Source organism: Flavitalea antarctica (genome assembly GCF_054461535.1).
The window spans coordinates 1-202,735 of record NZ_JBTLQG010000008.1 but is presented as its reverse complement, the minus strand read 5'-3'; the positions used below and the strand labels follow the sequence as shown (position 1 = coordinate 202,735).

The following is a 202,735-nucleotide window of genomic DNA, read 5'->3' as shown; positions in this document are numbered from 1 at the left end:
AATCAAGTCCGCACTGAATCATAAAATCATTGGTAAATACTTTCCGGGAGGGCTCGTCGAGTAGCTCATGCCTGGCTTTTATCCATTTTTTCACTTTCTCATCTCCATACATATTTTTTACCCGTTTGCTGTCGAGTATGAAATTCATCTTTCCCCAATGTAATGTGTAGGGAATGTTTTTTTCCTCCAGCGTGAGCCAGACCTTTTCAAAAAAAGCCCTGGTTATCTTTGCATCAAGACCATCCATTTCTATCACACATGTCTTTTCAAATTTTGTAAAACCAAGCGTTGCCTTTGTTCCTTTTACAAAACGAAAGGCGAGACCGCCAGCCAGCGGTGTCTTTGCGTTAAGGGCACAAATGATATCAACTACCGTAAACACATTTGCACAATCAACCGCAAAAGCCGCACTGGCGATCTGCCCGCGAAATCGTGTGTGCCTGAACGTTTCACCCATGGTTTTAGGTGCGGGCTGTGCCGCACGCAAAGCAGATTTGAAAAGCGCATTTACAAGTGGTTTGATCACCAGCGCACTCACATTTGATCCAACTTTATCCAGTATCTGCGAAACAATTCCCATGGTATCGTCGGCATAGGTCAAACCACCAGTTACCGGGTCATGTACCGGCTTATAAGTATCGGGACATGGGATCTTATAAAAAGTACGGATATATATTCCTTTAGCTGCGTTGTTCCGCTCGAACTCGTGCGGGTTTATGGCCAGTTCCAGGTGATATAACTTACGTTGTGGGGTTTCCTCCGGCCACTTTGGTATGAGTGCTTTCAGCGAAGCGATATTTTGTGTTTGTATCGCGGTGATCAGTTCTTCATTCACCACAACATTGTCAAACCTGTGTTCCTCCAATAAAAACAGCGGCGCGGTTTCAAGTAGTATGCCGTGTATCACCCCAAAACTTCCAAAGCTCACTACTGCCGCGTTGAAAAGTTCATCATCCGTTTTTCTGACAGCGCCGAGCCTATTGATAAACTCATCTGACACTACAGGGTTTGACGATCGCTCCAGCCAGTAATGTGTGCCGGGACCGGTTACAATGTGAAGGCCAAGGATGGCATCATGTACAGCCCCGGTGTGCAGGGCCCCACCATGGGTGCCTGTTGAGGTAGCACCCGCAACTGATTGTCCATTGCTTCCGCCACAAGCCACCAGGCAACGGCGGGGTGTTGACATCGTTTCGAGATGTTCTGCGAGTTCAAGTATGGTCATGCCACACTGAACAAAAATTACATCTTGTTTTGTTTTGCCCGAAGCAAAAAACTGAGGTACAAAAGAACTGTTGGCTAGTCGGAACTTCAGGTTAAGCGCCTTTGTACTTATTAATCCGCCGTTACACATTGCCACTGTGGAAAACGACCAGTTATTACCCATTGCACGCAGCGTTGTGCCTTTCGCGATAGCCTGCTTAATGAGGAAACCAATGTTTGCTGTGGTTGCATTATAATCAGCCAAGGTCGATTGGGAGGAAAACACACGAAGCGCATAGGAAGCGCCTTTCTTAAACTTATGGGTAAAATTCTGGTGTGCGTTGCTCCAGGGCTCTTCGGGATGAAACTGTTCAACCCCGGTTGGTAATGTCGGCATGATGATGAGGATTTGGTATGAGGAAGAGGTCCGTTACGCACATGAGTTACATGCGCGGTTGATCCGTATTATTTCTGACGGGCAGGGATGGAGTCAGTTCCAATCTCGCCCTCATCTCTTGCAGGGGGGCTGCAATCCCATTCAAGCTTTTGCGGTACTGCTATTCCAAGAGAAAGAAAAGATACAATGATAAAGCCGGGATTGGTTTTCACTCTCACCCTGCTCATGTGGCTTCCGGACTGGCATTCGGCGCGCCATTCGTCCTGTTTCAATAATCCCCAGAAATATGACCAATGTGTTTTGCCAACATGGGATAGCTGTTTAGCTTTTGCCGGCTGATCGGAAAAATGCCGGGATACCACCGTGTCGCTGACTGCGCATGATGATAACATAACGGCCAACAACAATGGAAGGACCACTTTGGATCGGACGATCAATGGGAAGGGAAGGATCATTTGAAATCGAACGATCGTTTTGAACAGAGGGATCAATTGAGATCGAACGATGTTTTGGGCTGGATGATTACGGTTCTGGGACATATAAATGGCTTTATATTTTCAGTATCAAATATTGGAAAGAGGGGATCGTTTTCTGCAGGGTCTGATTGTGAGGGGTAGGGATGCGGAGGTGATTCAAATGTAACGCAATAAAATTGTTTCATCGATACCTGAAAGTGGTATAGACATACTGTCAACTGACTAGTTGCATAACCTCATCTTTCCATAAACTCAGCTTTGAAATATTTGGGGCTAAATCTTGAGGCTACCTGGCCTGAGTATTCTTCAATGTTCCTTTTCCTGCAATGAGTAAACGATCCGCTCTTCAATGTTCCTTTTTCTGCAATGAATAAACGATCCGAAGATCAATGAAGTCTGCAACATGTTTATGCGCCTGCAGATGGAAGCCGGCCCCCCAATTTTTATTAAAACGATATTGAATACCCCAGCGATGATAAATGGTAGTGAAGTAATCGGTCGGATTAAATATATAAACCCCGAGTCGCTGACTAAAAATAAATTTACCTAACAGAAATTCATGACCAATCAATATCCCCGATCGCACAGCACTTTCATTGGTTGGTATAGAATCGTTTTCAATTTTCATCTTCAAAGCATCATCATAAAAAACTTCAAGCCCTGCTGTCAATGCATGAATGCCGCCTATTTGCTTTGAACCCTGTGCAGATATCCCAATCAATGGAAGTCGCTTGCTGTTGCCAGACTGATCCCTGATCCTTTTGGCAATGCCAAACACGCCAAGATCCCATCGGGGTCCATCATTTTTCCAGTATTTTTCCCTTTGTTTTTTGCCAGAATAAAAGCTCCGTTCTTCTTTTTGATAACTGATGGCAAGTCCGACGGTGGGCCAGTTGATGCCTTTATTCGGTTGCCGGAATCCGCCGTTTGAAATATGTTGATAGTTGACAGAACCATTCAGCCAGAAATGATCAGCCATCTTATACCACACCCCTCCGCCAACCAATAGATACCCGCTCAGCTTCGTGCTGTAAGATTGGTTACCGGGATTGTGTACAGAGTCAAAAGGATTTGTGAGATAAGATAAACCGGCCGACGCCTCAAATGACAACTGGAACTTTTTGCTGATCCTGAAGGATGGCTCGAGAAAAAACGCGGATGACAGTGCTGAGCCAAGAATCTCCGTGTCATAATTGTAATAGTTGATCACAAACCCCTGCCGCGGATAGCAATTGCAAAGGTTCCAGATCGCGGGATCATTTCTTTGCCATGAAAAAATCAACTCGGCGCCTGTTGGCCTGGCCCCTTTTGTATTCTGAACGCCGGGCGAGTGCGCGAAAATAAATCCATGTTGTAATCCGGCACCGATACTGAACATCGGTTTTAGTTTTGATATCGAATCCGGCTGACAATATGCGTTCCTGATATTGAGTATGAAAAGGAGAGCCAGGAATAAAGCATGTAGTGTTCGACAGCACATAGCTGGTAAGTTCAGTTGTCCACAGAAATTATCACTGATTAAAGTTCAGCATTTTAGTTTATCAAGGAAGCTAAAATCATTGTTAGACAGCCTCGCAAGAGTCGGAGTCTTCAATGCCTGGAAATCAAAGATTTATAATTTTCCCTCTTTCGATAATCAATTTCCCGACAGCTAGACCGCAGAGCATTGTCTGATAATACTTTCGCGATTCAGAAATCACAAAGAACAATGATGAAAACAACTGATATGAAACAGATTTTAACCCCGTTATTTTGGCTGGTTGCTATTACGGCTACGGCCCAGACCGGCTCGATCAGGGGAACCGTGAAAACACAGGACGGACTTCCTGGTGAAGCCGTGAATATTACAATTAAAGATCTGCGTAAGGGCACCGTCGTAGATAAAAAAGGGAATTACCTCATTAAAAATATCCAGCCCGGCACTTATACTTTGCTGGCTTCGTTCACAGGGTTGAGAACGCAGGAACAACCGGTTACAGTAACAGCAGACCAGGTTCAAACCATTGATTTTGTGCTTACCGAAAGCGGAAAAGAATTGGAACAAGTCGTGGTTACATCGTATTCGGGACGCTATAGTGAAAAGGCGCCTTCAAGCAGTCTCCGGCTCCAGACACCCTTACTGGAGGTGCCGCAGAATATCCAGGTTGTCACAAAAGATGTATTAAAGGACCAGCAGGTGATCAGTATGAGTGATGGTCTTATCCGCAACGTGAGCGGCCTTACAAGGCTGGAGCACTGGGGCGATATGTATACGAATATCACTGCCCGTGGTTCGCAGATCCAGGCTTTTCGTAACGGATTTAATGTAGTCAGTTCTTATTGGGGGCCGTTGACAGAAGACATGAGTTTTGTGGACAGGATAGAATTTGTAAAAGGCCCCGCCGGGTTTATGTTATCAAACGGAGATCCAAGCGGACTTTATAATGTGGTAACAAAAAAGCCGACGGGCCAGGCAAAGGGTGAAGTGTCGTTCACTGCCGGTAGTTATGGGTTATACAGAACAACGCTTGACCTTGATGGCAAACTCAGTAAAGACGGTCGTTTGTTGTATCGCCTGAACCTGGCGGCGCAGAATAAAAAGTCACATCGTATAAATGAATACAATGATCGCTATGTAATTGCGCCGGTAGTTTCATACCAACTTGATCCGAAAACCAAACTGACTTTTGAATATAATTATCAGCGCGCAAATATGAGCGACGTGGGTTCGTTTTATGTGTTCTCCCCTGATGGATTCAAATCACTTCCGGTTGATTTCACCAATCTGCCTGGTGGGCTACCGGGAACAAAGATCAACGACCACAGTTTTTATGCAAGTATCCAGCATGACATCGCCCCGGGCTGGAAGATCACCGGGCAGGGTTCCCATTTTATCTCCGACCAGGTTGGATCTTCATCATGGCCCTCAACAGTGAACCCAGATGGGACCATCATACGCAATGTGGGTATCTGGGACGCAAAAAGCAAGATGACGATGGCACAGGCTTTTGTAAATGGAGACATCACTACGGGGCCCGTACGTCACCGCATACTTGCCGGTGTTGATATGGCCAACAAAGAATACATGGCCGACTGGGGCCAGTCGCACGATCTCGATACTGTCGGCGCCGAATTCGATACAAAGAATCCCTATTATGGTGTTCCCGTTAACGGATATCCCGTGTTCGACCGTACAACATCACTGGAAGAACGGGCCCAGAAAGCAGGCGGACTGCAGGACCAATCATATACAAGTGTTTATGTACAGGATGAACTGGGTTTCTTAAACAATATGATAAGACTCACACTGGCCGGCCGATATACTGATCTGAAACAATCAGCCTGGGGTGGATCACCGGATAAAGCAAAACGTATCACACCAAGGGTTGGCCTGAGTGTTTCGGTTAATAAATCGACTTCATTATATGCGCTGTACGACCAGGCTTTTGTTCCGCAAAGCGGTATACTTGCCGGTGGCGGTAAAGTTCAACCTATTACCGGCAACAACATGGAGGTGGGTGTTAAGAAAGAATGGTTTGATGGCAGATGGTTCACCAGCGTAGCTGCCTATCGCATTCTTAAAAATAATGAGCTCACTCCTGATCCGAATAGTCCTCCAAATGCTAATCTTAGTATCGAGCTCGGACAAAAAAGAGCACAGGGAATTGAATTTGATCTTCGTGGAACTATTGTCAGAGGACTCAATTTAACTGCAAACTACGCCTATACGGAAGCAAAGGTGATCGAAGTGGCAGAGGGTGTTACGGCAGTGAAGGAAGGGGACATCGTTCCGGGCTATGCGAAACATACTGCAAATGCATGGCTCAGTTACAAGATCCAGGAAGGTGCGTTGAAAGGACTTGGTTTTTCTGCGGGTGGAACATACCTGGGTGATCGTGCGACATACTGGGAAAAGGCTCCTGATCCGAACAAAGAATTGGGAGATTATTTCAAGCTTGATGCAGGATTGTTCTGGGAGAGTGAAAAGATCCGTGTGAACGCAAACGTCTTCAATGTACTGGATGAATTTCTTTATAGCGGTTCATGGTATCCATACCTTAATGCATACAATTACCAGACAGAATCTCCAAGATCAATGCGTTTATCAATTGCTTATAAGTTTTAACACGTGGCACTATTTTTATCAGTATTCGGTATTGATCAACAAATAGAAACATGGCAAAAGATAATAAATTAGGAATAGCGATGGTTGGGCTGGGTGAATACGCAACCACACAGCTAATGCCCGCGTTAAAAGAAACAAATGATTGTTACCTGGCTGCACTTGTGAGCGGTAGTCCGGACAAACTCGGGCAATATAAAACGGAGTACGAAATTCCTGATGAGAATCTTTACAACTATGAAAACTTCGATAGTATCGCTGACAATACTGATATAGATATTGTATATATAGTGCTTCCAAACTCGATGCACGCTGAATTCACTATACGCGCCGCCAGGGCCGGCAAACACGTGATCTGTGAGAAACCAATGGCCATGAACCCGGCCGAGTGCCGGGAGATGATGGATGTGATCAATGAAACCGGCATCAGGTTTTCGATGGGCTACCGCCTGCACTTTGACCTGTTCAACAAGGAGATGATGCGACTGGGTCAGGAGAAGGTTTTTGGTAAGGTTCAGCGGATGACTCTCCTTGATAGTAAGGACCTGGGTGACAAGAAAACCTGGCGTGTGGATAAGGAACTCGCCGGTGGTGGTCCATTGATGAATTATGGGGTGTATTGTATACAGGCGGCTTTGTATCTGACCGGAAAATTGCCGGTTGCAGTAAATGCTACCTTTTCGCCTAAGACTAACAAGGAGCGTTTCAATGAAGTAGAAGAGGGAATAAAATTTACGCTGCATTTTGATGATAATGTTACTGCAGATTGCGAGTGCAGTTATACCAAAGAGCAGAACCTGATGAATGTCCGGGCCGAAACTGGCTGGTTTCAACTTGAACCTGCCTATGAGTATGAAGGCATAGCAGGAAAAACTTCAGATGGGAATATGGATTTTATATCGGTGAATCAGCAGGCATTGCAGATGGATGATTTTGCACGTTGCATTAAAGAAGATAAGTCAACACGTGTACCCGCTGAAATGGGATTAAGGGATATGGAAATCATCGCGGCCGTATATGAATCCGCAAAGACAAATAAGAAAACTGAGATCAGGTTCGAAGGATATAAGTCTGCCGTCAGGCTTTGAGGCGCCGTCGGTCTGAGCACATTACAACATAAAAAAAGTGGCAGAATTAACTGCCACTTTTTTTGATTGGGTAATTTGATTGCCCGCTTACTAATCAGTATTCATTTTGCATCAAGCCAGGTCAAACCTGTCAAGGTTCATCACCTTGGTCCATGCTGCAACAAAATCCTTTACAAATTTTTCCTGTGCATCTGCACTGCCATACACTTCCGCAACAGCCCGCAGTTCGGCATTTGAACCGATCACCAGATCAGCACGGGTGGCTGTCCAGGTAGGACGCTCAGTAGCGCGGTCATAACCCTGGTAAAGCTCTTTATCTGCAGAAGCCTGTTTCCATGCAGTACGCATATCCAGCAGGTTCACAAAAAAGTCGTTGGTCAGTTTGCCCGGGGTTTCGGTAAACACACCATGCGAAGAGCCATCGAAGTTTGTATTCAACACACGCATACCACCGATCAATACGGTTAACTCGGGAGCTGTAAGGGTCAACAGCTGCGATTTATCAATCAACAGTGCTTCTGTTGATGCCCTTGCATTTGGTTTGCGATAATTACGGAATCCGTCTGCTCTTGGTTCAAGGAAAGCGATTGATTCTACTTCTGTTTGCTCCTGCGAAGCATCCATGCGACCGGCTTTGAATGGGACAGTGATGTCATGGCCGGCATCTTTAGCCGCTTTTTCGATCGCCGCATTACCAGCAAGCACGATCAGGTCGGCCAGTGAAATTTTCTTGTCACCCCCTGAAGCATTAAATTCTTTCTGAATGGCTTCAAGTCCGTTCAATACTTTCCAAAGCTGCGCAGGATTGTTTACGAGCCAGTCTTTCTGCGGAGCCAGGCGGATACGTGCACCATTTGCACCACCACGTTTATCCGAACCGCGGAAAGTTGAGGCCGAAGCCCATGCGGTTGATACCAGTTCTGATACGGTTAAACCAGAAGCAAGCACCTTTGATTTCAATGAAGCAATATCATTATCATCAACCAGGGCATGATTAACAGCGGGGATCGGATCCTGCCAGATCAGTTCTTCTGCAGGAACATCAGGGCCAAGGTAACGGGCACGCGGTCCCATATCGCGGTGAGTAAGTTTGAACCACGCCCTTGCGAAAGCATCAGCAAACTCATCAGGGTTTTCAAGAAACCTCCTTGAGATCTTTTCATATTCAGGATCAAGTCTCAATGCAATATCGGTAGTGAGCATGCGTGGCGCATGGCGTTTGCCCGGATCAAATGCATCAGGAATAATATTGTCTGCATTTTTCGCGACCCATTGTTGAGCGCCGCCGGGACTTTTGGTAAGTTCCCACTCAAAAGCAAAAAGATTTTCAAAGAAGTTGTTGCTCCATTGAGTCGGCGTTTTGGTCCAGATCACCTCGAGGCCGCTGGTAATGGTATCGGGTCCTTTACCTGAACCAAAGCTATTGCTCCAGCCAAAGCCCTGCGCTTCGATACCCGCTGCTTCCGGTTCGTCTGCCACATGGGTAGACGGCGCGGCGCCATGTGTTTTACCAAAGCTATGTCCGCCGGCGATCAATGCGACCGTTTCTTCGTCATTCATTGCCATGCGACCGAATGTGTCACGAATGTCTTTTGCAGCAAGAACCGGATCGGGGTTGCCGTCCGGTCCTTCCGGGTTAACATATATAAGACCCATTTGCACGGCTGCAAGTGGTTTTTCAAGATTTCGCGTATGTATATCACCGTCAGCATCGTCATCCGACACAAGCACTCCACCGCCACTCGCTACACCCTCTGATCCGTGTGCATAACGAATGTCGCCACCAAGCCATTTGTCTTCCGAACCCCAGTATACATCTTCCTGGGGCTCCCAGGTATCTTCACGACCGCCGGCAAAGCCGAAAGTTTTAAAGCCCATTGATTCCAGCGCGATGTTCCCGGCAAGGATCATAAGATCGGCCCAGGAAAGCTTGCGTCCATATTTTTGTTTGATCGGCCAAAGGAGGCGTCTTGCCTTATCCAGGCTCACATTATCTGGCCAGCTGTTGAGTGGTGCAAATCTTTGCTGACCAGCTCCTCCGCCACCGCGCCCATCCGTAACGCGATAAGTACCGGCACTGTGCCAGGCCATCCTGATGAAGAGTGGACCGTAGTGGCCGAAATCTGCGGGCCACCAGTCTTGTGAGTCAGTCATCAAGACATGGAGATCTTTTTTTACTGCGTCGAGGTCAAGGGTTTTGAATTCTTCTGCGTAATTAAAATTTTCTCCCATCGGGTTTGAGAGAGAAGAATGCTGTCGCAGTATATTTATTTTTAACTGGTCGGGCCACCAGTCACGGTTCCTGGTGCCGCCGCCGCCGACATTTTCTTTTAGTTTTCCGTTGTGAAACGGGCATTTGCTGATGTCGTTGTCTTCCATTGTAGATAATTTTTTGTTATACTGAATTGAATGTGTTGCTAAGTGTTCCCAATAATGAAGCCGGATTTGAGGATTCGGATCTGGAATACGAGATACAATAAACCCCGTCGAAACGGCCGGTATCGGGCGACAATATTATGACTTTTGGAATATAACTACAATCAATTAAATTTATACTTCAATAGTTTAAACCTATCATGACTTTAGTCCAGTTAGAGTATGTTGTTGCTTTAGATACATTAAAGCATTTCGCAAGGGCAGCAGAGGAGTGCCATATCACCCAGCCCTCTCTTAGTATGCAGGTTCAGAAGCTGGAAGAAGAGCTCGGCGTCCAGATCTTTATCCGTAGCACACCGGTAGCTACCACGGAAATGGGCCAGATTGTGATTGAACAGGCAAAAAAGATCCTCGCTGAAGCCGGGATGATGCAACAGCTCATCGAACAGGAAAAAAGTGTTGTTTCCGGCAGCCTCAAATTCGGGGTAATCCCAACACTCGCACCTTATTTGTTACCTGAATTCATTGAAGCCTTTACCAAGATCTACCCTAATGTGCGGCTCAGCATCCATGAAATGACAACAGAGAATATTGTCAGGCAACTGAGAAATGGTGCGCTCGAAGCCGGAATCATGGCGACCCCTCTTAATCATGCTGATCTGAAAGAAGAATTCCTTTTCAATGAAGAGTTTGTGGCTTATGTATCCCGCGAAGAAAAAATTTTTAACAAAAGATACCTGTTGCCCGCTGATATAGATGTGCACTCGATGTGGTTGCTGGAAGAAGGACATTGTCTGCGCAGCCAGGTAATGAATCTTTGTGCTTTGCAGAAAGATTCATCAAGAGAAAAACATTTTGATTATGCTGCAGGTAGTATTGAGACACTAAAGCGGTTCGTTGAAAAAAACGGCGGGATTACGCTGCTTCCGGAGTTGGCCACCTATGGCATGAGCAGCGCAAGAAAAAATATGTTACGGTACTTCAAGAGCCCTGCGCCGGTTCGTGAGATCAGTCTTGTTACTTTAAAGGCATTTACAAAAACAAGATTGATCAGCTTGCTTGGTCAGACGATCATTGACAATCTTCCCCCACAAATGGTAAAAAAGAAAAATGTAGAAATAATACCGGTTTGATCGCATGAAATTTTCACCGGGCAGGACCTCGTCGAAATCGCCTTGCTGGTATCAACAGAACATTATTACAACCTTATGAATCTTGCATTTGATATTCATTCCGATAATCTTTGCGACATCGGCAGGAAGCCTGCTGATGAAAGTAAACCCAGGGCAGCGTTAAAACACGTAGGTTGATTTTGAACAATCATAACAGTTTTGAATTTGGCATTCAGATGATTGCGTCTCATTCCAATTATTTGGTTATTTTTCGGGTGGAAGAAGCCTGGCAGCGAGCTACGAGCTGGGAATACATTTGAGTTAATGTGAAAGTCAAACCTGCTATTATGAAATTAAGTGTTGTACTTGTTGTTTTATTGACATTGTGTTCAGTTTCGGTAACCAGTCAGCAAACGTATACAAATCCTATTTTGGCCGGATTTTATCCGGACCCCAGCATTTGTCGCGCAGGGGATGACTATTATATCGTAAACTCCTCATTCGCCTATTTTCCCGGGCTTCCCATATTTCACAGTAAAGATCTTGTAAGCTGGAAGCTGATCGGTCACGCGATGGACAGGCCCTCCCAACTTGAACTGAAGGGCGCCGGAGTTTCAAGAGGATTGTTTGCACCGGCTATCAGTTTTTATAAAGGCAAGTTTTACATAGTGTGTACCCTTATCGACCGTGGAGGTAATTTTATTATTACTGCAGATAATCCTGCCGGCCCGTGGAGCGAGCCTACCTATATTAAAGAAGCCAATGGCATTGACCCTTCAATCTATTTCGATGAAGAGACTGATCGGGCCTGGCTTGTTTACAACAGCGTTCCGCCGGATAATAAATCTTTATGGAACGGTCACCGGACGATAAGAATGTACGAACTGGATTATAAAAATCTGAAGCTTACCGGCGAAGAAAAATTACTGGTCAACGGCGGGGTGGATGTTTCTAAAAAACCTGTATGGATTGAAGCGCCGCATATTTATAAGATCAACGGATGGTATTACCTGATGTGTGCGGAAGGTGGCACCGAATACAATCACTCCGAGGTAATCTTCAGAAGCAAGTCAATTGAAGGTCCTTACCTGCCCTGGGAAAAGAACCCGATACTCACTCAGCGACATTTAAGCAGGTCAAGACCTAACCCGGTTACGACTGCGGGCCATGCGGATCTTGTTCAAACACAAAACGGCAGCTGGTACGCGGTGTTCCTGGCCTGCAGACCCTACCAGGATGATATGTATAATATAGGCCGCGAAACCTTTTTGTCGCCGGTAACCTGGACTGAAGATGGCTGGCCGGTAATCACAAAGGGAGACGAAACCGTAAAATATAAATATCCACTGCCTTTGCCGGGTGTCAATCCAAAACCGGTAAATCATTTCACTGGCAATTTTACCTATCATGATGATTTTGACAAACCGGTGTTGGACAATCGATATATCTTTCTCCGCACCGTGACGAGTTCATGGTTTAATACCACTGAAAAAAAGGGAATACTTACGGTACAATTGCGGCCCGAGTCGGTCAGCGGTGATGCTAATCCATCTTTCGTTGGGTTTCGCCAGCAGCATCACCGTGCAACAATAACTACCAAACTTGCTTTTTCTGCAGCTGGAGAAAATGAGAAAGCAGGCGTGGTGATTTTTCAAAATGAAACAACTTATTATTATTTGTGCAAGTCTATTGCTGACGGTAAGCCGGCTATACAATTGTATCAGTCTTCAGGCGATTCAATGAAACTGTTAACAAGCCTGCCACTCGGTTCGGCAAACAGTGATTGCTATTTAAGGATCGAGCCAAAGGATAATATCTACACAATGTCTTATTCAATCAATGACAGCAAGTGGACAAAGATCCGCGACGTAGATGGCACGATACTAAGCACGGCAAAAGCTGGTGGTTTCGTGGGCTGCGTGATTGGAATGTACGCAACATCGCTCGGTAAACCTTCCTCGAGCAAAGCGTCGTTTGATTGGTTTGAATATAAGGGGAAGGACGCGGTGTTTGAATAAGGCGATCGCTAAGCTGTGCATAACCCGAAGTGGACACCCGCTACATTCATTTCGTTGAAATGGGCTCCTTTAAGCGCGACTGTGACAATTGCTTAGTTCACGCGCGATCACGAACATAGACTTGATCATTAACATAACCTGAGCGGTAAGTTGACGTGATCAGTCATTGCAGGTTGTTATCGCCAAATTGTTGGACGACCGTTCCCTTATTCGCTGACTTATGCATGCCGATATAATGCGCTTCATGGTTCGGGAAGACTTCTTAAGTTAAGGGATAGATTCATTCACAACGCCTTCGCTTAAACTACCGCCGCCGCTTTCTCGCTCAATGGAATTGTTCATTGTATAAATTGTTCTCTGCAACTTCCTGCTCCGCACCAGGTATTCTTATCCACCGAAAATATTTAATCTTCAAAAAATTTGGGTGAATCAAATATTTCCTCATCTTTGTTATATGTAGGACATAACTACAATAGTTATTTACTGCTTTATCTAACGATTTAAACCCCTGCTGCATATGAAAAGGCTTTTTTCGTGTTTACGACTGCGGATCATTCTCCTGTTCGCAGTTTTATTTTTCCTTCACTCCGGCGCCGCAGCCCAGTCTGTAACCGTTACCGGCACAGTAACCGATAGCCTTGGTGCGCCGATACAAAATGTAAGTGTCAAAGTAAAGGGAGCAAAGGGAGGTACCTCGACGAATGCAGAAGGTACGTTCAGCCTCTCCGTGCCTTCTGCCGGTTCAACCATTGTATTCAGTAGCGTTGGATATGGTGTGCAGGAAAAATTGGCCAGCGAAGGGCCGTTTAATATTGTGCTCAGTACAGTAAATGAAATATTGACTGATGTTGTAATTGTCGGGTATACCCAGCAAAGTCAAACCAAAACCACGGCAGCTATATCAAAACTGAATATTACCGAATTACAGAACCGGCCAAGTCCAAACCCGGTCCAGGCCCTGCAGGGTAAGATAGCAGGTGTAGCGGTGCCGGTCAATTCAGGCCAGCCGGGCGCAGGTGCCACGAATATCATCATCCGCGGTGGAACGAAGCTTAATGTGTACGGCAGCGGACTCGGTAATGCTAACGGTAATCCCATCGGCTCAGCTGACAACACAGGGCCGTTGGTGGTCATTGATGGTGTATTCAGATCCATGGATGACATCAACCCGGATAATATAGAAACCTTCCAGGTAATGAAAGATGCCGCTTCAACAGCTATATACGGCGCAAGGGGCGCAAATGGCGTTATCGTGATCAGGACAAAAGGGGGAAAGTTTAACTCCAAAATGAACCTGACCTTCAATCACCGCTCGACCTGGGAAACACAGTCAAGAGATTATAATTATCTCAGTGCAACAGACTATCTGCGGCTGGCACGCACCACGGTGAAAAACACCTACGATCTTTTAGATAAAAACAACCTGTTATATAATGGTGGTTTTTCAGCCGGCACGAGACCATTCACGGCTAAAGGACAATTCGGTCGTTACGTGTATACGACGGCGTTATACGATAACCTGGTTGCCATCGAAGGCCAGGCCTATGTTGATAACCTGCTGTCCAGAGGTTACCAAACCATGGACGATCCGATCAACCCGGGAACAAAACTTATTTATGCAGACAATGGCTACCAGGATAAACTCTGGCAGACTGGTTTATCGCAGAACAACAGTATTGCCATCAACGGCGGCGGTGAAAATGCAAACTATAACCTATCAACCGCCTATACCGATCAAAAAGGTGTGTTCGCCGGAACCCGCTACAAAAGGCTTGACGTGCTGGGAAATTTTGGATTCAAGCTCACAAAAAATGCAAGGATAGATGCGATGATCAATTACCAGGATGTACGTCCTAATTATGTTGAAGCTTTTCAGAATGATCTTACCCGTGCCACCAGGGTTACACCCCTGATCAGGATCTATAAAGATGATGGGAATGCCGCTATAGGCGAAAATTACACTACCCGGAACAGGTTCCATGTACTGCAATACGATGACCAGGAGATTGCCACTGAAAGACTTGTAGCACGTGTCGGAGGTGATATCACGCCGATTAAAAATCTTCACTTCAAGCCATCGGTCTCCTATATCCTGCAGGACTATACCTATATGTTCAGGCGTAAGGGAACACCGGCAGACGAAATACAACCTGCTACTATCAGGCAGAAGATCGAACGCACAACTGCTTCAAGACAGCTTATGACGGACCAGGTGTTGCAATATGATTTTCATATTGGCACTGAACACAATTTCATGGTGCTCGGTGGCTTTAACTATACCGTGAACAATGCGAGTGAAATTGTTCTTGGATCACAACGCGCTTCAAACGACTATATATTTACCATTAACGAACCAGCAACAACAGTGATCAACGGCGTCACTGTTTCAAATGTTACTGACTTCGGTACAAGGTTAGCCGAAACAAAATCTGCCTCGGTTTTTGGACAGGTAAATTATGACTATGCCGGCAAATACCTTCTCAGTGCTTCATTGCGGAATGATGGCTTTTCGAACTTTGCACCTGAAAACAAATACGCTCTGTTCCCTTCAGCTTCAGTTGGATGGAACATGCATATGGAAAAGTGGTTCACTATAAAGCCCGTAAGCATGCTGAAGTTAAGGGCAAGTTGGGGTGAGGCAGGTTTAAGTGATCTTTCACTTACCGATACTTACGGAGGATATTCAGCGACCAGTTATGCTTTAGGTTCAGGTATACTTCGTTCAAATCTTTCCAATCCGAACCTTGTCTGGGAATCAACTGCAACAACAGATCTTGCGTTCGATGCCGGCTTCCTTAATAACAGGATAGTATTAACCGTAGACGTTTACGATAAACTTACTAAAAACCGACTTGCTTCCAAGCCACTTCCATCCGAGGCCCCATTTCCGAGCATCGTCTATAACAATGGCCAGTTGCAAAACCGCGGTATTGAGATTGATCTGAGTGGAACAGTGATCAAAGGCAAGGACTTCTCGTGGCGCACTGCTTTTACCTTTGCCAAAAACAATCAGAAAGTAATTCAGCTGCCTGATAATGGACGGGCCAACAATCGCCAGGGTGGTGACATCATCTATGATAAGGGAACAAAAACCAATATTGAAGTGGGTGGGATAGCTGAAGGTGAACGCCCGTTTGCCATGTATGCTTATAATGTGCTGGGAGTGTTTGCCACCGAAGCCGACGCAGCGGCCTGGAACGCAAAAGTAAAAGATAACCTCGCTTCGCCACAGGGTATCATCGCTAAAAAACATGCGGGAGACTTCATCTTTGAAGATGTAAACGGAGATGGGATCATCGATACAAAGGACCAGGTGTTTATGGGTTACAGATCCCCCGATATCACCGGAGGATGGCAAAATACCTTCTCTTACAAAGACCTCTCTCTCAGGGTAGGATTTGATTATGCAGCGGGTCATGTTATAAGTAACGGTGCGCTTGCGCGTTCACTTGGCCAGGGTCGCGCTTTCAATGAGGGAGCCCCTGAACAAGCACTGGGACCGGATATCTGGCAGAAAGAAGGCGATGTTGGTAAAAAATATGCAAGATTTTCATTTGCCGATTTCGACTTTGGACAGCGAAACTATCTCCGCTCAAGCACGCTTGGTAATAATAATTCCTACGGTTCTGATGTTTCAGCGCTTATTGAGAAAGGTGATTTCATTGCCCTTCGTGAGATCACACTTACATATGAGTTGCCAAAGTCAATCATGAAAAAGATCAGGTCCACCGGCTTAACCGTATTTGCATCTGTTTTTAATGTGGCTTATATCACTAACTATTCGGGCATCAATCCCGAGACCTATTCCGGCTTTGATGCAGTCGGATATCCGCGTCCAAGACAGTTTACATTGGGTGGAACATTAAGATTCTGATAAACCTAACTCTTTATCATACCGGACTATACCCTGCTCACAATCCGGGAACCGGCGAAACACAACAGATATGAAAAAAATAATTCAACAATTGCTCACCTTGACTGCTATCGTTCTGATAGCTTCATCCTGCGAGAAGATCCTCGAGGTTAAGCCACAGTCAAGCATAACCGAAGAAGTCTATTTCAAGAACGAAGGTGACTTCGAGCCATATGTTACGGGGATATATACCCAGCTCCGGAACTTATATAACAATGTGACTTATGGAACTGAACGCAGTGAAGAATTGATCTCCGCTCAGAACTCAAGGTTCACAGTGGCCTGGACCCATACCTTATCGCCAACTTCCGGTGCAGTGAACTACGACGTATATTATCGTGCAATCGGGCATTGTAACCTCTTGCTTGAACGTATCAGGGACTTTGAATTTACGGTAAACCCCGCAAGTAAGAATCGAATTATCGCTGAGACCTACGCATTACGTGCCTTCTTTTATTTCCAGCTGACCAGGATCTTAAAAGATGTACCGCTGATGTTGAAAGCAGTGGTCGATGAGAATGTCGAACTCTTGCCACGTTCACCCTCTGTGCAGGTAGTCGCACAGATTGTTAGCGACCTGGATTCAGCCACCTTGCTGTTTAAAACAAATCCCTCTTTCAGCCCGGCTTTGTATCCCTCAAAATATCGTTTTGCTTACGGATCCGTAATGGCCATGAAGGCTGATGTAAAAATGTGGAGCGGCAAAGTGCTGGGGGGAGGTGCTGCTGATTTTAATGCCGCTATTACGGCAATCAATGAAGTAGAGTCGAGCGGCGTTTCTTTAAATACAGACTTCAAAAACGTGGTGGGATTAAGAGCGGCTTCAAATCCCGAGATCATATTGTCTGTTTATTATAACCGTGATGAAACCGGTAATAACTATGTCATCAACGCTTTGCCCTTCCTGGCTGGAATAACAGGAGCGCTCAACCTCGACAGCATTCCATGGGCCGCAACTGCATCAAACGGACAGGGGGCTTTCCAGATCAGCACAAAGTCGAGAGCACTTTTCAATGCTTACCCGGCCGACAAGAGGATCCCATATACGTGGATTACAGAAAGGCAGTCGACCGGGCCAAAGATTGCGTGGATCACCAAATATCCCGGTACAAAATATCCGGAGGATCGTGTTCCTGATAATGACCTGATCATTTATCGCCTGGCAGATATTTTCCTCCTGAAAGCTGAAGCTTATGCGGCTTTAAACAATACGGTTGATGCGAAAAGATATATAGACAGGGTTCGTGTGCGCACTGGTAATGGACCTTATACAGGCGCAACCGATAAGGTAAGTTTAGAGAAAGAGATCCTGGATGAACGTGGGCGTGAACTGTTTTTTGAAAACAAAAGATGGTATGATCTCGTGCGTTTTCATTACGGTGGAACCATCAATGTGTACACCTACGTACCAAACCTGGTGGGTAAAACGACGCCTTTGTTCTGGCCGGTTAATACCACAGTGTTGGCGAATAACAAGCTGATCGTTCAGACAGAAGGATATTAATAAGGGATTATGAAAAACAAAAACGTCCATAATATATTATTCATAATTCTGCTCTTTATTGGCATTTTACCAGCCGATAAACTGGCCGCGCAGCAGGCCCCATTCACGGACACTACCTTGTTATTTACACCTTCGGCAGGAGGGTACACTATGTTCCATGTACCGGCATTGGTCATTACTGCCAAAGGAACCGTGCTTGCCTTTACTGAAGGGAGATATGGAAAAGGAAAGGACTGGGATGATATGGACCTTTTGTTGAGAAGAAGTGTCGATGGCGGCAATACCTGGGAGGCTTCCAAAGTGGTGATTCCATATACAAAAGGAAAACCAACCAGTAATATTACACCGATCGCTGATAAGGACGGAACTGTTCACCTTCTTTTCCAGGTAAACTATGCGAACGCGTACTACATAAAATCGGTTGATGAAGGGAAGACCTGGTCGGATCCCGTCGACATCACGTATGTTTTTAATCTCTTCAAAAAAGAATATGATTGGAAAGTGCTGGCGCCCGGTCCCGGCCATGCCATCCAGATGACGGGTGGTCGGTTGCTTGTTCCGGTCTGGCTTTGTATACCCGACAGAAGTAAGCCAGGCGGAGATCACCGCCCAAGTTGTGTAGCTACGATTTACAGTGATGACCAGGGAAAAAGCTGGAAACGCGGCGAGATCATTTCCAATAACCTGGATATGCCGGCAAATTCAACCGATACCATCATCAATCCAAATGAGTCGGTGGTTGTGCAGCTCACAGATGGACGCATCATGATCAATATGCGTAATGAATCGGATTCAAACCGCAGGCTCATCTCTTATAGTAAGGATGGCATATCGGGTTGGACCAAGCCTGCATTTGATAATGATCTTTTCGAGCCGGTATGTATGGCCAGCCTGATCAGGGTTACCGGTAATGGCGATGACCGCAGCCGGCTGATCTTTGTTAATCCAGACAGCCGGAACAACCCCATCCAGGTAAGAAAGAATTCCAAAGTTAACAAGCCAAGAGAAAACGTTACTGCCAGGCTTAGTTATGATGAAGGCAAAACGTGGCCGGTTCACAGGGTACTGCATGCACGTGGTTCCGGGTATTCAGATCTCGCCGTCGATAAAAACGGAATGATCCTTTGTTTGTATGAAATAAGAGACGGTGATGATAGCGATTGGATCTATCGGATGGTTATCCGCCGCTTTAATATAGAATGGCTTACAGAGGGCAGGGATTTTATTGCGAAAAAGAAATGATGCATAGCCCGGCACTGGAATTCAAAAAAGACAATACTTAACTATGAAGAAAATGGATGGTTTGATTGCAGCTAGTTTTACCCCTTTTAATGAAGATGGATCGATCAACTTTAAAATGATTCCGGAGGTTGTTGATAAACTTATTGCTGATGGTTTGAAAGGGATTTTTGTTTGTGGGAGTAATGGGGAGGGGCCGAATATGACCACGAGGGAAAGAATGCAGGTTGCTGAAGCATTCATAAAAGCTGCTGATAAAAAAATATTGATCGTGGTTCATGTAGGTCACAGCTGTATTGCAGATGCAAAAAAGCTTGCAGCAAATGCGGCTGAAAACGGGGCTGATGCCGTCTCTGCAGTTGCGGCTTTTTATTTCAAACCCGTGTCAGTAAAAAACCTGGCCGATTGTATGGCAGATATTGCAGGTGCAGCACCTGAAATACCCTTCTATTATTATCATATCCCGCACCTTACCGGTGTTGGTATGGATATGATCGAATTTCTAAAGATTGCTGAACCACTAATTCCCAATCTTGCGGGCATAAAATACACTGCAACAACACTGCAGGAATACCAGGCATGCCTCGGCTATGAAAACGGAAAGTTCGATATCCTGTTTGGTTTAGATGAAATGTTATTGCCTGCATTGGCAGTAGGTGCAAAGGCAGCGATTGGCAGCACCTATACTTTTGCCGCACCTCTTTATATCAAGACAATCGAGTTGTTTAACAGCGGTGATCTCGAAGCCGCGCGTAAAAATCATAGTTTCCTTGTTGATGTAGTGCGTGTGTTGGTGAAATATCCGCCAATACCGGGACAGAAGGCGATCATGAAAATGTTGGGCTGGGATTTCGGACCGTCAAGGCTTCCATTGACTACATTGGATGATAAGTCTTACGAGCAGTTTTACCGCGAACTGGATGCGATTGGCTTTTTTGATAAGGTGCCTGTCAGGAAGAAGCAGGTGATTTGATAACGTGGCTGCAAGGAACAAGCAGTCATTTGATGAGATGCCTGCAACGACTACTCAGTAGATTCGAGGAGATCGCTGCAACGAAAACGCAGGTGGATTTGTTGATATCCCTTCAACGAAAAACCGTCCATATTTCAGATGAGTATTTCTTGAAAAACATAGAAATTAATATGTCGAAACAAACACAATACTTCAATTATAATTTATTATCGGCGGAAGAGCTTGAAACTTTCAGGGAACAGGGCTTCCTGGTGATCAGGAATATTCTGACCAGGGAAGGACTGTCACAAATGAGGGAAGAGTGCATGACAGCATGGAATGAGGAGAAGGTTGCTTTTGATCCGAACAAGTCATGGTTGCAGAACTCATTGCTTGTAAACATTCATCACAAATCAAAAACAGTTAAGGAGTATTATTTTGATGGGCCTTTGGTGGATATTGCCACTCAGCTTATCGGGCAAAATATAAAAGGCGCCACTTCGCAGCTAACCTTCAAAATGGCTGGAAATACAAAGCCTTTTGGCTGGCACCAGGACAATGGGTATGGCGAGCTGGAACCTTATACCGCTTTAACCACATTGACGGCTCTTGATGATACGGATCGTGGTAATGGTTGTCTTTGGTTGATACCGGGTAGTCACAAGGGTGGACAAATAAAAGTCAACCAGACAGAAGAACAAAAAAAGACTAAATCAGAAATTATAGTTGAGGCGGATGATAGTCTCGCTGTTCCAATGGAAATGAGCGCGGGCGATGCCTTGATATTTAGTTGCTGGATGCTGCATAAGTCGGACGGAAATTATAGCAGCGAACGTGACCGCAGGATATTATTTCTTCGTTATGCTGATGCTGATGCGGTGGAAGTGTACAATGAGCGACGCCCCAGGTTAGGTAGATTGGTCCGCGGCACCAGTCGTTTTGAAGAGGTAAAGGCGTTTGAAAAAAATTTATAGAGAGCTTGGTCAATCCATTGCCAATACGAGCTCTCAACATAAGAGAACGAAATCAAGATTCAATTATGGTAAAAGGTGATACAATCCAGGTACTCTGCCCGATGCAGTCAATTCAGATACTGCGTCCATTTCAGTCAGCCTTGGTATTGCGTTCAAGTCAATTAATTCTGGCCGTTCATGCATACCAGTCTATGGCGAAACTGCGTTCAATAAAGTCAATCCCGGCTATGCATCTAGTCTCATCAATACATGTATTACGTTCAATTCAAGCAGTCCCATCCATCCACATATTGCGTTCAATACGATCGCGAACCAATTTCATTCAATCACTTGCAATACTCCCTTCAATCCAAAAATTCCGCTCAATGTTGTTAAATAAGCTAGGACTTATCATGGCTGTTATCTTGCTGTCAGGATCTTTGACTCAAAGTTATAGCCAGGAACTAAATCATCTTTATAAAGCCGGTGAAGAGGGTTACACCTGTTTCAGGATCCCGGCGATTATAACAAGTTCGAAAGGCTCCTTGCTTGCGTTTGCTGAAGCAAGAAGAAACAATTGTGGCGATGCCGGTGATATTGATATTGTTGTGAAACGTTCTGCTGATAATGGTAAAACCTGGTCCAGGTTGTCTGTTGTCTGGAGCGACAGTACCAATACCTGTGGGAATCCCGCGCCGGTGGTTGATCAGAAAACCGGTAAGATAATCCTGCTTTCCACATGGAACCTTGGCACTGATCATGAAAAAGATATCATTGCCAAAACATCAAAGGATACAAGGCGTGTATTTGTCCTTAACTCCACTGACGATGGTCAGCATTGGTCAGCGCCAAAGGAAATAACATCAGCTGTTAAGAAAGATACCTGGACCTGGTATGCTACGGGTCCTGTGAATGGAATTCAGATTCAGAAGGGGAAACATAAAGGAAGGCTGGTAATTGCCTGTGATCATATCGAGGCTGAGACAAAGAAATATTTTTCCCATGCGATTTATTCCGATGATGGTGGTGACAACTGGAAACTGGGTGGAATAACCCCGGCTGATGGTGTTAACGAATCTACCATTGCAGAACTCCCAAAGGGTGTATTGATGTTGAACATGCGAAATTATGGTCAAACGCGGCACAGGCAGGTGTCACTAAGTAAAGATGGGGGCGAGTCATGGTCCGAACTAAGAAGCGATACCACCTTGATCGAGCCCGTTTGCCAGGGTAGCCTGCTCTCCTATAACTATAAGCGCAAAAAGCCGTTTCTTGCATTTTCAAATCCTGCAAACCAAAAGGCAAGGACCAATATGACGGTAAGGCTTAGTTATGATAATGGTAACACCTGGAAATCGAAAAATGTGTTGCATGGAGGTCCGGCTGCGTATTCAAACCTGGTGGTGTTGCCGAATGGTAACCTGGCTTGTCTGTATGAAGCTGGAAATGCAAAACCATATGAAGGGATTGTGTTTGAAGAACTTTCATTTCAAGATTTTAAATGACGCGTGCTTGCGACCGGGGGAATCCAAACTAAAATTGATTATGAAACTCATTGTATATTCAAACACCAGCTATTGTTAACGCGTGCAAACCTTAGAGGCAACTGGGGTACTGTGTTATTACCCATCAACGTCGATGATACCATTGACTATTCAAGATTGTCAGATGAATTAGATTATCTCATTGCAGCGGGTCTGGATGGGATTTATTCTAATGGTACAGCAGGCGAGTTCCATAATCAAACGGAACAGGACTTTGATGCTGTACAGCAATTGATGTCTGAAAAATGTCGGGCTGCCGGGATGCCATTTCAAATTGGTGCGTCTCATTCCTCGCCGGTCATTTCATTGGAGAGATTAAAGCGGTCCGTCTCTTTGAAGCCGGATGCATTCCAGGTCATCCTGCCCGATTGGGTTAAAGCAGGCGAAAAAGAACAGGTCGGTTTCCTGGAAAGGGTGGCCGTTGAAGCATCAGGTATTCCGCTGGTGTTATACAATCCTCCCCATGCCAAAAAAGTATTAACACCAGCAGAAATTCACAACTTAAGTAACCGTATACCTCAACTGATCGGCGTGAAAGTAGCCGGCGGTGATAAGGAATGGTATAATGCCATGCACTGGAGTATCGATTCATTTTCAGTTTTTATTCCCGGGCATTTTCTTGCTTCAGGGTTTCAATCAGGCGTTGCTGACGGTGCCTATTCAAATGTTGCCTGTTTAAGTCCAAAGGGATCACAGGCGTGGTGGAAACTTATGCAAACTGATGTGCCGGCTGCACTGGAAATACAGCAGCGGATCTTATCGTTTTTTAAAGAATGTATTATGCCTTATAACGATGCAGGATATAGCAACCCGGCGTTAGACAAATTGCTGGCTGCAGCCGGTGGATGGGCAGCAGTTGGCACCAGGCTGCGTTGGCCATATCAATGGATCCCGGAATCTGAAGTAAGAAATATAGCATTGAAGGCAAGATCATGGCTGCCCGAATTTTTTTAATACTTAAAATGAAAAAGCTTTTCATAATAATCCTTAGCCTTATGAGTGTAGTTGAAAACTTTTCGTGTGCGGTACCAACTGATAACGTGTTAGCATGGGATCAGTTGCCGCCGATCCCCGATTCCACTGGTTTTGCAGGCTCGTTTGCCGGCGTTAGCAATGGTAGCCTGCTCGTGGCCGGCGGAGCAAATTTTCCTGCCAACACCCGTCCATGGTCCGGTGGAACAAAAACCTGGTATGATAACATTTTTGTTTTAGAAAACCCGGCAGGAAAATGGAAACTGGTTGGCAAACTGCCGAGACCCATGGGATATGGCGTATCACTCACCTGGAAAGATGGGGTGATCATTCTTGGCGGTGCAGATAAAGACAACCACTATGCCGATTGTTATTTTATCAGGTATGTGAACGACAGCATTGTTACCGAACAACTTCCTGACCTGCCTGATCCAAACGCCAACGCAAGTGGTGTGATCATCAATGATGTGGTATATGTTGCCGGCGGACTGGCTTCGCCTCCTGCAAAAGAAACACTGAATGTTTTCTGGTCGCTCGACCTTTCGAAACCAGCCGTTCATCGTTCATGGAACACACTTATCACCTGGCCGGGTAAGACGCGTATGCTTTCAGTTGCCGGGGCAATAAATGATGAATTTTATTTGATGAGTGGTGTTCATCTTGCTGTGCCGGGTGACGACACTGCAGCACATCGTGAATATCTGAAAGACGCCTATGCTTATACGCCCGGCAAAGGATGGCGAAAGATTGCTGATCTGCCATATTCAACAGCCGCAGCTCCGGGTCCTGCTGTTGCGGGTAATGAATTTGGTTTGTTGGTTATCGGCGGAGATGATGGAAGCCGCGCTGACAGCAATAGTATTTTGAAAGATAAACACCCGGGATTCAGAACAGGCGTATTAGGATATAGCAATAATGCCTGGTCTTTAGTTGGTGATGTGCTAACGAAAAAAATGCCTGATCCTGAAAACAATCCCAATGGCAGCACCTGGGCGCCGGTTACTACGCCGCTTGTCACCTGGGATGGCAATATCATTATTCCCGGCGGAGAGGTAAGGCCGGGTGTAAGAACAAATCGGGTCCTAAGGGCAACGCTAAAATAATTAAATGAAGAATGTAAACACAAGGGCGTCCTGGTATCCCTGGGGAGTGGTAGGCGTTTTATGGGTGGTGGCTTTTTTGAATTACCTGGATCGTATCCTGATCACTTCCATGCGTGATCCCATCGTCAAAGAGTTTGCACTTGATGATGCGCAGTTTGGTTTGCTCACCTCGGTTTTTCTTTGGTCATATGGATTTTTAAGTCCTTTTGGCGGGTATCTCGCAGACAAGTATAGCCGAAAAACAGTGATCGTATTTAGCGTGGCTGTCTGGTCGGCGGTTACTGTATGGACGGGTTTTGTTTCCTCTTTCCAGGAGATGATCGTTGCCCGCATATTCATGGGTATCAGCGAAGCATTTTATATCCCCGCTGCATTGGCGATGATATCGGACTATCATAAGGGGAAAACCCGATCCCTCGCCACAGGCATACATTTCAGCGGGTTGTACACCGGTCTCGCATTAGGTGGTGTCGGTGGATTTATTGCTGAATGGTGGGGCTGGCGTTATGGGTTCCAGGTCTTCGGTATCTTCGGTTGTTTGTATGCCGTGTTTATTTTTTTCTACCTGAAGGATAAAAGCAAAGATTTATCAGGAGACTTAAAAAATGGTGATCAGGGGGGAACCACCGTTAAGTTAGAACCGGTTGTTGTTCCTGAAACCGTTGATCAGGCGGCATCGGCGAAAAAGCCAAACCCATTATCCGAAATCCCGAATACCGTGCTCACTCCCGAACCAATGACCTTTCTGTCTTCAATAAAACTCATTCTCAATAACCGTTCCTTTCTTGTACTGTTATTTTATTTTGTAATGCTTGGTGTAGCAAACTGGTTGATCTATGGATGGCTCCCGACTTTTCTGAAAGATCAGTTCAATCTCAGTCTTGGTGAAGCGGGACTTTCCGCAACAGGTTATGTGCAGATAGGTTCTTTTATTGGAGTGATAGCGGGTGGCATACTGGCTGACCGCTGGTATCGCACTAACCAGCGCAGCCGGTTATACATGATTATTATCGGTTTTAGTGTGGGCGCGCCGGTGTTGTTCCTGATGTCATCTACCTATGTTTTTGGTATTGCTATCATTGCCATGATAGCATTCGGCCTGGCCCGCGGTTTCAATGATGCTAACCTTATGCCCATCGTTCACCAGGTCATAGATAACCGGTATGTAGCGACAGGCTATGGTTTGCTCAATTTTCTTAGTACGATCGTTGGTGGCCTGATGGTTTATGTTGGCGGGGCATTGAAAGATGCTCAGATCGACCTGTCAGTCATTTATAAAGGCGCTGCAGTGCTCTTGCTTATAGCAACCTGGTCTTTATTTGCCGTGAAAATAAAAAAAGACAATATTTAATGTAGACACGAATCATGGGGGATTATTTGCGCATTGCTGTTGGATGTGTACAGGATGCCGGCTACAATATTCATGAAAATACGGGCATCGCTAACTGAATATAACATTAATATAACCGACATCACTGTCCGTATATAGCATCAGGATAGAGGCTATCAACAATTGAATATGACATGAAGTCAACCGACATCACTGTCCGGATATAACATCAGGATAGCGGAGATCAATAACTGAATATGCCATCAAGTTAACCGACATCACTAGAGGAATATCGCATGAAGATAACGGACATCACTACCCGCATTATTCAACTGCCGGCGGAGGCATGGTTCGCGCCGGAACCTGTACCTGCGGGGCATGTACCTTTTTGGGAGATGGCTTTAACCACTTTACACACCGATGAGGGAATCGAAGGTTACACCATGGGATACGGTCCGCTCGGCCAGGGCCGTGGTTCTGCTTATCATATCCACGATGTATATTATCATGATCTCGTCGGCAAAGATCCGCTGAATCATGAGGCCATCTGGCAGGAGATGCGGAAAAAGGGGAGGCATCTGTATAACATGACGGACACGGTGCAGGGCGACCTTGACGTAGCGCTTTGGGATATCAAGGGAAAGGTTGCGAAGTTGCCAATTGCTGTATTATTGGGTAAGGTTCGCGACAGGGTAAGGTTATACCGAACGCATCCGCCACATACAGTGAGGACTGTCGACCAGGTTGGGGCAGCTATCGATCTTACAAAAAGGGAGGGGTACAACGCATTAAAACTTCAGCTACTGGGCGATGTAAAAACAAATATCGAAAGATTGACCTATGCACGCGAAAAAGCCGGCCCTGATTTTACGCTGATGCTTGATGCGTCAGCGCAACTATCTTTTGTGGATGCCATTGAAATAGGAAGGCTGTTAGATGAATTGCATTTTGAATGGTTTGAGGAACCGATTCCTGACAGGCATATCCAACAATTAAAAAAGATTTGTGAAAGAGTACAGACGCCTGTGCTTGCCGGTGAAACCATCAGCTTATTCGAAATGCCACAATACCTGGTTGATGGAGCAGTCGATGTTATGCGTGCCGATACTCATATCAAACGCGGTATCACAGGACTGATGAAAGCGCTGGCCCTATGTGAGCTAATGGGTTATGAACTGGAGATCCACACGGCTTCATCCCCGTTGCTGGATATAGCTAATCTCCATGTCGCCTGCGCTACACATCTGTCAAATTTTGTAGAGAATCATCATCCTATGTTTCGATTCGGCCTGAAAGGAAATCCTTTGGATGTAAGAGAAGATGGTTGTCAACATCTCCCGGGTGGGCCAGGACTGGGAGTAGAAATCGATTGGGACTGGATGGAGAATAATACGAGTGAATTAATAAAGGGATGCAGGTATTAAATTCCTACTCATTAAATAATGATCTGAAGTTTTAACGCCAGGCATATAGTAAGTTTCATTATCCAGAGATCTAAATATTTAACACGGCTTAATAAAGTGGGCCGCATTAAACACACTGATGCCAGATTTATTATTAAGTAATAATGTCGGTCTCATTAAGCAGACTGATCTAAACATCCAGCACTTGTCTTCGGTCAGAAAGTACATCCCCGCTGGACGTAAATATGTTGCACATAATGATTTAATGATAATATATTTGTTTAAAAAGGAATTATGAGTGGATTGCCCGGAACTTTAAAACGTATCAGCAAAGCGACTATGACCGACCTGGTTGAGCAGTCATTGCAGACATATTTTAAAGAGCGTGCGTTGAAGCCAGGCGATCCCTTGCCAAAGGAAATAGAATTGGTGGAAGCCATGGGTGTCAGCCGCAACATCATCCGTGAAGCCCTGAGCAGGTTGAAAATGCTGGGCATGATTGAAACCCGCAAAAAACGGGGGATGGTGATGGCCAGGCCCGATGTTTTGGGCTCACTCGAAAAGGTGATGAACCCATTGCTGATCGATGATCACATACTGAAAGATATTTTTGAGCTAAGATTGGTGATCGAGATAGGCCTGGGCGATATCCTCTTCGCCCGGAAGACAGAAAAGGACCTTAAAGAACTCGAAGCCATCGCAAAAAAACAGATTAAGGATAAGCCCCATACTTTCCGGATAAAAAACGAGATTGAGTTTCATGGAAAGTTATACGAGATGACAGGCAACGACACCCTGAAACGTTTTCAGAATATGCTGTTACCAATATTCGGCTATGTAATGCTCTCTGAAAAAAAAGAACACCGATCAGGTAAAGTTACTCATATAGACCTGGTAAACATCCTGAAAAACGGCACCCGCGAAGAATTCCGCAAAGGCATGTACGAACACCTCAAGCCGCATTTTGATAAGCTTAATGAAAAACAGGATTAAGATCCACCTGGTCATTACTCGTTATATTTCTTTAGTTAGGGAGGCTGATAGTTCTCCTCATTTAGATAATATAAAGCAGGACAGTTAGATAATTTGACTCAGTGAATCCCGGCAATTCCATGATAATATTAATCAATAGAGATTTACGCATTTGTAAACCTGGCCATAAGGATCTTATCCTTTCAAAGAAAAGCTAACCTAACTGCGACCTGAATTCCTGTTAAGGCTGTTTCAAAAATGGTAGTACTGAGTATTTGCCGTCGGCAAAAACGGAAATAAAATAGTGGCCTGTTTGCAGTTTACGGATATCGATGTTTAGCATCGTATTTGCGGACCGCAACTGTTGTACTAATAATTTTCTTCCCGTGACATCCGAGATAATCATTTGTTCAATAAATGTTTTACCTGGATTATTGATGCTTACAATATTTTTTGCGGGATTCCCGGCAACTGAGATAGCATGTTATTTCGGCTCTTCCCTGACCAAAATGATCGCGGAGTAAGAAAATTTACCATCATTGTCAACTTGCCGGATCCTGAAATACTTGTTTCCCGTGGAAGTCGTTCCTGGTACCTGGTAGGTGTAATCTGAAATGCCCGCGTTTGCACGGACAGATCCGGCATGATGAAAATGCTGACCGTCTTTTGAACTTTCTACTTCAAAACTTTGGGTATTTGTCATGTTGGCTACTGTCCACTTAAGCGTTACCATTTTGTTTTGCTCAAGCCCTTTAAATTCCAACCATTTTAGTGGCAATGTAAATAGCAGGGATGAATTATAAAGATCCTGCACCTCTGTGCCAGACAATGTCCGGTCGTAAACAATGATATCATCCATCAGACCGGTATATAACGGTGCCGGGTTACATGGGTTCCTGCCAATACCAATAAAAGGCGCAGCTACCAGGTCATTTGGTATACCTACGTTGCTGGCTACTTCGATCCCATCAACAAATAATTTAAAAGTACCTACCGATTGGTTACGTGTTACCGTTACAAAATGCCAGGCGCCGTTATTGTAATCGAGTGGCGACTTAATGGTGATATCACCGCCTATGCCGAAGGCAACCTTTCCTCCATCAATCAATGCAGTGCCCCAATCCGTGGTGCCGCCGCAAACCTCAGCGTCAACCATTGCATTCCCGCCATACCATTGCGAAGATGAACTTGCTGTCATCGAAGTATTGAACCAGTAACCAAGACTGAAGTTGCCACGTATTGCGGTTTGTAACGTGCCAGGTAATTGACCCGATGATGACCCTGCGGTAAATGAAGTTGCTCTGCCAGCTACGCCGAAACGATTTGGCGCGGCAGATGTTGAGGCAAGGGATCCGTCATACGCGTTTCCACTTATATCAGCAAGTGTATTATCAAATGGGTACTGTGCAATAGCACCGGACGGAAGCTGCGCTGCCACTACAACAGGGAAAGTAAAAAGACTGATAAGTAAATATTTCTTCACACAAGTGGTTTTTAGGATGATGGAGTAATTGATGAGTAAGGTTTCTAGAACGCAATAAGCGCGACATTATTCTCTGCCACATCAGTGGATAATTATGATCAGGATTTTTCTGAGCTGATACCAGTATGTAGATGAGAGCGCCATATGAACCACTTCTGTTGTCTGTTCCTGTTTAACAAAAAGGTACTCTTAAAGTAGCGGCTTACCGATAGCCAGATTCGGTACCCCGACGCTTTGGATGTTTTAGGATTTTTTTATTTCCGCTATTTTTTTTTCGTTTTCAATTCTTTCAGGTATTTATACGTAAGAAACTGTGTACGTTTTTATTTTAAATTTACATCAGTAAGTTGAACGCCTGAAACGATTGCTCCTACTGTCCTCCGATCTTTTGAAAGAGTAAGTTAGCGTTGCTCCCGTTTCCTGGTTTATTCCCCGGTCCCTATAATATTCAGCTCCGATTCTATTCTGCTACTGATTCTATTCTGCTACTGATTCTATTCTGCTACTGGTTCTACATTGCCAATTCTAAACTGCTCCGATTCTAAACTGCTCCGATTCTAAACTGCTCCCAAATCTGATCTGCTCCCAAATCTGATCTGCTCCCAAATCTGATCTGCTCCCGATTCTGATCAACTACCGATTCTCTACTGCTACGGTTTTATACTGATACCAATTCCAGACTGCTACCGAATAGATTTTATTAAGTTGTAAATGTGGCATATGAAAATGCACGGCACCCTCATGCGTGGTTTGAGCGCGTTATATCAATACCCATTAAGAGATAAACATATAATTTTTGGTATTCGTGGTTGTTTGCCTAAAGCGGCTCTTGCCGGGGACTTTAGTGCAATAGGAAAATATGATCTGTCTCACGAGTTAGAGATGGTAACCACAAATTTTAAAACACCGCGATGTACGATAGGGTTTTGGAATACGACTACTGATAAACTCTCGATTTTTCCCGGCAGTACACTGCCTTCAAAACCCTGTCTGTTTTCCAATATTTCCAGCCTCGATACGTTCAACATATTATGCCCGGGCAATTATGTTCTGACACGTGGTATTCATCCAAGATCGGCAGGGTTTCAGAATCATGATGCATTCTTAATGGATGGTTTTGGGATCGTTAAGATACCATCTGTAATAAAGCGAAGAACTACGTTAAGTTTTGATTTGTCCAAAAGCAGGTATTGTGTGTTGCAGCCCGGCGACAACCTGCACGCAGGTAGAACAGAGCCTGCCAACAGCAATGATCGTTTTGCGGAACTGATGCGTCTGAATTATAGCAGTTCTGGTTGTATTACAATAGCCGGACAGCCTGCAGCATTTGTTAAGGGCGACAGACCTGATGCAAGATGGAATTGTTGGGAAAATTTTATGAGACTGCTTAACGGCCAAGCCGGTAATAGTATCCACTTCAATTTCTTTCTTTTTAATTTCTCAGATCTGCAAAAAATTGCGTCGGCTACTAATCATCTCCGTTTTGGCTCGGAAGGTGAAGATGTGGCCCGGGTCCAAAAGACCTTGTCTGTTATAAAAGATTCCAGGACAGGTAACAGCTATTACAACAATACCATTTCGTCTGTTTTTGACAGGGATACTGCAGTGGCGGTACTCAGATTTAAAGAAGATTTTACTGCGAAGAAGCCGGGATATGAACTAAGGCTCCGAACGTTCTACCGCTATGCGAAACATTTTATTACTCATTAAACAAGTCTTATGCTAGCAATCGACCAGCAGCAGGTTATCAATGGCATTACTGTGTACCGTGATAATTTAAATCCTGCGCAATATTATTACTTACCATCAGAAAAAGTGAAAGTAGCTAACAATGGGAAAGGCATACAATACGTAGCCTATATTGATGGAGAAGTGGTGGAGGGAACTGATCCACAGTTCACAGATGATATGAAAAGAAATGGGGGATTCCTAACGCTTGAAGTTGAGTTAGGCCCCGATCAAAGCGAAGTAGACAGGCTTCGCGAGGCGTTGAACGGGCAGGCCGGACGTGATGTGACCCTGGCACAGGTTCCATTCAAAGACGGTGCTGTAAAGCTGGTAATGTTTGGTAGCGCAGGAAACGAAGCAAATGGTGCCGTAGATTTTTCAGTGGCCGGTTCAACCAAGCCTGCTCTGCTCGGAAAGCAAACAGCAGTTTTTTCGATGAGGCTGGGAGGAATGGAAGCCCAGGTGATGTGGAACCTGTTAATGAAAGGTTCACAAACACAGATAGGTATAGTGTATGATCTTGATTACCTCGGTTTGATGCCGGCTTATCATCTTGAAATCACTGTCGATTTTAAAGCTACAGAGGAATTTTGGCAACATCATATAGATGCGGATTTTGGGCTTGAATCCGGTTCATTGAAGATCATGTCTAATAACGATATAGACCTGATCATGCGTGACCTGGTCAATAAGGGGGCGATTACAGTGAAAGCAATAGACTATAGTGGCGATGGTTCCGGGGTGAGTCCATTGGGGGCTGATGATCCTAACGCTATGAAGCTCGTGCGTGAACTTATGTCGCCTACCTTATTTGAAACAACAGCCATTCCAAGAGAAGACTATAATGTGTTGGGGAGCACACTTCCAGGCGGAGGTAATAATGGCAACACACAAAATCCGACACCGACACCAAACCCTAATCCAAACCCCAACACGAACCCGACTCCAACTCCCAACCCGAATCCTAATCCAAACCCCAACCCCAACCCGAATCCGAACCCCAACCCGAATCCGAACCCGAATCCCAACCCGAATCCGAACCCAAATCCAAATCCAAACCCAAATCCAAACCCCAATCCGAACCCAACAAATCCGACAGGTCCAGCACCTGTGCTGCCACCTGGCCCGGGACCATTACCAGAACCCCCACCCGCCTCCCGGGGAGGAACAATACCTCCAAGTAACGATGGAGGAAATAGACCTATTCCACCACCATCGCCCGAACCAGATCCAAGGGTGCCTCCCAATCCAAATCCGAACCCAAATCCAAACCCAAACCCAAACCCAAACCCGAATCCAAACCCTAATCCGAATCCGAATCCGAACCCTAATCCGAACCCTAATCCGAACCCAAACCCCAATCCAAACCCCAATCCAAACCCCAATCCAAACCCCAACCCAAATCCAAACCCCAACCCAAATCCGAACCCAAACCCAAATCCCAATCCTAATCCCAATCCAAACCCGACACCAACTCCGGAAAGACCTGAAAAGGTGTCTACGAAGATTACGATCAATGCAGGCTATACGCTTAAGCACAGATCCATCTCGCAACAAATAAAGCGCACTTATATTTTTGATAAGCAGGAAGCTAAAGTGCACGCTTATCATCCTGCGGGTGCCTTAACCCTTGATGGAACAGCATTTGACGCCGACAAACAAGTTATGCTTGTTCGCCTGGGTGAAGGTCCGTTCAAAGAAATAAATATAGAGGTCAGATCCGCACTTGACTTTGCAGAGTTTCAGATACAGGAGGCCATTGTACATATCTCGTACGGCTTTAGAGATAAGCAAGGAGATAAAACGAAAAGGTTACACCAGGTAAGTATCGCAGTGAATGCAACCGAACAAAGAAAGTTCATTTCATTTTTTGTTGACAAATATGGTACGTTGACATACGATTATTATGTCGAGTTTATTCATAAGGCAGGATCGATTATTGGCACACATGAAACCAAGATCAAATCGCGCAATTTCACTGATGTAACGGAGAGAGATATAGCTGTAAATATTTCCGATCATTCGCCACTAATACCTGTTGAAGTACAGCCTGGAAATATCCAGTTTTCTGCTGATGCCATCAATTCTGTACAGGTTTTTGTTGCACCTGCAGTGGGTGCTAATGGTAAAACGATCATCTTCAGGGAAGGAAGTACCGATCTTAAAAAGTTCCTGATCTTTCCTGCCGTTCCAAATAAATATGTCTATTATAAAAGAGAAAGATTCTTCTTCAGGGAAGATGAAATAGAACAGGAGTCCGATAAGCAGGTAGATACGCAGGTAGTAGTAAATCGTCCGGAAACCCGTGTCCTCACGATCTCACCCATTCTTGTAAACCCGGGATCACTGGTATCGAAGGCCATAGTTAAAGTTACTTACCGTAATGTTGATGGCGAACAACTAAGCAAGGCACTCGTGCTGAATGCAGACAATGCCGAAGCTACCCAACAATCTTTTTCTGTAATAGTTGAAGAAGAGGATCCCAGAATATGGACCGCGACCACACAGTTCCTGTTACGTAGTGGCGACATTATAGATGGACTCCCAAGAGAATACCATATTGAACAACCTGCCATCAGCCTTGAAACCTGCGGTTTGAAAGTCCTTAAAGTAACAACACTCCTTGAAGCGGAAACTTTTAGCAACAACATTGCCGCTATCCAGGTCCAGGTGTTCGAAAATAACGGTGCCAACAAGCCACTGGAAACCATCATGCTTAAAAAGAGTAAACCAGAGGATACAATAGTACTGAAAGGAGTTGACGTAGGCGATCCGCTAAGTGCAGTAGCAAGCATATTTAAAAAAGATGGAACGGACGAAGTATTAAACTTTGTTGTGCCCGCAGGCTTAGATGAACTCATACTAAGGATCACGAATACATAAACTACAAATACCTAAACCACAAATACTCATACCTTTTAAAATTATCAACCATGTTAATGTTATTTCCAACCGTAAAGGTTCCGGGGTTAGACGATATTGAAATATTCAGGGATCACGAAAAGAGTGATACCTTCTACGTCCTCCGGGGCAGGCCGCGTATCGCAACAGACGACCAGGGCAACCCACAAATGAGCTTTAACTTCTTTTCGCGTAATGCTGACATTGCTTATGCCAGCAGTACCAACAAAGAATTGGTCGAAACACAATTGGGACAGCTTTTGCTGACCACTGATCTTTCCATATCGGAAGCGGAACATAAAACTATCACGGACTACCTGGGCTCCCTTGCTACGAATCAAAATCACCCTTTCATGCGACTCTATGCAAGACTGGGTGGTGGAAGAAAAACATTACCCGCCAGGAGCAACAAACCGCTCATAAAACTTGGCACTCCCAATACCTGGAAAGATGGAACCGCCAAACTTGAAGTGCTGGAAGGGCTGGGAGATACGTTTAAGAAACAATCGAGTGCAGAAGTAAAGCCATCCCTGATTGGTTCAAACTCTGCTGCGTTTTATGCAACATTCGGGATAGAAGGTGCACAGATCTTTTATGATGCCCTTACCAAAGGCTACCAGGGTGAAGGGAAAGACAAGGCCTCGCTGACCCCGTTACAGGCGATAGTACGTTACGAAATTAAGGGGTTTGCCTTTGTGCCAAATCTCGAAGTAAGAGTTACCGCGAACTCTTCCCAGATGTTTACCGAAATGCAATCTTTTCAACAGGAATATAGTAAGAAGCGGAGAGGAGGTATTAAAACCGAGATAGGATTTTTCACCTACAAAAGAACAGACTCCAGGAGCGTATCCGCCAGTAAAACGGAAATTGGTAAAATGGTTCAGCGACTGATAGATCAAAAAGTGATCAAGATCGAGATCACCGACTTTGGCGATGTGTCTGCAAACAGCGAAGAGATCAAAGAGATTGAAACAAATCTTCGCACAACGCTGATGGACACTATCATGAATACGATCATTCCAAACTTTTTTCAAACGGCCTTTGTTGGTGAAGAAAAGGACGAAGAACCGCAGGAAGGAGAAGAGGGAAAACCCGCAACAGGACCAGGACAGCCAAAGCCAAATCCCGACATGGGTGTAAGTGCCGCTGAAAGAGACCGGCCCAATGTGGAAACACATTACTACTTCAGGAACGATATAGACAAATCAAAGGTCACCTCTCTTGATTTCCATTTTAAGAAAAACGGAACAGTTGAATTCAGAAGGTATCCCAATGGCACCTTGACTGCCCAGCTCACTGAAACGCAACGTAAACAACTCGTAAGGCATATCGATGTAAGCAGTCCGGAAATACAGATACTTGAAGTGCAGGTAGGAGTAAATGCAGACTTTGCTGTAGATAATATTCATAGCATTATAGTAAACATCTCCTACAGCCAGCAGGATGCTACCACGAAGGTTGTGCGTCAGAATTCAAAATCATACCTGTATAAGAAAGGAGATGAAACAAATACCTTCCGGGTAACCATGGCCCGCAACGAAAAGGGACAATTACTCGATTTCTACAATGTCGAAGCAAAGATCTCCTATGTAGGTACAGCCGAAGCTCCGCCGCCCATAAAGCTAAATAATATCAGCGACCGGCAACTGGTGATATCATACGATAAACTTGGCTTTATTACAGTTAATTGTATTGCAGGTGATATGGACTGGTCATTGATTAAAGAAGCGATCGTAATGTTAGAATACACCGCTGAGCCTAATCACCCCGACACAAAAAAGGAAATCAGGATTACAAAGGATTCTCCTACGGGTAACTGGCGTTGTTATGCTTATGGCAATAAAAGTAAAAGTTATAGCTACAAGGTCAGATACATCTTTAACGACGGACAGGAAGCTGTAAGTGATGTAAAAACAGATACACGCGGCACATTAATGATTGATGACCTTTTGACCAGCCGTGCTAAAGCATCTTTCGATGTCATCATAGATGCAAACACTGTCAAGGCCGCCAAGGTGGAGATTTTGTATGAAGACAGCTCGAAAAATGTTAAAGAAGAATATTTTCACTGGTTTACCGGAACAGAAACCTGGGACTGGACCATGCGGCTCAGGGAAGGAGCAAAAGACAATTTCAAGTACAGGTACTTTGTTCAGTATAAGGATGATCTTGTTTATACATCACCATGGCAGGAAGCTAGAAGCGACGAAGATATTCCACCAATCTCATTGGGAAGGAAGGTGAAGACTTTAACCATTGATGGTGGTTTGCTTGACTGGAGTAACTGGTCGGTAGTATATGTTTCAGCAGAATACAGTGAGCCTGAAAATAACTATGTGATCAAAAAGAATATCAGGCTCGATAGGGATAATATATTCCAAACATTCGAAGTAATGGCATTTTCTGCTGAAGGAAAACCTTTCAAATATGCATTGCAGTTTGCAAAGGCGGGAAGCGCCCCCGTGAAAGTTGCATTGCAGGAAAATGCAACGGGCCTGTTGTTGCTTGAAGAACCTACACTTACCGTTTAATGTTTAAAAAAGCAAGCCGATATGTCACAAAAATCAACCCCAACAATAAAAGCCACCCGCTTCAGCCTGGTTAATATCCAGCCTATTCTTAGTAGCCTGATGATATCAAGCGATTCAAACAAAGTGGGTGAACAGCCTATTGACCCGGATAAGGTATATATCTACGAAGGCAAAAAATACGGTCAACCTAAATTCAGAATTAAGACCCTGCCGGCAACTGAGCTGAGGCCACAATCCCGGGCTTTTGCTTTTGATAAAGATGAAGCTACCGGTAAAATTACCCTTCGTTGTACCATTGAAGCCTACCGGGAAGAAGCGGATGTTTACCCGCTTACGATAAAAAAACCGCAGATCAGTTTATCATTTGAGGCGGGTGGAAAAAAAGTAGAGAAACAACTTTCGATCACTGGTTCTCCAATAATGGATGCTGTCAACATTTTACAGGACCTCCACGCTCAGACAGAGATACAATGGGATGAGATCAAAGATCTTATTGTAGCGCTGAAAGACGCGAACAAAATGGCAACGTTCACATTAACGGTAACAGCGGAACTATGGTGGCAGAAGCCGGTCGCAAAACCCGAATTTATCAATACAGGGATCGTTCCGCCCCACATAATCTTTGATGCTTCACTGGTACAGAAGGTAGCAACACCCGTTGTTGCACAGGACAGATCTGCAAGCCTGAAAGCGGGAGCCGTTCCTGTATTCCGGAAAACAGTCATTCACCCAGGTGTAGTTACAGTTGTCAAACCAAAGCCCGCTCCGGTCCAACCGGCCCCACAAACGCCGCCGGCTAAACCGGAACCTCCACAGTTTACTGATCCGCAAAAGATTGATCTTCGAAAAATAATTACAAACAGTTATACAAAAGACGACACGGATGTGTTTGGTCCTTTGTCTGATGAATTTGAGGTTAAAGGTCTTAACTGGCAGATCGTAAATATTCTTAAAGCAGGCAAAGATTATACAATCGCTTACCGACCCACTGTGCAAACAGATGTATTTTATTTTTTGCCGCAAGTGTTCCGCATTAAGGCAAAAGAACAAAACGGTGAGCCGAAGATGTCGATCAACATGTTGCCAGGCCCGGATGGGAAGCCTGAATCTTATCGCATCAACATTGCCATCACACTAATCCCACAGTATAATCCCAAAGCAAAAAAAGATCTTTATATCGAACTCAACCGGATTACAAAAGGGGTAACAAAATTTTGCGAGTTGCGCCTGGGTGGTTTCAAGTCGGTAAAGTTTGTGTTAAACCCCGCATATGCGGGTGAGAACGCGGTACTCAGGGGAAAAATACCAGACTCTATTGAATCAATTGACCCCGTTAACGGCTTCACACTCACAGTTGATTGTTCGCTGGAATCGTTTGATTATTTCAAACGTGAAGTCAGCGAAGGGATGATTATAGGTGATATTTTTTTCGACCTGATCTCAGGGAGCGAGGGAGCCGAAGTGGTTAGCCAGCAACGCATCCCGGTTGAGCTGAACATTCGCGAACTGGCGGGTATACCCGTTGAAATAAAACCTGATTTTGAGAGAACAGCGGATGTTACCAGGATCAAAGGATTTACGTTTAATAACATTAATGAGTTTCCAATCACCATTAAAGGTGCCGATCTCACTTTATTATCGACCATAGAAGATACCGTGTATGAAGCGGATTACCAGATCGGCGTCCAGGAAAACACCTGGCCCACAAACCTTGAAAGCAAAGCCTCAAAAACGGTGATGCTTAACGATCAGGAGGTAGATGCCATTGAAGACAGGTTTTGGACCGAGTTGATTTGTGAACCTGAAAAGATCAGCATTAACAGCAACGCCAACGAAGTATTAAACAAGGTGATTGACTATGCTACCGGTGATCCCCAGATCTGGCATCTCGAGGTTAGTTGCCCCTTATTTGAAAGATGGAATGACCTGGATGAGGCCACCCTGGCGCCTTATAAGCAGATCAGCCATATTACCGTTGAAATCAAAAATGAAGAAGGAAATACTTTTTCGGTAAAATTAGATAAGACAAAACCAGTAGCAACACTTGATATGGCACGCAGCATTCGCCAGATTTTACAATCGCAGCAGTTGACTGGTCGGAAATATAAATACCGTGTAGGAACAGTGTATATAATCAATCCAACGCACTTTACTGATTGGCTGGATCCGGAATCCACTGCTTCTGATTTCTTAAGTGTCATCCCACAGAAACTTGCCCTTTAACCTCAAAAACATTTACCATGATAACTATTCCCAGTGTTTTAAATCATAAAAACGTGGTTGTTTATCCCGACGACGATGACTGCAATCTATTTTATGCTATTAAGACAAGTCCCGAAATAAGAGTACAAAACGGGCAACCAATTTTTAGCGGACTGTTCTGGACAGACCGGGCAGACGGCTCCACCACCAGCGTTGCTGGTCTTGCAGGCGGATGGATCAACTTTGATGCGCACCTTGGTATAAGCGAAGAGGTGTTGAACGAAATTTCCGGCAAGCTTAAAAGTTCGGGTATACAGGAAAGCCGCAGACGGGTGATAGTAAAACAGGAAAAAGAACGCCTTGGCCTGATTGCGAAAGCACGGGGAGAGACCCGTATACCTGAGCCTGATGTTGAAAGGGTGAAAGAGATCCGGTTTGGGGCTGTAACCTTTACCGAAGGTACCGTTACCCTGCTTGAAGAAAAAGACGGGGACCTGGTTCCCTGGTCATCAGCTGGTGGCCCCGCCAGCCTTATAGGCGATAACAATGCCGCCTTTGCACTTCGCTTAAGCCCTACCGGTGCCGCCATCTGGTATAAAGCACTTAAGGATGGTATAAAATCGATAAGTGTCCGGTACAGCCTGAAGTTTCAGTTAAGGTTACCCAGCCTTGAGATAAGAGCCTGGGCCGGCTCAACGCAAACCAGTGAAATAAACAGGAAGGTTGAGCGGGTGTGGCGTAACACCGACCAGGGTTGCTCAGATGCCGATGTTGAACGCATAGATGTGAAGGAGGTAACGGAAAAATTGATGGAGGAAGGCCTCATGAACATCGAGATCAAAAAAGGATCAACCGAAATTTCTGACGAACATGTAAGTCAACTCAGGAATATGGCCATGAAGCTGATCGAAGACAAAGTGCAGGAAATTATCAAGAGTCGCATTCATGGAATGACTACCGAAGAAAGAAAAAATTCGATGATCGAGTTGATGACAGAAGAGGTCCGTTCATTTGTTGAACTGCGTTTTACTCAGGAAGACGTTGTGGAGTGGGAGATAAACCCCCAGGGAACCATTATGAATTTTCTCGAAGGTATTCCCGACAGCAAGAAAAAGCACATTACCAAGCTGGTTGATCTGAGCGAACACGAAGTAGAAACTATTACCATCAACACCAGTGTTGATGCCCCCTGGGAAGAGGCGCCATTTGTTAACGCTGTCAAGGTAAACGTCAGTTATCCCGCCGCGAACCAAACACATTCCGCGCTATTTAAAAAGGACTCCCCAAAAGATATCTGGCGCTTCCGGCGTCCAAAAAAAGACGACGGACTGGCCAAATACACAACGGAGGTTTATTTTAAGGGAATCTCAGCACCAGTTGTACTGCCTAACGAATCTTCCAATTCCGATATCAACGTAAACATCGGTAAGGTAGGTTTGATAGATGTGACCTTTGTGCCACATCCCATCCTAAGTTCTTTATCCGGCGACAACGAGATCAAGGCGATCCAGGTTGATTTAAGCTATAAGAAAGAAGGTGATAAAGATCATTTTACTGATACCGTTATCCTCAGAACAGATAAGCCGGAAGGTGAAAAATTCACCCGCATCATTGGAAAAGTAATTGATGCACCACTCGTATACAAAACGAAATATTTTACAAAAGGGGGCAATTCCCCTGAAGTGCCGGAAAAGAAATATTATCTCACTGAAAACAACAATGTAAAAATACTCGTGCCAAGTCCTTATGAAGACACACTTGATCTTAGCGTGGAGCTGGCGCAGGTTCCCGACGAAACAGTCAAAAAGATCATTGTTGAATTCAAATATGAAGACAAAGCAAAAAATTTTTCAAGCACAGACAAGATTGAAATTTCGGCCGAAGATCAATGGGATCCAGCTGTCGCTAAACTTGTGTTGGTTGATAAAACTAAAGCGAAGTTCCTTTATCGATACACCATTATCACTGCCGATTCAATTTCAAAGTCTGCCTGGATTACCGGCGAAGGAGAGGAGCCGATCATCATACCATTGCTCAGAGTGTTGATCAATCCGGCACAGCTAAGGCTGGGGACAGTTTATTCCAATGCTTTGTTAAGTATGCAATACAATGAGGGTGACGCTGCAGGAAGTCGCGAAATTTTCCTAGATCCTGAAAATACTGCCAAACCGATCAGCTGGTATATACCACGGAGTAATACAATGGAAGCTAAGTATAACTATAAGCTCACCCTTATCAAAGACGATGGATCGCAACTGGAAACATCCGGCACCAATAAAGGGACCATCCTGATGCTGAAAGCGCCATCAAAGCCTTAAACATTGCAATCGTTAAATCATTTAGCATGCTGAGTTATAAACCACCCTTCCTGGAAGTGGGTAATCTCACTATTTTCAGTGATGACACAAACCCCGATGTCTATTATTATGTATGCTTAAGGCCGGCTATTATGACGGATGCTGCCGGTTTGCCCCGGATGGAGGCCTACGCGATCTTACCCGAGTCGGGCGTAGGCATCGAAACTGAAAGTATACTGGAGGCCAGCCTGATGCTGGATGTAAATCTTGCGCCAACTGAAACGCAGCTGCGCATTGCTGAAAAGGAGATAAAAGAAAAGTTCGGTAAAAAGCCTCGTCTGCTGGTGCCTGCGCCAATTCATAACGGAAAAGTTTATCTCATTATGGCCGCAGCAGGCAACGAACCCGATCCTAAAAAGTGGTTCGTCACTTCTGAGGTCAAACCTTCCATCTTTGGCGAGAATATCGCATCACTGGTGGTCAGGGCTCAGGGACAAGATGCGAAGTTACTCATTGCTGCACTTGACTCCAACGTAGTGGCCGCGAGTGTACACTACGAACTGGAAATGCTTGGTATAGCACCTGTATTTAAAGCTCAGATGCGTGTGAACTGGAGTAAGGTTTATCATCATTTTGAAGAGTTTGAAAAAACGAACTTTATATTTTATACAGATGAGATCTCTACCGCGATCGACAAATTAAAAGAAACGAGCGCGATAAGCATCACTATAGAAGAGCTTGACCCTGTTATCAAAAGTGAGGCGATGAAAAGCCTGGTAAATGAGCTGAAGAGCGAAGTGATGAAGAAGTTATTTCATCCTGCCTCATCACCACTTAGTGCTTCGGAAAAGGTTGAGGATCGCATAGCCAATGGTATTAGCAGGGTATTGTCGTCGATTGCGCCGGGCGTTCACCATATCCGCCGAAATATAGAGGAGACGCAGCTCAGCGAAACAACGGTAAATCTTGCGCAGCGGAATGTGAAGACCTATCCATTTTTTCCACAATCGCTGCTTTCATCACTGATACGGGATGCCGGGGGTATTAAAGAGAAAATCAAATGGATTCGTTTAGACGAAATTCCATTCATTGACCAGAGAGTTGAAGTTAGACTGGCCGCCGATACTTTTAAAAACTCGAATATAAAATCTGTGGTGATCCAATGCCGTGTGATTGATGCTGATGCAGATGATATCATTGTTCAACGCAACATAGTATTTGATTCTGACGACAATTTGCAGAATCACTTCAACTTTACCCGGCAGAAAGATACTAATTACAACTACGACTACAAGGCTACAATGTTCATGACGACAGAGTCAAATAAAATTCCTGGAAAATGCGAGCTGGAATGGACAACGGAAAAAGGTCCTTACATCTATTTCAATGCTTCAGAATATGTCGAAACCCGTGAGATCAGTATTAATCTTGATGACACAACCATATTCGATCAGACGCATCTGATCGAGGCAACGGTAAAAGTTTTAGATCAAGCCGATAAGGGCCTGGTACTGCAAAGAACTTATTTGTTCAATAGAGCCGATAATCAGAAAAAGGTATTGTCGATCGTTGCAAACAAAACGATCAGTGTACAATTCGATGTTGAGCTTACTTATTTTATCGCCGCGTCAAAAGAACACAAGGTTGCATTCAATAACGTTCAAAGCAACTTTTTCTTTGTCCCCAATCCGTTTGAAAACAAGTGGTCGGTTGATATTTTATGTCATGCCGACTGGGCCAAAACGCAAAAGGTCATTCTTGAAACCAGGGTCAGAGATGCTGAGCGTGCAGATCCGCTGGTGAATAAATTTGACTTTAAGAGAGACCTTACCGAAACGAAACTTGGAGTATCAGTTAGCTTAAACACTCCCCGCGAGGTCTTCGAATACCGGGTTACCTGCCTGACTGTAAATGCGGATGTGATTCAGGGTCCGTGGCGACAGCATGGCGGGCCTATGCTGGTGATCAATGACAGGATTCAATCGGAGCGGATCATCCGGGCTACATTAACAAAGTCGCCCGACTTTCGCGCAAAAGAGATTAAACAGGTTACGATTGAATTCATTTACCAGGACAAGGAAAACAATATTGCGATTGAGACTGACCGGCTCGCATTTAAGAATATTGGTGACACCGTTTCTTTTAAGCATCCGATGCCCAACTTCAACCACAAAGAATTCAACTACCGGGTACGTGCTCGAAGCCGGAGCGGGGATGCGTATAAAACGGATTTGCTCACGGCTGATAGAGAGACGATCAGCATTGAACTTCCGAATAACATCTGGTAAAGGGCAAACACCTGGTAAACAAATTAATCACGTCATAGCAGAAATGTCTTGTCAAGAACATATCTGGCTAAACAGGAACATCTGGCTAAACAAGAACATCTGGTTGAACAGGAACATCTGGCTAAACAAGAACGTCTGGTTGAACAGGAACATCTGGCTAACCGGCAATATCTGAAAAACAAGCAATATCTGGCAAACACTAACCTCTGGTAAACAACTAACCCGTGAAGATGAATTAACACCTGGTAAATAACAACGCTATGGTAGATTTAGCAAAACCACTCGGTATACATGAAGGATTGATCTTTTACGGCGATCATGAGCTCAACGATCTCGTGTACTATTTTCCTGATGAAGTAAGCCTTGCACAACAATCAGGCGCATCAACAGGCAACGGTAATAAAAACTTCTATGAACTTTTCTTCCAGATCTTCAATGAAGGTGATGTGATGGACGGCGGACTGGATGAATTGCGAAAAACCGCCGGCTCCATTTTATCGATAGGCGTTCAATGTTCCGTTTCGCCATCAAGGCTTGAGAAGGCACTTCAAAAAATAAAGGCAACCCGGCGATTCCCGGAAAATTTACGGGCTTCGGCACCGCTTTGGCGGGATGGTACTGTGAACCTCATGGTACTGGACGCAATAAACAACCAGGCTAACACACTGGGCAATGATGCTTTTGTAAAAAGCATTGTCGGGGCTAATAAGCCTTCACTGATGTCTTCGGATTTAAAAAGTGTTTTTAATGTAAGGTTCGATAGGAAAGGCACCGCGCTCATTCAATCGGCCCTTGACGGCGATACCGGTAATGTTGCAGGAGTATTGTACGACCTTAAATTCAATGCAATCCGGCCGGCGCTCAATCTCCGGATCTGGGCCAACCTCGGCCGTTGTTACGACAGCATAGCTCACCAGCTGAGTATCAAGGCAGAGGTTACTTATTACGTAAAGTTTTCACTTGGAGCAGAATTGAACTGGATCACCAGGAAGCTGGAAGAGGAAGGCCATATGAAGGTCGAAGTGCTTAGCCAGGCAGAAGACGCAGAGACAAAAAAGATGATGGATGAGATGATCAATGATTTTAAGGAGAGTATCCTTCGGGAAATGTTTCGTCCTTATGTAAACCCGGAAACGCCCGCTGTGCCCCTGGCGGCCGGTGCCGAGGCTGCTGCTGGAAGCGTGGTCCCTGTGGTTGGTGTTGCTTATAAGTTCACGCATGAGAAAATTTCACATGATAAAGTTATAGATGTTGACTATCGTGAGCGATCCACTGTCATTCGTACCCACAACCCACAATCGCATTTATGGGTAATGGGTAAGCAGATAGCAGCGAACAGGGATAAGTATATTCAAAGAGTAATTTTCAGCGAAGTATGGCGCGAGCAATCTTTGAGTATAAATATGGTATACGACTATGATCAGCCAAACGCGGACCTGTTAGGTGCGGAAGTGATCATCTGGCGAAGTAAACATGGAATAGCTTCAAATGTAAAAGAAGGCAGGTTCGCTATGCCGGCTGGTGTTGACCCCATTAAAAACATCACCTTTCACAAGCAGAACAAAGATAAAAAGGAGATTGCCTGGTTGTATGATAGAAATGAGCCGGTTGGTTATTATTACCAGATCAGGTTTACTTATAGTGGCAGTGTACCAAATGTTAGCAGTCCCGCGGAAATTATTACTCCGCCGATCTTCAGCACCAATGAAGACCTGGTTATTTTTCCGGATACTTATATTTTTTACAAACACATCGAGGTAAGACAAGGGAATATAGACTTTGCCATTTTTAAAAGTGTAGATGTAACCTTGAGGCTTAAAGAAGCGATTGGAGATAGGGCGGATGTTTCAGCAGGAGTTAAAGACGCCAGTGGCAATAGTGTGGATGTTAAGCCAAAGGTTAAAGATGCTTTCGGCAATAGTGTGAATGTTAAGCCAGGGGTTACAAATCCCAATGGCAATAGTGCTGATACCAGGCCGGGTGCTAAAGATGCCAGTGGCAATAGCGCTGATACCAGGCCAGGAGTTAAAGATGCCAGTAGCAATAGCGCTGATACCAGGCCAGGATTTAAAGATGCCAGTGGCAATAGCGTGAATATAACCGCAGGATCAACAAATGCGCCTGACGGTAGCATCAACGTTGCTCCGAAATTTCGGGATGAGTTTAGCAATGTGTTAGGCGTGGAGACGATTACTATTAACGCAACTAACAATCGCGAAACCTGGATCGTACGTGGAAAAGACAAAAGCCATTTATACATCGAAGCAACTAAGGAGTTTCATTATATTGATGGCCGGGCATCGCTAAAAACAGAACCACAATACCTGCAGGAAGATGAACTCATAATAAACAAACCTTTTCAGCGGGCACAGTTTAGCCTTATCCCTGTTATTGGCGGAAAGTCTGACAGCGTTTCTGAAATTCTGCTGGAAATAATCGTTACCTCGCCGGTGTTAGATGAACCCGTAACAACAATGCACCGTATAGCCGGTCCGGCCTTTACGATAGACGAGATCAAAATACCGCTTAATACTGATAAGGATAAAATCACCTACAGGGCAAGCGCCATCATGAAAGATGCCGCGATCAAAGAAATCAATAGCGGGGATATTACTTCAAATGCATTGCTGATCAATTTGAAGAGGCTTACCCAGAATGAAGTTGTATTTGTATGGCAGGGCCGAAGTCCTGAGGCTTTGGGATTGAAAAACCTGGTGGTGGAACTCCACAGAAAAGGTACGCCCGTAACTAATCTTGAGAATATTGAGTACAAGGGCGACAAATTGCCCGAGCCGATAATAAAAATCTTTGATGTCGATGTTCAGATAGAATGGCGTATCAATAAGCGCTTTCAGAATGGTAGCCGTGAAAGGACTGAGTTTAAAGCACTGGATGGGCAGAAGATTACGATAAGTGGCGAATGAGTCTTTTTGCTGCACTACGCCGGTATGTGTATACTATGTAATGCGTGTACTATGCGGAATATGTAACGGTCTTATGTCTGTGCTGGTTTTTTACCAGTGCTACTTTCTTTGATTTATATAGCAAGGTGTGGAGGCATCGATAACACCCAGTCTACGTTTAAAAACTTAAATGATTTTTCCCTTTTGTATTAACGCTTTAATCTGGTCTGATGAAACAATATTTTATTTCGGTTGCAGGATATGATTTCGCCAATGGGGGTGTAAATTTTCCCTTTATTGCTGATAAAAGAAGGCTGGACTTGTTGAGCAGGAATCCATCCTGGCAAAATGATGCTGATGTGATTTTTGTCCGGATGGATGTTAAAGCCGGGACTATTGAACGGAATATTTCAAATGGTAGCACCCGCAACTGGACCGTCGAATCTTCGGGATTCACACCCATAAGCAGGGGAAATCATTATAGCGGAAATCATTTCAAGTCCGCAGATACAAGCGTCATGTCGATTACTGACTGCTACAGGTATGTAAGTAATATAGGCGCTTCTGAACCGGGAACAGTAAAGGAATTCGGAATTTTGGGTCATGGTTGGTTTGGAGGGCCGGTATTGGTAAACTCGTTTCAGCGGTCGCAGTACGAGGCCAATGGGGCCGAAGCCTCTTTAAGGGATCCATGGGATAAAGATGGGCGGACCAAGGATTTTTTTACTCAAAACATGAATGATGCGGACTGGCAAAATTTCAGAAGAGCTTTTGCTTCCGATGGTTATTGCTGGGTGTGGGGCTGCCTGTTTTCCCGTGCATATTTTGACACGTTGTATAAGATCATGCAAACATCCGCCTTTCGCAACAAGCAAATGGGAAATCATGCCGACACGGATACATTTACAATAGCTGTCAATGCTACGTTTGTCTCCAACTACTACCACGTTGATCCCTTGTTTTTCCCTGCCAGCCGCAGCGAGCTTTCTTTTACCAGGTCGCTTGCCGACATAAAGAAGTTTTTAAAACGAGGTATCAGGCGATCTTATCCCGGCCGGTTTACAGCCGATACAGCAATCGAGTGCCGGGCCGCCTACCTGGGTACTTACTCGGATTATGAAAGAGTTCATGCAGGACATTCTGTTCGTCACACCGTAATGGTCATTCCTCGCCACATGGGTGCATATGGTTGTGATTTTACCCGCACAATAAATTTCTTCAAAACCTATCTTAACCAACAGGAGGACCCTGAAAGCCGGGGGTATGCGATTTATAATTCTGCACAGATTAACGCCTGGTGGGCTGATACGAGATAATATGATCAAAACAACGCCTAACTAATTACGATTTGATTGTTTTCAGTACACGATATTGACACCTTGAACCTATTCAACCTGGCGATCAAATCTCATCAAACAATCGCCACGTTTTGGGTCCGAGAATTCCGTCGGGCACTAATCCCTTTTGTCGTTGGAACGCGCGTAGGGCTGCTTCTGTTTTTGGCCCGAAGTTGCCGTCATCTGGCAAGCCAAGTTTTTGCTGGAGTTGTTTTACAAAAACGCCTTGTGAACCTCTGCGAAGGGTGGGACGCGGTATTTTGTCCGGATCGATTAGGGCTTCTTCAAAAGCAGGGATCAACCTGGCAGGAAGCGCGGCCCCATTAAGTATTGCTGCGACGGATTGCCGGAATTGATCCATGTCGAAGTTCGCGTCCGGCTTTCTTCCCCTTGGTAACGCATACTCACGATGAGCAACACAAAATTCTTCCGTCTGGTTGATATGTTTGAGAATTGCCGCGACTCCGCGCTGGTATGCATCCATTTGTACTGATGGCCAGGGTAAGTCGTTTGCGCCACCGGTGTTTTCTGCTTCTATCCCAATAAATTCTGAGTTGCCATTGACACGTCCCTTCCACATTCCTTTCCCGGCATGGTTACACCTGCCTGCAGCTATGATATAATAAGTTCCATCCCTTCCCAGGCCCAATTGTGACAATGGGCCCTGCAATCCGGGCCGTCCGTTTACCAGGATATTAAGCGAAGGCATATTGCCGTTTTTTGAGCCGGCAGTATGGTGACAGATAACGCCAAAGGTTCTTCCAACATCTCCAAGGCCACGGGTCTCCCAACCCGGAACCTCGGCAACTTTAAGCCCCGCATTCAGCAGAACTTCGGGTAGCCATATAAGTGAGTGTGCCATATATTGTATTATTATTCGGTTACGCCACCTCTTGCTTCGGGTAAATCTTCATCCGCCGTGGGCATATCTGATCCAACTGAGCAATTGTCGATGGCTGACTGCTTGTCCCTGATATTTGGATGACCAGCATCGGCTGTACTATCTGGCGGTAGTACCGGTGCAACAGGTCCCATTCCCCGATCCTCTATCCCTTCGTTCAAAGCAGGTTTTTTCATCTGCCTGTCTTCAGATGATTCTTCGGGACTTTTCTCATGTGGCTTTACGGTCGAACGGATGACCATTACCTTATTCAGCAGGTCGAACCAAAAGGGCGCGCCGACTGCTGCGGCAAGTGCAGTTATTATCCACCCGAGCGCAATTTTGAATACATCGTCCCACCAGTGAATTTTACCGTCTTCGCCTGGTGACGTGCCCACGTCAGATTGAGCATATCTTTTCCCTGCTGCAGCGCCATCGGACCATCCGATTGGCAGATGTAATTCGTTTAAAGCCTGCAGGGCCTCCTGGTAGCTCATATCATTATCTGGTGAATCTTTCGCCGCTGCTTCAGCACGGGCAACCAAGGCTTGTCGTGCTGCGTCATCCTGGAAAAGATAATCAGCAATGGTAAGTGTATTGATGTTGAGGGCAACTGCGAGGATCAACCCGATCCAGAATAAGATCCAGTAGGTAGCTCTTTTATACCAGCCTGACACCCGATCCATTGCGCTATCGAACCAATCCTGGATTGCTTGCTGGGCCTTGTTCAAATCACCCTGTGCAGTGTCAAGAGCAGTGAGCACTGCCCGCTGAACATAAGGATTGTCAAGGTTGGCGATATTGGTGCGGATGTTTTTCAGGGAGATTTGCGGTGACTGATAATCGCCACTTACCTCATCTGTTTCTGGTCCACGTGCCGCAATATCCATCAGGGTTAATGCGAAATTTTTTGCCGGAACATATGATGGGAGATCACGCCCCCGCTCGAATAATGACAAGTCATCAGATGTTTTACCAGGCTTGTATTCTTTATTAAACAGACTATAGATAAGCGGATGCGTATAGAACGATCTTACAATCCCGTCGCCGGTTTTGTCATTCAACAATTCTCTTATTCCGGCTTCAAGATAGGCAGCTCTTGTTTTTAATAAAGCTTCGACCCCTTCCCGAATGCATGAGCACATTATACTGAAGAGAATAAATATGAAGATGATGCCAAGTGCAACTTCGAGTACGACTGATCCAAACATATATAACGTTTAAGTGACTGAGCAATGATCAGGGATAGTGGACCGAGCAATGATACGGTTAGTGGATTCATCAACGGTTACGAAACAATTCAATAATGATTGTTATGAACTGACAATTCATACAAGAATTAACGCCAGTGATCTTGTCTTGCTACAAAGAGAGCCTATATGAAGAGTGGTGATAGGGAAGGGATTCAGCCTGTGTTTTATAAAGATAAAACAGTTTCAAATGTTATTTAAAGAATATTTTGAATAGGATTAATTGATGGGTTGTCTTAATAGTTACCCGAACTATATAGTAGACACGGCCGGAAACTATCTGGTCCTGCGTCTGATTTCTCCATACATTAAGCATTTTTGAAGGACGAGATATACGTTAGATATACCCGGGGTGAAAAGGTGTTTCCACCCTGGAGGATAGGGTGTTTTTCTTCTGGACATGTTAATTGCCGTGGGCTAAATTTGGAAAACTCGCGAGAGAGCAGACCGGGAGAAGATTCAATGACAGTGAGATCAGGAAGGGTTTTTATTATCTGAAACTCACACAACATTTATAAAACTACCTTATATTTGGGAACATCATCTCCTCGTTTTAGTAGCACCTCGCGAAATTGCCAATGGATTATTTTATCAAATCGCCGTTCCCATCAGAACAAATCTCATTTGAAAAATAGATACTGACTTCACGCCGAAGTTACTTGACCCGGCCTGCCCGATTACTGTTGGACTATCAGCCCGTGGCAGACTTAAATAAGGCACCGGTCCACACCCTCCTAACGAAGACAAATCATCCGCCTCCTCAATGAAGGTTCTTTATCTATTAGTTTTTGTTTTTGTCCCGATCACAAATTCATATACACCTAAAATTTGATACCATGAGTCAACAGGTTAGAACCATGCTGATCGATGATCATGTTGTGCCGGCGATGGCGATTCAATTGCATTGGATGAAAGGCTTCAACTTACCATCCGGGTAAAAACTCCCCGGCAAGGATACCCGAAATCAAACTGATTGTTAACCTAAACCCAGGCCATGAATATCGCCGACCAGTTTTATGACCCGCTCAAGTCGTTTAAAATTGTGCAAAGGGCAATTGCCATCATTTGTTTGCTCATTCCGTTCATCCTTTGGCTTGGAGACACGGATAAATTTTATCCTGCAGAAACAAATCCGGCACCAGTTAAATGCAAATGTGTGCCAGCGCCAGATCCGCCGCAGAAGGAAGTGATACAAAGAGATCGGCTGGGGTTTAGATTAAGTATCAGTGACTATGCATATGGACGTAAAAGTCATGTTTTTGCTTTATTGTATACGATCGCGGCAATGATGTATATATTCAACTGGGCCGTCTATTATAGAAGTGAAGGGAAACTCCCGGTGAATACCGCTGCAAAACACTTTAGCTTTCTTGCCGGGCTTAGCCTGATCGGGGTTGTCTGTGCTCCTGAACGAAATTATTGCTATTTGCATTACGGGTTTGCCATAGCCTTTTTCCTGTTTAACGGACTGAATATCGTCTATTCGAACAATACAAAACAAAAGGCATTACGGTGGTTCAGCGTTGTCGTCATGTTTTCGTTTTTTATCATCCCATCTATAAATTCAAATGTAACCTATCTGTGGGCCGAGTGGCTGGCCCTGTTGGTCATTGTATATTATTTGCTTCGGGATTCAAGTATCATGAAAAATAAATACCAGATGGAAGCTTAGCCCGGGCATCAATCAACCACCTAACCTTTCCAAGACTTCAACTATGAACAGAATCCACTCAGGTTTAACCATTGCAGCTGTAGTTAATACCGGCATGTTATCAGAATTAAAAAGCTATCTGGGAAACATGAACAGGGATCAAACAGATTTATGCCGGCAGTTAGATCAATGTACTTCCTTGCTTTTTGCGAGTATTTCACTGGTTCCGGAGCAACGATACGTTAACGAAACGCTTCCCGCTACATTAGTATTTGCCACTACATTTTGCGGCAAGCGTTCGGATCACTTAAAGGAGTTGGTTAGAATCTGGAGAATACATCTTATTGAATGTTTCCGGTGTTGCCAGGGATTCGAGGTTAATCATCTTGTGAAAGACGAAGATCTTATTGACCTGATGAACCGGCAAAGTCGTCCACACGCATTCAACTCCAGGTATAATTGTATCACCAAACTGGAGCTGCAGACTGATAACAGGCTTGTCGGGGAATTAGAGGATTATATTGACATCATGCAACAGCAGGAGGGATTCAGGAAGCTGAGTGCAAAAGAGATAAGAAAGCTAATTCAAAAACAAGCGCAAAACCTGTGGTTCAAATACACTGACTTACCGAAGAAATACTGCCTTAACATTTATGAATTTTGGATGGTCCACCGAACCGCAGCGCTTCAATGGTTGTTGTTTATCGCTTTTTATTGTTTCCTGCTTTTTTATAACGGTTGTGTCAGCTGCGTGCTTACTTTACTTCTTGCGGGCTTGGTGGCGATTGGGTTGATTTTGCTGGTAATGGCTAAAATCATCACGCGTGAAAGGGAGATCACCGCTACCAGGCCTGAAACTGCCCGCATCAGGGCGCTTGCACAAACACAGCTTTCACCGGTTATCAATGAGATGATCGCAGCCGGTCCACTAAGGCCCGGCTGGCTAAGAAAACATTTCTATTATTATTCATTAGCAATTGTTGGCTTCCTTCGTGAGCCCTTCCTTTCTGTGCCAACGGTGAGTTCGATCCGATGGGTTAGCATAAACGAAAGAAGACGGCTCTTATTTCTTTCCTCTTATCACAATACAACTGATTTCTATGTCAGGGAGTTTTTGACAGGCAGTACTCCGATGGGTGTAAATTTTATTTTTTCCAATGGCCAGGGGTTTCCTAATGCTCCATACCTGTACAGGCAAGGTATTCGGGCGGATCCGGAAGGGTATATGGATGTTATTCACACATATCAGCACATCACTGATTTTTGGTACGCTCACGACCCCGAATTGAGCGCGGATGTCATCAACAAAAACCGAAAGATCAGACTTGGTTTATTTGGGACAAAGAATGAAATAAAAAGTCAGCAATGGCTTGATCTTTTCTAATTCTAAAAACCTTTGAAATGGTTAGCTCAGCATCGACGAAATCGAAATTTGTCCAGGAGTTTAAAGACGTATCACGGAAAGGGGCCGATATGCAGGCTCTGATATCCAGGGGATATAAGGAATTGCCGGCCGCAAAATATTTATTGCTAAAAATCGGTGATTCGAAATCAGCAAGAAGGTTTTTGTCCGGGCTGATAGATCTGGTCACGTGCAAGGACAATTCCCCTGAAAGTGAAGCGGCAGGTACCGGCTGGAAATTTGGCAGGGCATTGAACATTGCGTTTACTGCTTCGGGTCTTGTAAAGCTTGAACTTCCACCATCGGTAATGGACACCTTCTCAAGAGAGTTCCAGGAAGGGATGACGTTCATGCATGATGGCAGCGAAGTCCAGCGTGAGCGATCGATCCTTTTAGGCGACCGCGGCCGCAATGATCCATCTAACTGGCGTTGGGGAAATAAGGATCATCCAGTCGATGTTATGCTGCTCTTATATGCGAAGGATAAAGTGACTCTTAAGTCATGGGAAGAGATCGTTTTAAAGCATTGCGATGGCGTAACGGATATAGGGTTAGAAGAAACATCACCTGCTCAACCCTTTGAGCATTTTGGATTCATGGATGGCATCTCCCAGCCGATCGTAAAGGGGTTTAGTAAATCAGATGATAACCGGCCACCGGCCGAGCTGGTAAATGCTGGTGAATTTATTCTCGGCTTCACGAATGAGTATGATAATTATTCACCTAGTCCTTACGTAATTGACGATCCTGACGCAAGGGATCTCAAATATCTGCATGGACATTCTGATAAAAAGAATTTAGGAAGAAATGGTACATACCTGGTGTTCCGGCAAATTGAACAACATGTAGATGAGTTTTGGAAATATATGGTCAATGAAACTAAGGAAGATGGAAGGACGGATAAGGAGAGGGCGGAAAAGCTCGCCGCGAAAATGGTGGGCCGATGGAGAGACGGTCGTCCTCTTACGATATGCCCAAATCATGATGACCATTTATCCCCCGAGGAGCTTAACAAATTCAAATACGAAGACGATGGTGCAGGTAAACATTGCCCTTTTGGGGCACACATCAGGCGGATGAATCCCAGGGATCAGACACATGCTGGCCGGGATGCATCTATGTCACTGGAGATTTCTAATAAACACAGGATGCTCAGGAGAGGAAGAAATTATGGAGAATTGAAGAACATCGATGAGTTGATAGAAAGGCTTATTGAAGCAAAAAACCTGGGTGAAAAAATGAAGGAGAATGGGGACGGTGGGCTTGCAAACGAATGTAAGGAGTCGCCACAGGTTTTAAAATCAGAAAGAGGATTGCATTTCATTTGTCTTGTTTCAGATATCAGCAGGCAGTTTGAATTTGTTCAAAACGTTTGGGGTAATACCCCCTGTTTTGCCGCCCTGACAAATGAAGTGGACCCGCTGATATCTCCCCGTAAGACAAGCAGGGATAAAGAATGTCACCAATTCACAGCTCCACAGGAAAAATTGAGAAACCGGTATAAGAATGTTCCGGAGTTTACGACCGTGATAGGGGGACAGTATTTTTTTATGCCAGGTAAAGACGCATTGAAATATATCCTGAGATGATTTATCAGATGAACTTAACACATCAACAATGAGTGCAAAGGATCCTGAGATGATTTATCAGACCAACTTAAAACATCAACAATGACTGCAAAGTGTCCAATTACAACTCAAGGGCAAACCTCGGCGATCATTAAATATTTGCGAAGTGTTATCTTCCGTAAATACAAATCCGGTCAGCAGCGAAGAATTTTTCATGCGAAAACAATCGGTGTGGTTAAAGGGACGCTTGTTGTTGAGGACTTGTCTTCATCTGAAAGACTAGCCGTGGGTTTGTTCAAGACCCCAGGAGTATTTGATGACGTGACGATCCGTTTCACCAAAGGCAATTCCAGCATAGGGCCGGATGGCAAAAAATCAGTTCATGGTATGGCTATAAAAATTACAATGCCAGTCGATGCAAAGGATAAGGAGAAAGGTTCTGTGGTCCAGGATATTATTTTGTCGACTACTCCTGTCTTTTATCCTTATCAACTCGAGGCTATATATCCTTCGATGAAAGGGTTACTCGCCCGGCGTGGGCTTATTCGCTTATATTATCTTGTAAAAGTCGGCGCTAAAGATGCTCTTGCTGCTATCGGATTTTTGAAGAAGAGAACGAATCCGGGTAATCTGTTAGAAGAAATTTATTATTCCGGAACTCCTTATAAATTCGGAAAGAACGACAAGATTAAATGGTCGGCCTGGCCTTCGAAAGTGGTTTGCCCGGATGACCGCGACAGCCGGACTGATGCGAATTTTCTTACCAAGAAAATGCAGGATGATTTAGAGAACAATATTCCTCCTGCGGGGGCACGCGATACTGTTGTAAAACAACCACCGGAACCTTCAGAGAAGGCCATTGACTACAGGGTCAAGTTTACGCTCTGTGTACAGTTCCAGGAGGATGAAAAGACTGAGCCAATAGAGAATTGTTCTGTTAACTGGAAAACAAAGTTTCACCCGGTAGGTGTAATTAAGATACCGGCACAACAGGTCGGGATAATCGAAAACATAGGCATAGCTCACGGATTATGGTTTTCGCCTGGTAATGCGCTGGCAGATCATGCTCCACTTGGTGAGGTGAATAAGGTTCGTGCGGAGGTTTATGCAACACTTGCTAACGAAAGACTGTCGGCTAAGCTCAACTCAATAGCAGACGATGATGGGGGACGCGAATCGAAGGATCCGAAAACGTCCACTCCCGAAATCAAGATCATAACCGGAAATAAGGCAAGGTCAGAGGTATGAAGGTTCCTTGTATGTTTCAGGGGAAGAACGCAGCAACATTCTGAGTCCGGCTCAGCAAGCCAGGGTATCAAATACAGGGTACGAATGTATCTGGACTGATTGATCTTGAGGAAGTGATGGTCTGGAAAAACGGGCAGTTCAATTTTGGTGGACCAATATCAAGGCAATCATGCTACAGATTGAGAAATATTATAACATAGAAGTGGAATATAAGTATGAAGTTCCTTACCAGTCTATTGCCAAAATTTCACAGCAAGTAAATGTTGCCGAGTCCCTGGAAAAACCCGAGTTAAAAAACTTAAATGGCTTCATGGCAGATCTTTTGTAAAAAAGAAGTTACCATCGGCCGAAGGAGAACATTATATTATCCTGCTGGGAGACAGATTGCCGTTTTTCAGCGTACTTTCTTCTTCGATGTTTACAATGGTAATCACGAGGCTATTTTCAAGATTCCGCCCTTCGTCTGTATCAAACAGACCGATATTCTCGATTACGACATTGGCGGGATCACCTTGTGCTACCATATAGGCAGACAACTCCTCCCACAATAATACCATTGCGTTTCCAATCACATGTAATGATTTAGGAGACAATAAAACTACCTACGCAACCGTTCGTCGTGTTTACCTAATCAGCGCATTATGTATCCAGATGTGAACGGTTTGGTGACAGAATTCACCAGCCAATATTAACAACAAAGTTGTGAGACAAAATTTTTAATAGTAATCAGGAGCAGAAAGAAGAGTTACTTGGTTTGGGATATGAATATAGGAGATTTTTGGAATTCTACCGAAAATGCTCTCCAAATTTAAATTGCGATTTTTTTTTGGCAGTTCTGAAACGAAGTTAATACCAGTTGCTCAAGAGCTGGTCAAGAAAGCCGCATGATCCAAATCAAATTTACATCTGAAAGGTAAATTTCGATATTGACATATTCTAAAATTACAGCTACTAATCTGCCTCCTTCATTTATTGTTTTTATCAGAAACGTGAAACTCTTCCTTCATCTCCATATGATGTAATTAAACTAAGGTGGCAGGGAGTCCTACCACCTTATCTGAACCTTTTAGTTAGAGGACGGGGTTAATCTCAAAAAGATTTTCTAATTGTGAAACGTGATTTGCTGTCCTCGCTTCGTAAATGATGTTACCGGTATATTTTTCTCACTCTCATATTTTAAACTGGCTTTATATGTTTTTTCTGACCCAAGCCCATTAATAACTCTAACAGTACAATCCGTGAGCGGGCCATCTTCAGGTCCATAATATACAAGGCTGATCTTATAAGTACCATCTGGGATATTTTCAGTCCAGTATACATTTTCAGGGCCGTATCCATCCACATCATCAAGGTCAAGATACCCACCAGATCGGGATCCTGGATGATCAAAAAATATTGTTTCTCCTGCTGGGTCAGTAACGTGAAGGTCGATGTCAACAGCCTGGTTCCAACTCAGCCCGATCTGAATAACACCTTTCGAGTCCGTCAGATCATTCAAATCGTTGTTTTCAGTTTTCAATAACTCTCTTAATTCGATGATCCATTCCTCAAATTTAATATTGGCATCAAATGCATTTTTGATATCATTTAAATGTCGTGATATATTATCGGTCAGATCAATGTTATCAAAAAAATCAAAATCAAAATTATATCTGGATCCTTGATGTTCCTGTGGTTCCTGTGTGTCGACCTGATCTGTAGCTTTCTTCACATCATCAAAGAATTCCTTGTCAGTGATCTGGTTCAACTTTTCCGCTAGTTTGCAAATAAATCCTTTGTCCGCTTTGTTCAGTGTTTCTGCCACGGTGCAAGGTGCTTGAATCAATTTATCTTTTGTTTCCTTAAGAAGATCCATAAGCTCAAAAACGCTTCTATTAAACGCCTCATCCATTGTCTCATCTGTTTGGCCATTGCTGCCTAAGATCGTGGTTTGTACATCTCTGGCAATGCCTTGGCCGAGCCGTTCAAAACGCCATACCGGAGCGCGAAAAGCACGGGATTGGTTTTTGTTTCTTTTTTGCCTGGCGCCGAGTAAATCGATTTCTGAGTCAGGTAAGCGAATTCCAAAAGTTAGTTTGGGAATCCCATCCAATATTTCCCCTTCGTATTTTAGTGTTCCCAGGCGATTCGACCAATCGTATTCATAGTACCTTATCATTGTTTTTGTGTTGCTTACGCGGTCAGCCCAATAAAGGTGTGGAAGTCGCTGACCGGTATAACTATCAATTCCATACATGAATTCTGGTTTTCCTTCATCATTCACAAGGACTATCCATTCGGTTGAAGTAGCGCTGTCGGAAAAATATAGCTTCCCAATTTTCTGAGGCACACTGTTTATAAAATTCCCCAGGCCGAGAACCTGGAAATTCGCATTTTTAATTGTTGTTATTGGACTTAGACTTTCCTGAGTAGTCCCAACGTTCTTATAAAAGTTAACCAGCCAGGTTTCGTGATCTGGTGGCTCAATCGTAAGTTCCAAATCGACTCTTTCTTTTCGGCAGGAGATCATGACAATGATTACGGAAAATATCGCAATTAATTTTTTCATGTTATCTGATTTAGCAATGTGTTGTTTTGTTGAACAGATGTAACGAGCCGTTGATCAATCGATGGGTTGGCAAAATTATCGCTATTATAAAATCCTTCCCAGGACGAGAAGGGGTTGAAAAATAGGGTACGGGGAATGTTATTGAAGTTTAAATTCTTTGTAGATATGCACGTTTCCATCATAAACAAGAAGTTGTTTGAAATCCTTTTCTTTTTGAACGTTAATAAAATAGCAATGGAGATCGCCCTCGTTAACTTCACTCACTACTTTTATCGCATAACCTTCGTAGTTTTCATTGATAAGTGTTTTGACTGACTCCTTAAGTTTAGACTCCTGGTAGGATTTAATAGTCCGGAACCAGGTGCCGGTATTTCTATATGTGATCCTGGTTGTGACTCCATCTTCTTTGAAAGTAGCGAGGATTAATTTGTCTTCACGGAACCAATTAACATCGGCATTAGTGTTGAAATTCTTTTTGAAAGACTTTTCGGCCCTGGCGCTTGCCATTTCCGTTTTCCTGGCAGCTTTTGCAGAACGTGAAGGATTGGTCGATGCTGGGGGATCACTGGTTACGCTTGAAACGGCGGCATACATGGATGCAAACTGACCATGAGTATTACCAGGCAGCATGGAACTTAACAAGATTGCAAATGTAATTGCAGAGATAATCTTTTTCATTTTCTTTGATTTAAGTGATTTTTTATTGTTGTATTACTTTGTAAAGGTGGCCTCCTGAGAGTGTGAATCCAATGATGGATATACTGCTTTTGCATCCGCTTTGTTTGCAATTCTAAGTAGTATGATTTCCCGTTTACTGACGGGTGAAAAGGCCCATATAGAAATGTTAAAGGCATTCGGTTTGAAGAGGCGGCAGGCCTAATAGATCAACAGGGCTGCTCTTTTTTCATGAAAGCAACAGCCAGAATTTATTGAATGTGTTAAGTGTCCATAAGCATTCGGGCTAGAAATAGTGCGGTCGAATTTATTTCTTGAGGTAAGATGTAGGTCGGCAGTACAATTAGCTGAGGTGTCTATTCCATGCTCGATCTTTGTAATCAAAATGCCGTTCCTTAAAAGTCAGAGATCTTCTTATGTGAGGTGCCATATACTTTCGTTCGAAGATTTCATTCAATGAAGTGGAAAAATTTGAACTTCCAGGTTCAGCAAGCCGGGATGATCGCTGCCCTTGGGGACAGGGCTACATCACCATGATTTTCATTGTAAAAATAATAATTAATATCGCGAAGGTCAGTGAAGTGTTGGGTAATTCTTTCCGGTTTATCTTCCTCATTCGTTTGTTGATTTCTTAGCACCAAGTTGGCGGCCTCTATGTAGTCCTCAGTAATTAGAAGATAGTCTGAGCCTACGAAACCATTCTTTAGTAACCGATGCGATTCGACCAGTGTTCTCCCATATAACTTTTCGAAGTTTCCGATCTGGTAAATGTCAATCTCGCCAAAATGAAGAATAAACTTTAGCGAAAGACTGGCATCAACTTTATACTTAAGCTTAAATGCGTGGTATTTTACTCTGAACGCATTAGCCATTTGTCTAAACGATGAGAGTATTTCATTCATAGGGAGCGGATCACCGAATTTGTAAAAGAGCAATGCGTCCCCCTCAACCTCGGCGAGTTTAAGGTCAGGCAGACTGTTGTCAATTATCTCTGTTAAAAGACCCTTGGTGATCCTCGCGCCTATAGTGGGGCGCACGTGGCAAACAAAGTTCGTGAAACCAGAAATGTCTGGAATGAAAATAAGTCCTTTCATAATGGTGCTTAAGTGGTGTTCGGGGGTATGGAACGCTTAACAATAATTGATCTCATCAATTACGACTATTCTATTCTTGATAACATAAAGCACGAGGCCAAGTCTTGTTTCAACCTGGAACTTTTCACATAGTTTTTCGCGATAACCATCGATAGTTCTTGGACTCAGATACATTTTGGCTGCTATCTCTTTGCATGTCATTTCAGTGCAGGCGTATCTAAGGAACTCAATCTCTTTGTCAGACAGGTCAAAGTTATTTGGTTTACCTTTCGAACCCCGCTGTATGGAATGAAGTAAGTTTCCAGTAAGCAGGTCGGAATAATAATATCCCTTTTCCATTATTGAATCCATTGCAGATTTTAGTTCAGAGCTTGAGGAACTTTTGGGCAAAAAGCCGCGTGCACCATTTTTCAACATCTTAACAACAGCTACTTCGTTGTCAAATATGCTTAATGCGCAAATCCGAATATCAGGACTATTGACTGTAAGCCATTCAGCAATATCGTGGCCACTCTTACCACGCATATGAACATCTAACAAAATAAGATCCGGCACAATGCCTTCTTGTACATAGGCAACTGTATCATCATATCCAGGTGCATTAAAAACTACCTGATAGCCATCGAATGAATTGACAAGTTGAACTAAACCACTCCGAACCAGGCCATGATCTTCAACTACTGCTACTTTAATTGGTGTCATAGTTTAAGGTTTAAGATTGTGTGAGATTTGTTAAAGAAATTTAAAATGAATGTCAAATCTTTGTGAAGATGTTTAGGATTTTTTTCTCACTTAAACTTTATCCTGCTAAATAACTAAGCTTAGCTTAAGTGTGACTCTCACTTCTTTTGGTGTAGCTAAGTTGCAAGATTTTTCCAATACTCCAGATGGGAATTGGCGAATTGTGGGGATGAGTTTCTAAACTGCGAAGCGAAGGTATAACGCTATAAATTTTATGCTCTGTTGTTCAGGAAGACTGCAATATCAGCACAAGTTACTTACCAAAAATTCTTTCAAGTAGTTCTTGTTTTGATTCCCGTGATACGACTATTTCGGTACCATCAGTCAATACCACTGATCCGCCTTCCCCTTTGTTATATTTGTTAACAAAATTTAAATTGATGATATGGGATCGGTGGACCTGAAAAAAATGGGAATCAAGAAAATCTTTATTGTAACCCAGATGTTTTGAACTGACAAATTTATGTTGGTTTACCAGATATATGGTAGTATAGGCTCCATCCGCCTCTAGACGAATGATTTCGGCTAATGGTAGCAGGTAAATTGCGTCCAGCGTAGTGATTGGAAGAACATTAAGCTTTTCGTGGCTGGGTTTTAACACCTGGAGCGATTCCCGCAAAGTGGGTAAAGCATCTTGTTTCTTTTTCTGGAGTAATTCCAATTCGAGTTTTTGTATTACTCTAAGGAGATCGGCCTTGTCAATTGGTTTAGTCAGGTAGTCAAAAGCACTGAAGCGGTAAGCCTCCGGACCATATTCTCTGTGAGCGGTAGTTAGAATTATCTTAGCAGTAATTTCAGGTAGTAGTTTCATTACTTCAAAACCATCCAAGCGGGGCATGCCGATATCCAGAAAGATGGCATCTGGTTTCAATAAGGGAATTTGTTTTACTGCTTCTTCAGGCTCGTCGAATTCACCTGATATAATAATTGACGGCATGAATATCTTCAAATTTTCACGAAGGATGAATAAAGCTGATTTCTCATCATCGACCAAAACTACTTTCATAACCTAGCGGTATTAAAAGTTAATTTTATGTGAAATATCAAGAATTTTTTCCCTCATGATGCATTATTAAAGGCAACGTTAGCTCGACTTTCGTTCCAGTTTCTTTGTCACTGTTTAAATCGAAAATTGCTACCTGGTAAAGTAAAGAAGAAACCTCGCTCAGCCCGGCCATGCGTTCACTCGTAAATTTCATTCCTAGCGATTCTCTTTTACCTGGTCGGTTACTTTGGAGCTCTGCCGCTTTCCGCCGGCCAACCCCGTTGTCTTCGACAAGACAAGTTAAATGCCCATTTTGTTTGTAAAGCTTTACCAGAAGAAGTCCCTTCCCTTCAGCCTTATGCCTTAAACCATGTAATATAGCATTTTCAACAAATGGTTGGATTAGCAGGGGGGGAATAGTGAAGTTGTCACTGTATAAAGCTTGGTCAACTTCCAGTTTGTAAGAAAATCGGAAGTTCGCCCGCACCTCTTCCAGCTGAATGTACAATTCGAGTGTTTGAATTTCTCTGGAGATAGGAATCGTGTCATGCTGGGAGTTTTCGAGGGTAATTCTGATAAGTTTAGAAAACTTTTGTAGAAATTCTATCGCCTCTTCAGCGCGGTTCTCCATGATATATGCCTCAATTGTATTCATGCAATTGAATAAGAAGTGAGGATTCATTTGGTCTCGCAGGGACTTAAGTTGGAGAGAAGCCAGTTGTCTATCGTACTCTGCCTTCAAAGTATTAATTTTTTCCGCCTCTATCTCTTTCTGATGTTGCTGTATTTGAATGTTTTTACTTTCCAGTTCTTTCACCAGAGAATTCAATTTAAGTTTTTCGATTTCAATTATTTTGCGGTTGAGAAAATTAACACGAGTATGAGCCTCCAAACTATAACAAGCAAAGAGTGAGAGAAGTGAACCCCCGATTAAGTTGAAGTTATGAATAATCATAATCTCCCGGGATAAGGGAGATCCGGCAGTCTGTGGGAAAAACATGAAAATATTAAAAGCTACCAATATGATAATGGTGGATGTGAGAGCATACCAAAACCTCAGGCCGATCCCCGAACAGGCAAATATTATCACAAGCATCAGGCCCGCTGGATAGTGAGTTTGACCAAGTTCACCTGGCTCAAGTAAGCCTATTAAAACTACCAACCCCAGCCCGCCGGCGATAGCTGCAAAAGAAAACAACAGTTGAAATCTTTTCAGCTGTATTTTCTTTATATACAGTATTGAAGAGAAAATGAAAAATGGCACTCCGACTAAGGCCCTTATTGTAAGAACCTCAATAATCGAAACAGGTGTTGCTATGAAATCTAATACGCCGAAAACAAGGTATATCGAAGAGGCAAGAATCAATTTAATGGGAACAAAGTTAGCCACCACAAAATAATTTTGCAGGTATTCCTGTTCAAGGAAATGTGAGAATCGAAGTTTCTTGGCAGAATTTGTAAACTCTGTATAGTCTACCATTTCAAGTTTTTCCATCGCGCTGGTTTGATTTATCGCCATATAAGGATTTATCTTAAAATAAAAACAAATACTGCTCCAGAGGGTTGGAATGTTTTCGCTAATTGAGTACGAAAACTTAGATTGCTAATATTAATCCAAATAATTGTCTTTTATATATTTTTCGTTTGCTGAACGTTATATCCTTTCTGCCTTGCAAAAATCTCAGCCGGTGGGGTTACAGTACAGCTGTAACTCATTTACATGGGTGTCGTAAAAATAATAGTTGATATTGCGAAGATTGCTGAAATGTTGTGTAATCCTTTGTGGTGTTACTGTTGCGCTGGTCAAGGAATGCCGTGCCGGTTGTTTTAAAGCTTGAATGTAGTCTTCAGTTATTAACAGATATTCTGAACCAACGAAGCCGTTCTTGAGCAGGCGATGAGATTCAACGAGACTTTTTCCGTATAGTTTTTTAAAACTTTTGACATGATAAATATCAATCTCGCCATAGTGAAGAATGAATTTAAGAGTCAGACCCGCATTTACCTCGTGCTGAATTTTTAACTGTTGGTATTTCATGTTAAATGCAGTTGCAATCTTCCTGAAAGAAGCTAATATCTGGTCAAGAGGTAAGGGTTCACCTAGCTTGTAAAATAACAGGGCATCTCCTTCAACTTCGGCGAGTTGGAGGTCGGCAAGACAGTTGTCTATAATCTCCGTTAGAAGATCCTTGGTTATTTTTGCTCCGACCTCAGGAGGTACCTGGCAAACGAAGTTTGTAAAACCCGTGATATCAGGGATGAAAATAAGTCCTGTCATGATTGTTGATTAAAGTGGGTTCGGGTAATAAACTGTTAGCAATAGTTGTATTCATCAAGTACGACAATCCTGTTTCTGATAGCATAAAGTATAAGGCCAAGTCTTGTTTCAACCTGGAACTTCTCACATAGTTTTTCACGGTAACCATCAATAGTCCTTGGGCTTAAAAACATTTTGGCTGCTATCTCCTTGCAGGTCATTTCTGTACAGGCATATTCCAGAAACTCAATTTCTTTCTCAGTCAGGTCGAAATTATTTGGTTTGCCTTTTGTTCCTTTCTGGATCGAGTGGAGCAGGTTTCCGGTTAGCAGCTCTGAATAATAATATCCTTTTTCCATGATTGAATCCATAGCACATTTAAGTTCTGAACTTGAACAACTTTTTAGTAAGAATCCCCTTGCCCCATTTTTAAGCATCTTTACAACTGACAGTTCATTGCCAAACATGCTTAATGCGCATATTCGAACATCGGGACTGTTCGCGGAAAGCCATTCGGCGACATCATGCCCACTTTTACCCCGCATATTAATATCGAGCAGAATGAGATCTGGTATAATCCCATCGTTGATGAATGCAAGGGTTTCGTGGTATCCAGGAGCATTAAACACTACCTGATACGCATCGAATGAATTGATCAGTTGGACTAAGCCGCTTCTGACAAGGCCATGATCGTCAACTACTGCTACTTGTATTGGTTTCATATTTATAAGGTTTATGATTGTGCTAGTGTTTCGTCCACCCAAGAATTTTTCCTCCGACTAATTGTGAATTGATATTATCCATTGGCGAAGATTTTCTTTAGCTATGTTCCCTGGACTTGTTAGTCTGATGATGCTAAGTTAGTAAGAGGCTGAACCGTTAAATAGGGGAGTATCCACATGATGGACCGGGAAATTTCCCGATTTAGGAAGCGTGAGTTGAGTTCGTTATTTTTTAACGCAGATGTTTGTAATGCAATAGCAAACAATACTTACGAAGCGATCAGGTTGGGGGAGCCCTGGTGTTGAGCGACGGGGATATGTTAAACTTGTGTTCTATTTTGAGTAGCTCGCAAGCTACAGCCGGTTGGCTTTCATCATAGGGTGACGAGGTTTCGCCTCAATGCTTCCAGCACCATACCAACCCGGCTTTGAACATTAAGTTTTTCAAAAAGCGTTTCACGATAACCGTCAATTGTGCGTTCAGATAGATGCATTTCGTTTGCAATTTGCTTATATGTGAGGTCGCTGCATGCAAGTTTTAAGAATGTGCGTTCTCTTTCGGAGAAAATTATCTTGTCTTCAGTTTTAAGTAACAGCCGACGGTAGTTAATATTCATTACGTCAGCATTATAATATCCTTTCTCATTGATTTCCAATAATGCTTTTTCAAGTTGATCTGGGTGGATATCTTTAAGCAAATACGAGCAGCATCCTGATTTAATCATACTTATTACGGAAGTATCATCTTCCTTCATAGACAGCGCAACAAGTTTGATCGTGGGATATTTGGTAGAAACCGCCTGCGCCGTAGCCGGGCCATCCATTATTGGCATGTTAACATCCAGCAATAAAATATCAGGTAAAACTGAGGCCTGTTGCAGTTTTTGAAGCAGGCTTTCGCCATTCGTCGCCTCTAAAAGCACATAAAAGCCTGGAAAATCCTTCAAGAGACTACTTAAAGATTTCAAAAATAATTGATGGTCGTCAACGACTCCTATATTTATCTTCATTTTTGGTGCTTTGGGGTGGGTATATGAATTTCTACATCGGTACCATTGTTTTGATTTGCACTCCATTTTATCGTTCCTCCGAGCACCTGCGTACGATGCTTCATATTTATCATACCAACTCCGCTTACAGAATCCTGGTTTGTATCGAATCCTTCCCCATCGTCGGAAACAATAATCTGTATTCCATCATTCAAATGAATCATGATTTGCACGAGTTTTGCATTGGAATGTTTAATGCTGTTGTGAATTGCTTCCTGGATTATGCGGAATAAAACAACCTGGTCTTCTGCACTCATTGGTAGCTGTCGGGCACTTGATACAAAATTGGCTTTAATTAAATTTGCCGAGTTAATCCTTTCAGTTTCAGTTGTAATATTTTCTATAAGATTAAATTGATGTAACCATTCTTTATTTAAGGATTTGGACAAAGCTCTAAGTTCCTGGATCGCTTTCGAAAGAGTCTCCTGTGCGGTATAGAAAGGGTCTGGAATTCCAGGCAAGGATCTTTCTGTTATACTGAGAAGAAGTTTTGTGCTGGTTAATAATTGTCCAATATTATCATGTATTTCCTCTCCAATCTGGTAAAAAGTTTCTTCTTGTGTCTCAAGCTGTATCTTGCGGATTTCTTGTTCAAACTTCAGCTCCAACTGATGTTTTTCACGTAAAAAACGATAGTACCTTCTTTGGTAGACCAGTATAAAAAGAATGATAAAAAACACGAGCACCGAGAATATCGCGGCACCGCCTATTACAAGTACATTGGGGTTAATAAAGCCTGCTAGCATTTCTTCTGTTTGAAGTCTTGAATAAATTTACACCGATACCAACCGTGTATAGTGCATACATGCATGCATTAAGAAAATGATGCAAGTCCCAAAGTTGCCTGATGTTTGGTTCTTTACTGCTTTTAATCAAATCATAGAAAACGAATAGAAAATAGGTGGTCGGTGCATAGAGCAGAATTCCCAGGCAAAACCAAAACATCGGATCTTTTTCAATATTTTCTATTTTTTCGCCAACATATCTTTCATAAAAGAAGGCCAGTACCCATATAACTTGTAACAAACTGTTCAAACAAACTAACTCATATATGAATCTTTGGCCAATCCCTATCGAAATGTAAGCCCATGCAACACCTGCTAATTGAATTGAAACCAGTATTCCAATGCAAGATTTGACGGCTGTTATTTCACTATTCCTATAAAATATAAATGCCAATATAATTGCATCACAGAGTATATATAAGTTATAAAATATTATCCTGGCAACGTCTTTTTCGTCAAACATAAGTGCTGACAGTTGTGGAACCGCTGCCATGGCTACCAGTGCTAAAATCCATTTTGAATTTGTGTCTATGCGGCTGAAAAGGAATATCCCTGCAATGAGTGGTAAAAGCACTGAAAAGATAGATAGATATTGCAAGCTGATAAATTTTCAATTTGTTCTATTATACCAGTAGGTATTATGTCCTGTATGTTTTGAAATAGTTAATCATTATTTCAGCCCATAAACATGATCTTATTCAAAGGGGGAAGATCGGGAGTTTAACATTTATTGGTAATGGGGAATTTCCCGTATTTAACAAATGATTAAATGTTTTATACTTTACATAAATAACTTCTTATTGAAGACGGGAAATTTCCCGTATTTAAAAAGGTGTAAATACTGAATTCTTAAGATCGATACTCAGGTAGATTTGAAATAGCAAGTTACAAAATGAATCCTCTACCCATATAAATCGTCTACCCATTGAAAACTTTGGCGGATATCAATGCCGGTTTTGGATCAAAGAGGCATCCATAGATACTACAGTTAGCAACCTCAAAAAGATGAATTGCAGTTTGTCTAAAGTAAATAGCCGAATTCAATGAGTAAATTTAAAATTTCATTTTGCACGGTTTGTATGAACAGGCTTGAACATCTTAGCCACACTTTGCCCATTAATCTTGTTGAAAATCCTGAGTCATATGTAGAATTTGTCCTTTTAGATTATTCGTCCTCAGATGGTGTTGGAAAGTATATCCATTCTAATTTCAAAAATGAACTTCATTCGGGAAGACTCGTCTATTACCGATATGATAAGGCAACGTCATTTTGTGGAAGTCACGCCAGGAATATGGCATTCAGACTCTCACAGGGCAAAATTATGGTAAACTTAGATGCCGATAATTTTGCTGGAAATAGTTTCGCAAATTATACTTTAAACCAATTTAAAGAAAATCCTGCTTTTTGCCTTACCGGACTTCGAAATCGTCACACTACAGACGCATATGGCAAAGTATGCCTTCATAAGACTCAGTTTTATCGAACTACAGGTTATGATGAGTCGTTTGATGGGTATGGATTTGAGGATTTTGATTTCGTAAATAGGTTGACTCTTGCTGGATGCCAAACATATACAATTACTAATCCGTCATACCTTAGGACCATAGGCCACGATATTTCTGCAAGGCTGAAAAATGATCAACTATTTCTAGGAATTCATCAGATTTATATAAAATATATTGATGAGAGCGCAACCCAATTGCTTTTTTTGTTGAAAAATAGAGGCTTTTATTTGGGCACGGTAGTTAACAACTTTACAGTGAATTCCTCTTTTCCTCAACCGGGTGCATCCCTAATGATTGTTCCTCATCATCAGTTCGATGTATCCGGCGGCTGGAAGCACGGTACTTGGGAATTATTTGATCAAATGCTGCATTTGCTTTATCCAGATTCAACCGTCCAAATCGAAAATATTAACGCCCCAGTCGCGTCAAGGAAGAAATGGGAGTTTTTCCGGAGGATCGACTCTGAGCAAATGAAATTAGATGCATTCTTCTTTTTCCGTCAGTCGCAAAATCGTGATAAAATGGACAGCAATTTGAAATATCGCAGGGTTGCTGTAAATGCTTCCTTCGGGAGAGGCGAAGTTTACAGAAATTTCTCGGGAAAAAAAATATCACTTTAAGTATTTTTATGCGTAAGCGCAATGCCATTTTCCTCTCAGTGTTTACTGATACATCGAACTGGAACAAGCTGGTGACATTGCTCTCAACAAAACTAAATGACTGTGGAGCCAAAGCTAATAGTGCATTGGTGTTCCTGAGTTTTGAACGCGGATGTTCGGTCCAAGTGGTACTCAATGCCAATAGAAATCAAAACATATATCATGATATCATCCGGATGGAAACACTAGAGTTTTTGGACCAATGCACTCCAATGGAAACCACAGATCCTATTTCCTCGTCCTCGTTTTTTCTGGATTTTCCTGGCAATCAAATACGATACAATTTATTTGATGAGCATTGGATAAAGGAAGGCAGACTCGCTGAAGTGCAACTTATTTTGTCAGCGATAATTGTTAAAAGATTTAGTGAGAGACCTTTTACTCAAACGTCGCTCCTGGCTCTTGTTGATAGGCTGGCACAGTCGATAAAAAAAGAATCTACACTCTTGGGCAACAAAACGCATGCCGCCAGTTATTCCCTACAATCTACCGAGTCACTCAAGTTATCTGGGTTCAGACATTTGCAGAAACATCAAGTTTCCAACATGTCTGACTTATACGAGGTTCCTTTTGCTAGCCTAGTAACAATGTTCGGTCGGGCTTGCCTACGTTATCTTTTAGAGTATGAAAACAAAGAATTAGCCTTAAGCCAAATATGGGATTTGGTACAACTTCACCTAGTTCAGCCTTCGCACACGAAATTTAATGAAGCTTATGAACGTGCAAATAAAGCATGGAGAATTACATTTAATACCTCTAAGATGAAAATTTGTTAACTACATATACAATCAAACTATGCCAAAGAAATTAGAGTTAAAATGGGTAGCTATGGGAAAAACCTATGCCCGTCGCAGCCAGTCAAAGCCGGAGCCAATTGATGTTTATGAAGAAGAAGGGGAGATGGACGTAGCAACAGGAGGTCAAAAATTTGGCGAGCCCGTGGATGCCCAACTCGCAATTTATTATATCAGGAAACTATGGACTGAGATTGATGAATCAAAAGTGATGGAGACCGCGAAGTCAGTAAAAATGGAAGGTGATGCGCTTATTGAGGAGTTTAGAAAGAAGAATTTCACAAAACAGGATTTGAAACTAGTTACTAAAACACTTGATAAGGTTGAAGAATTGTCACTGCTTTGTGAACGTTGGTTGGAAGAACTATTGAGTAATTCTTTTGCGATAACTATGGATAAAGGTGCTATCCTTAAAATATTAAGCCAGAACAAGTGTAAGGGAATACGTTTCTATTTATGTATGAAAGACCTCGATGATAGTCCTGCCATACAGGCGCGTTCAACAAATCCCAAAGCGGCGCGAATTCCCGGTAAACTAACATTGGTCTCTGTTGGGGTCGACAAGGACAATAATGATTTGAATTACACGTATGAGCCAGAACTGCACATCACTGGTGATAAAAAAGTCATTCCAAAAGTTAAGAATGTCTCTCTCGCGGAAGAATATCCTTTTACATCATCGCGACTACTCGAGAAGCCTGAGTCAAAGGAATTAGAAAAGTACGTTTTGTATAAATACTCAATGATTGAAAAGAAGGAGACGACAAGGAAAAGATAAATACTACAAGTAGATATTCAGTAATATAGCTAGCGTACAAGTTGATTGTCTTTCAAGCTAGTGAACCTTTGTAGCCGAACGTGTCCTGATTTGGCCACACTTAAGTATTCTCCCTTTGACCGTGGTTAATTTTGTGAATTATTTGGTTCCAAAAGCGAACCAGAACCTGTACTAACAAATTAGCCACCCACCCCTTGTTCTTTATTTAGCAACAATTACAATACATTAAACCTTTTAACTATGTCACACGGAAAGCCTATCAGCAAAGAAACTGCTGACAAAGAGATTAACAAGTTTAAGGATCTAACAGAACCGGTCAACCGAGTAATCGCGAAAATTCTTACGGTGTATAGCGCCGACCCAGACAGACTTACCTATTATTCGAGTGCCTCCAACGCATTTTTGTTCGATAGGAAAACAGTTCAAAGATTTTTCCATGACAAGCGTGACGGCGAGTCGGGGGATTGCGAATATTTGTTAGTCATTTTGGGTGCACATCATGTTGCAGAACATGGCGCACAAATCGGTGCACCTACTGTAATTTTGGCTGGGGTAAACCAGGATCCTCAGGACCCCTTGGGTCAAACTTATAAGACTTTGGAAATTGCGGCACCAGCAACTGAGTACCCGACTGGCAAGGCTATAGTAGAACTTCCTTTAGCTAATTCTTCTGGGTTCAAGGTCAAAATTCTTTAAAATCTGAATAGCTCAGATATTATGCTTTGAATTGTAAGTGGAGATGGCCCAATTAGTTCCTCATTGTTGAAGAGACGAAAAAGCGAGACGTTTAGGTACCTAGGTTAGCATTGTGCTGAGAATTTTGGTGTGTTGTAGAACAAATGTTTATATATGGTTCATAGTAGCCAACGATCAAACTCCCACTATGTAGTTCAAGGATATCCTTCGGGATGGAAACTTTCAAATTCTACTAAAGCAATAATACTATGAAACTTATCTTATCTATCGGTTTGCTTTGTACGTGGATCATCCCTACTATGAGTCAGACAGATAAAGTACCAATTGACTTGGCTGTATTTTATAATACAAGCCTTACTTCACCAATTCCTCGAAATCTCAATTCAATAAAGGCGATAGTTCTCTCAAATGCTTTTCCTAAGCGCGCGTATTTAATTAAGATTGATGCGATTGAGGTATTGCATCCTCCTCTAGATAAGAACGATTTCGCCATGATGTCAACTGACGGAACAAAATGTCCTGAGTTGGAAATGCTGATCAAGGAAACAAGTGATTGGATTAACAAGGTAACAGAATCAAACACGGAAATTGAACTGGGAAAGAAACTATCTGACCTGAAGGCTAAGGCAGCAGCAATTAACTGCACTAACCAGGCCATCTTGGATAACATTAAAAAATTGGAAGAGCAGTGCGAAAGAGAAATCCCCCTGCCGTTTGAATTGGAAATAATAGCTTCCAATAACTATATAATCACTGTTACATCCGGAACTAAAATATGGACGTATACGATGCAAGGGAAGAGTCATGGTCAGTGGGTAGTTAGCTATGGTTTTTTGTTCTCTTCCAGAGCTTTAGAGCCACAACAGTACTTTTTGAGACAATCTGCTGATACTTTTGTAATTACTAAAAGAGCCACACCAAATGTCCTGGATCTCCGATTTGCGCCAACAATTTTCTTTAACTATTTCTTAAACAACAGGCGCGATCATCCATGGAACGGGAGCTTCTCTGCAGGAATAGGGGTAAACTCAGCATCTCCGGTTGTTAGCCTGGGGTTTAACCTGATGTATAGACATAACGTTGGATTTTCTACGGGGGTGGTATTTTATGAGCAACAAAAGTTAGATGGAAGTTATCATGAAGGGCAAGGTTTAAAAGAAAACATTGAGGAATCGAAATTGTATGAAAAGGGATTTTTTAGGCCTAACCTTTTTTTGGCCATTAATCTTCGTCTGGGGCAAGATCCCTTCAAAAAGGCAAACTGAAGTGAATGACTGATGTTCTGTGATGTTGGTTTTGTTTGATCTTATTGCTCATTCTTCCCCTTATTCGAATCAATCTGAACAACTGACCTGAGCATGGTATTACGTCGAGACCATCTTTACTTAATTTTTATTAAATAGAAACCAAAAAAAACTTTTTTATGAATAAGCCTGTTGACTATTTGATTTGCTTTTTAGTGTCATAGGACTTTTGGTGTTTTTATATGGAGATGGGTCTGCTTACTCCATTTCCTGGAATTGCAACCTTGAAGAGTGTGAATTGCAACCGATTCCTTCAGGTCTTGTCTCAAGCGTTGCAGCAATATTGTCGGCAAATTTAGGAGCAGTTCTTGGTGTTACTAATTCGACCTCTAATTTCCGGCAAATAAAAACCTGGAATCCTTTGAACTATGTCTTCTCCCCAACACCTTCCATAATTCAAACTATGGCTTGTTATCTATATTTTTTTGCCCTGATTGGTTCAGCGATAGTATGGGCACATAGAGGATTCGTATCACATCCCGTCAAAGTTTTGCCTGAGATAAAAGAAATGACTCAGTCGCTTATCGGTGTTGTAATTGCAGTTTTGGCGGTAGTACTTAATGCCAGGACTAACTATAATAGGTCATCATTCTGACTTCTCATCTTTTGGTTAAAGTAGGACTAATAGTTTCACAACAAAAACTTTCATAATGAGTTTTGGAGCTTCTACATACCCGAATTTTATCGCCAGCAATGGTCCACTAAATGAACGATTGTTCTTGCAGTATATCGGACCCAGTAGCAATTTTGATATCATCATCATTGGATCAGGTATAGGTGGCGGCGTACTTGGTGATGACCTAGCCGACCGCATAGGGCGTCACAAAAGAATATTAATTCTTGAGGCTGGCTCTTTTCTTTACCCTACACATGTGTACAACATGTGTAGATTTCCAAATGCCTCCATCGCGAGGCATTTCGCGTGTGATACATTTGTTCAGCAGGGAACTGAGAACGATGAATTCTTTATAGGAGAGAAGCCTCAATTAAATATGGGCGGCCGCTCTATTTTTTGGTCAGGACTGATCCCAACACTTCAAAGTTGGGAGTTGGAGTTTTATCCTGAGGCGGTCCGAAATAGTTTGGAATCCGGATTGCTTGCAAAAGCTGGTGAAAAGATGAATGAATCAGTTTCAATGGGCAAAACTGCGGCCGATATCGTCTCAAAGCTCAGACAGACATCCCTTGCACAGGATTTCACCATCAGGGAAACGCCGCGCGCATTGCATCAACCTTATCTCTCACCAGACGGAATTCCCAAAAATCAATTTTTTACTGAGCCAACTGGTGTTTTTAATACAGCAGAACTTATCATAAATCAATTGGGCTTAACTCCTGGAACAAGTCATGGTGACGGCAATGGCCTGCAATTGAAGCTAAACCATTTTGTTGAGGATGTGCAGCGTGATTCTGATCATCGATTTTCGGTAGTGTGTACAAATACTTTAAACGGAGCGACAAAAGTTTTTCGTGCCAGTTCGGTTGTAATAGCTGGGGGATCTATCGAAAGTCCCAAGCTAATTCGACGATCCTCTAGCCTCTTTAACTCTCTACCACAAAATGTCCGTAACCTAATTGGGCGTGGTTTGACTGATCACCCCACAACCGCAGAAATTACGACATTCGTAACTAATATTGAAAACGTTACCATACCCAAGACGTCCCATGCAAAAATAATAATGTATTCCAAGGGTAGACGAGATGATCAGGATCAAATCCTTTACCCGTTCAATGTTGAAATGAATATTAACCATGAATACTGGCATCTCAGGGAAAACGACCCGAATATTGAAACCGAACCTTCCAATATACTCAATTCGGCCTCAAGAATTGATATTAAATTTAGTTTTGGTAATTGTTTAGATGAAAGCAATAAAATCGAAACACCGCCGCCTTTTGGATATTTGCCAGAGTTACGGTTTAAAAACCAGACAAAAATTGAGCATCTTGCTTTCTCCCGTTTTCCCGCGCTTGCTGGGTGGAATAAAACACCGGAAGAAATATTTGCTGTATTGAATCGTTTGACCCATGAAATTTTCTCAAAGTTTCAGAACAATGGACAAACCCCCAGGCCTGAAAACGAAAGTTGGTTTGGCAAAAACAACAAAGGCTTTGGGTACGGAACAGTGCATCATGCTATTGGTAGTTTGCGAATGCCGTATAGACCATCCTATAAAGGATCATTTATTTTTGATTCCGTTGTCGACGAGAATTTGCAAGTTCGAGGAACTGATAATTTATACGTTTGTGATATGTCTGTTTTGCCATTCAGCTCTGCAGCTAATCCAGTTCGAACGCTTGTTGCGTTAGCACTGAGACTGTCACAAAAACTTGCCTGAAGGTAAAGTTCATCTTGATCTGTTTTGTGAGAACCTGAGGTTATTTTCGGCTACAGCTTTCGGGACGTGGCCAATGAAGGAGAAGGGGCTTGTTGTGGCGTGTGACTTCCGATTTGGGACTGGGTTCGTCTGTTTCATTTCGCTGTATCACCATTGTATCTTTTCTAGAAAAAAATCAACTTTATAGTAATTGGGATTCATGTCAACCTACTTTTTTGCAATAAAACTGTATTTAGTCCTTCCTATCTGCACCAGGTATTATTCATCTATTCATTGCTTTCGCGATCGTTTCTAAATGCTCATTAAAGCTACTAAGCTGCATTAACATTTGTCCCCCTGAGTCATTCTGATCCAACCCACCAAATTTATTATTCTTACGAAATACCGTTTTGATTTGTTCCCAGCGTTCGAGCTCAGGCGGGGTGATATAAGTTGCAAGTTCTTTTAACTTAAGTAGATTTGCCTCTGCGTCGGAGGTTAATGTCTGTGATTCACTTTCATAGTGAGAGAGAATTAGTGTGCGAACCTCTTCGACATTCATCAAAGGCACAACTTTTCCAACCATTTTGTTCATGTTACGATAAGAGCCTTGCAGTTTGAAAGCAGGCTCGGTGCGGTAGGCATCTTTCATTGCGGCACTTGCGATGTACTGCTGGTTCACGCGAATCACAACGTCGCGAATCATTATGATTGAACGAAGAACGGCGAGTGCGTCGTCCACTTCCTGGCCCTGGTAGTTGCCCTCGAGGGCGGGGAGCATTTCCGAAGAGGTTTCGATGTAGTTGATGAGTTTATGAAGATCTTCGAAACTACGGTTTGAGATTATTTGCAGGTAACGGTTTTCCGCAACTGCGTTCTCTATTAAGCTCAGGTTAAAGAGATGATCTGAAGTGCCGATCACATCACCAAGATTATATACATCAGCACGGTTGGCAAGCATATCCGGGATCTTGAATTGCTCACCGCTTTCGGTGTAGGGGTTACCCGCCATCACCACGCAAAAACGTTTGCCACGCAGGTCATAAGTTTTGCTATCCCCTTCGAAAATTCCGTCCATCTTGCGCTGACCATCGGCAAGCGAGATAAATTTTTGCAGGAACTCGGGACTCAGATGCTGGATATCATCGAGGTACAGCATCACGTTATCTGCCATCTCGAAAGACAGGTTGATCTTTTTAAGTTCTTCACGGGCGCCGGAGGTGGTTGCTTCGACCGGATCTATAGATGTGATCCTATGTCCGATGCTCGGTCCATTGATCTTGACGAAATGCAGGCCCATCGTTTTAGCGAGGTACTCCATCAGCGTTGTTTTACCATAGCCGGGAGGAGAGATGAGAAGAAGCATACCCATGCGTGCCGTGCGTTTGTCATCACCGGCTGTACCGATCTGTTTGGCGAGATTCGAACCGATCAACGGGAAATAAACCTCATTGATCAGACGGTTTCGGACAAACGAGCTCAGAACGCGCGGCTCAAACTCGCCAATCTTCAAAGCATGTTTGTAGCTTTTTGTGAGGTCGCTCTTGACTTTATTAAAGGCTTCAAAAGCAGGTACGACTGTCCCGCTGTAATTCTCCATTTTTGAAAGGAAGGAATGGAAGTTCAGGTTGTATTGCTGTCCTGTAATAACGGCATGTGTGCCCTTCAAACCGTTGATCTGGCGGTTGTCTGAAGCGGCGCGCTCTTTATAAGCATGATTCCTGAACAGAAGCAGACAAGCTGCCTCGTCAATATAGCTTGCGTTAAATCCACCCTGATGCAGAAAGGCGTGCAACCAATTCTTAATTATCTCGAATCGGTCTTCAACACTAAATCCGGCATTTTCTGTATCCTTCGCAAACACATCAAAACGTTTCTGAGCATGCAGAAATTCATTAAAGGCTTTTTTGATGTGCAGAGCCTGTTCGCTGGCTGTGAAACTCAGATTTGAAGCAAACTCATCATATAGATATGCCGCAACATCAGCGGCGTCTGCAATAACTGCAGTACTGCCAGCATGGTTGAAACTCCGGTTGTCCGCTGCAACCGTCTGGACCTGCGCACTGTTACCGCTGACATGGTTCACCGCATAGAATCTGTATTTGTTTACAATCTCATTTATCACATAAGCCGAATGCCTGCTGCCTGGAAAAGTCTTTTCTATGGAATGCGCCGCACCGATTAACTGTGACAACTTATTTGTGCTTGCTTCATCCAATTGCAACCAGAACAGCTGGGCAGCTACCCGAACTGAAGGCGGATAGTTAAGTATCCCCAAACCTTCCCGCAGGGCACGTAGATGTTCAAATATTAAAATGGCATCGGAATTATGCACGCCTTTTAGGTATGCTGCTCTGTAATCACGCTCGACCTGGTCATTTATATAGCTGATGTGATCGAAATTATTCCGAAAACCACGGCCATCGGCACTTTTGCCATTTTGATCAGCGCTTAATCTATCCTGGCTATTACGTTTTTGGTAATCGCTTATTCCATCGGCACCTTGACCATGCTTGTCAACGCCTAACCCATCCTCGCCTTTACGGTTTGTATTATCGCTCAATTCATGGTCGCCTTTACGTGTTTGATCATCGCTTAATCTATTGCTGACAGACAAACCATAAGGAGCCGTCGAGCCTTGAATAGGTGTCAAACCGTGAATAGATGTCAATCCGTTTGTGGTTGTTGAACTATTTGTGGCTGTTGATCCAGAAAATGAATGCTCATAAGCCCGGTACGCCTGGTAAGCCAGATATTCACCACGATAAACTGAAGTGTTTTCGGAAATCAACTCCTGCTCCCAAATAAAACGATATTGATATAATGCCTCGGCGGTAACTTCCTTATAGAAGCTTGTCCCAATGAGATGGAAAAACAACTTCTCATCTTTTCGGACAATGCTTAGGTCCAGCACCTGCTTGTTTACGACGAACTTGTAATCACCGAGCGCTATTATGTTTTGGCCGTCAACAAATAAGTCGGTTTTGTCTTTGAGGTTACGTAACGCATCTTCCTGGGCAACCTTTAACAGATTCTCAAGGTTCTCAGCTTTTGCAACATCGCCGAGGGCTGCCAGGTCGGCAACAAGACCGCGTATCTTTCCAATCATCAGATCAGCGGAGAAAAACGCATAAATGCTTTCCTTGCTATCAAATGACCGCGCTTTGTTTTCGACGTTTTTTAGAACACGTAAGCCGATTTGTTCAAGCGAAGCAGAACGTTTGTTGATCTGGGTGATCAACATTTCTTTTTTGCCATTGAAGGCCTTGATCACCTCATCACGCTTATCTGCAATTTTTTCTACAAAGTCCGGGAAATCGGCAAACTTGCTTTCAAGTTCTTCTACCTGTACACTCACCTTAGTGAAATAGTCTTCGCATTTTTCCGGAGAGGTAGAGAGATCAAGAAAGGATACTATGCCTTGCTCAAGTAAAGTTAGTTGTGCGTAGAATTCGCCGGTTGCTTCCTTGCTTCGCAATGCATTTAGCGTACGGGCCAGGTCGGCCTTTACTTCATTCAGCGAAGCAAAGATCAATGAGATCTTTTCGATGATACGCGTGCTCTGCGTAGTGTCCTCGATCTTCAGGCTGTTCAGGATATCAATCAACATCTCGAGCTCGCCGGCAATACTCTTTACGGCAGCTTCGATGGCTAAGGCATCAATGGCTTTGGTGACACCGGCGACAGCTGCTTTCTGAGCTACTACCTTTTGTTCGTACGGTTCAAGGGCTTTATCCTTAAGCAAAAAGTTTATCGTGTCCTGCGAAAGAGTAGTGTTATAGCCATCCAACACCTTTTGCAGTTCATCCACTTTATCAAAAGCAACATACTTTACATTGCGCAGATCAATGACTGCTCCCTGCATATTGCGCGTGTTGGCGAGCATCTGCACAAGCTGATCAAGCGAGGTCACCACATTGTTCTTTATATCAATCACCAACTGATCAACACGTTTCTGCATCGCGGCCAATGCCTCGCGGGCATGCTGGCGCTGTGCCTGCACCTTTGCAAATTCATCAATCGCGGTATTGGCAATGTCTTTTATCGATGAGAGCGGCGAAGCTAAATCAAAAGTCGCCGGGTCACGGATCCAGAAATAGGAATCGATAACATCATTCGCCTTTTTCTGAATGTCTTCGTAGAGCCGCGAATAAGAATCCTCCTTGCTTAACAACTGGATAATCTCCTGGCTCTCGGACATCGCACTCACGATATCCTTGTTCCCGATCTTATACAGCACATTATCGTGCATGCCTTCGTTTTCTTTCAACACTGCCGTGTAGGGCGTTTGCCAGATCTGCACCTGGTGATGACGCACCGCTTCAGCTTCGGTCCGGAAATAAATCAGCTTACCATCATTAAAAACAGTAAACCCATTACAAATGATCGGCGTTTCCACCTGTTGCACTATGATGTTGTATGACATCAGCACATAGGTATTGCTTCGAACCTGGTAAAAGATGTATAGGATGTCCTCGCCATTCGGGGAAGCCACACTGCGAATAAATTCAAGACCTGTGAGATCGGATTCGAATAATTTGAAATCGCCATTCTGCAGGTAATATCCATTTGGAAAGATAACGCCCTGGTTGTCCGGTAACAAAATGCCTGCATCAAGCAACATTTTGATCGGCCTCACCTCTCGGGTTCGTGCGTTAAATATATAGGAGCGTGCTTCTTCCTGGTATGGCTTGATCTTCAGAGCCACCAGGTTGCCAAGATCAGCATAATAATATTCGGCATCATCGAGCTGCTGATCTTTGTTCAGCACCGGCTCATGATAGATACCACGACCTGAAGCTGTATTGTTTTCAACCTTGAAAGTGATATCACCTCCAATGGCTTCAATAAATACTTTATCAAGTATGGAGATATGCGGGAATGCACCAAGGCGACGATCTTCCAGGTTGGTTTTTATCCAACGGAAATCATGCTGCGGTGCGCGTTGCACTTCATGGATGGACCGGTCATCTATATAGGTAAGCTGATTGTTTTTGTTCAGCCATTTAAATGCCTTCCGATCATCAACCGTTTTGCCGGTCTGAAAAATCATGTACAGGTAGTTCCCACTCTGGAAAAACCTGGCAAACAATGAATCGCGGTAATATTTATAGAGATTGGTAAAATCAGTAACAAAAGCTGCGTCATCAATCAGCGTTAATGGCTGTGGTTCAAAATGATCATTGGCAAATTTATAGACGCTGAATACATCGCTTAGTTTGATGTCTTCCTTCAACCCAAACTGCACGTTGTATCCGAATATACATAGATCACCCAGCGCAATAATACCTCTCGATTCGCCATGATTTTCGGTAGTGATTCTCTGATTTGAGATCAAGGCAAATCCATCCGAGCTGAACACCTCGTGCCTCGCCGCATTCAGCTTCGCCAGTCGCGCAGCAAGTTCGATGCGTTGCTCGTTCAGCCTGTTCCGGATAATCTCGTATGTTCCCGAATCTAATGCAGGTCCTGTCTTTTGCTCTGTTACTGCCATATTAAGCCGAAATAAGGAAGTTTGTTATTAATCGATGAAGCTAACGCAGGTCACTGTTGAAGCGAATCCTATTCCACACAATTCCATGTTACTGATACCCTTCAACGCAATTCGATTTGACTGATCATCTTCTATTCAATCGATGTTATTGATACCGCTCAATGCTATGCGCCATGACGGGATCCTGGTTCAAAATCGCTGTTACAGAATACTGCGTAGCGTATTAAGTGTTGAATAGACTTTGTTCTTATGAACCCAATTCTAAAAGTAACTGAATAACCTGTCAAATGAAAAACCTGTCAGAATAAGATATTGATTCATACAAATTCACTGTGCGTCGGATCCTGAACGAGTTAAACGATAGTCGCAATTCTTAATTGCAGCTACCGTAACTCATTTTGAAACTAGACAGCTCCCAGCTTTTTATTGCCCAATCCCAGGCTGTTCGCCAGCTTGCCCAGGTCCATGATTGCAGGCAGGTCGCTATCAGAACTATTCGCCTGCATCTTCATCAACACTGCTGAGATCGTCAGGTTCTTCAGATCATTTGTTGACACATTATACTTGGTTGCAAAGGCCTTGATACGCTCCAGCAAATGCCCATCACCGTTACCATTACCATCACCGATCAATGCGTTTTTAATATCAGTCGCGTGTTCGCTTTCATTGATGAGTCGATCGAAGCCTCGTGCATTTGATATCTGATTAACGATGTTCTGGAAGAACATAGTTTCACCACCAACGATGTCAATACGGGCAGACTTCAGTGCCTCGCCCAACACACCCGCCTGGGCCATAGCAATATCCTTATGAATATTGATACCAGCCAGCGCAATATCCCGATCCTTGGCCAATAACAATTTGAACTCTTCGTGATCCTTACCAACACCATCGAGCTTTTTCATGGCTTCAGCTTTGTTTTCAATACCCGCAGCTTCAGCAAAGGCTTTTTCTTTGGTGACCTCAGCTTCGGCCAGACCTTGCTTACGCCTTGCGTCAGCCATCCTTTCAACGATACCGGCGTCAACAGAACCCTGGCGCTCGGAAGCTTCGGCTTTTGCAATCATCACTTCAGCCTCAGACAAACCAAGTGTTGCATCCTCACGGGCCTGGGCTTCTGCAAGAATCTTGCGGGCTTCAGCCTCTTTGAATGAAGCTTCTTTCTTGGCCTCTGCATCAATGATGGTTTGTTTACCACGTTCTTCAGCAGCTTTTTTCTCCGCTTCGGCAGCCTTAACGGTATAGATCAACTTTTCTTCAGCCTGCCGCGCCGCATTCGTGATGCCGACTGTTTTCTGGCGCTCTACTTCACGGAAGGACTCAATGTCTTTCATATTCTGTTGTTCTTCCACCACACCTTTTTCAAGCTTCACTCTTTCACGGATCACATCCTGGATATTTTTCTTCTCAACTTCTATATTACGGTCGCGCTCGATTTGTGCAAGGGTTACGATCTTTTCTCTTTCGGTAGCTTCCAGTGCACGATCCTTTTCCACTCTTTCTGTCTCAACCGCGTCAGTACGTTGCTTATTTTTCGCAGCAATGATGATCTGGCGAAGTTTATTTTCTTCCTGAACAGCCAGGCTTTCATCCGTTTTGATACGCACAGTTTCAGATTTCAGTCTTTCTTCCTCACGCACCTTCAAGATCTCTGCCTGTTCGCGCGACTTCACATTATCGATCTCGCGTTTTTGTTTTTCTTCTTTCTCTGCCTGTTGTCTTTCCAGTTCAAGGATGGCTTCACGTGCTTCCACGTTTTGCTTTTTGATCACTTTTTCTTCTTCACGACGGATCAGGTTCGCGTGAATATTTTGTGCTGCGGTCAGTTCAGTGATCTTGCGGATACCCTGTGAATCGAGAATGTTACCTGGACTCAGGAACTTCATCTCGGTTTGTTCGAGATAGTCAATGGCGCAGTCGTCCAGAATATAACCATTCAGATCTGTACCGATGATACCCAGTATCTCGTCGCGGAATTCCCGACGGGCCTCATATAAGGAGATAAAGTCAAACTTCTTACCAACGGTTTTTAAAGCTTCTGAAAACTTTGCTTCAAACAAGTTGGTCAGCGTATCCGTGTCAGATGCACGTTCAGTCCCGATGATCTGCGCAACGTTTAATACGTCTTCCACATTTTTATTTACACGAACGAAAAACGCCACTTTGATATCTGCGCGGATATTGTCCTTGCAAATCAGTCCTTCGTTTTCCATCCGGTCAATTTGTAATTTTTTAACCGAGATGTCCATGATCTCCATCTTGTGTAGAATGGGGATCACATACATTCCCTGGTTAAATGCCACCTTGCCTCCGCCCACACCGGTTCTCACGATGGCTTTGCCCTGTGGGATCTTTTTATAAAAGCTGGCAAAAGCAGCAAGTAAGATGAAGAGAAGAAACGCGATACCACCAATAATTAATAAGGTGATTCCGCCGAGAGTGTCGAATAAGGAGCCCATGTCTTTTGATTAAGGTTAAGGTTGGTGTTTAAGTTATGAGTTGTGAGTTATGAGTGATGAGTGAGTTATGAGTTCTTTAGTTTATGAATGCTTGATTTGGTTTGGGATAGGTTGCTTGGGCAAATTTTTTATGGGGTGATGATAGGAATTAGACGTGACTAAGAGCAAAATGATATCAATTGATGCTGGAAATTATATGCTATACAATATTATTTAGTGTGATTTCGGGGACGACGTAGTAGAAGCGACCATCTTTTGATTCGTCGGCGATCATTACGTCGGCGTTATAATTTATGGTTTCGCCGGATTTTGATTTTACGTTCAGGCGGATCACGTCGTTGTTTACCACGATTTCTGCTGCACCGATCTTATCGCCGCTTACCGAGGAACGCATTTTTGCTATTCGTCCTAGCAGATCCACTGATTCGTCACCGTTATATCCCATGGTTTTGTACACTTTTACTAATGGTTTGGTTACAAAACGGGTTAAAAAAAATGCGAGTGCAAATACCGGTAATAATATCAGGGCCGATTTCCAGCCCCAGCTTGCCATGCCGAGGAATATTGAACTCACGAGGGTAATGATCCAGGCGATAAACTTAAAGGTCGAATACACCACCATGAAGGGCACCTTACCGACGTTTACATAATCCATCGCTTTTGAGAACCATGATTGTTCGGCACCGGTTTCCCCTGCATTGACGTCTGTATCAGGACTTACATCAACGCCCGTATCAACCTCCGGTGCAAAGTCCAGGTCGCCCAGGAAATCACCAGCTATCAGTGTAAACACCCAGTATAGTGCAGTGATGCCCGTTAGTACGGTCATAATGCCATTTGAAAGGGGGTGAAACAAGAGGTTAAAGAATTCGGACATGATTGGTTAGGGTTGATATAAGTGGAGGTTGGTTAGTGTTGATATAAATTGAGCTTGGTTAGGGTTGATGTAAGTTGAATTTGTTTAAGGTTGATATAGTTTGAACGATGTAAAAAATAATTTGGACCATGGACAATATCAATTCAGCAATATAAATCCTGGCCAGGTTTAACGCTAAGGGTTTTCACCCATGCCCAGTTTCTTTTTTATGGCCAACAGATCCGATTCGATGGATAACGTATCGTCTTTCAAAATCTTGTTCAATTCATCTTTTAGATCATTTTTTGAATGGGCGATCTCTCCATAAGCCTTCGACAATGCTTCCTGGTCCTCAACCTTGTCTTTCATACGTTCAAGCATCGCGATGGTGCCATTGGTATCAATTTGAGCCAGTTGTTTGTTCACCTGCTGCGTCGCCTTGCTCACTTTGACCCGTGCCTTAAGGGTTTTCAGTTCTTTTTCCCATTTGGCCATGTTTTCTTTCAGGATCTCGATGTTCCTGAGCATGTCCTGCGAACTCTGGTGATGCGTGAGTGCCTGTGAACGCAGGTCCTCGGCATCGGCATAGTACCTGCGACGCAAAGAAAGTGCTTCGCGAGCCAGTTGCTCCGCTTTATTGAGCTCGAGGTCGCCTTTTTGAGCCTTCTGCATGATCAGTATGGCTTTTTCGGCATAATTCAATGATTCTTTCTGGCAGGCGGCCTCGTCATTTTCCGTCCGGATGGCGAGGGCTTTCACTTTGGCATATGCTTCGGTGGCTTCTGCCAGGTCATCACGGAGTTCGCGGAGACCCTGTTCGGTCATCTTGATGGGATCTTCCATTTTTTCGACAGCGGCATGAATTTCTGCCTGACCGATCCTGAAAATTCTTTTAAATAGGTTCATAACATTACAGTTTAGAGAAACCAATGATTTGTTGATAATATTCGCTGAGCATGAGACCAAGCGAATTGATGGCGCCATCAAATTCGTTGAGGTCGATGTTGTCGATCTGCATGGTGTACCTGAACAGCACCTTGTTACCCTCCTCGTTGATCACAAAGGCACCGTGGATCATGTCGCGGTTTTTCTGTAACAGCTGTTTGAACATGCCCACGTTGTCTTTTTTGAACGAAAAGAGAAAATGTTCCATGATCAGGATAGGGGGTGCGATCCCTATGATCAGGTTATGAATGCCATCCTCCTCGTTGTCGATTTTCAGGATGCCGTCTTTTTCATTTTTGTAAACGATACGGCAACCGGAGCTGGTGGCGAAATCTTCTATTGTGGACATGAAATCCATCATTTGGCGTTTGTTTGTCTGATAAAGCTAAAAAAGATTTTGTTAAATTGCAAAAAATATTTGCATATTTGTTAAAATATTTTGCTTTATATTTGATTTATGCTCAAGATCGGAACAAACATAAAAAAGATAAGGACCGCCAGGAACCTGAGCCAGCAAGCATTTGCGGATCTTTTTGAATTAACAAGGGGAAATATCTCATCTTACGAAGAGGGACGCGCGGAGCCAAAACTGGAATCCGTGATGAAAATTGCAAACCATTTTAGCATACCGCTAAATAAATTTGTATCCGACGTGCTCACAGTCAACGAGATCCTTCAATACAATGGTGACTCCCTGTTAACCGATGAAAACCGGATCACAAACCTGCAGTTAAGGGAGGTGCCTTTCATCAGTGATGCCATATATATGCGGTGCAGTCATAAAGAATTAGCTTTTAACGACTGGGCATCGTTCCCGAAACTGGTTTTGCCTGAAACCAGCAGCAATAACCTCCTTGCGCTCTCTTTCAATAACAATATCCCGCATCACCAGGCCTTACCGGATTATCGTATGAATGATGTGTTGGTGTTCGAAGAGCTTACCCGTGAAAATGTGCATTTGTGTGATGGTAAAGCTGGCTTTTTCACCAATGCATCGGAGATCATGATCGGGCAGTATCGGTTGTCCGGCAGCGTTATTGAGCTTGTGTTGAATGATTTCAAAAAACATCTGTTCGAGTTCAAGGAGGAAAAGCAGTTCTGGAAGCTGTTCGCGGTATATGAGCATGAGCGGGGATAAGAGCATACTGCCGCAGATGACAAAGGCAGTGTGACAATTTAAGTGCAGTAGAACAATTGAAATAAACTATAAAAACTCAAGGCAGTTCAGGCAGTCAAAGACAGTAGAACAATTCAAATAAAAATCAACTAAACATCTTACTCATTTCAAAGGTATTTCCTCAAATAAACAATAACCATTAACAAGTCAAACCTACTACTATGATCGTCCAGCATTTATTATTGTTTGTTTTTCTTGCGTTCCTTATTGGTAGAAAACCTAAACCGAATTACCGGACCCGCTCACGTAATTATGATGCGGCGTATCGCAGGCCTGCAGAGCGGATGTTGGGGTCCGACACGTTATTTATAGCCGATACGTTATTCCTGGTTAAACCTGGTCTTACTCATCCGGCGTTGAATAAAATACAATAGTAATCGTTGCAAACCCGGAGGATTCACATTTGCCCAGCTTAAAGCCCGAAAATAGCCCCAAATAACAGGGAATACCGGGATCAATACCTCACATTTATCAGACGCCATCCTGTTTTATCATCCGGCTTGAAAGATTCGTAGCCTGAGAGGCTGCGCTGGCTCAAATATTGTACATTCACACTAAAGTAATTATCGCGATTTTAGGCCATTTCCGCGAGCTGATTGAGTAAAAAGGCCTGAAAACTCAAAAGAACAAGATGTTAATCCAGGTTTTGAAATCAAAAATTCAGCAGATTATTGTTAAAGAAAGTTCTATCGATTACCCGGGAAGTATTTCTTTATCAGACGAGCTGCTGGAAGCCTCCGGAATAAAGCCGTTTGAACTCGTTCATGTGAACAATAAAACAAACGGCAATCGGATCATAACATACGCTGTCCGTAATAAACAGAAAGGACAGGTTACAGTTAATGGTGCAGCATCAAAGCTTTTCAAAAAAGGCGATTGTATTCACGTTTTGGCTTTTGGATATATAACGGAAGAAGAAGCAGATTCATTCCGGCCAATTATTGTCATAGCCGATGAAAACAACCATGTGATTGAAACAAAAGCGTATGTCCTATAACAAATGATGATTGTAACTCTAAATGATGGTTGTAAATCCAGGTCCCACTAAAGCATCATATCGCCCATATCGGGGATGCAACATTGACTGATAAAGACTGCCAGAATCTCTTCCTGTAACCAGCACAAAACAGGCTTCCTTACACTCATGTCGGATGCAGTTTCTCCCAGGACCATTCCTTAAACTTTTCCAATAAAAAACCTTGAATGAACCGGCATTTTTGTAGATTCGGTAACCAATAACTGTATTTTAGACGCTTATCGGCTGCCACGAAAATTGCTTGTTTATGAGAAAAAGATCTTCTCCGCTGAAGAAGCTCCTGTTCATTGGAGCTATACTGACATCCGCATCTGTCGGTCGCGCACAAACGAGCGAACTTAATTTCATAAACTTCAGCAATAAAGCCGGCCTCTCCTCCAACTCAATCAACGACATCATAAAGGACCGACAGGGGTACATGTGGTTCGGCACCGAAACCGGGTTAAACAAATTCGATGGTCTAAACTTCACGGTATATGGCACCAGGTCCGGTGACAGCACATCTATCGGTGGCAACGAAATCATCGCCCTCGCAGAAGATAAAAAAGGAAATTTATGGGTGGGTACGGATCAATCCCTATCGTATTACGACCGGAAAAATGATGCGTTTATCAACTATGATTTTGTAAAGAACAGCTCGGCTCGTGCACTGGCCGTTGATAGCTCCGGTGATCTCTGGGTGGGAAGTTATTATGGCTTGTACCGTTTCAAGCCCGGTAAAGGAGTGATCCGCCACTATACCTCCAAGCCAAGCGGACATAGCCAACTTCAGTCAAATAAAATCATCAGTCTTTTTGTAGACAGCCGTAACCAGCTCTGGATAGGCACTCCCTCTGGTCTCCATCGTTATGATCGAAGCCGCGAAGGGTTTGTGATCTATCAACATTCAACAACAGACTCGAACTCTATTGCAGATAACCTCGTCCGCTCCATCACAGAAGATAAATCGGGTAATCTTTATTTTGCTACTAATAAAGGAGTAAGTCAGCTGATGGCCGGAACCAACAAGTTCAAAACTTACCGTGCAGGTAAAGATCCGCACACGCTAAGCAGCGAACTTATATATAAGGTAGCTTATGACAAATCAGGCTCTCTCTGGGTAGGTACAGAAAATGGTTTGAATATACTCGATCCCGTGAGCGGAAAGGTGACAAGAATATTGCATGAACCCAGGAATAAGTACAGTCTTTCAGGAAAATCTATCCGCGCCATTTTCATCGACGATAATGGATTGTATTGGGTGGGAGGATATCATAGTGGTGTAAACAAATATGATAAGAACCTGGCCTTTTTTAATCTTACGAAAAGCAACCCCTTTGATGCTTCCGGTTTAAGCGCACCCCTGGTAACAAGTTTTGTTGAACGCTCGAAGGATGAGATTTATGTCGGCACTGATGGCGGAGGATTAAATCTTTATAACCGTAAAACAAAATTGTGTTCTCATCCTCAGCTCGACCAGGAAGGCAAGGGCAAAGCGATTTTGGATATGGAGCAGGATGGAGATGATCTTTGGGTCGGTACTTTCCGGGATGGCGTTTATGTATTAAACATGAAAAGCGGCAAGGTTACCAACCATTTTAAGGGTGGCCCAAAAGACTTGTCGGGCCCGGATATCTTCTGCGTAAAAAAAGACAGTAAGGGACTGATCTGGATAGGCACCAACGGCCACGGCATAACCGTCTACGATCCCCGTACTCAGCAATTCACAAAAGTTTCCGATACAATCGATGGTGACAAACAACTGGGCAACGCATATATAAGGGTGATAGAGGAAGATAAGGAAGGGAACATGTGGATCGGCACACAAGGTACGGGCGTCATATTCTATGATCGTGTTGCCCGCAGTTACAAGATCTTTGACCAGGACAACAGCAAGTTGCCTTCCAATAAGGTGCTCAGTATTCATAGCGACCGGGACAATGAGATCTGGGTGAGTACACCTGGCGGTGGGGTGGTTCAGTTTGATAAACAATCGCAGTCATTCCGCAACGTTCCAAAATTGCAGGCCCTTGCGAATACCGTGATATATAAAATTCTCGAAGATAATTCCGGAAAGTTCTGGGCAAGCACAAATGCCGGCATCGTTAATTTTTGTAAGGACAACAGCCGGTTCAAAACTTATGCAGCTCAGAACGGCGTACAGCAAAGCGATTTTTACCGGGGTTCAGGCATGATGGCTTCAAACGGATGGATCTTTTTTGGCGGACTTGATGGCTTTAATTTTTTCGAGCCGGCATCTCTTGTTACCAATCGAAACGTACCCGAACTAGTGTTCCGTGATCTGAGGATCTCCAACCGATCCGTTGTTCCCGGCAAAAAATCGGCGATTAGTCAACACATTTCAATAGCAGAAGAGATTCACCTCGACCATAAACAAAATTTTTCGCTCGATTTTACCACGCTTAATTATACCTCGCCATTTGAAAACAGGTATTCCTATAAACTTGAAGGTTTTGAAAAAGACTGGAATGACATAGGTAGCAGGCAAACGGCAGTGTATACCAATCTTGACCCCGGCGATTATACTTTTAAGGTGAAGGCCCGCAGTGATGATGGCCTTTGGGAAAGCAAAGAAAAAACAATCAGGATCTTTGTGAAACCCCCGATCTGGCGCACGGTCTATGCTTATATCTTTTATGTTCTGAGTGCGTTCCTGATACTTGCCCTGATAAGATACAGGGGTATCCGGAAACTGAAGAACAAATTCAAACTTGAACAGGAGAGGCTACAGTTCTCGCAGATGCTGGAACAGGAAAAGAGGGAACGTGAAAGGCAGCACGATTTCGATCAGCAAAAAATAAAGTTCCTGACAAATCTTAGTCATGAGTTCCGGACCCCGATCTCACTGATCCTGGCCCCGGCGGATAAGCTGGCGGGCATTGAAGAGGACGATGAAAAATTGGAGCAGATCGGTGTAGTCCGTCGTAATGCAAGGCGATTATTAAATCTTGTAAACCAACTGCTGGACTTCCGCAAGCTGGAAGAAAGAGAGCTGAATTTATTTTTGTCTGATGGCGACCTGATTGCCTGTATTCATGACGTGGCCGACTCATTCCGCGACATCTGGGATGCGAAACATATAGAGTTTACGTACAAAAGCGACCTCCAACAATACATAACAAGGTTCGACAGGGACAAAATGGAACGGATTCTTCTAAACCTCATGTCGAACGCAGTAAAGTTTACCCCGGATGAAGGCAAAATTTCGCTGGAGGTTGAACAGGATACGGACCAGTCAGTCCTGATCCGGGTAAGGGATACTGGTATCGGTATGTCGCCCGAGGAAAGTTCAAAGGTATTTGACCGGTTTTTCCAGGCCAAGACCAAGGAAGATGTATTAAGCCAGGGCAGCGGTATCGGGCTGTCCATTACCCGGGAATTTGTGCGACTGCATGGTGGCACCATAAAAGTGGAGAGTGAACCCGGCAAAGGATCTGTTTTTACGATGCTGTTTCCATTCAAGCCATTGCAGGTTGTTTCCGGGAATGCCGCTCCTGGATTGACATGCCCAAGCCAGGACTTGCTTTCAAAGACTCGGAACTGTGGCAGGTCCATATCCGAGACTGCGGGGCCCGAAAAACTACCGGTGCTGATTGTTGAGGACAATGAGGAATTCAGGAATTATCTGAAGAATAATCTCAGTGCGGGTTACAAAATTATTGAAGCCTCGAATGGCAAGGAAGGCTGGCAGAAAGCGCTTGCTTCCCATCCAAAGATCATTGTAAGTGATGTCAATATGCCCGGGATGGATGGAATTACCCTTTGCCGGAAGTTGCAATCAGACAAAAGGACCAAACATATCCCGATAATTCTGCTGACCGCGCTGAACGGGGACGAAAACCAACTGGAAGGCCTGGAAACCGGGGCGAGTGATTATCTTACCAAACCCTTCAACTTCGATATCCTCCATATAAAAATTAAAAATCTACTCGCGCTAAATAAAAACCTCGAAACTACCTACAGTAAGCAACTGAAAATTGAGGTACCGGAGGTAAGTGTACAATCGCACGATGAACAACTTCTCCTCAAGATCACGAGGTTCATTGAAAACAACATCGACAATCCGAATCTCTCGGTAGAAGAACTGAGCAAGCATGTCTTTATGAGCCGCCGCTCTCTTTATAGTAAGATAATGGAACTGACCGGCGAAACCCCGGTGGAATTTATCAGGTCGCTAAAACTTCAGAAGGCAGTAGCACTTTTGGAAAACAGTGATATGAAGATGAGCGAGATCGCATACACTACCGGATTCGCTACCGCCAATTATTTCACGAGGGCTTTTAAGGCGAAGTATAATGTTTCCCCAACGGAATATGTCACCCTCAAAAAAGGGCAGGTTGTAAGGAAGTAACGCAAGATTAAATTAAAGTCTAAACAACGTCCGTGGTTAGTTCGGCACGTGCAAACGCGTCTTAATGCTAATGCTAATCATCCTCCAAGTGTTTCAGGTGTTTTATGATAAGCCTATGACCATCCCCCGGATGTCTCATGAAAAGCATTTACCATTCCCCCAGGCATTTCATGATAAGCCTATGATCATCACCCTCCAGGTTTTTCTAAAAAGGTATGTTGTCGATTTTTCCCTCATTTCCAAGCCATACCAGCTCAATTTGCAACATTTGGAACAGGAAATCTCACAAATGTGCTAGCCCCTTGGGCGCCAAAATCTCAAATTACACCCACGGACAGGGACCGATTGCCCGGTATAAAACTGTTTTTATCTCACCATAACTCCTTACTTGTTTCAACCGACAAGGCTTCAACAAAAAACGATCGCAAATGAAAATTTTTCACCTAAGAGACTTGATCTGTGCCCCGAAACCCAGGAAATCGACACTGCACCGGCTGGTAGGAATAGTCATCCTGATGTCTGTCACCCTGATGGCTAATGCTCAAAACATCACGATCCGCGGACGAATCCTGAATGACGTTGGAACCGCCGTTCCAAATGCCTCGGTAACCGTCAAGGGCTCAACAGTGGGCAACACCAGTGATGATAGCGGTAACTATACGATCTCTGCCCCAGGCAACGCTACCCTCGTTTTTTCCTCCGTTGGATTTACACCGGTGGAAATCGAGGTAAACAACCGGACCTCGATTGACGCAGTACTGAAACCAAGCAACAGCGATCTCGACCAGGTGGTCGTAATCGGTTACGGTACACAAAGAAAAGCGGATGTTACCGGCGCAACCGTTTCGGTGAAAGGCGAAACACTGAACGAAATAAAAGCACCGAATCTGTTGAACCAGCTCCAGGGCAGGGCAGCAGGGGTGGATATTGTAAGCAACAGTTCGCAGATCGGCGCCGGCGGTGAGATCCGTATCCGTGGTAACCGTTCGATCACCGGGAATAACAATCCCCTCGTGGTTGTTGACGGTATGGTTTACGGGGGAAGTGTGAATGATATCAATCCAGACAACATCGCAACCGTCGATATCCTGAAAGATGCATCAGCCACAGCCATTTATGGTTCCAGGGGTTCAAACGGGGTAATTATCGTTACCACGAAAAGAGGCACCATGCAAAAACCGGTAACAAGCTACAACGGCTATGTAGGCATGGTAAAAGCAATTGATACCTACGAACTGTTCAATGGTGCCGAATACGCGAAATTTAAAGAAGATGCGCGGAGAGGTCAGCCAGGTTATCTCACCAATCCTAATATTGGTAGTCCTTACGCGCTCACACCTATAGAAAACACAAACCTGCAGGAGGGCGTCAGCACTGATTGGCAGGACTTGCTGCTGACTACCGGGATCAGGACGAGCCATGATCTGAACGTAAGGGGAGGAAACGACCGGACCCAGTATTTTTTTGGAATCGGTTATTACCATGAGACCGGTGTTATTCCTGATCAATCCCTTAATCGTTTCTCCTTCAGTGTCAATATTGATCATAAGTTATCTGAACGCATCAAGGTTGGGTTCACCAGTTTTAACACCCTTCTTCGTTCAAACCGGATCGGAACCAATGCATACGGGTCCTCCACCAGGCTTGGCCCTTTGTATAAGCCATATAATGCAGACGGAACAATAAACCTTCAGCCTGCCTTACAGCAGGGAGTTGACTTCAACCAGTTCAGCCCACTCACCTCCATTGGCAACGACGAGCTGATCAAAGCTTTTTCAAGGCGTTACCAGTTCCAGCATAATTTTTACGGCGAACTGAAAATCCTGAAGGATCTGAAGTTCAGGACCACCTTTGGATATGGCTGGTCACAGACTTTCAACAGCAACTATACCGGTCCAAACAATGTATTCAATACCAATTTGACCACTGCCGGTGCAAACCTGAATCAATCAAACGCGGAAGGATGGCAGTACACCATAAATAACTCCCTCGATTACAATACAACCTTTGGTGATAAACATAAGTTGCAGGCGCTCGTGCTGCAGGAAGTACAACAGAATTACTTCCAGTCGCAAAGGATCAACGGCCAGGGTGTGCCTGCCGATTATATCCAGGACTATAACCTGAACCTTGTAAATACCTTGATCGCCGAACCAAATTCTGCAGGCTACAGCAAGTCGGCCGTGATCGGTTATATGGCCAGGGCAATTTATTCTTTTGATGACAAATACCTCGTTACTGCAACCGTCAGAACTGACGGAGCTTCCGTACTCGCCCCGGGAAATCAATGGGTAACCTATCCCGCAGTTTCAGTGGGTTGGAACCTTGACCGCGAAAACTTTATGCAGGGTATCACGGCCATTTCAAGCCTGAAACTTCGCGCGGGCTGGGGTATCAGTTCAAATGCAGGAATTAATCCTTACACTACGCTTGGTAGCCTGACTGCTAACTTCTACAACTTCGGCCAGGGATCAACAGTCGGTGTGAATTACGTAAACGGCTATATATTAAATACCAGCCCCAACCCTGAACTCACCTGGGAAAAAACAAGTGGCTTAAACTTCGGTGTTGATTTTGCCATGTTCAATAACCGGTTATCCGGTAGCATTGAATATTATAGGACTAATACCAGCGATATCCTGCTCCAAAGGAACCTGCCCCGGAGTAATGGAACCAACTCTATTCTCACTAACGTAGGTGAAACCGAATCCTATGGTATGGAGTTCTCTCTCAGCAGTGTGAATGTGAGGAGCCAGGGCGGCTTTACCTGGACCACCGACGCAAACCTGTTTTTCAACCGGGAAAAAATTACTGCCCTTCAGCTTGGACTCAAGCAGGATATTAATAACGGTTGGTTCGTGGGACACCCGATCACGGCAATCTATGATGTAAAGAAACTAGGAATCTGGCAGACCAGTGAAGCGGCGCAGGCAACAATATATGGAGTGCAACCGGGCGATATCAAGCTGGAAGACGTTAATAAAAACAACTCGATAGGCGCAGATGACCGACAGATCATCGGGAATTTTCAACCGGATTTTGTTGCAGGACTCACCAACAAATTCGAATACAAAAACTTCGACCTGAACATCGTTTTGTTCGGACGGTTTGGCCAGACTGTCGTGGTAAACTATCTCTCAGCAGATGGTGGCGGGGCCGGTTATCCATTCTTTCTGAACAGCCGGGTAAATCAACAAAAGATTGATTACTGGACCCCGGAGAATCCAACCAATGCTTTCCCTCAACCCGATGCGAGTCGCGATGGACAACTTTATACTTCCACACTCACTTACCAGGATGGTTCTTTTATTAAGATAAGAACTATCGATCTCGGGTATACGCTGTCGAAAAAGGTGCTGGGAAAATCGGGCATACAATCCCTGAGAGCCTATGTATCAGCTCAGAATCCTTTCATCCTATGGTCACCACTTGTAAGGTCCGGATTGGGAATTGACCCTGAAGGTAACGGTACCGGTAATTCAGTAGGCTCAAGTGCAGGCGGCGGCGCCCCTGTACAGGCACGTGCTATTACCGTTGGAATGGGCGTACCACCAACCCGCCAGTTTATTTTTGGTGTTAACCTGAACTTCTAATTTTTAAATGTCTAATTGATGAAACATAAATATTTAGCCGGCCTGGTGTTTTGCGTAACCATCGTTGTTGCTTCGGGTTGCAAAAAACTGCTTGAAGAACAGCCGAGGATAACTTTTGCACCTTCTTTTTTCTCCACAAACGATGGTATCCAGGGTGGGATAGCGGGTATATATTCCAGCTTCCGTGGACAATGGGGAACCCAGATCTTTACTCAGTTATACAATGGCGGCACGGATGAATCGCTCCGGGGGGCAGCAGCCGATGTGCAACACTGGTTTAATTATAACAATGCATTGATCAAAGCCCAGGCTAACGATTACGAAGGTTTTTGGAACACCTTGTTCATAGATATCAACACGGCTAATGGTGTGTTGGAATTTGGCGCCGACGCAAATATCGCTGCGGCTACCAAAACACAGTTGCTGGCACAGGCGAAGTTTCTGCGTGGATTTTGTTACTACTACCTGGTGACTACTTTTGGCCAGGTGCCATTACACGTAACCTTTAATACTTCAGCTTCTGCAGCAGATGCACCTGCTCCGCTTCCGGATCTGTATGCACAGATCATAAAGGACTTTACCGAAGCCGCTGCTGATCTTCCTAACGTGCCCACTGCAAATACAGGTAAACCCGCAACAAAGGCAACTGCATTATACCTGCTGGCGAAAACGCATCTGTGGAGAGGTTGGAGCGCGGCAGCACAACCTACCGATTTCAAAAGTGCATATGATATCTCAAAGAATTTAATTGACAATAAGGCTACTTATAATCTCGATCTGTTACCATATTTCGGCGAAGTGTTTAAAGAAGGAAACGAATACAGCAGGGAAGTGCTGATGGTGATCGATCATACAAAGGATTTGAAATTTGGACAGAATTCTGCTGTTGGCGCCGGTGCGACAAGTGGAAGTGAAAACAAATCCAACTTCTTCTGGCGTCCGAATTATCCCAACATAAATGCAAATTATCCTGCTGCAGGTGGTGCGAACGTAACAGTGCGCGACATCAACAATGGCCGGCCCTTTCAACGTATCCGACCAAATACCCGATACATCATGGACGTGGCTTTTGCGAATCGTGCAACCGATGCAAGATATGAGGGCACTTTCCAGACGGTGTGGTTATCAAACAGTACCGCAATGTCTGTAAGGGGAACCACCGGTGCGACAACACCCAGGGGTACATTAATTAATGGTGTAGATACCGCAATCTGGATGGCCGATGGCATTGTTCCGCCTGCAAGAAGATCGACGTTTAAAGGTATAATTTTCGAACCTGATCATATTACGGGTAGAACCAATCCTTATACCGCAAGTTATTTTCCGAGCGTACGCAAGTTTGATGATTCAACCAGGGGCGAACAAAATGATTATTCCGACAGGCCCTATATTCTATTCCGGTTCTCCGATGTTTATTTAGTGGCAGCAGAGGCGGCATTTAAAGGCGGCGCAACATTACAGGATGCAGCAAACATGATCAATGTCCTTCGTTCGCGTGCAGCCAACAAAGCGAACCAGACACCGGCACAATATGCTGCAGCGCTGGCCGCGCAGCAGATCACCGCCGCTAACGTTACCCTCGATTTTATTCTTGATGAACGAAGCCGGGAACTTTTCGCTGAAGACACCAGGTGGTGGGATCTTTCGCGGACCGGCAAACTGGTTGAACGGGTTAAATTGTATAATCCGGAAGGTGCCGCAGGTGTTCAGCCTTATAATATCAGGCGACCCATTCCGCAATCCCAGATCGACCTGGTAACGGAAGGGCCACCGTATCCGCAGAATGAAGGGTATAAATAAATTCTTCTGATGAGTAGAAAAAAATAACGAAGGATGATGTCAATCATTCTTCGTTTTTGGATATTTATGGTAGAAGGAATAAGTAAGCACTGCAGAATACAATCTTAAACCAGCATAAAAAATGTGATTAATGAAGCGTTTGGTCCTGCTGTTTTTTATGGCCAGTGCATACCTGGGTGCACATAGTCGCACATTGCATCAAAGCGATACATCACACAACAATGAACTTGCAAAGGGCCGTCTTAATATTGCTTACAAATGGGGCGAGGTTGCCATGCTTTGTACATCGATGGATACGGACAGGTTCAAGCCGCGCCCTACTGTTACTTCAAGATTCCTGGGGCTGATATGGACGGCAGCATTCGATGCCTGGAGCCGCTATGACCTGACTGCAATACCCGTTTACCTGGAGGGTATACAACGAAGACCCCTTAAAGAACACACTCTCCGTAATAAGGAGATTGCCATCAGTTACGCGCTGTACCGGACCATGTTGAATTATTACTTCAGTGATTCGTTGATGCTGCAGCAGAAGATGATTGAATTTGGATTTGATCCGCACGATACCAGTACCAACAGTGCAACCCCCGCCGGCATCGGAAACCTGGCTGCAAGAGCAGTCTTGCAGAAAAGAAAGTATGATGGTGCGAATGAAACAGGCACTATCGGGGTAGCTGGTGGCGCGAATGAAACCGGTACAACGAGGATAGCTGATGGTTCGAATGCAACCCGCACGATGGGGATAGCTGATGGTTCGAATGCAACCCGCACAATTGACCTGCGTGGTGGTAACGAGGTAGCAGGCACAATGATGCGGCGCGATATAATGCCTTATGCTGACTATACCGGCTATAAACCGGTTAACAGTGCAGATAGTCTTCGTGAACTTCAAAGATGGCAACCAAAATATTTCTCTGATGGAAACGGTGGTAAGTTTGCTCCTGCTTGTCTCACACCACACTGGAACAAGGTGAGTCCGCTATTGATTGATTCCGCAAGCCAGTTCAGGCCAATACCGCCACCGGCAATTGGTTCCACTCAATTGATCACCGAAATCAAACAGGTGGTTGACATGCAGGCAAACCTTACCAATGAACAAAAGGCATTGATCGAGTTGATGCGTGATGGCCCAAAATCAGTACAACAGGCAGGGCATTGGTTTATGTTTGCGCAAAGTGTTTCTGTTCGCGATAAACATACGCTTGACCAGGATGTAAAGCTGTATTTTTTGATAGAAGCGGCGGCAATGGATGCCTTCATCGCATGCTGGGATGCCAAAATGTACTACGACTATGCGCGACCCTATTCCCTGGTTCATGATTATTATGGCGACAGTGTGATCAGGCTTTGGGGAGGTGCAGACAAGGGTATGATCACTGCAAAGGGAAGCGAATGGAGGCCATACTCTCCCGAAACATTTTTATGTCCGCCTTTTCCATCTTATGTTTCAGGACACAGCACTGTTAGTGCAGCCTGTGCCGAATCACTACGTCTTTTTACCGGCAGTGATCATTTTGGTGAAGAAGTAAAACGTGTTCCCGGGGAGTTCACAGAACCTGGAAATATCGGCGATACCGTTACGATAAAGTTTGAGACGTTTACCGAGACTGCTGAACTTGCAGGATTATCGCGCGTATTGGGTGGTTATCATATCCAGGCGGATAATGTAGAAGGATTAAAGCTTGGCCGCAATGTGGCTAAGCAGGTTTACCGGAAGTATTTGCTTCATACCGGGAAGCAATGATAGTGTGGCACAGCCTGTAGACGATGATAATTACAGGTAAGATGATTTTATGATAGGCGTGCAAAGCAATAATAAATTGTGATAAGGTATCATGAGTATGAGTAGATTACCTTTAAATTCAAAAGTTTGAGAAATTTTGTGAGATCAATATATTCAGGACCTTTAAATTTCAAGGTGGAATCAATAATGAAAACTGCTGCTTGCCTGTGCATCCTCGTCTTAACGCTGATCTCATGTAGCGATAATGAAACAAAAACCACATCGACCGAATCCCCCGTTTTTAAAAGCATTCCCTCCTCGTACAGCGGTATCGGCTTCGCTAATTTTGTTGATGAAAATTACAAGAAAAATTATTTTGACAGCTTTGCCTATGTTTATAATGGTGCCGGTGTAGCCATCGGAGATATTAACAACGACGGGCTGCAGGATGTTTATTTCACAGGTAATGAGGTCCCCAACAAACTTTACCTCAACCACGGTAAAATGAAGTTCACCGATATCACGAAAAGCGCAGGCGTAGACGGCGGTATTGGCTGGGACAACGGCGTAACCATGGTTGATATCAATAACGACGGCCTGCAGGATATCTATGTTTGTAAAGGCGGATACCGCGACACAGATGAAGAAAGAACAAACCTCCTGTACATCAACCAGGGCAATCTGACATTTAAGGAATCAGCTGCAGCCTATGGCCTGAACGACAAAGGCTATTCACAACAAGCGGTTTTTTTTGATATGGATAATGATAATGATCTTGATGTTTTTATCTCATCAAGACCTGATTCTTTTTACCTCGGCCTCTCACAAATGGTCAAGGGTAAAAGAAATCCTCCTGACAACTGCCGAAGCAAGCTGTACCGGAATGATAAGGGCAAATACACCGAAATTGGAAAAACCGCCGGGCTTGGCAATACATACGGCTATGCACTTGGTGTGGTAATTTCCGACCTTAACAAAGACGGCTTCCAGGATATATTTATGTCGAATGACTATGCCGACCAGGATTATATGTTCATGAACCAGGGCAACGGTACGTTCAGGGAGCAGATCAAAGAATCAACCAATCATGTCTCGCTCTTTTCAATGGGTGCAGATGTAGCTGATATCAACAACGACGGCTACGAGGATATCATGGTCACCGAAATGTTGCCCGAAAACTACAAACGTTCAAAGGTCTCTATGCCGAGAATGGATGTAGAAGGTTTCTGGGCCATTGTTGACAGCGGTTTCCAGAAGCAATACATGCATAATGCCTTACATCTTAACCAGGGAAATGGATTCTTCAGCGACATTTCTCAACTGGCAGGTGTTTCCAAAACGGAATGGAGCTGGTCAACCTTATTATCCGACTTCGACAATGATGGAAACCGCGACATATTCGTGGCGAACGGGTATCGCCGGGATCTGTTTGATGGTGATATCGCAGAAAAACAAGCCGCTTATATACAGGCAAACCTGCACCGGTATGCATCCAGCCAGGAGATGTTTGAAACCGGGTTCAAAGATTATATCAACATCTATGATCCCATTAAGGTGAGAAACTACTTATTCCGTAATACCGGAGATCTTCATTTTGAGAACGTATCGGAAGGTTGGGGATTTAAAGACAGCAGCTTTTCAAATGGCGCAGCGATTGCCGATTTTGACAATGACGGCGACATTGACCTGGTCATTAACAATCTTGACCAGGAAGCAATGCTGTACGAAAATACTACTAATGGCAAAAAGAACTTTATAAGTCTGAAGTTGAAAGGTCCAGTTCAGAACGGTGATGGTATCGGTGCAAAGATTTCACTTTATTACGAGGGCAAGCAGCAGCAATATTTTGAACAAAAAACGGTGAGGGGGTATCTCTCTTCAAATGATCCCAGGGTACATTTTGGAATTGGAACACAAACCAGCATCGATAGTATAGTAGTTGTTTGGCTGGATGGTAAGGAAAATATTCTTCGCAATGCTCCCGCCAACCGGGAGATGGTGATTGATTATTCTGGCGCCGTTGCCGGCAAAGCTGGTGCAAGCCAGGCGGACCCATTGTTTACAGCGGCTCCCGGATTATTCTCGAAGGCATTCAATCATAAGGAAAATACCTATGATGAATACGTTGACCAGATCTTACTACCGCATATGTTCAGCCGAAGTGGTCCTTTCGTGGCTTCAGCAGATGCTGATAGCGATGGCGCGATGGATTTTTATGTTGGCGGCGCCGCTAACCAGCCTGGCAAATTGTACCTGCAGAAAGGGGGCAGGTTTGTTATGCAGTCGGTCCCGGCATTTGAAACCGATAAGCCATATGAAGATATGGGTGCCGTGTTTCTCGATATCGATAAAGATGGCGATATGGATCTTTATGTGTCCAGTGGTGGAGCAGCACATCCTGATGGCTCGCCACTGTACCAGGACCGGTTGTACATAAATAATGGCCAGGCAGCTTTTGCAAAGCCCGTTATGATACCAACCGGCAGCAGCGCTTCCTGTGTTGTTGCAGGTGATTTTGACGGGGATGGTGATACAGATATTTTCAGGGGCGGGCAGGTAACACCGCACGTGTATCCAAAGGCACCGAGGAGCTATATACTTATCAATGAAAATGGCAAACTGGTTGATAAAACACAGGCGTTTGCGCCCGGCCTTATGAACCCTGGAATGGTTAACACCGCAGCCTGGGCAGACCTTAATGGCGATAAAAAAGCCGAGCTGATCATAAGCGGTGAGTGGATGCCGGTAATTGTGTTTGAATCTAATTCGGGCAAGTTCAATAATGCTTCATCAAAGTTTGGTTTTGATAAAACAGAAGGTTGGTGGAACAGGCTGGTTATAGATGATGTGGATGGTGACGGTGATATGGATATTATTGCCGGTAACCTTGGTGAGAACTATAAGTTCAAAGCAAGTACCGCGAAACCTTTTGAAGTTTATGCAAAAGACTTCGATAACAACGGCACCAACGATATATTCCTCGCAAAGTATAACGGAGATGTACAGGTGCCGGTGCGTGGACGTGAATGTACCTCGCAGCAATGTCCTTTTATTCTTACAAAGTTTCCTTCCTTTCTTTCTTTTGCTGAATCTGACCTGGAGACTATTTTGGGAGATGAGATGGAGACTGCCATACATCAGAAAGCTTATATGTTTTCAAGTGTTGTTTTTGTGAATGAAGGCGGGAAGTTCAAACCTGTGAAGCTGCCTGTTGAGGCGCAGTTCTCAACGGTGAATGGCATTATCGTCGATGATTTTGATAAAGATGGCATAAAAGATCTCCTGCTGGCTGGTAACAAATTCGATGTGGAGGTGGAGACCACGCCGGCAGATGCTTCGCCCGGTTTGTTCTTGAAGGGATTGGGAAAGTCTTTATTCCGATCGGTTGGTCCCTTGCAAAGCGGTTTTTTTGTTCCTCACAATGTTAAGGACCTGGTTGCAATCAATACCACATCCGGCAAAGTGATCCTCGTTACATCAAATAATGACTCGTTAAGAATATTTGCTCAAGGCAATGTAGGTCTCAGCGACACTGCCAGCAAGAGCCGGCGGCCTCCCAGGAAATTAGATGCCCGGAGAAAATGAGCGGCGTATCGCAAAATACAATCACATCGTCACAGAAATGCTTTTCAATAGCCTTGATGATCTCCCTGTTTTTTGTTTGTTGTAAGGAAAAGACAAACCGGCTCGCCACATCAACAAGTCCTTACCTGCAACAGCATGCGGACAATCCTGTCGACTGGTATGAATGGGGGGAAGAAGCTTTGCAAAAAGCAAAGAAAGAAAACAAGCCGCTGTTGATCAGTGTTGGGTTTGCTTCCTGTCATTGGTGCCATGTGATGGAGCGCGAATCTTTTATGGACACCGCCGTGGCGAGATTAATGAACGAAAACTTTATTTCTATTAAGGTTGATCGTGAGCAGAGGCCGGATATCGACCAGGTTTATATGAATGCCTGCCAGCTGATTTCGGGAAACTCCGGCTGGCCGTTAAACGCATTTGCACTTCCGGATGGTAAACCATTTCATGCCGGGACCTATTATTCAAAAAAAAGCTGGATCAATTTGCTTAAGCAGGTTAGTACCGCTTACAAACAGCACCCGGGAAAGGTTTCTCTGCAGGCAAATAGTCTTACCAATGGTATCGCTAAGCTGGAGCTTGACCTGGTGTCTGAACGTGCTGATTCCACTCATATCCAGGCCGCTGATTACAGAATAATAATCGACAGTCTTTATAAAAAGATGGACTTCGTGAATGGTGGGTTACGGGGTGAGCCGAAATTTTTAGTTCCCTCTGTACTGGAATTGCTGTTACAGCATTCCGCGCTTACCGGTGATACGACTGCAAGAAACCTGGCAACAAAATCTTTGACCAGCATGGCACTTGGCGGCATATATGACCAGGTCGGTGGTGGATTTGCGAGATATTCAGTTGACAGTCTATGGCATGTCCCGCATTTTGAGAAAATGCTTTATGATAACGCGCAGTTGATATCTGTATACGCGCATGCATATCAGTTAACCGGTGACATCTTTTATAAAACTATCCTTGAAGAAACGCTGGCCTTTGTCCATCGCGAACTGTCAGCGGGTAATGGCGGATTTTTTAGTTCGCTGAACTCAGAGGTCGCGGCCCGCGAAGGCGATTATTATAAGTGGACATATGACGAATTGAAAAAGACAACTGGTAGCGATATCTTCTGTAAATATTTTGGGGTAACACCAGGTGGAAATTTCAGTGCTAGTGTTACTGCTAATGAAAATCGAGGTACTGCGCCCGGTAACGGTACAACCAAAAACAATTCAGGCACTGCGGCTGGTAGTGGTACAACCAAAAGTAATTCAGGCACTGCGGCTGGTAGTGGTTCAACCCAAGACAATGCAGGTAGTGAGGGTAATGGACGACCCAAAGATCATCCTGGTACCGGGAGTGGTAGTGCTACAACCAAAGACAATCCAGGTAGTGAAGCTGCAACTGGTGTTAATGGTAACATTATATCGCAGGGCAACAGGAAAGGCGACAATGTCTTGCATGCAGTTTCTACCCCTGAAGTTTTTGCGGCAGGCATGGCTCTTCAAGCTCGTGAATTTCTTCAGCAGTTGCAATCCGCCAAACAAAAAATGTTGATGCAAAGGATGAAAAGAGAGGCGCCCGCAGTTGATCCTAAAATACTTGTTTCCTGGAACGCATTAATGCTCACCGCCCTGGCAGATGCATATGTAACCTTGCAGGATGAATCAATTCTAAATAAAGCAAAAGCAACTGCATCATTTATCGAAAAAAAATTCCTGCAGCAAGATGGCGCTTTGTTAAGAAACCTTACCGGCGGTTCGGCTTCCATCCCAGGTCTGCTGGAAGATTATGCTTTACTCGCAAAGGCTTATATCCGCTTGTACCAGGTGAGTTTCGATAAACATTGGTTAATGCTGGCAGAGGATCTTGTAAAATATTCCATTGACCATTTCCTTGATCCCGGATCCGGCATGTTTTACAACACGCCGGCAAAAGGGCAATATGCAGTTGTTCGGAAAATGTCATTGGTGGATGAAGCGATGCCATCGGCAAACGGCATTATGGCAGGTGTTTTATATCAGCTGGGTTTGTATTTCGATCAGCATGATTACATAGAAAAGTCTTCAAACATGATGGCCCGGATCAGAACCCAGGCATCAAAATCTGCTCCCTATATGGCTCATTGGCTAAGCCTTGTTGGATTGCAGTTACATGGTATAAATGAGATCGTTATAACAGGAAGTGATGCTCTTAAAAGAAACCTGGAAATGCAAAAACAATATTTCCCACAAAACCTTTACCTGGGTTCCACTGACCAGGAAAATCTCCCGTTAATCACCGGTAAGTTGGTCAAAGGGCAGACGTATATTTATGCCTGCATCAACAAGACTTGTAAAAAGCCCGTGCAATCGGTTAGCGAGGCAATTGATCAGTTGGCAGCAAGAAGAGTGAAATAAAGTATCGTGAAGGCCGGTAGTCCAGCGGGGTGATGAACGGATTGTGGGATGAAGTGGAGATCGTATCCGTTTTCTCAGAAATTTTATATGCTTTGAATCCGGGTTTCCCCCCAGGTTCTAAATGGGTAGCATTCGGTTTGAATGGCAGATTCTATATAAGATGGATTCTGGGTTACATCAAAAATTCAGTTCCAGCAAGTTATTCAAACGGGTTCTCCCTTCCACAGTCAGGTAAAGCTCTCTTGAAAACTTACCATTCCTGAACCATTTCTGCTGAAGCATTTTGTTGAACATCACCGCCCCAAGCTGACCGGCAAGGTGTGGACGTCTTTCGCTCCAATCAAGACACTGGCGTGTCAGCGGGCGCCTTGAGTTGATGAAATCTGCTTCCGATATGCCAATCTTGCCGAACCAATTCCAACCACCCTGGATACATGGTAAACCGTCCCTGTTTTTTCAATACATCCTTTACCTTCTAGTGATTCTGCAATTTGAACGCCAACATATCCGGCAAGATGGTCATAGCAACTCCGGCAATACTTAAGTGGCGTCATCCCTTTCTCGGGCGGGCAGTCCTTTTGTTTGCTTCGTTTAGTGAGCATAGCTAATGATTCAACCGCATAAGCCACATCAGGGCCGGAGAAAGAGTAATATCTATGCCTCCCCTGTACATCTACTTTCACGATATCGCCAGCGAGTAATTTCGTTAAGTGATTGCTCGCCGCACTCGGGGAGATATTTGCAGAAACAGCGAGTTCCCCAGCGGTATAAGCCCTGCCATCGAGCATATTCCAAAGCATTGCCGATCTTGCAGGTTCCCCTATAAGGCCGGTGATATTTACAAATTGTTTTTCGACATCCATATTTCATTCTTCAATGAAGTATAAATGTAACCGATCCTATTATTTTGCCAGTAAAAAATATGCGGGATTTAGAAATTACATTGGAAAACAAACCCGGGTCCCTTGCTTTGATGGGAGAAACACTTGGTAAACATAAAATCAGCCTGGAAGGTGGGGGAGTGTTTGCAAATGGCGAGACCGCTATTGCGCATTTCCTGGTTAGTGAAGGCGAACGGGCAAGGACAGTGCTGAGTGAAGTGGGTATTAATGTCGTTAGAATCAACGAAGTTATCATCCAGAGACTTCGCCAGGATGTACCGGGGCAATTAGGAATGTTTTGCAGGAAGATGGCAGATGCGGGAGTAAACATAAGGGTACAATACAGTGATCATGATCATCACCTGATCGTCGTGGTTGATGATTACGTTAAAGCTCAACAGGTATCAGACGCCTGGATGAATGAATGGTGGGGTTAGTCCGTAACTCAAAACACAACGACACGAGCAAACACAAACGAAACGAGCAAAGCATAACACAACATGAATAAAGAGCATCATTACAAAATTGGCCTTCAATGGACAGGCAATTCCGGCTCCGGAACCGCAGGATATAGATTGTATGAAAGAAGCCACATCATTATGGTTGAGAACAAGCCAAACATAGCTGCATCATCGGATCCTGGATTCAGGGGCGATCCTACAAAGTATAACCCGGAGGAATTGTTGGTTGCATCGTTGTCCTCATGTCATATGTTATGGTACCTGCATTTGTGTGCCGAGGCCGGGGTGATTGTGATGGATTACACAGATGATGCAAGTGGCATCATGGCTGAAACGGCAGATGGCGGCGGCAAGTTTAAGGAAGTGATGTTAAGCCCGGTGGTGAGTGTCAGCGAAACCTCTATGATTGAAAAAGCAAATGCGCTGCATGCAAGAGCAAATGAGTTATGTTTTATTGCGAACTCGGTAAACTTTCCAGTGAGGCATCGGCCTACGACAATTGTTTTATCTCAGTAGAGCCGAAGCGAGCAGGGTTGCTAATACAAAACACTTAACCATCAACAATGCTCCTTTATGTGATAACTGAAATGTTTAAATTGAGCTAACCTTAAACATTCTTTATGATCGTGCTTTACATCTTTGGGAAAATCAGTGCCGTCCTGTTAGTTGGTACTGTAGGTACGTTGGCAATTGCGGCGATAGTAACCCTGATCATTTACTTAGTTAATCTGCGTAAAAAAAGCGCCAGTATGAAAATGCAGGCAGACGGCGGAAATATCCGGCCCAACAGAAAATAATAACACGGGATGAATACTCACCTAAACAGCAAATCATGGCACCGGCGGGAATGTCCACCCAAACAGAAAATCATGCCACTGACGGAAATGTCCACACAGGCAGAAAATCATAGGATGCCGTCATGTAGGTTGCGATGAATTCATTTATTTATTCGATAGATAAATACTTCTAAGCCCGACCAGGTCGTTTGTTTATCCCTGGTAAGCCCGTTTTTCTCCGCAACAATCTGTGACCTTACATTCTGTATATCGATGATTGAAATTATACTGTTGGCCAGGTTGTTTGTGAAGGCATAATCAATGAACATTTTTGCCGCTTCGGGAGCGAAACCCTGGCCCCAGTATTTCTTGAAAATATGATATCCTACTTCGAGTTCATCCTTGCCATCGACCTCTTGTTTTAACAACCCACATTGTCCGATAAATTTGTTGGTCGTTTTATGAATCAGGGCCTGGAGTCCAAAACGATTTTCTTTATACCGGGTAATCTGCCTGGCGATCCAATGTTTCGCTGTCTCTTCAGGTGATGCCAGTAGAAACTTCGACATAAATTCGACTGCTTCCGGGTCTTTGAAAAATTCGGCCCAGGCTATGCTATCATCCATAGTCAGAAACCTGGTCTTAAGTCTCTCCGATTCTAAATTGTCTTTGTATAAATTTTCCGCCATGCTGTGTTGCATTTCCTGATATATCCATATCAGGAATTATAATGTACCAATTTTTAGCGAGATCTATGGAGTCACCTACCAGGGATGACCTCGTTGAACCCAGAGCCGGCAGTCATATTGGTGGCTTTCAGGCAGTGTTGCCGGATTTCCGAAAAAATAATAGTAAATTCAGGTTACATCATACCCCATGTCTTCTACTGATCCAGGCCAAACAAGCGTCCGGACTTTTACCCCGAACTTCCAAAAAATAATAACATGCAAAAGAGCCTGTTTGTCTTGTGTTCGCTGGTTGCCGGCGGTATATGCATTGCACCTATATGGGACGCTTTTGATAATACCTTTTCAAAATCAATTACAACTAAAACGCCAACAACAGTTCAAAGCTGTGCTCCCAATTCGGATCAGCTTTTATCCGCAAATGCAACCGGAAAATTTATAAACATCCTCCCGGGCTCGGGTGATCATCATTACCACATATCGACAACAAACGACAGCGCGCAAGTCTATTTCAACCAGGGCCTAAGCATGTACTACAGCTATCATATGAAGGAGGCGCTGGCTTCATTCAAAGAAGCAGCCAAATTTGACAGCACCTCCGCTATGGTTTATTGGGGTCAGGCACTCGCAATGGGACCAACTTACAATTTTGGTTATGCTTATAAAATGAGTCCTGCTGTTCCTGCAGTTGTCGCCTTGATGAATAAATACAGGGAACAGGCATCTGACAAAGAAAAAGATCTTATCACTGCCATGAACAGCCGTTATGATGTCAGCGAGCCTACCGACAGCCAACGGAAACAGCTGAATGAAAGTTATGTGACTGCCCTTAAACCGCTGGTGGCTAAATATAACAATGACCTTGATCTCAAAATTTTGTACACCGATGCAGTAATGCTCGTACATCCCTGGAGTTTTTGGAACAATGACGGTACGCCCAAACCCTGGACAGAAGAGTTGGTTAAAAATTGTGAGGATGTTCTGGGTAAAGACCCTCATCACCCGGCAGCCCTGCATTATTATATACACCTCACCGAAGCATCCCGAAAACCAAACGTGGGCCTGGCAAGCGCGGATTCATTAAAAAAGCTATACCCGGGTATCGCGCACATGGTGCACATGTCAAGCCACGAATATGAACGTATCGGCTATTATGCAAAGGGCGTTCAGGCGAATGAGGAAGCGGATCGAAGCCTTGTCCGGTATGCATCGCTGGCCCCGGGCCTGAGCTTGTCGGCCCATGTTTCGCATTACTATGCCGTTGATGCTTTTTGTGCTTTAAGCGGTGCCATGTATAAAAAAGCTGTTCAAAAAACGGCAACCCTTCGTCAAAGCGTTGATGCTGATCATACCAACACCTACAACCAATACCTGTATATGTACCCTGCATTAGCCAACGTAAGGTTAGGTAAGTGGCAGGCGATTCTTGATGACAATACATCTATTGATCCCCAATGGACATATGCCGGAATATTAAATGATTTTACAAAAGGGATGGCCTTTGCAAAAACGGGCGACTTCAAACAAGCAGAAAAGCACCTGGAACAGCTTAGAGCAAAACAGAAAGATAGCATACTCCGGGTTAAATTTTCTCCCATGATGAGCACTCCTTTTGAATGCTCGATGGTAGCAGAAAATATTTTACATGCCACTATGCTGTTCAATCAGAAAAAATACGAGCCGGCATTTACAGCTATAAAAAAGGCCATTCATGCGGAAGACAGCTTAATCTATTCCGAGCCAAATTTATGGATGCTCCCTGCGCGACAATACCTCGGTGCATTTCTGCTACAATTGAAAAAGGCAGAAGAGGCCGAAAAAATTTATCGCGAAGACCTGAAGTGGAATCCAGGCAACGGGTGGTCCCTGGTGGGACTCCACAAGGCGCTGGCGTCTCAAAAGAAACAAGATGAATTGAAGGATTTGAAATCGAGATACATGAACTCATTTTCGGATGCGGATGTAGTGCCGGCTACTTCTGCTTACTAGAACTTCCTCTTAGCCAAGTCATAAAAACTTCTTTCTCTTTTTTCTATTTTGTCGCGTTTGTACAGATACCGGTCAGGTCACAACTATTATATTTGGCCAGTGCACAGTTACCGAAGTTGTTGCATTGCTGCGATAGCAACAAAAAATTCCAGGCAGTTGAAAACCTTCCTATCTAAGACTCCGCCTTGTTCTCATTGAATAAATAAATTCAATACGAAAGTCTCTTTCATGTTGTGCTGATGTCTGTGTAAGATATGTTGTCGATGATCTCTCAGTAAGACTTGTTGTGCTGATGTCTATATAAGATATGTTGTCGATGATCTCTCAATAAGACTTGTTGTGATGATGTCTGTATCAGACATGAAGTGATGATGTCTGTATAAGAATAGCGTATACAGAAAACGTGCTTACACGTGGTTGCTTGTTTGCTTTTCAAGACAAAAGCTCAAACAATCAACTGTATAACCAGGCTCCGGCAACTTTGGTTGGATGCCACAGGGAAACTTATGCAAATAGTGAACTATCCAGCTATAGTGAAATTAAAGTATCGGTCTATAGTGAGATAATAGTCCATTTAGGAAAAAGACATGGCAGATGGACCTGCATAATAAGACAACACCGCCTATCTGTTATCATTTGAATATTTCTTTCAAGCTCTTGTTATTCTTAAATAAACCGTATGCACAGGATTCTAACAAGGTCCCTTCTAGTAACGGGCCTTTTCTTTTCCTTATCCCAGCCTTTTGCCCAATCACCAGGTGGAGTAGGGGAACAGTCTGTTTGGCTCAAGGGAAATTTTTCCGCCAGTTCGTCTTCGCCGCAGAGGCTAAACTTCAACCCGGCAACGCCGCTGGATAAAAACAGCACAAGCTTCAAAGGACAAAACAAGATCGGCGACCTGAGAAACGCAACCATTTTCACTGTATTTCAAAAACCCGGATCGGAACAGGAAAGACCGGTATGGCAGATGGCAGATGGTTCCGGTGATCTTTTGCTTTCTACCCGGCAGGTATCGGGCAACAACGGTAAAATGAACCTGGTGTTCGGGAGTCCGAACGCTGAAGCGGGGAACCAGGCAAAACCGGTCACACTCATCTCTACCTATCTTCAAAGGAATGCGGTAAGGACTATTTCCGAAACCGCTCATCAAACAAAAAATTCCATCACTATCGGCGAACTGGCAAACTCCGGAAGCGAGTCCGGATTGATTGGTGAGTTGATCGTATATGAGACTATTTTAAAGCCAACGCAGATCACACGGGTAGAGACGTACCTCGCCCTGAAATACGGTGTCACGCTTGAAAAAAATTACATCAATAGCAATGGCGAAACCGTCTGGGACCGGAAAGCCGACTCGTTGTTTTCCCACAACATAGCAGGCATCGGCAGGGACGATCATGCAACGCTTTACCAAAAACAGGGTACAAGCACCAGCACATCGGATCAGTTGGTGATTGGTATCAATAAAATTGCGCTATCAAACGGAGAAAACACCGGTTCCATTAAAGACAGGAATTATTTACTCTGGGGTGATAATGCAAAGGCTTTTACGCTGGAAGAAGAAGCCCCGCCGGAACAAAACAATCTCCTGCTCTCTGAAAGAAAATGGCTGATGAAAAGTTCTGGAAAAACGGTTAAACCCATTTCAACTGAGCTGCAAATCGAAACAAAAACTTTGTTGCCTGCCTTTTTTCCAAAGGAGAATTTCCTGTTAGTGATTGACCGTTCAGGTACTGGTGTTTTTGTGCCTGAAAAATGCACCTACATCGTACCAGATCATATTTCTCAGGAAGGGATTGCCAGTTTCAGTGGCGTGGTCTGGGATACTGACCGGTCAGGCAAAGACGTATTCAGTTTTGGTATCAGAAAAAGTCTGTCGGCCGTTGCCAAAACGAATGATGCTGCAAAACTTTTGTCCTTCCGGGTCTATCCAAACCCCACAAAAGATGGTCAGTACAATATCGCCGCAACACTGGAAAAGCCAGCAGACCTGACGGTTCAAATCTTTGACGTTAACCTTCGGCTGATTGAATCCAGGAAGCTGACGGGACAGGCTGATTACCTGTTATCCGGAACAATCAAGTCACCACCAGGCACATACATTGTCAAGCTATTGACCTCCTCAACTGAATTTACAAAAGTCATCATCAAGCAGTAAAAGCCCCGCACTGCTTTGGTAACAGTCCCAAAACCAGAAATGTTATGAAATTTCTTTCCCTTCGCCCCCTCGCTCTTCTCGTGCTGATCTTTTGCTTTTTGGGTTTTGTCGATCGGCCGGTACCTGAGCTTTCTCTTCCCGCTTTCTGGAAAGTATCAAACAATCGTCTTTACCCGGTAGAAAAAAGCCTTACCGACCGGGTCCGGGATAATACTTTCTCCGGAAATAGCCTTACACCTCAACGGTTCCTGAACACGCAGACACCTGCAGACCGCGCGTTAGACTTGAAGTTTGAAAGGATGTCCAACGATCCAGCCACCAGGTTTAGCGCTGATGATATGACGAACTATTTCTTTGATGAAAAGGCTAAAAATCCGGTACCGTTCCATAAGGATTTGAGCGATGTTGCCGGCAAGAGAACTCTTTCCACAACGACCCAATTGAACATGATCAACGGAGGCCTGGAAGTACCGGAAGCCCCGGCCACTCTTGCATATACACCTAACACGATGTCCGGGATCACTATACCTGATGCCACATCCGAAATTGTTATGATAAGTGTACCGACCGCAAACAACTCGGGAAGTGCAGTTTTATCCTACCCCATTAAACTACCTGCCGGCAGACATGGAATGCAACCGGAATTACAGGTTCAGTACAACAGCGACGGAGCCAACAACTGGATGGGCTTTGGATGGGACCTGGCTGCGCCCGCTGTATCCATCGAAACCCGTTGGGGTGTACCCAGGTACAGTGCCACACTGGAAACTGAAACCTATGCCATTGATGGCGGCCAATTAGCACCGGTGGCGCATCGGTCGGACCCTATCAACAGGACCAGCGAAAAACAGTTTTACCCCCGGGTCAACCAGGGGTTTCAAAAGATCATCCGACATGGCAGCAATCCCAAAAACTACTGGTGGGAAGTCACAGAAAAAAATGGTGAACGTCGTTTTTTTGGCGGCAATCCCCGTAATGGTCTTGACGCGGCCGCAGTGCTGACAGATTTAACCGGCAACATTGGGTATTGGGCATTAACGGAAGCAAGGGACCCCCATGAAAACTTTGTAAGGTACCGCTATACGCAAGTCGAAGACGCCGCGATCGCAGGAGGAACTCCGGGCACCAACCTTTACCTGGCCTCCATCTCCTATACAGGCCACGGAAACACAGAAGGCAAATACAGTGTTGTCTTCACCCGCGACCGGGAATTGAATGAACAAAAAAGGCAGGATGTCACTATCAGTGCACGATTGGGTTTAAAGCAGGTGACAGCCGACCTGCTCAGGAAAATTGACGTAAAATACAATGGCGTAAACATTCGTTCGTACCAGTTAAACTACGCGCCAGGAGCTTTTTCGAAAACACTCCTGCAAAACATAAAGGAGTCTGATGCTGCAGGGTTGCTCTTTACCACACATACATTCGAGTATTATAATGATGTGCAGGATGCCGGGGGCGTTTACAGGCCGCTTACTGCAGCGGAAGAATGGAATCCGCAGAACGAAAATGTATCCGGCACTTTTCTGAATCCAATACCTCTTTTTAATGATAATGCTTCTGCGATCAGCGGAAATAAATCCATTGGTGGCGGGTTTAATGCAGCCATCACCATCGGGCTTTATGACGGAGAACTTTGGGATAAGGCAAATACGGCAGGTGTTATATTTGGGTTTAACATCACGGGGAATGAAGGCATGCTGGCGCTCGTCGACATCAATGGAGATGGGCTGGCAGATAAAGTATTTAAAAGAGACGGGGCATTATTTTACAATCCCAACCTATCCGGACCAACAGGCAACCCGATATTTGGACTGGCCAGGCCGATAAAGGGCATTGATAATTTCAACAGGGGCCTGAGCACTTCGGGAAACATTGGCCTGGAGTCAAACTTTTTCGTTTATGCTGCTTTCACGTATACGCATACAGATGATGTGACCTCCGTGTATTTTTCGGATGTGAATGCGGACCAGTTGCTGGATATTGTTAGCGACGGAGTTGTTTATTTTAATCATTTAGACAACAATGGCAACCCGTCCTTCACTCCTTCAAGTGATAACACGCCAAGCCCTATCCGGGCCGCGGGTGCCATTGACCAGGCATTGGTGACCATCGATCCGCAGGTGCTGGAAAAGGCAATCGACGATAACCCATTACATGACGTTGTAAAACTCTGGATCGCGCCGTTTAATGGTACAGTCAACATAGCAGCGCCGGTACAGCTGCTCCAGAACAACAGTGCCGAGGCCCAGGCGTATACAGCTGCGGACGGGGTTCGGGTTGCCATTCAGCTCAAAGGCAATGAGCTTTGGTCCACAAACATCAATGCAAACGATTTTGCAGTGAAAACGCCGGCCGGTATCGATGCAGTCTCTGTGCAAAAAGGCGACAGGATCTATTTCAGAACGCAATCAAAATTTAACGGTGCTTATGACCAGGTAATCTGGACACCACAAATCGCTTATACCAACCAAACGCCGGGGCTGAATGATGCCAACGGTTTACCAATTTATCAATTCAAAGCTGACAACGACTATTTGTTATCAGCCGCTACCTCTACAGGATTAAACATCGGAGGCACCGTTCATATCCAGGGAGATTTCAAAAAACCGGTCACCTCTGATGACGTTATGGTGAAAGTTGTGAAGAAAGCAGGCGGCATTGTCACTATGTTGCTGGAACAAACGCTGGCATGGGATCAGGCCATCACCCTTCCCATCTCTATCGATGCAAATGTGGTGAAAAATGATGCACTGTACTTTGTTGTTTCCTCAAAAACAAATGTTGATTGGACGGCCCTGGAATGGAATCCAAATATTTATTACACTGCATCCACCGATCCCAAAATACCACAGGTGATCGACGAAAAGGGTAAACCCCTGATCCAATTCAATCCCACGGTCGATTTCCAGGCTTTCACCCGCACACTCCAACCAGGTCTTCCCCGGACTGCACCCGTCAGCAAGATATTCAACATACAGGCGAAGCCCATTCTCAATGACAATAGTGAAACGGGGGAAATTGTTTTTTCGATCAAAAAAGAAAAACAGCTGATCGCCAGGCAGGTGATCCCCGTTACGGGCGGTGTGTTAAGCACCGCCCCACTTTTGAAACTTACATTCAACAGCGGTGACAAGCTATTTTTTGAGTATCATACCACCAACACAAAATTGGCCGGCGCGTTAGTGTCGGCCGATGTAGAAACGGATGCGGGTTCGAACGACCCAAAAACCGTTTTGGCTGGTCTGCACACAATGGATGAATCGTTCATTTATGGGCCCTTGTACCGCCATTGGGGTCAGTTTGCATACAATGGCAACAGAACCCGTGCGGGTCAACCTATCATCGAGAGTGAACTACAAATGGATGAGTCCTTGACGAACCCAACTCCGATTGACCTGAGCACCGCCAAAGATGCGGATGAAATGCAGCAGATGTATGCCGCCGGCGGTGGCAATCAGCCCAAAGAAAACAAGTTTATTTACCTGGCACCCACCAATGAAAAAAAATCATGGATTGGATATGATGACATGACCTATGTTAACAGGAATACGATCAGTTCATCACGGATGGGTAAGGATGACCTGCTGCCGGTTAACCCGATTACCACACCGAACGCCGGATCCACATCAGGTGCCGCCGGAATTAAAAAGGTCTCGGCCTCTGATGTTGTTGCCTTTGGAATTGGTGAAGGCCTGGCCATATCCGGGAGCACCGGCAGCACGAAATTTTTGTATGATTTTACAGACATGAACGGAGATGGGTATCCGGATATCTTATCGAAGAGTAGAATTCAATACACCCGCCCTTACGGCGGCCTTGAAGCCACAGCCAGGGAATTACCGTTTGGGGATGTTACTTTAGCAAACCATCATTCAGTTGGGGTTTCGGCCGGTGGCAAGCTTACTCTTTCCAGCGCTCCCAACTCTGCTTCCACCCCTAAAGGCGGAAGTGCGGGGAGTGCAGCGGCTCAGTCGGTCGCGGCGGCTGGTTTATCTGTTCAGTTCAACTATAATACGGACAACGAGGAATTCGCCTTTATTGATATCAATGGTGACGGCCTTTCCGACAGGGTGTACGCAGATGGCAATGTCGAACTCAATGTTGGCTACTCCTTTCTGAGTAAAGAACAATGGGGTTATAAAGGGCTCAATGATGGAGATGCTTACTCATATGGCGGTGGAATTAACATCAATATCAGCAACTATAGTATTGCTGCCGGCGTATCATTTTCACGCACCGAAAACCAACGGAAAAACTCACTCCAGGACATGAACGGTGATGGGCTTCCGGATTATATCTCCGGGATTTCGCCACTGAAGGTCCGCATCAACAACGGGAACGGCTTTGGGCCGGAGATCATGTGGACAGGTGCCGATGCCGTGAATAAAGGGATCTCAACAGGTGAAACGGTCAACATCGCCTTCACCATCGGTATCACGCTGATCCCCATTTTACCTATCGGAAAGTTGTGTATCAACCCGCAGATCAATATTAGCCAGGGAGCGGACCGCACGAAAGTTGAATTCAACGATATTGACGGCGATGGTTATCCTGATTACCTGGAATCGGACATAGACAGCAGGCTGACGGTTTCCCGCTCGACGATCAAACGAACTAATCGCCTTAAAAAAGTGAGCCGTCCGCTGGGTGGAAATTTTGTGCTGGACTACAACCGGGTGGGCAATACGTACGATATGCCAAACAGTGTCTGGGCGCTTTCCAGTGTTGATATCTTCGACGGTGTGAATGGAGATGGGCCTGATAACATGAGTAATACTTTCGATTATCAGAACGGCCGGTACAACCGGAATGAAAGAGAATTTTATGGCTTTGGAAAGCTGGTCGTTAACAACATCGACACCGAAAATGGCAATGTCGTTTACCGCACCATTGAAGAGGAATACCTGAACGATAATTTTTACAGCAAGGGTTTGCTGAAATCGGAAGTCCTGAAAGATGGGAACGGCAATAAATTTACCGAGACAAGAAATACCTATGAACTGAAGGACATTACCACCGGCGCTACACTTCCGGAGGCCCAGGCAAATGCAGACAACGGGAACGCTTTCCCGGCACTGATTGCTACAGACAAATTGTTTTACGAAGGACAGGCCACTGCAGGCAAAAGCACGCGTACTACGTTTTTGTATGATGTATCGGGCAACATCACCGGGTCCATTGATTTCGGTGATCCGGGCCCTGCGGATGATCTTTCCACCGACATTACCTACCATGCTGTGCCCGCGAGATATATTATGAATGTGCCGAACACTGTTACCCTGACGGGAGGTGGAGTGGTCTATCGCCAGAAAGCTTCAACCATAAATACCACAACCGGAAAGGTGACAGAACTGCGGCAGCTTCTCCAATCAGGTGATGTAGCTAAATTCAATATGACCTATGATGCCACGGGGAATCTTACCAGCCTCACCCGGCCGCAGAATGCCGCCAATCAGCGGCTGAATTATACCTACCAATACGATGGTGAAGTGCAGAGCTATGTTACGAAAGTGACAGATTCCTATGGGTATTCGTCCAGCTCCACTTATGACTTTCGTTTCGGACAAAAACTCTCGGCCACTGATCTGAATGGCCAGCAAACACTATACACAATTGATAATGCAGGCAGAATATTAACCATCAGGGAGCCGTTGGAAATTGCTTCAGGCACGCCGTTTACTATTTCCTATGAATACCATCCCGAGGCAGAGGTGCCATGGGCACTTGCAAAACATTTTGACCCTGCATACCCCGCAAATTTTATGGAAACCGCATCATTTTACGATGGGTTAGGACGAGAGATACAAACAAAACAAGACATTGCCTTATTCACCGGCAAGCAACTGCCCGACCAGGAAGTAATGGTAGTAGCCGGCCCTTCGGCCTTTGATGCCTTTGGCAGGACATCGGTTCAGTATTATCCCCTCACGGAAACAAAGGGAAACACAGGGGCACCTAACAACGAAAGTGACGATGTTGCCCCTCATTTGATGACCTATGATGTCATGGACCGGCTGCTGACAACAACATTACCCGACCTGTCAACACAAAAAAACACCTTCGGATTTGGTAACGATCGTAACGGAGCGATGCAATTCAAAACAACTTCAACAGATGCCAATGGTATCAAGACTGAAAAATTTGTGAATGTAAGAGAGCTACTGAAAGGCACGAAACGACAATACAGCCAGGGTAGTGATGTCTGGACGAGCTACGATTATAATCCCGTAAATGAACTTGTAAAGGTGACCGATGATCAGAACAACGTGATCACGATGGCTTATGACCAGCTGGGTAGAAAAACCATTGAACTACACCCGGATGCGGGGACCACTCTTTATAAGCATGACCTTGCCGGAAATCTGATAGAAAAAACAACAGCCAATTTACAAAAAGGTGGAACCGGCATCAAATACACTTATGACTACGAGACACTGGTCAAAATTACCTATCCCGAAAACCCTCAAAACAATGTTACCCTCACCTGGGGAGCAGCCGGAGAAACATTCTTCAGGGCTGGCCGGGTATCTAAGCAACAGGACGGCAGTGGTACACAGGAGTTTTTCTATAATCCACTTGGCGACATTGTGAAAAATATCCGGGTGATCAACGTACCAGGTGTTGTTCCATTGACTTACACAACAGAATGGACCTACGATACCTGGAACCGGTTAACCGCCATAGTTTATCCCGACGAGGAAAAACTTACCTACAATTACAATCTTGGGGGATCGTTGCTGAACCTGACCGGTGTTCATAACGGTACAACCTATAACTATCTCAGGCAAATGGGATATGACAAATTTGAAAAGCGGGTGTTCGTGCTGTATGGTAATGGCACGGATATGACTTACACCTTCGGTGCTGAACGCCGTAAGCTCGCAACAATGAAAGCGAACACGAGTGCCAACCGTTTGATGATGGATAATACCTATACCTGGGATAAAGAAAATCAAATCCTGAACGTTGTGAACGCTGCTCCTGTTCCGCCCAGTAACCTGATGGGTGGCAAATCGGAGTACCAATATACCTACGATGATATGTACAGGCTTACCGGTGCCGCCGGAAGTTTTACCGGAAGTAACAGCGAAAACCGTTTTACCCTTGATATGACTTATAATACGGTCTCCGGCATTCTTAGCAAAAAGCAGGTTCATACAAAAAAGGGCCTGGAAGATGCAGACTGGGTGCTGAGAAACCAAACATCCTATAGCTTCGATTACAAATACAACCCGGATACTAAACCTCATGCACCTGTGAAAATTGGTACCGAAGCGTTCACCTACGATGCAAACGGAAACCAGTCGGCCTGGGAGGATGATGTGAGCGCGCAGAACAGGCAGATGAAATGGGATGAAGAGAACAGGATAAAGACGCTTGCTGATAACGGCTATCTGACCAGCTACACCTACGATGCTTCCGGTACAAGAGTACTGAAAAGTGTGGGCAACGGGCAAACGGTTTCCATCAACGGAAAGCAGGTGGCCACAAGCAGTGGAACAGGCAATTATACCATTTACGTGAATCCCTACCAGGTAGTGCAGAGCGGTGGTTTCACCAAACATATTTTTATCGAAGGTCAGCGTATCGTCAGCAAACTGGGAGCCAGTGGCAAAGGTGGAAACAACAAGGATGCATTCCAGTTTTATTACCACCCCGATCACCTTGGTAATTCAGCGTTCGTCACTGATCCCAAAGGCGAAGTGTACCAGCACCTGGAGTACTTCCCATTTGGCGAAACCTTTATTGCGGAACAAAGTAACCAGCATAGAACACCTTATCTGTACAACGGCAAGGAGCTGGACGACGAAACGGGATTGTATTATTATGGTGCCCGGTATTATGACGGCATCACCAGCATCTGGCAGGGTGTGGATCCTTCATGGGCATTGCCGGCCCAGATCGGCACGTCGCCCTACGCGTATGTGCAAAACAACCCGATAACGTATGTCGATCCGGACGGAAGGTTTAGATCCTTCAACCAGGGCGGACTTTTTGGAAGTACTCCGTTACGATTAACAGCACCCGGGTTGCCAAAAATGCTGGGATGGGTTCCTGCAAACAGGAATGGTGAAAATTCTCGGTTCGCTCTTGTGGGCAAAGCACAAAATCCAAATGCAGCTCAGACTGGCAAAGAGGCTGGTTCATTAGTCATCAGGAATAGGATGGCCGGGGATGCCATCGTGGGTGCGGGTCCCAACGCCACGAAAGCACCAAAAGCGGGTAAGCAGTATTATTTAACACTCAATATTGCAAGTGTAGACGTGTTGAGCACAGCGCCACCAGGGCCAAGCGCAAGTGACAACCAGCAACAGGAAATGAAGAAGTCATTCAACACAATTCAAAAAGCGTTTATGGGGTCCTTTATGAACAAACTTAATGCTGGCAAAGGAAAGTCTTCTCAGATGTCAATCTTTACTTCGATTCTGAAAGCGGAGAGTGCGAAGCGACGACAATAGTAGATGCATAGAATCATTCGGAGACAAGTGGCCATTTCAATTTTCCCGAATCACATGTTCAGCTTAGTCATGTCCAACGCCGTGGCAGATGGTGTATAGCCACGGATTTTAAAGACCTGCCTGTTGGCGGGAAGATAATTGCCTTCGCCACCCCGACGGGTATAAATGGCAACCCCGGCACCGCCGCCGGCAGCGCCCAGGAAAGGCGGGGGATAAGCTTTGACAATGGCAATATCTGTCATGGGTATGTTGGCGATCTGTTGGACGGAGGTCCTTATTTCATCCAGGAAAAATGTTACCGGGCTTGCCCTCCAGCTTGCCACGCCGTTCGGGGATATCTGCAGACCGGCCACCCTGCCTTGCAGGAAAGACAAAACATTGGTAAAGCCAAGAGCAGCGGGCTCGTCCATGATACTAATCAACCGCTCATCTCCGGACCGGAACAAGCCGCTGACATGTTCTTCGTTGAACTGCTGCGCTGGTGTTTTGGCGGTAGCTCTTACAATAACCGCCGGAAGTAAGCTACCGCGGTCTGCAAAAAGCGCTTCGGGGGTTTCAACTGGTTGGTTCAGGGTTGGCCGCACCGCTGCCGGTGGGTTACCTATGTAAAATGTCCGGCCTGCCACAGCAAGGGCATCATAGCTGGAATCAAGTTGACTGCTGATGCTGATATCCAGTGACCCGTTGTTGTTTCTTGTGCCCTGGAAGGCCAGCAAAGCATTGTCTTCAAACAGCCAGTTGCGGATGGTAAAGCTGCCATCCGGCGCAACCGATACCTCCTGTTCATCCCCCTCGCCGGTTTTGGTAAGAAGCGTTGCTTTTATACTGCCAATGTTCTTAGCATTTTTTACCTGGCCAATCACTTCGAAAAAACGTTGTTGCAAACCGGCCAGCAAAGTGTATTTCCCGAGCGGCAAAGAATCAGGTAAGAATATTGCACCAGAAGCCTGGCCATTGATCATCGGCCAGCGAAGGCGGGTGCGCTGGCCATCTTCGTTTTCGATCACCAATTGCAATGTCGCCAGGGATTGCTTCGTTGCCGATGATTGATTCAATACCTGGCCACCGCCATCTTTATAATCCACAGTGACAAATAATGAATCGCCGGGCTTAAAGATATTTTTGTTGAGTTTTATTTCTAATCGCCCTTTTGCATTTTGTGCTTGTACGGAAGCCGTTAACAGGCAGGCGATAAGCGGTAATAAAAGCATGATTTTCATAAATACAATTTAATCAATACTAACGCCAGCAGCCTTTAACAAAACAAAAAAGAAAGATAAAGTTGGCCGTTTTCAATCTAGCCTGATCGAGGCCGGTGCTCCTGGAGCAACCATTAAACTCAGGCCTGTTTAGCAATAAAACTTTCCAAATTTACCCACGTAGTGGTACAAATTTACCCACGGAGTGGGTAAATTTGGAAATAAAAAAGGTAATATTGTAGTATGTACCGAAGGCATATTATCCAACCAATTACAGAAGCTCTTACAGATACCCCAGTAATTGTGATCAATGGAGCAAGGCAGGTTGGGAAAAGCACCTTGTGCGCGCAACTCATCGAAGATGGGCTTTTTAAGGCCAGGTTCGTGACAATGGATGATCCTGCCGTGCTAGCTGCTGCAAAAGCGGATCCATTAGGATTTTTACAACATCAGGACAAGCATCTTATCATCGACGAGATACAGCGGGTGCCTGAACTGCTTTTAAGTATAAAAAAACTGGTAGATGAGGATCGTCGTGAACGCAGGATCATTCTTACCGGATCAGCGGATGTAATGTCGCTACCCACGGTAGCGGATTCCCTGGCGGGACGGATCGAACTGCATAAGTTATGGCCGCTATCGCAGGAAGAAATACTCGGCCGGAGATCCGGGTTTATAAAAAACCTGGTTTCTTCTGAATCCGGATTTCGCGGCAACAAGATGGAGTGGGTAACAATTATGCAAATGATTCACAAGGGAGGATACCCGGAATCCCTGGAGCGACAATCAGAAACAAGAAGATCAAAATGGTTTGGGTCCTATATAGAAGCGGTTCTGCAAAAAGATATCAGGGAGCTTTCAAATATCGAGGGACTAACTCAAATCCCAAATATCCTTCAGTTGATCACGGCAAGAGTTGGAAGCACTATTAATCTTTCTGAAATTTCAAGGCTTTCGGGAGTAAAAAATAGCACGCTTCAAAGATATATGACACTCCTGGAATATGTATTTCTTATCATAAAAATTCCGGCCTGGACACCAAATGCCGAAGGACAATTTGTAAAATCACCTAAAATATTTCTTAACGATACCGGCTTACTATCACATCTGATGGGAGAAAGTGCCCAAAGCATAGAAAACAGAACAAAGGGAGGTGCATTGCTGGAAAACTTTGTAGTTATGGAGATTATTAAACAACTCAGCTGGTCAGCTACTACATTGAAACCCTATCATTTTAGCATTCATAAGGGTGCAGAGGTTGATCTCGTTCTCGAAGACCAGGGCAAAAAGTTGTATGGGATTGAAATAAAGTCTTCGGCCAGTCTTAAAGTAAGTGACTTTAATGGACTCAAACGCCTCGCGGATCTGGCTGGAAAAAGATTTCAAAAAGGAATAGTGCTATATACCGGCGAGCAGGTGCTTGGCGGCTTTGGTGGAAAAAACCTTCAGGCGGTTCCTGTATCAGCTTTGTGGGATGAATGAACATGCAACAACTGGTAAGGCTAATAAATAAGCGTTTAGCTATCTCAACTACCCTTTATGCTCCAATTTTTTGTTTGAGGAAGAATCACCGCAGTGCTACTTTTCGCCACGATTGGCATGTTTGGGATTTCCGGAGTTTTATTCTTAATCATTTATTTCGTTAACCGCAGGGTAAAGAAACATTTGTGAAAAAGCAAATGTAAACGGCAACATTCTTTCAAGTCCGAATTTTATCCAAATTTAGTCCTGGTTCACTGGTTATCTCTTATCTTGGCTCTTATGGCTTATGTTTTCAAAATCGAACTGGAAGATATGCCGGTACCGGTATGGCGGATGGTAGATGTACCGGATCATTTTTCCCTGTTCCGGTTGCATCTTGCTATACAAGGTGCTTTCGGTTGGGAAAACCGGCATCTATATGAATTCATGCATACCAAAGGTTCAAAGAAAACAATGTATGGAGATAGCCGTCTTAATGATGATGGATTAGACCAGGTAGAAGAAGCGTCAGTCGTTTTCCTTCGTAAGTTTTTCAGGAAGCCTGGGGATAAGCTAACCTATCATTATGATTTTGGAGATGGTTGGGAGCATACTGTGGTTCTACATCAGATAACCAGTGAACAGTTGCTTTACCCCGTCTGCAAAACCGGAAGTGGAAAATGTCCACCAGAAGATGTGGGTGGAAGCCACGGATACGAATTGATGTTGGCTTCGTTAAATACTCCGCGGGACCCGGAGAAGACTTCATACCGGGTATGGCTCGGTCTCAAACCCAAAGAAAATTGGGATCCGAATGAGTTTAACTACCTGGAAACACATAAGCGTTTGTGCCTGGTTGTTGCATGAACAAAATAAAATGAATAATGGTATGACATAAGGGCTTAAGTCAATTGAGATGCGCTATGTATCCTTGGTTGGAGATGTCTTTGCCCGGATTTCCAATATCCGCTGTTTATCCAGGTAATGAGTTGCATTCTGCTTTTCAATGTATGTATCCCCGGTTTTACTGAATCGTAAACGTGTCGTTCCAGGTCAGCCGGTTTAAACTTATACCTTAATAAATTGTCAATCGGGTTTGATCTGCTCAAATCGGGTGTGACATCATAACTTATCAAAAATCTATGGCTATAATCAGCAAACAGTCTCCCTTTATCTTTCTTTCCTACAGTCGTAAAAACAGGATTGAAGCTGAAGTGATCGAAGATGATTTTATGAAGTTGGGTGTGTTTCTCACCAGGGATACGCGGGAGGTAAGATTTAAGGATAATATTAAAGCCTTTATGAAGGGAATCACGGAGGCAGATTTTACGATTATGCTGATCAGCGACGATTTTTTACAAAGCAAATGGTGCATGTTTGAGGTAGCCGAGTTGTTGGAATCAGGATCGTTTAATCAAAAGGCTTTGCCGATTTTACTTAGTCATGGATCAGCGACTGATCGTGAAACCATGAAAGAAAAAACTTACCTGTTCTGGAAAGATAAACTGGTAAAGGTTGATGGCAATGGAAAGCGAAGCCCGGCATCAGATACGAAGAATGCAAAAGACACTTATACACGGATTTATCAAACCTTAGACGCTTTCTTCACGGCTATTGATGATATTAATGTTTCGACCCTGGCAGATCTGAGATTGCAAAATTATAAGGATATTATGGAGTTAATTGGATTTGCCGATGTTGAAATAATGGAGGAAGCCATGAAAATCAAATTACTGACTGATTTGGAAGACCGGGAAATCGCTTTAGAAAATTTTGGGAAAAAGTATCCCTTTAATCCGCATTATCTTTTTCTCAAAGCGTTTATCGCCCGGGAATCGAAACAGTTTAAAGTTGCAAAATTTTATTTCGAAAAGGCTATAACGCACAATCAGGATAATCCTATTGGATATTATAATTTAGGAAGGCTTCTTCAACATGACCTGGACGATTTTGAAGCTGCGATTTTCAATTATGAAAAAGCTATAAAGCTTTTCCCGCGCATGGCCATTGCATATGTAAATCTCGGTGCACTGCATTCCCATTTGGGAAACTGGGAAAAGGGAAAATGGCATTATCAGGAAGCTCTGAAAATTGATCCTTACTTGCCGGAAGCGATGGTAAACCTCGCAGGAATATTTTTCGAGCACGAAAAGAATTTAATGGAAGCAGAGCGGCTGTATCAAAAGGCTATGGCTTTAACCCCGAATGATCCGGATATTTATTATTACCTGGGGATGATTGCACGAAAGCAGGCGAATAATGAGACTGCAAGGGAGTATTATGAGCAGGTCCTGGAAATAGATCCTGATTATTACCAGGCTCATCTGAGATTGGCAGAGATATTTTATGCCCTTGAGAATTTCCAGGAAGCAATCGACCATTTTGAGAAATATCTCAATTTTCAACCTGCCGACTATAAAGTACGGTCAAATCTTGCTTCAGCATTTTATAGAATGCATGAATATGAAAAAGCTTTAAAACATTATTATCATGCCCTGGAGGTTTGTCCATCGTCAGAGTCAATACATAACAATCTAAGTATATTAATGGATCAAACCGGAAACTGGAATGAAGCAAAGTTACATTGTGAAGCAACCATAAAACTTAATCCGCTCAATGCGGACGCCCACTTCAGGCTAGGGAGGATCTACCGGGACCATTTTCAGTTAAGCGATCAGGCGGAATTTCACTTTAACGCAGTTTTGCGGATAAACCCAAATGATGAGCGGGCTCAGGTTGGACTTGGGTTTCTTCATTTGGATTTGCAGTCTTCTGCTAAAGCATTATCCTATTTCCGGAAAACGCTTTTGCTCAATAAAAAGAATGCGGTTGCACATTTTGGCCTGGCCCGGGTTTTTGATTTTATGGGAGACAGAACTAAAGCTAAGGAGCATCTGCAACTTGCCTTATCTATTGACCCTTTTTATATAGATGCCCATATTAATCTGGGCGTTTTTTTAAGAGATTCACAGGATTTTGAAGGGGCCCGGCTACATTTCGAAGAGGCTCTTAGATTGGATCCCCTGAATGCTGCAACTCATTTTAAAATGATGCACCTGTTGTTAATGCATCTAAATGATCGACAAGGAGCCAAATTACATTACATAAAAGCTAAAGAAATTGATGCCAAATTTGGCCGAAAGTTTTTGGATAAGCAATTTCATCTGGTCGGGAGACGATGGTTCCAGGGATGGCGGTCATTTTTTAAGCGAAAACAGGAAGAGGGTTAACCATGATTGTTGTTTAACAGCTGTTTTCATTGTGCCGGCTGGAAGATTTTTACATCATTACCCTTATCGACTATTGGCAAGGCACTACTGGTCTGCAACAGACAGTATCCAGAATCAAGACCATGTACGACAATAATGCAACATAATTTGACGTATTAGTTAATCTCTGTAAGGAATATTGGAATATTATAAGGTCATCTGAATCAGACACCGATATAACATATTCATTGATCACCAGGCATATGGCCTTATAGATTTGAATGTTTTAAACGATTATGGATTGAAAGAACTACCTGCTTCGGTAAAAGTTGAATATAGCTGGCGGAAATATCAGCAACGGGTTCTCGAAGAACTGAATGATCATTTATCTGATCAGCATCTTCATATAGTCGCGCCACCTGGATCCGGCAAAACGGTCCTTGGGCTTGAAGTTGTTGTCCGACTGAACAAACCTACGTTAATACTCGCACCAACATTAGCAATCCGAAACCAATGGATTAACAGGTTTTGTGATCTGTTTCTTCTCACATCTGGACGTCCGGACTGGATCTCAAAAGACATCAGGAAACCTGGTTTTCTTACCGTAACCACTTACCAGGCATTACACGCGGCTTGTGCAGAAGAGCGATCTGCATTGGTAAAGACGGCAGGAGAAATAACCGGGGGACCTGACGATGATTTACATGGAGGTGCAACAGAGGAGGAATTAAGTTGGCAAAAAATGGACGTTGATGTTGATGATGAAGAAGTAAATGAAGTGCAGGTCGAATTTACACAACATGACACGATAGCTCGTAATATGGATATTGTCGCTAAGACTTTGAAAGATCAGGGTGTCCAGGTAATTGTGGCGGATGAGGCGCATCATCTCCAAAATGAATGGTGGGCGACTTTGACTGAAATCAAAGATCAGCTCGAACCGAAAATCGTAGCGCTTACAGCAACTCCTCCGTACGATGTTTCTCCGAATGAGTGGCAGCGTTATATTGGGTTTGCCGGCCCTGTAGATGCTGAGATTTCAGTGCCAGAGCTAATGCAGGAAGGTGATCTCTGCCCACACCAGGACCTGGTTTATTTCACTATGCCCTCCACTAATGAAAGAGACCAACTCCAGAGGTTCAGGAATGACAGTGAAAGGCTCTTCCAGGAATTAAAAGTTGATCAAACGATGGTCGGAGCCATTCAGAAACATCCTATCTGGGTACTACCGATGGATCAGCTTGACTGGATCTATAGTAACCTTTCGTATTATTCAGCCTGTTTAATTTTTATGAAGGCAAATGGTTTTGAAGTTCCACCTGGTCATCTCGACGTCATTGGCGACAAAACGCCTGCCATTCCTTTATTAGATTATCACTGGATGCAGATGCTCCTTGATTTCTACCTTTTTAAGGACAGGGATCATTTCAAAATCCACAAGGAACATCAAACAAAGATTGAACATAAGCTTAAAAGAGCCGGTGTTCTTGAAAAACGAAAGATAGATTTTGGTGAGAACCGGCGGCTCAGCTCGATGCTTACTTCCAGCCTCAGTAAGTTAAACGCTATTGGTGAAATAGTAGACCTGGAGTATGCTCAACTCGGGAAGGATCTTCGCATGGTTGTGTTGTGCGACTTCATCAGGAGGGAGTTTTTATCGGGCACAGATGATAATGAATACATACTGGATAAACCTGGTGTTATTCCCGTATTTGAGAAGCTCAGAAGAAGTAGAATGGCCAACGGATCTATTGGCGTTTTAACTGGGTCACTTATTATACTTCCAGCATCAGCGCTCGCTTCTTTTAGATCCGTTGCAGAGGGTTACCATGTTGAAGAAATCAACGCCGAGCCACTGGCCTATGACAGTGGATACATAGTGATCATTCCGACCGGTGTGCTAAAAGAAGAAATGATTCATATCGTCACGAAGTTATTTGAGTCGGGCAAAATCAACATCCTGGTTGGTACCAGGTCTCTGCTTGGTGAAGGCTGGGATGCACCAACGATCAATTCATTGGTGCTTGCGAGCTTTGTGGGTTCATTTGTGTTGTCGAACCAGATGCGCGGCCGTGCGATACGAACTTCAGGAACTGACGCTCTGAAGACTGCAAATATCTGGCACCTGGTATGTCTTGATCCAACGGCAGCGGACGGGGGTGCGGACATGGAGCTGTTGAAACGTAGGTTCAAAGCATTTGTTGGTGTGTCTTTGACAAATCAGCCTTTTGTGGCAAACGGCATAACGAGGCTCAATGTTTCTAATCTTATACAATCGGATGAAGGATTTGCACAGGTAAATAATGAGATGTTTTATCATGCCGGGCAAAGATCTCAGCTTGCCAACCGATGGAAGAAAGCTTTACAGTCTGGGGTTCAATTAGTGGAAGAAATAAAAATTCCATTTAAGGAAAAACGCCCATATCAGCAGGCCAAGACATTTTACCTGGCAAGGACACTGGGCTTTCTTCTCATGACATTGCTTTTATCTTATGGAGAATACTTTTACATGGTCACGCAAACTGTTGGTAGGGTAGCAAGAGGTCTGCGAGGGCATGACCAGCTTACAATCGTTCTGTCCATGGTTATTGGGCTGGCAATTCTTCTGTTCGGGGCAAGGACTATCAAGGCCCTGGGAATGTTTATGAAATACCGCGATATTGGAAAAGATATCCAGCATATCGGTGAAGCATTATTGCATAGCCTGGTGCACACGGGACAAATCAAAACCTCGCTGAATGTACTTCGCGTTGAAGCGAATACCGATAGAATGGGAGGAGTTGCTTGTCACCTCGAAGGCGGAACCAACTTTGAGCGATCTATTTTCATCAATACACTCATGGAGATTGTCGGACCTGTCGGTAATCCCCGCTATGTAATAATCCGTCGGAACAAATTGTTTGGATTGATCAAACGGGAAGATTACCATTCCGTTCCCGAGGTGCTCGCACGCAACAAGGCGTTTGCAGAGTATTTTGCGAGCGAATGGCAAAATAGGGTAGGCAGCTGCGACCTTATATTTACCAGGAATCTGGAGGGCCGGAAATTGCTGTTGAAATTTAGACTGAAATCACTCTCTGCACAATTTGAAGAACCGGTTCAACAGCAAAGCAGGTGGTCGGATTGACGTTAATCGCCCGAAGTTCCGAAGTACGCCTCATCAGCGCCATTGACTTCTCACCTACCTTATCGTCGCGGGTTGGGATAAAGCACCTGCATATATGCAGAGGCAGGTTTTTTTGGGTGATTTACAAGGATTTGAAAGGCCATTTCGTCGTGTATCATGCTGTTGATAAGTATTATTTTACCATTCGTGAAAGTTAAATCTGCCTGTCTCCGACCCATTTTACCTAAAATAGGCTACTTTAGTGACCTAATTTACGTAAATTGCGCCAGTCAATTAGCCTGAATATGGTTATTTCAAGACAATTGGAAGACGTCATCAACCGTGAAATCGGCAAGCAAAAGGTGATTATGCTTTATGGTTCGCGAAGAGTTGGCAAAACCACTCTTATCAAGAGCATTGCAAAAAACCATCAAAACGATGTATTGGTGTTACAAGGGGAAGATATGCAGGTTGCCGAGATCTTACAACAAAGGACAATTGCAAATTACCAACGCCTTATTGGCAACAAAAAGCTTGTTATTATTGATGAAGCGCAGGCAATACCTGGTATCGGTCTGATCTTAAAGCTGGTGATCGATAACTTGAGTGGCATAACGGTAATTGCTACCGGAAGCAGCAGTTTCAATTTAAATGCAGCAACAGGTGAGCCCCTGGTTGGACGCCAACTCATTTACCAACTCTATCCTGTGGCACAGGCAGAACTTTCCAAAATTGAAGATTTGTTTTCAACCAGATCCAACCTGGAGGAACGGCTCGTCTATGGAAGCTATCCTGAATTATGGCAATTGCCCTCAGCAGATGAAAAAGGGAGATATCTAAAATCGCTTGTCAATAGTTACTTGTTGAAAGATATTCTCGCCTATGAAACTGTAAAGGGGGCCAATGTCTTGTATAAACTATTGCAGTTAATCGCATTCCAGGCAGGTCATGAAGTCAGTACAGTAGAGCTCGGCAACACCCTGCAATTAAACAAAGCTACAGTAGAGCGGTACCTGGATCTATTGGCTAAATCATTCATTATTTATCCTCTTTCAGGATACAGTAATAACCTTCGGAAAGAAGTAAGTAAAAGCAAGAAATGGTTCTTTTATGATAACGGTATCCGGAATGCATTGATAAATAATTTCAGTCCCATCCAAAGCCGCAATGATGTCGGACAATTATGGGAACAATATTTTTTATCAGAAAGAATAAAATTCAATAGTTACCGGGGATATGATACGCAGTACTATTTCTGGCGCACATATGATCAACAGGAACTGGATCTTATAGAAGTAAATAATAACCAGGAGATGGCAGCTTTTGAATGTAAATGGAAACAAGAAAAGATTAAAGTTCCCGTTGGATTTGCAAAAGCATACCCTGATGCGATGTTTAACGGAATCACCACCGCCAATTACCTGGATTTTATAACTTAAGTTTGTTTGACGTCAGCCGGAAAACATATTTAACTGTACTTCACCGGGCGCGCGTAACCACCTCCAGGTTTCGGGTTCGACGATATTCCTGGGCGTTGTTAGTTGAGAGAAATTTCCATGCTTTGATTTCATTTTGTTCATGGATCGATTCAATGAGATAACCCACTAAGACATTTTTAGTTTTTTTAGGTAAAATTCTACATTGCAGTTGATATGATTCATGAGGATTTTATACGCGTCTGGCTTCCGTTCAAGTCCTGATAATAACTTATGCCAAACGATCGCAAGACATGGTTTAACTTGTTGAGCCGCAATGTTTTTTTCTGTGCCAATCCTTGGCATGAAACGAAGTCCTCCTGGCTGTTGTAGCAAGATCCTCTTGCGTTATACTAGTCTTCTGACGGTTATATTTTTCAAAGCTGGTGATGATTCTGACAATTCAATGGCATTTTATAGCCGATCGGGTTGGATGCCGGTTTGGTAAAAAACATCCGGGAATAAAGTATAAGCAATGCCCTTTTTTTATAAATTTAGTAGTGGTTCCGGCTGACGATTTTCAAATGCTACCACACCTCAAAGGCTTTTCTGTTGAGCTTGAGCGCGATGTAATCCTGCCTTTTTATACAATTCAAAAATTAAATGAAATGAAAAAGGTAATTTTTTTAATCATTATCGTATTTACTTTCTTCTATGTCTCTGCGAAAACTTATGTTTTAGTTCATGGCCAGGGCGGTCAGGCATCTGATTGGAGTATCATTGCCAAAATTCTAATATCAAAAGGACACAAAGTAATAGTATTAAATTTGCCTGGTCATGGTAATGACAAAACAGACATCCAGGAAATTACAATACAGGGATATTGTCAAAGGGTTATAGACAGCATTATACCCGTTAACGGTAAGGTAATCCTGGTAGCACATAGCATGGGAGGGATGGTTATCACGAAAGTAACTGATATAATTCCTGACCGCATTGAAAAACTGGTATACCTTACAGCTTTGTTGCCAAAGAATGGACAAAGCATGGCTGATGTAATACTTCAAGATTCGACAATAAGTATCAACCCAGTTTATAATTCAGACACAACCCTTCTTTTAAAACACAATGCAACAATCAATATGGGTGAATTAGGATGCAATGATTGTCCCGTTGCAACTAAAGCATTTGTGGCATCAATGACCCTAAGACCCTCCCCGGCGAAACCAATATTCGAAAAGGTATATTTCAATAAAAATACGCTTGATACCATACCCAAATACTTTATTTGTGCAACTGAAGACAGAATGATTTCATATTCAAATCAACTTAGGATGATATCGGAAAATAATAACGTTACAAAAACCTTCACGCTAAACATGGGTCATCTTATGCCACTCATTGAAGGTGCAAAGGTTGCGACTATATTAGAAGAATTATAATGAAGGTTCAGCAATGACCAATTCACTTCATAATATAGAGTTTAAAGATTGCAAATTTGAGGGAAACGCTGACTTTCAGTTGAAGTTAGGATGGGTTGAATTTGATAGTAAATGTCATTTTAAAGCAGATGTCAGATTTGATTCAGAGGAGTACCCCAATTTTGCATTTACAATGTTTAATCGAACAAAATGAAGTCGGGGCTAAATCAAGCAAACTGATATTTGGAATGCGCACATTTTTATGTTAAGAATTGAATCCGTCTTAGCAGTTCGCTCGAAATTTTTCCTTTCAATAACACTACCATCTGAAACTTTTATACGGTAAACACTCAGGTAACTGTATGTGTCCAGGTGTTGTCCAAAATACCAAGATCAACAATAAGAGGCGTTTGAACATATTTGTTTCTTACCCCCAGGTGGGATGAATGAAAGGTTTACAATTCTTATCCCGCAATAATAACTTTAACGCCCGTCTTTTCAATTTTACTAACTGTCTCCTTATTCACCTCACCATCGGTGATGATATAATCGATCTGGTCGAGGTTACAGATCTTGCCAAGACCGCGGCGATCAAACTTCGAACTGTCTGCCAGCACGACTACCGTTTGCGCAAGCCTGATCATCTTTTGGTTGAGGCTCGCTTCAACGATGTTCGTTATCGAAAGTCCATGTTCGAGATCAATGCCATCAACCCCAAGGAACAACACTCCGCATGATAACTCGTCCAGGATCTTCTCCGCAAAGGAACCGGCAGTGGAGGAAGAACTTTGATGAACCAGCCCGCCCAGTTGCAATACTTCAACATTGGGACGGCTGCTCAGTTCCAGCGCAACCTTCAGCGCGGGTGTAATCACCACAATGCGTTTCTCCGGGTGGAGCTGCCTCGCCAGTTCGAACACAGTAGTACCCGAGCCTATAATGATAGAATCATTTTGACCGATCAGGCCAAGCGCCGCTTTCGCGATCTTTTTCTTTTCGTCAGACTTGATGAATTCTTTTTCATTGATCGGCCGCTCAATGGCATAAGGATTATTGATCGATCCGCCACCACGCGTGCGGAACAACAGCTTTTTTTCTTCCAGCAGTTTAAGATCCTTCCGGATGGTGACACCACTCACGTTCATTTCTTCAATAAGCTGCGGGATGCTGACCTTGCCTTTATCACTCAGTTTTTTCAGGATAAACTGGTGCCGGTCGGTGATTGTTTTCATACTAAGGTTTTAATAGTTGCGGGTTTCCCCGGATAAAGTTTTGATTCACAAACATCTTCCATATTCTTCACTGTTTCCAGTCGCTACCGGAAATTTTACATTTTGGTAAAACAAAACCTCGCCTGATCACCCGAATTGACTTTCAAACTGTTTTATTTACTTTTATTTTGTTTAATTAGATTGTCTTTTATTACATTTGGTTTGTATTGTTCGCCAGTTTGAAATCAAAGATCAGGTTTTTAGGACAAATACACTAACGATTGCTCTTTCTGACATCATCATTTGGTAACGTTTTGTTCAAATCAGGGTAACGTTCTGTTTAAATAGGTAACGGTATTTTGCAAAACATCAAGCCCGGGTAAACAAATTGAAACAAAATGAAAGGCATTGATGCGTCAGGAAATTTAGTAAGTATTTAAAAAACTATGCTGTTATGAAGAAGATCCCCTGCTTTGCCCCAATGCAAAGTCAAGGCGAAGACCTTAAAACGAAGGGTAAATGGCTGATCAGCCTCCTCTGCGCCCTCCTCGTTACCGCCTCCGCCTTTGCTCAATCCCAAACCATCACTGGTAAAATCACCGGCGAAAAAAATCAACCACTCGAAGGCGCAAGTATCAGGCTGAAGATCGCCAACGCGGGTACCACCTCCAACGCAGATGGCACTTACAGCTTCACTGTTCCGAAAGGCACGGATGAACTGGTGTTTTCCATGGTGGGTTACGCAGAGCAGGAAATCAGCCTCGGGGGGCGCACAACCATCGACGTTACATTAAAACAGGATGCGGCCGGTTTAAATGAAGTGGTGGTTGTGGGTTATGGCACACAGAAAAAAGGAAACCTCACCGGCTCCGTATCAACCATCAGCAGTAGTATGATCGAACACCGTCCTAATGTATCGGCTTCAACTGCCTTACAGGGTCTGGCTCCGGGCGTAACCGTTACTTCGCAAACCGGCGCTCCCGGTGGTGATGCTTCACAGATCCGGATCAGGGGTATCAATTCATTCGGTGGTTCAAGCAGCAACCCGCTTGTTATAATTGACGGTGTTGCGGGTAACATCGATGATATAGATGTAAACCTGATCGAATCAATGTCGGTGCTGAAAGACGCAGCTTCTGCCGCTATCTATGGATCAAGAGCAGCCAATGGGGTAATATTGATTACCACAAAAAGAGCAAAGGATAAATTATCGGTTAACTATCGGGGTTATGTTGGTAAACAATCACCAACCGCGATTCCCGAAGTTACTGACGGACTTACCTATATGAAGGTCTTCAATGACGCGAGCATGAACGATAATGGTATTAAGGTCTACAGCGACCAGGATATCGAGAAGTTCCGCCAGAAATACAATGCTGATCCTTCCAACTACGACTGGCAGGATGCGATCTTCCAGGGCTCCGGTTTTACACAAAGCCATTTTGTTTCGGTGTCGGCCAACAGTGGTATTATCAGGGTTACTCCATCACTCGGTTATGTGGAACAACAGGGGCTTATTAAGAATACCAACTTCAAAAGATATGTTTTCCGGAATAACCTCGACATTACCCCAAGCGATAAATTCAGTATCAAGTTTGATGTTGCGGTAACCAACAAAGACCGCACACAGATCGCGGATGAACCTACTATCTGGAACTATTTGGGTAGGATGCCAACAAACATCCCTATCCGCAACAACGGTAAATGGTCCGATGGTTGGGTTAAGATCAATCCCGTTGGTTATATTGAAGATGGTGGCAACCGCAAAACCAACAATCTTGAATTCTGGGGTAATCTGAGTATGACACTCAAACCCGTTGACTGGTTAACCATGACTGGTCTCGTAGCTCCAAGATATCTTACCCGCAATATTCATGCATTCCGTAAAAGCGTAATGACTTATTATGAAGATGGCTCTGAGGCCGGTGCCGGTAACACTTTCACCGATCTTACAGAATCTTCAACCCGTTACTTCTATGGCACCTACACTTTCCAGGCAACCGCACAGAAAAATTTCAACGGGCATAATCTTAGCCTGATGGGAGGCGCATCAAGGGAAACCTATGATGAGAAATTACTCTCCGGTTACAGGAGGGATTTTGTATACAACACCTACGAGCAACTTGCTGCCGGTGCTGATAATGCTACAAAAGATAACAACGGTCAGCAATTTCAATGGGTACTCGTCTCCACTTTCGGCAGGTTCAACTACGATTATAAAGGCAAATACCTGTTCGAAGCCAACCTGCGATATGATGGTTCCTCACGGTTTATCAACGATAACCAGTGGGCAACATTTCCTTCCTTCTCTGCCGGATGGGTGATCTCCAAAGAAAAATTCATGGAAAGATTTAACCCCGTCGTCAGGCAGCTGAAGGTAAGAGCTTCATGGGGTAAACTTGGTAACCAGAATATCGGTACATCCTACTATCCATTTGCTGAATCATTATCGATCGGCAGTGCATCCATGGGAGGTAATGTTTACCAGATGATCACGCAGACTACGCTTTCCAACCCCGATCTCCGTTGGGAAGAAACAGAGATGAAGGGTATTGGGGTTGATGGAAACCTGTTTGGTAAGTTCTCGTTTACATTCGATTATTATGATAAAGTTACTGATGGTATCCTGTTGAAATTAAATACATCACAGCTTACCGGTCTTGCTTCACCATACCAGAATGCGGCTGTGGTAGAGAACAAAGGATGGGAAGTTTCAGCACGCTATGATGACAATTTCGGTGATTTCCGTTTCGGTATCGGGGGCAATCTCTCCGATGTGAAAAACACCATCATCGATATGAAAGGCCAGAGTTCGGGCGATCTGCTTCGCCAGCAGGAGGGTTATTCTATTAATTCAATCTATGGATATCGTGCCAATGGTCTATACCAGACGCAGGCCGAAATTAATGCAGGTCCTGTCCAGATCGGAGCACTCAAACCGGGTGATGTAAAATATGTCGATTATGGTGGCGGCGTTGATGCCAATGGCAAATCGATACCTGATGGTAAGATAACAGATGCTGACAAAGTGATCATCGGATCCACCATTCCGCGTTATAGCTATGGTGTTAATCTTGATCTTGGATGGAAAGGTATCCGCCTGAGTGCACTCGTACAGGGAGTGGGACAGGCAGATGGTTACCTGAATGCGCATTACGTGATACCGCTTGCAAATTCAAGTGCGATCAAGCCCTGGCAGCTTGATTACTGGAGCGTTGACAACCGCGAGGCAGCCCTGCCACGCGTTTCCGTGACTTCTACAAACAATACACAGAACTCATCACTGTGGATGAAAAGCGCTGCTTATTTCCGTGTTAAAAATGTTCAGCTGGGTTATGATATTCCAAAAGCCTGGTTGAAAAGAGCCGGTATGCAGGGTGCATTTATCTATGTGAATGGACAAAACGTGTTTACCAAAACCAATTTCTTCCAGGGATATGATCCGGAGATTGGTTACGACATCGGTGCATCTGATGGCGTTACACTCGGCGCAGGTAACTTCTATCCACAGGTCAGGGTATTCACATTTGGTATCGACATTAAATTCTAATTGACATGAAATCGTTTAATAAAAATATACTTGCATCAATTGCCCTTGGATCCGTCCTGGCAATCTCTTCATGCGAAATTGACCGCTCTTCGTTGAATGGTCCCACCACAGGTACTTTCCCGGCCTCGGCTAAAGAAGCGGAAATGGGATTGTATGGAGCTTATCAATCACTGACCAAGCTGGATGCAGCGAGCACACCAATCTGGCACGTGATGGATAATATCACCGATATCGGGTTTGCTCGCCCGGGTACTAACTATACATCCGCCATTACAAGTGCCGTCACCACCGACAATGCACTGGCTACAAAACCATGGCAGATCCATTATCAAAGTATTGCGCGTTGTCATACGGTGTTGGATAACCTTGAAAAGATCAAACCTGAAATGGCCCAGGCTGCGTATGATCAACTGGATGCCGAGCTGCGATTTATCCGTGCTTATTGTTACTCACAGCTGATCGAATTGTATGGTGATGTGCCATTATTGAAAGCGCAGGTCAACCTGGAAAATGCAAATGTGCCAAGAACTTCCAAAGCAGAGATCGAAAAATTTATCATCGATGAGCTGACTGCAATTGCAGACAAACTGCCGGTATCACAGGCTCAGTTTGGTCATGTGCGTGGTTCAAGGGTGGCAGCCTATATGCTTAAAGCAAGAGTTGCCCTTTATTCAAAACAATACCAGCTTGCGGCACAGTCTGCCAATACAGCGTTGACAATTGCAGGAGCCAATCATGATCTTACCCCTTTTAACAGCTCGGTTAATCTTGTTGGTAAAGATCATACAGCAGGTGAGCCGGACATATCCAACATATTTGGTCATGCTGGTTTTAAAACAAGCAAGGAATGGATATGGGTGGCTGAGTATAACCTTACAATCCCGGGCAACACGCATAATCAACAATACTTCTCTGCTTCCCGTTTGGGCAAAGGTGTTTGTTATTGGGGGCCGACGCAGGATCTGATCAATACCTTCCAGGCAAAGGATGGTTTGCCGATTACCGAGTCTCCCTTGTATGATGCAACAAAACCGTTTGAGAACCGTGATCCAAGACTGGATATGTATTGTGTGCGTCCGCATGCAAGATATATGGGTTATCAGTTTGAGCCAGCTACCAGTTTTACAACGGTCAAAAACTACTGGCCGGTGTTGACTGGCGGTGCAGCTGCGCCAAGCAATGTAGCTAATGCCGATGCATCAAATGCATTCAGATCATTCAGTGGTTATCTTTGGAGGAAGGTGGTTGATATTGCTGATTTCAATTCAACATCTGTTAGCGGCGTTTCTGATCTGGAGGTGGGAATTTTCCGTTATGCCGAACTGTTGTTGCTTTATGCAGAAGCAAAGATTGAAGCAAATGAAATTGATAATACTGTTTATACCGCCATCAACCGAATTCGCCGTCGTGCGCTGATGCCGGATCTGCCAACCGGTTTAACACAGGCACAGCTAAGAACAGCATTACGCTATGAACGCAAGGTGGAACTCGCCAACGATGGTCTTCGCTGGTATGATCTGCGTCGCTGGGGAATAGCGAACAAAGTGATGAATGGGTTTCTGTACCTGAACCGCGATGCAAAGGCATATACCAAACAGGTGTTAACTGGTTTTGATGAAAGCTATACACCGATATATAATCGTCCCGAAGCCGTAAAATATTTTACAACGCAGGAAGTGATGTACAAGGAAAATAAGGATGAAAGATGGCCAGTGCCAAAGTCTGAAATGGATGCGAATAACAAGCTAACACAGAATCCTGGTTATTGATGGTTATAAGCTTATTCATTTCAACGGGGCTGAGGAATCTGAATTGTGCATTAATGATCTGGTTTAATGTTAATACGGGTTTGAAACGATTGAAAAGACGTTTTATGCGTTAATACTGATTTGAAACGATTGAAAAGAAGTTTGATGCGCTAACACTAAATTGTAGTGTTTTGATAAGAAGTTTGAAGCGTTCATGCTAGTTGAAACTTTTGATAAGATGTTTAATGCATTCATACTAGTTAACTATTGATAAGAAGTTTGTTGCGTTCATGAAAAGAGAGAATGGAATTTATTAACAGATTGCGCCGACCTGGAACAAGACGCTGGCTGATTGTTGCCATCATCTTCCTTGCTATTGTATTTAACTACATAGACAGGCAGATTGTTTCTGTGCTGAAGCCGGTATTAAAAGCCGACTTTGGCCTGGACGACAGCGGCTATGCGGTAATCCTGAACCTGTTTACGATTTGCTATGCGGTGATGTATCCCGTTACCGGTTGGCTGGTCGACAGGTATGGCGCGCGACTGGTGATGTTCTGGGGTATCATCACTTGGTCGCTCGCCTGTATAGGTGGTGGCTTGTCGAGAACGGTTGGCCAGTTTGGATTTTTCCGTGCTTTACTGGGCGCTGCGGAGCCAACCAATTTCCCGGCACAGTTAAAGGTGATAGCAGTGTGGTTCCCGGGTAAACTTCGTGCTACCGCGAACAGCCTTTGTGTGGCGGGCAGTTCAATTGGTGCGATCATCGCGCCACCTGCAATTGCCTGGCTGGCGCTAACATATAACTGGCAGACTGCTTTTATTGTTATGGGAGCCGCCGGAATGCTGATCGCTGTTTTGTGGAAGCTGGTGTATAAAGATCCGCCTGCTGAAATATTTCAGGAAGCGACGGAGCGTACACCAACAAAGATGGCAATAGGGTCAAAAATAGTAACAGAGTCTATCATAGCATCTGCACCACTTGATGAAGCTGCTTCAACAAACGTATCTGCATTAACAAGCGAAACATCGGCGAATATATCTGAAGTACTGAACGAAACTGCATCGGCGAATAGATATGAAGGACTGAATGAAAAACAATCATCAAAAGCATATGCATCAATAATTGCCCCACCATCTGCGGGCTCAACTGCATCCACGAATATAGATGCATCAACGGTATCAATTGATCCGCCTAATGAAACCGGCTCTACAATGTCGGCAGGATCAAATGGGTCAGTCCCACCCGCAATGCCATTTAAATGGCAACAACTTTGGGGCACTCGCAGTCTTTGGGGCATTATACTGATACGTTTTGTCAGCGACCCTGTCTGGTACTTTTGTTTATTCTGGTTGCCGGGATACCTGCAGGAAAAATCAGGCCTCAGTCTTGCACAAGTTGGCATGTTCGGATGGATCCCGTTCCTTTTTGCTGATCTCGGTGCGATTGGAACTTCTGCCTGGTCAGATAAACTGGTGAGAAAAGGATATGAACCACTGAAAGCAAGAAAGAAAATGCTGACTACTGTTGCTTTTATAAGTCCCTTATGTATAATAACTCCATACCTCGGCAATGCGGGTTTGACCCTGGCGGTTTTTAGTATTGTTGCGATCGCCTGCCTGAGCTGGTTGTTCACGATCAGCGTTGTGGTGGCAGAGACATTTCCGGTGGAGAATGTAGCAAGTGTACTAGGCATTGCAGCCGGGTTTGGTGCCCTGGGCGCTGTGGGATTTAATTATTTTGTTGGACAGTTTATAGGAACGCTGGGAGCTGAAAAAATCTTTATAGTAATGGCCCTTTTGCATCCACTGGCAGCACTAATCTTAAAGACAATGGTGAAGAAGGAAAAGGTAAAATTGGCATACAATGAAGCAAAACAAAAAAAATAAAACCAATATAACATACAACGAAAAATGCAAAAGGGTAAAAGTAGTTTAGCCTGAAGCAAAAATTAAATAAGCCAATAACACTCAGCGAAAAATCGAAAAGTAACATTGAAATAGCCTGAAGCAAAAACTAAATAAACCAATAACATTCATCGATGAATCAAAAAGTAAAATTGGTATAGCTTGGAGCAAAACAAAAAAGAAAAAACCAATATGACATTCAACTCAGAATCCAAAAAATCAATCGATATAGTCTATAACGAGGACCGTGAAAGTAACGTTGATATAGTCTATAACGAGGAGCGAAGAAAGGAAAGCGATTTAGTCGGTAAAAAAAAATCAACAAAGTAAAGTCAGTATAACCTGAAACAAGAACAAGAAAATCTACCTCAAATGAAAAATAGCACGAAAACAGTTTTTGAACCCGGCAGAGATATCCCGGTGATGAAAGAAACAGATGTACTTGTAGTTGGTGGCGGACCTTCGGGCCTCATGGCTGCACTTGCCGCGGTTGAAGACGGGCTTAATGTAACCTTGATCGAAAGCCGCAGTTTTGTTGGTGGCAATATGACCATCGGTCTCCCGATACTTGGATTCCTCGGCCAGAAAGGCAACCAGATCATCAAAGGTCTGCCTCAGAAACTGATCGATCGTTTAAAGGCGGTGCAGGCCTCTAGCGAACATCGCCCATGTCCTTTACACATGAGCCTCACGCTGGTTGAGCCTGAAGCGGTAAAGACTGTTGCGCTTGAAATGCTTGTTGAAAGCAAAGTCGACCTGTTGTTTTACACATTTTTTGCGGGCGTTGTTATGGAGGGTGATGAATTGAAAGGTGTGATCATCGAAAGTAAAGCGGGCCGACAGGTGATCCTTGCCAAAACAATTATCGATTGCAGTGGTGATGCGGATGTGGCATTTCGTGCGGGCGTGCCATGCGAATACGGCAATGAAAATGGCGGCGTTCAACCGCCGACACTGATGTTCTGCCTGGGTGGTGTTGATACCGAGAAACTCCGCACCAGTGTAGCAGAAGAGCCAAGAACTTACCTGACTGATTTTATACCATCAGAATATTTTGGACAGAACAACCAGTTCGTATTGGTGGGGATGAGGAACCAGATCAAGAAAGCACAGGACGATGGACTGACGCTGAGAACAGAACGTACTATCCTGATCACCGGATTACGCAAAGGAGAAGTGTGGGTGAACATGACAAGGGTGAATGGTGTAAACGGAACCGATCCTGCCAGCCTGACCCACGGCGAAATAGACGGACGTAACCAGATCATCGATATACAAAAATACCTCATCGGGTATGTACCGGGTTTTGAAAATGCTTACTTTCTGAAAACGGCGCCCTTCCTCGGTATCCGGGAAACAAGACGCATACAGGGACATTATACCATGACCCGCGAGGATATCATGACCTGCCGGCATTTTGATGATGCCATTGCGGTAGCGAGTTATCCGCTGGATATACATCATCCGCAGGGCGGGGGTTGCACGCTGGAATGGTGCGGGGACTGTTATGATATTCCATATCGTTCATTGATTCCGCAGAAGATAAAAAACCTGATTGTTGCCGGCAGATGTATCTCAACAACGCATGAAGCTATGTCTGCGATCCGTGTGATGGCGCCATGTATGGCGATGGGTGAAGCTGCTGGCCGTGCGGCTAAGATGGCCGTCAGGCAAGGGATTCAGCCGGCGGATCTTGATGTGAAACAACTGCAGCAGGAATTGGTTGAGCGGGGTGCTTACCTGCGGATCCCGGTAAATGAGCTGGTATAATAGATTTTGCGAAGCTCCGGTTATCATTGAAAACGAAATTTAAAAAAAAAGAACATGTCATCAGGCAGGAGAAGATTTTTAAAGGGAATCGGCGCAGTTGCATTGCTGCCGGTGATGCCGGCAATGGGAATGGAAGCTGGCCGATCATCTGAAGACGCTCAGTCAGTTAAGGACACTATAGCCGTTGAAAATGATCAATCATCAAAAGATGCTTCACACCGGATCCTTTGCTGTAATATCCGTGTTGCCCTGGATGAAGATGAAGCAAAAGGTCTTGGATGGTCATCACGCAGAGATATCTGTCTCAAAGTGATCAAAGACAAAAAGCCTGATATCATTTCCCTGCAGGAAGTATTAAAGGTCCAGGCGGATGATTTCAGAAAACATTTTTCATCCTACCAGTTGTTTGGATTTGATGGTCCCGAGATGGATCCGCATCCAACCGGGTATTATGGCATCGCCAAAAATCCTATCCTTTTTTCCAAAGATCGTTATGAACTGATGACGGCCGGTACTTACTGGCTTTCGCAAACGCCACTGGTGGCAGGGAGTAAGTCGTGGGAAACAGCCCGCGCCAGGCATGCAAACTGGGTTCGGCTCCGGGAAAAGAAAACAGGTAAGGAACTACGGATCGTGAACCTGCACCTGGATCATATCTCTGCCGAAGCGAAGGTTGAACAGGCAAAAATGGTCGTTGAAGAAAGCGCGCAATATCAACCAACATTCAACCAGGTATTGACCGGCGACTTTAATACGAGGTTTGATTCCAATGTGCTCACATCTGTGCGCACCGGCGGATGGAAAGAATCTTACGAAACAATTCATGGCGAAAAAGAAGCCGGCTTTACCGGACATGAGTTCGAAGGTGCGAAATATGAGAAAGGTCCATCAAAAGGACGGATCGATTATATCTGGTATCGGGGTAAAGTGAAACCTACATCATCTGCCATCATTAAGGACCAGGTCAACGGAAAATATCCGAGTGATCATTTCTTTATGCAAACTGATTTTGTGCTTGAATAGACGTAAACGCTTAATGACGTCAAATAAAAACAGTTTCGGAAGCGAATTTTACACGATAAAATTTTGATTTACCCGATAAAATAATTGATGGAACAAAAATCTTTAATCGAATAATAGAATTAATGCGAAAATATTTAATCAGCCGATTTTCAAACAGCCGTCGAAGTTGCCTTGCCTTGATCTTTTTCCTGGCTATTGGAACCACTGTTTGTGCCCAGCAGCCATATCAGAAGCCGGCCCTTGAAAATCAAAAATCGTGGACCCTGATCATGGTGCCTGATCTGCAGAACTATGCAAAATGGGCCAGGAATCAACCCATCATGGACCTGATGATGGCCTGGATCGTCGACAACATCGACACACTGAATATCAAAATGGTGATGGGCGTGGGTGACCTGGTAGAGAATGATGAAAAGATCACCAATGATTATGACGGCGACCAGACAACGCAAAGCCAATGGCAGACTGTTTCGAAGGCTTTTGCTAAACTCGATGGCAAGGTGCCATATGTAGCGGCAACAGGTAATCATGATTATAGTATCGACCGGGAAGGAAACCGCACCTCGCATTACAGTGAATATTTTTTTACCGAACGAAATCATCTCAATCAGAAAATCCTGGTTCAAAATACCCGTAACGAGCAGGGTAAACCAACATTGGAAAACTCCGCCTATGAAATCAGGGGATTGAATGGAAAGGATTACCTGTTTATCACTGTAGAATATGGTCCGAGGGATACTGTCCTCACCTGGGCAAAGAAAGTAACAGCAATGGACCAGTACAAAAATCACCGGGTCATCTTATCGACCCATAACTACCTGGGTAAAAATGATGCACACACTACCGGCGAGGTAACCTGGCTGTACTGGGAGCCATATAATGTCGACAACATGATCCAAAAATCACCCAGGATAAAATTGCCGAACGCGAACAACGGTAAACAGATCTGGGAGAAACTGGTTCAGCCCGCTTCCAATATCCACCTGGTATTGGCAGGACATATCGCGGGTGAAGGTTACCGGAAGGATAAAAACAAAACAGGTAAATCCGTTCACCAGGTTTTGTTTGATTCGCAGGAAATGGGTGGTGGTCATCGCTATGGCAACGGTGGCGACGGGTGGCTGCGCATCCTCGAATTTTTTCCGGATAGCAAAACCGTAAAGGTGAGAACCTTTTCACCCTTGTTCGGGATTTCACCCACAACACAACAACATGCCTGGAAAAAAGATGCGAGAAACGAATACACCTTGACGTTTGACTAAGAACTTGAACGGGATAATATTACCGGCTAGTGAAAAAATATTGATGATAATATACATTAAAAAAACCCTGCTAAACTTATATAAATAAATCATCTACGCTGGTAAAGATGGGACTGTGACCCTACAACTAAAAGAGTGTTTTGCTAACTAACAAAGAGATCTATGAGAATATTAGTAACTGCCCCTTATCATGAAAAAGGCTTGTTTGATCTGAAGCAGGACCTGGGAGAGGTAATCTATCGCCCCTGGAAACAGCTGGGCCGTGCCTACAATGAAGATGAATTGACTGCCCTCTTATATGAAACGGAAGCGGAGGCGCTGATCACTGAACATGACCATGTCACGGCGAAAGTAATTAACGCCAATGCACACCTGCAATTTATCGGTGTTTGCCGTGGCACCCCATCCAATGTCGCACTGGAAACCGCGACTGCACATGGCATCCCGGTCTTCTACACCCCGGCCCGTAATGCGCAGGCCGTGGCTGAGATCTTTATCGCCAACGTGATTACTTTTCTTCGACGTACCCTGCCCGCTATCAACTGGCTGCGGTCCCGTAAATGGGACGAAGGGGCACATACCTCTTACCTTGAATTCAAAGGCAATGAGCTGGCAGGTAAAAAAATCGGCCTGGTCGGCTTCGGGGCAATTGGTCAGCTGATCGCAAAACTGGTCGAAAATTATCCCTGCGATATTGCGTACTACGATCCTTACGTTGATGCTTCAGCTTTTCCATCTTACCAGCAATTAACTCTCGAAGAACTTTTTTCATCCTGCGATATCGTCTCAATTCATCTTCCCGTGGCGCCGGAAACAAAAGGCATGATCGACCGGAAATATTTTGACCTGATGAAACCGGACTCCATATTCGTAAACACCGCCCGCGCCATAGTTGTAAACCGGCAGGACCTTTACACGACGCTCTCCGAGAACAAGATCAGGGGCGCCATCCTTGACGTTTTCGATAATGAACCACCGGATGAGCTGGATTACCGCATCATCGATCTGGAAAATGTTTTACCCACGCCGCATATCGCCGGAGCCACCCACGAAGTAGAAGATCATCATGTCCGGATTCTAAATGAAGCACTCATTACCTGGTTTGTACATGGTAATCACGATGGTGGCAGACTTGCCAACAAGGAGATATTATCAACCTATAGTCAGGGATAGAAAGTTGTATCAAACTACTGAAAGGCAAACCTTACAAACACCTTAAGCAATGTATGGGGTTGGGTAGGGAGGTGATGAAACATTTCAGACAAATAACTGTTTAATCCGCTTTGTCACCACCGAGCTAAACAATGCTTACCGGCGATATTACAAATGGTTCAGGAGTTCTGCAGATACAGGTACCATTCCTAAACCGGTGGCATATTGATTATCGCCTGAGTTAGAGGACGTTTAGCATACTGCCATGGATAACTTGGGCGATATCGAGGACTGGTTGGAAGATTCGATTGATAAAGCCGGCAGTTTTAGTTTCCTCGATATTTTGTTGGCCCTTGCCGCCCCGGTTGCGGCCGCTGCGGTTGCCGCGGCTGCACTTATTGATGCGCTGCTTGGAGCAATTACTACCCTCACGGTGGCGGGTATACGCGCCGCTGCCTGCCTTATTTATGAACAGTTATATAGTGCTTTTCAGAATTTCCGACTGGCAGTTTCAATGAACGGGCTTGCCTACCCGATGCAGGAGCATCTTGATTAGATAAGATTTCTACAGTTTAAGAACACTTCCTTTCTGGATACCGAACTGATTGTGGCAGCTGATCTTAAAAATTTCTTACTAACATGATTGTGATTCTCCCCGGCGGCGACATTCTTGCAAAGCTTTTTCATCGTGAAAAGCATCTTACTTATCCCCGCCAGGCACGCCAAGCGAGCCAGGTTCAGTGATGGGCGCACCCGATTCGTACTTCAATAAAACTTCATTATGGTATGCGTTCAGTGATATTCCATTAAGCAAGGAGTTCATAGATGAGCTGGCAACCCTTTCGGGTAACGAAGATGCATTCAGGACTATACTCCGGAACCGGGTTGCAGCAAAGAAATCACCGACACTTGGGAATGCTCTTATGCTGACGGAAGAAATTTATAGTGGCAAACTATATGAGATAAGACTAACCGAAGATAATCCAAACAATGTTAAGACTGTTTTTAATAATCTGCTAATAGCGTTGAAGAGTAAACACTTCAATTTTAGGTTGGACGACACAACTGGAGATTTATATTTTCACTTGTGCAAAGAATATATTGCCCAGATCAACGCAGAACTCACGGCGGTACACAAGCAATTGGTGGCAAATGACCTAATCGATATAACATGAGTTTCTATAAATGAATCCGAGACTAGCCTTGAATGATGTATCTCCGGTTTTATCAAGAACTTACTGATTGAAAATATGGTCAAAATTATCCGAGATTAGAATGCGTTCATGGCTAAGGTACCTCTAGTCCGCATTAAATATGGACCAGACGTCCCTAAACACAGGCAGCAGTTATATTACCGGGGTACTTGTTAGAGTTATAGGATGGATTCAAAATGTGCCTTTTGAGCTTAAACCCAAGGCTCATTGGGCAGTAAGCTCTTCCAACTCTGGATCATCCTCGTAATTAAATTCATCCATAAATACTTGATTGACCCTGTAGGAGATAATCTTTTCGGTTTCATTTTTGGGAAAACTAATCGCGTAACCAATGATGGGATTTTCTATGCCAGAATTTTCCCATCCTTTAGGTGTTGGAACGAGAGGATAGATCAAAAGGAGTCCTTGAGTTGTTGGTCTTTTTGCTCTTATATTTTTGCCGGAGGGAATGGTTGGGGCTGTAAGACCTTTATTACTTCTCGTACTGTTCCTCCAATCCTCTATCGTCCGGCTAAGTGCATCTTGGTATTCAATGCTATTCAAATCAAAATCTATGAACTCGTGTGTTGGATCGATTATATGGCTTTTACGTAATTCGTAGTAGTTGCCTTGACCTTCGTTATTATCACTTCGCATCGTTAGTCCAACACTTACAAACTGATTGTTAATTTTAAAGAGTTGAGGTTGTATATCCCGCTGATTTGAGATAAGTACTATTGTCCAACTCAACAGATAGCCGGCTTTTACTTGTTCTTTTATGTATTCAATAATCTTTTCCTTTTCCAAATTGTTCTCGCCATTGTATCCATCTAAGAATCGGGTGACGTCCGAGCTATTATCTTGTTTATACCATACATAGCTTTGGCCATTTTTTGGTTTTGCTGGGCCGAGTGAATTGACAAAGCTCGCTGTGCGAGTGTAGTTTGACTCAAAAATCTTAATGTCTCGTTTAAAGGACCATGTCTCACGCAATTTATCGGCAAATGACAGTTCCATCAAGTGGCTGTCTCGCATTTTGTTAGTGGCTGTAATCTTCAACACATCTGGATGCTGGCGGACTTTGACTCCATATTCTTTAGGAGTCTTTCTCTTTAATTTCATATCAGCGAACTCTGCCCGTAACTCTTCTGATGCAACAGTTATGTATTTATACCATCTCGTAAGCTCGTCGCTTGTATATAATCTACAAAGATCTAAATAGCCTGGCCGATACCCAAACCAACGTCCCATTTGCATAAGCGTATCATACATTTTGGAGGCACGCAGATAATAGCTTATTGACAAACCTTCCAAGGTGAGTCCTCTGGATAATTTATTCCCTCCCACTGCGATCACGGTAAGTCCGGTCTGCCGATAATTGTGATAGTCTAGTGATGTAACGTTATCGAACTCCAGGCCCTCTTGACTAGAATCTCCATGAATAGCGCGGATTTGAATTTTCGAGGCGGCTTTATTTAACTGGGATTGAATTTCATTCCAGTCCGCAATCGTAAAACCTGAGTTTTGATAAGCCGGTATGGAATTTATTTTAGCCGTTGTGCCAATAAAATCCCTTTCATATAAATTTTTTATTTCGGCGATGAGTTGACTGTCTTCCTGCTGTATAAGTTCTTGATAACTTCTAACCAACCTAGTAATCAAGGTGGCAGTTTTATTTTGCCATCGCACAAAGCGGGTGACATGCACAAGCATCGAATTGTGAACTTCTATTTGACCTCGAGTGCGGCGGATAGCACAAACAAGGATAAAAGATAGGATCGCCTGTTTTAAGCTTTCCGGCAATTCTTCGGGTAAGGGATCAGATCTCCGGTGTTTATCCGGGAAAAATTCAAGATAGTCTGCATCAAAAAGATCTCTAAGAAGCGGAAGCCCTTCCTGACCCTGAGGGGATTCTAGCGTAAAATTTGGGTCAATGCCAAATATTTCTTTTGGTCCAATATAATTGGATGGAGGAGGAATATTTATAATAAAGTCTTTAGGAAATAAATCATTTGTAAGATTTGACCAAGTATTAGGGTTTTGAATATCTAATCCACGAATAGAATAATCTGGTCCTAATGGAACCGGTATAAATACATTAGCAAATGGTGTGGCAGTATACCCTACATACGCACTACGTTGAAAAAGTGAGAGCAAAGCTCTGATTAATCCATTAATGGTTGACGCACTTTCGGATGATACATTAATTGAAGCGTTGTCTGCTTCATCATCAATGACAAGCACTGGCATCTGTTTGACTAATACATGTCCGTCTTGGAGGGTTTCTGCACGTGACGCAAACCAGCTTATTAACTCTTTAAGCACTGTAGTGTTTTTCTTTATAACAACAACAGTCTGCCCAGAGCGGGGATTTGTGCCTGTCACATAGCTCGAACTGGTTTTGAAGTCGCCATCCATGGCACTGTTTGTGAAATAATGTGGCATGTCAGCTGGACCATAACTACTGACACCTATTTGTTTACTTGCACGAGTATCCCAACCCAGAAAGCCTGCGTCAGTTCTTAGTTGGGTTTGCGAACGTAAATCGTTAGTTGTACCTGCAAGAATTACAATAACTTTATAGCCGTAATCAGCTGCTTTGCAAATTAAACCTGTATAATTGCTAGTCTTTCCTGATTGTACCTGTCCTACAACTAAGCCTCTCTTGTCCCAGTCTCCCTCTGACAAAGGATCCTTAAGATGATCTAATATATCGTCGGTGATGTCATCAAGTTTGTGAATTGTATCAAGTGCAAATCTTTGCTCTTTTAACAAATATTTTGTGTACCTATCCCAAAAGCGTTTTTCAACAAATCCCTTTCTATGATAAATCCATGGTTCATAATTTTCCTCCAGTGTTACATGTCTTTCCGAATCTACACTCAACTGTTTTTCCAGATAGGAGTATACATAATCAATGTTAATATCGTTTTCATTGAAAGACTTTTTACTTCTCTCAATATCTCCGATTATCTGTTCCTTGGTTATCGGTTTGATCCTATTGTTCAAAAAGGTAAGTGCATTTTGAATCAAACCTTCATTCTCAGTTCTTATCCTGTCAATCTCTCTTTTCAACTCGGCAAGTTCGATTTTGATTTCATTCGGAACTTGTCCGTCTAAAGCATATTCGTATAGTTTTTGAGCTTCTACGAAGTCGGCGTTGTCCAAAGCAATATATGCTGCGCTTCGAAAAAGTACCGATCGAGTTGGTTCAATTGATTGGTTGTACAAAGCTAAGGCAGCCTTCTTTTCATAAGTAAGGGCGACTTGAGATAGCTGACGAAATTTTTCAGTATCTCCAGTACGAAAGGCCATCAAAGCCAATTCTGAATTATCTAATGCAAGACGATGGTCTTTTTGTATTTCCTCCTTATTCATAAGCGTTTCTTAGTCCTGTTTTTACCCTGGGTTTGTTAAAATCTACAATAACTACAAATGCTGGCAGGAAGGTGCCGTCGGACTTCTCGGACTGTCTCATTTTTATTTCAAACCGTTGTTTGAGTTCTTGATCTGTTCCCTTGCGTATCCCAGAAACTTCTAATCGAACCTTATTTTGAAACAGAAACGAATCCTCCGATCCAAGCCAATAGTCAATTCCTGATCCTTTTCTCGATTTCTCAATCGCTTTCACATCAAGTTCAATGGACGCCATCAAAATGGCGATGCCATAAGCCCCTTGCTCAGTTGTAAACGGTTCGTCATTCCATGTACGCTTCATTTGGTCGTTAACAACGTAGCGGGTGATAGGATATGATTTTATATAATGTCCCTCTCCGTCTAAATTAACTGTCAAGTCGTGCCCTTGACTTTCCAAACACACCGAGGCGGCATGGGCAAAGTTCAAACCTGCTGCCGGGGTCATGAAATGATGTTGATTTGTTTCAAGTTCTTGTAAATCTATTTTGATCATATTTGGCGCAGGTATCGTTTACTTTTTTGTTCTGAAAAATGTTTAGTATTGGGCAATTATTATTTGACTAAGTAATTAGTTTCGATAGTTTATCCAAACATCCGCAATACACTAAAAAATGCGAAAGATCTTAAATAATAAGCCTGTTTGTCAATAATTCAGAACATTTTTCGAAATCTGTGTAGCCATTAATGGTGGCACCGCGTTACCGATCTGTCTAAAGGCTGCTGTTCGATTCCCATATTCTTTAACTCCTTCGAAATAATAGTTGTCAGGAAACGACTGAAGTCTTGCTGCCTCCCGAACAGAAATTGATCGATTCTGTTCGAGATCCGGATGAATATAATAATGTCCATCCTTCGCTATATGAGCAACAACCGTTTGTGAGTAATGGAGATTACCAGCAACAACTTTAAATCTGTCAAAAAAGGATACCCTATTTGCATGTGTTTTTAGTCTAGCGGGTAAATCGTTATAATTTAGTCGTTGCTCATAATCTGACCATTTTCTAACTGCAATTTCATAAATCAGCTTGTCCTGCTCTGTCTGCGGTCGCGATATATGCTGGGTCAAAATCATATCTTTCTCTCGGATCGCGGTTTCGTTTAAATACTGGCTTGGGAGATCGACATAATAATCAAATCTATCCCTTCCTTGTCCTGCAGCTATCTTCGGCAAATCATTAAAAAGGTCTTGAACATAAAAGTTTTTTGTTGACTGTTTCAAGCTTGACATCGGAAGACTTGGCTTAAAATCGTCTTTCCATCCGATAATCAAGACTCGCTTGCGGTTTTGGAGAACGCCAAAGGCTGTCGCTTCAACTTTAAACAGCTCCATGCTATACCCTTTCTTCTTGAAGAGCTTTTGCATTGCCTTTAAATACGATCCCTTATCTGCTGATAGCAAACCCATCACATTTTCAAACACAAAGAACTTGGGATTATATTTTTCTAAGTATTTAGCATACTCCACGTATAAAAAATTCCGGGGATCACCTTCCATTCCATCCTTGGATCTGGCTCTACCGACTAAAGAGTATGCCTGGCAAGGCGGACCGCCGATTACCAAATCAACCGGAGATCCACCTAGTTGTTGAGAAATTTGTTTATGAATCTGGCGATTATTTTTTTCACCTATCGGAAGGTTGATCACTCCGTCCAACTTTTCTTTTGGGACATGGCTGTATAATGTACCACGATCTATCTCTTTCTTTAAATATTGGTGATATATATCAAGCTTGCCTTCGTCTTTTAAATGATGGTATGCTGTTCTCGTCTTTAATGTAAAACAAGCGGCGGCATCAATTTCCACATGTGCAACCGGAGTAAATCCTGATGCGATGAATCCTTCTGAAAGTCCTCCAGCGCCCGCAAATAAATCTATAAAGTTCATGAATAAGTCAATCTACGATTTTCCCAGGCAATTTAGCAAGAGTTTCTTGAACTTTGTTAGGTTTTAAGTCACACTCCCAAATAATTATTATTTTCCAGCCTGCTTCAGTCAGTTGTGTGAGACCCCTCAAATCATTAATAATATTTTTACTGATCTTTTCCAACCACCATTCTCTTCGTGTTTTTGGGACTACGTAATATCTACACCCAGCGTGTCCATGCCAGAAACAACCGTGCACAAATATCACAGTTTTGAATTTAGGTAAAACGATGTCCGGCTTTCCTGGGAGGTTCTTCACATGTAAGCGGTATCGAAATCCTGATTTATGCAAAAACGCACGCACCTGGATTTCGGGCTTAGTATTTTTGCCCTTAATCCTGCTCATATTATAGCTGCGAACTTCGCTTGAATGAACATCCGACATATTAGGTATCAAGTTATTTACTAAATTAAATGAATAACCATAAAAGAAGTATAAGGTTGATTTGGACACTATTTGAATTTCCACATACTGATACTTTTTTTCCAAGACATTGAAGTATCGGATCCTAAAAGTAGCCTGAAGAAGAAGCGGAAAAATATTTAGGTTTACAAAGTCTCCAACTGTCTTTTTTGCAATTCTGCAAGGTAAAGAACTCCTATGCGGAAATAATGCATGCCAGATTAGTCGTTATAAACAATTGAAAATGATGATAATACTTTTGAAAAACCTGCGTTAATACAGAAAATGAAATAAGGATATTTTTTTCAACTAACTGCCAAATGATTGATTACTCAAAGTATGCCACAGCCTCTGCAGAGCCAGAGGCATCTTCCATGATTGAAACCTTCCGGGCAATAGGTTACAGTATTCAAGCTGCAATAGCTGACATAGTCGACAATTCCATCTCGGCAGATGCTAAAAATATCTGGGTTGATTTTGACTGGAAAGGAGCTGACACCTGGATTTCTATAAAAGATGACGGCACCGGCATGAATAATGAGGATTTAATTCAAGCATTACGGCCTGGAAGCAGAAACCCCAAAGACGAACGTAGCAAGAAGGATCTTGGCCGTTTTGGGTTAGGTCTGAAGACTGCGTCGTTTTCCCAATGCCGGGTACTTTCAGTAATATCTAAAACGGGAGGGGAACGAGAGATATGCTGGACCTGGGATCTTGACTACGTGAACCAGGAGAGAAAATGGGAATTGATCAGTTTCACACCTCGTCAATTTGAAAATAGCTTTCAACGTAAACAATCCGGGACCATAGTCGTTTGGAACAATCTAGACCGACTCGTAAAAAACTTAAACGAAGATGATCAGTCCGCCTTTGCTAAGTTCCTTCAAATAATGGAACAAGTGAAGCGGCATCTCGCAATGGTTTTCCACAGATTTATCGAAAACAATAAGATCAAGATCTTCTTTCAGAAAAGAGAAACTTCTGCATGGGATCCTTTCATGGCAAATGATGCTGCGACTCAAAAGTTTCCCGAAGAGCCAGTTCTCCATAAAAGCGTCAGAATGAGGGGATTCGTCCTTCCACATAAATCGAAATTGACAGAACAGGAATTTCGGGAAGGTGAGGGACCTGGGGGCTGGAATGAACAGCAAGGCTTTTATATATATCGCAACGAGCGCTTACTTGTAGCCGGGGAATGGCTTGGTATGTATCGGAAAGAGGAACACTATAAACTTGCGAGAATTAAAGTGGATTTACCTAATAACATGGACGCTGAATGGCAAATAGATATTAAAAAATCTGTTGCACGCCCACCTCTGGAATTGAGGGATCAAATGAAAGCTTACGCAGGTAAAATCCGATCACATGCAGTGGAAGTTTACAGACATAAAGGAAAAGTATTACAACGAAAGTATGGTTCAGTTGATTTTCATTGTTTCTGGCTGGAAAAATTGAGACACGGCAAAAGGTTCTATGAAATCAACAGGGAGCATCCACTCATCCAGAATTTTATCAATTCGGGAAGCGTTAGAAAGGTTGATCTTCATCAACTACTTCGTTTCATAGAAGAAACGGTACCTGTACCGCTCATTACAATCAAAGAAAGCGAACAGCCCGAACTTCAGGGTCAACCATTTGAAGAATCTGATCATCAACCAGTAATTCTTGCGATGAAAAAGATGTATTCAAACTTAATTGAAAACGGAAAAGGCTCCGAACAGGCTAAATCCATTATTCTAAATATAGAACCGTTCAACCTGTTCCCTGAATTTGTTGAACACCTCAAATGATATTGTAATGCAAAATGCTATCAGAACAGCGCGTACTCTTCTGCCTTCAAACGGCTCCATTACTCAGTCGCAGATAGACGACGCAGTTGACATCATTCTTAACATTCCTTTATATTCACACGTTGATAAAAATTCACTGATCAAAGAAATTCAGTCAATTTATAATGTGCGGGTGGACGAATTTAGAATTATTGAAGGCAAGGATAGGAGGCTTCCGTGGATTAATGATAGGAAATCTCAGATTTGGCAGGTCGGGAAACCAACTTTTTGGGGTCGGTACAGAGATTATCTTGAGGTCGAAAAAAATTTTCCTCCTGACGTTTTGAACAAACTTGACAGGTTGACAGATAGGGTACTCGACGGATTATTTGATCCAATAAAAAATGTCATTATCGATAAACGTGGACTTGTTGTGGGTCAGGTCCAATCCGGTAAAACTTCAAATTACACTGGAGTAATTTGCAAAGCCGCCGATGCCGGATTTAAGTTCATAATCGTATTAGCAGGTATACATAACAATCTTCGGAGCCAGACCCAGCTACGGGTCGATGAGGGGTTTCTCGGCTTTGATACTCAACATCAGCGGGCTTTTAATCAAAATAATCGTTGGCTTGGTGTTGGCAAAATCGATCAGAGTATAATCGCACATTCACTGACATCCAGTCTGGATAGAGGCGATTTTAGTTCAGGTGCAGCGAATGGCCTAGGGATTAATTTTAATACCAATGAGCCTATAATAGCGGTTGTAAAGAAAAACGCTGGCGTATTAAATCGCTTGTATCAATGGCTTTCCGCTCAGGCGAGTGAAATGCCTGATGGTAGAAAGGTAATTAGTAATAAATCGCTATTATTAATCGATGATGAAGCTGACAACGCTTCCATAAACACAAGACCGGAGAACGACAAAGCCACGCGCATAAATCAATTGATTAGAGATATATTGAGGCGTTTTGACAAAAGTGCTTATGTTGGTTACACTGCAACACCATTTGCTAACCTCTTCATTGATAAAGATATTGACGATCTCTTTCCTAAGGATTTTATAGTTAATCTTCCATCACCCTCGAATTATATAGGTCCGGAAAAAGTTTTTGGCTTTGAACCTGTACGCGAGGATTCGGTAGCCACCGGAGTTTTACCCATTTTGCATCAGATCAGTGATAGTGAAACATTCGATGAGGAACTATTAGGCGACCCTCCAGCATCGTTGAAAAAGGCTGTGAAATGCTTTATACTTACTTGTGCAATTAGAAGATTAAGGGGTCAAGGTAACTACCATAACTCAATGCTTGTGCACATTTCGCGATTAATTTCAGTGCAACGCCAGATTAAAGAACTAGTGGAAGGCGTTTTTGATTTCTACCGCCGTGGGATAGAAATGAATATGGAAGCAATCATTGAAGAATTAAGAATCGTTTTCGAAGTAGACTCCAGCGGATATGATTCATATGTTACTACATCGTCTGAAATAGTCAATGATTCTTTATCTACAATTGATAGCCAAATCCAAGTCCATGACTGGAGTGATGTGCTAGTCCATCTAAATGATGCAGCTTCAAGGATCACCGTAAGAGAAATTAACGGAGGTTCAGCAGATGCTTTGAACTATTTTGACAATCCGAACGGACTATCAGTAATTGCAATTGGCGGTGATAAATTATCGCGTGGCTTAACGTTGGAGGGTTTGTCAGTCAGTTATTATTTGCGAGCTTCAAAAATGTATGACACGTTAATGCAAATGGGTAGGTGGTTTGGATACCGACCGGGTTATGTGGATCTATGCCGCTTATTCATAAGTCGTGAGTTGAACGAATGGTTCTGTCATATAACTTTGGCCTCCCAGCAACTGCGAGAGGAATTTGATTACATGGCTGATGTAGCTGCAAGTACTCCCGATAAATATGCTTTGCGAGTAAGAACACATCCGGGTGTGCTTCAAATTTCCGCATCAAACAAAATTAGAAGAGCTGTAGAAGTTCGGGTGTCATGGTCTGGTCGATTAATCGAGTCTTATGAACTCAGCAAAAATATCGATATAAGGCAGAGAAACTATGGTGCAGCTGCGAGACTAATAGAAAACATGAATGCAGTCCACGAAAAAATCGGTCCAAATTACCTTTACAGAGATGTGCCGTTGACTAATATTAAATCTTTCCTTCAGGCATTTCGGACGGATGACAATCTTAAATCCGCTTCAACTACCAACATTTTGCGTTTTGTTGAATTGAATGAGCATTATCATGAAATGCAGAAATGGCGCGTCGGGGTTATTTCAAAAGAAAGAGGGGGAGTGAAACATCAATTTGCGGGATTAGACATTAAGCTGATATTGAGGAGGCAAGACGCAAAATCGAATTCACAGGTCTATTTCATCAGGAAGTCACATATTATAAGTCCGGGCGATGAATTTATAGATCTTACAAGCGAAGAGTTACAAACTGCTCTGAAACAAACAGCAGATCATTGGCGAGAAAGCGGTAAGACCGGAATGCCCGATTATCCAAGCGGTGAAATTGTAAGAAATACTGTGCGCAAGCCTGATAAACCGTTGCTGTTAATTTATTGTCTCGATCCTACAGGAGCTAAGCTCGAAGACGATTTGCCAATAATAGGTTACGCAATAAGCTTTCCTGGTAATGATAGAGATGATGCAGTAAGCTTCGCAGTACATGAACAGTTATTGAACGAATTTGATCAGCAGGATGATCTGGATTTAACCTTGCAAGAAGATGATGAAGATTATTGAAATTTGGGATGCTCTTGAAGCTGACTGGACATTTGATACAGGTCTTTTACTCAGGCGCTATTCTGCTCAGATTTTGCCAGATGTTTACGTTGCGCTAAGTCAGACCGAAGGGAAAAGATCCTTAGCTATTAAGCTTGAAGCGAATCAGGCGGTTAACCTCTCCAGATATAGCAATTTGAGAGATATCACTGTAACGGTTACTGCGGATAGAAAGGAAAAGAATCTGAACTATCTGATGATAACGCTTGCCACCAGCGAACATCACGACGTTTTCGCCACATTATGTGAGGATTTAATCAAAGGGATTGAAAGTTTGCCTGATGAAGAAAAACTTGTCAAAGAATTGTTGAACCGGTTCGAAAAATGGAAATCTCTATTTGAACGCTCGTTTTCAGAAGGATTGTCACCAGAAGAGCAGCGTGGCTTATATGGTGAACTTTATTTTCTGCGTAGCTGGCTGCGTATTTCGGAAGATTATTGTCATTGTATCGAGGCGTGGACTGGCCCCGAACTGGAATTGCGGGACTTCCAGATTGGCAGTGTCGGGATCGAAGTTAAATCGACTCAAGGAAACAATCATCAGAAAATTCATATCAGCAATGAACGTCAGCTAGATACTTCCAAGCTCGAAAAGTTGATTTTGTGCCATATCTCACTGGAATCGCAAAACGAGAACGGCGAAAATCTAAATGGAATAGTTGAATCAATCCTGCAGCTACTTTCCGTTGATTCATTGGCATATTCACATCTTAAAACAAAACTGCTACACGCCGGTTATTTTGCGCATCACTCACCGTTGTATGATAAGCGCGGGTATCAAATAAGGACTAATAACTATTACAATGTACGTGAAAACTTTCCCCGAATTGAAGAGAGCAATCTGCCTCCAGGTGTTGGAGACGTTAAGTATACGATCATAGTCAGTGATTATTCACATCTCATAATTCCCGAAACAACAGTTTTTAATCTAATAAGCAAAAATGGCAACCGCCCTTGATAACCTTCAATTAAGTAAGTTTTACGAGAACATAAACCAGGACATTCGTTCGCAACAAGTGACGAATGAAGAAGGTGGAACGCTCGAACAACTGTTTTCCGATTTTGCTTCAACTTTACTGGCGGAATCAGGCGAAACAGAAAATGTGCGTGTTGCATATGATGAAAAGGTACTGAAATCGGGAGTGCAGCATAAGATAAATGCGTATGCCGTAGCAGATAACTATGAGACCCTGGATTTAATAATCTGCATTTACAATGGCACTAAAGAGATATCGACTATTTCAAAATCCGAAGTTGACAAAGCTGCCAAGAGGGTATCAAATTTCTTCAAAAACGCCATGTATAAAGACTACGTCAACGAGATCGAAGAATCTTCTGAAATTTTTCAACTTGCTCACGCACTCGCAGAATCAAAAGATATAAAAGAAACGTTGGTCCGGGTAAATGCAATTATTATTTCTGATGGAACATATGCAGGAGAGGCGCCAGCAAATCAAACAATATCCGGTTACCCGGTTTTTTTTAAGGTTGTTGATATCAATTATTTGTATAATATTTCTGAAAAATCTCATATACCCATTGAGATAAATTTCAAGGGTGATGGATTTAAGATACCTTGTATCGCAGCACCTTCATCCAATGAAGAGTATCAGTCTTATCTCGCAATCATTCCCGGCGACGCATTAGTTAACATCTACGAACGTTTTGGCTCGAGGCTTCTCGAACAAAACGTGCGATCGTTCTTACAATTCAGCGGTAAGGTTAATTCCGGGATACGAAAAACCATTCTAACTGAGCCGCATATGTTTTTGGCTTTCAACAATGGAATTGCGGCTACTGCAGAATCCGTAAAGTTGGAGAAATCGGGTGATGGAAATGGAATGCTAATAACAGAAGTTAATGACCTGCAGATTGTAAATGGTGGACAAACGACCGCATCCATCTATCATACCTGGAAAAAAGACAAAAAGGAAGTTTCTAATATTCATGTGCAGGTTAAGTTGAATGTTATTAAGAACAAGGAAAATTTCAACAATATTGTAAGTCAGATTTCAGAGTACGCTAATACCCAGAATAAGGTTTCTGTATCTGATTTAAGCTCAAATCGACCATATCACATTGATCTCGAGAAGATTTCCAGAAACGTCTGGGCTTCACCTACTGAAGGTCAAACCATTCAAACACGTTGGTTTTACGAACGTGCCCGGGGTCAGTATAAAAATGCCAGGATAAAAGAAGGGTTCACAAAGTCAAGACAGAAAGCATTTGATCTGAAGAATCCAAAGAGTCAAATGTTCTCCAAGGAAGATCTTGCAAAATATGTGAATTCCTACGAAGAAAAGATGGATGGAAAGAAAACTGTTATTGGACCTCATTTTGTAGTCCGTGGAAATCAGAAAAACTATGTTCAATTTATGAATCATAATCTGCCGAAAGCGGTAGACAGTATTTATTTTGAAGATACTTTGGCCAAAGCTATTTTATTTCGCACTGCCGAGAAAACTTATGGAGTTAAACCACATTCAATCGGGGACATGAGGTATATAACGGTCCCTTATTCAATTTCATATTTAACGTACTCGCTGAAAGCGCCGCTCGATTTATACAAAATCTGGAAGGCTCAGTCTGTGTCCCCGGAATTAAAAGATCTCTTGTATAGCTTGATGAAACAAGTTGAAAACTTCATTAAAAGTAATGCGCCTGGATCTCTTTATAGCGAATGGGCAAAGAAAGAGGAATGCTGGCTTGAAGTCAGAAAACATAAGTTTCCCCTAGACCTGGATACTATTGCAGGAGATCTCGAAAATCGGAAAAGTTTGAACTCAAGAAAAAAATTAACGGAGGAAGATTCGGTTAAGAGTCAGATAGCGTCAGACTTGAGCAAGATAAAATCTATACCTGTAGAGGTATGGCATAAAATCGAGGATTGGGGCAAAGCAACAGGGCATCTGTCCGTTCAACTGCAGAATGTCGCGTGGAATCTTCCTGCCAGAATAAGGAATAATAGTGCTATTTCAGATTATGAAAGGGGGTCGGGCATTAAGATCATAGAAACAATTATTGACAACGCTCCTGAAATACTCCTGGAGATAGAGGAAAGCACTAGCAAAGTTCCAGCGAAAAGTAAGAATAAATAGGAAAAATAAATTTCCTGTTCCGGCGTTTCTACTTTTTATCCTAATTTATCTACCATGGCTGAATTCCTGACCACTAAAAGGATTTCTGAAGAATTAAAAGATATAATAGACCATGCAAAGAATAAATTAATATTGATTTCTCCATATTTGAGATTGTCTTATCCCAATTATGAAAAACTTCAGCAGGCTTCTTCGAGAAATGTGTCTATCAAATTTCTGTATGGTAAGGAGAAACTCAGAGCGTATGACCGTAAGCTACTAAGTAATGTCGTGGGGTTAGAACTATTTTTTCTTAAGGATCTACATACGAAATGTTATTTCAATGAATCGAAGATGCTCATTACATCAATGAATTTGATAGAGTATTCAGAGAGTCACAATCGGGAGATGGGTATTTTATTAGATAGGGCATCTGATGGAAATTTATTTGAACCGGCTTTGAGTGAGGCATACTCGATTTTTTTGTCAGCCAAACCTGACCCATTGACTGCTGAATTGACGATACCTTCAACTTCTTTAAGTACGTCACCTAGCAAGCCAATAAAGCTGCCAGTATTTTCAAGGAAAATCACTCTCTTTACACACGGCCATTGTATTCGATGCAGCACAGAAATTTCACATGACCTTAACCGCCCTTATTGTAAAAAGTGTTATTATCTTTGGAATGATAGTCGAAGACAATACCTTCCTGAACGTTTCTGTCACAGCTGCGGCGAGGCGCGAACAACAACAATGAACAAGCCAGATTGTTCTGAATGTTACACCTCCAATACAGAATCCGAGGCCCATAATTTCTAAACACGGGTTTTGTTTGCATGTGTATTGTTAAATTGCCAATTTTTGCACTCATTCTCCAACCTTCATCAAATGCTGTATGGACAATAAATCATTCCATTTGTTGAAGTATTAAGGCAACAACTGGAAAATTAAAACTAGTATGTGAATTGATTCAGGTAAGATCGAATTTGACAATTACGCTCTGATACACAGAATAACTTATTCTCTATCCCATTGTTCTACTTTTATCAATTTCGTGTTTTCCTCTTGAAAAGAGATATCGTTGAAAACTTCTGCATTTACCAAAATATAGTTTAGATTTCCAGAAAGCCATTTCTGAGTAGTGGTTCTAAATTTTATTTTGAAGAAGCTGGAAGCAACATTAAAAGCTTCACCTTCTTTTCCATTAATTGTAAAATCACCAGCTCCCTTCACATGTTTATTTCCTAATCTTATTGTGCAACGCGATTTTTTAGGTTCTAATCCTGATTCGATCAGTTGTATAACTCCATTAATAATAACCAGGTCAGTCGCAATTCTGTTTGCAGCTTCGAAGACGGTCAAGCGATAATATGGCCCAATTTGGTAGTGATTGTCAGGGTCTACTCTTTTGAAATACCGAATCATACTTACGGCATCACCCGAAACAGGTGGTTTAGGAAACGGGAAAGTATTGAGGAGAGCCCAATACTTTTTCTTAAGGATATGTAATTGTGCTAATTGAATATCATCGGTTTCTGCGCTGGCAAAAGGGTTTGAGAGATTTTCCAGTATAAACTCTCCTGGAGCTGTTTTCGTAAATCGCAATCGCGACGAAGCTTGGATTGAATTGGTGCTGATAACACTTTTTCCAATATGCAGAAGATCGGATCGACCAATGCGACTGGTGTAATTCAATTGATGACGTTTACCGCCAATTGTGATAGCGACCTTGTTCAAATTTGTAAAAAACGGTTTTGCGTGAATCGTGATTCTGAGAATTCCTTTTCCGATGTCAGCATGTGTAATTGTATTGCCTTTATCTGGCAAATCAAAGTAATTTGTCATTATATTTATAAATTCAATCTAATATATGAAATAATTCATCCTATAAAATAAGATTTAGCAGCAGATTTAACGGTATAGTATAGTCGCAGGTGCTTTAACTAACCTAAAAGCATCTTTTTAAAATTTTTAATTAGGTGAATGTGTTTTTGAAAAACCTTAAAATTTCGGTATGCCCAACGATTTTGATGCTATAAAAAATGCATTGCTTCAATTTAGAGATGAGCGTAATTGGGAACAATTTCATGACGCGAAAAACCTGGCAATTGCGTTATCTATTGAGGCATCTGAATTAAATCAATTGTTTCTCTGGAAAAAGGATGCAGAAATAGCGGAGGTTAAAATAGACCGGCTAAAGGAAGAGCTGGCGGACGTTTTCGCTTATGCCTTTTTACTGGCGATTAAATATGATTTCAATGTGAAGGAAATTGTGCTCGAAAAAATTCTAAAAAATGAAGAAAAATATCCTGTAGGTAAAGCAAAAGGAAAATCTGCCAAATACGATGAGTTATAATTGAAAATGATTGTTAATGATTGTATATAATGCTACCAAAGCTCAGTTTAATGAGGATGTATTTGACGATATTATAGACAAGAAAATTCTTGGATTTTTTAAAGATAAACTAGGACGGACGACTTCTAAAAATGAAATTTCTTCTTGGCGAAATTCTCTGAGTTACATGTCTCAGGTTCTTCAGGATCCGGAAATTCCAAGAGATTGTGGGGTTGCTCTTGAATATCAAATACCTCAATCAGGCAAGCGGCTTGATTTTATTTTAACTGGTACCGGTGAAAACAACAAGGAATATGCCGTTCTTATTGAGCTAAAGCAATGGGAAACGTCCCGCCTCTCGACAAAAGATGCGATTGTGTATTCATTTGTTGGAGGCAATGAACGAGAGATGGTGCATCCTTCATACCAAGCCTGGTCTTATGCGGATTTGTTACAAAATTTCAACGAAACTGTTGAGAAAGATCGGATCTCGTTAACTCCCTGCGCCTATCTTCATAATTATCACGCCGATAATGTAATCACAAATGAACATTATAAATATTATTTAGACAAGGCGCCTGTCTTTCTTCGTGGAGAAGGGATGAAGCTACGGACGTTCATCAAAAAGCATATACGGTTTGGTGACAAAGGGACAATCCTCTACAAGATTGAGAACGGCCGGATTCGCCCTTCAAAAATGCTTGCAGACAGCATGGTTAATATGCTTAAAGGAAAGCAGGAATTTGTAATGATAGACGACCAAAAGGTCGTTTTTGAGGCGGCCATGCAGATGGTTTCCGACGCAAGAGCCGACAAGAAAAAAGTTCTGATTGTGCAAGGAGGGCCAGGTACCGGGAAGTCAGTTGTAGCCATTAACCTCCTCGTTGAAATTACTAAGAGAAAAATGTTAGTACAATATGTGTCCAAGAACGCAGCCCCCCGGGCAGTATACTTACATAAACTTACAGAAACACGATTGAAAGGAGGGGCCTCAAATCTTTTCAAAGGCTCGGGTTCTTTCATGGATACTTCTACAAATGAATTTCAAGCTTTAATAATTGATGAAGCACATCGTTTAAATGAAAAATCTGGTTTATTTGGTAATCTCGGCGAGAATCAGGTCAAAGAAATAATTAATTCGGCTTTGTGTTCTGTTTTTTTCTTAGACGAAGATCAAAGGGTAACACTAAAAGATATTGGCTCAATAGATGAGATAAAAAAGTGGGCTGCACATTTTGATGCGGAAGTTGTGGAAGTTGAATTAAGTTCTCAGTTTAGATGTAACGGGTCCGATGGTTATTTGGCTTGGCTTGATCATACATTGCAAATCCGGGATACTGCCAATACCACGCTTGAAGGCCTTAATTATGAAATGAAGATATTTGATTCCCCTACCGATCTAAAGGATGCCATCGAAAAGAAAAACGCTCTAAATAATAAAGCGCGTTTGGTTGCTGGTTATTGTTGGAAGTGGAATAGTAAAAATAACGGATCTGAATACGATATCATCTTTGATCGAAACGGATTTAAAATGAGGTGGAATTTGTCTTCTGACGGAAGTCTTTGGATTATAAGTAAAGAGTCGGTTAATGAGGTGGGATGTATTCATACTTGTCAAGGTCTGGAGGTGGATTATATCGGTGTAATTATTGGTCCAGATCTTTTGATGAAAGATGGTAAACTTGTAACGAACCCTCATGCTCGTGCAAGTAGTGATAAAAGTGTCTTTGGTTACAAGAAGCTGTTGAAGGAATCGCCTGAAGAAACTAAAGTCAAACTAGACTTAATAATAAAAAATACGTATCGAACTCTGATGACAAGGGGTATGAAAGGGTGCTATATTTATTGCGTGGATAAACAACTCGAAACATATTTTAGAAGTCGATTTTAAGATATTATGACACATTTTCCGCGGAGTTTTATCAATTGGATAAGAGCTACAGGCTTTGCCTTCAAGTTCAAAAGCTATCAAAAATATATCTAATTGATTATGAGTGCATAATATATTTGCTGTCCGCTAGTCATATTTAGCATTCAGCTGTTTTGACCTGACTGAGACGTTGACCTATGCTAGTTTTTTACACGGTTGAAGAATTCAGGAGCATTATTGAAGGCAAAAATCCGATAAAACTTCATTTTTCGTTAATTTGTCTAACAACTTTAGCCAATGGAAAAACGAAATTTGAAAACAGATTTTGATTCATTGAAAGATGACATTTTTTTGATTTTAACAAGAAACGCTTTCGATAGTAATTTCAAAGTTTCCACTCTCGACCAACAAAGAGAGATCGGACTTCTTAAACAAACCATGAACAATGAAAGATTTTTCTTTGTTGTGAACTTGATGGATTTTGAGCTGGAAGAAATTAACGGAGTTAGCAGATACCTTGGATATTCAGAGAGAGATTTCACTTTTAAAAGATATTGGAATGGTGTTATTCACCCGGGGAAAGAAGCGTTAAAATTACTTGCCCGTCAAATGTATGAGATCTTATGCAGTGGTCAATACCCATTAGAATTTATGGTTCAAAGATTTACTTCTATGGTTCCTTTGAAACACTCTAATGGACATTACATCCTAACTAAAAAAACGTCTTCAGTATTTCAATACTCCAGCGATAATAGATTATTATCCTATATAGATGAATTTACTATCATCGGCGATTACAATGGGGAGCCACTTAATCCCAGAATGTGGTTTGATTACAATGAAAAAGATTCGACGCTCAAAAAACAGATGCTAAGTAATATTATGAAAGATTTTGAAGGAATGAAGATATTTGCAGCTAAAGAATTTCAAATAGCTCGTAAGATAGCTTATAACCCCAATATTACACCAGCAGAACTGGCACAAGAGTTTGAATTACAACCAAGTTCGATAAATACTTATTACAAAAGATTTCTAGAAAAAGCTAGAGATTATTTTCAAATGGAATTCGAAAGCATGTCAGATGCTGCTAAATACCTACGACGAGAATGTATTTTATAATTTATTATCAAGATTACAAGTTATTTGTCCCTGCCAGGGACAAGTTTTCTTTTTGATCGTTTCTATTTTTGAATCATAAAATTAAATTTATGAAACCGATCAAATCAATTATCCCAATCACGCTAACATTCTTAGGTATACTTTTTTTAACTTCAGCTATTGCGCAAGTTATTTCGGGAAAAGGATCCTACTCTGGAGCTCCAGGGTTCGAAAGAGGTTATCAAGCAACAACCTATTGCGGAAACTGGCCAGAAAGCTGGATACGCGGCTCCGCTTTCCTTGATAAAAATACCGGAGTTCTTACGATCAGAGTAGGGTTGGAAACAGATGCACTCTTTGCAGGCCCTTCCTGTCAGGTATTAGTCTATATTACTGATGCCAACGGAAATTTACTTGCCCAGGTTGCCACGGCTTCCGTCGGCCGTGGTGGAAAAGCACCTGGAAGAGCTGAGCGTACTGACGTTCAGGCCAGCATGCACTTGAGTCCTAGTATCGTGAGTAACGCCTCATATATCAGGGTCGAGCCGAAATTTTTGGGTTTTGTAGACCGATGGTTCAATGTACCACTCCAAGACGTGTATGATACCGCTGGCAATCTTATCACAGCAGCAATGTTCTTTTTCTAAACATGTTATTGAAGCAACTTAAATTTGTGAGATCTAACAATATAGTTTGCTTGCTCTGTTCACTTGGTAGATCATAGCCAAGTAAAACTTCTCAAATCTTCAATAATTTATTTGAACCTGTCAACTTGGGGAGCAATCATAAATAAGGGTTTCAGAAAGAAACCTTTATTTATGATTGAAACGGCTGAAATACATTGCACCTTCAAATATTTCCGCAAGAATAAATATCTGTAGAGAAGATGATTGCAGGCGAAGGAGTTGAAATGACGCTTTCTTAACATCCGTTATTCAATAAAAGAATTATTTCATACCCACGACCTATACCACCTGTTATCCTTAATGGGTCATAGGTTCATGCATAAATAGTGGTTCCACATGATAGTTTTTTTTAATACACTCTTTTTTATTTCTTGTATCTTTTCGGGTAGCCTATAGACTTCACCACTTAAGGTAGTTATGATCAATGGCAGACTATAATTGTACCGGAGAAAAGAAAAAATATACCGGATATATATTCTTTGCTGACCATCCAGTTTAAAAAGCCTTTTAAGGTGGATTTCAGGGTTTATGATGATGGGGTTGCCTATAGGATATCCACTTCATTCAATGATTCAATAACTATTATTAATGAGCTGGCAGAGTTCAATTTTCCAAGTAATGCTTCAGCCAGGTTTCCCACGGTTAAAAAACGACCAGATGTTGATATTTTTCATACCGGGTTTGAAGAAGAATATCCACTCATAAGGTTGGATAGTATCCAAAATGGAGTATTGGGTTATTCACCTGTGCTTGTATCACTACAAACAGGTCCTAAGATCGCTATCACCGAATCTGATCTTTATGATTATCCCGGAATCTTTTTAGGTGGAACGGGTACCGGCAAACTCAAAGGAGTTATTGCAGGTTATCCCCTGGAAGAACGAAAAACGAACGAGCTCTATTGGGAAATGCTTGTAGTAAAACGTGCGCATTTATTGCAAGAACTTCAGGAAAACGCAGCTTTCCCTGGCGTGGTTTGATCTTTGCGCTTGAAGACAGGTCACTTCCAGAGAACGACCTGGCGTATCGCTTGGGTGCACCCGCAATCGCAGGTGATTTTTCTTGGGTAAAACCCGGAAATATTACCCGATGAATGGATAATTGATATCAATCTTTTTGATGTACCCTTCAAAGCATGGCTCAATATTGCTTCCTACAAATATTATATTGATTTTGCAAAACGATTTGGATTTGAACGTATCATGATGGATGCTGGGTGGAGCGATAATAATGACCTGTTCAAAATAAATCCAGCCATAAGTATGGACACGCTTGTGGCTTATGCAAAGGAAAAAGGAGTTAAAATAGCTATGTGGACGCTGGCATTGACGCTCGACCGGCAATTAGACAGCGCACTCGACCAATTCAACAAATGGGGAGTTGATTTTACAATGACCGATTTTATGAACCGGGATGATCAGAAAATGGTAAATTTTTATCACCGGATCGCAAAAGCATGCGCAGATCACATGATCATGATCATGTATCATGGAGCATTTCCACCAAAAGGATTCAACAGAACATATCCAAATGCCGTAACCAGGGAAGGAGTGCTGGGATCGGAATTTAATATATGGAGCAATAGGGTTACTCCCGGACACGATGTTACGGTTGCATACACGAGAATGCTTGTGGGGCTCACTTGACTATGAACCAGGCCTGCTGAACAATGCAACAGAAAAAGGGTACAAGACCGGTTGCTGGTGTTGTTACCAGTCCCGGTACACGTTGCCACCAGTTATCCATGTTCGTGGTGTATGACAGTACCATGCAGTTTTTCTCGGGTAACCCCTCGCAAGGATTAAAAGAATCCGATTTCATGGAGCTTATCCGCAATATTCCAACGACCTGGGATGAAACAATTATCCTCGATGGAAAGGTGGGAGAATATATTGTAACAGTCAGGAAAAAAGATAATGATTTGTTCATTGCTTCGATGACCGACTGGTCGCCCCGCGATATAAAAACCAAACTGGATTTTCTTGATGATGGAAACTATAGTGCTACGATCTGCAAGGATGGCGTTAACGCAGACCAGTATGCGGCAGACTGTGATTTAAAGAAAAATATACCGGTAAAAAAAGGTGAAGAATTAAATATTCATCTTGCCCCCGGTGGCGGGTTCCTGATCTGGATCGACAAACAATAATGTTGAAGAAGGAATTCTGTTGCCATATTTGTTATGGTTTGTAAATAAGCGCTTCGTTTCTCTCAACAACTTTCCCTGATTTGTATAATATAGTTTCGCACACTAGTTTCACTGCTACTTCAACTCGGTTAACCTGTTTGTCTAAAACAATGGTAGATCATTGACGTAGAAAACTCCTAACATAGTAATGCTTTGTAATCGGTAATTATAGGTACACCAAGATGAACAATGGACAGATGAGTTTGCTAACAGCAATGAATATTCTTGATCACTGCAAAAAAATTAACCCTAGCGCCGATACTATATTTATAGTAAAAACAGGGACAACGCTGATTAAAAGATTTTGGGCATTATTGTCTTTGATGGAGCGAAAGATGTTTGCAAAACTGTTAAACGGCACTACTGTGAGAAAGGAATTGCATGCATACGAGTCAAAGATGAGAGAGGTTGATCCGAGAAAGTTTCGGAAAGGTCAATTCATTAAAATAATTTTGTTCTTTCAAGAGGAGTATGCTGGAAATATCGTGATCGATAAGGTGCTGAGGATGTACTAAAAAAACGGTGGACCAGTTTGTTGCCGGTTGGCATAACAAATGTTGTTGGCGATTTTGAAGCAGGCTCTACTGTGGCCATTTTGAATCAGCAACACAAATTAATGGTATGGGGGTTGTGGAATATTCTTCTTTGATTCTCACAGAAATAAAAGGGTTAGGATCGAGCGCTTTCCAAGAGCGCATCGGATATTTTCAAAAAAGTTCCGCTGTGAAATCTGATTATATAATTAAAGCAGGCAAATATTGGGATTTTGCCAAATGGTTGTATAGAAGATGAAACGGTCGTATCAGACTTAGCAGGCGATTTTTGTCGTTAAGAGGTATCGGTAGACGGTATTTTTTGCGTTTCTGTGAAATGGTATTGTCTTACGTTTCAGTGTTAATTGTCTCGTTGCCATGTGGTCCGAATGATTTGAATTCATCAGTCTGGGCCATTTAATAAGCTGTTACAATATCCAAAAAAGCGATATACTCTGTACAATCAATTAAGTCGACAATCCTGGTTTTATCATTCACTAGCTGGGAAATTATGTATATTGGCTTTTCTTCTTTTCCACTTATCCCTCTAGTGAGTTTTTTGCATTGTTCAGTGTAATAGTCTTCAAGTTCATTTTCAAGAATAAAAATTCCCAATGCTTTATATTTATCTAGAAGGGCTTTAATTTCTTTATGATGTAAAGTATCAATCTGATTTAACTTCTTAACCTTAAAAGGTTCTTTTAGCTTGCTCCTTAATTCCTTCTCATCTATAGTATATCCCTCCTTGTTCAAAAAAGTCTGAAAATTCGCAATCTCCTCCAGTATTTTTCTCTTAAGTTCTATATCAGGTAATCCGAGTTTACTTTTCAAGGCATTTAACTCATTTACATTTTCTTGTTTTGCTTTTAAGTGGGTTAGAAATTCATTGAACTTTCTTAAAAAAAAATCGAAATCTGCTAAGACATAGGATTTGATTTTCAATTCATTTAATTTTTTATAGTATTTCCAAAACTCTGTTTTTCCACCAACCGAAACCACCGACATATTTTTATCATTTAACCAATTAATTCCAAGTTCAGGTTTCAATATAGTTCCATAGTATTTAGAAATTGATTCGAGTATGTATTTGTCACCGCCTTCAACCAAGATAACCTTATCAGCAAAAAACATTTCTGAATTTTGGATCTTTACTAGTATCTGTTTCTCTTTACTATCCGAAAAATTTGTATTTGTTGCAGTAGTACCGACTTCATTTTCTTTTTTTACGAGTATAATATTCAAATGTTCATGGGGGGCGGTAATAAATTCTGGCGAGTGCGTAGTTATTATGACTTGATTTTTATCTTTTTCCAAAAAATCATCTAGTCTATTTGAGATCACCCTTCTTGCCTGTGGATGTAAGTAAACTTCAGGTTCTTCGATGGTTAACAATGAGCAAGAACTGTGAGCGACGTTTCTTGTATAGTAATGAAACAGACCTATGATGACTGCACTTTGAATGCCTGATCCCTTATCTTGTAGCAAACTATTGAATCCGTCATCAACATATATGAGTGCGCTCTTGTAAACATCAATTTTTGTTTCAGGATTAAACTGAAATGAAATTATTGTATCTGGGAAAGCTATTTTAACTTGATTATTATTAATTTCTTCTTTTAAATTTTGGAAGACTCCGTCAGATGCACTTTTTAAACTACCGAAGGCAGCATTTAAGTTAGGATCATCTGTGTTGATATATCTTCTTAATAATTTACCAAACCAAGTCCATTGATTTATTCTAAGTTCATTTGAGGGGTCTCTAAAGGAGGGTATAATTGCACTTTGAATAAATTCATTTCTCACTGGCGCTGAAAACGCCATAATCCAACCATCACCTTCATTAGATTTATAGAAAAATCTGATTTCTTTGTTAATTTTCCCAGAACTACTAAACGTAGCTCTAAATGCAAATGCAAAATGGAATTTATCGTCAAACTGCTTTTCAAAACTGTTTTGATTTTTTAGCTTTGGGTTGACATAATCTGTCTGCACTTCATCCTCTATAACATTCATTACTGCGTCAATATCTTCCCAAAAATTTTCGATTGAATCAGTTCTAAATTGATGTCTAACTTGAACCTTTGTTTTTGGTCTTCCATTTTCCCATTCAGATATTTCGATATGGCATTTAAACCCAAAACATTTATAAATCTCCTCGTAATTTAATTGTTCTTGTTCGTCTCTTGTAAGTTCACAAAATATTATAATGCTTTCTGTTTTGTTTCCTGCATGAAAATCATTTTCCGTTATATTATCTGATTTTGCGTACGTAGGGCTGTTTTCACCTAGCAGAATATTTATGGCTTTTATGATATTACTTTTGCCAGCATTATTTTTTCCAACGATTACATTCTTCCCTTTTTTGAATCTAAGGTCCAACTGTTTGATAGAGCGATAGTTTTTGATTTTCAGCCTAGAAAGGTACATAGCTCAAATATTAAGGGTATTTGCTGAGGCCTTGCCGCCAATAACACCGATTGTCGGTTTTCTGCAGTTGGGATTGGAACATAAATAGCCAACTCGCTTCGCAAGTATTTCAATTGTCGTTTTTGTAAAGTCGTCTCTATTTGTCTTCATGAATATTGAGGTTTACACATGCCACCAACGTTAGAGCATTGGCGATGCGGTGGCATTCTGTATTCCTTCTGTCCGGTTCTGTTGCCGATTAAAGATACAAAAGCTCATTGTTTATTCTGTTGCTAAGCGTTAGTCGTCGGCTGGAACTAAAGCCGATTAGAGATTAAAAAGCTGAGAATATTTTCGTAATCCCATCATATTGCCAATGCAAGTTGGTGACATGCGCTTATTTTTTAGGGTTATGTCTAAGAAACCTGTCTATGATAATTTGTCCAGCATCGGTCAATTTGCCCCCATCTAATTCTATTAGTCCGGCATTTACTAAGTGAACCTTACCCCAACGGCCCTTTGTTTTCCCTTCTTTAATGTCAATTAGGTATTTTATGTCGTTTTCTGTCAACCCTAATGCTTTAGAAATAATTTCAGTGTTGTCCGAGATAAGTTTTTCTGCATCTTGTGTTTTCCCTTGCTTCTCTAAATTTATTGCATCTTTTACTGTCTTTTCCAATTGGTCTTTTGCTTGTAACTTAAAATTCCAAGAACCTAAGCTTCCTTCTATATTGGCAATTCTATCAAACAATTGTTTTAGGTTTTTTCTAAATAGCAAAAGGATGATGATTATTGCTACTGGCCAAGCTATATTTTTTAAAAGTTCAATTATCAGCGTTAAAGTTTCGTAAGTAGTCATATTGGTCTTTTGATACTATAAGATTATTAGGCGAAATGAAATCTGCGATTACTTTTTTTACAAACTTTATAAATTCTTCCTCGTCAAAATTGCAACCAATTTGAATATTGTCTTCCAGCTTGTTTTTGTAGTAAGAAGCATATGCATCACCAGCCGGATTAATAACACCTAATACCAACGGCCCTGCGACATGATATTGAGATGAAAAGCCGCCTGGGCCATAATAGCCGCTTGTGTTAAACCTGAATCTAAATCCTTTTGCGTCGATTTGAATTTCTGTCCAAAAGCCTCTTTCTTTCAATCTGCTTTCAAATTCAGAAATAATGCTTTTAATCTTGTCCAAGTTTTTCTCGTAAGCTTTTTGCTCTTCTTCAGCTATAAGTCGTCTTTGGTAATCGGAAAGAATATGTTCTTTGTGTCTTTCGATTGTTTTGTCGAGGTTTTCCCAAAAGTCCTTTTGAATTTGCATGATGTTCGATTTAGCATTACCACCAAAGATAAGATTGCCACAATTCCGCAAGATCATAACGCCAATTTATACAAAATCCTAATAGTTTGGCCCCGTACTATTACGTAAATCCGGACATTAGGGATGGATATACGCAGTTACAACTTTTCCTGGCTAACACTTTTTTGTTTTTTTGCATTGTGTAAACCTAGTTAGTATGGGCAATATGCGCACTTTAATGCCGCAACCATCTACTTTGCCGTCTGGCCTCCTCTTCCTGAAGATCATTATTTTGCAAGCTCGCATATACTTCTCTGGCCAGAGCTTCCTTCATTTCTTTGAAAGCATTTAATCAGGAACTTGAATTATTGCTCTGTTTCTGCCACGAGGATAGCTGTTGGGCTTGCTGGTGCCTCACCGTCTGAAGTAGTCTTTGCGTTTGCTTCGGATTCCATCTCTCCTGGATCTCTTTAGCGCTATATTTTTCCAGTCTTAATAAGCTCAATGTCTGGATCGACTGAATTATCGTCTCCACGTCTTCAACTTAAACTCACAGGTTTCGAAATAAATTTTGTTGTATAAAAACCATCATGTGCTAGCAAAGCAAAGACCACTTCCCCGGCTGGCAAGCCAGATAGATCAAACTTAAAATCCCGGCCCCTGATTCCAACGCCCACACTATTCCAGGATCTTCCCCCGTCCTTTAAAAACTGTAGCGAGAACTCAAGAACATCCTGCCTTGTTTCACCTATTTCCCATTTAGCATGTCCTTCATTTCCATGCGGGAAAACTTCGAATCTCAGGATCTTCGGTTTAGACGCCGGTGCTTCACGGCTCCAGACCTGCTGCTCATCCGCACCACCTGTGGCATCGTTGCCTTCTTTTGATTTTGTGATGGTAAGCTGGGCTCCATCGGCCACATCAGGCAACAGCGCCTGGAAAACAAATGGTCCACGCGAATCACGCTCCTTATCCGAACATCCGCAATGCGGGTCTTTCGTTTTACCACATCCACATCCATGCGAATTGAGTCGCATAACAATGCTTTTTGAAATATCAGCTCCCTCTACATTAACAAGTCTCGCAGTGTAACTGGTCTCCAGTGCATTCTCAACCTGGGGAAGTGCTAAAACACGCATCACGCTTTGGATCTCAATTTTTCCTTCTTCATGCATGATTCCAATTATAGAAATTAACTGCTCTGCTTTCAAAAATCTTCGGTTCCACGGTTCTTCCACTGGCCCGGGCACTAATATTTCCCAGGGCCAGAGCCACGGATCAACCAGGTCAGGTGGCTCCCAGGTGCTGACACCAACAGTCCGGGGCTTGAACCGCTGAACGTTTATCAGTTTCGCGTGATGATAAAGTGAGATCCAGTTTTGATTACAATACGACATGTAATCGTCATTGTTTGCGGGACTTAAGATGACGCCCGTATTAATATTCAGGCCATATTCACCTATTGATGCAAGCTTGTTGGTCTCAGTGTCGTAGGGCTCATACGCGGGGTAATTCGGATCGCCGGAGGTTGTGCCACAAGGTCCATGACTCAGGCCGGCTCCATGTCCTACTTCATGAGCCATAGTTACCTGTGCGCCGTTTGGTCCGGTGCTGACCCCACTTGATTCACAGCCACCGACGTTTGCAATGGGCACACCGTTAGGCAACAGTCCATAATAGATCAGATCATTACGGTTTCCATCGTTTGTTTTCACCTGTGCGACCGCGGCATTAAGCTGAAGCCATTGTGTTGAGCATCCTCCCGGCGCAGTCGCAACCCCTGTTAATGGCGTACTCCAGGCCATAGTTCCGGCACTTGTAAATAATCCGGTCGATTCAACAGGATCTACGGTTAATGTATAGGCCGCAGTATTTTGTAAGTCTGCCAAAGTTGGCGCCGTGAGATTTAGCGTTGCAGTACCTGCTGCATTCGGACCATTATAACTTATAAATATTCCTCTTAGTCTAAGAGTCTGCAGTAATGTGGCATCGATATCTTCAGTGTAGGTAGCAATTTGTTGGTTCTCCCCCTGGCGCCGGATCCGCACCTCTAACCGCAGGTATCCAAACATATCATCAGCAGGAATAACAAAGTTCAGGGAAGAGTTTAATACGCCTCTTTCAGCAACATAAGTGATGTTCTTATTTGCAGAAGCCGTACCAGGGGGCAAGGGAGAAATAGTGCCAACATTTGCCCAATAAGCATTGAATGGCCCGGATCTTCGCGATATAACCAGTTCGCCGGTTAAACCAGCTATCTCGGAAAAGAGGAAAGCTCCGAGGTATACCCTCACCCAGGCTGGCTTAAATGCGACTAGCCGTACCGAATTATTGTCGCCCCAGTCCTTGTCATCGGTAAGATGTTTATCCGCGTTATAATATTGAATAGCCTGGGTTACTTCGATCCCTTTGATATATGGATTGATAAGCCAACCCAGGTCAAGGCCGATTCTATCCATTGAGATAACATCGCGGATCGTCAAGTCCAGTATCCGGTCGCTTAATCTAAAATCAGGCATATACTTTAGTTGATGTTAAAAATCTTGTTTTGATCAATTGTGCATCAGATTTGCGGGTCGATATTTTTGCTTGTGTAACCCGCCACCACGTCATCTTCAGGCAAGGCTTTTGTGGTTGTCTACTTAAAAGCTTTGAGTAAAAAGAATTCCTTTTTCGCTCAAAGGGGTGCGGACCTCATATTTATGATTTGGAAATGCTACTTATTTAGATCAATTTTTCAGTACCTCACTGGCATGCATAGGTGTAACATTATCTGGAATGCCATACGTCTTGGTTTTTTACACGTGACCACATCGAAGAGATGATACGAATTAAAAATTGCGAAGCCGGCGCTTGGCTTCAGCTTAAGGTGATTGAATACTTATTAGGGAGAGACTAGACAGGGAGATACAGATGCTACTACCAGATAATTCAATTAAGTTATAGAAATTGGGGAAACGAACAACAATTAATATTATTTATTTTTCAGATGCCTGGCGATGGATTTGAAATAAAGTACGTGGCTACTTACTTACGAACGCCTGGGTTGGTGAGTAAAAGTTAAGACCGCGATCAACCAGGATCGCCAATTCAGTCCAGGTTTCTCAATAATTCACCTGGATTAACTCATAAGAAAAATTCCGCCTAAGTAATATCTGAAGGAAACTTAGAATGTTACGCGAATAACTTTCATTTCCTTTTATTATCTTTTATTTAGTTAAATATTATTACTTTCGGTTTCATTCAAAGCCATCAAGGCAGCCATAAGAACAATTGCTTTCCATGCTAACGAACAACTCAATCTTCGGCAAAATCGGCCTGCCCCGGCACCTGGCCTGGGGTTATCTCGGCATCCTTATTTTTATGATGGGGGATGGAATGGAAACCGGCTGGCTCAGTCCTTACCTGATTGAACGCGGCATGACGGTCCAACAGACCGCCCTTTTATTTTCGGTTTACGGGATCACCATCGCCGTTTCATCCTGGTTCTCCGGTGTGCTGGCAGAAACCTACGGACCCAAAAAATCAATGGCCCTTGGACTGATCCTTTACCTGCTCGGCACGGCGGGCTTCGTGGGCCTCGGCATGATACCACTCGATTTCCCGGTTATGCTGGCAACCTATGCATTACGTGGATTCGGTTATCCCTTGTTCGCCTATTCGTTCCTGGTCTGGATCTCCTATGCCACGCCGAAAACAATGCTGGGCCGCGCGGTCGGCTGGTTCTGGTTTGTATTTACCGGCGGACTCAATGTACTGGGTGCATTTTATTCCACCTGGGCCATCCGCGAACTCGGACATATCAATGCCTTGTGGAGCTCGATCTTCTGGGTATTGATCGGCGCTTTATTCGCGCTTGTTCTGAACAAAACAAAATTCCAGGTTACAAAGAGGGAGGGCAGCCGGGTTAAAGAACTACTCAAAGGCTTAACAATCGTAAAGGAAGAACCGAAGGTTTTATTGGGAGGAATTGTCCGCGTGATCAATACAACCGCACAGTTTGCTTTCCCTGTTTTTCTTCCAACCTATATGTCTGCCCATGGACTTTCAACCACTGAATGGTTGTATATCTGGGGCACCATTTTCACCAGCAATATTATCTTCAATCTCATTTTTGGGTTTGTAGGCGACAGGCTCGGATGGCGACAAACCATCCAGTGGTTTGGTGGGGTAGGATGCGCACTCACGACGCTGTTATTATTTTACATACCGCAATTTAGTGGTGGAAACTACTGGGCTTTGATGGTGGCTGGTATTGCCTGGGGCGCCTGCCTCGCTGGTTATGTTCCCTTGTCGGCGCTGGTGCCTTCCCTCGTGAAAAAGGATAAGGGAGCTGCCATGGCCATACTTAACCTGGGCGCGGGCCTCGCCGTGTTCGCCGGTCCCGCGATCGTTGGTCTTTTCATTGGTGTGGCCGGCGCGGAAGGGGTGATCTGGATCCTGGCGGGATTGTATTTGTTAAGTGCAGTACTCACAAGATTTATTACGCTGTCGGACACCCCCGATAGATCAGGAGAAAAACTACCGGCACAGCTAATGGCCGAAGCAGAAATAAATTGAACGAAGCAGAAATAAATTAAGCGAAGCAGAAATAAATTAAGCGAAGCAGAAATAAAATAAGCGAAGCAGAAATAAATTAAGCGAAGCAGAAATAAATTAAACCAGTCATCACGCTAAAAATAAAAATGAGAATTTTAACCGCAAATGAGCATGAAAATCAAAACTAGGGATAGCTCATATTTAATCATAAAAATGTAAGGATGCAATTACCAGAAGCATATCTTGTTATTGACATTGGAACCGGTAATGTAAGGGTGGCAGTGGTAACAAGTGATGGACACGTTTTGGGTGTAGCGCGTGATGATCTCCGTTATCATCGCGATGAACTATACCCTGATTCAATTTATTTCGAACCCGATCATCTCTGGGATCAACTGATCTGCCTGGGGAAAGAAGCATTGGAAGAAGCAGGCGATGTTTCGATCAAAGCATTTACAACAACCAGTCAGCGTGAAGGCATAGTGTTGATTGGTCACGACGGCAAATCACTGATCGGGTTACCAAATATCGATCATCGCGGGCGGGAATGGGAAAATTCAATATCCGATAAGAGTCGCGTCTATCAGCTCAGCGGCCGTTATCCTACTTCATTGTTTTCTGCGATGAAGTTGGTTGGCATCCGCGAAAAAAGAAAAGATCTCTGGAGCGATTTTGCATTTTTCCTTAGCATCAGCGATTGGGTTGAATATAAATTAACCGGCCTCCCCACCTATGAACATTCACAGGCTTCAGAAACATTACTTTATGATGTTGCCGTCAAACAATGGAATGATGAACTCTGCAGCGTTTTCAACATCGCAAAAAAACATCTTCCCGGCCTGCGTGATTCGGGTACCATAAGTGGTATTATCCTTAAAGAGGTTGCCCGCGATTGGCGGGTTTCGGAGGATGCTATTGTGGTAAAAGGTGGGGGCGATACACAGCTCGCCATCAAAAGCACACAGCCTTCCATTGATGATATGGTGATAGTGTCAGGTACGACAACACCGATTGTAAAACTGGTTGATCATTATCTTACCGATAAAGAAGAACGTACGTGGACCAGCCGCGATATCGAGAACGGTCGTTTTGTTTTTGAAGCAAATGCCGGTGTTACTGGATTGAATTATCAACGTTTGAAAGAGGTATTTTATCCAAATGAAGGATATGAAGTGATCGAAAAGGAACTGGCTGCACATAAAAAGGGTGACTGCATGGCTTCCCTTGGTTCATTGATAGCCACAGAAAAAACACCGGTAGTACGTGGAGGATTTATTTTTCCAGTTCCCGTATCGCATGAACTTACCAGGGCTTCCTTCGTCTGGGCGACGTTGTTAGACATTGCATTTTCTATTGCAGAAAATTATGAAATATTGAAACAGGTAGCCGGCCATAAACCCGATTATGTCTGGGCCTGCGGTGGTGGACTGCAAAGCCGCGCACTGCGTCAGCTGATTGCCAATATCATTGGAAAGAAGGTACTGGTGCGTCATGGATTCCAACAATCGTCCGCCATTGGTGGCGCGCTGCTTTGTAATGAAGCGCTGGGGGTAAGTAACAGCCTGCTGAACAAATCGGTTGAGACAATCGTCCCGCGGGAGAGTGAAAGATTCGCAGAGTTGTATACCATTTGGAGAAAAACGAGGAACCATTTCAGGAATACCGATGATTAATTCTAAAATGCCCCTGATTATTTTCAGAAATACCGGTAATTATTTTCAGAAGTATCGGTTATTCATTTCAGAAATACCGCTGATTAATTTAAGAATGACCGTCCTCTACCAAACAATCTTTTAATTAAATATCATTGACTCAATCATATTTCATAGGGATCGACATAGGTTCACAGGGTGCAAGGGTAACCATGCTTGACCAGCAGGGCAAACAAGCCGGTGCGAGGGAATCACCGTTTTCTCTAAACGACCAGTCAAGGCAGGAGCAGGACCCGCTTGAATGGTGGAATACATGCCTGCGTTTACTTAAGGAACTATGTGATGAATGCAGGAACGAAGCTGATCTTTCAGCCGTTAAGGCAATAGCGGTTACATCTACATCCGGCACGATCATTCCAGTTGATAAAAACAACGCACCGTTACACCCTGCCATCATGTACAGTGATCCGAGATCAGCGGCAGAAGGCAGCGCCTGTAAAGAAGCGGCCACGCTGGCCGGTATCAAAGGATATAAGGCATTTAACGCTTCGGCTGGTTTGTCAAAAATGGTTTGGTTTATCAGCCACTACCCGGAAAAGGTTAAGCAGCTTCAGTATTTTATTCATGCGGCAGATTTTATCACCGGGAAGTTGTGTGGTAATTATGCTGTTACCGATGCTACCAATGCTCTGAAATCCGGTTATGATCTGCATGAACTGAGATGGCCGGAGTATATCACTGAATCTTTGCATGTAAAACAGGAATGGCTGCAGGATGTAGTTCCATCGGGCACTCCTGTTGGTGAATTGAATCCTGATCTCGCTAAGGTATTGGGTTTACCCGCGGGTATAAAAGTTACAGCAGGCATCACCGATGGATGCGCATCGCAGGTCGCATCCGGTGCAGTTAACCTGGGCAACTGGAACACAACAATCGGAACAACGCTTGTTATAAAAGGAGTTACGCGGAATGAAATAGATGATCCATCGGGTGCCCTTTATTGTCACCGTCATCCTGAAGGTTACTGGATGCCCGGCGGTGCGAGCAATACCGGTGCCGATTGGGTGAGCCGGTTGTTTGGCGATGCTGACCTGGCTATGTTGAATGCAGGGGCTTCGAAAATCATCCCGACCAAGCATCTCGCCTGGCCATTGATGCAGGAAGGCGAAAGGTTTCCTTTTGTTGCCCCAAACGCAAGGGGCTTTGCACCGGAGGGCTTGTCGCAGGTTGAGTTGTTTGCTGCCTATATGGAAGGGGTTGCCTATATAGAACGTTATGCATTTGAAAGGATCAGCGAATTATCCGGCGAAAACATAAACGAGGTTTATGTGGCGGGTGGTGGGAGTAATAGTGATACCTGGTTGAAAATCCGGAGTAGTGTCCTGAATCTTCCCATTTGCAAAATGAAGAATACTTCCGGTGCTGCAGGTGCTGCAGTTGTAGCCGCTTCACAAACTTATTTTGAAAATCTTTCTGCTGCAGCAACCGCGATGATTCAACCGCTTCAACGCATATTACCTGATCCGCAGCTTGTGCAACAGTACGAAGACAATTACCAGCGCTTTAAACAGGAGCTATTAAGAAAAGGATATATTTAATTTGGGCGGATTACTTTCATACATAATTACCTTAATCCATGATTTTGTGCATTGAGAGTAAGGCTCATCAAATTATGACACCATGATAAATTCATCCATCATAGCGTTCATCAATAATGATCATCGATGAGAATGTTCATAAGTGATAGCGTTTATACCTGATTACGTTCATTGAGGCTAACTTTCATCTAAAACAGCGTTCATCAATGAATGTTCATCGATGAACGCTGTTGAGACGGACTTACTTTAATATTTGATAAATTTTATTTATGACTTTGATCTATAATTGAGTTCATCCACCAGCATGTTGATCGAGGGATGATGTGATCGATGAGTATGTTCATTCATGAAGAAGTTCATCGATGATGATCTATTAAAAAATAACGCATAAAAAACCGCTGGCAATTAAAGTATTGATAATTTACTAAAATGATAACTGTCTATTTATTACGTCACGGACAAACGGCCTGGAATGCTGATAACAATCGCTACTGCGGCCGCACGGACATACCGCTTACAGAAAAAGGCCTCGCCCAGGCAGCAGCGGTGCGGGAACAGTTGAATGGTATACATTTCGATGGAATCTATTCCTCCCCCTTGCAACGGGCAAGGGTTACAGCAGAGATTGCTACCGGTAAGGAAGTGACAACAGATGCCCGCCTTATAGAAGCCGACTTTGGACTCTGGGAAAAAAAGACCAGGGAAGAGTTTATTGCCGAAAATGCGCCATCATGGGATGCCTGGGCGAGTGATCCGACCCATGTCAGGGCAGGAGTTACGGGCGAAACCGCGCTGGACATTGTTCAACGCGTGGATGATTTTTTCAGTGAGCTGCTTTCAAAATATCAAACCGGAACATTTCTCGCCGCTGCACATAACGGCGTGAACCGCTTGTACATGGCATATAAACTCGGTATGCCGTTAAGAAATTACCGGCAACTGGTGCAGGAAAATTCTTCGATCACACAGTTCACACTCGATTCTGAAAATGTGTTCACTCTCCAATTTCTTAACTCGAAGTTGAAATAGTTCGATAGAAACTGTACCCGGACGAAAACAAAACCTGGGAGACTTATATCATTCAGAAATACTATACCACTTTAAGCTATGTTAAGTGGGATCACCTGCCCGGGAGAATATTCCAGGAGCATGTAAAGATCCCTGTTCTTAAAAAACAGGTGAGGTTAGAGCAATTGTGACAGTTGACATTGGCTTCTGGATGTAAATTGACATACTCCTGCCAGAAAGTTCCGGATCCATTCATTTCTACAAACTTTTTCTTGATTAAGTCACGCAAGAAAAATCTCGGACCATGTCCCATAATTTTTGAGCTAACTAACGTTACCGCTAATTCCTGGTTATTTTCTATTTTTCTGGGCTATACATTAGGGTTTTGTTCCCTGGCAAATGATAGTATTATCACTCGCAAAACCTTATTTTTATGACAGTCAATTAAATAATCTCAAACCGTTATGGAATACAACATCACTCCAGCCCAGGAGAAAATCTCACTCTATATAGGCTTATACAAGGACCTTTTACTTGGAAAGACAGAAAAAAATTATAACGAACTATACAAATGGAGAGCGGTAAAAACTTTCAGGGAACATTGGGACCCTGATGCTCAAAGCATATCATCAATGTTGGAGAAATGTTTCACTCCAGCGAGTAATTTGACGGTTGGTATGAATTTCTATCCCGTAGTGATGCTTCGTGAGTTGAGTGAATTCGACAATGAAAAGGTCAGAAGCGTTCTAAAATATTTGATTGATGAGTCTATTAGCCTTGAAGAGCGGATGGTTAATACCGAAATAAAATTTGATGAACTCCTGGAAGCACAAAACGTACATAGACAGAAGAAGGCAAATAATCATTTTGTCGATGCCCGATTTATGGCAGTAATGTTGTATTTCGTTTATCCCGACAAGTATTACTTGTACAAGTTTTCGATGTTTAAAAAGTTTTGCTTGTTATTTTCTTTACCAGTACCTAAAATGGGCTTAGATACTAACTACAAAGACTTTTGTATGCTCTGCGATTCTGTGAGAGATTTATTACAGAATGATGAGGAGCTAATTAAGATTAAGAAGTCGCTCCTTGACGAAAATTGCTATTATGACAATTCCCTTCATCTCCTAACTCAAGACTTCATTTTTGCCTGTTCGAATTATCTTTCAAATGAGTCAGCTGATGATGTTGGAAATAAATTGTCCAGCTCGAACGGTACTCTTGTATCAGAACCTGGTTATATATATGGAAATACTGATGCCATCCACTATTGGCTGTTAGCCCCAGGAGCCGGTGCGCAGATGTGGGAGGACTTTCAGACCAACGGCATCGCGGCTATTGGATGGGGAGAGATGGGAGATCTTTTGACATACTCGAATCGCGATGAGATGGCCAATATGTTACAACAGAAATATCCAGCAACCAAAGGAAATCAAAGACATAATACATTGGCTCTTTGGAGTTTTTCAAGAGACATGAAAAAAGGAGACTATGTTATTGCAAAAAAAGGAACCACAGACTATTTAGGATATGGGATCGTAACTGGTGATTATGAACATCTTCCATCAGAGGGTAGATTTCCCAATCAGAGGAGGGTTAACTGGATAAAAACAGGGGTTTGGCCTGCTATTGACAATCCTATTGTCACGAAGACGCTTACTGATATTACGAAGTACCCAAGCTACGTTGAAAGGCTTAAAAAACTCTTAGGAATCCTTGAAAGCGATCTAGACGAAAAAATTGTCAACTACTGGTGGCTTAACGCCAGTCCAAAATATTGGAAAATAACCGATTTCGAAATCGGTCAGGAACAATCATACACAACATATAATGAAAAAGGGAATAAGCGAAGAATTTACGAGCATTTTAAGGAACTACAACCAGGCGATTTAATTGTCGGGTACGAGTCTTCGCCGACCCTTAAAGTAGTAGCCACAATGGAAGCTACAAAAGGTGTTCATATAGACGACGATGACGGCCTGGAAAAAGTGTCTTTTAGACTGACCAAATTTTTTGCAAAGCCAGTTGCCTGGGCGGATCTGTCAAAAATCGAGGAATTACAGAATTGTGATGTCTTAAAAAATAATCAGGGCAGTCTGTTTAGACTTAAGCTTACGGAGTTCGACGCAATAGTAAAAGCGTCTTCGATCGTGGAAACAGTTTTATTAGAACAATACAATGTGGATAGTGCACGGAATGAAATATTTATTCACAGAGATGGATTGGATACGATAATTCGTCTGCTGGAAAAAAAGAAAAACATTCTATTACAGGGTCCACCAGGCGTCGGGAAGACGTTTTTAGCGAAACGCTTAGCCTATTTGTGGATGGAAGAAAAAGATCAGGATAAAATTGAAACGGTTCAGTTTCACCAATCTTACTCCTATGAGGACTTCATGCAGGGGTTTCGGCCAACTGAGGAAGGCAGATTTAAATTATTGAACGGTGTTTTTTACAGGTTTTGCAAAAAGGCCATGCGCAGTCCTAATGAAGATTTCTTTTTCATAATTGATGAAATCAATCGGGGCAACCTGAGTAAAATATTTGGTGAACTGATGATGTTGATGGAAAGTGACAAAAGGGGTGAGGAATTTTCTATTCCCTTAATTTATTCGCCGGATACTGCTAGTCATTTCTATATTCCACATAATCTCTATATCATTGGGACAATGAATACTGCTGATCGTTCGTTGGCTTTAGTGGATTACGCACTACGCAGGCGGTTTGCTTTTATCGAGATAACCCCTTCATTTGAAGATGAATTTGTTAATTATCTTGAAGATAAAAGAGTAAGTCGTCCAATAATTAAAAAAATTATTAACCGGGTTACCTCCCTGAACTCAGTTATCCAAAATGATCGAAATCTTGGAAAAGGCTTTCTTATTGGTCATAGCTATTTTTGTCATCCTCCAGCTGATGTAGATTTTGACAGATGGTACAATGACATTGTTGAATTCGAATTAGCTCCAATTTTAAGGGAATACTGGTTTGACGACCTATTAAAAGCAGAGGAGCAGATTCAAATGCTAACGGCATGACAATCCCAATTCAAAATATCTATTATCTACTTTGCTATGCATGGAATAAAATGCAGGAGAAAGATATTGTGAACGTAAACGACTCGGACTATGATCAGTTACCAGATCTTTTAACCAAAGTTTTGATTACTGGATGTAATCGTTTAATTAAGCAAGGATTTGATAGGAATTACAAGGAGAAAACAGAAGTTTATGCTGGCATTAAAGGTAAGCTGGATTTCAACGAATCTATTAAGACGCAGGCATTCACCTTTGGAAAAAGTGTGTGCAGTTTCGATGAATTTAGTCACGATATTCTCTCTAATCAATTGCTTAAAGGAACTTTGCTACTATTGTGTAAAGTGAAGAAGCTGGATAATGAACATAAAAGCCAGTTATGCAAAACAATTAGCCATTTTCATGGTGTCTCAGATTTTCTTCCCACTGTTTCTGATTTTCACCGAGTCCAGATACACCGGAATAATAGCTTTTATGATTTTCTTTTGAAGGTATGTAAGATCATTATTCAACACCTATCACTCGATGAGAAGACTGGAAACTATAAATTCCGCGATTTATTACGTGATCAGTCAACCATGCAATCTTTATTCGAAAAGTTCGTTTACAACTTTTATTTAATCAGACAGAGCTACTTCAAAGTTAAAAGTGAAACATTTCATTGGAACGCAGTGCCGGTTAATCAGAGCAAAACAGAGTATATGCCTGCAATGCGTACAGATATTTCGCTTACGTCCAAAGATCGAAAAATTGTTTTGGATACAAAATATTATGGTGAGTCTTTAACCATGAATCAATACAACAGTTTAAAATTTCATTCGAGTAACCTCTATCAGATCTATTCGTATCTGAAAAATCTTGAACATGTCGCGGAACCGATTACAAATAAAAGTGCGACTGGAATACTACTATACCCTACAACGAGCGTAGAATTAAACGAGACCTTCCTTATAGACAATCACTATGTTTCTGTTTGTACTGTTAATCTCGCAACTGACTGGCATCGAATAGAGGAAAGATTGCTCGGGCTATTAGCGAATAGTAAATTCTAGTTCAACATACAGCCCTTACTATCTGCAATTATGACAGAAACGCATTTCAATATCTTGCTGTATATGATATCAGGGAAGATACATCCGATATGTATGGTGATGCACGAGAGATTCATCTCGTCCCCCGGGTTCATTCCTGATTCGGATTAAATAAGGACCAATGTAAAAAGGAGATCTGCCGCCAGGACTTGTAATAACTTAGAAATGTGGGTGAGTGAAATGTCGATAAAGGCGACATGCGGCTATCGTCGGTGCTGCCCGATGGATGAGCGGCTCATCGCAGGCCAAAAGTAAAAATCAAATCTGGTGCGATACAACAGAAATTCAAATGGATCGTTCAATTAGTACATTTTGAATACGTCACTATGAAAATCGAGCACATCACCAACAGTCTGATTCTTTTTCAAGAAGAACTGGCAAAACAATTACAGGGTTGCACCGAATTCCAAATTGCTTCTGTCTTTATTGGAGCACCCGGTATCGATCTGCTCGAGTCTTGTTTACAAAGCAACAAATCACTACGGGAATGTCGTCTGCTGGTAGGCATGTACGGTAGTTTTAACTCTAAAAAAGATCTTTCGCGGTTGTTAAAACTTGTGCAAAAGTATCCTTTTAAGCTTCAGGTGAACGTGTCACGAAATCAATCAATGCATTGGAAATATTACAATTTTAAGATGCCTTTCTCCCGAGTAATATTTATTGGCTCTGCAAATATGACCTCCGGTGGATTAGGAAACAATAGTGAATTGATGTTAAAGCTTTCTTGCAGATCAAAAAAAGACTCATCTTTCGATAAGTTAGCCACCTCTTTTAACAAAGTATGGGAGCAAAGTACATCGTTAAGCGCATTTCCATTACAGCAATATAAGGAGGTGGCCAGAACGTCGTTACGCAGCTCAGTGCATGACGCTGTCAGGAATTTCTTTCAAACCAAGACTGCTCCAATAAAGGGAATAGATCGTGCTAATCGCTCTGTGTGCGTAACTTATCTAACGACCGACTTAAAAAATAGCACGAGTCAAAGTGTAGTTGGCTATAATTCCAGATGGGCCACGAAGAATTTTTTTGTATGTCAAGATAAAACACATTTTGAGAAATGTTTGAAAGCCGGAAGAATTCTCATAATATGGAAATATTCGCCGACCCGACATTCTTTTTTTTGGGCAGCCATGACAGATTCATTGAATACGATAGCCACTTCAGAAGGTAAATATTTTATTGCCTACAAAACGTTAGGAAGCGAAATTCGATTGACTCCAGCAAAGCAAATAATTCTTGCTGAAAAATTTGGTATTAATCTTCGCGCAAGAAAAAATATTTTCAAAGGGAAACTTTTGAAAGAAGAGGAGGCAAATCAATTTATGAAGCTTTTCTAAAATCCACTAATCATTTTAAAGCAAAACTTAGTTTTTACAGAGACGTTTAGAAACCTTTACAGATGTAATACAATTTTCATGAGTGCAAGCTCTACTATCCCAAAGTTGATGGAAACGCTACGTCCTATTCACATCCGTGATGCAGCAAACGGGTTAAATTGCAAATGTGTCTGGTATGAATCTAGTCAAAAACTGGAGGCCGTTCAAGGTACGAGAGATTGGTATTTTAGGCACTATAATAAATTCGGTCGCTTTACTAACGGAGAAACGGCTTTGCATGAGTTAGCTTAGCAGATATTGTTTGAAAATATCTTAATTAGTATGAACAAACAACAAATAAGTTACACTGCTCTTAAGAAAGAAGCAGTTGTGGGTTCATCCCGTTCTGACGTAATGGTAACACGGTGACAAAAATTATGATACAGCGGTACGATAAGGGACTCAACTCCAAAAGCAATGGCCGGCGGTCCGAATGGATGGAATAAGCAACGCAAGACTGAAGCAGAAATTCAATCTGCGAAGTCTTGTATAAACCACATTTGTACCATACTGCAAAATTTATATCTTTAGCCTTTCCAGCTCCATTATTCCTTCGAATTCCATTCAATTTATCGACCCCCAAAACCGAAATAGTCAACTGTTTTATGGACCTTATCCGTTGTTTCCGCAGAAAGAGCATTCTGCTACTCTCATTCCTGTGCCTGTTATTAATCGTTCGCCATGACGCTACCGCGCAATTCCAGCAGGTGTATCTCGATGCAGATGAGTCGAACGAAGTTGTAAAAACCTCCTTTTATTCTGCTAATGAAGGATTCGTCGCCTTCAAGCGTTGGATAGGCTATACGACCGATGGCGGAAATTCGTTTCGAGAAACAACAATCGGTTTACATAATGTGGATCTTGGCTTGCAGCCGGTTAGCCTTCCCTGGGCAACCAAAGGCGTAAAAGCGTTTGACCGGAACAATGTGCTGCTTTACGGCGAGTGGGATGGAGTGCCATCTATGCTTATGTCTGCAGACGGTGGCAATACGTTCAAAATGGTTTTTTACTCAAGGCTCAACCTTCTGCACTTCAACAATGGTATCACAGACCTGGTGTTTCCTCAAAACGGTAACGTGGGTTATGCAGTGGATCAGGACCGGGTTTTCAAAACGACGAACAAAGGTCAAAATTGGAGCCTCATTTATACTTCGGTAGGCAGCGAGTTTCATTCGATAGCCGCAGGTTCGGATAACGACCTGTTTGTTTATTCGGCGAAGAAAATGATGAAAAGCACCAATGCCGGGGTTAGCTGGACACAAATACAGCTACCCCCGGGAGACGTCAATACCGCACATTTCATAAGCCCACTGAAGGGTCGGGTGAGTGTTCGCCAGGATCAAAGGTCTGATTTATTTTATACATCAGATGGCGGAGCAAGCTGGCAACAAAAAAGTCTGCAGAACCTGCATTTCAGCGAGGTTAAATTTCTTGATGATCAAACAGGCTATGGTTTAGCCGGCCTCGGTATTTACAAAACTACGGACTCGGGAAGAGTCTGGGAAGCTTTTGCGCATAGCTCACCGGGTCTCGAAAGAGGGGGAGAATACAACACCATCGGTAACTTTGGCCAAAATCAATTCTGGGCGGGCACGTCGAAGGGATTGCTTGAAAGCTCTACCAATGCAGGCGGTACCACGATACCTGCAGCCATTTATACTATTGACACAACAGGTGCAGCCAGTAGCAACAAAGTAAATCTTATAAATCATTCCAAACAAGGCTATCAATATAAATGGTTTCGCAATGGTCAACTCATTAGTACCGCTTACCATGCACAATACACGCTGACTCCATTGAAGTTTGTAGATACGATTCAACTTGTCGTAACAAATGGCACATACACCAGTGACAGCGCTATGCAGCTTGTAAATTTCAGTCCTGTCATTATTGAGTCTTTTTCACCAGCAGAAGCAGCCGATGGAGAAACCGTGGTAATCAGGGGACGGAACTTCTGGAATCCCAATTACGTGATGTTTGGCGGCACCCGGGCTTTGCGTTTTACCTATGTGTCTGACAGTGAAATTCATGCCGTGGTGTGGGGAGGAACAAGCGGCGCCATCAAGGTCAGCGCCTATGCGGGGGATGCCTATAAACCAGGTTTCATGTACAACGCAGCTCCCAGCAAGAACATAGACTTCTCAATCTCAGATACTATTCTTTGCAAGTCTGAGCGTGTGCAGATCAGGCTTGTAAATTCTGAACCGAAGGTTAATTATATCCTTGTGGACAAAGATCAGAAACCGCTTGGTGCCGTAACGGGTAACGGTGGTGAAGCCGTGATCCGTTCCACACCGATAACTGAAACCGGCCTCTATTATATCCTGATTTCAAAGCCCGGTATAGGCAGAACTGATTATCTCAACAAGACCGTCCCGATCAGGGTGGAAAAGACCCGGTCGATCATTGGTGCTGATCGCATCAACATTGAAGCAGGTGATCCGATAAATTTTGTTCAGCAATCTAAAGAAGCCGTTACATACAACTGGACTTTCCATGACGGTGCCAGCGTGGCAACATATAACGGTCCTGCACCACCGCCGATCAGTTATTCGGCAACCGGTGTAAAGACGGCTACTTTGATCAGTGTTAGTGCCGAAGGCTGCCGTGATACTGCTTTGCTGGATGCCGTAACGGTTTATGACAAAACATTGTTAAGCGATGGTTGTTATGCCCAGACTGTTTATGACAAGGATATAAGTGGAGCCTATGAGTCAACAAGTCTCGTCAGCGCTGCACCAATGCCCGATGGCGGACATATTCTCAGGGGCTGGGGTAATGCCCTTGTATTGCCAAGCCGTGCTGGATCAACCAGGTTAACGCCCGAAAAAAATATAGCTTATGTTGCCAGGTATAATGCTGCCGGGGTCTTGTTGTGGCAGGCACATCAAGGCAAGAATGGGAATATTTTTGCTTTAGCAGTTGATAAAGACGGAAATATCTATGTGGCAGGGACGTTGAAAATACATGATTACTTTTATTTTAACAACGGAGATTCACTCCGGATTGGTCACAATGGCGAGCAGTTCGTTGATTTTGATGAGCGGGAAAATGCATATATCCTGAAGCTGAATCCGGATGGGAAATACCTTTGGCACACAAATCTTTATAACACTCTCCGTGAACACCAGGGTTATTCGGTCAATGATATCATTCCAAAAACTATCAGGATACAGGATAATAAGATCATTCTTACAGGGGATTATCAATATCAACTCAATTACTCCAGGAACGGGGTGCGGAAGGAGTTGAGAGGTGGTGGCTATACTGTTGATCACAAAACATTTATCCTTCAGCTGGACACCGATGGATATTTTAAATGGGGAATGTACTGGGATGTTCCTGAAGGACATCAAATCAGGGATGTGAAAATTGATAAGGCAGGGAATCTTTTAGTGTCAGGCATATATGAAAGTGATATGACTATCAGGGACGTTGGCGACAGATATACCTACAACGTAGAGCGCCCGGATCTTTATAATATAGGTACTTACATCTTTAAGTTTGACAATGCAGGTAAGTTTTTATGGAAAACTATTTTGAAACAACAGGTTGCTATTAATTCACTCAGCCTGGATGATAACGGTAATGTGTATGCGCTTGGTTCCCTGGTGTGGTATAACGAGTTGAATGCCTTTGAAATTACTGAAGAAGATGGATCAAAAAGATCGTTAACGCCGGGCGGATCGTTTATATTGAAATTCGATCAGAACGGTCATTATCTTTGGTCGGTTGGAAAAGTAGGGGAGGTTTTATTTAGCTCACTGCATTCGAGCTTCATAAAAAACAATGCGATTTATTTTACATTTAGTGTTGCTGGTGGTGATCTTAGCCAGGTTGCATTCGGCATGTTATCCCGAAACGGACAATCTACAGTGTCTTCTGCAAGTGAGACGGAGTTTGTAGTTGCGAGGTATTCACTTGATGGCAACCTGGAAAGACTGTATCATAGCGGCATAAACGCTGGTGGGCGGGTAGAGCCAGAAGGATTGTATATTGACCAGGCGGATAATATTGTAATAACTGGTGTACTCCGTCCTGGGTTTGAGAGTACGCGGATACATAATTTATTTGGGAATACGGTGTCTGCCCGGGGTTTAGATGGTTTCGTAGTTAAACTGAAAAACGATCTCTGTTATACCGGAAGTGCACCTATTGCAGATGCGGGTCCGGACCAGGTTGCCTGTTCAAATGAACCGGTAGTTATTGGGACTACAGCTTCGCAGGACCAGCATACCTGGGTATCGTCCGAAGATCCCCTGGCATATTTCACCGGGCGACCTGTTGTTAATCCATCGGTGTCGGCTACTTACTATCTTTATGTTACAAACAATACCGGTTTAACCGCAGTTGATAGTATGCGGATAAACGTGAGTGCTATACCACAAATTGAAGCAGGGGAGTCAAAGAGTATCTGCGCTAACTTGCCGGTAGATCTTGGCGGACCTGCTGTAGAAGGAGTAAACTACTCCTGGACATCTATCCCGGAAGGCCTGATTACGACAAACGCCTCTCATACTGTTCGGCCATCGGTGACCACTTCCTATATTCTATCGGCGAGTAACCAGTTCGGTTGTTCAACAAAGGATACGGTGAAACTTACTGTTGAAGATTATTTTTTGATGTCACTTGAAATAAAAGGTCCCCAGGCGGCTTGCCGGGGTATTGAAAATATTTACACTGCAGAAATTATAAATGCCGGTGATAGCGCAAAATTTTTCTGGACAATCAACGGAAAACCGGTTGGTGACAATTCGAAGATTTTGAAATATAAGGACTTTAAAGAGAACGACAGGCTGGAGGTGATGGTAGTACCTTCATTATCCTGTGCATTTCCACAAACTGGTACCAGTACCATGACTTTTATTCATATGACTGAAGGCAAAAAGCCTAATGCTTTTATGCTGCCAATGGACAACAATGTTTGTGTGAATCAGCCCGTGTCTTTCTACGTTGATGAAACTAACCAGGTCAAAGATATTTCTTATGAATGGAGAAGAAATGGTGCTACGGTGGGAGAAGATAATCGTGCATACTTACTTAACAATCCTATTGATGGAGATAAGGTTTTTGCCATTGTGACTGCTTCGAATGGCTGCGGCGGCAGGTCTTCCGATACAACCGAAACAGTGACTCTCACCGTTGGATCGCTAAACCCTGTCCTCGGTATCGCAGGAACCAACACTGTTGTAAAAGGACAATCATCTACGATTATTGCTTCGATAACTGGTGCAGGGAATGCTCATACTGTGCGTTGGGAAGATAGCACCAGTGCGCACGGTTGGGCGGTGATTACCGGTGCAGCAACATATTCATGGAACTATACACCAGCGAAAACCGGCGATCGCCTGCGATTTGTTGTTACCGTATCGGATCAATGTGCGGGTACTGTACAAAAAGTAAGTGCAGCAATAACTTTTACCGTTAATGCAGTCACGGCTATCCATTCGGATCCTGTAGCTGAATATGGGGTAAGCATATTCCCTAACCCAGCATCTGATGTATTATATTTGCGGAATCTGAGTCTCTCGGATAAATGGCAGAGCTTAAGTATCACAGGGATGGATGGGAAGCGGATAATTATTGAAAAAGACATCAGGGGAGTTACCCAACTGGATATGGCTGTAACATCAATACCTTCGGGAATGTATATGCTCGTGCTGACTGGTAAATCGGGGAAGAGGGCATATTATAAAGTGATATTGAGAAGGTAGATTGTCATTCGGTGCCATGCAAGCAGATTTAGACCGTAAACACCCGGCTTACCTGGCCTTCTGTGCTGACCTTTTAGATGTGGTTATCGAAATCGGATCCGAAGCAAAATTTCCAACATAATTATTCCCAGCCGCATTAAGGGGATGTAGCAGGAGATTAGACTTCTACTTTAAGTTCTCATCTTATCAAAACACTACTCCCCAGCAACCTCTTTTTCCTCAGATCAAATAACCTGATAAACAAGTTGCCTGGTGTGATATTTAACAGGCTGATCCTGTATGAGGACTGTCCTTCCAGGGTTTGCATTTTAACAGGTCTGCCAGTTGCATCAAATACCTGCAGCGAATACCTGCCGCCAGTTTGTACTCCCTCGATGATAAAGTAATTGCTCGCCGGGTTCGGATATGTCCTGATCACCGATGCAGGGTTATCGGGGTCTGTAATGACGGTGACAGTAAGTTTGGTGATTTTTATGCTGTCTATAGCCGTCTGTGAGCTGGTGCAGGTTTCAGACGATCGCATGCGTACATAAACCCAGTTTTCACCAGCTTTAAGCTGGGTTGAGAACAAGGTCGCAGTATTAATATTGTTCTCAACGCGAAACGCAGGATCAAATTTAGAATTCAATGCAAATGTAAATGTCGCAGCGCTTCCGCCGGCAGCGGCATTATTGGCACTCAATAGAATAGGCCGGTAGCTTTCATCAACTGCAGTAGAGGTGGAAGTGATTTTTACAATTGGTGTTAATGCCGCCGTTACAATAAACTGCTGATTGAGTTCAGAAGCACTGGCGTTGAGCACAAACTTTACCTTGATAGCGTGAAGCCCTGCAATCAATCCCGAAACGTTAAAGCTGAAGCGTCCATTTGCGCCTACTGCCACGGGTTTATCATCGATGGTTACTACAATGGTGGCACCAGGTACGGACCCGTGGTTAGCGATCTGCAGGCTCTGGATACCTAGGTTCCCGCAATACGGGCTTTGCAGTCCTGTTAATTCGGGATTGGGTAAATTTAATGGTGGCATATCCGCCAGGATAGTGGTTGCCGTATTTGTGATTATGGGTGGATTGAAATCAAAATAAATACTGGCGCGATTGCTGATCTGATCGCCGGGTTTTAGCGTTGATTTAGGCCTGATTGAAAACAGGATATAGCCATGACTCGCTTTTTCATTGGTGTTGCTGTCGGGCAGAAAGATGTTTGAAAATTTCCATTCCAGATGCTTGCCATTTTTCGTCAGCAGGCGATAGGGATGGCTGGCATCTATCATTCTCAGGGAATTCCAGTCAAGATTTTCATGCAGGGTGTCCCGTATAACAACATTAAAAGCAGTATCGGTTCCTGTGTTTTGAAAACGGATCCGGTAGATCATGCCCTCACCGGTAATACCCGTGGCGGCATATTTGCCACCATGAAATTCCATTTTGTCGTTCGGATCGTATGCACCTCTCGCAACCTGTTTTAATAAAACAGTATTATTACCCGGGCTTTCATCCTTCACCGAATGATTAATATCGGCTTTTGAAATGATAGTGTCACCATTGGCAACTGCAGGAGGTGCATTCAACCTGGTCATCAGGCTGATATATCCTGAATCCATTGGGTTTAGTGCGCCCATGTTCCATGTTAGGGTGTCTCCTCTCACAACCGATGCTGCAGGGCTGGTTGAAAGAATCTGCACCCTCCGGTCTTTGATATAGGTTATAGTGGTATTGCTGGTGATCGTTGTGCCGAGGCTTTTGTATTTGAGTATATATTGCATATCGAAGCCCGGTCGCGCGAACGAGAGTGACGCAAGTGAGAGTTCAAGATCCGCCCTGGAAACATCAGGTCTCAGCGCAATCTTTATCGAATCAATATTATTGTAAGTAGTGAAACTAAATCTTGATGGTGGTTGCGTGACGGTATAGTGAGGAAGATCCGGCAGAAAAGTCAATACGTAATCGCCGGTATCAAGAATCGCTTCGAAGCGATTACGGAATGCATAATTATTTTCTATCGGTGCCTGGGCACTGGATTTTTGAATCTGCAGTTTGCCATAGTTGAAATTCTTTTCGCCGGTGTCCTGTATCCCGTTTTGATTGGCATCTATATAAGCGTTGGCAAAAACAGTATTACGCATACCAAGCTGAACAAGCCATCCGTCGGTGACCCCAATACGGGTCTTTTTGAAAACATTGTTGAAGTTTGATTGTGTAATAAGATAGATCTTGTTGTCGTGTGTGTTGATAATATTTTCAACAGTGCCGATGTTGTATGATTCGTGCCCCAGGTAGCTATTATAAAATCGGCCATCAGGATGAATACTTGTTACCAATAGCACATGGCCATATACGTTATCTGAGATATCACCGTCTCTTGAATAGGTTGATCCCCCGGCGACGATGATCCCGGTTGGGGTGATAGCTAAGGATTTGAATTCGTCAGCAGCGGTTCCGCCGATTGACTGATGCGAGATAAAGTTTCCGTTCTGACCAAACCTGCAAATCAATGCATCGCTGATGGTTGACGTGTCTCTGAAGATCTTCCCTGCAATAATAAGATTACCATCTTTGTCTTCTGCGAGATTGTTGAACCGGTGAGGCTGACTGGTGGTGTTCATTGATGACTGCCACTTGATCGTTCCATCGCCAGCCATTTTTATCAGGAGGCCTTTTTCTGCGAGGTATGGTGGCCTTATTTCATTTGTGCTGGCGCCGGATATCACATAGTTTCCGTCGGCAGTTTTCATAAATGCAGTGGCTTCATTCCGGCCAGTATTCGTAATGATTTTTTTCGAGATAAAATTTCCGTTTCTGTCAAGCCTGGTAAGTATGACCTGCAACTGGCCTGAAGCGTTCAAAATATCGCCATCGGGTGAGTCGGCGTTGCAAAGTATCAAAAGGTCTCCGTTGGGTTCTTGCTGGATTCCTATTGCACGATCATCGCCGGTTCCCCCGATGATTTTTTCCCAGGAAGTTGTTCCTCCGGGTAAAGATTTTACAATGCGGATATCGAAATCGGATCTGCCGTTCGCGCGCGAAACGCTTATAAATCCCGCAGACACAAAACCAAGGTCTGGGGTCTGAATAAACGCCGCTGCGGTATTTGTATTTTGACGGGTGGCGGAAGGAATCTCGAACGAATTCAGCAGTTCCATGTTCGGGCTGAATTTTGAGATTCGCCACCTTACAAAACCATCCATGTTGCTGAAATGTGTATACAAAGTGTAATAATTGTTTCCATCACCGCGGATAGTGCGGAATGGACCCCAATTTTGCCCCGATCCTCCGAATGAGAACTCTGACTTGATCCCCAGCGGCTGGCCAATGGACGGCTGGAGCAAGAGTATTGAAAATGTTATTGAAAAAATTATGCGGAAAAAGGCTGCTGTGCATGATGTTGAACCAGCAGTTTTCAGTTTGGGGCTTACAGAATAATTCATGACCGTCGACAGGTTTAGGATTGCGTTTCAGTTTTGAGTGAACAGAGTCGATCGGGGGAGATTCTGAGGATGGAATTGAGGGGCAAATTAAGGGCTGGTCGGGAAACTGCAAACTAAAAACTGAACTTTATCTCAGCTGATAGGTGGTGATGAAGCCAGGCTTACCGCCGTGGGTACCAGTCATTCATTACGCCGTATCTCGCCAAAAATGAGAGGTCTGAGCTGGATCAGTTATGCCAGCGATTACAAAACTTCCATCTGCGAGTTCCAGGACTTCGGTTGCTATCTTATGCCAGGAGGCATCATACAGATCAACGGACCATACTTGCCTGCCATTTAAATCAGTCCTTGCGGGCAATTTAATTCGCTCATCATCGGAATACCAATCAGCAATCGGATTATTTAGCCTGTGAGAGGTTTTGCGCTGTAAAATGAATAAGGAAGTTTAGTTTTAAGTATTCTTATAGCACCTCCCCCTGATTTTCTTTTAATCTATTTAATTGCTTTTTATGAAACTCCTCTTATTATTCAGCATCAGCTTTATCCTCCTAATAAATAGTGTCGCCAACGCTCAGACTGGTAAATGGGAAACTTTATTTGATGGCGGTTCAACCAGCAAATTGCGTGGTTATCAGATGGACAGTTTTCCCGCTAAAGCCTGGAAAGTTGAGAATGGCGCCCTCGTTACACAAACCGGTGTTCCCAATATTGATCTTGTCACGAAAGAACCTTATAAAGATTTCGAGCTGGTTTTCGATTGGAAAGTATCTAAAGCCGGGAACAGCGGTATATTCTTTCACATGAAGGAAACTCTGGCCCACCAATCAGATAATGGCAATAGCCCTAACTGGCTTGATAATTTTGAAATGCAGCTTTTGGATGATATTGGGTTTAACGACACGGCTGCTATACGTTCTGCCGGATCACTGTATGATCTTATTGTTCCACAACACAAAAAATTGAAACCCGTTGGTGAGTATAATACAGCAAAGCTGATTGTAAAAGGCAATCATGTTGAGCATTGGCTCAACGGCAACAAAGTTGTGGAATACGAAATGGGCTCACCTGAAATAACAGCGCTGATTGCAAAAAGTAAATATGGCGAAAATCCGAATTTTGGCAAATCGACCGATGGGCTGATCATGTTCCAGCATCATGGTGAAAAAGTCTGGCTTAAAAATATAAAAGTAAGAAGACTATGATTGGGTAATAAATAATCCGTTCCATGTATCAAAAAGTAGTCGCCAGTAAAATCATCAGGTTCCCAAACTTAATATGACGGATACGAAAGCTGGGCCTGTATAAGCTTATGTTATCTCGTATATGCGCTTAAATGAATCGAGGTATTGCTGCCGGTCGTTAAGGCCATTCACGCCTCCGTTAATCCTCTTTGTCACCATTACAATATCATCTTTATCTGCAAAGGTGTTGAGGTTTCGTTTTTGCCAAAACCAGCAGGCAGAAGCTAATGCAAATTCAGGATCAAGCAGCAGGTCAGGATTTTTGACACAGTCAACACCATAATCCTTGGCAAACTGTTGATAATTATCTTTTCCCGTAAGTTGAATCAAACCCCTTCCTCTGAATCTCCAGCCGTCGCCACTAGCCTCATTACCATTTCCCATTCTATCAGCATAAACCCTATTAGCTATCTTTTCAGGTTTGCGGGCATACAATGCGGCAATGTCATTGGTCTTAAAATATTTTCCAAAAACACTTCGTAAACCTTGCGCTGAGTAGTTCAGGTTTTCAGCAGAGAATTTAAGTCCGCCACTTTCATGCGCAACCTGCGCCAGGAAATGCGCCTTACGAAGCGGCGTATCCAAATTAAATTTTGGTAATACGGTAGTGATATGCGGAATGTACGTTTGCGCTTTTTCCCAATTCATCATTGGAAGAACCGTCTTCATTTGTTCGGTTGATAGCATATTTTTAAGTTTTAGGTTTGGATGATGGTAGCAGATATTTGCAGGCTAATCCGAAGCTTTTTGAAGCAATTGATTTTTAATAATTAACACCGTATCAGACTAATCGTAAACATTGAGCTACAAATGATTTTATAGTTATGTACTAAAAAATTGTTACAAAGTGTATTTAAATCTAATATAAACAATTTCAGATATAATACTTATTTGGTTCTCAGCCAGGCTCGATTAGTTTCCTTTTAATAAACCTGGCGCGACATGAAACCCACCTACTAACTATCACCTTCTTGCCGGCTTCTCTCCGTTACAAATGAAACTGTTACTTCAGCAACACCAGCTTCATCATCTACTATCAGCGTACATTTATGCTCTCCTGCCGCGGGTGCTGTAACCCATCCATCAATACCCGTTTGTATTTCACTTCCATCAATCAACCACCTGGATCTTTTCCGTTCAGCATGTTCGACTGTATCCAAAGTTATAGAACCCCAAAGTCTTAATGGTTGTCCTTCGAAAAAGACACTATCATTTATCGGATGCATGATACTTACAATCGGAACCATTCTTGGTAAATCAACTGGCTTTGAAATAAATGTAGTGGTATGAAAACCATCATGAGCGAGTAAAGCAAATAGCACCTCTCCACTTGGCAATCCTGCCAGGTCAAATTTAAATTCCAGGCCTTTGATATAAACACCCACACTGTTCCACGACTTTCCCTGGTCCTTTGAAAACTGCATTGAAAAGTCAGTATCATCTTGCCGCGATTCGCCCAGTTCCCACCTGGCATGTCCTTCATTTCCATGCCGATTTACTTCGAATCTTAATATTCGCGGTTTCGAAGCCGGTGCTTCCCTGCTCCATACTTCCTCAACCTCTGCACGGCCGCTGTTGTCGCTATCTTCTTTTGACTTTGTGATCGCCGGCTTTTTCGTAATGCTAAGTTTCGCTCCATCTTCAACATCAGCCAGCAGCGCCTAGAAAACAAATGGTCCGCGTGAATCGAGCGAACTGGTTAAAGACTATTGAATTAACAGGCAAACAACTGGTACATGCCTATTCCAGGAAATTCAACACTGATTTATTATGTAGCATTCCACAAAAAAGCTGCCTCAAATTTGAGGCAGCCCCTTTGACTAATATGAAGTTTGAATCTATTTGGTAAGAGTAACCGTTAGCCTGCTGCTGAAATAAGTGTTGTAACCATATAGTGTAACATAATAGGTGCCTGATCCGGGACTGTTTAATGTGTACACTTCATCCTCGCGGTTAGGGTTAACACCTGCGAAATCTGCGGTCCAGGAATATGCAGGTGTATAAGATGGCGGCTTAGGGCCGTTGACTATTGGCGCGGAACCTTTGCGTACAAACATGTCAGCAGTGTTACGATAGGCTGTCGCATTTTCCGAGGTCCTTACTACCATTGTTTTTACGCCAGACGGCAGTGTAAACGAAATCGTTTTCTTTTCGTACGCATCACCTGAAAGGACCTGGTCGATCAATGTCTGCGTGGTTGGTGTGACAGTGCCTGTGCTGCCGCCTGTAGAACCGCCGGTGGAGCCGGTAGAAGATCCACTGGAAACAAGGCTTCCGTTGACCAATAACTTGGGTACGTTGTTTTGCACGCTCACCTTTACCGTGTTAGTAGAAGATGTGTTCGTGAAAAAGGACTTCGGGATTGTGCCGGAGTAAGTGTTGGTTTTGATGGTCCACATTGAACCTGAGAGTGTATACCACTTGTGAGTATAACTGTAAGGAACACCCGAAGAGACATTTACCCTTATCTCCGTTGAGGCAGATTTGCCATCGATCAGAAGATCTTTAATTTCATTGAAATTACTGCTGGTTTTGCTCAGGTCTTCGGACAATGCGGTGATTCCGAGTGTCTGGTCAATCAATTCGTCAATATCTTCATTCAGTTCAGACACTTTTTCGCAGGAGGAAATACCAATGGTGGCGAAGAGGAGCACGGCAAGACATGCCCTGGTAAGGTAGGTTGTTTTCATGTTGGGTAGGGTACTTTTTTCCACAAATATATCAGACGGATTTCAAATTTGCAATAGCATGAGCATTTATGCATGTTCGTGAGTATGTATGAGGAATTTGTTTTAGCAGGGCACCAATTATAAGCAAGCTCCCATAGCTGGCCGGGAATCAGCAGATCAACACGTAACCGAACCTCAGGACTTGTTATTGACGTGTAGCCTGGCAGGAACAGGCGATTCCAAAGGAATGTCGAAAGTGGACTATCGTACATAACGCTATGTACTTTCTGATTCAATCAATAAACAATTTTTACGCTTGCATCCGGTAAATCATTCCAGGAGGCCGAAGTGCCCTGACCAGGAAACCACCAGATATACAAACTACCGTAATTGTACATCCCTGCATTATCCGGACTTCTTTCTTCAATCCAGTAATGGTATTCATAATCTCCGTCATTTCTATATAGCAGTACTTCTTTCCATTCACTGATTCCACTTCTTTGCACAAAAATTTTAAAAACCTTGTTTGAGGGTATCAGCGAATATAATTTTTCAATTTCCCATCCGCAGTACCAGGGACAGATCATATTGACACCATTGAAAACAATTTCTGTTGGGTATAATGACAGCTTTCCGACGATAACTGAGGTTGTGTCTTTATCTGATTTAGCAGATCGGGCATCCGCAACAGTTAATTCAAACGAATAAACCCCTTCTTCCAGGTTGCTCAATTTTGTTCGTAGTGAATCTTTGTTTTCCAGGGAGTAGGAAGCGGGCCCGGACACTTTTGTCCATTTTACGCTCACTTCATTTGACGGTCTGTTATGGCCGCTATACCAATAGCTGCCTTGTAAGATGATTTCATTTGCAGGCAATTCCAGCATTTGATCATGGCCGGCAGAAGCCGTCCACCAGGCAGAATCGTTTACCGGGTTATTGTTTTTTCGTGGATCAGCAGGTGCAGGAGGTTCGTTGATATAACTTGCCTGATCGGCTTTCTTGCATGAATTGGAAATTTCAGTAATGAAAATCAACGATGCCAGGAGGAACGGTATTTTTTTCATAGTGATAAACTTTACATTGTGTGAGTGGGTTGCTAATTGCAAGAACAGCTTTGCCGGCGATGCCGATTGGCTTCGTAACGGGCAGTGCCCAGTGCGTAAAAGCAGGATGGTCAACCTCTTCAATTAATAAAAAAATGAAATGAAAGCTTCTGTTTAAAACATGAGGGTTCAATAATAAATCATCATATCTGCCGCACCTGTTTCTTCAGCATTTGACCACACATAAAGGTTAGAACTATCAATCGCGAAAGAATACAGTGCATTTTCTGAGCCGGGGGCGCCCTCTTTTAACGCCTCAGTCCAGGTACCTGGAATTCCGGCACTAATCATAACTGAAATGTTACTACCAACCGGCAAGAAGCTATAAATATTTTTTATTGTTAACACCGCGCCCCACATCAGCGTGCCATTTGGGCCTTCAGAGTTCCAATAAACATTTTTAAATGATTGCTTCGGTGTTGGAAGCTCTCCGACGGTAACAGTCACGGTATCTACATCCGTGAAGCCCTTTCCATCAATAATCGTTAACTCAAATTGGTATAGACCTCGGATCAGATCACTAACAGTTGGCTTGAATGATTCCGGCTCGTCGATTTTATAAACAGCTGGCCCGGAGATTTTTAGCCACATGCAGCGTTCAACACCATTTTTATGAATTGTCGCGGAACCATACAGTTTGCATGATGCAGCGGGCGGTACTACGTAAACATCAGGGCCTGCATTCGCCGTTGGCAGCTTATCGGTTTCCCGAGGTTGTGCACCAGTTAGCCTGGCGGCGATCGGTCCACCTGTGTCTTTTTTACAAGCAGTGGTTGATAAAATGGCAAACACGATTGCAAATAATTGGATAGATGTTTTCATCCTACAGGATTTTGCGATGATTCTATGAGTTGTGTTCGCGATTTTGCAAGAGTTTGCGATCATTCTGCAAGACCTTGCGATGATTCTATACGATGTGTTGCTGATTCTGCAAGACGTTTCGATGATTCTATGCGATGTGTTCATGTTTCCATAACAGGTCGCGAAGATTTTACAAGAGGCGCACATGATTCTACGTATTAAAGCATTTAATGGGGAATCCGATTGTCAGCCGTATCCTTTTTTCCGAAAAATTTTCTTGACCGTTATTCCGGTTTCCAGACGATATCTGTTCTAATGATGAGGCGCGCTTCAGCATTCCCATGATTTTATCTTTAGTCATTCTCTGGCAACGCACGGAATTGATTGTGGAATACATAGTTCCCTATCTTAATCCCCTGGCCTTCACCTTCGAACACTGCCTTGCGAAAATGGTAACCCACATAAATTCTCGACAAACAATTATCCCTTGATGCCTGCGAAAGGCTTGTATAATGGCGTATTACATTTGGCAACGTCGTACTTGTCTGGTCAACATCTATTTTATCGGAACCAAAGAAGAGACGAAGTACTTCCGATGCGGCTCCTCCAAATGCACCGTGGGCAGAAGGATAATCGGGTAAGGGCGGCGTATTTGTGTTCAACGCCGGATCAACATTCGGGATATCTGTCCAACTGGGTAGCCATGCAGCATCGCCGGGTGTATTGTCATTACCGTCACTGTCCCCCTCGCGAATAGCTGTTTCCGGTCTCCAATAGAAATAATGATATTTCGCTTCCAGGCAACCAGTTATGCCATCAGCCATCGCCGTATGCAATAAGGCAAATAGCCGGGCTGTTTTCCATGCATCCAGGTTTTTATATTTTAAGATGTTCCTTGCCATACGGTTCCAACCAATATTTGCGCGTTCAACCCAAAACCCACCAATCTCTGTTTCATCTGCAGAGCGGGTATGGGCTACC

General features: G+C 43.3%; 136 protein-coding genes. 90 read left to right on the top strand and 46 right to left on the bottom strand.

Translation table 11 applies throughout. The annotated features are described in order from the left end of the window. The 3 genes from ACX0G7_RS10760 to ACX0G7_RS10750 form a co-directional block, all read right to left on the bottom strand. Positions 1 to 1,600, bottom strand: a 1,600-nt coding sequence (locus ACX0G7_RS10760) for a hypothetical protein (protein WP_458923469.1), incomplete at its 3' end; no start/stop codon positions are given. Positions 1,601 to 1,668: 68 nt separating this feature from the next. After that, positions 1,669 to 2,139 carry a hypothetical protein gene (locus tag ACX0G7_RS10755; RefSeq protein WP_458923468.1) on the bottom strand — a complete coding sequence of 157 codons (471 nt, stop codon included), beginning with the start codon at positions 2,137 to 2,139 and terminating at the stop codon, positions 1,669 to 1,671. A 283-nt stretch (positions 2,140 to 2,422) separates the two neighbouring features. Further along, entirely contained in the window at positions 2,423 to 3,454 is a 1,032-nt protein-coding gene (locus ACX0G7_RS10750) for an acyloxyacyl hydrolase (RefSeq protein WP_458923467.1), read from the bottom strand. Positions 3,455 to 3,802: 348 nt separating this feature from the next. Here ACX0G7_RS10750 and ACX0G7_RS10745 point away from each other — a divergent pair, with 348 nt between their 5' ends. Both ACX0G7_RS10745 and ACX0G7_RS10740 read left to right on the top strand, forming a co-directional pair. Then, positions 3,803 to 6,181, top strand: a complete 2,379-nt coding sequence (locus ACX0G7_RS10745; protein ID WP_458923466.1) for a TonB-dependent siderophore receptor — start codon at positions 3,803 to 3,805, stop codon at positions 6,179 to 6,181. A gap of 50 nt (positions 6,182 to 6,231) precedes the next feature. Then, on the top strand, positions 6,232 to 7,266 hold the full coding sequence (locus tag ACX0G7_RS10740) for a Gfo/Idh/MocA family protein (protein ID WP_458923465.1): 1,035 nt from the start codon (positions 6,232 to 6,234) through the stop codon (positions 7,264 to 7,266). 111 nt (positions 7,267 to 7,377) lie between these two features. Here the strand turns inward: ACX0G7_RS10740 and katG are convergent, their stop codons facing one another. Next, positions 7,378 to 9,645 (bottom strand): catalase/peroxidase HPI, encoded by a 2,268-nt coding sequence (gene katG / locus ACX0G7_RS10735; protein WP_458923464.1) that lies wholly within the window; start codon positions 9,643 to 9,645, stop codon positions 7,378 to 7,380. Positions 9,646 to 9,842: 197 nt separating this feature from the next. On the opposite strand from katG, the gene ACX0G7_RS10730 reads away from it, so the two are divergent. The 13 genes from ACX0G7_RS10730 (at position 9,843) to ACX0G7_RS10670 (ending at position 28,678) form a co-directional block, all read left to right on the top strand. Then, positions 9,843 to 10,775 carry a LysR substrate-binding domain-containing protein gene (locus tag ACX0G7_RS10730; protein ID WP_458923463.1) on the top strand — a complete coding sequence of 311 codons (933 nt, stop codon included), beginning with the start codon at positions 9,843 to 9,845 and terminating at the stop codon, positions 10,773 to 10,775. 326 nt (positions 10,776 to 11,101) lie between these two features. After that, positions 11,102 to 12,772 carry a glycoside hydrolase family 43 protein gene (locus tag ACX0G7_RS10725; protein WP_458923462.1) on the top strand — a complete coding sequence of 557 codons (1,671 nt, stop codon included), beginning with the start codon at positions 11,102 to 11,104 and terminating at the stop codon, positions 12,770 to 12,772. A gap of 517 nt (positions 12,773 to 13,289) precedes the next feature. After that, positions 13,290 to 16,646, top strand: coding sequence for a SusC/RagA family TonB-linked outer membrane protein (locus ACX0G7_RS10720; RefSeq protein WP_458923461.1), 3,357 nt, complete (start codon positions 13,290 to 13,292; stop codon positions 16,644 to 16,646). Positions 16,647 to 16,716: 70 nt separating this feature from the next. Then, positions 16,717 to 18,189, top strand: coding sequence for a RagB/SusD family nutrient uptake outer membrane protein (locus ACX0G7_RS10715; RefSeq protein WP_458923460.1), 1,473 nt, complete (start codon positions 16,717 to 16,719; stop codon positions 18,187 to 18,189). 9 nt (positions 18,190 to 18,198) lie between these two features. After that, a complete protein-coding gene (locus ACX0G7_RS10710) occupies positions 18,199 to 19,431 on the top strand; it encodes a sialidase family protein (protein ID WP_458923459.1) in 1,233 nt (410 codons plus the stop codon). 43 nt (positions 19,432 to 19,474) lie between these two features. Further along, positions 19,475 to 20,401 carry a dihydrodipicolinate synthase family protein gene (locus ACX0G7_RS10705; protein WP_458923458.1) on the top strand — a complete coding sequence of 309 codons (927 nt, stop codon included), beginning with the start codon at positions 19,475 to 19,477 and terminating at the stop codon, positions 20,399 to 20,401. Positions 20,402 to 20,571: 170 nt separating this feature from the next. Next, complete coding sequence (locus ACX0G7_RS10700) at positions 20,572 to 21,354, top strand: phytanoyl-CoA dioxygenase family protein (RefSeq protein WP_458923457.1); 783 nt, start codon at positions 20,572 to 20,574, stop codon at positions 21,352 to 21,354. Between the two features lie 392 nt (positions 21,355 to 21,746). After that, the gene (locus tag ACX0G7_RS10695) at positions 21,747 to 22,838 is read left to right on the top strand and encodes a sialidase family protein (RefSeq protein ID WP_458923456.1); all 1,092 of its coding nucleotides are present in this window, start codon (positions 21,747 to 21,749) and stop codon (positions 22,836 to 22,838) included. Between the two features lie 72 nt (positions 22,839 to 22,910). Beyond that, positions 22,911 to 23,831 (top strand): dihydrodipicolinate synthase family protein, encoded by a 921-nt coding sequence (locus tag ACX0G7_RS10690; RefSeq protein WP_458923455.1) that lies wholly within the window; start codon positions 22,911 to 22,913, stop codon positions 23,829 to 23,831. Between the two features lie 8 nt (positions 23,832 to 23,839). After that, on the top strand, positions 23,840 to 24,952 hold the full coding sequence (locus tag ACX0G7_RS10685; RefSeq protein ID WP_458923454.1) for a hypothetical protein: 1,113 nt from the start codon (positions 23,840 to 23,842) through the stop codon (positions 24,950 to 24,952). A 4-nt stretch (positions 24,953 to 24,956) separates the two neighbouring features. After that, positions 24,957 to 26,303, top strand: a complete 1,347-nt coding sequence (locus ACX0G7_RS10680) for an MFS transporter (protein WP_458923453.1) — start codon at positions 24,957 to 24,959, stop codon at positions 26,301 to 26,303. Positions 26,304 to 26,578: 275 nt separating this feature from the next. Then, complete coding sequence (locus ACX0G7_RS10675; protein ID WP_458923452.1) at positions 26,579 to 27,706, top strand: mandelate racemase/muconate lactonizing enzyme family protein; 1,128 nt, start codon at positions 26,579 to 26,581, stop codon at positions 27,704 to 27,706. A gap of 273 nt (positions 27,707 to 27,979) precedes the next feature. After that, the gene (locus ACX0G7_RS10670) at positions 27,980 to 28,678 is read left to right on the top strand and encodes a FadR/GntR family transcriptional regulator (protein ID WP_458923451.1); all 699 of its coding nucleotides are present in this window, start codon (positions 27,980 to 27,982) and stop codon (positions 28,676 to 28,678) included. A 220-nt stretch (positions 28,679 to 28,898) separates the two neighbouring features. Here ACX0G7_RS10670 and ACX0G7_RS10665 read toward each other — a convergent pair whose 3' ends face one another. Then, on the bottom strand, positions 28,899 to 29,135 hold the full coding sequence (locus tag ACX0G7_RS10665) for a T9SS type A sorting domain-containing protein (RefSeq protein ID WP_458923471.1): 237 nt from the start codon (positions 29,133 to 29,135) through the stop codon (positions 28,899 to 28,901). A gap of 6 nt (positions 29,136 to 29,141) precedes the next feature. Next, entirely contained in the window at positions 29,142 to 30,140 is a 999-nt protein-coding gene (locus tag ACX0G7_RS10660; RefSeq protein WP_458923450.1) for a LamG domain-containing protein, read from the bottom strand. A gap of 720 nt (positions 30,141 to 30,860) precedes the next feature. Here ACX0G7_RS10660 and ACX0G7_RS10655 point away from each other — a divergent pair. The 9 genes from ACX0G7_RS10655 (at position 30,861) to ACX0G7_RS10615 (ending at position 48,306) form a co-directional block, all read left to right on the top strand. Then, a complete protein-coding gene (locus ACX0G7_RS10655) occupies positions 30,861 to 31,850 on the top strand; it encodes a hypothetical protein (protein WP_458923449.1) in 990 nt (329 codons plus the stop codon). Between the two features lie 9 nt (positions 31,851 to 31,859). Next, the gene (locus ACX0G7_RS10650) at positions 31,860 to 34,751 is read left to right on the top strand and encodes a hypothetical protein (RefSeq protein ID WP_458923448.1); all 2,892 of its coding nucleotides are present in this window, start codon (positions 31,860 to 31,862) and stop codon (positions 34,749 to 34,751) included. A 50-nt stretch (positions 34,752 to 34,801) separates the two neighbouring features. Then, positions 34,802 to 37,300, top strand: coding sequence for a hypothetical protein (locus ACX0G7_RS10645; RefSeq protein ID WP_458923447.1), 2,499 nt, complete (start codon positions 34,802 to 34,804; stop codon positions 37,298 to 37,300). Between the two features lie 21 nt (positions 37,301 to 37,321). After that, on the top strand, positions 37,322 to 39,523 hold the full coding sequence (locus ACX0G7_RS10640; protein ID WP_458923446.1) for a hypothetical protein: 2,202 nt from the start codon (positions 37,322 to 37,324) through the stop codon (positions 39,521 to 39,523). A 17-nt stretch (positions 39,524 to 39,540) separates the two neighbouring features. After that, positions 39,541 to 41,820, top strand: a complete 2,280-nt coding sequence (locus tag ACX0G7_RS10635; RefSeq protein ID WP_458923445.1) for a hypothetical protein — start codon at positions 39,541 to 39,543, stop codon at positions 41,818 to 41,820. A 26-nt stretch (positions 41,821 to 41,846) separates the two neighbouring features. Then, the gene (locus ACX0G7_RS10630) at positions 41,847 to 44,087 is read left to right on the top strand and encodes a hypothetical protein (RefSeq protein WP_458923444.1); all 2,241 of its coding nucleotides are present in this window, start codon (positions 41,847 to 41,849) and stop codon (positions 44,085 to 44,087) included. A 43-nt stretch (positions 44,088 to 44,130) separates the two neighbouring features. Next, a complete protein-coding gene (locus tag ACX0G7_RS10625; protein ID WP_458923443.1) occupies positions 44,131 to 44,262 on the top strand; it encodes a hypothetical protein in 132 nt (43 codons plus the stop codon). A gap of 85 nt (positions 44,263 to 44,347) precedes the next feature. After that, the gene (locus tag ACX0G7_RS10620; RefSeq protein ID WP_458923442.1) at positions 44,348 to 47,011 is read left to right on the top strand and encodes a hypothetical protein; all 2,664 of its coding nucleotides are present in this window, start codon (positions 44,348 to 44,350) and stop codon (positions 47,009 to 47,011) included. Between the two features lie 209 nt (positions 47,012 to 47,220). Beyond that, positions 47,221 to 48,306, top strand: a complete 1,086-nt coding sequence (locus tag ACX0G7_RS10615; protein ID WP_458923441.1) for a hypothetical protein — start codon at positions 47,221 to 47,223, stop codon at positions 48,304 to 48,306. Between the two features lie 85 nt (positions 48,307 to 48,391). Here the strand turns inward: ACX0G7_RS10615 and ACX0G7_RS10610 are convergent, their stop codons facing one another. Further along, complete coding sequence (locus ACX0G7_RS10610) at positions 48,392 to 49,189, bottom strand: peptidoglycan recognition protein family protein (RefSeq protein WP_458923440.1); 798 nt, start codon at positions 49,187 to 49,189, stop codon at positions 48,392 to 48,394. A gap of 11 nt (positions 49,190 to 49,200) precedes the next feature. After that, positions 49,201 to 50,418: a hypothetical protein gene (locus ACX0G7_RS10605; protein ID WP_458923439.1), complete on the bottom strand. Its 1,218-nt coding sequence runs from the start codon at positions 50,416 to 50,418 to the stop codon at positions 49,201 to 49,203. Between the two features lie 1,033 nt (positions 50,419 to 51,451). Between ACX0G7_RS10605 and ACX0G7_RS10600 the strand changes: the two genes are divergently transcribed. From ACX0G7_RS10600 to ACX0G7_RS10580, 5 genes are all read left to right on the top strand, one after another. Then, complete coding sequence (locus ACX0G7_RS10600) at positions 51,452 to 52,129, top strand: DUF7103 family protein (protein WP_458923438.1); 678 nt, start codon at positions 51,452 to 51,454, stop codon at positions 52,127 to 52,129. A 43-nt stretch (positions 52,130 to 52,172) separates the two neighbouring features. Then, on the top strand, positions 52,173 to 53,492 hold the full coding sequence (locus ACX0G7_RS10595) for a hypothetical protein (protein ID WP_458923437.1): 1,320 nt from the start codon (positions 52,173 to 52,175) through the stop codon (positions 53,490 to 53,492). A gap of 17 nt (positions 53,493 to 53,509) precedes the next feature. Next, positions 53,510 to 55,099 carry a Dyp-type peroxidase gene (locus ACX0G7_RS10590; protein ID WP_458923436.1) on the top strand — a complete coding sequence of 530 codons (1,590 nt, stop codon included), beginning with the start codon at positions 53,510 to 53,512 and terminating at the stop codon, positions 55,097 to 55,099. Positions 55,100 to 55,180: 81 nt separating this feature from the next. Continuing rightward, complete coding sequence (locus ACX0G7_RS10585) at positions 55,181 to 56,326, top strand: catalase family protein (protein ID WP_458923435.1); 1,146 nt, start codon at positions 55,181 to 55,183, stop codon at positions 56,324 to 56,326. 169 nt (positions 56,327 to 56,495) lie between these two features. Further along, positions 56,496 to 56,654: a hypothetical protein gene (locus ACX0G7_RS10580; protein ID WP_458923434.1), complete on the top strand. Its 159-nt coding sequence runs from the start codon at positions 56,496 to 56,498 to the stop codon at positions 56,652 to 56,654. Between the two features lie 31 nt (positions 56,655 to 56,685). Here the strand turns inward: ACX0G7_RS10580 and ACX0G7_RS10575 are convergent, their stop codons facing one another. The 12 genes from ACX0G7_RS10575 to ACX0G7_RS10520 all read right to left on the bottom strand — a co-directional run bounded on the left by ACX0G7_RS10575 (position 56,686) and on the right by ACX0G7_RS10520 (position 67,780). After that, on the bottom strand, positions 56,686 to 56,898 hold the full coding sequence (locus ACX0G7_RS10575; protein ID WP_458923433.1) for a hypothetical protein: 213 nt from the start codon (positions 56,896 to 56,898) through the stop codon (positions 56,686 to 56,688). A gap of 530 nt (positions 56,899 to 57,428) precedes the next feature. Next, positions 57,429 to 58,874 (bottom strand): YfaP family protein, encoded by a 1,446-nt coding sequence (locus tag ACX0G7_RS10570; RefSeq protein WP_458923432.1) that lies wholly within the window; start codon positions 58,872 to 58,874, stop codon positions 57,429 to 57,431. A 138-nt stretch (positions 58,875 to 59,012) separates the two neighbouring features. Next, positions 59,013 to 59,552 carry a hypothetical protein gene (locus ACX0G7_RS10565; protein WP_458923431.1) on the bottom strand — a complete coding sequence of 180 codons (540 nt, stop codon included), beginning with the start codon at positions 59,550 to 59,552 and terminating at the stop codon, positions 59,013 to 59,015. A gap of 482 nt (positions 59,553 to 60,034) precedes the next feature. Then, positions 60,035 to 60,643 (bottom strand): DUF2652 domain-containing protein, encoded by a 609-nt coding sequence (locus ACX0G7_RS10560; RefSeq protein ID WP_458923430.1) that lies wholly within the window; start codon positions 60,641 to 60,643, stop codon positions 60,035 to 60,037. A gap of 36 nt (positions 60,644 to 60,679) precedes the next feature. Continuing rightward, a complete protein-coding gene (locus ACX0G7_RS10555; protein WP_458923429.1) occupies positions 60,680 to 61,345 on the bottom strand; it encodes a response regulator in 666 nt (221 codons plus the stop codon). Between the two features lie 292 nt (positions 61,346 to 61,637). Next, positions 61,638 to 62,390, bottom strand: a complete 753-nt coding sequence (locus ACX0G7_RS10550) for a LytR/AlgR family response regulator transcription factor (RefSeq protein WP_458923428.1) — start codon at positions 62,388 to 62,390, stop codon at positions 61,638 to 61,640. A 37-nt stretch (positions 62,391 to 62,427) separates the two neighbouring features. Further along, complete coding sequence (locus ACX0G7_RS10545; protein WP_458923427.1) at positions 62,428 to 63,864, bottom strand: sensor histidine kinase; 1,437 nt, start codon at positions 63,862 to 63,864, stop codon at positions 62,428 to 62,430. A 186-nt stretch (positions 63,865 to 64,050) separates the two neighbouring features. Further along, the gene (locus ACX0G7_RS10540) at positions 64,051 to 64,647 is read right to left on the bottom strand and encodes a DUF2652 domain-containing protein (RefSeq protein ID WP_458923426.1); all 597 of its coding nucleotides are present in this window, start codon (positions 64,645 to 64,647) and stop codon (positions 64,051 to 64,053) included. A 35-nt stretch (positions 64,648 to 64,682) separates the two neighbouring features. Then, on the bottom strand, positions 64,683 to 65,348 hold the full coding sequence (locus ACX0G7_RS10535) for a response regulator (RefSeq protein ID WP_458923425.1): 666 nt from the start codon (positions 65,346 to 65,348) through the stop codon (positions 64,683 to 64,685). 374 nt (positions 65,349 to 65,722) lie between these two features. Beyond that, positions 65,723 to 66,358 carry a response regulator transcription factor gene (locus ACX0G7_RS10530; protein WP_458923424.1) on the bottom strand — a complete coding sequence of 212 codons (636 nt, stop codon included), beginning with the start codon at positions 66,356 to 66,358 and terminating at the stop codon, positions 65,723 to 65,725. Then, positions 66,355 to 67,005 (bottom strand): sensor histidine kinase, encoded by a 651-nt coding sequence (locus ACX0G7_RS10525; protein WP_458923423.1) that lies wholly within the window; start codon positions 67,003 to 67,005, stop codon positions 66,355 to 66,357. The genes ACX0G7_RS10530 and ACX0G7_RS10525 overlap by 4 nt, the downstream gene beginning before the upstream one ends. Positions 67,006 to 67,123: 118 nt before the next feature. Continuing rightward, entirely contained in the window at positions 67,124 to 67,780 is a 657-nt protein-coding gene (locus ACX0G7_RS10520; RefSeq protein ID WP_458923422.1) for a hypothetical protein, read from the bottom strand. A gap of 445 nt (positions 67,781 to 68,225) precedes the next feature. Between ACX0G7_RS10520 and ACX0G7_RS10515 the strand changes: the two genes are divergently transcribed. The 6 genes from ACX0G7_RS10515 (at position 68,226) to ACX0G7_RS10490 (ending at position 75,258) form a co-directional block, all read left to right on the top strand. Beyond that, the gene (locus ACX0G7_RS10515) at positions 68,226 to 69,308 is read left to right on the top strand and encodes a glycosyltransferase family 2 protein (RefSeq protein ID WP_458923421.1); all 1,083 of its coding nucleotides are present in this window, start codon (positions 68,226 to 68,228) and stop codon (positions 69,306 to 69,308) included. Positions 69,309 to 69,316: 8 nt separating this feature from the next. Beyond that, on the top strand, positions 69,317 to 70,123 hold the full coding sequence (locus ACX0G7_RS10510; protein ID WP_458923420.1) for a hypothetical protein: 807 nt from the start codon (positions 69,317 to 69,319) through the stop codon (positions 70,121 to 70,123). 19 nt (positions 70,124 to 70,142) lie between these two features. After that, positions 70,143 to 70,919: a hypothetical protein gene (locus ACX0G7_RS10505; protein ID WP_458923419.1), complete on the top strand. Its 777-nt coding sequence runs from the start codon at positions 70,143 to 70,145 to the stop codon at positions 70,917 to 70,919. Between the two features lie 240 nt (positions 70,920 to 71,159). Beyond that, positions 71,160 to 71,615 carry a hypothetical protein gene (locus ACX0G7_RS10500; protein ID WP_458923418.1) on the top strand — a complete coding sequence of 152 codons (456 nt, stop codon included), beginning with the start codon at positions 71,160 to 71,162 and terminating at the stop codon, positions 71,613 to 71,615. A 248-nt stretch (positions 71,616 to 71,863) separates the two neighbouring features. After that, positions 71,864 to 72,880, top strand: coding sequence for a hypothetical protein (locus tag ACX0G7_RS10495; RefSeq protein WP_458923417.1), 1,017 nt, complete (start codon positions 71,864 to 71,866; stop codon positions 72,878 to 72,880). Between the two features lie 689 nt (positions 72,881 to 73,569). Next, positions 73,570 to 75,258, top strand: coding sequence for a GMC oxidoreductase (locus tag ACX0G7_RS10490; protein WP_458923416.1), 1,689 nt, complete (start codon positions 73,570 to 73,572; stop codon positions 75,256 to 75,258). Between the two features lie 262 nt (positions 75,259 to 75,520). Here the strand turns inward: ACX0G7_RS10490 and ACX0G7_RS10485 are convergent, their stop codons facing one another. The 5 genes from ACX0G7_RS10485 to ACX0G7_RS10465 form a co-directional block, all read right to left on the bottom strand. Further along, complete coding sequence (locus tag ACX0G7_RS10485) at positions 75,521 to 80,731, bottom strand: DNA repair ATPase (protein WP_458923415.1); 5,211 nt, start codon at positions 80,729 to 80,731, stop codon at positions 75,521 to 75,523. Between the two features lie 404 nt (positions 80,732 to 81,135). Then, a complete protein-coding gene (locus ACX0G7_RS10480; RefSeq protein ID WP_458923414.1) occupies positions 81,136 to 83,190 on the bottom strand; it encodes a hypothetical protein in 2,055 nt (684 codons plus the stop codon). A gap of 199 nt (positions 83,191 to 83,389) precedes the next feature. Then, complete coding sequence (locus ACX0G7_RS10475; RefSeq protein WP_458923413.1) at positions 83,390 to 84,019, bottom strand: hypothetical protein; 630 nt, start codon at positions 84,017 to 84,019, stop codon at positions 83,390 to 83,392. A 222-nt stretch (positions 84,020 to 84,241) separates the two neighbouring features. Further along, complete coding sequence (locus ACX0G7_RS10470) at positions 84,242 to 84,952, bottom strand: PspA/IM30 family protein (protein ID WP_458923412.1); 711 nt, start codon at positions 84,950 to 84,952, stop codon at positions 84,242 to 84,244. 4 nt (positions 84,953 to 84,956) lie between these two features. Then, positions 84,957 to 85,340, bottom strand: a complete 384-nt coding sequence (locus tag ACX0G7_RS10465) for a YbjN domain-containing protein (RefSeq protein ID WP_458923411.1) — start codon at positions 85,338 to 85,340, stop codon at positions 84,957 to 84,959. A 108-nt stretch (positions 85,341 to 85,448) separates the two neighbouring features. Between ACX0G7_RS10465 and ACX0G7_RS10460 the strand changes: the two genes are divergently transcribed. The 9 genes from ACX0G7_RS10460 (at position 85,449) to ACX0G7_RS10420 (ending at position 104,640) form a co-directional block, all read left to right on the top strand. Further along, the gene (locus ACX0G7_RS10460) at positions 85,449 to 86,129 is read left to right on the top strand and encodes a helix-turn-helix domain-containing protein (RefSeq protein ID WP_458923410.1); all 681 of its coding nucleotides are present in this window, start codon (positions 85,449 to 85,451) and stop codon (positions 86,127 to 86,129) included. A 200-nt stretch (positions 86,130 to 86,329) separates the two neighbouring features. After that, positions 86,330 to 86,542 carry a hypothetical protein gene (locus tag ACX0G7_RS10455; RefSeq protein WP_458923409.1) on the top strand — a complete coding sequence of 71 codons (213 nt, stop codon included), beginning with the start codon at positions 86,330 to 86,332 and terminating at the stop codon, positions 86,540 to 86,542. Between the two features lie 257 nt (positions 86,543 to 86,799). Continuing rightward, positions 86,800 to 87,165: an aspartate 1-decarboxylase gene (locus ACX0G7_RS10450; protein ID WP_458923408.1), complete on the top strand. Its 366-nt coding sequence runs from the start codon at positions 86,800 to 86,802 to the stop codon at positions 87,163 to 87,165. Between the two features lie 286 nt (positions 87,166 to 87,451). Next, positions 87,452 to 91,555 (top strand): hybrid sensor histidine kinase/response regulator, encoded by a 4,104-nt coding sequence (locus ACX0G7_RS10445; RefSeq protein WP_458923407.1) that lies wholly within the window; start codon positions 87,452 to 87,454, stop codon positions 91,553 to 91,555. Positions 91,556 to 91,983: 428 nt separating this feature from the next. Then, positions 91,984 to 95,148, top strand: coding sequence for a SusC/RagA family TonB-linked outer membrane protein (locus ACX0G7_RS10440; protein WP_458923406.1), 3,165 nt, complete (start codon positions 91,984 to 91,986; stop codon positions 95,146 to 95,148). Between the two features lie 18 nt (positions 95,149 to 95,166). Next, positions 95,167 to 96,948, top strand: coding sequence for a RagB/SusD family nutrient uptake outer membrane protein (locus ACX0G7_RS10435; protein WP_458923405.1), 1,782 nt, complete (start codon positions 95,167 to 95,169; stop codon positions 96,946 to 96,948). 130 nt (positions 96,949 to 97,078) lie between these two features. Next, entirely contained in the window at positions 97,079 to 98,692 is a 1,614-nt protein-coding gene (locus ACX0G7_RS10430) for a vanadium-dependent haloperoxidase (RefSeq protein ID WP_458923404.1), read from the top strand. A gap of 186 nt (positions 98,693 to 98,878) precedes the next feature. Further along, complete coding sequence (locus tag ACX0G7_RS10425; protein ID WP_458923403.1) at positions 98,879 to 102,256, top strand: VCBS repeat-containing protein; 3,378 nt, start codon at positions 98,879 to 98,881, stop codon at positions 102,254 to 102,256. Positions 102,257 to 102,312: 56 nt separating this feature from the next. Continuing rightward, positions 102,313 to 104,640: a thioredoxin domain-containing protein gene (locus tag ACX0G7_RS10420; RefSeq protein WP_458923402.1), complete on the top strand. Its 2,328-nt coding sequence runs from the start codon at positions 102,313 to 102,315 to the stop codon at positions 104,638 to 104,640. Positions 104,641 to 104,996: 356 nt separating this feature from the next. Here ACX0G7_RS10420 and ACX0G7_RS10415 read toward each other — a convergent pair whose 3' ends face one another. Next, positions 104,997 to 105,503: an ArsR/SmtB family transcription factor gene (locus ACX0G7_RS10415; RefSeq protein ID WP_458923401.1), complete on the bottom strand. Its 507-nt coding sequence runs from the start codon at positions 105,501 to 105,503 to the stop codon at positions 104,997 to 104,999. A 59-nt stretch (positions 105,504 to 105,562) separates the two neighbouring features. On the opposite strand from ACX0G7_RS10415, the gene ACX0G7_RS10410 reads away from it, so the two are divergent. The 3 genes from ACX0G7_RS10410 to ACX0G7_RS10400 all read left to right on the top strand — a co-directional run bounded on the left by ACX0G7_RS10410 (position 105,563) and on the right by ACX0G7_RS10400 (position 106,779). Continuing rightward, positions 105,563 to 105,958: a hypothetical protein gene (locus tag ACX0G7_RS10410; RefSeq protein ID WP_458923400.1), complete on the top strand. Its 396-nt coding sequence runs from the start codon at positions 105,563 to 105,565 to the stop codon at positions 105,956 to 105,958. 63 nt (positions 105,959 to 106,021) lie between these two features. Next, a complete protein-coding gene (locus tag ACX0G7_RS10405; RefSeq protein WP_458923399.1) occupies positions 106,022 to 106,498 on the top strand; it encodes an OsmC family protein in 477 nt (158 codons plus the stop codon). 104 nt (positions 106,499 to 106,602) lie between these two features. Continuing rightward, complete coding sequence (locus ACX0G7_RS10400) at positions 106,603 to 106,779, top strand: hypothetical protein (protein ID WP_458923398.1); 177 nt, start codon at positions 106,603 to 106,605, stop codon at positions 106,777 to 106,779. 140 nt (positions 106,780 to 106,919) lie between these two features. Here ACX0G7_RS10400 and ACX0G7_RS10395 read toward each other — a convergent pair whose 3' ends face one another. After that, the gene (locus ACX0G7_RS10395; protein WP_458923397.1) at positions 106,920 to 107,447 is read right to left on the bottom strand and encodes a GNAT family N-acetyltransferase; all 528 of its coding nucleotides are present in this window, start codon (positions 107,445 to 107,447) and stop codon (positions 106,920 to 106,922) included. A gap of 255 nt (positions 107,448 to 107,702) precedes the next feature. On the opposite strand from ACX0G7_RS10395, the gene ACX0G7_RS10390 reads away from it, so the two are divergent. The 3 genes from ACX0G7_RS10390 to ACX0G7_RS10380 all read left to right on the top strand — a co-directional run bounded on the left by ACX0G7_RS10390 (position 107,703) and on the right by ACX0G7_RS10380 (position 120,053). Further along, positions 107,703 to 109,433, top strand: a complete 1,731-nt coding sequence (locus ACX0G7_RS10390) for a tetratricopeptide repeat protein (RefSeq protein ID WP_458923396.1) — start codon at positions 107,703 to 107,705, stop codon at positions 109,431 to 109,433. 679 nt (positions 109,434 to 110,112) lie between these two features. Then, positions 110,113 to 111,591 (top strand): T9SS type A sorting domain-containing protein, encoded by a 1,479-nt coding sequence (locus ACX0G7_RS10385; RefSeq protein ID WP_458923395.1) that lies wholly within the window; start codon positions 110,113 to 110,115, stop codon positions 111,589 to 111,591. Between the two features lie 44 nt (positions 111,592 to 111,635). Next, positions 111,636 to 120,053: a SpvB/TcaC N-terminal domain-containing protein gene (locus ACX0G7_RS10380; protein ID WP_458923394.1), complete on the top strand. Its 8,418-nt coding sequence runs from the start codon at positions 111,636 to 111,638 to the stop codon at positions 120,051 to 120,053. A gap of 50 nt (positions 120,054 to 120,103) precedes the next feature. On the opposite strand, the gene ACX0G7_RS10375 is transcribed toward ACX0G7_RS10380, so the two are convergent. Further along, positions 120,104 to 121,273, bottom strand: a complete 1,170-nt coding sequence (locus ACX0G7_RS10375) for a hypothetical protein (protein WP_458923393.1) — start codon at positions 121,271 to 121,273, stop codon at positions 120,104 to 120,106. Between the two features lie 222 nt (positions 121,274 to 121,495). On the opposite strand from ACX0G7_RS10375, the gene ACX0G7_RS10370 reads away from it, so the two are divergent. The 6 genes from ACX0G7_RS10370 (at position 121,496) to ACX0G7_RS10345 (ending at position 131,885) form a co-directional block, all read left to right on the top strand. Then, entirely contained in the window at positions 121,496 to 122,734 is a 1,239-nt protein-coding gene (locus ACX0G7_RS10370) for an ATP-binding protein (protein WP_458923392.1), read from the top strand. A 279-nt stretch (positions 122,735 to 123,013) separates the two neighbouring features. Beyond that, on the top strand, positions 123,014 to 123,580 hold the full coding sequence (locus ACX0G7_RS10365; protein ID WP_458923391.1) for a plasmid pRiA4b ORF-3 family protein: 567 nt from the start codon (positions 123,014 to 123,016) through the stop codon (positions 123,578 to 123,580). A 275-nt stretch (positions 123,581 to 123,855) separates the two neighbouring features. Further along, entirely contained in the window at positions 123,856 to 125,943 is a 2,088-nt protein-coding gene (locus ACX0G7_RS10360; RefSeq protein ID WP_458923390.1) for a tetratricopeptide repeat protein, read from the top strand. A 280-nt stretch (positions 125,944 to 126,223) separates the two neighbouring features. Continuing rightward, complete coding sequence (locus tag ACX0G7_RS10355; RefSeq protein WP_458923389.1) at positions 126,224 to 129,049, top strand: DEAD/DEAH box helicase family protein; 2,826 nt, start codon at positions 126,224 to 126,226, stop codon at positions 129,047 to 129,049. A 284-nt stretch (positions 129,050 to 129,333) separates the two neighbouring features. Further along, positions 129,334 to 130,467 (top strand): ATP-binding protein, encoded by a 1,134-nt coding sequence (locus ACX0G7_RS10350; RefSeq protein WP_458923388.1) that lies wholly within the window; start codon positions 129,334 to 129,336, stop codon positions 130,465 to 130,467. A 425-nt stretch (positions 130,468 to 130,892) separates the two neighbouring features. After that, on the top strand, positions 130,893 to 131,885 hold the full coding sequence (locus ACX0G7_RS10345; RefSeq protein ID WP_458923387.1) for an alpha/beta fold hydrolase: 993 nt from the start codon (positions 130,893 to 130,895) through the stop codon (positions 131,883 to 131,885). Positions 131,886 to 132,328: 443 nt separating this feature from the next. Here the strand turns inward: ACX0G7_RS10345 and ACX0G7_RS10340 are convergent, their stop codons facing one another. Next, positions 132,329 to 133,096 carry a DeoR/GlpR family DNA-binding transcription regulator gene (locus ACX0G7_RS10340; RefSeq protein ID WP_458923386.1) on the bottom strand — a complete coding sequence of 256 codons (768 nt, stop codon included), beginning with the start codon at positions 133,094 to 133,096 and terminating at the stop codon, positions 132,329 to 132,331. A gap of 433 nt (positions 133,097 to 133,529) precedes the next feature. Here ACX0G7_RS10340 and ACX0G7_RS10335 point away from each other — a divergent pair, with 433 nt between their 5' ends. The 10 genes from ACX0G7_RS10335 to ACX0G7_RS10290 all read left to right on the top strand — a co-directional run bounded on the left by ACX0G7_RS10335 (position 133,530) and on the right by ACX0G7_RS10290 (position 146,663). Further along, positions 133,530 to 136,625, top strand: a complete 3,096-nt coding sequence (locus ACX0G7_RS10335) for a SusC/RagA family TonB-linked outer membrane protein (RefSeq protein ID WP_458923385.1) — start codon at positions 133,530 to 133,532, stop codon at positions 136,623 to 136,625. Positions 136,626 to 136,630: 5 nt separating this feature from the next. After that, positions 136,631 to 138,394: a RagB/SusD family nutrient uptake outer membrane protein gene (locus tag ACX0G7_RS10330; protein ID WP_458923384.1), complete on the top strand. Its 1,764-nt coding sequence runs from the start codon at positions 136,631 to 136,633 to the stop codon at positions 138,392 to 138,394. A 282-nt stretch (positions 138,395 to 138,676) separates the two neighbouring features. Then, positions 138,677 to 140,263: an MFS transporter gene (locus ACX0G7_RS10325; RefSeq protein ID WP_458923383.1), complete on the top strand. Its 1,587-nt coding sequence runs from the start codon at positions 138,677 to 138,679 to the stop codon at positions 140,261 to 140,263. Between the two features lie 180 nt (positions 140,264 to 140,443). After that, positions 140,444 to 140,611 (top strand): hypothetical protein, encoded by a 168-nt coding sequence (locus tag ACX0G7_RS10320; RefSeq protein WP_458923382.1) that lies wholly within the window; start codon positions 140,444 to 140,446, stop codon positions 140,609 to 140,611. Between the two features lie 42 nt (positions 140,612 to 140,653). Then, complete coding sequence (locus ACX0G7_RS10315; protein ID WP_458923381.1) at positions 140,654 to 142,051, top strand: FAD-dependent oxidoreductase; 1,398 nt, start codon at positions 140,654 to 140,656, stop codon at positions 142,049 to 142,051. A gap of 54 nt (positions 142,052 to 142,105) precedes the next feature. Beyond that, complete coding sequence (locus tag ACX0G7_RS10310) at positions 142,106 to 143,074, top strand: endonuclease/exonuclease/phosphatase family protein (protein WP_458923380.1); 969 nt, start codon at positions 142,106 to 142,108, stop codon at positions 143,072 to 143,074. A gap of 122 nt (positions 143,075 to 143,196) precedes the next feature. Further along, positions 143,197 to 144,336, top strand: coding sequence for a metallophosphoesterase family protein (locus ACX0G7_RS10305; RefSeq protein ID WP_458923379.1), 1,140 nt, complete (start codon positions 143,197 to 143,199; stop codon positions 144,334 to 144,336). A 162-nt stretch (positions 144,337 to 144,498) separates the two neighbouring features. After that, the gene (locus ACX0G7_RS10300; protein ID WP_458923378.1) at positions 144,499 to 145,509 is read left to right on the top strand and encodes a 2-hydroxyacid dehydrogenase; all 1,011 of its coding nucleotides are present in this window, start codon (positions 144,499 to 144,501) and stop codon (positions 145,507 to 145,509) included. A gap of 244 nt (positions 145,510 to 145,753) precedes the next feature. Next, entirely contained in the window at positions 145,754 to 146,044 is a 291-nt protein-coding gene (locus ACX0G7_RS10295; protein ID WP_458923377.1) for a hypothetical protein, read from the top strand. 187 nt (positions 146,045 to 146,231) lie between these two features. Beyond that, positions 146,232 to 146,663: a hypothetical protein gene (locus ACX0G7_RS10290; protein ID WP_458923376.1), complete on the top strand. Its 432-nt coding sequence runs from the start codon at positions 146,232 to 146,234 to the stop codon at positions 146,661 to 146,663. A gap of 243 nt (positions 146,664 to 146,906) precedes the next feature. On the opposite strand, the gene ACX0G7_RS10285 is transcribed toward ACX0G7_RS10290, so the two are convergent. From ACX0G7_RS10285 to ACX0G7_RS10270, 4 genes are all read right to left on the bottom strand, one after another. Beyond that, on the bottom strand, positions 146,907 to 150,059 hold the full coding sequence (locus tag ACX0G7_RS10285) for a Z1 domain-containing protein (RefSeq protein WP_458923375.1): 3,153 nt from the start codon (positions 150,057 to 150,059) through the stop codon (positions 146,907 to 146,909). Then, positions 150,052 to 150,591 (bottom strand): hypothetical protein, encoded by a 540-nt coding sequence (locus ACX0G7_RS10280; protein ID WP_458923374.1) that lies wholly within the window; start codon positions 150,589 to 150,591, stop codon positions 150,052 to 150,054. The genes ACX0G7_RS10285 and ACX0G7_RS10280 overlap by 8 nt, the downstream gene beginning before the upstream one ends. Positions 150,592 to 150,741: 150 nt before the next feature. Next, on the bottom strand, positions 150,742 to 151,983 hold the full coding sequence (locus ACX0G7_RS10275; protein ID WP_458923373.1) for a DNA cytosine methyltransferase: 1,242 nt from the start codon (positions 151,981 to 151,983) through the stop codon (positions 150,742 to 150,744). 7 nt (positions 151,984 to 151,990) lie between these two features. Further along, entirely contained in the window at positions 151,991 to 152,512 is a 522-nt protein-coding gene (locus tag ACX0G7_RS10270) for a very short patch repair endonuclease (RefSeq protein WP_458923372.1), read from the bottom strand. Positions 152,513 to 152,745: 233 nt separating this feature from the next. Here ACX0G7_RS10270 and ACX0G7_RS10265 point away from each other — a divergent pair, with 233 nt between their 5' ends. From ACX0G7_RS10265 to ACX0G7_RS10245, 5 genes are read left to right on the top strand one after another with little or no spacing between them, the layout of a single operon-like run. Beyond that, the gene (locus ACX0G7_RS10265) at positions 152,746 to 154,215 is read left to right on the top strand and encodes an ATP-binding protein (RefSeq protein ID WP_458923371.1); all 1,470 of its coding nucleotides are present in this window, start codon (positions 152,746 to 152,748) and stop codon (positions 154,213 to 154,215) included. 7 nt (positions 154,216 to 154,222) lie between these two features. Next, complete coding sequence (locus ACX0G7_RS10260; protein WP_458923370.1) at positions 154,223 to 156,961, top strand: Z1 domain-containing protein; 2,739 nt, start codon at positions 154,223 to 154,225, stop codon at positions 156,959 to 156,961. After that, positions 156,945 to 157,958, top strand: a complete 1,014-nt coding sequence (locus tag ACX0G7_RS10255) for a PD-(D/E)XK motif protein (RefSeq protein ID WP_458923369.1) — start codon at positions 156,945 to 156,947, stop codon at positions 157,956 to 157,958. The genes ACX0G7_RS10260 and ACX0G7_RS10255 overlap by 17 nt, the downstream gene beginning before the upstream one ends. Continuing rightward, the gene (locus ACX0G7_RS10250; RefSeq protein WP_458923368.1) at positions 157,942 to 160,098 is read left to right on the top strand and encodes an AIPR family protein; all 2,157 of its coding nucleotides are present in this window, start codon (positions 157,942 to 157,944) and stop codon (positions 160,096 to 160,098) included. Before ACX0G7_RS10255 ends, ACX0G7_RS10250 begins: the two co-directional genes overlap by 17 nt. A 54-nt stretch (positions 160,099 to 160,152) precedes the next feature. Then, a complete protein-coding gene (locus tag ACX0G7_RS10245; RefSeq protein WP_458923367.1) occupies positions 160,153 to 160,896 on the top strand; it encodes a phospholipase D family protein in 744 nt (247 codons plus the stop codon). A 198-nt stretch (positions 160,897 to 161,094) separates the two neighbouring features. Here the strand turns inward: ACX0G7_RS10245 and ACX0G7_RS10240 are convergent, their stop codons facing one another. Next, positions 161,095 to 161,922 carry a hypothetical protein gene (locus ACX0G7_RS10240; protein WP_458923366.1) on the bottom strand — a complete coding sequence of 276 codons (828 nt, stop codon included), beginning with the start codon at positions 161,920 to 161,922 and terminating at the stop codon, positions 161,095 to 161,097. 169 nt (positions 161,923 to 162,091) lie between these two features. Here ACX0G7_RS10240 and ACX0G7_RS10235 point away from each other — a divergent pair, with 169 nt between their 5' ends. The 9 genes from ACX0G7_RS10235 to ACX0G7_RS10195 all read left to right on the top strand — a co-directional run bounded on the left by ACX0G7_RS10235 (position 162,092) and on the right by ACX0G7_RS10195 (position 168,903). Beyond that, entirely contained in the window at positions 162,092 to 162,433 is a 342-nt protein-coding gene (locus ACX0G7_RS10235; protein ID WP_458923365.1) for a nucleotide pyrophosphohydrolase, read from the top strand. A gap of 16 nt (positions 162,434 to 162,449) precedes the next feature. Then, positions 162,450 to 164,303 carry a DNA/RNA helicase domain-containing protein gene (locus ACX0G7_RS10230; RefSeq protein WP_458923364.1) on the top strand — a complete coding sequence of 618 codons (1,854 nt, stop codon included), beginning with the start codon at positions 162,450 to 162,452 and terminating at the stop codon, positions 164,301 to 164,303. Between the two features lie 276 nt (positions 164,304 to 164,579). After that, positions 164,580 to 165,401 (top strand): hypothetical protein, encoded by an 822-nt coding sequence (locus ACX0G7_RS10225; protein ID WP_458923363.1) that lies wholly within the window; start codon positions 164,580 to 164,582, stop codon positions 165,399 to 165,401. Between the two features lie 89 nt (positions 165,402 to 165,490). Further along, the gene (locus ACX0G7_RS10220; protein WP_458923362.1) at positions 165,491 to 166,027 is read left to right on the top strand and encodes a hypothetical protein; all 537 of its coding nucleotides are present in this window, start codon (positions 165,491 to 165,493) and stop codon (positions 166,025 to 166,027) included. A gap of 518 nt (positions 166,028 to 166,545) precedes the next feature. Next, positions 166,546 to 167,046: a glycoside hydrolase family 97 N-terminal domain-containing protein gene (locus ACX0G7_RS10215; RefSeq protein ID WP_458923361.1), complete on the top strand. Its 501-nt coding sequence runs from the start codon at positions 166,546 to 166,548 to the stop codon at positions 167,044 to 167,046. A 99-nt stretch (positions 167,047 to 167,145) separates the two neighbouring features. Further along, on the top strand, positions 167,146 to 167,712 hold the full coding sequence (locus ACX0G7_RS10210) for a glycoside hydrolase family 97 catalytic domain-containing protein (RefSeq protein ID WP_458923470.1): 567 nt from the start codon (positions 167,146 to 167,148) through the stop codon (positions 167,710 to 167,712). Positions 167,713 to 167,735: 23 nt separating this feature from the next. Further along, entirely contained in the window at positions 167,736 to 168,215 is a 480-nt protein-coding gene (locus ACX0G7_RS10205; protein WP_458923360.1) for a glycoside hydrolase family 97 C-terminal domain-containing protein, read from the top strand. Between the two features lie 221 nt (positions 168,216 to 168,436). Beyond that, positions 168,437 to 168,769 (top strand): hypothetical protein, encoded by a 333-nt coding sequence (locus tag ACX0G7_RS10200; protein ID WP_458923359.1) that lies wholly within the window; start codon positions 168,437 to 168,439, stop codon positions 168,767 to 168,769. 17 nt (positions 168,770 to 168,786) lie between these two features. Further along, entirely contained in the window at positions 168,787 to 168,903 is a 117-nt protein-coding gene (locus ACX0G7_RS10195) for a hypothetical protein (RefSeq protein ID WP_458923358.1), read from the top strand. A 301-nt stretch (positions 168,904 to 169,204) separates the two neighbouring features. On the opposite strand, the gene ACX0G7_RS10190 is transcribed toward ACX0G7_RS10195, so the two are convergent. The 5 genes from ACX0G7_RS10190 to ACX0G7_RS10170 all read right to left on the bottom strand — a co-directional run bounded on the left by ACX0G7_RS10190 (position 169,205) and on the right by ACX0G7_RS10170 (position 175,019). Further along, positions 169,205 to 171,214, bottom strand: coding sequence for an ATP-dependent nuclease (locus tag ACX0G7_RS10190; protein ID WP_458923357.1), 2,010 nt, complete (start codon positions 171,212 to 171,214; stop codon positions 169,205 to 169,207). A 376-nt stretch (positions 171,215 to 171,590) separates the two neighbouring features. Beyond that, the gene (locus tag ACX0G7_RS10185; RefSeq protein WP_458923356.1) at positions 171,591 to 172,052 is read right to left on the bottom strand and encodes a hypothetical protein; all 462 of its coding nucleotides are present in this window, start codon (positions 172,050 to 172,052) and stop codon (positions 171,591 to 171,593) included. Beyond that, positions 172,018 to 172,578, bottom strand: coding sequence for a hypothetical protein (locus tag ACX0G7_RS10180; protein WP_458923355.1), 561 nt, complete (start codon positions 172,576 to 172,578; stop codon positions 172,018 to 172,020). The genes ACX0G7_RS10185 and ACX0G7_RS10180 overlap by 35 nt, the downstream gene beginning before the upstream one ends. Positions 172,579 to 172,852: 274 nt before the next feature. Then, positions 172,853 to 173,035 (bottom strand): hypothetical protein, encoded by a 183-nt coding sequence (locus ACX0G7_RS10175; protein WP_458923354.1) that lies wholly within the window; start codon positions 173,033 to 173,035, stop codon positions 172,853 to 172,855. Between the two features lie 4 nt (positions 173,036 to 173,039). Continuing rightward, the gene (locus tag ACX0G7_RS10170) at positions 173,040 to 175,019 is read right to left on the bottom strand and encodes a hypothetical protein (protein WP_458923353.1); all 1,980 of its coding nucleotides are present in this window, start codon (positions 175,017 to 175,019) and stop codon (positions 173,040 to 173,042) included. A 763-nt stretch (positions 175,020 to 175,782) separates the two neighbouring features. On the opposite strand from ACX0G7_RS10170, the gene ACX0G7_RS10165 reads away from it, so the two are divergent. The 8 genes from ACX0G7_RS10165 to ACX0G7_RS10130 all read left to right on the top strand — a co-directional run bounded on the left by ACX0G7_RS10165 (position 175,783) and on the right by ACX0G7_RS10130 (position 192,513). After that, entirely contained in the window at positions 175,783 to 177,060 is a 1,278-nt protein-coding gene (locus ACX0G7_RS10165; RefSeq protein ID WP_458923352.1) for an MFS transporter, read from the top strand. A 200-nt stretch (positions 177,061 to 177,260) separates the two neighbouring features. Further along, the gene (locus ACX0G7_RS10160) at positions 177,261 to 178,712 is read left to right on the top strand and encodes an FGGY-family carbohydrate kinase (RefSeq protein ID WP_458923351.1); all 1,452 of its coding nucleotides are present in this window, start codon (positions 177,261 to 177,263) and stop codon (positions 178,710 to 178,712) included. A gap of 134 nt (positions 178,713 to 178,846) precedes the next feature. Beyond that, complete coding sequence (locus ACX0G7_RS10155; protein ID WP_458923350.1) at positions 178,847 to 180,289, top strand: FGGY-family carbohydrate kinase; 1,443 nt, start codon at positions 178,847 to 178,849, stop codon at positions 180,287 to 180,289. Between the two features lie 429 nt (positions 180,290 to 180,718). Beyond that, the gene (locus ACX0G7_RS10150; protein WP_458923349.1) at positions 180,719 to 181,318 is read left to right on the top strand and encodes a histidine phosphatase family protein; all 600 of its coding nucleotides are present in this window, start codon (positions 180,719 to 180,721) and stop codon (positions 181,316 to 181,318) included. Positions 181,319 to 181,761: 443 nt separating this feature from the next. Beyond that, on the top strand, positions 181,762 to 184,335 hold the full coding sequence (locus ACX0G7_RS10145) for an AAA family ATPase (protein WP_458923348.1): 2,574 nt from the start codon (positions 181,762 to 181,764) through the stop codon (positions 184,333 to 184,335). Next, complete coding sequence (mcrC, locus tag ACX0G7_RS10140) at positions 184,332 to 185,384, top strand: 5-methylcytosine-specific restriction endonuclease system specificity protein McrC (protein WP_458923347.1); 1,053 nt, start codon at positions 184,332 to 184,334, stop codon at positions 185,382 to 185,384. Before ACX0G7_RS10145 ends, mcrC begins: the two co-directional genes overlap by 4 nt. Before the next feature lie 365 nt (positions 185,385 to 185,749). Beyond that, positions 185,750 to 186,760: a phospholipase D-like domain-containing protein gene (locus tag ACX0G7_RS10135; RefSeq protein WP_458923346.1), complete on the top strand. Its 1,011-nt coding sequence runs from the start codon at positions 185,750 to 185,752 to the stop codon at positions 186,758 to 186,760. A gap of 644 nt (positions 186,761 to 187,404) precedes the next feature. After that, positions 187,405 to 192,513 carry a T9SS type A sorting domain-containing protein gene (locus tag ACX0G7_RS10130; protein ID WP_458923345.1) on the top strand — a complete coding sequence of 1,703 codons (5,109 nt, stop codon included), beginning with the start codon at positions 187,405 to 187,407 and terminating at the stop codon, positions 192,511 to 192,513. 178 nt (positions 192,514 to 192,691) lie between these two features. Here ACX0G7_RS10130 and ACX0G7_RS10125 read toward each other — a convergent pair whose 3' ends face one another. Further along, a complete protein-coding gene (locus ACX0G7_RS10125; RefSeq protein WP_458923344.1) occupies positions 192,692 to 195,940 on the bottom strand; it encodes a T9SS type A sorting domain-containing protein in 3,249 nt (1,082 codons plus the stop codon). A gap of 208 nt (positions 195,941 to 196,148) precedes the next feature. On the opposite strand from ACX0G7_RS10125, the gene ACX0G7_RS10120 reads away from it, so the two are divergent. Then, the gene (locus tag ACX0G7_RS10120) at positions 196,149 to 196,280 is read left to right on the top strand and encodes a hypothetical protein (RefSeq protein ID WP_458923343.1); all 132 of its coding nucleotides are present in this window, start codon (positions 196,149 to 196,151) and stop codon (positions 196,278 to 196,280) included. Between the two features lie 169 nt (positions 196,281 to 196,449). Continuing rightward, entirely contained in the window at positions 196,450 to 197,142 is a 693-nt protein-coding gene (locus tag ACX0G7_RS10115) for a 3-keto-disaccharide hydrolase (RefSeq protein WP_458923342.1), read from the top strand. Between the two features lie 105 nt (positions 197,143 to 197,247). On the opposite strand, the gene ACX0G7_RS10110 is transcribed toward ACX0G7_RS10115, so the two are convergent. The 6 genes from ACX0G7_RS10110 to ACX0G7_RS10085 form a co-directional block, all read right to left on the bottom strand. Beyond that, positions 197,248 to 197,868, bottom strand: coding sequence for a glycoside hydrolase family 19 protein (locus ACX0G7_RS10110; protein WP_458923341.1), 621 nt, complete (start codon positions 197,866 to 197,868; stop codon positions 197,248 to 197,250). A 269-nt stretch (positions 197,869 to 198,137) separates the two neighbouring features. Continuing rightward, positions 198,138 to 198,605: a hypothetical protein gene (locus ACX0G7_RS10105; protein WP_458923340.1), complete on the bottom strand. Its 468-nt coding sequence runs from the start codon at positions 198,603 to 198,605 to the stop codon at positions 198,138 to 198,140. 414 nt (positions 198,606 to 199,019) lie between these two features. Then, a complete protein-coding gene (locus ACX0G7_RS10100) occupies positions 199,020 to 199,871 on the bottom strand; it encodes a hypothetical protein (RefSeq protein WP_458923339.1) in 852 nt (283 codons plus the stop codon). A gap of 275 nt (positions 199,872 to 200,146) precedes the next feature. Then, complete coding sequence (locus ACX0G7_RS10095; protein ID WP_458923338.1) at positions 200,147 to 200,914, bottom strand: PKD domain-containing protein; 768 nt, start codon at positions 200,912 to 200,914, stop codon at positions 200,147 to 200,149. Between the two features lie 168 nt (positions 200,915 to 201,082). Continuing rightward, positions 201,083 to 201,775: a PKD domain-containing protein gene (locus ACX0G7_RS10090; RefSeq protein WP_458923337.1), complete on the bottom strand. Its 693-nt coding sequence runs from the start codon at positions 201,773 to 201,775 to the stop codon at positions 201,083 to 201,085. A 332-nt stretch (positions 201,776 to 202,107) separates the two neighbouring features. Then, positions 202,108 to 202,735: vanadium-dependent haloperoxidase (locus ACX0G7_RS10085; protein ID WP_458923336.1), on the bottom strand; the 628-nt coding region annotated here is incomplete at its 5' end.

Excerpts from the sequence above, each read along its gene's own strand:
- ACX0G7_RS10755 (WP_458923468.1), bottom strand. The coding sequence starts at position 2,139 with ATGTCCCAGAACCGTAATCATCCAGCCCAAAACATCGTTCGATCTCAA.
- ACX0G7_RS10750 (WP_458923467.1), bottom strand. The coding sequence starts at position 3,454 with ATGTTCAGTATCGGTGCCGGATTACAACATGGATTTATTTTCGCGCAC.
- ACX0G7_RS10745 (WP_458923466.1), top strand. The coding sequence starts at position 3,803 with ATGAAACAGATTTTAACCCCGTTATTTTGGCTGGTTGCTATTACGGCT.
- ACX0G7_RS10740 (WP_458923465.1), top strand. The coding sequence starts at position 6,232 with ATGGCAAAAGATAATAAATTAGGAATAGCGATGGTTGGGCTGGGTGAA.
- katG (WP_458923464.1), bottom strand. The coding sequence starts at position 9,645 with ATGGAAGACAACGACATCAGCAAATGCCCGTTTCACAACGGAAAACTA.
- ACX0G7_RS10730 (WP_458923463.1), top strand. The coding sequence starts at position 9,843 with ATGACTTTAGTCCAGTTAGAGTATGTTGTTGCTTTAGATACATTAAAG.
- ACX0G7_RS10725 (WP_458923462.1), top strand. The coding sequence starts at position 11,102 with ATGAAATTAAGTGTTGTACTTGTTGTTTTATTGACATTGTGTTCAGTT.
- ACX0G7_RS10720 (WP_458923461.1), top strand. The coding sequence starts at position 13,290 with ATGAAAAGGCTTTTTTCGTGTTTACGACTGCGGATCATTCTCCTGTTC.
- ACX0G7_RS10715 (WP_458923460.1), top strand. The coding sequence starts at position 16,717 with ATGAAAAAAATAATTCAACAATTGCTCACCTTGACTGCTATCGTTCTG.
- ACX0G7_RS10710 (WP_458923459.1), top strand. The coding sequence starts at position 18,199 with ATGAAAAACAAAAACGTCCATAATATATTATTCATAATTCTGCTCTTT.
- ACX0G7_RS10705 (WP_458923458.1), top strand. The coding sequence starts at position 19,475 with ATGAAGAAAATGGATGGTTTGATTGCAGCTAGTTTTACCCCTTTTAAT.
- ACX0G7_RS10700 (WP_458923457.1), top strand. The coding sequence starts at position 20,572 with ATGTCGAAACAAACACAATACTTCAATTATAATTTATTATCGGCGGAA.
- ACX0G7_RS10695 (WP_458923456.1), top strand. The coding sequence starts at position 21,747 with ATGGCTGTTATCTTGCTGTCAGGATCTTTGACTCAAAGTTATAGCCAG.
- ACX0G7_RS10685 (WP_458923454.1), top strand. The coding sequence starts at position 23,840 with ATGAAAAAGCTTTTCATAATAATCCTTAGCCTTATGAGTGTAGTTGAA.
- ACX0G7_RS10680 (WP_458923453.1), top strand. The coding sequence starts at position 24,957 with ATGAAGAATGTAAACACAAGGGCGTCCTGGTATCCCTGGGGAGTGGTA.
- ACX0G7_RS10675 (WP_458923452.1), top strand. The coding sequence starts at position 26,579 with ATGAAGATAACGGACATCACTACCCGCATTATTCAACTGCCGGCGGAG.
- ACX0G7_RS10670 (WP_458923451.1), top strand. The coding sequence starts at position 27,980 with ATGAGTGGATTGCCCGGAACTTTAAAACGTATCAGCAAAGCGACTATG.
- ACX0G7_RS10655 (WP_458923449.1), top strand. The coding sequence starts at position 30,861 with ATGAAAATGCACGGCACCCTCATGCGTGGTTTGAGCGCGTTATATCAA.
- ACX0G7_RS10650 (WP_458923448.1), top strand. The coding sequence starts at position 31,860 with ATGCTAGCAATCGACCAGCAGCAGGTTATCAATGGCATTACTGTGTAC.
- ACX0G7_RS10645 (WP_458923447.1), top strand. The coding sequence starts at position 34,802 with ATGTTAATGTTATTTCCAACCGTAAAGGTTCCGGGGTTAGACGATATT.
- ACX0G7_RS10640 (WP_458923446.1), top strand. The coding sequence starts at position 37,322 with ATGTCACAAAAATCAACCCCAACAATAAAAGCCACCCGCTTCAGCCTG.
- ACX0G7_RS10635 (WP_458923445.1), top strand. The coding sequence starts at position 39,541 with ATGATAACTATTCCCAGTGTTTTAAATCATAAAAACGTGGTTGTTTAT.
- ACX0G7_RS10630 (WP_458923444.1), top strand. The coding sequence starts at position 41,847 with ATGCTGAGTTATAAACCACCCTTCCTGGAAGTGGGTAATCTCACTATT.
- ACX0G7_RS10625 (WP_458923443.1), top strand. The coding sequence starts at position 44,131 with ATGTCTTGTCAAGAACATATCTGGCTAAACAGGAACATCTGGCTAAAC.
- ACX0G7_RS10620 (WP_458923442.1), top strand. The coding sequence starts at position 44,348 with ATGGTAGATTTAGCAAAACCACTCGGTATACATGAAGGATTGATCTTT.
- ACX0G7_RS10615 (WP_458923441.1), top strand. The coding sequence starts at position 47,221 with ATGAAACAATATTTTATTTCGGTTGCAGGATATGATTTCGCCAATGGG.
- ACX0G7_RS10610 (WP_458923440.1), bottom strand. The coding sequence starts at position 49,189 with ATGGCACACTCACTTATATGGCTACCCGAAGTTCTGCTGAATGCGGGG.
- ACX0G7_RS10605 (WP_458923439.1), bottom strand. The coding sequence starts at position 50,418 with ATGTTTGGATCAGTCGTACTCGAAGTTGCACTTGGCATCATCTTCATA.
- ACX0G7_RS10600 (WP_458923438.1), top strand. The coding sequence starts at position 51,452 with ATGAATATCGCCGACCAGTTTTATGACCCGCTCAAGTCGTTTAAAATT.
- ACX0G7_RS10595 (WP_458923437.1), top strand. The coding sequence starts at position 52,173 with ATGAACAGAATCCACTCAGGTTTAACCATTGCAGCTGTAGTTAATACC.
- ACX0G7_RS10590 (WP_458923436.1), top strand. The coding sequence starts at position 53,510 with ATGGTTAGCTCAGCATCGACGAAATCGAAATTTGTCCAGGAGTTTAAA.
- ACX0G7_RS10585 (WP_458923435.1), top strand. The coding sequence starts at position 55,181 with ATGACTGCAAAGTGTCCAATTACAACTCAAGGGCAAACCTCGGCGATC.
- ACX0G7_RS10580 (WP_458923434.1), top strand. The coding sequence starts at position 56,496 with ATGCTACAGATTGAGAAATATTATAACATAGAAGTGGAATATAAGTAT.
- ACX0G7_RS10570 (WP_458923432.1), bottom strand. The coding sequence starts at position 58,874 with ATGAAAAAATTAATTGCGATATTTTCCGTAATCATTGTCATGATCTCC.
- ACX0G7_RS10565 (WP_458923431.1), bottom strand. The coding sequence starts at position 59,552 with ATGAAAAAGATTATCTCTGCAATTACATTTGCAATCTTGTTAAGTTCC.
- ACX0G7_RS10560 (WP_458923430.1), bottom strand. The coding sequence starts at position 60,643 with ATGAAAGGACTTATTTTCATTCCAGACATTTCTGGTTTCACGAACTTT.
- ACX0G7_RS10555 (WP_458923429.1), bottom strand. The coding sequence starts at position 61,345 with ATGACACCAATTAAAGTAGCAGTAGTTGAAGATCATGGCCTGGTTCGG.
- ACX0G7_RS10550 (WP_458923428.1), bottom strand. The coding sequence starts at position 62,390 with ATGAAAGTAGTTTTGGTCGATGATGAGAAATCAGCTTTATTCATCCTT.
- ACX0G7_RS10545 (WP_458923427.1), bottom strand. The coding sequence starts at position 63,864 with ATGGAAAAACTTGAAATGGTAGACTATACAGAGTTTACAAATTCTGCC.
- ACX0G7_RS10540 (WP_458923426.1), bottom strand. The coding sequence starts at position 64,647 with ATGACAGGACTTATTTTCATCCCTGATATCACGGGTTTTACAAACTTC.
- ACX0G7_RS10535 (WP_458923425.1), bottom strand. The coding sequence starts at position 65,348 with ATGAAACCAATACAAGTAGCAGTAGTTGACGATCATGGCCTTGTCAGA.
- ACX0G7_RS10530 (WP_458923424.1), bottom strand. The coding sequence starts at position 66,358 with ATGAAGATAAATATAGGAGTCGTTGACGACCATCAATTATTTTTGAAA.
- ACX0G7_RS10515 (WP_458923421.1), top strand. The coding sequence starts at position 68,226 with ATGAGTAAATTTAAAATTTCATTTTGCACGGTTTGTATGAACAGGCTT.
- ACX0G7_RS10510 (WP_458923420.1), top strand. The coding sequence starts at position 69,317 with ATGCGTAAGCGCAATGCCATTTTCCTCTCAGTGTTTACTGATACATCG.
- ACX0G7_RS10505 (WP_458923419.1), top strand. The coding sequence starts at position 70,143 with ATGCCAAAGAAATTAGAGTTAAAATGGGTAGCTATGGGAAAAACCTAT.
- ACX0G7_RS10500 (WP_458923418.1), top strand. The coding sequence starts at position 71,160 with ATGTCACACGGAAAGCCTATCAGCAAAGAAACTGCTGACAAAGAGATT.
- ACX0G7_RS10495 (WP_458923417.1), top strand. The coding sequence starts at position 71,864 with ATGAAACTTATCTTATCTATCGGTTTGCTTTGTACGTGGATCATCCCT.
- ACX0G7_RS10490 (WP_458923416.1), top strand. The coding sequence starts at position 73,570 with ATGAGTTTTGGAGCTTCTACATACCCGAATTTTATCGCCAGCAATGGT.
- ACX0G7_RS10485 (WP_458923415.1), bottom strand. The coding sequence starts at position 80,731 with ATGGCAGTAACAGAGCAAAAGACAGGACCTGCATTAGATTCGGGAACA.
- ACX0G7_RS10480 (WP_458923414.1), bottom strand. The coding sequence starts at position 83,190 with ATGGGCTCCTTATTCGACACTCTCGGCGGAATCACCTTATTAATTATT.
- ACX0G7_RS10475 (WP_458923413.1), bottom strand. The coding sequence starts at position 84,019 with ATGACCGTACTAACGGGCATCACTGCACTATACTGGGTGTTTACACTG.
- ACX0G7_RS10470 (WP_458923412.1), bottom strand. The coding sequence starts at position 84,952 with ATGAACCTATTTAAAAGAATTTTCAGGATCGGTCAGGCAGAAATTCAT.
- ACX0G7_RS10465 (WP_458923411.1), bottom strand. The coding sequence starts at position 85,340 with ATGTCCACAATAGAAGATTTCGCCACCAGCTCCGGTTGCCGTATCGTT.
- ACX0G7_RS10460 (WP_458923410.1), top strand. The coding sequence starts at position 85,449 with ATGCTCAAGATCGGAACAAACATAAAAAAGATAAGGACCGCCAGGAAC.
- ACX0G7_RS10455 (WP_458923409.1), top strand. The coding sequence starts at position 86,330 with ATGATCGTCCAGCATTTATTATTGTTTGTTTTTCTTGCGTTCCTTATT.
- ACX0G7_RS10450 (WP_458923408.1), top strand. The coding sequence starts at position 86,800 with ATGTTAATCCAGGTTTTGAAATCAAAAATTCAGCAGATTATTGTTAAA.
- ACX0G7_RS10445 (WP_458923407.1), top strand. The coding sequence starts at position 87,452 with ATGAGAAAAAGATCTTCTCCGCTGAAGAAGCTCCTGTTCATTGGAGCT.
- ACX0G7_RS10440 (WP_458923406.1), top strand. The coding sequence starts at position 91,984 with ATGAAAATTTTTCACCTAAGAGACTTGATCTGTGCCCCGAAACCCAGG.
- ACX0G7_RS10435 (WP_458923405.1), top strand. The coding sequence starts at position 95,167 with ATGAAACATAAATATTTAGCCGGCCTGGTGTTTTGCGTAACCATCGTT.
- ACX0G7_RS10430 (WP_458923404.1), top strand. The coding sequence starts at position 97,079 with ATGAAGCGTTTGGTCCTGCTGTTTTTTATGGCCAGTGCATACCTGGGT.
- ACX0G7_RS10425 (WP_458923403.1), top strand. The coding sequence starts at position 98,879 with ATGAAAACTGCTGCTTGCCTGTGCATCCTCGTCTTAACGCTGATCTCA.
- ACX0G7_RS10420 (WP_458923402.1), top strand. The coding sequence starts at position 102,313 with ATGATCTCCCTGTTTTTTGTTTGTTGTAAGGAAAAGACAAACCGGCTC.
- ACX0G7_RS10415 (WP_458923401.1), bottom strand. The coding sequence starts at position 105,503 with ATGGATGTCGAAAAACAATTTGTAAATATCACCGGCCTTATAGGGGAA.
- ACX0G7_RS10410 (WP_458923400.1), top strand. The coding sequence starts at position 105,563 with ATGCGGGATTTAGAAATTACATTGGAAAACAAACCCGGGTCCCTTGCT.
- ACX0G7_RS10405 (WP_458923399.1), top strand. The coding sequence starts at position 106,022 with ATGAATAAAGAGCATCATTACAAAATTGGCCTTCAATGGACAGGCAAT.
- ACX0G7_RS10400 (WP_458923398.1), top strand. The coding sequence starts at position 106,603 with ATGATCGTGCTTTACATCTTTGGGAAAATCAGTGCCGTCCTGTTAGTT.
- ACX0G7_RS10395 (WP_458923397.1), bottom strand. The coding sequence starts at position 107,447 with ATGGCGGAAAATTTATACAAAGACAATTTAGAATCGGAGAGACTTAAG.
- ACX0G7_RS10390 (WP_458923396.1), top strand. The coding sequence starts at position 107,703 with ATGCAAAAGAGCCTGTTTGTCTTGTGTTCGCTGGTTGCCGGCGGTATA.
- ACX0G7_RS10385 (WP_458923395.1), top strand. The coding sequence starts at position 110,113 with ATGCACAGGATTCTAACAAGGTCCCTTCTAGTAACGGGCCTTTTCTTT.
- ACX0G7_RS10380 (WP_458923394.1), top strand. The coding sequence starts at position 111,636 with ATGAAATTTCTTTCCCTTCGCCCCCTCGCTCTTCTCGTGCTGATCTTT.
- ACX0G7_RS10375 (WP_458923393.1), bottom strand. The coding sequence starts at position 121,273 with ATGAAAATCATGCTTTTATTACCGCTTATCGCCTGCCTGTTAACGGCT.
- ACX0G7_RS10370 (WP_458923392.1), top strand. The coding sequence starts at position 121,496 with ATGTACCGAAGGCATATTATCCAACCAATTACAGAAGCTCTTACAGAT.
- ACX0G7_RS10365 (WP_458923391.1), top strand. The coding sequence starts at position 123,014 with ATGGCTTATGTTTTCAAAATCGAACTGGAAGATATGCCGGTACCGGTA.
- ACX0G7_RS10360 (WP_458923390.1), top strand. The coding sequence starts at position 123,856 with ATGGCTATAATCAGCAAACAGTCTCCCTTTATCTTTCTTTCCTACAGT.
- ACX0G7_RS10350 (WP_458923388.1), top strand. The coding sequence starts at position 129,334 with ATGGTTATTTCAAGACAATTGGAAGACGTCATCAACCGTGAAATCGGC.
- ACX0G7_RS10345 (WP_458923387.1), top strand. The coding sequence starts at position 130,893 with ATGATTCTGACAATTCAATGGCATTTTATAGCCGATCGGGTTGGATGC.
- ACX0G7_RS10340 (WP_458923386.1), bottom strand. The coding sequence starts at position 133,096 with ATGAAAACAATCACCGACCGGCACCAGTTTATCCTGAAAAAACTGAGT.
- ACX0G7_RS10335 (WP_458923385.1), top strand. The coding sequence starts at position 133,530 with ATGAAGAAGATCCCCTGCTTTGCCCCAATGCAAAGTCAAGGCGAAGAC.
- ACX0G7_RS10330 (WP_458923384.1), top strand. The coding sequence starts at position 136,631 with ATGAAATCGTTTAATAAAAATATACTTGCATCAATTGCCCTTGGATCC.
- ACX0G7_RS10325 (WP_458923383.1), top strand. The coding sequence starts at position 138,677 with ATGGAATTTATTAACAGATTGCGCCGACCTGGAACAAGACGCTGGCTG.
- ACX0G7_RS10315 (WP_458923381.1), top strand. The coding sequence starts at position 140,654 with ATGAAAAATAGCACGAAAACAGTTTTTGAACCCGGCAGAGATATCCCG.
- ACX0G7_RS10310 (WP_458923380.1), top strand. The coding sequence starts at position 142,106 with ATGTCATCAGGCAGGAGAAGATTTTTAAAGGGAATCGGCGCAGTTGCA.
- ACX0G7_RS10305 (WP_458923379.1), top strand. The coding sequence starts at position 143,197 with ATGCGAAAATATTTAATCAGCCGATTTTCAAACAGCCGTCGAAGTTGC.
- ACX0G7_RS10300 (WP_458923378.1), top strand. The coding sequence starts at position 144,499 with ATGAGAATATTAGTAACTGCCCCTTATCATGAAAAAGGCTTGTTTGAT.
- ACX0G7_RS10295 (WP_458923377.1), top strand. The coding sequence starts at position 145,754 with ATGGATAACTTGGGCGATATCGAGGACTGGTTGGAAGATTCGATTGAT.
- ACX0G7_RS10290 (WP_458923376.1), top strand. The coding sequence starts at position 146,232 with ATGGGCGCACCCGATTCGTACTTCAATAAAACTTCATTATGGTATGCG.
- ACX0G7_RS10285 (WP_458923375.1), bottom strand. The coding sequence starts at position 150,059 with ATGAATAAGGAGGAAATACAAAAAGACCATCGTCTTGCATTAGATAAT.
- ACX0G7_RS10280 (WP_458923374.1), bottom strand. The coding sequence starts at position 150,591 with ATGATCAAAATAGATTTACAAGAACTTGAAACAAATCAACATCATTTC.
- ACX0G7_RS10275 (WP_458923373.1), bottom strand. The coding sequence starts at position 151,983 with ATGAACTTTATAGATTTATTTGCGGGCGCTGGAGGACTTTCAGAAGGA.
- ACX0G7_RS10265 (WP_458923371.1), top strand. The coding sequence starts at position 152,746 with ATGATTGATTACTCAAAGTATGCCACAGCCTCTGCAGAGCCAGAGGCA.
- ACX0G7_RS10260 (WP_458923370.1), top strand. The coding sequence starts at position 154,223 with ATGCAAAATGCTATCAGAACAGCGCGTACTCTTCTGCCTTCAAACGGC.
- ACX0G7_RS10255 (WP_458923369.1), top strand. The coding sequence starts at position 156,945 with ATGATGAAGATTATTGAAATTTGGGATGCTCTTGAAGCTGACTGGACA.
- ACX0G7_RS10250 (WP_458923368.1), top strand. The coding sequence starts at position 157,942 with ATGGCAACCGCCCTTGATAACCTTCAATTAAGTAAGTTTTACGAGAAC.
- ACX0G7_RS10245 (WP_458923367.1), top strand. The coding sequence starts at position 160,153 with ATGGCTGAATTCCTGACCACTAAAAGGATTTCTGAAGAATTAAAAGAT.
- ACX0G7_RS10240 (WP_458923366.1), bottom strand. The coding sequence starts at position 161,922 with ATGACAAATTACTTTGATTTGCCAGATAAAGGCAATACAATTACACAT.
- ACX0G7_RS10235 (WP_458923365.1), top strand. The coding sequence starts at position 162,092 with ATGCCCAACGATTTTGATGCTATAAAAAATGCATTGCTTCAATTTAGA.
- ACX0G7_RS10230 (WP_458923364.1), top strand. The coding sequence starts at position 162,450 with ATGATTGTATATAATGCTACCAAAGCTCAGTTTAATGAGGATGTATTT.
- ACX0G7_RS10225 (WP_458923363.1), top strand. The coding sequence starts at position 164,580 with ATGGAAAAACGAAATTTGAAAACAGATTTTGATTCATTGAAAGATGAC.
- ACX0G7_RS10220 (WP_458923362.1), top strand. The coding sequence starts at position 165,491 with ATGAAACCGATCAAATCAATTATCCCAATCACGCTAACATTCTTAGGT.
- ACX0G7_RS10205 (WP_458923360.1), top strand. The coding sequence starts at position 167,736 with ATGCAACAGAAAAAGGGTACAAGACCGGTTGCTGGTGTTGTTACCAGT.
- ACX0G7_RS10200 (WP_458923359.1), top strand. The coding sequence starts at position 168,437 with ATGAACAATGGACAGATGAGTTTGCTAACAGCAATGAATATTCTTGAT.
- ACX0G7_RS10190 (WP_458923357.1), bottom strand. The coding sequence starts at position 171,214 with ATGTACCTTTCTAGGCTGAAAATCAAAAACTATCGCTCTATCAAACAG.
- ACX0G7_RS10185 (WP_458923356.1), bottom strand. The coding sequence starts at position 172,052 with ATGACTACTTACGAAACTTTAACGCTGATAATTGAACTTTTAAAAAAT.
- ACX0G7_RS10180 (WP_458923355.1), bottom strand. The coding sequence starts at position 172,578 with ATGATCTTGCGGAATTGTGGCAATCTTATCTTTGGTGGTAATGCTAAA.
- ACX0G7_RS10170 (WP_458923353.1), bottom strand. The coding sequence starts at position 175,019 with ATGCCTGATTTTAGATTAAGCGACCGGATACTGGACTTGACGATCCGC.
- ACX0G7_RS10165 (WP_458923352.1), top strand. The coding sequence starts at position 175,783 with ATGCTAACGAACAACTCAATCTTCGGCAAAATCGGCCTGCCCCGGCAC.
- ACX0G7_RS10160 (WP_458923351.1), top strand. The coding sequence starts at position 177,261 with ATGCAATTACCAGAAGCATATCTTGTTATTGACATTGGAACCGGTAAT.
- ACX0G7_RS10150 (WP_458923349.1), top strand. The coding sequence starts at position 180,719 with ATGATAACTGTCTATTTATTACGTCACGGACAAACGGCCTGGAATGCT.
- ACX0G7_RS10145 (WP_458923348.1), top strand. The coding sequence starts at position 181,762 with ATGGAATACAACATCACTCCAGCCCAGGAGAAAATCTCACTCTATATA.
- mcrC (WP_458923347.1), top strand. The coding sequence starts at position 184,332 with ATGACAATCCCAATTCAAAATATCTATTATCTACTTTGCTATGCATGG.
- ACX0G7_RS10135 (WP_458923346.1), top strand. The coding sequence starts at position 185,750 with ATGAAAATCGAGCACATCACCAACAGTCTGATTCTTTTTCAAGAAGAA.
- ACX0G7_RS10130 (WP_458923345.1), top strand. The coding sequence starts at position 187,405 with ATGGACCTTATCCGTTGTTTCCGCAGAAAGAGCATTCTGCTACTCTCA.
- ACX0G7_RS10125 (WP_458923344.1), bottom strand. The coding sequence starts at position 195,940 with ATGAATTATTCTGTAAGCCCCAAACTGAAAACTGCTGGTTCAACATCA.
- ACX0G7_RS10120 (WP_458923343.1), top strand. The coding sequence starts at position 196,149 with ATGAGAGGTCTGAGCTGGATCAGTTATGCCAGCGATTACAAAACTTCC.
- ACX0G7_RS10115 (WP_458923342.1), top strand. The coding sequence starts at position 196,450 with ATGAAACTCCTCTTATTATTCAGCATCAGCTTTATCCTCCTAATAAAT.
- ACX0G7_RS10110 (WP_458923341.1), bottom strand. The coding sequence starts at position 197,868 with ATGCTATCAACCGAACAAATGAAGACGGTTCTTCCAATGATGAATTGG.
- ACX0G7_RS10105 (WP_458923340.1), bottom strand. The coding sequence starts at position 198,605 with ATGCAGTTTTCAAAGGACCAGGGAAAGTCGTGGAACAGTGTGGGTGTT.
- ACX0G7_RS10100 (WP_458923339.1), bottom strand. The coding sequence starts at position 199,871 with ATGAAAACAACCTACCTTACCAGGGCATGTCTTGCCGTGCTCCTCTTC.
- ACX0G7_RS10095 (WP_458923338.1), bottom strand. The coding sequence starts at position 200,914 with ATGAAAAAAATACCGTTCCTCCTGGCATCGTTGATTTTCATTACTGAA.
- ACX0G7_RS10090 (WP_458923337.1), bottom strand. The coding sequence starts at position 201,775 with ATGAAAACATCTATCCAATTATTTGCAATCGTGTTTGCCATTTTATCA.